General features: G+C 68.0%; 210 protein-coding genes, 1 pseudogene and 1 riboswitch (2 of these 212 running past the window's edge). Of the genes and pseudogenes, 102 read left to right on the top strand and 109 right to left on the bottom strand.

Annotated features, from left to right (window positions below; all coding sequences use genetic code 11):
• Positions 1–219, top strand: partial view of a hypothetical protein gene (locus AC0KUR_RS03270; RefSeq protein ID WP_473375353.1) — the final stretch only. 234 nt of this gene lie to the left of the window's left edge; only the last 219 of its 453 coding nucleotides appear in the window; its start codon lies beyond the left edge, outside the window; its stop codon occupies positions 217–219.
• 44 nt (positions 220–263) lie between these two features.
• Here the strand turns inward: AC0KUR_RS03270 and AC0KUR_RS03265 are convergent, their stop codons facing one another.
• Positions 264–1685 (bottom strand): sensor histidine kinase, encoded by a 1422-nt coding sequence (locus tag AC0KUR_RS03265; protein WP_473375352.1) that lies wholly within the window; start codon positions 1683–1685, stop codon positions 264–266.
• Entirely contained in the window at positions 1672–2337 is a 666-nt protein-coding gene (locus AC0KUR_RS03260; protein ID WP_034188331.1) for a response regulator transcription factor, read from the bottom strand. Before AC0KUR_RS03260 ends, AC0KUR_RS03265 begins: the two co-directional genes overlap by 14 nt.
• 236 nt (positions 2338–2573) lie before the next feature.
• Between AC0KUR_RS03260 and AC0KUR_RS03255 the strand changes: the two genes are divergently transcribed.
• The 3 genes from AC0KUR_RS03255 (at position 2574) to AC0KUR_RS03245 (ending at position 5273) form a co-directional block, all read left to right on the top strand.
• On the top strand, positions 2574–3590 hold the full coding sequence (locus tag AC0KUR_RS03255) for an ABC transporter substrate-binding protein (protein ID WP_473375351.1): 1017 nt from the start codon (positions 2574–2576) through the stop codon (positions 3588–3590).
• Between the two features lie 97 nt (positions 3591–3687).
• Entirely contained in the window at positions 3688–4998 is a 1311-nt protein-coding gene (locus AC0KUR_RS03250; protein WP_049035680.1) for an MFS transporter, read from the top strand.
• Positions 4956–5273 carry a type II toxin-antitoxin system RelE/ParE family toxin gene (locus AC0KUR_RS03245; RefSeq protein WP_233622862.1) on the top strand — a complete coding sequence of 106 codons (318 nt, stop codon included), beginning with the start codon at positions 4956–4958 and terminating at the stop codon, positions 5271–5273. Before AC0KUR_RS03250 ends, AC0KUR_RS03245 begins: the two co-directional genes overlap by 43 nt.
• A gap of 37 nt (positions 5274–5310) precedes the next feature.
• Here AC0KUR_RS03245 and AC0KUR_RS03240 read toward each other — a convergent pair whose 3' ends face one another.
• Together AC0KUR_RS03240 and AC0KUR_RS03235 are read right to left on the bottom strand one after the other, a co-directional pair.
• A complete protein-coding gene (locus AC0KUR_RS03240; RefSeq protein ID WP_473375350.1) occupies positions 5311–7104 on the bottom strand; it encodes a sensor histidine kinase in 1794 nt (597 codons plus the stop codon).
• Positions 7101–7754, bottom strand: coding sequence for a response regulator (locus AC0KUR_RS03235; protein ID WP_473375349.1), 654 nt, complete (start codon positions 7752–7754; stop codon positions 7101–7103). Before AC0KUR_RS03235 ends, AC0KUR_RS03240 begins: the two co-directional genes overlap by 4 nt.
• A 322-nt stretch (positions 7755–8076) precedes the next feature.
• On the opposite strand from AC0KUR_RS03235, the gene AC0KUR_RS03230 reads away from it, so the two are divergent.
• Both AC0KUR_RS03230 and AC0KUR_RS03225 read left to right on the top strand, forming a co-directional pair.
• On the top strand, positions 8077–8529 hold the full coding sequence (locus tag AC0KUR_RS03230) for a hypothetical protein (RefSeq protein ID WP_059559643.1): 453 nt from the start codon (positions 8077–8079) through the stop codon (positions 8527–8529).
• Positions 8530–8631: 102 nt separating this feature from the next.
• Complete coding sequence (locus tag AC0KUR_RS03225; protein WP_473375348.1) at positions 8632–10650, top strand: LssY C-terminal domain-containing protein; 2019 nt, start codon at positions 8632–8634, stop codon at positions 10648–10650.
• A gap of 15 nt (positions 10651–10665) precedes the next feature.
• Here the strand turns inward: AC0KUR_RS03225 and AC0KUR_RS03220 are convergent, their stop codons facing one another.
• Genes AC0KUR_RS03220 through AC0KUR_RS03210 form a run of 3 tightly spaced genes read right to left on the bottom strand, consistent with a single transcriptional unit; the run spans position 10666 to position 15114 of the window.
• On the bottom strand, positions 10666–10962 hold the full coding sequence (locus AC0KUR_RS03220; protein WP_473375347.1) for a helix-turn-helix domain-containing transcriptional regulator: 297 nt from the start codon (positions 10960–10962) through the stop codon (positions 10666–10668).
• Positions 10959–13409, bottom strand: coding sequence for a flavin-containing monooxygenase (locus AC0KUR_RS03215; RefSeq protein ID WP_473375346.1), 2451 nt, complete (start codon positions 13407–13409; stop codon positions 10959–10961). Before AC0KUR_RS03215 ends, AC0KUR_RS03220 begins: the two co-directional genes overlap by 4 nt.
• The gene (locus AC0KUR_RS03210; RefSeq protein WP_473375345.1) at positions 13396–15114 is read right to left on the bottom strand and encodes a GMC family oxidoreductase; all 1719 of its coding nucleotides are present in this window, start codon (positions 15112–15114) and stop codon (positions 13396–13398) included. The genes AC0KUR_RS03215 and AC0KUR_RS03210 overlap by 14 nt, the downstream gene beginning before the upstream one ends.
• A gap of 239 nt (positions 15115–15353) precedes the next feature.
• On the opposite strand from AC0KUR_RS03210, the gene AC0KUR_RS03205 reads away from it, so the two are divergent.
• Positions 15354–16385 (top strand): AraC family transcriptional regulator, encoded by a 1032-nt coding sequence (locus tag AC0KUR_RS03205; protein WP_473375344.1) that lies wholly within the window; start codon positions 15354–15356, stop codon positions 16383–16385.
• 55 nt (positions 16386–16440) lie between these two features.
• Entirely contained in the window at positions 16441–16950 is a 510-nt protein-coding gene (locus AC0KUR_RS03200) for a GNAT family N-acetyltransferase (protein WP_473375343.1), read from the top strand.
• Between the two features lie 20 nt (positions 16951–16970).
• Here the strand turns inward: AC0KUR_RS03200 and AC0KUR_RS03195 are convergent, their stop codons facing one another.
• Both AC0KUR_RS03195 and AC0KUR_RS03190 read right to left on the bottom strand, forming a co-directional pair.
• Positions 16971–17924 carry a CgnE/CgnB domain-containing protein gene (locus AC0KUR_RS03195; RefSeq protein WP_049033179.1) on the bottom strand — a complete coding sequence of 318 codons (954 nt, stop codon included), beginning with the start codon at positions 17922–17924 and terminating at the stop codon, positions 16971–16973.
• 58 nt (positions 17925–17982) lie between these two features.
• Positions 17983–18105 carry a hypothetical protein gene (locus AC0KUR_RS03190; RefSeq protein WP_006766865.1) on the bottom strand — a complete coding sequence of 41 codons (123 nt, stop codon included), beginning with the start codon at positions 18103–18105 and terminating at the stop codon, positions 17983–17985.
• Between the two features lie 486 nt (positions 18106–18591).
• Here AC0KUR_RS03190 and AC0KUR_RS03185 point away from each other — a divergent pair, with 486 nt between their 5' ends.
• On the top strand, positions 18592–19842 hold the full coding sequence (locus tag AC0KUR_RS03185) for a YbfB/YjiJ family MFS transporter (protein ID WP_473375342.1): 1251 nt from the start codon (positions 18592–18594) through the stop codon (positions 19840–19842).
• Positions 19843–19853: 11 nt separating this feature from the next.
• Here the strand turns inward: AC0KUR_RS03185 and hpaC are convergent, their stop codons facing one another.
• On the bottom strand, positions 19854–20399 hold the full coding sequence (gene hpaC, locus AC0KUR_RS03180) for a 4-hydroxyphenylacetate 3-monooxygenase, reductase component (RefSeq protein WP_034188318.1): 546 nt from the start codon (positions 20397–20399) through the stop codon (positions 19854–19856).
• Positions 20400–20750: 351 nt separating this feature from the next.
• Between hpaC and AC0KUR_RS03175 the strand changes: the two genes are divergently transcribed.
• On the top strand, positions 20751–21386 hold the full coding sequence (locus tag AC0KUR_RS03175) for a response regulator transcription factor (RefSeq protein ID WP_059559628.1): 636 nt from the start codon (positions 20751–20753) through the stop codon (positions 21384–21386).
• Between the two features lie 16 nt (positions 21387–21402).
• On the opposite strand, the gene AC0KUR_RS03170 is transcribed toward AC0KUR_RS03175, so the two are convergent.
• From AC0KUR_RS03170 to AC0KUR_RS03150, 5 genes are all read right to left on the bottom strand, one after another.
• Complete coding sequence (locus AC0KUR_RS03170; RefSeq protein ID WP_059559625.1) at positions 21403–22146, bottom strand: SDR family NAD(P)-dependent oxidoreductase; 744 nt, start codon at positions 22144–22146, stop codon at positions 21403–21405.
• A 59-nt stretch (positions 22147–22205) separates the two neighbouring features.
• The gene (locus tag AC0KUR_RS03165; protein WP_473375341.1) at positions 22206–23330 is read right to left on the bottom strand and encodes an amidase; all 1125 of its coding nucleotides are present in this window, start codon (positions 23328–23330) and stop codon (positions 22206–22208) included.
• A 31-nt stretch (positions 23331–23361) separates the two neighbouring features.
• Complete coding sequence (locus AC0KUR_RS03160; protein WP_473375340.1) at positions 23362–23883, bottom strand: nuclear transport factor 2 family protein; 522 nt, start codon at positions 23881–23883, stop codon at positions 23362–23364.
• Positions 23884–23891: 8 nt separating this feature from the next.
• Positions 23892–24269, bottom strand: a complete 378-nt coding sequence (locus tag AC0KUR_RS03155) for a hypothetical protein (RefSeq protein ID WP_034188314.1) — start codon at positions 24267–24269, stop codon at positions 23892–23894.
• A gap of 83 nt (positions 24270–24352) precedes the next feature.
• The gene (locus tag AC0KUR_RS03150; protein ID WP_473375339.1) at positions 24353–25546 is read right to left on the bottom strand and encodes an acyl-CoA dehydrogenase family protein; all 1194 of its coding nucleotides are present in this window, start codon (positions 25544–25546) and stop codon (positions 24353–24355) included.
• 195 nt (positions 25547–25741) lie between these two features.
• Here AC0KUR_RS03150 and AC0KUR_RS03145 point away from each other — a divergent pair, with 195 nt between their 5' ends.
• Positions 25742–27271, top strand: coding sequence for a sensor histidine kinase (locus AC0KUR_RS03145; protein WP_231750645.1), 1530 nt, complete (start codon positions 25742–25744; stop codon positions 27269–27271).
• A 44-nt stretch (positions 27272–27315) separates the two neighbouring features.
• Here AC0KUR_RS03145 and AC0KUR_RS03140 read toward each other — a convergent pair whose 3' ends face one another.
• The 3 genes from AC0KUR_RS03140 to AC0KUR_RS03130 form a co-directional block, all read right to left on the bottom strand.
• Entirely contained in the window at positions 27316–27702 is a 387-nt protein-coding gene (locus tag AC0KUR_RS03140; protein ID WP_034188311.1) for a tautomerase family protein, read from the bottom strand.
• A gap of 65 nt (positions 27703–27767) precedes the next feature.
• The gene (locus AC0KUR_RS03135) at positions 27768–28271 is read right to left on the bottom strand and encodes an aromatic-ring-hydroxylating dioxygenase subunit beta (protein WP_049030802.1); all 504 of its coding nucleotides are present in this window, start codon (positions 28269–28271) and stop codon (positions 27768–27770) included.
• Complete coding sequence (locus tag AC0KUR_RS03130) at positions 28268–29551, bottom strand: aromatic ring-hydroxylating oxygenase subunit alpha (RefSeq protein ID WP_059559616.1); 1284 nt, start codon at positions 29549–29551, stop codon at positions 28268–28270. The genes AC0KUR_RS03135 and AC0KUR_RS03130 overlap by 4 nt, the downstream gene beginning before the upstream one ends.
• Before the next feature lie 139 nt (positions 29552–29690).
• Here AC0KUR_RS03130 and AC0KUR_RS03125 point away from each other — a divergent pair, with 139 nt between their 5' ends.
• Entirely contained in the window at positions 29691–30611 is a 921-nt protein-coding gene (locus AC0KUR_RS03125) for a LysR family transcriptional regulator (protein WP_049030804.1), read from the top strand.
• Positions 30612–30635: 24 nt separating this feature from the next.
• Here the strand turns inward: AC0KUR_RS03125 and AC0KUR_RS03120 are convergent, their stop codons facing one another.
• Together AC0KUR_RS03120 and AC0KUR_RS03115 are read right to left on the bottom strand one after the other, a co-directional pair.
• Positions 30636–31625, bottom strand: a complete 990-nt coding sequence (locus AC0KUR_RS03120) for a PDR/VanB family oxidoreductase (protein ID WP_473375338.1) — start codon at positions 31623–31625, stop codon at positions 30636–30638.
• Between the two features lie 151 nt (positions 31626–31776).
• Positions 31777–33174 (bottom strand): spinster family MFS transporter, encoded by a 1398-nt coding sequence (locus AC0KUR_RS03115; RefSeq protein ID WP_473375337.1) that lies wholly within the window; start codon positions 33172–33174, stop codon positions 31777–31779.
• Between the two features lie 410 nt (positions 33175–33584).
• Between AC0KUR_RS03115 and AC0KUR_RS03110 the strand changes: the two genes are divergently transcribed.
• A complete protein-coding gene (locus AC0KUR_RS03110) occupies positions 33585–34703 on the top strand; it encodes a porin (RefSeq protein ID WP_473375336.1) in 1119 nt (372 codons plus the stop codon).
• A 23-nt stretch (positions 34704–34726) separates the two neighbouring features.
• On the opposite strand, the gene AC0KUR_RS03105 is transcribed toward AC0KUR_RS03110, so the two are convergent.
• The gene (locus AC0KUR_RS03105) at positions 34727–35764 is read right to left on the bottom strand and encodes a LysR family transcriptional regulator (protein WP_175028475.1); all 1038 of its coding nucleotides are present in this window, start codon (positions 35762–35764) and stop codon (positions 34727–34729) included.
• Positions 35761–36729: an AraC family transcriptional regulator gene (locus tag AC0KUR_RS03100; protein ID WP_473375335.1), complete on the bottom strand. Its 969-nt coding sequence runs from the start codon at positions 36727–36729 to the stop codon at positions 35761–35763. The genes AC0KUR_RS03105 and AC0KUR_RS03100 overlap by 4 nt, the downstream gene beginning before the upstream one ends.
• Positions 36730–36878: 149 nt before the next feature.
• Between AC0KUR_RS03100 and AC0KUR_RS03095 the strand changes: the two genes are divergently transcribed.
• Positions 36879–37985 (top strand): NAD/NADP octopine/nopaline dehydrogenase family protein, encoded by a 1107-nt coding sequence (locus tag AC0KUR_RS03095; RefSeq protein ID WP_473375334.1) that lies wholly within the window; start codon positions 36879–36881, stop codon positions 37983–37985.
• Positions 37982–38992 (top strand): 3-hydroxybutyryl-CoA dehydrogenase, encoded by a 1011-nt coding sequence (locus AC0KUR_RS03090; RefSeq protein WP_473375333.1) that lies wholly within the window; start codon positions 37982–37984, stop codon positions 38990–38992. The genes AC0KUR_RS03095 and AC0KUR_RS03090 overlap by 4 nt, the downstream gene beginning before the upstream one ends.
• Before the next feature lie 11 nt (positions 38993–39003).
• Here AC0KUR_RS03090 and AC0KUR_RS03085 read toward each other — a convergent pair whose 3' ends face one another.
• From AC0KUR_RS03085 to AC0KUR_RS03050, 8 genes are all read right to left on the bottom strand, one after another.
• Positions 39004–40341, bottom strand: coding sequence for an MFS transporter (locus AC0KUR_RS03085; protein ID WP_175028472.1), 1338 nt, complete (start codon positions 40339–40341; stop codon positions 39004–39006).
• A 165-nt stretch (positions 40342–40506) separates the two neighbouring features.
• Complete coding sequence (locus tag AC0KUR_RS03080; protein ID WP_473375332.1) at positions 40507–41553, bottom strand: ABC transporter substrate-binding protein; 1047 nt, start codon at positions 41551–41553, stop codon at positions 40507–40509.
• Positions 41550–42701 carry an NAD(P)/FAD-dependent oxidoreductase gene (locus AC0KUR_RS03075; RefSeq protein ID WP_473375331.1) on the bottom strand — a complete coding sequence of 384 codons (1152 nt, stop codon included), beginning with the start codon at positions 42699–42701 and terminating at the stop codon, positions 41550–41552. Before AC0KUR_RS03075 ends, AC0KUR_RS03080 begins: the two co-directional genes overlap by 4 nt.
• A complete protein-coding gene (locus AC0KUR_RS03070; protein ID WP_473375330.1) occupies positions 42694–44133 on the bottom strand; it encodes an FAD/NAD(P)-dependent oxidoreductase in 1440 nt (479 codons plus the stop codon). Before AC0KUR_RS03070 ends, AC0KUR_RS03075 begins: the two co-directional genes overlap by 8 nt.
• Complete coding sequence (locus AC0KUR_RS03065; RefSeq protein WP_367189068.1) at positions 44130–44462, bottom strand: (2Fe-2S)-binding protein; 333 nt, start codon at positions 44460–44462, stop codon at positions 44130–44132. The genes AC0KUR_RS03070 and AC0KUR_RS03065 overlap by 4 nt, the downstream gene beginning before the upstream one ends.
• On the bottom strand, positions 44462–45256 hold the full coding sequence (locus AC0KUR_RS03060) for an ABC transporter permease (protein ID WP_034188296.1): 795 nt from the start codon (positions 45254–45256) through the stop codon (positions 44462–44464). The genes AC0KUR_RS03065 and AC0KUR_RS03060 overlap by 1 nt, the downstream gene beginning before the upstream one ends.
• Entirely contained in the window at positions 45253–46230 is a 978-nt protein-coding gene (locus AC0KUR_RS03055; protein ID WP_034188295.1) for an ABC transporter permease, read from the bottom strand. The genes AC0KUR_RS03060 and AC0KUR_RS03055 overlap by 4 nt, the downstream gene beginning before the upstream one ends.
• Positions 46231–47313 (bottom strand): ABC transporter ATP-binding protein, encoded by a 1083-nt coding sequence (locus AC0KUR_RS03050; protein WP_473375329.1) that lies wholly within the window; start codon positions 47311–47313, stop codon positions 46231–46233.
• Between the two features lie 294 nt (positions 47314–47607).
• Between AC0KUR_RS03050 and AC0KUR_RS03045 the strand changes: the two genes are divergently transcribed.
• Complete coding sequence (locus tag AC0KUR_RS03045) at positions 47608–48495, top strand: IclR family transcriptional regulator (RefSeq protein WP_034188293.1); 888 nt, start codon at positions 47608–47610, stop codon at positions 48493–48495.
• 269 nt (positions 48496–48764) lie between these two features.
• Here the strand turns inward: AC0KUR_RS03045 and AC0KUR_RS03040 are convergent, their stop codons facing one another.
• On the bottom strand, positions 48765–49850 hold the full coding sequence (locus tag AC0KUR_RS03040; protein WP_473375328.1) for a DUF1176 domain-containing protein: 1086 nt from the start codon (positions 49848–49850) through the stop codon (positions 48765–48767).
• A gap of 237 nt (positions 49851–50087) precedes the next feature.
• Between AC0KUR_RS03040 and AC0KUR_RS03035 the strand changes: the two genes are divergently transcribed.
• The 3 genes from AC0KUR_RS03035 (at position 50088) to AC0KUR_RS03025 (ending at position 52444) form a co-directional block, all read left to right on the top strand.
• Positions 50088–50834, top strand: a complete 747-nt coding sequence (locus AC0KUR_RS03035; protein ID WP_473375327.1) for an SDR family oxidoreductase — start codon at positions 50088–50090, stop codon at positions 50832–50834.
• A 151-nt stretch (positions 50835–50985) separates the two neighbouring features.
• Positions 50986–51840: a DJ-1/PfpI family protein gene (locus AC0KUR_RS03030; RefSeq protein ID WP_059559583.1), complete on the top strand. Its 855-nt coding sequence runs from the start codon at positions 50986–50988 to the stop codon at positions 51838–51840.
• A 121-nt stretch (positions 51841–51961) separates the two neighbouring features.
• Positions 51962–52444 carry a YybH family protein gene (locus tag AC0KUR_RS03025; protein ID WP_034188289.1) on the top strand — a complete coding sequence of 161 codons (483 nt, stop codon included), beginning with the start codon at positions 51962–51964 and terminating at the stop codon, positions 52442–52444.
• Positions 52445–52537: 93 nt separating this feature from the next.
• Here the strand turns inward: AC0KUR_RS03025 and AC0KUR_RS03020 are convergent, their stop codons facing one another.
• Both AC0KUR_RS03020 and AC0KUR_RS03015 read right to left on the bottom strand, forming a co-directional pair.
• Positions 52538–53485, bottom strand: a complete 948-nt coding sequence (locus tag AC0KUR_RS03020) for a GlxA family transcriptional regulator (RefSeq protein WP_473375464.1) — start codon at positions 53483–53485, stop codon at positions 52538–52540.
• Positions 53486–53690: 205 nt separating this feature from the next.
• Positions 53691–54212 (bottom strand): GNAT family N-acetyltransferase, encoded by a 522-nt coding sequence (locus AC0KUR_RS03015; RefSeq protein WP_301741136.1) that lies wholly within the window; start codon positions 54210–54212, stop codon positions 53691–53693.
• 315 nt (positions 54213–54527) lie between these two features.
• On the opposite strand from AC0KUR_RS03015, the gene AC0KUR_RS03010 reads away from it, so the two are divergent.
• A complete protein-coding gene (locus tag AC0KUR_RS03010) occupies positions 54528–54911 on the top strand; it encodes a hypothetical protein (RefSeq protein ID WP_034188287.1) in 384 nt (127 codons plus the stop codon).
• A gap of 106 nt (positions 54912–55017) precedes the next feature.
• Here AC0KUR_RS03010 and AC0KUR_RS03005 read toward each other — a convergent pair whose 3' ends face one another.
• From AC0KUR_RS03005 to AC0KUR_RS02995, 3 genes are read right to left on the bottom strand one after another with little or no spacing between them, the layout of a single operon-like run.
• Positions 55018–55863, bottom strand: coding sequence for an MBL fold metallo-hydrolase (locus AC0KUR_RS03005; RefSeq protein ID WP_034188286.1), 846 nt, complete (start codon positions 55861–55863; stop codon positions 55018–55020).
• 18 nt (positions 55864–55881) lie between these two features.
• Positions 55882–56208 (bottom strand): hypothetical protein, encoded by a 327-nt coding sequence (locus AC0KUR_RS03000; RefSeq protein WP_034188285.1) that lies wholly within the window; start codon positions 56206–56208, stop codon positions 55882–55884.
• Entirely contained in the window at positions 56196–56732 is a 537-nt protein-coding gene (locus AC0KUR_RS02995; RefSeq protein ID WP_124670879.1) for a sugar ABC transporter, read from the bottom strand. Before AC0KUR_RS02995 ends, AC0KUR_RS03000 begins: the two co-directional genes overlap by 13 nt.
• A 166-nt stretch (positions 56733–56898) precedes the next feature.
• Here AC0KUR_RS02995 and AC0KUR_RS02990 point away from each other — a divergent pair, with 166 nt between their 5' ends.
• A complete protein-coding gene (locus AC0KUR_RS02990; protein WP_473375326.1) occupies positions 56899–57789 on the top strand; it encodes a LysR substrate-binding domain-containing protein in 891 nt (296 codons plus the stop codon).
• A 172-nt stretch (positions 57790–57961) separates the two neighbouring features.
• Here the strand turns inward: AC0KUR_RS02990 and AC0KUR_RS02985 are convergent, their stop codons facing one another.
• Positions 57962–58819: a helix-turn-helix transcriptional regulator gene (locus AC0KUR_RS02985; RefSeq protein WP_473375325.1), complete on the bottom strand. Its 858-nt coding sequence runs from the start codon at positions 58817–58819 to the stop codon at positions 57962–57964.
• Positions 58820–58914: 95 nt separating this feature from the next.
• Here AC0KUR_RS02985 and AC0KUR_RS02980 point away from each other — a divergent pair, with 95 nt between their 5' ends.
• Positions 58915–59808 (top strand): SDR family oxidoreductase, encoded by an 894-nt coding sequence (locus AC0KUR_RS02980; RefSeq protein WP_473375324.1) that lies wholly within the window; start codon positions 58915–58917, stop codon positions 59806–59808.
• A 20-nt stretch (positions 59809–59828) separates the two neighbouring features.
• Here the strand turns inward: AC0KUR_RS02980 and AC0KUR_RS02975 are convergent, their stop codons facing one another.
• Together AC0KUR_RS02975 and AC0KUR_RS02970 are read right to left on the bottom strand one after the other, a co-directional pair.
• Positions 59829–61208, bottom strand: coding sequence for an FAD-containing oxidoreductase (locus AC0KUR_RS02975; RefSeq protein ID WP_473375323.1), 1380 nt, complete (start codon positions 61206–61208; stop codon positions 59829–59831).
• A 116-nt stretch (positions 61209–61324) separates the two neighbouring features.
• On the bottom strand, positions 61325–61903 hold the full coding sequence (locus AC0KUR_RS02970) for a hypothetical protein (RefSeq protein ID WP_049030904.1): 579 nt from the start codon (positions 61901–61903) through the stop codon (positions 61325–61327).
• A 270-nt stretch (positions 61904–62173) separates the two neighbouring features.
• On the opposite strand from AC0KUR_RS02970, the gene AC0KUR_RS02965 reads away from it, so the two are divergent.
• The 5 genes from AC0KUR_RS02965 (at position 62174) to AC0KUR_RS02945 (ending at position 67985) form a co-directional block, all read left to right on the top strand.
• Positions 62174–62812, top strand: a complete 639-nt coding sequence (locus AC0KUR_RS02965; RefSeq protein ID WP_049030908.1) for a LysE family transporter — start codon at positions 62174–62176, stop codon at positions 62810–62812.
• A 304-nt stretch (positions 62813–63116) separates the two neighbouring features.
• Positions 63117–63914: a DUF3348 domain-containing protein gene (locus AC0KUR_RS02960; RefSeq protein WP_473375322.1), complete on the top strand. Its 798-nt coding sequence runs from the start codon at positions 63117–63119 to the stop codon at positions 63912–63914.
• Between the two features lie 10 nt (positions 63915–63924).
• Positions 63925–66732, top strand: coding sequence for a DUF802 domain-containing protein (locus tag AC0KUR_RS02955; RefSeq protein ID WP_473375321.1), 2808 nt, complete (start codon positions 63925–63927; stop codon positions 66730–66732).
• Between the two features lie 3 nt (positions 66733–66735).
• Complete coding sequence (locus tag AC0KUR_RS02950; RefSeq protein ID WP_049032929.1) at positions 66736–67380, top strand: OmpA family protein; 645 nt, start codon at positions 66736–66738, stop codon at positions 67378–67380.
• Entirely contained in the window at positions 67377–67985 is a 609-nt protein-coding gene (locus AC0KUR_RS02945) for a DUF2894 domain-containing protein (protein WP_124608038.1), read from the top strand. Before AC0KUR_RS02950 ends, AC0KUR_RS02945 begins: the two co-directional genes overlap by 4 nt.
• A 33-nt stretch (positions 67986–68018) precedes the next feature.
• On the opposite strand, the gene AC0KUR_RS02940 is transcribed toward AC0KUR_RS02945, so the two are convergent.
• Positions 68019–68522, bottom strand: a complete 504-nt coding sequence (locus AC0KUR_RS02940; protein ID WP_124608037.1) for a DM13 domain-containing protein — start codon at positions 68520–68522, stop codon at positions 68019–68021.
• A 240-nt stretch (positions 68523–68762) separates the two neighbouring features.
• Between AC0KUR_RS02940 and AC0KUR_RS02935 the strand changes: the two genes are divergently transcribed.
• The gene (locus tag AC0KUR_RS02935; protein ID WP_034188275.1) at positions 68763–69068 is read left to right on the top strand and encodes a DUF4148 domain-containing protein; all 306 of its coding nucleotides are present in this window, start codon (positions 68763–68765) and stop codon (positions 69066–69068) included.
• 81 nt (positions 69069–69149) lie between these two features.
• Here AC0KUR_RS02935 and AC0KUR_RS02930 read toward each other — a convergent pair whose 3' ends face one another.
• The 4 genes from AC0KUR_RS02930 to AC0KUR_RS02915 form a co-directional block, all read right to left on the bottom strand.
• Entirely contained in the window at positions 69150–69722 is a 573-nt protein-coding gene (locus AC0KUR_RS02930) for an NADPH-dependent FMN reductase (RefSeq protein WP_124608036.1), read from the bottom strand.
• A 56-nt stretch (positions 69723–69778) separates the two neighbouring features.
• A complete protein-coding gene (locus AC0KUR_RS02925; protein ID WP_226251931.1) occupies positions 69779–70447 on the bottom strand; it encodes a histone acetyltransferase in 669 nt (222 codons plus the stop codon).
• Positions 70448–70904: 457 nt separating this feature from the next.
• The gene (locus tag AC0KUR_RS02920; RefSeq protein WP_049032935.1) at positions 70905–72188 is read right to left on the bottom strand and encodes an isoprenylcysteine carboxylmethyltransferase family protein; all 1284 of its coding nucleotides are present in this window, start codon (positions 72186–72188) and stop codon (positions 70905–70907) included.
• 134 nt (positions 72189–72322) lie between these two features.
• The gene (locus tag AC0KUR_RS02915; RefSeq protein ID WP_473375320.1) at positions 72323–74641 is read right to left on the bottom strand and encodes a collagen-like triple helix repeat-containing protein; all 2319 of its coding nucleotides are present in this window, start codon (positions 74639–74641) and stop codon (positions 72323–72325) included.
• A 360-nt stretch (positions 74642–75001) separates the two neighbouring features.
• On the opposite strand from AC0KUR_RS02915, the gene AC0KUR_RS02910 reads away from it, so the two are divergent.
• Positions 75002–75400, top strand: coding sequence for a carboxymuconolactone decarboxylase family protein (locus tag AC0KUR_RS02910; protein ID WP_034188269.1), 399 nt, complete (start codon positions 75002–75004; stop codon positions 75398–75400).
• A gap of 50 nt (positions 75401–75450) precedes the next feature.
• Here the strand turns inward: AC0KUR_RS02910 and AC0KUR_RS02905 are convergent, their stop codons facing one another.
• The 3 genes from AC0KUR_RS02905 to AC0KUR_RS02895 are packed head-to-tail and all read right to left on the bottom strand — an operon-like array spanning position 75451 to position 78930.
• Positions 75451–76449 (bottom strand): alpha/beta fold hydrolase, encoded by a 999-nt coding sequence (locus AC0KUR_RS02905; RefSeq protein WP_343726281.1) that lies wholly within the window; start codon positions 76447–76449, stop codon positions 75451–75453.
• 7 nt (positions 76450–76456) lie between these two features.
• Complete coding sequence (locus AC0KUR_RS02900) at positions 76457–78031, bottom strand: flavin-containing monooxygenase (RefSeq protein ID WP_473375319.1); 1575 nt, start codon at positions 78029–78031, stop codon at positions 76457–76459.
• Positions 78028–78930: an SDR family NAD(P)-dependent oxidoreductase gene (locus AC0KUR_RS02895; RefSeq protein ID WP_034188266.1), complete on the bottom strand. Its 903-nt coding sequence runs from the start codon at positions 78928–78930 to the stop codon at positions 78028–78030. The genes AC0KUR_RS02900 and AC0KUR_RS02895 overlap by 4 nt, the downstream gene beginning before the upstream one ends.
• Before the next feature lie 103 nt (positions 78931–79033).
• Here AC0KUR_RS02895 and AC0KUR_RS02890 point away from each other — a divergent pair, with 103 nt between their 5' ends.
• Complete coding sequence (locus AC0KUR_RS02890) at positions 79034–79675, top strand: TetR/AcrR family transcriptional regulator (protein ID WP_226103882.1); 642 nt, start codon at positions 79034–79036, stop codon at positions 79673–79675.
• A gap of 216 nt (positions 79676–79891) precedes the next feature.
• On the opposite strand, the gene AC0KUR_RS02885 is transcribed toward AC0KUR_RS02890, so the two are convergent.
• The 12 genes from AC0KUR_RS02885 to AC0KUR_RS02830 all read right to left on the bottom strand — a co-directional run bounded on the left by AC0KUR_RS02885 (position 79892) and on the right by AC0KUR_RS02830 (position 92390).
• The gene (locus AC0KUR_RS02885; protein WP_124671348.1) at positions 79892–80794 is read right to left on the bottom strand and encodes a LysR substrate-binding domain-containing protein; all 903 of its coding nucleotides are present in this window, start codon (positions 80792–80794) and stop codon (positions 79892–79894) included.
• Between the two features lie 79 nt (positions 80795–80873).
• Positions 80874–81599, bottom strand: a complete 726-nt coding sequence (locus tag AC0KUR_RS02880; RefSeq protein WP_473375318.1) for an amino acid ABC transporter ATP-binding protein — start codon at positions 81597–81599, stop codon at positions 80874–80876.
• 41 nt (positions 81600–81640) lie between these two features.
• The gene (locus AC0KUR_RS02875) at positions 81641–82297 is read right to left on the bottom strand and encodes an amino acid ABC transporter permease (protein WP_049035687.1); all 657 of its coding nucleotides are present in this window, start codon (positions 82295–82297) and stop codon (positions 81641–81643) included.
• On the bottom strand, positions 82294–83058 hold the full coding sequence (locus AC0KUR_RS02870) for an amino acid ABC transporter permease (protein ID WP_473375463.1): 765 nt from the start codon (positions 83056–83058) through the stop codon (positions 82294–82296). The genes AC0KUR_RS02875 and AC0KUR_RS02870 overlap by 4 nt, the downstream gene beginning before the upstream one ends.
• A 43-nt stretch (positions 83059–83101) precedes the next feature.
• Positions 83102–83920: a transporter substrate-binding domain-containing protein gene (locus AC0KUR_RS02865; protein WP_049035690.1), complete on the bottom strand. Its 819-nt coding sequence runs from the start codon at positions 83918–83920 to the stop codon at positions 83102–83104.
• Positions 83921–83961: 41 nt separating this feature from the next.
• Positions 83962–85035, bottom strand: coding sequence for an ABC transporter ATP-binding protein (locus tag AC0KUR_RS02860; RefSeq protein WP_034185571.1), 1074 nt, complete (start codon positions 85033–85035; stop codon positions 83962–83964).
• 40 nt (positions 85036–85075) lie between these two features.
• Positions 85076–85918 carry an ABC transporter permease gene (locus tag AC0KUR_RS02855; protein ID WP_473375317.1) on the bottom strand — a complete coding sequence of 281 codons (843 nt, stop codon included), beginning with the start codon at positions 85916–85918 and terminating at the stop codon, positions 85076–85078.
• Entirely contained in the window at positions 85915–86835 is a 921-nt protein-coding gene (locus AC0KUR_RS02850; protein WP_069704541.1) for an ABC transporter permease, read from the bottom strand. Before AC0KUR_RS02850 ends, AC0KUR_RS02855 begins: the two co-directional genes overlap by 4 nt.
• A gap of 4 nt (positions 86836–86839) precedes the next feature.
• Complete coding sequence (locus AC0KUR_RS02845) at positions 86840–87937, bottom strand: ABC transporter substrate-binding protein (RefSeq protein WP_034185574.1); 1098 nt, start codon at positions 87935–87937, stop codon at positions 86840–86842.
• Positions 87938–88087: 150 nt separating this feature from the next.
• Entirely contained in the window at positions 88088–89560 is a 1473-nt protein-coding gene (locus AC0KUR_RS02840; protein ID WP_226226895.1) for an aldehyde dehydrogenase family protein, read from the bottom strand.
• Positions 89557–91251 carry a 5-guanidino-2-oxopentanoate decarboxylase gene (locus AC0KUR_RS02835; RefSeq protein WP_473375316.1) on the bottom strand — a complete coding sequence of 565 codons (1695 nt, stop codon included), beginning with the start codon at positions 91249–91251 and terminating at the stop codon, positions 89557–89559. The genes AC0KUR_RS02840 and AC0KUR_RS02835 overlap by 4 nt, the downstream gene beginning before the upstream one ends.
• 203 nt (positions 91252–91454) lie before the next feature.
• On the bottom strand, positions 91455–92390 hold the full coding sequence (locus AC0KUR_RS02830) for a LysR family transcriptional regulator (RefSeq protein ID WP_034185575.1): 936 nt from the start codon (positions 92388–92390) through the stop codon (positions 91455–91457).
• Positions 92391–92516: 126 nt separating this feature from the next.
• On the opposite strand from AC0KUR_RS02830, the gene AC0KUR_RS02825 reads away from it, so the two are divergent.
• The 11 genes from AC0KUR_RS02825 to AC0KUR_RS02775 all read left to right on the top strand — a co-directional run bounded on the left by AC0KUR_RS02825 (position 92517) and on the right by AC0KUR_RS02775 (position 108837).
• Positions 92517–93161, top strand: coding sequence for a glutathione S-transferase family protein (locus AC0KUR_RS02825; RefSeq protein WP_473375315.1), 645 nt, complete (start codon positions 92517–92519; stop codon positions 93159–93161).
• Between the two features lie 35 nt (positions 93162–93196).
• Entirely contained in the window at positions 93197–95263 is a 2067-nt protein-coding gene (locus AC0KUR_RS02820) for a pyridoxamine 5'-phosphate oxidase family protein (protein ID WP_473375314.1), read from the top strand.
• A 122-nt stretch (positions 95264–95385) separates the two neighbouring features.
• Positions 95386–95589 carry a DUF2970 domain-containing protein gene (locus AC0KUR_RS02815; RefSeq protein ID WP_034185578.1) on the top strand — a complete coding sequence of 68 codons (204 nt, stop codon included), beginning with the start codon at positions 95386–95388 and terminating at the stop codon, positions 95587–95589.
• A 599-nt stretch (positions 95590–96188) separates the two neighbouring features.
• A complete protein-coding gene (locus tag AC0KUR_RS02810) occupies positions 96189–98420 on the top strand; it encodes a TonB-dependent siderophore receptor (RefSeq protein WP_473375313.1) in 2232 nt (743 codons plus the stop codon).
• A 59-nt stretch (positions 98421–98479) separates the two neighbouring features.
• A complete protein-coding gene (pnuC, locus tag AC0KUR_RS02805; RefSeq protein WP_059558612.1) occupies positions 98480–99115 on the top strand; it encodes a nicotinamide riboside transporter PnuC in 636 nt (211 codons plus the stop codon).
• Positions 99116–99151: 36 nt separating this feature from the next.
• Positions 99152–100342 carry a phosphotransferase enzyme family protein gene (locus AC0KUR_RS02800; RefSeq protein ID WP_473375312.1) on the top strand — a complete coding sequence of 397 codons (1191 nt, stop codon included), beginning with the start codon at positions 99152–99154 and terminating at the stop codon, positions 100340–100342.
• 240 nt (positions 100343–100582) lie between these two features.
• Positions 100583–101893: a TolC family protein gene (locus tag AC0KUR_RS02795; protein ID WP_059558606.1), complete on the top strand. Its 1311-nt coding sequence runs from the start codon at positions 100583–100585 to the stop codon at positions 101891–101893.
• 26 nt (positions 101894–101919) lie between these two features.
• A complete protein-coding gene (locus AC0KUR_RS02790; protein WP_069704549.1) occupies positions 101920–103389 on the top strand; it encodes an efflux RND transporter periplasmic adaptor subunit in 1470 nt (489 codons plus the stop codon).
• 125 nt (positions 103390–103514) lie between these two features.
• Positions 103515–106727: an efflux RND transporter permease subunit gene (locus tag AC0KUR_RS02785; RefSeq protein ID WP_473375311.1), complete on the top strand. Its 3213-nt coding sequence runs from the start codon at positions 103515–103517 to the stop codon at positions 106725–106727.
• A complete protein-coding gene (gene irlR, locus AC0KUR_RS02780) occupies positions 106727–107410 on the top strand; it encodes a heavy metal response regulator transcription factor IrlR (RefSeq protein WP_006490455.1) in 684 nt (227 codons plus the stop codon). Before AC0KUR_RS02785 ends, irlR begins: the two co-directional genes overlap by 1 nt.
• The gene (locus tag AC0KUR_RS02775) at positions 107407–108837 is read left to right on the top strand and encodes a heavy metal sensor histidine kinase (protein ID WP_301742000.1); all 1431 of its coding nucleotides are present in this window, start codon (positions 107407–107409) and stop codon (positions 108835–108837) included. The genes irlR and AC0KUR_RS02775 overlap by 4 nt, the downstream gene beginning before the upstream one ends.
• Positions 108838–108916: 79 nt before the next feature.
• Here the strand turns inward: AC0KUR_RS02775 and AC0KUR_RS02770 are convergent, their stop codons facing one another.
• On the bottom strand, positions 108917–109204 hold the full coding sequence (locus tag AC0KUR_RS02770; RefSeq protein WP_034185587.1) for a DUF4148 domain-containing protein: 288 nt from the start codon (positions 109202–109204) through the stop codon (positions 108917–108919).
• A gap of 140 nt (positions 109205–109344) precedes the next feature.
• Here AC0KUR_RS02770 and AC0KUR_RS02765 point away from each other — a divergent pair, with 140 nt between their 5' ends.
• Positions 109345–109740 carry a hypothetical protein gene (locus tag AC0KUR_RS02765; protein WP_473375310.1) on the top strand — a complete coding sequence of 132 codons (396 nt, stop codon included), beginning with the start codon at positions 109345–109347 and terminating at the stop codon, positions 109738–109740.
• A gap of 201 nt (positions 109741–109941) precedes the next feature.
• Here the strand turns inward: AC0KUR_RS02765 and AC0KUR_RS02760 are convergent, their stop codons facing one another.
• A complete protein-coding gene (locus tag AC0KUR_RS02760; protein ID WP_124668770.1) occupies positions 109942–111102 on the bottom strand; it encodes a porin in 1161 nt (386 codons plus the stop codon).
• 316 nt (positions 111103–111418) lie between these two features.
• On the opposite strand from AC0KUR_RS02760, the gene AC0KUR_RS02755 reads away from it, so the two are divergent.
• Together AC0KUR_RS02755 and AC0KUR_RS02750 are read left to right on the top strand one after the other, a co-directional pair.
• The gene (locus AC0KUR_RS02755) at positions 111419–111694 is read left to right on the top strand and encodes a DUF4148 domain-containing protein (protein ID WP_034185589.1); all 276 of its coding nucleotides are present in this window, start codon (positions 111419–111421) and stop codon (positions 111692–111694) included.
• Positions 111695–111760: 66 nt separating this feature from the next.
• Positions 111761–112264 (top strand): hypothetical protein, encoded by a 504-nt coding sequence (locus AC0KUR_RS02750; RefSeq protein WP_124668771.1) that lies wholly within the window; start codon positions 111761–111763, stop codon positions 112262–112264.
• Positions 112265–112278: 14 nt separating this feature from the next.
• Here the strand turns inward: AC0KUR_RS02750 and AC0KUR_RS02745 are convergent, their stop codons facing one another.
• Both AC0KUR_RS02745 and AC0KUR_RS02740 read right to left on the bottom strand, forming a co-directional pair.
• A complete protein-coding gene (locus AC0KUR_RS02745; RefSeq protein ID WP_034185591.1) occupies positions 112279–113004 on the bottom strand; it encodes a ZIP family metal transporter in 726 nt (241 codons plus the stop codon).
• 163 nt (positions 113005–113167) lie between these two features.
• A complete protein-coding gene (locus AC0KUR_RS02740; RefSeq protein WP_034185592.1) occupies positions 113168–114463 on the bottom strand; it encodes an O-acetylhomoserine aminocarboxypropyltransferase/cysteine synthase family protein in 1296 nt (431 codons plus the stop codon).
• Between the two features lie 149 nt (positions 114464–114612).
• On the opposite strand from AC0KUR_RS02740, the gene AC0KUR_RS02735 reads away from it, so the two are divergent.
• Complete coding sequence (locus tag AC0KUR_RS02735) at positions 114613–115281, top strand: O-methyltransferase (protein ID WP_473375309.1); 669 nt, start codon at positions 114613–114615, stop codon at positions 115279–115281.
• 9 nt (positions 115282–115290) lie between these two features.
• Here AC0KUR_RS02735 and AC0KUR_RS02730 read toward each other — a convergent pair whose 3' ends face one another.
• The 4 genes from AC0KUR_RS02730 to AC0KUR_RS02715 all read right to left on the bottom strand — a co-directional run bounded on the left by AC0KUR_RS02730 (position 115291) and on the right by AC0KUR_RS02715 (position 119935).
• Positions 115291–116442, bottom strand: a complete 1152-nt coding sequence (locus AC0KUR_RS02730; protein ID WP_034185594.1) for a DUF1176 domain-containing protein — start codon at positions 116440–116442, stop codon at positions 115291–115293.
• Positions 116443–116638: 196 nt separating this feature from the next.
• The gene (locus AC0KUR_RS02725; RefSeq protein WP_034185595.1) at positions 116639–117454 is read right to left on the bottom strand and encodes a nucleotidyltransferase domain-containing protein; all 816 of its coding nucleotides are present in this window, start codon (positions 117452–117454) and stop codon (positions 116639–116641) included.
• A 55-nt stretch (positions 117455–117509) separates the two neighbouring features.
• The gene (locus AC0KUR_RS02720; RefSeq protein WP_069704604.1) at positions 117510–118733 is read right to left on the bottom strand and encodes an RtcB family protein; all 1224 of its coding nucleotides are present in this window, start codon (positions 118731–118733) and stop codon (positions 117510–117512) included.
• A 62-nt stretch (positions 118734–118795) separates the two neighbouring features.
• Entirely contained in the window at positions 118796–119935 is a 1140-nt protein-coding gene (locus AC0KUR_RS02715) for a slipin family protein (protein WP_473375308.1), read from the bottom strand.
• Between the two features lie 666 nt (positions 119936–120601).
• Here AC0KUR_RS02715 and rtcR point away from each other — a divergent pair.
• Entirely contained in the window at positions 120602–122218 is a 1617-nt protein-coding gene (rtcR, locus tag AC0KUR_RS02710) for an RNA repair transcriptional activator RtcR (protein ID WP_049036766.1), read from the top strand.
• A gap of 28 nt (positions 122219–122246) precedes the next feature.
• Here rtcR and AC0KUR_RS02705 read toward each other — a convergent pair whose 3' ends face one another.
• On the bottom strand, positions 122247–122840 hold the full coding sequence (locus AC0KUR_RS02705; RefSeq protein WP_473375307.1) for a nuclear transport factor 2 family protein: 594 nt from the start codon (positions 122838–122840) through the stop codon (positions 122247–122249).
• Between the two features lie 129 nt (positions 122841–122969).
• On the opposite strand from AC0KUR_RS02705, the gene AC0KUR_RS02700 reads away from it, so the two are divergent.
• Complete coding sequence (locus tag AC0KUR_RS02700) at positions 122970–123512, top strand: MarR family winged helix-turn-helix transcriptional regulator (protein ID WP_034185598.1); 543 nt, start codon at positions 122970–122972, stop codon at positions 123510–123512.
• A gap of 40 nt (positions 123513–123552) precedes the next feature.
• Here the strand turns inward: AC0KUR_RS02700 and AC0KUR_RS02695 are convergent, their stop codons facing one another.
• Complete coding sequence (locus tag AC0KUR_RS02695; protein WP_059558576.1) at positions 123553–124764, bottom strand: IscS subfamily cysteine desulfurase; 1212 nt, start codon at positions 124762–124764, stop codon at positions 123553–123555.
• A gap of 273 nt (positions 124765–125037) precedes the next feature.
• On the opposite strand from AC0KUR_RS02695, the gene AC0KUR_RS02690 reads away from it, so the two are divergent.
• The 4 genes from AC0KUR_RS02690 to AC0KUR_RS02675 all read left to right on the top strand — a co-directional run bounded on the left by AC0KUR_RS02690 (position 125038) and on the right by AC0KUR_RS02675 (position 128274).
• Positions 125038–125565: a flavin reductase family protein gene (locus AC0KUR_RS02690; RefSeq protein ID WP_051700891.1), complete on the top strand. Its 528-nt coding sequence runs from the start codon at positions 125038–125040 to the stop codon at positions 125563–125565.
• A 36-nt stretch (positions 125566–125601) separates the two neighbouring features.
• On the top strand, positions 125602–127080 hold the full coding sequence (locus AC0KUR_RS02685; RefSeq protein WP_069245861.1) for a 4-hydroxyphenylacetate 3-hydroxylase family protein: 1479 nt from the start codon (positions 125602–125604) through the stop codon (positions 127078–127080).
• A 45-nt stretch (positions 127081–127125) separates the two neighbouring features.
• Positions 127126–127512 carry a hypothetical protein gene (locus tag AC0KUR_RS02680; RefSeq protein WP_011356002.1) on the top strand — a complete coding sequence of 129 codons (387 nt, stop codon included), beginning with the start codon at positions 127126–127128 and terminating at the stop codon, positions 127510–127512.
• A gap of 72 nt (positions 127513–127584) precedes the next feature.
• The gene (locus AC0KUR_RS02675) at positions 127585–128274 is read left to right on the top strand and encodes a DUF2848 domain-containing protein (RefSeq protein WP_473375306.1); all 690 of its coding nucleotides are present in this window, start codon (positions 127585–127587) and stop codon (positions 128272–128274) included.
• 20 nt (positions 128275–128294) lie between these two features.
• Here AC0KUR_RS02675 and AC0KUR_RS02670 read toward each other — a convergent pair whose 3' ends face one another.
• Positions 128295–129047, bottom strand: coding sequence for a class I SAM-dependent methyltransferase (locus tag AC0KUR_RS02670; protein WP_473375305.1), 753 nt, complete (start codon positions 129045–129047; stop codon positions 128295–128297).
• Positions 129048–129060: 13 nt separating this feature from the next.
• Positions 129061–129687, bottom strand: coding sequence for a LysE family translocator (locus AC0KUR_RS02665; RefSeq protein ID WP_034185605.1), 627 nt, complete (start codon positions 129685–129687; stop codon positions 129061–129063).
• Between the two features lie 169 nt (positions 129688–129856).
• On the opposite strand from AC0KUR_RS02665, the gene AC0KUR_RS02660 reads away from it, so the two are divergent.
• The 3 genes from AC0KUR_RS02660 (at position 129857) to AC0KUR_RS02650 (ending at position 132350) form a co-directional block, all read left to right on the top strand.
• Positions 129857–130657 carry an AraC family transcriptional regulator gene (locus AC0KUR_RS02660; RefSeq protein ID WP_034185606.1) on the top strand — a complete coding sequence of 267 codons (801 nt, stop codon included), beginning with the start codon at positions 129857–129859 and terminating at the stop codon, positions 130655–130657.
• Positions 130658–130781: 124 nt separating this feature from the next.
• Positions 130782–131201 (top strand): ATP--cob(I)alamin adenosyltransferase, encoded by a 420-nt coding sequence (locus tag AC0KUR_RS02655; RefSeq protein ID WP_034185607.1) that lies wholly within the window; start codon positions 130782–130784, stop codon positions 131199–131201.
• A gap of 99 nt (positions 131202–131300) precedes the next feature.
• Positions 131301–132350, top strand: a complete 1050-nt coding sequence (locus AC0KUR_RS02650; RefSeq protein ID WP_473375304.1) for a LysR family transcriptional regulator — start codon at positions 131301–131303, stop codon at positions 132348–132350.
• A 27-nt stretch (positions 132351–132377) separates the two neighbouring features.
• On the opposite strand, the pseudogene AC0KUR_RS02645 reads toward AC0KUR_RS02650, so the two are convergent.
• The 6 genes and pseudogenes from AC0KUR_RS02645 to AC0KUR_RS02620 all read right to left on the bottom strand — a co-directional run.
• Positions 132378–132873: pseudogene (locus tag AC0KUR_RS02645) on the bottom strand (LysR substrate-binding domain-containing protein); the annotation flags it as partial.
• A gap of 91 nt (positions 132874–132964) precedes the next feature.
• Positions 132965–133759, bottom strand: a complete 795-nt coding sequence (locus AC0KUR_RS02640; protein WP_083286471.1) for a polysaccharide lyase family 7 protein — start codon at positions 133757–133759, stop codon at positions 132965–132967.
• 363 nt (positions 133760–134122) lie between these two features.
• Entirely contained in the window at positions 134123–134620 is a 498-nt protein-coding gene (locus tag AC0KUR_RS02635) for a nucleoside/nucleotide kinase family protein (protein ID WP_034185609.1), read from the bottom strand.
• 210 nt (positions 134621–134830) lie between these two features.
• A complete protein-coding gene (argG, locus tag AC0KUR_RS02630; RefSeq protein ID WP_034185610.1) occupies positions 134831–136165 on the bottom strand; it encodes an argininosuccinate synthase in 1335 nt (444 codons plus the stop codon).
• 330 nt (positions 136166–136495) lie between these two features.
• Positions 136496–137566, bottom strand: a complete 1071-nt coding sequence (locus AC0KUR_RS02625) for an FUSC family protein (RefSeq protein ID WP_473375303.1) — start codon at positions 137564–137566, stop codon at positions 136496–136498.
• Positions 137567–137695: 129 nt separating this feature from the next.
• The gene (locus AC0KUR_RS02620) at positions 137696–139228 is read right to left on the bottom strand and encodes a sensor domain-containing diguanylate cyclase (RefSeq protein ID WP_059558532.1); all 1533 of its coding nucleotides are present in this window, start codon (positions 139226–139228) and stop codon (positions 137696–137698) included.
• A 587-nt stretch (positions 139229–139815) separates the two neighbouring features.
• Between AC0KUR_RS02620 and AC0KUR_RS02615 the strand changes: the two genes are divergently transcribed.
• From AC0KUR_RS02615 to AC0KUR_RS02600, 4 genes are all read left to right on the top strand, one after another.
• The gene (locus tag AC0KUR_RS02615) at positions 139816–141351 is read left to right on the top strand and encodes an amino acid permease (RefSeq protein WP_059558530.1); all 1536 of its coding nucleotides are present in this window, start codon (positions 139816–139818) and stop codon (positions 141349–141351) included.
• A 263-nt stretch (positions 141352–141614) separates the two neighbouring features.
• Positions 141615–141860 carry a DUF3717 domain-containing protein gene (locus AC0KUR_RS02610; protein WP_031399027.1) on the top strand — a complete coding sequence of 82 codons (246 nt, stop codon included), beginning with the start codon at positions 141615–141617 and terminating at the stop codon, positions 141858–141860.
• Positions 141861–142031: 171 nt separating this feature from the next.
• Entirely contained in the window at positions 142032–142949 is a 918-nt protein-coding gene (locus tag AC0KUR_RS02605) for a LysR family transcriptional regulator (protein WP_021157347.1), read from the top strand.
• Positions 142950–143058: 109 nt separating this feature from the next.
• The gene (locus AC0KUR_RS02600; RefSeq protein WP_473375302.1) at positions 143059–143856 is read left to right on the top strand and encodes an alpha/beta fold hydrolase; all 798 of its coding nucleotides are present in this window, start codon (positions 143059–143061) and stop codon (positions 143854–143856) included.
• A gap of 37 nt (positions 143857–143893) precedes the next feature.
• On the opposite strand, the gene AC0KUR_RS02595 is transcribed toward AC0KUR_RS02600, so the two are convergent.
• Positions 143894–144247: a hypothetical protein gene (locus AC0KUR_RS02595; RefSeq protein WP_034185614.1), complete on the bottom strand. Its 354-nt coding sequence runs from the start codon at positions 144245–144247 to the stop codon at positions 143894–143896.
• A 192-nt stretch (positions 144248–144439) separates the two neighbouring features.
• Positions 144440–145060 carry a TetR/AcrR family transcriptional regulator gene (locus AC0KUR_RS02590; RefSeq protein WP_473375301.1) on the bottom strand — a complete coding sequence of 207 codons (621 nt, stop codon included), beginning with the start codon at positions 145058–145060 and terminating at the stop codon, positions 144440–144442.
• 93 nt (positions 145061–145153) lie between these two features.
• Here AC0KUR_RS02590 and AC0KUR_RS02585 point away from each other — a divergent pair, with 93 nt between their 5' ends.
• On the top strand, positions 145154–146395 hold the full coding sequence (locus AC0KUR_RS02585; protein WP_473375300.1) for a glycosyltransferase: 1242 nt from the start codon (positions 145154–145156) through the stop codon (positions 146393–146395).
• A gap of 53 nt (positions 146396–146448) precedes the next feature.
• On the opposite strand, the gene hutC is transcribed toward AC0KUR_RS02585, so the two are convergent.
• The 3 genes from hutC to AC0KUR_RS02570 form a co-directional block, all read right to left on the bottom strand.
• Positions 146449–147144: a histidine utilization repressor gene (gene hutC / locus AC0KUR_RS02580; RefSeq protein ID WP_059558691.1), complete on the bottom strand. Its 696-nt coding sequence runs from the start codon at positions 147142–147144 to the stop codon at positions 146449–146451.
• Positions 147145–147326: 182 nt separating this feature from the next.
• A complete protein-coding gene (locus AC0KUR_RS02575; RefSeq protein ID WP_059558519.1) occupies positions 147327–148454 on the bottom strand; it encodes a porin in 1128 nt (375 codons plus the stop codon).
• 132 nt (positions 148455–148586) lie between these two features.
• Complete coding sequence (locus AC0KUR_RS02570) at positions 148587–148901, bottom strand: hypothetical protein (protein WP_080287695.1); 315 nt, start codon at positions 148899–148901, stop codon at positions 148587–148589.
• A 550-nt stretch (positions 148902–149451) separates the two neighbouring features.
• Here AC0KUR_RS02570 and AC0KUR_RS02565 point away from each other — a divergent pair.
• The 4 genes from AC0KUR_RS02565 (at position 149452) to AC0KUR_RS02550 (ending at position 152599) form a co-directional block, all read left to right on the top strand.
• Positions 149452–150225 carry an ABC transporter substrate-binding protein gene (locus tag AC0KUR_RS02565; RefSeq protein WP_034185618.1) on the top strand — a complete coding sequence of 258 codons (774 nt, stop codon included), beginning with the start codon at positions 149452–149454 and terminating at the stop codon, positions 150223–150225.
• Positions 150226–150398: 173 nt separating this feature from the next.
• Positions 150399–151088, top strand: coding sequence for an ABC transporter permease (locus tag AC0KUR_RS02560; RefSeq protein WP_034185619.1), 690 nt, complete (start codon positions 150399–150401; stop codon positions 151086–151088).
• Complete coding sequence (locus tag AC0KUR_RS02555; RefSeq protein ID WP_034185620.1) at positions 151085–151798, top strand: ABC transporter permease; 714 nt, start codon at positions 151085–151087, stop codon at positions 151796–151798. The genes AC0KUR_RS02560 and AC0KUR_RS02555 overlap by 4 nt, the downstream gene beginning before the upstream one ends.
• Positions 151799–151831: 33 nt before the next feature.
• Complete coding sequence (locus AC0KUR_RS02550) at positions 151832–152599, top strand: ABC transporter ATP-binding protein (protein WP_034185621.1); 768 nt, start codon at positions 151832–151834, stop codon at positions 152597–152599.
• Positions 152600–152644: 45 nt separating this feature from the next.
• Here the strand turns inward: AC0KUR_RS02550 and AC0KUR_RS02545 are convergent, their stop codons facing one another.
• Positions 152645–153871, bottom strand: coding sequence for a M24 family metallopeptidase (locus AC0KUR_RS02545; RefSeq protein WP_034185622.1), 1227 nt, complete (start codon positions 153869–153871; stop codon positions 152645–152647).
• Between the two features lie 75 nt (positions 153872–153946).
• A complete protein-coding gene (locus AC0KUR_RS02540; RefSeq protein WP_206141133.1) occupies positions 153947–154735 on the bottom strand; it encodes a HalD/BesD family halogenase in 789 nt (262 codons plus the stop codon).
• Between the two features lie 218 nt (positions 154736–154953).
• Between AC0KUR_RS02540 and AC0KUR_RS02535 the strand changes: the two genes are divergently transcribed.
• From AC0KUR_RS02535 to AC0KUR_RS02510, 6 genes are all read left to right on the top strand, one after another.
• Positions 154954–155871, top strand: coding sequence for a LysR substrate-binding domain-containing protein (locus AC0KUR_RS02535; protein ID WP_473375299.1), 918 nt, complete (start codon positions 154954–154956; stop codon positions 155869–155871).
• Between the two features lie 131 nt (positions 155872–156002).
• Positions 156003–157022 carry a glycine betaine ABC transporter substrate-binding protein gene (locus AC0KUR_RS02530; protein ID WP_473375298.1) on the top strand — a complete coding sequence of 340 codons (1020 nt, stop codon included), beginning with the start codon at positions 156003–156005 and terminating at the stop codon, positions 157020–157022.
• A 27-nt stretch (positions 157023–157049) separates the two neighbouring features.
• Positions 157050–157208 (top strand): hypothetical protein, encoded by a 159-nt coding sequence (locus AC0KUR_RS02525; RefSeq protein WP_167361891.1) that lies wholly within the window; start codon positions 157050–157052, stop codon positions 157206–157208.
• Between the two features lie 24 nt (positions 157209–157232).
• Positions 157233–157667, top strand: coding sequence for a cupin domain-containing protein (locus AC0KUR_RS02520; protein WP_049035781.1), 435 nt, complete (start codon positions 157233–157235; stop codon positions 157665–157667).
• A gap of 304 nt (positions 157668–157971) precedes the next feature.
• A complete protein-coding gene (locus tag AC0KUR_RS02515; RefSeq protein WP_006488624.1) occupies positions 157972–158109 on the top strand; it encodes an HHHH-motif protein in 138 nt (45 codons plus the stop codon).
• Between the two features lie 62 nt (positions 158110–158171).
• The gene (locus tag AC0KUR_RS02510) at positions 158172–158636 is read left to right on the top strand and encodes a DUF3761 domain-containing protein (RefSeq protein WP_069704565.1); all 465 of its coding nucleotides are present in this window, start codon (positions 158172–158174) and stop codon (positions 158634–158636) included.
• Between the two features lie 108 nt (positions 158637–158744).
• Here AC0KUR_RS02510 and AC0KUR_RS02505 read toward each other — a convergent pair whose 3' ends face one another.
• Entirely contained in the window at positions 158745–160115 is a 1371-nt protein-coding gene (locus AC0KUR_RS02505; protein WP_473375297.1) for a polyhydroxyalkanoate depolymerase, read from the bottom strand.
• Positions 160116–160402: 287 nt separating this feature from the next.
• Between AC0KUR_RS02505 and AC0KUR_RS02500 the strand changes: the two genes are divergently transcribed.
• The 5 genes from AC0KUR_RS02500 to AC0KUR_RS02480 all read left to right on the top strand — a co-directional run bounded on the left by AC0KUR_RS02500 (position 160403) and on the right by AC0KUR_RS02480 (position 166074).
• Positions 160403–161065, top strand: a complete 663-nt coding sequence (locus AC0KUR_RS02500) for a glutathione S-transferase family protein (protein WP_034185628.1) — start codon at positions 160403–160405, stop codon at positions 161063–161065.
• Between the two features lie 236 nt (positions 161066–161301).
• Positions 161302–162552, top strand: a complete 1251-nt coding sequence (locus tag AC0KUR_RS02495) for a Crp/Fnr family transcriptional regulator (RefSeq protein ID WP_034185629.1) — start codon at positions 161302–161304, stop codon at positions 162550–162552.
• A gap of 13 nt (positions 162553–162565) precedes the next feature.
• Positions 162566–163330, top strand: coding sequence for a flagellar motor protein (locus AC0KUR_RS02490; RefSeq protein WP_034185630.1), 765 nt, complete (start codon positions 162566–162568; stop codon positions 163328–163330).
• A gap of 57 nt (positions 163331–163387) precedes the next feature.
• Positions 163388–164059, top strand: coding sequence for an OmpA/MotB family protein (locus AC0KUR_RS02485; protein WP_473375296.1), 672 nt, complete (start codon positions 163388–163390; stop codon positions 164057–164059).
• 152 nt (positions 164060–164211) lie between these two features.
• The gene (locus tag AC0KUR_RS02480) at positions 164212–166074 is read left to right on the top strand and encodes a methyl-accepting chemotaxis protein (protein WP_473375462.1); all 1863 of its coding nucleotides are present in this window, start codon (positions 164212–164214) and stop codon (positions 166072–166074) included.
• Between the two features lie 409 nt (positions 166075–166483).
• Here the strand turns inward: AC0KUR_RS02480 and AC0KUR_RS02475 are convergent, their stop codons facing one another.
• Complete coding sequence (locus tag AC0KUR_RS02475; RefSeq protein ID WP_473375295.1) at positions 166484–167473, bottom strand: SDR family NAD(P)-dependent oxidoreductase; 990 nt, start codon at positions 167471–167473, stop codon at positions 166484–166486.
• Between the two features lie 86 nt (positions 167474–167559).
• Here AC0KUR_RS02475 and AC0KUR_RS02470 point away from each other — a divergent pair, with 86 nt between their 5' ends.
• Positions 167560–168492, top strand: coding sequence for an AraC family transcriptional regulator (locus AC0KUR_RS02470; RefSeq protein WP_473375294.1), 933 nt, complete (start codon positions 167560–167562; stop codon positions 168490–168492).
• Positions 168493–168933: 441 nt separating this feature from the next.
• Here the strand turns inward: AC0KUR_RS02470 and AC0KUR_RS02465 are convergent, their stop codons facing one another.
• Positions 168934–169611: a peroxiredoxin-like family protein gene (locus AC0KUR_RS02465; protein WP_473375293.1), complete on the bottom strand. Its 678-nt coding sequence runs from the start codon at positions 169609–169611 to the stop codon at positions 168934–168936.
• Positions 169612–169638: 27 nt separating this feature from the next.
• Positions 169639–170739 (bottom strand): alkene reductase, encoded by a 1101-nt coding sequence (locus AC0KUR_RS02460; RefSeq protein ID WP_473375292.1) that lies wholly within the window; start codon positions 170737–170739, stop codon positions 169639–169641.
• 122 nt (positions 170740–170861) lie between these two features.
• Here AC0KUR_RS02460 and AC0KUR_RS02455 point away from each other — a divergent pair, with 122 nt between their 5' ends.
• The gene (locus AC0KUR_RS02455; RefSeq protein WP_473375291.1) at positions 170862–171749 is read left to right on the top strand and encodes a LysR family transcriptional regulator; all 888 of its coding nucleotides are present in this window, start codon (positions 170862–170864) and stop codon (positions 171747–171749) included.
• A 1240-nt stretch (positions 171750–172989) separates the two neighbouring features.
• Here the strand turns inward: AC0KUR_RS02455 and AC0KUR_RS02450 are convergent.
• The 3 genes from AC0KUR_RS02450 to AC0KUR_RS02440 all read right to left on the bottom strand — a co-directional run bounded on the left by AC0KUR_RS02450 (position 172990) and on the right by AC0KUR_RS02440 (position 176603).
• Positions 172990–174231, bottom strand: a complete 1242-nt coding sequence (locus AC0KUR_RS02450; protein WP_034185634.1) for a metal-dependent hydrolase family protein — start codon at positions 174229–174231, stop codon at positions 172990–172992.
• 12 nt (positions 174232–174243) lie between these two features.
• Positions 174244–175560 (bottom strand): MFS transporter, encoded by a 1317-nt coding sequence (locus AC0KUR_RS02445; protein ID WP_034185635.1) that lies wholly within the window; start codon positions 175558–175560, stop codon positions 174244–174246.
• A 131-nt stretch (positions 175561–175691) separates the two neighbouring features.
• Positions 175692–176603, bottom strand: a complete 912-nt coding sequence (locus tag AC0KUR_RS02440) for a LysR substrate-binding domain-containing protein (protein WP_069245868.1) — start codon at positions 176601–176603, stop codon at positions 175692–175694.
• Between the two features lie 375 nt (positions 176604–176978).
• Here AC0KUR_RS02440 and AC0KUR_RS02435 point away from each other — a divergent pair, with 375 nt between their 5' ends.
• The 3 genes from AC0KUR_RS02435 to AC0KUR_RS02425 all read left to right on the top strand — a co-directional run bounded on the left by AC0KUR_RS02435 (position 176979) and on the right by AC0KUR_RS02425 (position 178371).
• Positions 176979–177182: a cold-shock protein gene (locus tag AC0KUR_RS02435; protein WP_006485974.1), complete on the top strand. Its 204-nt coding sequence runs from the start codon at positions 176979–176981 to the stop codon at positions 177180–177182.
• Between the two features lie 280 nt (positions 177183–177462).
• A complete protein-coding gene (locus AC0KUR_RS02430; protein WP_034185638.1) occupies positions 177463–177687 on the top strand; it encodes a hypothetical protein in 225 nt (74 codons plus the stop codon).
• A gap of 273 nt (positions 177688–177960) precedes the next feature.
• Entirely contained in the window at positions 177961–178371 is a 411-nt protein-coding gene (locus AC0KUR_RS02425; RefSeq protein WP_034185639.1) for a TIGR02594 family protein, read from the top strand.
• A gap of 145 nt (positions 178372–178516) precedes the next feature.
• Here AC0KUR_RS02425 and AC0KUR_RS02420 read toward each other — a convergent pair whose 3' ends face one another.
• From AC0KUR_RS02420 to AC0KUR_RS02400, 5 genes are all read right to left on the bottom strand, one after another.
• Positions 178517–179947, bottom strand: coding sequence for an efflux transporter outer membrane subunit (locus AC0KUR_RS02420; RefSeq protein ID WP_059558509.1), 1431 nt, complete (start codon positions 179945–179947; stop codon positions 178517–178519).
• Between the two features lie 16 nt (positions 179948–179963).
• Positions 179964–181538 carry a DHA2 family efflux MFS transporter permease subunit gene (locus tag AC0KUR_RS02415; protein WP_034185641.1) on the bottom strand — a complete coding sequence of 525 codons (1575 nt, stop codon included), beginning with the start codon at positions 181536–181538 and terminating at the stop codon, positions 179964–179966.
• Between the two features lie 13 nt (positions 181539–181551).
• Positions 181552–182646, bottom strand: a complete 1095-nt coding sequence (locus tag AC0KUR_RS02410) for an HlyD family secretion protein (RefSeq protein WP_473375290.1) — start codon at positions 182644–182646, stop codon at positions 181552–181554.
• Between the two features lie 68 nt (positions 182647–182714).
• Positions 182715–183146 (bottom strand): MarR family winged helix-turn-helix transcriptional regulator, encoded by a 432-nt coding sequence (locus AC0KUR_RS02405; protein ID WP_113047040.1) that lies wholly within the window; start codon positions 183144–183146, stop codon positions 182715–182717.
• A 107-nt stretch (positions 183147–183253) separates the two neighbouring features.
• Complete coding sequence (locus AC0KUR_RS02400; RefSeq protein ID WP_034185644.1) at positions 183254–184174, bottom strand: LysR family transcriptional regulator; 921 nt, start codon at positions 184172–184174, stop codon at positions 183254–183256.
• Between the two features lie 91 nt (positions 184175–184265).
• Here AC0KUR_RS02400 and AC0KUR_RS02395 point away from each other — a divergent pair, with 91 nt between their 5' ends.
• From AC0KUR_RS02395 to AC0KUR_RS02385, 3 genes are all read left to right on the top strand, one after another.
• Positions 184266–184694 (top strand): MarR family winged helix-turn-helix transcriptional regulator, encoded by a 429-nt coding sequence (locus tag AC0KUR_RS02395; protein WP_226226866.1) that lies wholly within the window; start codon positions 184266–184268, stop codon positions 184692–184694.
• Between the two features lie 177 nt (positions 184695–184871).
• Positions 184872–186119 (top strand): aconitase X, encoded by a 1248-nt coding sequence (locus AC0KUR_RS02390; RefSeq protein WP_069245871.1) that lies wholly within the window; start codon positions 184872–184874, stop codon positions 186117–186119.
• Positions 186112–186561, top strand: coding sequence for an aconitase X swivel domain-containing protein (locus AC0KUR_RS02385; RefSeq protein WP_034185647.1), 450 nt, complete (start codon positions 186112–186114; stop codon positions 186559–186561). The genes AC0KUR_RS02390 and AC0KUR_RS02385 overlap by 8 nt, the downstream gene beginning before the upstream one ends.
• A 20-nt stretch (positions 186562–186581) precedes the next feature.
• On the opposite strand, the gene AC0KUR_RS02380 is transcribed toward AC0KUR_RS02385, so the two are convergent.
• From AC0KUR_RS02380 to AC0KUR_RS02370, 3 genes are all read right to left on the bottom strand, one after another.
• Positions 186582–187064, bottom strand: a complete 483-nt coding sequence (locus AC0KUR_RS02380; RefSeq protein ID WP_473375289.1) for a hypothetical protein — start codon at positions 187062–187064, stop codon at positions 186582–186584.
• Between the two features lie 116 nt (positions 187065–187180).
• Positions 187181–187726, bottom strand: coding sequence for a hypothetical protein (locus AC0KUR_RS02375; RefSeq protein WP_051700885.1), 546 nt, complete (start codon positions 187724–187726; stop codon positions 187181–187183).
• A 92-nt stretch (positions 187727–187818) separates the two neighbouring features.
• On the bottom strand, positions 187819–188901 hold the full coding sequence (locus tag AC0KUR_RS02370; protein ID WP_473375288.1) for an AraC family transcriptional regulator: 1083 nt from the start codon (positions 188899–188901) through the stop codon (positions 187819–187821).
• A gap of 75 nt (positions 188902–188976) precedes the next feature.
• On the opposite strand from AC0KUR_RS02370, the gene AC0KUR_RS02365 reads away from it, so the two are divergent.
• Positions 188977–191010, top strand: a complete 2034-nt coding sequence (locus AC0KUR_RS02365) for an NADPH-dependent 2,4-dienoyl-CoA reductase (protein ID WP_124609057.1) — start codon at positions 188977–188979, stop codon at positions 191008–191010.
• 24 nt (positions 191011–191034) lie between these two features.
• Here the strand turns inward: AC0KUR_RS02365 and AC0KUR_RS02360 are convergent, their stop codons facing one another.
• Both AC0KUR_RS02360 and AC0KUR_RS02355 read right to left on the bottom strand, forming a co-directional pair.
• Positions 191035–191445: a DUF2471 family protein gene (locus AC0KUR_RS02360; protein ID WP_049036155.1), complete on the bottom strand. Its 411-nt coding sequence runs from the start codon at positions 191443–191445 to the stop codon at positions 191035–191037.
• Between the two features lie 138 nt (positions 191446–191583).
• Positions 191584–192477 (bottom strand): LysR family transcriptional regulator, encoded by an 894-nt coding sequence (locus tag AC0KUR_RS02355; protein ID WP_034185652.1) that lies wholly within the window; start codon positions 192475–192477, stop codon positions 191584–191586.
• Positions 192478–192563: 86 nt separating this feature from the next.
• Between AC0KUR_RS02355 and AC0KUR_RS02350 the strand changes: the two genes are divergently transcribed.
• Positions 192564–193343: an NAD(P)H-dependent oxidoreductase gene (locus tag AC0KUR_RS02350; protein ID WP_069246041.1), complete on the top strand. Its 780-nt coding sequence runs from the start codon at positions 192564–192566 to the stop codon at positions 193341–193343.
• A gap of 139 nt (positions 193344–193482) precedes the next feature.
• Here the strand turns inward: AC0KUR_RS02350 and catC are convergent, their stop codons facing one another.
• From catC to AC0KUR_RS02335, 3 genes are read right to left on the bottom strand one after another with little or no spacing between them, the layout of a single operon-like run.
• A complete protein-coding gene (gene catC, locus AC0KUR_RS02345; RefSeq protein ID WP_034185653.1) occupies positions 193483–193773 on the bottom strand; it encodes a muconolactone Delta-isomerase in 291 nt (96 codons plus the stop codon).
• Between the two features lie 43 nt (positions 193774–193816).
• Positions 193817–194719, bottom strand: coding sequence for a catechol 1,2-dioxygenase (gene catA / locus AC0KUR_RS02340; RefSeq protein WP_473375287.1), 903 nt, complete (start codon positions 194717–194719; stop codon positions 193817–193819).
• Between the two features lie 32 nt (positions 194720–194751).
• Complete coding sequence (locus tag AC0KUR_RS02335) at positions 194752–195885, bottom strand: muconate/chloromuconate family cycloisomerase (RefSeq protein WP_034185655.1); 1134 nt, start codon at positions 195883–195885, stop codon at positions 194752–194754.
• Between the two features lie 91 nt (positions 195886–195976).
• On the opposite strand from AC0KUR_RS02335, the gene AC0KUR_RS02330 reads away from it, so the two are divergent.
• Positions 195977–196870: a LysR family transcriptional regulator gene (locus AC0KUR_RS02330; RefSeq protein WP_034185656.1), complete on the top strand. Its 894-nt coding sequence runs from the start codon at positions 195977–195979 to the stop codon at positions 196868–196870.
• A gap of 129 nt (positions 196871–196999) precedes the next feature.
• On the opposite strand, the gene andR is transcribed toward AC0KUR_RS02330, so the two are convergent.
• Complete coding sequence (gene andR, locus AC0KUR_RS02325) at positions 197000–197959, bottom strand: anthranilate 1,2-dioxygenase regulatory protein AndR (protein ID WP_034185657.1); 960 nt, start codon at positions 197957–197959, stop codon at positions 197000–197002.
• Between the two features lie 213 nt (positions 197960–198172).
• On the opposite strand from andR, the gene andAc reads away from it, so the two are divergent.
• The 5 genes from andAc (at position 198173) to AC0KUR_RS02300 (ending at position 202893) form a co-directional block, all read left to right on the top strand.
• A complete protein-coding gene (andAc, locus tag AC0KUR_RS02320) occupies positions 198173–199444 on the top strand; it encodes an anthranilate 1,2-dioxygenase large subunit AndAc (RefSeq protein ID WP_049029683.1) in 1272 nt (423 codons plus the stop codon).
• Between the two features lie 14 nt (positions 199445–199458).
• A complete protein-coding gene (gene andAd / locus AC0KUR_RS02315; protein WP_006490977.1) occupies positions 199459–199935 on the top strand; it encodes an anthranilate 1,2-dioxygenase small subunit AndAd in 477 nt (158 codons plus the stop codon).
• 17 nt (positions 199936–199952) lie between these two features.
• Complete coding sequence (andAb, locus tag AC0KUR_RS02310; protein WP_006479527.1) at positions 199953–200279, top strand: anthranilate 1,2-dioxygenase ferredoxin subunit AndAb; 327 nt, start codon at positions 199953–199955, stop codon at positions 200277–200279.
• Positions 200269–201489 carry an anthranilate 1,2-dioxygenase system ferredoxin--NAD(+) reductase gene (andAa, locus tag AC0KUR_RS02305; RefSeq protein WP_226251892.1) on the top strand — a complete coding sequence of 407 codons (1221 nt, stop codon included), beginning with the start codon at positions 200269–200271 and terminating at the stop codon, positions 201487–201489. The genes andAb and andAa overlap by 11 nt, the downstream gene beginning before the upstream one ends.
• Before the next feature lie 117 nt (positions 201490–201606).
• Positions 201607–202893: a DUF445 domain-containing protein gene (locus AC0KUR_RS02300; RefSeq protein WP_059558474.1), complete on the top strand. Its 1287-nt coding sequence runs from the start codon at positions 201607–201609 to the stop codon at positions 202891–202893.
• 83 nt (positions 202894–202976) lie between these two features.
• Here AC0KUR_RS02300 and AC0KUR_RS02295 read toward each other — a convergent pair whose 3' ends face one another.
• Both AC0KUR_RS02295 and AC0KUR_RS02290 read right to left on the bottom strand, forming a co-directional pair.
• Positions 202977–203276 (bottom strand): addiction module antidote protein, encoded by a 300-nt coding sequence (locus AC0KUR_RS02295; protein WP_473375286.1) that lies wholly within the window; start codon positions 203274–203276, stop codon positions 202977–202979.
• A 3-nt stretch (positions 203277–203279) separates the two neighbouring features.
• Positions 203280–203618 (bottom strand): type II toxin-antitoxin system RelE/ParE family toxin, encoded by a 339-nt coding sequence (locus tag AC0KUR_RS02290; RefSeq protein ID WP_200086641.1) that lies wholly within the window; start codon positions 203616–203618, stop codon positions 203280–203282.
• A 338-nt stretch (positions 203619–203956) separates the two neighbouring features.
• Here AC0KUR_RS02290 and AC0KUR_RS02285 point away from each other — a divergent pair, with 338 nt between their 5' ends.
• From AC0KUR_RS02285 to AC0KUR_RS02235, 11 genes are all read left to right on the top strand, one after another.
• A complete protein-coding gene (locus AC0KUR_RS02285; protein ID WP_034185662.1) occupies positions 203957–205597 on the top strand; it encodes an acetolactate synthase large subunit in 1641 nt (546 codons plus the stop codon).
• Positions 205598–205626: 29 nt separating this feature from the next.
• On the top strand, positions 205627–207060 hold the full coding sequence (locus AC0KUR_RS02280) for an aldehyde dehydrogenase family protein (protein ID WP_034185663.1): 1434 nt from the start codon (positions 205627–205629) through the stop codon (positions 207058–207060).
• A 233-nt stretch (positions 207061–207293) separates the two neighbouring features.
• Positions 207294–208877 (top strand): Na+/H+ antiporter, encoded by a 1584-nt coding sequence (locus AC0KUR_RS02275; protein ID WP_473375285.1) that lies wholly within the window; start codon positions 207294–207296, stop codon positions 208875–208877.
• A gap of 476 nt (positions 208878–209353) precedes the next feature.
• A complete protein-coding gene (locus AC0KUR_RS02270) occupies positions 209354–210487 on the top strand; it encodes a hybrid sensor histidine kinase/response regulator (protein WP_034185665.1) in 1134 nt (377 codons plus the stop codon).
• Between the two features lie 126 nt (positions 210488–210613).
• Positions 210614–212290 carry a methyl-accepting chemotaxis protein gene (locus tag AC0KUR_RS02265; protein WP_034185666.1) on the top strand — a complete coding sequence of 559 codons (1677 nt, stop codon included), beginning with the start codon at positions 210614–210616 and terminating at the stop codon, positions 212288–212290.
• Complete coding sequence (locus tag AC0KUR_RS02260) at positions 212287–212799, top strand: chemotaxis protein CheW (protein ID WP_473375284.1); 513 nt, start codon at positions 212287–212289, stop codon at positions 212797–212799. The genes AC0KUR_RS02265 and AC0KUR_RS02260 overlap by 4 nt, the downstream gene beginning before the upstream one ends.
• A complete protein-coding gene (locus AC0KUR_RS02255) occupies positions 212796–214175 on the top strand; it encodes a CheR family methyltransferase (RefSeq protein WP_473375283.1) in 1380 nt (459 codons plus the stop codon). Before AC0KUR_RS02260 ends, AC0KUR_RS02255 begins: the two co-directional genes overlap by 4 nt.
• Before the next feature lie 46 nt (positions 214176–214221).
• Positions 214222–214926: a chemotaxis protein CheW gene (locus AC0KUR_RS02250; RefSeq protein WP_034185669.1), complete on the top strand. Its 705-nt coding sequence runs from the start codon at positions 214222–214224 to the stop codon at positions 214924–214926.
• Complete coding sequence (locus AC0KUR_RS02245; protein WP_059558466.1) at positions 214923–217232, top strand: hybrid sensor histidine kinase/response regulator; 2310 nt, start codon at positions 214923–214925, stop codon at positions 217230–217232. Before AC0KUR_RS02250 ends, AC0KUR_RS02245 begins: the two co-directional genes overlap by 4 nt.
• The gene (gene cheB, locus AC0KUR_RS02240; RefSeq protein WP_034185671.1) at positions 217229–218248 is read left to right on the top strand and encodes a chemotaxis response regulator protein-glutamate methylesterase; all 1020 of its coding nucleotides are present in this window, start codon (positions 217229–217231) and stop codon (positions 218246–218248) included. The genes AC0KUR_RS02245 and cheB overlap by 4 nt, the downstream gene beginning before the upstream one ends.
• 50 nt (positions 218249–218298) lie before the next feature.
• A riboswitch (Fluoride riboswitch) is annotated at positions 218299–218402 on the top strand.
• A 79-nt stretch (positions 218403–218481) separates the two neighbouring features.
• Positions 218482–219723, top strand: coding sequence for a voltage-gated chloride channel family protein (locus AC0KUR_RS02235; RefSeq protein ID WP_473375282.1), 1242 nt, complete (start codon positions 218482–218484; stop codon positions 219721–219723).
• Positions 219724–219848: 125 nt separating this feature from the next.
• On the opposite strand, the gene AC0KUR_RS02230 is transcribed toward AC0KUR_RS02235, so the two are convergent.
• Positions 219849–220562: a riboflavin synthase gene (locus tag AC0KUR_RS02230; RefSeq protein WP_034185673.1), complete on the bottom strand. Its 714-nt coding sequence runs from the start codon at positions 220560–220562 to the stop codon at positions 219849–219851.
• A gap of 209 nt (positions 220563–220771) precedes the next feature.
• Entirely contained in the window at positions 220772–222634 is a 1863-nt protein-coding gene (locus AC0KUR_RS02225; RefSeq protein WP_473375281.1) for an ABC transporter ATP-binding protein, read from the bottom strand.
• A gap of 489 nt (positions 222635–223123) precedes the next feature.
• Here AC0KUR_RS02225 and AC0KUR_RS02220 point away from each other — a divergent pair, with 489 nt between their 5' ends.
• Positions 223124–223958, top strand: partial view of a Dyp-type peroxidase gene (locus tag AC0KUR_RS02220; RefSeq protein ID WP_049028163.1) — the 5' portion only. 47 nt of this gene lie beyond the right edge of the window; the window shows 835 of its 882 coding nt (coding positions 1–835); the start codon lies at positions 223124–223126; its stop codon lies off the right edge, out of view.

Below are 223958 nucleotides of genomic sequence, written 5' to 3'. Positions count from 1 at the left end.
CAGCTGAATGTCGTCTCCATGCGGATGAAGAAAGGGCTCTTCGGGATCGGGAAGGGGACGCTGGAGCAGCATGTCGATACGATCGACGTCGATACGCGTGCGGATGTCGATACGCTGTGCCGGTTGTTCTGCGATCGCCAGTACGACGAGCTGGATCGACGGGTAGCGCGGCATGCGGGGCGCAACCGGTTCGACGACGATAACGACAACGACGATTGAGCGTGCGCCGCGCGCCCGGCACTGCACTGCACTGATTCGACTGTTCATGCGTGTTCCGCGCCGGTTCCTGCCGAGCGCGGAAACGTCAGCACCACCGCGAACCCGCCCGCATCGGGAAACGCGAACCCCACGCGCCCGCCGTGCGCCTTCATCACTTCCTGCACGATCGCGAGCCCGAGCCCTGACCCCGTGCGCCGCTCGCTGCCGTCCGGCGCGATCCGCACGAACGGTTGCAGCGCCGCGTCCCAGTGCTCGCGCGGTATCCCGCGGCCGTTGTCGGTCACGGTCAGCGTGACCGCGCCGTCAACGTTGCCCATCGTCGCGACCGATACGACGATGTCGTCCGCGTGACCGTGCAGCAGCGCATTGTGCAGCACGTTCGACAGCGCTTCCTGCAGGCTGATGGCGTCGCCGTCGATCCGCGCCAGCGGCGCGTCGCTCGCGAACGCAACGGCGACATCGCGTTCGCCCGCGAGCGGAATCGTGCGGCCGAGCACTTCCTTCGCGAGCGCGACGAGGTCGACGGGCTGCAGCGGCACGGCTTCGGTGCGATGAATCACCATCGCATGATTGAGCAACTGGCCGGTGAGCCGGCCGACGTCCGAGGAGGTCGCGCGCAGCGCATCGAGCCGCGCCGCGCGGCGCGCGGGATCGGATTCGCCGTCGAGCAGCTCGATCTGCGCGTCGAGCCGCGCCAGCGGCGTGCGCATTTGATGCGCGGCGTCGGCGATGAAGCGCTGCATCGCGTTGATCCGTTCGGCGAGACGGTGCATCAACCCGTTGATCGAGCCGATGATCGCGTCGATCTCGCTCGGCGTGTCGACGGCCACCGGCCGCAGGTCGGCCGGGTCGCGCGCGGCGATGATCGTGCCGATCTGCGCGAGCGGGCGCAGGCCGCGCCGGATCGCGAGGCCGCTCGCGCCGATCGCGAGCACGCTCATCAGCAGGATCAGCGTCCATACCTTGATGCTCATGTCGTTCGTCAGCTGCTGGCGCGCGTTGGTTGTCTGCGCAACGGTCACGAGCGCCCAGCCCGGCGTGTTTTCCTCGGGCATGTAGCGCGCGATCGTCGCGGTGCGGATGCGGTGCCCCTGGTAGACGGCATTCGCGAACGCGGGGCCCTGTTTCGCGGCCGCGAGCGTCGCGGGGCTCGCGAGATCGTTATAGCCGGCCACGACGACGCCGCGCGAATCGACGACCTTGTAGTAGACGAGGTCGTAGCGCGACAGCGTCGACAGCGCGCCCACCGGCGGATTCAGCGCGAGCACGCCGCCCTGCACGTAGAGGTTTTCCGCGACCTGGATCGATGCGCCCGCCAGCAACTGGTCGTATGCCCGCTCGGCCGCGACGCCCGCGTAATAGCGCGCGATCGCCGCGAGCGCGAGCGCGCCGGTCGCGACGACGAGCGCGATGAACAGCAGCGTGCGCCCGAACAGCGTCTTCGGGAACCAGTCAGTGCGCCGCAATCTGATACCCCATCCCGCGCGCGGTGCGGATCTCGACCGAGCTGCCCTGCAGCTTCTTGCGCACACGCGTCACGTACTGCTCGACCGCGTTCGTGGTCGGCTCGTTGCCGAAGCTGAACAGCTGGTTCAGCAGTTCGTCCTTCGAGAAGATACGCTGCGGGCGGCTCGCGAGGATTTCGAGCAGCGCGAACTCCTGCCGCGACAGCGACAGCGGCTGGCCGTCGAGTTCGGCGAGGCGGCTGCTGCGGTCGATCACGAGGCCGCCGAGCGTCAGCACGTCGTTCGCGTGGCCGCTGTTGCGGCGCAGGAGCGCCTGCACGCGTGCGTCGAGCTCGCGGTAGTCGAACGGCTTCACGAGGTAGTCGTCGGCGCCGAGGCCGAGGCCGCTCACGCGGTCGTCGATCGCCGAGCGCGCGGTGACGAGCAGCACGGGCGTCGTGCTGCCCGACGCGCGCAGGTGGCGCAATACCGTGAAGCCGTCCATGCCGGGCAGGTTCGCGTCGAGCACGACGAGGTCGAAACGCTCGACGCGCAACAGCCCGTGCGCGGTCGCGCCGTCGGTTTCGAGATCGACCGCGTGGCCGAGCCGCGCCAGGCGGTTGCGGATCGCCGCGCCGATTTCGGCATCGTCCTCCACGACGAGAATGCGCATGGTGCCGTTTTGCAGGTAAGTGGATAGGGTTTTCCCGGGGCCGGGATGTCAGCATTTTCTCAGACTCGGTCGATAACCTGTGTCGAGCCGGAAGCAGCAGGCAAGGACGGCATTAATACCAGAAATATTCAAGGAGACGGCAACATGCAGCATGTCACGGGCGCGACGAACGCGCGACGCGGCGCGACGGCGGCCTTCGCGCGGCCGTGTGCCGCCCGTCGCGGGGCGGCGTGCGCATGACGATGTCGCCACGCCGCCGCGCATTGATCGCCGCCGGGCTCGGCGTGCTCGCCGCACCGTCGCTCGTGCGGGCGAAACCGCGCACGGTGCGGATCTCCAAGGGCTATGGCGTGCTGTACCTGCCGCTGCTCGTGATGGAGAAGCAGCGGCTGTTCGAGCGGCACGCGGCACGCCACGGCGTGCGCGACGTCGCGGTCGACTGGGTGCTGCTCGACGGCGGCAATTCCGTCAACGACGCGATGATGGCCGGCACGCTCGATTTCGCGGGCGCCGGCGCGCCGGGTTTCATCGAACTGTGGGCGCGGGCGCGCGGCATTCCGAACGTCGAGGTGATCGGCATCAGCGGGCTGTCGACCACGTCGCTGTCGCTGAACGCGAACCGCCCGGGCCTGGCGTCGCTGCGCGACTTCACGCCGTCCGACCGGATCGCGGTGCCGGGCATTCGCACGTCGCTGTCGGCCGTCGTGCTGCAGATGGTCGCGAGCCGGCAACTCGGCCCGCGGCATTTCGCGCAGCTCGATTCGATCACCGTGAACCTGCCGCATCCGCAGGCGATGCAGGCGCTGATCCGCCGCGAGAACGGCGTCACCGCGCACTTCACGTCGCCGCCATTCTCGACGCTCGAGTTGCGGCAGCCGGGTATTCATCGCGTCGTGAGTTCGGTCGACGTGCTCGGCCCGCTGACGCTCGACGTCGTGTTCGCGCCGAAGCGGCTCGTCGATGCGGAACCCGCGCTCGCCGTCGCGTTTCTCGGCGCGCTCGACGAAGCGAACCGCCTGATCGCGCAGGACCCACGCGCGGCGGCCGCGCTGTATGCGGCGTCGTCGGGTGTCGGCGTGTCGCACGACGACGTGATGCGCATGCTGGCCGCGCCCGACACGCGCTTCTCGGTGCTGCCGAACCAGCTGATGGACTACGTCGAATTCCTGTACCTGGCCGGCACGATCAAGGCGAAGCCGCGCGCGTGGCACGAGATGTTCGCGCCGATGCTCGACGATTACCGGTCGGGCTGATCGCCCCCCGTTCAACGAGACATCCGATGCCCGCGCGACGGCTGCGCGCGGGCATCGGTTCAACCGATACGCAACCGATTCACGCAAGGAGCATGAAGTGACCGCTACCGACACCCTGGACCCCGCGTCCGCCGAAGAACAGCGCATCATGTCGAAGGTGGCGCGGCGCCTGCTGCCCATCCTCGTCGTGATGTTCCTGATCGCGTTCATCGACCGGCAGAACGTCGGATTCGCGAAACTGCAGATGGTGCACAGCCTCGGGATGACGGAGGCCGCGTTCGGGCTCGCGTCGTCGCTGTTCTTCATCGGCTACCTGCTGTTCGAGGTGCCGAGCACGCTCGCGCTGCATCGCTACGGCGCGCGCGTGTGGCTCGCGCGGATCATGCTGACGTGGGGCCTCATCACGGTGCTGATGGGCTTCACGACGTCGATGCCCGCGTTCTGCTCGCTGCGCTTCCTGCTCGGCATCGCCGAGGCCGGCTTCTACCCGGGCGTGATCTATTACCTGACGCTGTGGTTCCCGCAGAGCTACCGCGCGAAGGTGCTCGGCATCTTCACGCTCGGCAGCGCGCTCGCGAACATGCTCGGCTCGCTGGTCGGCGGCGTGCTGCTGAGCCTGAACGGCGTGTGGGGCCTCGCGGGCTGGCAATGGGTGTTCGTGGCGACGGGCATTCCGGCCGTGGTCGTCGCGATCGTCGTGTTCCGCGTGCTGCCGGCGTCGTTCCGCGAAGCGCCGTTCCTCGACGAGCGCGAGAAGCAGATCGTCGCGGCCGCGCTGGAGCGCGAGAAGCCGGCGCAGGCCGAGCACGGCCAGCCGTGGAAGGCGCTGCTCGATCCGCGCGTGATGCTGTTCGCGGCGACTTACATGCTGATGTCGACGTCGCTGTACGGCGTCACGTACTGGCTGCCGACGCTCGTGAAATCGTTCGGCGTGTCGAGCAGCACGAACGGCTTCCTGAGCATGCTGCCGTGGGCGCTCGCGGTGCTGCTGCTGCTGTGGCTGCCGGCGAAGCTGCGTCGCGCGAAGAGCATCCTGCGCACGATCGCGATCGTCGCGGCGCTCGGCGCGCTCGGCTTCCTGCTGAGCCTCGTGCTGCCGTCGACGCCGCTGCGCTTCGTGGCGCTCGTGCTGGGCGGCGCGTGCATCCCGCTGCTGTATCCGTGCTTCTGGTCGATGCCGCCGCGTTATTTCACCGGCGCGCGGGCGGCGGCGAGCGTCGCGGCGATCAACTCGATCGGCAACCTCGGCGGTTTCTTCAGCCAGAACCTGATGCCGTTCGCGGGCAAGGTGACGGGCACCGCGTTCGGGCCGATGATCGTGCCGATCGTGTGCCTCGCGCTGCTCGGCATCGGCGCGCTGGTCGCATGGACGCGATCGGAGCGGGGGATGGTGGCGGCGCGGGTGTGACCGACGGGCGGATTGCGGCTCCAGATACGTTTCGAACCCTGCTCGAACGTGATGTGGATGCGGCGGCGCGCGCCGCGGACGCGATCGGGCAAGGTGTTGCCGTGCTGCGCCTGTTTCCGTTCACATGCCGCAAGATCGAGAATGGAAATCCGTTTTTGCGCGAGCTGATCGTGTCCTTCGGCGCGTCGGGTTTTGTCCTGCTGTTCGAGATTGAAGCGGCAGAACAAGTTACGATTCTCGCGGTGCGACATCAACGGGAAGAGGATCACCACTGACGCGTGATCGATGCGGCGGCCGGCATCGCCGCCTCGGTCAGCGATCGGGCCGAGAACCCCCATGCCCGCCATGCGCGACCGCGACGGGCGCGTGCGTCAGCGGAATCTCGACGTCGACCGTCGTGCCTTCGCCGAGCGTCGTCGCGATCCGCAGCGTGCCGCCGACCAGATACGCGCGCTCGCGCAATCCCACCAGCCCGAACGAACCCGACTTGCGCGGCACGCCGGGATCGAATCCCGCGCCGTCGTCGCGAATCGTCAGCGCGAGCGCATCGCCGCCGTGCGCGAGTTCGACGTCCGCATGCGACGCGGCCGCATGCCGCGCGACGTTCGCGAGCGCTTCCTGCGCGATGCGGAACACGGCCGTCGCGTACGGCTCGTCGAGTTGCAGCTCGGGCGGCTCGACGCGCAGCGAGCACGCAATCCCGTGACGGTGCCGGAAATCTTCCACGAGCCATTGCATCGCCGCGGCGAAACCGAGGTCATCCAGCATCAGCGGGCGCAGGTCCGACGCGATGCGCCGCGTCGCGGCCACCGCGCCGCGCGCGAGCGCATGCATCGCCGCGATCTTGCGCGCGAGCAACGCGTCGTCCTGCGGCACGCGGTCGATCAGCCATTCGAGATCGTTCTTCAGCGTCGCGAGCGTCTGCGCGAGTTCGTCGTGCAGCTCGCGTGCGATGCGGCGCTGCTCGGCTTCGCGTGCGCTGGCGCTGATCGCGGCGATCTCGCGCAGTTCCTCGCGTGACGTCTGCAGCGCCCGCTCCGCGCGCACGCGCTCCTCGACTTCGCGCCGCAGGTCGCGGTTCGACGCGCTCAGTTGCGCGGTGCGCGCGGCGACGCGCTGTTCGAGCCGTTCGTTCGCGTCGTTCAACTGCGCGCTCTTCTGCACGACGAGCAGATGCTGGTAGCGCGCGCCGGCCAGCGCGCGCACGGTCTGCGCATGCAGCCGGCCGTTCTCGAACAGCATCGCGAACAGCACGACGCCGGACGCGACGAGGCCGTACGCGCGCCCCGCGTAGAAGCCGAGATCGTAGCGCCCGTGATTGAGCATCGACGACAGCGCGATATCGAACAGCCACGCGACGAGTACCGTCATCACCCACAGGTCGAGCACGGAGTGGCGGCGCCGCTGCCGCCACATCAGCATCAGCGCGACCAGGTTCAGCCCCCAGACGATCGTGATCGCGTTCGTCATCGTCGCGGCCATCCGGTTGCCGTTCATGATGCGCGGCAGCAGGTCGTGGCCGGCGGTCGCGAGCAGCGCGAGCGCGACCGTCGCGGCGGCCGCCGACGCGAGGCAGAACCCCACCGGAATCGCCGCCCGGCGCTGCGGGCTCGCGATCGGGCGGGCGCGCGGCGTCGCGCGCAGCAGCGCATACGCGGAAACGGCCAGCGGAAACCCGCCGTGCCAGAACAGGTACAGCCACGCGGTGGTCTGGTCGCCGCCGCCGAGCAGGCCGTGCGGTGCGAACAGCCCGGGGAAGCTCAGCATGTGCGTGCCGGCCATGAAGCCCGTGAACAGGTAGCCGCCCGCGAGCACGAGCAGCGGTTTCTGGCGCAGGATCGCGTACTGGCCGAGCAGCAGGCCGGCCGTCACCATGTCGTTGACGACGATCGCCGACTGGTACACGGGAATGAACGCCGAGCCCGGCGCGAGCGGCATGCCCGCGAACGGCGCGAGCGCGGCGAAGATCACGGCCGACACGAGCACGGTCGCGAGCGCGAAGCGCCGTTCGCGCCGGCCCGGCGGCAGCGACGACATGAACAGGCGCGACGTGTCCGGATCGTCGTCTTCCGGCGGCGCGGGCGGGAGCCGGGACGCGGCCGTCATGCGTCGTCGGCGCCGGCGCCAGGATCGAGATCGTGGCGTACCGCGTAGCGGACCAGCGCCGCGTCGTGCGGCAACTCCATTTTCTCGAGGATCCGCGTCTTGTACGTGCTGACCGTCTTCGTGCTCAGCCCGAGTTCGGACGCGATCTGCGTGACGGTCTGGCCGGCGACGATGCGGCGCATCACGTCGATCTCGCGGGCGGACAGCCGCTCGTGCGGCAACGTCCGGGCCGGCGCGCGCAGCGTGCGCGCGAGGCTTTCGGCCGCGGACGGGCTCACGTAGACGCCGCCGGCCGCGACCTTGCCGACGGCCTCGACGAGTTCGGCGGTTGCGCTGTCCTTCGTCAGGTAGCCGGTGGCGCCGGCCTTGAACGCGCGCGCGGCGTACTGCGCCTCGGCATGCATCGTCAGCACGAGCGTGCGCAGCGACGGCGCGTGGCTCTTGACCATCCGGATCAGCTCGATGCCGGTCGGCGCGGGCATCGACAGGTCGAGCAGCAGCACGTCGGCGGCCGCGTGTTCGGCCAGCGCGAGCGTGGCCGAGCCGTCGCTTGCCTCGCCGACGATCTCGAAACCGCCGGCCATTTCCAGGATGTAACGCAGTCCGTCCCGCATGACTGCGTGATCGTCAGCCAGAATTACCCTGATCATCTAGCGGCCCTCTTCGGGATGACGCCGCGAACTGCATGTCTGGTTATCGACGCGGCCGTTCTTCTGACCAATATATTCCGCCGAATTCGAAAACGGTACTCATTCGGGAAATTTTCGAGATGGCTGATCGACGAATGTGTACTGAAGCGAAATAATCGACCGGAAAGGGCACGACGTGTCGTGCGCGGCGGTCAGGGTATTCCCGGGTGACTGCCGTACCCGGGCCGGACCGGCGACGCGCTGCCCGGACCGCGCGTCGAGCCGCCGCGATTCGGGACTAAACTGGTGCCCGATGCCAATCCACCTACAGGGGAGCCCCGCGATGATCGATCTTGCCGATATCCTGCCGTCCGCATTGCCCGCCGCGGTCGCATGGGCCGAAGCGGAAGCGGCGCGCGGGATCGCGCAGGGGGCGCCGCTGACGCCGGCGCAGGCGGACGACGCACGCGCGGTGGGCGTTGCCCGGCCGGAACGGATCCGCGTGGTGACCGTCGATCGCATGCCGTTCCCCGAGACGCCGTCGCTGGCCGCGATCGCCCGCGACACGGGGCTGCTGTCGCCGGGGACGATCGGCCTGACGCTCGGCCATGCGGTGTACGTGCTGCGCGGGCAGGACACGCGCCGCCTGCTGACCCACGAATTCCGTCACGTGCATCAGTACGAGGCCGCCGGTTCGATCGGCGCATTTCTTGCGCGCTATCTGCAGGAAATCGCGACGGTCGGCTATCACGACGCGCCGCTCGAGGTCGATGCGCGGCAGCACGAGTTCGATTGACCGTTCACGCCGGCGCGAGTGCGCGCACCTCGCCATGACCGTTCACCCTGCCATCGCCGATCCGGTGTTCGACCGCCGGGCCGTTTCGCCGCGGGGCGTGCGATGAGCGACACGATCCACGCGTGGCTCGGCGCGATCGGCGCGCATCCGCTGCTCGTGCTGGCAATCGTGTTCGTGGCGGCGTGCGCCGAGGCGATCGCGCTGATCGGCACGATCGTGCCGGCCGGCGCCGTGATGTTCGCGGCCGGTGCGCTGATCGGCGCGGGCGCGCTCGACGGCTGGACGACGATCGGCATCGCGGCCGCCGGCGCGGTGGTCGGCGACGGGATCAGCTACGAGCTCGGGCGGCACTACCGCGGGATGATCCGCAACGTGTGGGCGCGCCTCGGCTACGCGAACGCCTATGCGCGCGGCGAGGAGTTCGTCCTGCGTCACGGGATGAAGAGCATCGTGCTCGCGCGCTTCCTCGCGCCGGTGCGTGCGGTCGTGCCGGTCGTCGTCGGCTGCGCGACGCTGCCGCGGCGGTCGTTTTATCCGGTCAACGTCGTCTCGGCGCTCGTGTGGGCGCCCGTACACGTCGCGCCGGGCATCGTGTTCGGCGCGTCGGCCGCGCTGGCCGCGGCGATCAGCGTGCGGGTCGCCGCGATCCTGCTGGTCGTCGCCGCGCTGGTCGTGCTCGTCTGGGTCGGCGTGCGCGTCGCGCTGCGGCGCGGCTGGCCGTTGCTGCACCGCGCGCTCGTCGCAGCCGTGCACGCTTGCGCGCGCCGCTGGCCGCGGGTGGGCGCGCGGCTGCACGACGCGATCGCGGACGTGCGCGGCCTGCCGGGCGCGGTGCCCGTGCTCGCGCTGCTGTTCGCCGGCTGCGTGTGGCTGTTCGCGGGGATGGTGCGGGATGTCGTCGCGAACGATCCGCTGATGCACGCGGACATCGCGCTGTATGCGTTCCTGCAGAACCTGCGCACGCCGCCCGTCGACGCCGCGATGAGTGCGCTTGCCGTGCTGCACGGGCACGACACGGGGCTGATCGTCGCGGCCGCGTTCCTCGTCTGGCTGATGATCCATCGCTGCTGGCTGACGTCCGCGTGGTGGCTCGCGACGGTCGGTGTCGCGGTCGTGCTCGTGCCGGCGTTCGGCGCGGGCGTGCCGGGCGCGACGCCCGCGAGCCTGCCGCCCGGCGCGCTGCACCTGCCGCTGCCCGATGCCGACGCCGCGTTCGCGATCCTCGCGAGCAGCGGCCTCGGCTGGGTGCTCACGCGCGACCGGCCCGCGCGATGGCGCATTCCGGTCGTGACGGCGGTCGTGCTGTGGATCGTGCTCGGCGGTTTCGCGCGGCTCTACGTTGGCGACACCTGGCTGTCGGGCCTGCTCGGCGGCTGGAGTCTCGGGCTGGCCTGGTTCGCGCTGCTCGCCGGCGCCTATGCATACTGGCGCGTGCGCGAGCAGGTGCAGCCGCGCGGCGCGCTGGTCGCGGTGGTCGTGGTGCTCGCGACGGCCGGCGTATGGACGGTTCCCGCGCAATGGCAGCTCGAGCGCGCGGCGCGTCCGCATGTCGGCGACGTGGTGGCGATGACGGTCGATCAGTGGCTGCACGGCGGGTGGCAGCGCGTGCCGATGCGGCGCACCGAGATCGGCGGCGATCGCGAGGAATATCTGCCGTTGCAATGGAGCGCGGCATCGGACACGCTCGACCGGCATCTCGCGCAGGCCGGCTGGCAGCGCGCGACGCCGTGGTCGCCGGCCACCGCGTTGCGCTGGCTGTTGCCGCAGGCGCCGGCCGACGCGCTGCCCGTGCTGCCGCGCTATACGCATGGCGAAAGCACGCGCCGCGTGTTCGTCCGCGTCGATCCGGCCCATCCGGACAGCCGCCTCGTGCTGCGGCTGTGGCGCTATCCGTACGTGCTGGAGGACGCGCTCGGCATGCGGCCGCTGTGGTACGGCGCGCTGTATCGCGAGGCGCTGCACCGGCCGGCGCGGCTGATGACGATCGTGCGCACGACGCCGATCGACGATGCGGCGGCGATCGCGCAGGCGCTGGCGGTCGAGCCGACGATCGAGCGTCCGCCGGCGGGGATGACGGCCGCGCCGGCCGGGATGCTGCTCGTGTGGATGGTCAGGCCGTGAGCGGGCGCGCGCCGCTCATGCGTGCTCCGGCCGGGCTGGGACGACGGACAGGCGCAGGCCGACGGTTTTGAGCACCGCGAGCAGGGTTTTCCGCGTCGGATTGCCGTTCGGGGACAGCGTGCGATACAGCGATTCGCGGCTGATGCCGGCTTCGGCCGTGACCGCGCCGAGCCCGCCATAGGCTTCCGCGACCGTGCGCAGCGCGAGCAGGCCGGCCGCGCGATTGTCGGGATCGTCGAGCGATTCCATCGCGACGCGCAGATAGGCGACCGCGCACGCGCCGCTCGCCGCGCATTGCCGCCCGATCGTCACGCGCTCGCGGCCACCCGTGCCGACGCAAATCCCGCCAGCGTGCGCAGCGCATCGCGCGCCGAGCGCAGGTAGAACGCCTGCAGATGAAACACGTGCCAGCGCGCCGCGTGAATCTCCAGCCGGCACGGCACGCCGCACGCGCGTGCGTGATCCGCCAGCCGTTGCGCATCCGACAGCAGCACCTCCTGGTCGCCGGCCTGAATCAGCATCGGCGGCAGACCGCGCAGGTCGGTGTCGAGCGGGCCGCGCGCGGCGGTCGAGCCGGCGCCGTGATACCAGCGCAGCCCCTGTTCGAGCCAGCCGCGCCGGATCATCGGATCGTCGCGGCGGCGCGAGGCCAGCGTCGGACCGCCGAGCGCCGGGTCGGTCACGGGCGAGATCAGCAGCAGCGCGGCGGCGGCCGGATCGCCGCGCTCGCGCAGCGCAATGGCGAGTGAGAGGGCCAGCGCACCGCCGGCCGAGTCGCCGGCGATCACGATCCGGTGCGGCGCATGACCCTGCGCGCGCATCGCGTCGTACACGGCGAGCGCATCGTCGAGCGCGGCCGGGCTCGGATGCTCGGGCGCAAGGCGGTAATCGGGCACCCACACCGGCAGGCCGGCATCGTTCGCGAGCCGCGTCGTCACGCCGCGATGCGTATGCGGGCCGCCGAGGCAGAATGCTCCGCCGTGGAGATACAGGATCGCGCCACCCGTGTCGCCGCGTTTCGGCGCGACGACTTCGACCGGCACGTGGTGCGCGGACGTGCGATAGCGCAGCGTGCCGCCGGCACCGGGCATCAGCGGCGACAGCAGCGCGACGACGCGGCGCTGCGTGCGTGCACCGAACGGCGGCCCGATCAGCGGCCGGAACGCAACGCGCAGGAAGCCGCGCAGCGAAGCGGCGGCGAGCGCCTCCAGCCGACCGGCCGGCGGCGCGATCACCGTGCCGTGCGCTGCCGCGGCCGACTCGGGCAACGGGCGCGTGAAGCGGTATGCGGACATGCCGCCGACACGCGTGATCCACCGGTAGGTCAGCGTGAAACCCGGCCAGTTCGTGCTGTTGTGCCCCGCTGCATCGACGTACCAGCTCTTGCAGCCGCTCCAGACCGAACCGGCGAGCCGCTGCTGCACGTGCGCGTTGAAGCGCCGGTAGCGGCGCGTATCGACGTCGATCTCGCGCGCGCCGTCGCGCCGCATCGCCCGCACGCAGCGCATCACGTGCGCGATCTGGCTTTCGAGCATGTAGACGATCGAGTTGTGCCCGAGGTTGGTGTTCGGGCCGTACAGCATGAAGAAGTTCGGGAAGCCGGGCACGGTGAGCCCGAGATACGCCTGCGCGCCGCGTCGCCACGCGTCGTTCAGGTCGAGCCCGTCGCGGCCCGTGATGCGCATCGGCGACAGGAATTCGGTTGCCGCGAACCCCGTGCCGTAGACGATCGCGTCGACCGGATGCTGGACGCCGTCGACGGTTTCGATGCCGTCCTCGGTCACGCGCCGGATGCGTTGCGTGACGAGCGCGACGTTGTCGCGGCTCATCGTCGCGAGGTATTCGCTCGACAGCAGGAGGCGCTTGCAGCCGATCGGGTAGTCGGGCGTGAGCCGGGCGCGCAACGCGGGGTCCGGCACGTCGCGCGCGAGCAGCTTGCGGAACGGCCGGCCGACCGCCACCTTCATCAGCCCGTGCAGGCGCGTGAACGCGATCGCACGCGATTCGTAGCGGGTGTAGATCCATGCGCGATGCAGCTTCATCGCCCACGGCATCCGGCGAAACATCGCCTTTCCCCACGGGCGATACGCGCGGTCGGGACGCGGTATCACGTAGGCCGGCGAACGCTGGAACACGGTCAGGTGCCGCACGCTGCCGGCGATCGCCGGGACGAACTGGATCGCCGACGCGCCGGTGCCGACCACGGCCACGCGCTTGCCGGCGAGCGAATAGTCGTGATCCCAGTGCGCGGAGTGGAACGCGCGGCCGCGGAACGTGTCGATGCCGGGCAGGTGGGGCATCGCCGGGCGGCTCAACTGGCCGGTGCCGCTGACGAGCAGGGCGGCGCTGAGCGTCGTGCCGTCGACGAGCGTGACGTGCCACAGCGCACCGGTTTCGTCGTAGCGCGCGTGCCCGACTTCGGCGCCGAAGCGCAGGTGGCGTGCGAGCCCGTACTTGCGTGCGCAATGCTGCAGGTATGCGTGAATTTCCGGCTGCGGCGCGAACACGCGGGACCAGGCCGGATTCGGTTCGAACGAAAACGAATACAGGTGCGAGGGCACGTCGCACGCGGCGCCCGGGTAGCTGTTGTCGCGCCATACGCCGCCGACGTCGTGCGAGCGTTCGACGATCACGAAATCGTGGATGCCGGCGCGTTGCAGCGCGACGGCCATGCCGATGCCGGCGAAGCCGGCGCCGATGATGATCGCGGCAAGCGGTGCGGCGGAGCCGGCGCAACGGGAAGGATCAGGCGACAGCATGGCGGGTTTCCTCGGGCTGGATGACGTCGTGTGCCGCGCGCGCGGCACGGGCGGAATCGCAATCCGTCGCTGTCCTGACGGTCTCGCCGGCATGCGGCCGGTCCGGCACGCGGCACACGCCGCGCATCAGGTCGACGGCCTTCTCGGCGATCATGATCGTCGGCGCGTTGGTGTTGCCGCCGATCAGCGTCGGCATCACCGACGCATCGACGATGCGCAGCCCCTGCAGGCCGCGCACGCGCAGTTGCGGATCGACGACGGCGAGTGCGTCGTGCCCCATCCGGCAGGTGCCGACCGGGTGATACACGGTGTCGGTGCGCCGCCTCAGCACGTCGCGGATCTCGTCGTCGGTCGTCACGTTCGCGGTGAACAGGTCGCGCGTGATCCAGCTCGCGAGCGCCGGTGCTTCCATCAGCCGGCGCGTGATGCGGAAGCCCGCGACCATGTCGTCGACGTCGCGCGGATCGTCGAAGAACGCGGGGTCGATGCGCGGCGCCGCGAGCGGATCGGCGCTGTTCAGCGTGACCGAGCCGCGGCTGCGCGGCCGCAGCAGGCACACGTGGCACGACAGCCCGTGGCCGGCATGCAGCTTGCGCGCATGGTCGTCGACGAGCGCGACGACGAAATGCAGCTGGATGTCCGGCGCGGCGAGATCGGCGCGCGTTTTCAGGAACCCGCCGCCTTCCGCGAAATTCGACGTCAGCATCCCGCGCCGTTCGCGGCGAAAGCGCGCGAACTCGCGCAGCATCCGCAGGCCGCCGCGTGCGGACACGCCCATCGTGTCGACGCTGCGCGTGCGATAGCCGAAGATGAAATCCGGATGATCCTGCAGGTTGCGCCCGACGCCGGGCAGGTCCGCCTGCACCGCGATGCCGAACTGCTGGAGTGCGCGGCCCGGGCCGACGCCCGACAGCATCAGCAACTGCGGCGTCTGCAGCGCGCCGGCCGCGAGCACGACTTCGCGCCGCGCGCGCAGCGTGCGGACCTCGCCGTGCTGGCGGACCTCGACGCCGATCGCGCGCGAGCCGTCGAACAGGATGCGCAGCACCTGCGCGTGCGTCTCGACCGTCAGGTTGTCGCGGCGGCCGAGATGCGGAAGCAGGTACGCGCGCGCCGCGCTCCAGCGTTCGCCGTGCTTCTGCGTGACCTGGTAGATCCCGATGCCCTCCTGCCGCGCACCGTTGAAATCGTCGGTGAGCGGCAGGCCGGCCTGTCGCGCGGCTTCCAGGTAGCGTGCATGGAACGGGTTGCCGGTGCGCAGGTCGCTGACCCACAGCGGGCCGTCGCGGCCGTGCCATGCATCGTCGAAGCGCTCGTTGTGCTCGCTCAGGCGGAAGTACGGCAGCACGTCGTCGTACCCCCAGCCTTCGTTGCCGAGCGCGGCCCAGCCGTCGTAGTCGACACGATGGCCGCGGATGTAGACCATCGCGTTGATCGCCGACGATCCGCCGAGCGCCCTGCCGCGCGGCTGGTAGCCGATGCGCCCGCCGAGCCCGGGCTGCGGCACCGTGTCGAACGCCCAGTTGTTCAGGCGCGTGGACATCATCGCGACCGCGCCGGTCGGCACGTTGACGAGCGCGCCGTCGCCGCGGCCGCCGGCCTCCAGCACGCATACGGTCACGGCCGGGTCCTCGGTCAGGCGCCCAGCGACGACGCAGCCGCCCGATCCGCCGCCGACGACGATGTAGTCGAACGTCTTGCTCATGGAATCGTCTCCTTTGTTCGGTAGTCGATGGATCAGCCGACGGGCGCCGGCACGGGGGCGCAGGCGGCGGGATCGGTCGGGCGGCTCGGTCGCATGGTGTCTCCTCCTGGGGCGATGGCGTCGTTCGGGTGACGACTGGATGACGCCGATGGTGCGGGCCGCACGGGGAAACACCAATGCTGCTTGGGGACAATTGTTTTAGTATTTGGGCCAAATCGGCGCTTCGAGGGTTTCTCCGCATGAGCTTCTGGGATTTCACCCGGAGTCCGGCCAGCGCCCGGCTGCTGGTCGATTTCGGCGACGAACGCGGCGTGCCGCACGCGACGCTGCTGGCCGGTACCGGCCTGGCGGATGCGCAGCTCGACGATCCGAAGGTCGAGGTGACGGCCGCACAGGAGTTGCGGCTGACCGGCAACCTGCTGCGCGCGCTCGGCCGCGCGCAGGGCCTCGGCTTCGAGGTCGGCCTGCGCTATCACTTCTCCGCGTACGGCGTGTGGGGCTACGGGCTGATCGCGAGCGCGACCGGGCGCGACGCGCTCGCGCTGGCGATGCGCTTCCTGCCGCTCACGTATGCATACACCGTCATCACGTACCGCGAGGCGCCCGATACGGGCGTGCTCAACTTCGGCGCGCCGGAACTCGACGGCGACCTGAGCCGGTTCCTCGTCGAGCGCGACATGACGGCTGCTGCCGTGCTGCTGCAGGAAATCGCCAGCGGCGATTTCGCGTTGTCGCGCTTCACGCTGCAGGCCGCGCGTTCACCGTCGCTCGTCGCGCCGCGCATCGCCGGCATCGAGCCGGCCTTCTCGGCGCGCGTGAACAGCCTCGCGTTCGACCGCGCGTTTCTCGACCGGCCGCTGCCGCATGCGAATCCGCTGACGGTGTCGATGTGCGAGCAGATGTGCGGGCAACTCGTCGAAGCGCGGCGCGCGCGCGTGGGCACGTCGGAGATGGTGCGCCAGTACCTGGGCTCGACGGCCGGCGGTGCGCCGTTCTCGCTCGAGGACATGGCGCGGCTGATGAACACGAGCCCGCGCACGCTCAAGCGCCGGCTGCAGGAGGAGGGCACGACGTTTCGCACGCTGCTCGCGCAGGCGCGCGGCGCGATGGCCGAGACATTGCTCGGCGATGCGCGGCTGTCGCTCGCGGAGGTGGCCGAGCGGCTCGGCTTCAGCGACCTGTCGAGTTTTTCGCAGGCGTTCAAGCGCTGGTACGGCGTGCCGCCGGGCGCGTATCGCAGTGCGGCGCGGCGGGCCGGCGACCGCCGATGAATCGCGGTACGATCGATCGCTTGCCTGCCGACATCCCCCTCACGAGAGAACCCGCATGATCACGATTCGCCCGATGACCGACGACGATTTCCCGCGCTTCTGGCCGACCTATCGCGCCATCGTCGCCGCTCAGGAAACCTATGCATTCGATCCCGCGCCGACACGGGAAGCGGCGCGCGTGCTGTGGCTCGACGCGCCGCTTTGCACGTGGATCGCCGAGGAGGACGGCGTGGTGCTCGGCTCGTACTACCTGAAGGCGAACGCGGCCGGCCCCGGCAAGCACGTGAGCAACTGCGGCTACATGGTGAGCGAGGCCGCGCGCGGCCGCGGCGTCGCGCGCCTGATGTGCGAACACTCGCAGCAGGTCGCGCGCGAGCGCGGTTTCCTCGCGATGCAGTTCAACTCGGTGGTCGCGACGAACGAGGTCGCGGTCGCGCTGTGGCGGAAGCTGGGATTCGAGATCGTCGGCCGCCTGCCGCGCGTGTACCGCCACGCGCGGCTCGGCTTCGTCGATTGCCTCGTGATGTTCAAGTGGCTCGGCGACACGCCCGCCGCCGAAGCCTGAGCCCGCAAGCCGCCCCGTCGTCAGACGGCGAACGCGCCGTCGAACACGATCCGTTCGTCGAGCGCGAGCGTGCCGCGCGCGAAGATCAGGTCGAGGTGATGGCTGCCGTTTTCGCCGCCGCCGAGCCCGAGATGCAGGCCCGGATGGCGTTCCTCGAACCCGGCGTTGCGGCCGTACAGCCCGCGGATGCCGAGGTTCGTGCCGATGCCGAATTCCTCGATGCGCCGGTGGTTCGCGTGCCGGTCGAGATAGGTCGTGAAATCGCGTCGAAAGCCCGCATCGTCGGTGTCGAAATCGACGATCGTGCTGTTCTCGACCCGCAGCGTCGCGAGCCGCTCGGCTACCTTGTACTTGATCGCGAACGGCACGGTGCCGAGAAACGTGCCGCTGAACACGACCGAGCCGTTCAGGTCGGTCACGTGCGTCGCGATCTCGCCGGGCACGACGTCGAGGTTGCCCATGCCGTCGACGCTCGTCCATTTCTGGTCCGGTGCGAGCGAGCCCGTCAGCGTGTTGCCGGCTTCGTCGATGAAGCGGATCCGTGACGCGCGTGCGGCCGCGTCGATCAACCGGCCGTTGCGTGCGGCGATGTCGTCGAGCGATTCGGCGAAGGCTTCGTCGAGGTGCGGGCCGTAATCCTTGAACAAGACCGACTTGCTCCAGTGCTCGACGATCGCGGGGCGGATCGCGGCGAGGAACGGCGGCCCGCTCGGCGAGGGTGTCGGCAGGCACGACGAGTCGTACAGCAGCACGAACAGGTCGGCGTCATTGAGCGCGGCGGCGATGTCGGCGGGCGGGGTGCTTTCGAGGCAGAGGGTCGTGGCGTCGAGCGAATCGGGCAGGGCGGAAAACGCGCGCAACGCGATGTCGCGGTTGCGGGTGTCATGGCCGACCAGCAGTTTTCCCGACTCGCCGCGCGCCAGCTTGTCGCGCAGCGCGGGGTGAAACCCGAGCGCGCGGTGCAGGTTCAGCATGCGTATCTCCGGAAGCGGCGGAAGGGCCGAGGCCCTTCCGCGAGAACGGGTGGCCCGCTCAGACCGGCCAGAGCGCGGTGCCGAACGGCACCACGGCGTCCTCAACCATCATGTCGACGGCCTCGGGGTGCGTGTCTTCCTGCATCCAGTCAAGCAATTCGATCTGCTGGGTGTCCTGCATGTCAATTCTCCTGTGGTGAACATGAGTGATTCAACATGAAAGTGCGGTAGAAAATCTTGCCGCTCCTTGTTCGGTATTTCGTGAATGCCGGACAAGTGGCGTCGATATTAGTCTGACGATTTTGTTAATGCAATGCATTGCGACGTTTTTAGCCAAAGCGTGCTAAACACCGGCATTTTCTCGAGGTCGACGGGCAAAGGAGGCCGATAAATCGAATAACGGGACCGACCTGATTTTCCAATTATCGGGATTCCGTTCGATTAATGCATTCGGCCGTTTTTTTATAATTCGACGTGCAATGGCGTCGATTATTTCGCATTGCGTGATTCATGAAAGAAGATCGCGCACGCGTATCACGCGCATATTGCGCGCGGGCCCGCGTGCGGCGACGCCTCCGGTTTTCTGGCACCATCTGACGATCTTGCGCGACGGCCGCGGCCGCGTGCGCCGTCGTCAGGACGGCATCACAACGATGGAGACGACCCGATGCGTGCAGCGCCGCAACCGGAGCGCGCCGGCCCGACGCAGCCGACCGCCGGCACCACCGATCCCGACCGCATGGCCGCGTGGCGGCTCGCGATCGGCCTGTCGCTCGGCAGCGCGATCGCGCTCGGCCTCGCACGCTTTTCGTATGCGCTGCTGCTGCCGCCGATGAAGGCCGATCTCGGCTGGACCTTCGCGCAGGCCGGCGCGCTGAATACCGCGAACGCGGCCGGCTACCTGGTCGGCGCGCTGGCGTTTCCGCTGCTGTCGCGGCGCTGGCGCGCGGGCACGCTGCTGGCGGCCGGCTGCGCGTTGACCGTGGTGCTGATGGCGACCTGCGGGCTCACGTCCGGCATGCACGCGCTGCTCGTGCAGCGGCTCGCAACGGGTATCGGCAGCGCGCTGATCTTCATCAGCGGCGGCGTGCTGGCCGCGCGGCTCGCGTCGGCGTCGCCGCGCGATGCGGGGCTGCTGCTCGGCCTCTATTACGGCGGTACGGGGTGGGGCATCGTCGCGTCGTCGCTGCTCGTGCCGGCCACGCTCACGCATGGCGTGCACGGCTGGCAGGCCGCGTGGTTCGCGCTCGCGCTCGCCTGCGCGCTGTTCTCGGCGGTGGCCATCGCGGCCGCGCATCGCATCGAGCGCGCACACGCGGCACCGGCGAGGCCGCGCGACGGCACGGCACCGGCGGCAACCGCGCGCGCGGCCCGTTTCGGACTCGCGCTGGCCGGCTACGGCCTGTTCGGCGTCGGCTACATCGGCTACATGACGTTCATCGTCGCGCTGCTGCGCGGCGCGGGCATGAGCGGCACGGTGGTCGCCGCGTTCTACGTGATGCTCGGCGTCGCGACCGTCGTGTCGGCGCGGCTGTGGTCGGGGCTGCTCGACCGGATGCGCGGCGGGCAGGCGCTCGCGGTGCTCAACGCGCTGCTCGGCATCGCGACGCTGATGCCCGCGATGTTCGTGCATCCGGCCGCCGCGTTCGCGTCGGGCGTGCTGTTCGGCGCGACGTTCCTGTCGGCCGTCGCGTCGACGACGGCGTTCGTGCGGCACAACCTGCCGCCCGACGGCTGGGCGAAGGGGATCAGCGCGTTCACGACGGTCTTCGCATTCGGCCAGATCGCGGGGCCGGTCGCGATCGGCTGGGTGTCGGACAGCGCGGGGCTCGCGCGCGGGCTCGTGTATTCGGCGCTGACGCTGTTCGCGGGCGCGGCGCTTGCGGCCGCCCAGCGCGCGTTGCGGACGCCCGCGTAGTCACGCGAGCGTCACCGCACGTACGCGGTGCGCGAGACGCGATGAAACGCGCGGCTGAAGTAGATGAGGCTGTCGCCGTCGTCGCGCACGCGGATCGACGTCGCCTCGATGAACATCACCGAATGCGAGCCGACTTCCTTCATGTCGGCGATCGTGCCCTGCAGGCTGGCGAGCGCGTCGCGCAGCACGGGCACGTCCTGCTCGCCCCGATCCCACACGGGCAGTTCGAAACGTTGCGCCATCGGCAGGTCGGTGAGTCCCGCGAAATGCCGCGCGAGCAGCTCGTGCTCGGCCGGCAGCACGTTGATGCAGACGTGGCGGTTGCGCTCGAAGGTCGCGTGCATCGCGCTCGACCGGTTCAGGCACACGAGCAGCGTCGGCGGCGTATCGGTGACGGAGCACACGGCGCTCGCGGTGATCCCGCAGCGGCCGTGCGGCCCGGCGGTGGTGATGACGTTGACGGCCGCGCCGAGGTGGGCCATCGCCTGGCGGAAGGCCTTCTGCGTGTCGGTCGGTTCGACGCGTGCCGGTCGCGGGATATCGGTCGTGGAAGACATGGGTGCTCCTGTTGGACGAAGGCGGCGATCGCGTCACGCTGTCGAGGCAGCGCCGGATCGCCGACGATGATCCAAGCGTACGTCGCGAAAATGCGGGCGACCATTCGCACGATTGACGATGGACATGGCGTTCCCGCCAACGCATCTAAAGGTTCTACCTAGATGCGCGCCGCGCCGCGCGAAAAAAGCGCGATTGGGCGGACCTGCGGCACGCAAAAGGGTATTCAGCGGGTTTTCGGCTCGTTATGATGTGCCGCACACCCCCAGCGAACGACGCGCGCGACCCGCCGGCCACCGGCCTGTCGCGCGGCGCGTGCGACACCCATACCGATATTCAGCGAGACACCCGCGATGACGACGTCACCCGCACCGATCGTATACATCGTCGACGACGACGGCGGCATGCGGACGTCGCTTGCGTGGTTGCTCGAATCGGTCGGCATTGCGTCCGAAGGGTTCGCGAACGCGGGCGAGTTTCTCGCGCGCTTCGACGCGAACCTGCCCGCGTGCCTGGTGCTCGACGTGCGGATGCCCGAGAAAAGCGGCTTCGACGTGCAGGCCGAACTGAATGCGCGCGGCGCGACGTTGCCGGTGATCTTCGTCAGCGGGCACGGCGACATTCCGATGTCGGTGCGCGCGCTGCAGAACGGCGCGATCGACTTCGTCGAGAAGCCGTACAACTCGCAGCAGATGCTCGAACGCGTGCAGCGCGCGCTGCGGCTCGCGCAGCAGCGGCACGCGGTGAGCCAGCGCCACCGCGAACTGCGCCAGCGGCTGGATGCGCTGACCGCGCGGGAGAAGGAAGTGCTGCGCGGCGTCGTGGACGGCAAGGGCAGCAAGCAGATCGCGTCGGACCTGTCGATCAGCGTGAAGACCGTCGACGTGCATCGCGCGAGCATCAAGGAGAAGCTCGGCGCGACGTCGATCGCCGCGCTCGTGCGCGACGTGATGGTCGTGTGGGGCGACGGCGGGGAGTCGTCGCGATAAGGCCTGCCTGCCGCGCTCAGCGCATGTACAACCCGCCGTTGATGTCCCAGCACGCCCCGTTGGCGAAGTGCGCGTCGCCCGACGCGAGCAGCACGGCGGCATCCGCCACGAAACCGGCCGACCCGAGCTTGCCGCCCGGCAGGCTCGCGAGCACCTGGCGCAGCTTCTCCGGCGCGACGCTCTCGTACACGATCGGCAGGTCGAGCGGGCCCGGCGAGATCGCGTTGACGGTCACGCCCTGCGCGGCGAGGTCGCGCGCGAACACCTTGGTCAGCGTCAGCGTGCCGCCTTTCGCGGCCGCATAGTGCGCGCCCGTCGCCGAGCCGCCGTTCTGTCCGGCGAGCGACGCGATGTTGACGATGCGGCCCGCGCCGCGCGCCGCGAAGTACTGGCCGAACACCTGGCAGCCGAACAGCACGCTGCGCAGGTTCACGTCGATCACCTGGTCGAACTGCTCGGCCGTGATCTCCATGGCCGGCACGACCTTCGAGGCGCCCGCATTGTTGACGAGCACGTCGATCGCGCCCCAGCGTGCGACGAGCGCATCGCGCGCGGCTTCGAAATCGCGTTTCGACGTGACGTCGAGCGGCAGCGCGATCGCGCGGGCGCCGCTCGGGTCGAGGTCGCGAGCATGCGCGCGAACGGCGTCGGCGGCGATATCGGCCAGTGCGACGCGGTAGCCGGCTGCATGGAAGCGCTCGGCGATGACGGCGCCGAGCCCGCGCGCGGCGCCGGTGACGAGGACGACTCGATCTGACATGGTGCGTGGTTCCCTGGTTCGCGGGCGCACGCCGGTGGAAGCGGCGCCCGTATCGTGGTTCATGCGGCGAGGGCCGCTTCGAAGTGCGCCGCGATCGCGCAGACCTGTTCGTCCGCGCCCTTGCGCCCGACGATCTGCAGGCCGGCCTTCAGCGGCGAACCGGCGAGCGGCAGCGGCAGGCTGAGCGCCGGATGGCCGCTCAGGTTGAACGGCCGGATCAGCGACGACATCGCGATGACCGACACGCCGTCGCGTGCCTGCTGCAGCGTGATCGGCAGCGCGGGCAGCGTCGGCAGCACCAGCACGTCGGCGTACTCGAGCGCGGCATCGACCTGCGCGGTGAAGCGTGCGCGGACGGTTTCGGCTTCGGCGAGCGCGGCCGGTGTCGTCGTCGCGGCCGTGCGCAGGCGCGTATCGAGATCGGCGCCGAGCCGGCCCGTCGCGACCAGATGGCCGAACGCGCGCGACGTTTCCGCGTTGATGACGGTGAGCCCCGCCGCGAACGCGGCCGGCATGTCGTCGAGCACGACGGCGTGCGCGTGCAGGCCCGCGGCGCGAACGGCCGCATCGAGCGCGGCCGCGATGGCCGGATCGGCTTCGACCGTGACGTGCGCGACGGTAAAGCCTGCCGCGGATGCCGCGGCCTGCGCACGATCGAAGCCCGGTGCGATCGCGGCCATCACCGCGGCCAGCGTGCGGATATCGCGCGCAAACGGCCCGACGCAATCGAGCGTCGTGTCGGCGGGCGCGACGCCGCGGCGCGATACGCGGCCGAACGTCGGCTTCAGGCCGGCCACGCCGCAGCACGCGGCCGGCCCCCGGATCGAGCCGCCGGTGTCGGTGCCGAGCGCCGCGTCGACGGCGCCGAGCCCGACGAGCGACGCGGACCCGCTCGACGAGCCGCCGGGAATGCGCGTCGCATCTTGCGGATTGACGGGCGTGCCCGTGTAGTCGTTGATGCCGGTCATGCCGAACGCGAGCTCGTGCATGTTCGCCTTGCCGGCAATCCGCCAGCCGGCGTCGAGCAGCAGGCGGACCACGTCCGCGTGATGTGCGGCCGGCGGCGCGTCGGCGAGCGCGCGGCTGGCCGCGCGGGTCGGATGGCCCGCGATGTCGATCGTGTCCTTGATCGCGATCGTGGGGCCGGGGCCGCCCAGCGTGAAGGTGTCGATGAAGCCTGTCATGGTCGGTATCGCGCGAACGCGGTGGAATGGATCAGGACCGTGGCGCGGCGGCGAGCGGCCACGGGCCGTCGAGTACGCGTTCGGTGCGGAAATGACGGATCAGCCACGCGGAGCCGCTGGCCGCCGGCGCGAAATCGACGGTCAGCCGCGCGGCGATCAGCTCGGCCGAACCGCCCGCATAACGCGACGCCTGCAGCATGATCCAGCGGCCGCGCGCGCGCGTGTTGCCGGCGCCGATCTCGATCGACTCCGACGTCAGGAAGTGCAGGTTCGCCGCGAAATGCGGGTCGGGCGGCAGGTAGCGGCCCAGCATCGCGACGATCGCGGCGGTGCCTTCGAGGCGGCCGAACTTGCGCGCGTAGTGCGGGCCGATGCCTTCCCACACGGCGTCGGCGGTGAACAGTTCGGCGAGCGACGGGCCGTCGCCGGCATCCTCGGGCACGTCGCACAGCGCCATGTAGCGCGTGAGCGTCGCGCGCACCGCGCGCTCGGCGTCGAGCGCGGCCAGGCGCTGCACGAGCGCATCGATCGGGTCCGGCGACAGGTCGCTCATCGCGCGCCTCACGCCGCGGGCTTCGCGGCCGGCGGCACGGTCAGCGCGCGGCCGACGCGCGCCTCGATCTTGCCGTAGCGCCACAGGTTGTATTCGCCGACGGGCGTCGTGCGATACAGGTTGCATACGGCGACCGTCGTGTCGAAATCGGCGACGTCGGCCATGATGTAGAACGTCCACGGCGCGCCGTCGGCCTGGCCGACCACGAGGCGGTCGTCGTCCATCACGCCGAGCACGCGCACGCCGGGCATCGCTTCGACGGCCGCGAGCATCGCACCGTACGCCTGCCACACTTCGCCGATCTTCTCGCGCGGCAGGTCGAAGAAGTTCTGCGACACGCCGCAGCAGAACAGGACGCGCAGCGGCAGCGGATTCGGGTCGGACATATCGGGCTCTCCAGAGGAATCGATGGGGCGCATGAATCGGCCGGCGATCATGCGTGTTCAGGAACGGCTTCGGTCGACACGGGTCACAGATAGCCGGGAAACGGCGTCACGCCGGTGAACACCGCACCCGCGCCGTCGAAGTTGCCTTCGCCGAGAAACGCGTGCTGCGTGACGACCATCGCGTCGCGCAGCAGCCGCTGCAGCGGATGCGTGCGATAGATCGCCGCCGTGCCGCCGAGGCGGTACGCGCGTTCGACGACGCTCGCGCCTTCGCGTGCGATCTGCGTGGCCGCGAGCCGCAGCAGGCTGACCTGCTCGGGCGTCACCGGATTGCCGGCGAGGATCGATCGCCACACGGTGTCGGTCGCGTCGTAGAAGAACGCGCGCGCCGAGCGCAGTTGCGCCTCGGCCTTCGCGAGCTCGATGCGGTAGTACGCGCGATCGGCGAGACGCGGTGCGCCGGTCGTCGTTTGCCGGCCGCCCGACATCCGGTTCACGACGTCGAGCGCCGCGCGCGCGAGGCCGAGGTTGACGACGGCCAGCACCTGCGCCGCGTACGCGACGGTCGGGTAGCGGTACAGCGGCTCGTCGACGGTCGGTTCGCCGCCGCGTACGAAGGTCCACGCTTCCGGCACGAAGCGGTCGTCGATGCGCAGGTCGTGGCTGCCGGTGCCCTGCATGCCGACCACGTTCCAGTTCTCGACGATCTCGACGTCGGCCGCGCGGAACACGGCCGTGCGCGGCTTGTTCGGTGCGGCGTCCTGTGCGCCCGGCACGGCGATGCCGACACCGAGCCAGTCGGCGCCCTTGCAGCCGCTCGCGAATTTCCACGTGCCGTTCACGCGCCAGCCGCCCGGCGCGGCCTGCGCCGGCTGCACCGGGAACAGGCCGCCCGCGAACACCTGGTCGGGACCGCTCGCGTACAGCTCGGCCTGCGTCTCGAGCGGCAGCGCCGCGAGATAGACGTTCGCGGAGCCGAAGCTCGCGACCCACGCGGCCGACCCGTCGGCCGTCGCGATGCGCTCGATCATGTCGAGGAACGCGGTCGGCGCGAGCGCGTCGCCGCCGAAGCGACGCGGCGTGCCCGCGCGATAGATGCCGGCCTGCTTGAACAGCGCGATCACGTCGCGCGGCACGTGCGACAGACGGTCGAATTCTTCACGGCGCGCGGCGACGGTCTCGATCGCCGCGTCGAGCGGCGACAACGGCGCGGCCACGGAACCTGCCACGGACGGCGAGGACGACGCGGGTTCGATGGCGAGGGCGGCTTGCGGCATGGTTGTCTCCTGGGCGGACAAGGGTTCGGATGCGGATGGCATGCGTGCCGTGCGAGGCTGGACCTGCGGCACGACGATGCAGCCAGTCTAGAAACGCCGAAAACACGCAGCAATTGGTGCGTTGGGCCGTGCGACTGGTGACGTTCCGGGCCGGCCTAAAGAAATCTTCAGGTGCGATCGGCGCGCGCCGGTGCTATGTTGGATTTCCGGCCGCGCGATGCCGCGCGCCTTCATCCGGATCCGATCATGAGTTTCCCCGACGACGACGATTTCCACCGGCTGCTCGACGCGCTGACGACCTGCGTGCTGCTGCACGACGCGCGGACGAAGGCGATCGTGTGGGCGAATCGCGCCGCGTGCATCGCGCTCGGTTTCTCCGTCGAGGAGTTGCTGCCGCTGAAGGCGCCGGACATGACGCGGCCCGAGCCGAAATACCAGCGCGAGATCGCGGTGAGTGCCTGGGATCGTGCGCTCGTCGACGGGCCGCAGGTGTACGAGTGGTGCTATCGCTCGCGTACGGGCGTCGACATGCTGTCCGAGGCCACCGCCACCTACGTGCCGCTGCGCGGGCGCGACGTCGTGATGGTGCAGTTCCGCGACATCAGCGCGGAAGAGGCGGTTCGCCGGCAGTTGCGCCGCTACGAGGCGCGGCTGCGCGAGTTCATGCAGGATCTCGACGAAGGCATCGCGGTCGTGACGCCGCACGGCGGCGTGCAGTTCATCAGCGAATCGGGCCGCCGCGTGCTCGGGCTCGCGCCCGACGAACCGCTCGGCGCGGTGCTCGACTACTGTTCCGCGGCCGATCGCGACCGGCTCGTCGCACAACTGCGCGATGCGCCGTCGGCGTACCCGTCCGCGCCGCAGCGCTACCGGATCGTGCGGCGCGACGGCTCGCCGTGCTGGCTGCGCATCCTGTGCCGGCAGGTCGAGATCGAAGGCGATCTCGACGGGCTGCTCGTGCAGTTCCGCGACGTGAGCGACGAAGTCGCGATCGAGGACGCGCGGCGTGCGGAGGCGCGGATGCTCGAATACGCGGGCCGCTACAACGCGATGGGCGAGATGGCGAGCGTGATCGCGCACGAGCTGAGCCAGCCGCTCGCGGCCGTGCGCAACTTCATCGAGGGCGCGGTGCGGCGGCTGAATGGCAACGGCGCCGTCGAGGACGCGATCTGGGGGCTGCGCAGCGCGGACCGGCAAGCCGAGCACGCGGCGCTGATCATCAAGAGCGTGCGCGAATTCATCGTGAAGCGCGAGCCGGTCGTCGCGGTCGCCGACCTGCGCGACATCCTTGCCGATGTCGCTTACTTCATCGAGCTGCGCGCGAAGGAAGCCGGCGTGACGGTCGCGCTCGTGCAGGCCGACGTGCCGCTGCCGATCCGCTGCGAGCGCGTGCTGATCGGGCAGGTGATCCTGAATCTCGCGTTCAACGCGATCGAGGCGTTCGCCGGCTGCGAGCGCCTGCCGCGTACGCTGACGCTCGCGACGGCAAACCTCGCCGGGCATGCGGAGCTGCGCGCGATCGACAACGGTCCCGGCATCGCGGAAGGTGCGCACGACCGGTTGTTCGACGGCTTCTCGTCGTCGAAAGCCGGCGGCAACGGCATCGGGTTGTCGCTGTGCAAGAGTATCGTCACGCGTCACGGCGGGCGGATCGCCGCGAGCCCGGCCGGCGGCGGCGGGCTCGACTGCCGCGTGACGTTGCCGCTCGCCGGCGCACCCGCGTAGCCGCCGCGTCGCGTCGCGGCCGGGCAGCGACCCGCGGCGCGCGCTCATCGTCCCAGCGCCCGCGCGGTCTGGCCGCCGATGCCGAAGTCGGTGGCCGGAATGTCCTTGATGATCACGCGCGTGGCTTGAAGCGGCGCGTCGAGCACGCTCGCGCCCGCGTCGGACAGCGCGGCGATCAGCGCGCGTTTCCGTGCGTCGGTGCGGCCGGCGATCAGGATCGCGACGATCACCGGCAACGACGGCGGCGCGCCGTCCGCGGCACTGCGGCCGCCGAGGCCGACATGCGTCGCGGGCAGCTCGGTGAGCAGCACGCGCACGGATTCGGCCGGTGCGCCGATCGCGTCGACGGTCGCACCGGTCAGCCGCGCGATCAGCTCGGCCTTGCGTGCGTCGTCATGGCCGGCCGGCAGGAAAACTTCGAGTGTGGGCATGGTGGTCCGGAAAGGTGAAGGTTGCCGGCTCACCTTTGCACTTGCAGCGGTGAACCGGCCGCGGCTTACAGCAGGAAGCCGATCGCGCTGAGTGCTTCGGTCGAGTCGATCAGGCGCACGACCTTCTCCGCGATCCGCATCTCGCCTTCGGCATCGACGTGCAGCGTGTGCGTGACGTCGGCCGCGAACAGCGTCGCGGCGCCGCGCTTGTACGCGACGACGACCTGCGCCGATTTCAGCGCGACGGTGTCGGCGCCGCCGCTTTCCAGCGTGAAGCGCGACACGGTGCGCACCGTGCGCGCCGCGTCGGTCGCCGAGGCCGAATAGCCGGACACCATCCGCTGCACGCGCTTCTCGCGCATGTCGTGGTCGTCGAACACGTAGTTCAGCGTCGCCGCGAAATCGGTCGCATCGGGGTCGATCGGCACCACGTAGTGGCCGGCGGGCTCCCACAGGTCGAGCCAGGCGCGGTAGTCGCGGCGGTCGAGCATCTCGGCTTCGCGCCACACGAATTCGACCGCGCGGGCGAAGGTCTGCTCGGAAAAGAGGGCGTTGCGGTCGTCCATCATCGTTGCTCCATCATCTTGCGCCATTGCTGGTAGGCCTCGCGCATGCCGGTCTCGTCGGTCGCATGGGCGGTCTTTTCGCCGTTCGCGGCGGTCGTTTCGCGGTTCAGCCCGCGGTTCACGAGGATCGGCACGTCGGGGCCCGCATGCGCGCCGCGCTGCACGCGCTCCCACGCTTCCGCGTCGTCGGGGCTGCCGAACCCGAACGGGCCCTGGAAGTGCTCGTGAATCCGCAACCGCTCGCGGTTCGCTTCGTCGGGGCCGCCGTCCATCGCGAGCGCGACGTGGCGAATCTCGGTTTCGTTCGCGGAGATCGGCCGCAGCACGCGGAAGAACGCCATCGACAGCGCGAGGTTCGGGAACAGGTTCAGGTTGAAGCCGACGCCCATCAGCGAGCGCACGATCCGGCGCACCTCGTCCGGCGCGTGACGTTCGGCGAGCGTGGCCGCGAGCGGCGCGAAGCGCTCGGGCAGCGGCGCGCCGTCGTCTTCGTCGAGATCGATCAGCTCGGGCATCAGCACCGCGAGGCTGTGGCCGTTGCCGAGCCCGCGGCAGAACGCGTCCTCGCTCGTCATGAAGCTCGTGATCGCGGCGGCCGTCTCGTCGTCGATCGACTTCATCCACGACTTGTGCACGACCGGAAAGTGGTAGAGATCGGTGGTGTTCTCGAGCTGGATCTTCCAGTTGCCCTTGAACTTGAACTTGTGCTCGCCGTTCGCCTTGATCGGGTAACCGGCGCCCTGTTTCATGAACAGGTCGATCCACGGTTTCGCGCCGCCGAGGAAATCCTCGAGCGGTTCGACGGCGTCGTTGAAGCTCGCGAAGATCAGCCCCTGGTACACGCCGACGCGCAGCTTCACGAGCGGCAGGTCGCCCTTCTCGCACACGCCTTCGTAGCCGTCGCCGTACGGCAGCGCGCGCAGCGTGCCGTCGAGTGCGTACGACCAGCTGTGATACGGGCACGTGAAGCCTTTCGCGTTGCCCTTGTGCGCTTCGCACACGGTCGCGCCGCGATGGCGGCAGCGGTTCTGCAGCACGTTGATTTCGCCCGTCCTGTCGCGCACGACGATTACCGGCTGGCGGCCGATCGTCGTCGTGATGAAGTCGCCGGGGTTCGGCAGCTCGCTCTCGTGCGCGACCCAGATCCAGGTGCGGTAGAAGATGCGGTCGAGCTCGGCTTCGAACAGCGCGGGGTCGTGATACATCGCGGGCGCGATGCGGTCGGGTTGCACGAGACCGTGCAGCGCACGGGTGTCGATCGTCTGGTAGGCAATGTCGCTCATCGTCGTCGTGGGGAAAGAGCTGCGAAATCGGGCCGCGTCGCGCGCGGCATCGAGTACCCAGTCTCGTCTTCCGCTACATATCCGTCAAATTGATCTAAAATTGGCCGTTCAATAAATGCGGCAAATGATGGAGGCTACAATGACGTCGGTCGATCATCTCGATCTGAACCTGTTGCGCGTATTCCAGGCGATCGTCGAGGAGCGCAGCCTGACGAAGGCCGGCGAGCGGCTTGCGCTGTCGCAGCCGGCCGTCAGCTATTCGCTCGGCCGGCTGCGCACGCTGTTCGACGATCCGCTGTTCGTGCGCACGCGCTCGGGCATGCAGCCGACGCCGGTCGCGCTGGAGCTGGCCGGCATCGTCGGCAAGGCGCTCGACATGGTGCGCGTGGCGCTGCGCTACGCGGAACGTTTCGATCCGGCCACCAGCACGCGCACGTTCCGGCTGTCGCTGTCGGATGCGGGCGAGATGGCGTACCTGCCGGCGATCTGCCGGGCGCTGCGCGAGCGCGCGCCGCGCGTGACGCTGAGCGTGCAGCCGCTGCCGGTGGAGGAGATCGAGGAAGCGTTGCGGGCGAGCCGGCTGGATTTCGCGATCGGCAACCTGCCGGAGCTGATGCCGCGCACGCGTCACCAGGTGCTGTTCGAGGAAACCTACGTGTGCATGACGGGCCGCCGGCGCGGGTTGCCGGCCGGCGCCGCGCTGGGTCTCGAGCCATTCGTGCGCGCCGCGCACGTCAACGTGAAGTCGGTCGAGCACAGTCATCACGCGCTCGACGACGCATTGCGCGCGCAGGGCGTGGGCCGCAACATCGCGCTGGAAGTCCCGCACTTCGTCGCGCTGCCGAGCGTGCTGTCGGTCACCGATCTCTATGCGACGCTGCCGAGGCGGCTCGCGCAGATCCTGAACCGCGACAACGCGTTCCGCCTCTATGACCTGCCCGTCATGCTGCCGCCCGCACCGGTGACGATGCACTGGCACGAGCATTTCCACGAGGACGAGGGCAACGCATGGATGCGTGCGCTGCTCGCCGAGATCGTCGAGCGTTTCGACGACGCATGACGGCCGCGACGCGCGCGTCGAATCTCAGAGATCGAGCACCAGCACCGCCGAGCGCGCGCGCGACACGCAGCAGCAGATCACCGTGTTGCTCGCGCGTTCGGCCTTGCTGAGGCAGTGGTCGCGATGATCGGGCTCGCCGTCGAGGACGGGCACCATGCAGGTGCCGCACACGCCTTCGCCGCATGACGTATCGACTTCGATGCCGATGCGCGCGAGCGCGTCGACGATCGACGTGTCGGGCGTCACGCGCACCGATTGTCCGCTGCGTTGCAGCCGTACCTCGAAGCCGTCGACCGGACCGGGATCGGCGCCGGTCTTGCCCGCCTCGGCGGCGACGGGTTCCGCCGCGAAACGTTCGAGATGGATCGAATCGTCGGGCACGCGCGTCGCGGCCGCCGCGACGACCGCGTCCATGAACGGCCCCGGGCCGCACGTGTAGACATGCGCACGAGCATCGATCGGCGCGACGCAGCGGCCGAGTTCGGCCGCGAGCGTATCGGGCTCGACACCGTAGTGGAACGTCACGTGCGGCGCGAACGGCTCGGCCGACAGCGCGTCGACAAAGGCCGCGTGCTCGCGGCTGCGTGCGAAGTAATGCAACTGGTAGTGCGCGCCGCGCTTGTGCAGCGCGTACGCCATCGACAGCAGCGGCGTGATGCCGATGCCGGCCGCGATCAGCACGTGCTCGCTCGCGTCGTCCGTCAGGCGAAACAGGTTGCGCGGCGCGCCGATCGACAGCTCGGCGCCGACGGCCACGTCGTCGTGCAGCGAACGCGAGCCGCCGCGCGACCGCGCTTCCTTCTTCACCGCGAACAGGTAGCTGCCGCGCTCGTCGGGGTCGCCGCACAGCGAGTATTGCCGCGTGATGCCGGACGGCGCGGTGACGTCGATATGGGCGCCCGGTTCGTACGCGTCGAACGGCTGGCCGTCGACGCGCGAAACCCGGAAACAGCGGATGTCCTGCGCCGCGTCGATCAGCGCGTCGATCCGGACCTGGTGGCGGTTCGCTTGCATGGAAAATTCCGTGGGGTGGGAGGAGCGCGGCGCGGCAGGCACCGCGCCGTCATGCGATCGAGAATAGGGACGGGCGTCGCATAAATCAAATCGATTAAAAAGCAATGTCCTAATCAGTGGGGCGGATAATGGTCGGTTGGCGCGATGGCGCTCACCGCACGGCGATCGCGTCGCCCGCATCGGCTGCCGGCAGCGGCGCCGCCGCTGCCTGGCCGCGTTCGCGATCGAGGCTGCGGCGATAGTGCCGGCAGCCGGCGGCGAGCAGCAACGCCGCGAGCGTGGCCGCCGCGACGTTGACGATCGACATCGAATGGCCGACCGCGGCCGGCGCGCCGAACACCCGATCGGTGAACAGCGCGACGACGGTCGTGCCGATCCCGAGCGCGATCAGGTTCGACACGAGCAGGAACAGCGCGGAGATCTGCGCGCGCATCTGGTTCGGCGCGAGCGTCTGCATCGCGGCGGTCGACGTCGGCATCGGGAACGACGCGAAGAACATCGCGACGACGAGCATGGCCAGCGACGCCGGCAGGCTGTCGAGCTGCGTGAACAGCGTGGCGGGAATCACCATGCAGGCGGCGCCGAGCGCGCCCGCGCGCATCGGCGCATCGGCACGGCCGCGCCGCAGCAGCCAGTCGTTGAGCCAGCCGCCGCAGAACACGCCGGCCGTGTTCGCGACCAGCAGCACGATGCCGAGCGTGTAGCCGGCCTCGACGGCCGTCATCCCGAAGCGGCGGATATAGAACGCGGGCGTCCAGCTCAGCAGGCAGTACAGCGTCATCGCATAGAACGAGAAACCGAGGTAGTGGCACGAGAAGGTCGCCCGATGCGTGCCGACGAAGCGCAGCGAGTCGCGCATCGACACGCGCCGCACGGCGCCCGAGCGATCGTGCGCGAGCCCCTTGCGCTGCGGGTCGCGCACGGTCGCGGCGAACAGCAGCGCGACGAGGATCCCCGGCAGCCCGACGATCAGGAACGTGACCTGCCATGCATGCACCTGCCCGACGACGGGCAGCGTGAACGCGCTCGCATGCTTGAGCAGCGCGATCACGTAGCCGCCGATCAGGAACGCGACGCCGCCGCCGATGAACGAGCCGAGCGAATACACGGCGATCGCGCGCCCGAGCTTCTCCTTCGGGAAGTAGTCGGCGAGCATCGAATACGCGCCGGGCGACAGCGCGGCCTCGCCGACGCCCACGCCCATCCGCGCGACGAACATCTGCACGAACTGCTGGCTGAGCCCGCATGCGGCCGTCGCGACGCTCCACAGCGCGATGCCGAGCGAGATGATGCGCGGGCGCGCATAACGATCGGCGAGATACGCGACGGGCAGCCCCATCACCGCGTAGAACAGCGAGAACGCGAAGCCGTTGAGCAGGCTGAACTGCGTGTCGGACAGGTGCAGGTCGCGCTTGATCGGCTCGATCATCAGCACGAGGACCTGGCGGTCGACGAACGAAAAGACGTACGCGAGCATGCAGATGACGACGACATACCATTCGTACGTATAGCGCTTGCCGTCGGCAGCGCGGGCCGGGGATGCGGACATGCGGATTCTCCAGGAGCGGGCGGTGGAAAAGCGCGGCAGCGGCCTTGCGGGCCGGGCGCCGTCGCGGCGCGAAAGCGTGCGGGTGACACGATCGGAGACGCAGCGTAGTCGGCCAAATTCGGCTGCCATAGGCGGAGTGACAGCGGCGCCACACGGACATTTACCGACCCGGATAAAGAAAACACCGAGGCCGTGCTCACGGGCCGCCGCGCGGCACGCGTGCGGCGGGGCGCGCGCGCATCATGCGGCGCATCTATAAGCGTTATGGCGCGCATTGCGTCGACATCCGAAATTGTCGTTTCTAGACTCGGCCCGTTTTTGATCGGCAGCGTTGGCCGTTGGCGGCGAACGCGCATCACACCACGCGGCGCGGCGCCGACCGCCGCCGGCACTTCTACGGGACGACGAAGATGAACCAACCGAACGGGCGGGCCGACCGGCTTGCCGTACCGCTTGCCGCGCTGCTCGCCTGCGCCGCGCTGCCGGCCGCCGCGCAATCGAGCGTGACGCTCTACGGCCGCATCGATACCGCGGTCGAATACGCGAATGCCGGGCCGAACCATGTGGCGCGCATGGGCAGCGGCAACTTGTGGGCGTCGCAGTGGGGGCTGAAGGGCGTCGAGGATCTCGGCGGCGGCTACGCGACGATCTTCAAGCTCGAGGACGGTTTCAACGCGGGCAGCGGCGCGCTGTCGAACGGCAGCGCGCTGTTCGGCCGCGAAGCGTGGGTCGGCATCACGGGGCCGTTCGGCGGCGTGCAGTTCGGCGAGCTTTACACGATCCTGCATACGACGCTCGTCACGTACAGCCTGCCGGGCCTCGGCGCGGGGCTCGCGTGGGGCAACGCGACCAACAATTTCGTCGGCCCCGCGTTCCTGCGCGTGCGCAACGCGATGCGCTACACATCGCCGCGCTACGCGGGCTTCATGCTGCGCGCGATGGCCGCGCGCGGCACCAACGGCGCGGCCGGGCAGCCGGCGACGCTCGGCGACACGTATGGCGCGGGCATCAACTACGTGCGCGGCGGCCTGTCGGTCGACGTCGACTACATGCAGCAGAAGTTCAGCCCCGTGGCGGCCTCCGCGCTCGGCGACACCAGCCCGGCCGCGAACGGCAACTACACGCTCGGCGCGATTTCGTACGACTTCAATGTCGTGAAGGTCGCCGCGCTGTACCTGCGCCATCGCGGCGGCCCCGACGTCGCGGTCGCGATCGACAGCCAGAGCGCGTATCCGCACAGCGACATCATGGAGCTGAGCGCGACGGTGCCGATCGGGCGCGCGTCGCTGCTGTTGAGCGTCGGCCATTACCGGAAGGTCGCGGACAGCGACGGCAATGCCGATTCGTACGGCATCCGGTTCGACTATCCGCTGTCGAAGCGCACGGTGCTGTACACGGGCGCCGCGATGGTGCGCAACGGCGCGCATGCGCGCTTCGTCGTCAACGGCGCGGCGGGCGGCGGCGTCGCGGTCGCCAGGCCGGGCGCCACCGCCAGCTCGATCGTCGCGGGCATCCTTACGGCGTTCTGAGCGTCTCGCCCGCGCCGCGCCCGCTACGCGCAGGCGGGCGGCTGCGGCGCGAGCCATGCGTCGAACGGCGCCTGCTCGCCGATGTTGAACAGCTCGAGCAGCAGCGCGCGCAGCCAGCGATGGCCGGGGTCCGCGTCGAAGCGCCGGTGCCAGTACGCGTTGACGGCCCATTCGCCGGCACCCGCGATCTCGTACAGCGCGCACGGCTGCCGCGCGGCGAACGTGATCGCGATCGTCTCCGGCAGGATCAGCGCGTAATCGCCGTGCTGCAGCAGCGCGGGCACCACCATGAAATCGGGCAACGCGGCGCGCACGCGCGGCATCAGCGCGTGCCGTTCGAGCAGTTGCATCGACTGCGGATGCGACGTGACCGCGACGAAGCGCAGCGCGTCGGGCGCGGCGCCGTCGAGCACGAAATCGTCGGGCAGCCCGGCGCGCCGCGCGGTGCGGCGCGGCATCAGCAGCACGCAGCGCTCGTGCAGCAGCGCGGTGCGCTGGAAGTGGCTCGAGGCGTCGGCGAAATGCCCGAGTGCGAAGTCGATGCGCCCCGATTCGAGCGCGACGTTGAGCTGGCATTCGTCGACGTGCAGCGTCTCGATCACCGCGCCCGGCGCGCGGCGGTCGAACGCGGCGAGCAGCGTCGGCAGGAACGCGCTCGCCGCGAAATCGCTCATATGCAGGCGGAACACGCGCTGCGTGCTGTCGGGCGTGAAACGCGACCCTTCGTCGAGCACGTCCTGCAGGATCGCGAGCGCCTTGTCGACCGAGATCGCGAGCCGCTGCGCGCGCGGCGTCGGTTCGACGCCGGTGCCGGTGCGCACGAACAGCGCGTCGCGGAACATCAACCGCAGCCGGCCGAGCGCATGGCTGACCGACGGCTGCGTGACGCCGAGCCGTAGCGCCGCGCGGCCCACGTGCCGCTCCTCGTAGACCGCGCGAAACGTCTTCAACAGGTTGAGATCGAGATCCTGCACGCGCAAGCCGTCGGGCGAGTCGGCGTCGTGCGATGAAGGTTCGGGGCGGGCCGGCGTCAGCGGGCGGCCGGTTGCGGCGTGCATCATCGTGTCTGCCTCGCGGTAACGGAAGGCGCATGGCCGTAACGCCGCGCATAGGCCTTCGCGAAATGGCCGAAACCGTGGACGCCGTGCGCGATCAGCACGTCGGTCACGCTGCGCGCGTCGCCGCGTTGCAGCGCCGCGTGTACGGCCGTGAGCCGGCGTTCGCGCACGTACGCGGCGGGGGTGGTGTCCAGGAACGCGCGGAACGCGTGCTGCAGCGTGCGCGGGGCGACGCCCGCGACGGCCGCCAGCGCGGCGAGCGCGAGCGGCTCGCCGAGATGCGCATCGACGTGGTCGCACGCGCGGCGCACGTATGCCGGCAGCGGCGGTGTACGGTGCGCGAGCGCGTCGCTGTACGCATGCGGCAGGTGCGTGAGCAGCAGCGACATCAGCCACGCGGTGAGGTCCGCGCCGAATACGGGCGACGCGGTGCCGATGCCCGGCCGGGCGCCCAGCCGGCACAGGTATTCGAAGGTGGGCAAGACGAGCGCGGCGCCCGTGTCGCCGCTCGCGAGCGCGAACTGCAGCGGCCGCGTGAGTGACGTCTGCAACATGTCCTGCAGCTTGCGTTCGAGCGCGCCGCGCTCGAGGCGCAGCACGAGATTGCGGCAATCGGGGCTCGTGCGCAGGCGGCTCGCGCGCGCGGGCGACGACACCGTCAGCTCGCCGGGGCCCGCGCGCGCAACGACATTGCCGGCCCGCAGCTCGCACGCGCCGGCGAGCGTCAGCCTGAACAGGAAATGATCGGCGTCGTCGCCGAACTCGATGTGCGTTTCGCGGCCGTAGCAGAGTTCAAGCAGCGCGCCGTGGTGCAGCGGCACTTCGTACAGCTCCGCATGAAACGGATCGCGGCCGCACGCGGCCATCCGGTGCGGCCCGAGCCGGTGCGCGACCGCGCGTTCGACGTCGTCGGGCGCCTGCAGCGTGCCCAGCCGGTTCGGCGCATGGCGGGAAAGGGCGATGTCCATTCGTAGACCTCGTGGCGGATGCCGGGGCGCGGCGGGATGCGCGGCGCCGCGATTGCGTTGCGCGAACGGGCGTGTCGTTGCGCGTTTTGAAGCGACGCGGCGCGGGCCGCCGCGTAGTCTCGGAAACACTCAATCACCGGGAGACGGCAATGAAGGTATGTGTTCTGGGCGGCGGCCACGGCTGCCATGCGGCGGCCATCGACCTGCTCGAGAAGGGCCACGACGTGACGTGGTGGCGGCGCGACCGGGAGCCGCACGCGCGGCTGCGCGAGCTTGGCGTGCTGAACGTGACCGACTATCGCGGCAAGCGCGCGGTGACGCTCGGCGATGCGCCCGGCGCGATCCGCCTGACCGACGATCTCGCGGCCGCACTGCGCGGCGCGCGGCTCGTCGTGGTGCCGCTGCCGTCCACGTCGCACGATGCACTCGCCGCGCAGGTCGCGCCGCTGCTGGCGGACGGCCAGGTCGTGTTCCTGCCGCCGGGCACGTTCGGCAGCTTCGTGTTCGCGCGCGCGGCGGCCGATGCCGGCAACCGTTCGCGCGTCGCGTTCGCCGAAACGGGCACGCTGCCGTATCTCGTGCGCAAGCATGGCGACAACGAGGTGGTGATCAGCGCCTATGCGACGCGCCTGCCGACCGGCGTGTTGCCGGCGAGCGCGGCCGGCTGGGCGTTCGACGTGCTGCGCGCGGGCTATCCGTCGGTCGAGCCGGTCGAGGATGCGTTGTCCGGCGCGCTGATGAACGCAGGCCCGGTGATCCATCCGCCGTTGATCCTGATGAACGCCGGGCCGCTCGAGCACTTCGACGCGTGGGACATCCACAACGAGGGCACGCAGCCGTCGATCCGCCGCGTGACGAACGCGCTCGACGCCGAGCGCATCGCGGTGCGCGAAGCGCTCGGTTACCGCGCGCCGCATTTCCCGCTCGCGGATCACTACGCGGCCGAAGGGGACGAGTGGATGTACGGGCGCGGCGCGCACGGCAAGCTGACCGAGAGCGGCGACTGGCGCGAGAAGATCGATCTGCGCACGCATCGCTACATGCTCGAGGACATCCGGCTCGGGCTGTCGTTCGTCGTGTCGTGCGGGCGCCGGGCCGGCGTGCCGACGCCGGTCGCGCAGGGGCTGCTGAGCATCGCGAGCGCGGTCGCGGAGCGCGACCTGTATGCGGAAGGCCGCACGCTGGAGCGGCTCGGGCTGGCCGCGCTGTCGAACGACGCGCTGCGCGCGCTGCTCGGCAACGGATACGCGGCATGAAGGCGGCCGCCGATGTGACGCGCATCCACGTGCTCGGCGCGGGGCGCATGGGGCAGGGGATCGCGCTCGTGTTCGCATACACGGGCCTCGACGTGACGCTGATCGACTTCAAGCGACGCGATGCGGCCGGCTGGCGCGCGTTCGGCGAGCGCACGCGCGACGGGATCGCCGGGCCGCTGCACGCGCAGGTCGCGCTCGGCGGCATCGATGCCGCGCAGGCCGAAGCGGTCGTCGCGCGCATCGCGCTCGTCTCGCGCGACGGCGCGGCGGACGCGGTGCGTGACGCCGATGTCGTGTTCGAGGCGCTGCCCGAGGTGCTGGACGCGAAAGCCGACGCGCTGCGCTGGCTCGGCGAGCACGTCGATGCGCGGGCAACGATCGCGTCGACCACATCGACGTTCGTCGTCACGGAACTGCAACGCCATGTCACGCATCCCGCGCGGATGCTGAACGCGCACTGGCTCAATCCCGCGCTGCTGATGCCGCTCGTCGAGATCAGCCGCAGCGATGTGACGGACCCGTCCGTCGTCGACATGCTTGCCGCGCTGCTCGGACGCGTCGGCAAGAAGCCGGTGATCTGCGGGCCGGCGCCCGGCTATATCGTGCCGCGCATCCAGGCACTCGCGATGAACGAGGCCGCGCGGATGGTCGAGGAGGGCGTCGCCAGCGCCGAGGATATCGACACGGCGATCCGCACCGGCTTCGGGCCACGCTTCGCGGTGCTCGGGCTGCTCGAATTCATCGACTGGGGCGGCTGCGACATCCTGTACTACGCGTCGCGGTATCTGGCCGGAGAGATCGGCCCGCGCTTCGCCCCGGCCGCGAGCGTCGTGCGCAACATGGAAGCCGGGCGCGACGGCGTGCGTACCGGCGCGGGTTTCCACGATTATGCGGACGTCGACGTCCCCGCGTACATGCGGCAGCGGCTCGGCGAATTCGCGCGGCTGCTCGAGCACCTGGGGCTCGCGCCGGCGTTCGACGGCGCGCGGCGCGACGTCGGGCGCTGACCGTCGCGCGATCATGCGGCGTCGCCGCGTGAGCCGTCGGCGTGCGGGGTGCGCGTCTCGCGCATCACGCACAGGGTCGCGACGGTCACGAGGCCGAGCGCGACGAGGAACAGCGACACGGGCCACGACGCGTGATAGCGCGCGAGCAGCGCGGTGGCGATCAGCGGCGACATCCCGCCCGCGAAGATCGACGCGACCTCATGCCCGAGCGCGACGCCCGAGTAGCGTACCTCGGTGCTGAACAGCTCGCCGACGAGCGCGGGCAGCGTACCGATCATCGCGCCGTGGCTCACGGCCGTGCCGACCGTCAGCGCGAGCCAGACGAGCGGCGTCGCGCGCGTATCGAGCAGCCAGAAGAACGGAAACGCGCATGCGACGAGGCTCAGCGCGCCGATCAGGTACACGGGCTTGCGGCCGATCCGGTCGGACAGCCGGCCCCACGCGAGCATCGCGCCCATCTCGACGATCATCGCGATCATCACGCCGGTCAGCATCACGCCGTTCGGGATGCCGAGGTACTTGCCGTAGACGAGCGAGAACGCGAGAAAGATGTACGCACCGCCGTTCTCGGCCACGCGCAGCCCCATCGCGAGCAGGATTTCCTTCGGATGGCGGCGGATGCACTCGACGATCGGCAGGTGCGTGCGCGCGCCGCGCTGGCCGGCCTGCTCGAAGTCGCGGCTTTCCGGCAGGTGGCGGCGGATATAGATGCCGATCGCGAAGATGACGATGCTCGCGAGGAACGGCAGCCGCCAGCCCCAGGTGCGGAACAGGTCGTCCGGCAGCGTCTGCGCGGCCAGGAACGCGGCCGACGACAGGACGAAGCCGCCGCCCACGCCGAGCTGGCTCCACGCCGCGTAGTAGCCGCGCTGCTCCGGCGGCGCATTCTCGCTGATCATCAGTACACCGCCGCCCCATTCGCCGCCGGACGCGATGCCCTGCAGCAGGCGCAGCACGACGAGCGCGGCCGGCGCCCACAACCCGATCTGCGCATAGGTCGGCAGCAGGCCGATCGCGAAGGTCGACGCGCCCATGATCAGCAGCGTCCACACGAGCGACGCCTTGCGCCCGTAACGATCGCCGACGTGGCCGAACACGATCCCGCCGAGCGGGCGCGCGACGAAGCCGAGCGCGAACGCCGCGAACGCGGCGAGGCTGCCCGCGAGCGGCGATGCGCCGGGCGGAAAGAACACATGGCCGAACACGAGCGCGGCGGCCGTGCCGTACACGAAGAAGTCGTACCACTCCATCGCGTTGCCGGCGACGGAGGCGATGACGATCCGGCGCAGCTGCCGGTCGGCGAGCGGCCGGGCGGCGCTCGGGGATTGCACGGTGTCGGTCGGGTACATGGCGGACTCTGAAGGGGGCGGGCGCGTGCCGTCTCGTGCAGCACTGCGGGCTAGTGTTGTCGGCCCGCCGCGTCCCGGTCAAATCCGCAGAAAAAGGGGAGTGTCATCACTCCCGCAAATGATGGTCGCGGCGCGCGGTCCCGTGCCGCCGCGCGCCGGGGCCGGTTACCGCTCGATCTGCCGGTTCCAGCGCGTATCCCACTGCGCGCGGCGCGCGTTGATCGCGGCCCAGTCGACCACCGTCACCTTGCGCACGAGATCGTCGACGTTGCCGAGGCTCTGCTGCATCGCGGCAGGCATCTTCGCGAGGCGGTTGGTCGGGATCTGTTTGCCGGCCTCGGACGCCTTCGTCTGCGCGGGCGCGGACAGCAGGAACTGCGCGAGCTTCTGCGCGAGCTGCGGATCGGGGTTGTTCGCGACCACGCACAGGTCGACGAGCAGCAGCACGGGGCCTTCCTTCGGGTTCGCGTACGCGACGGGAATGCCCTTGTCCTGCAGGTCGCCGACGCCGGTCGGCGTGAGCGGGAACAAGCCGGCTTCGCCGGTCTGCACCATCTCGGAGATCTTCGCCGAGTTCGGGATGTACTCGACGACGTTCGGCCCGACCGTGCTCGCCCACTTGCTGAAGCCGGGCTCGACGTTCTGCTCGTTGCCGCCCAGCAGCCGGTTGATCGCGAGGAAGCCGTGCAGCCCGAACGTGCTGCTCGACGCCGACTGGAACACGACCTTGCCCTTGTATTTCGGGTCGGCGAAGTCCATCCACGACGTCGGCGGCGCCCAGCCTTTCTCCGTGAACAGTTTCCGGTTGTACGCGATGCCGGTCATCCCGAGCTGCACGCCCGCGCCGACGTCGTCCTTCATCCGCGCGAACGGATACAGCTCCTTCAGCACCGGCGAATCGTCGAGCTTCTGGCACACGCCGAGGCTGACCGCGCGCGCCATCACGCCGTCGTCGAGGAACGCGACGTGGATCTGCGGCTTGTTGCGGTTCGCGAGCAACTTCGCGAGCACGTCCGACGACGTGCCGGGCACGACGACCACCTTCACGTTGTTCGCTTTCTCGAAGTCGGGCAGCACCTGGCTCGTATAGGCCTTCTCCATCGGCCCGCCGTTCATGCCGACGTAGATCGTCTTCGTTTGCGCGAACGCGGGCGCGCCTGCGCCCGCGAGGCAGAGGGCGGCGGCCGCCGCGATCGTTCCGAGCAGTTTCATTTGTGGGTCTCCTCTTGACGGAAAGGGGCGGTCGGCGCGGTTTGCGGTGCGAATCGGCCGATCGAGAATGCATCGAGTGGCGTGGCGGTTTCGCCGGTCGTGACGAGGTCGGCGAGCACGTCGCCGACGCCCGGCGCGAGCAGGAAGCCGCCGCCGGAAAAGCCGAACGCATGCAGCAGGCGCGGGGTCGTGCGGCTCGCGCCGATGATCGGGTTGTGGTCGGGCGTGCAGCCTTCGACGCCGCTCCAGGTGCGGATCAGCAGCGCATCGCGCAGCGCGGGCAGCAGCGCGCATGCGTCGCGCATCACGGCGCGCGTCGTATCGACCGACGGCTGGCCGAATTCGCCGTCGCCGCGGCCGCGCCCGCCGCCGATCACGCAGTTGCCGCGCGCGACCTGCCGCGCGTACACGCCGCCGCCGTATACGCCGAGGTTGTGCGTGATGAACGGCGGCAGCGGTTCGGTCACCCACATGTTCGGGTAGATCGGCTCCATCGGCACGGCTTCGCCGAAGCGTTCGGCGATCGTGTTCGCCCACGCGCCGGCCGAGTTGATCAGCCACGTCGCGGTACATGCGCGGCCGCCGACCTGAAAGTGAAAGCGCGTGCCGTCGTGGTGCACGTCGTCGACGGGCGTGTGCTCGAACACGTCCGCGCCCGCCGCGCGGGCCGCGCGCGCGAACGCGGGCGACACGAGGCGCGGGTTCGCATGGCCGTCGGTTTCGCATAGCGAGCCGCCGAGCGCCGCGCGGCCGAGCCACGGGTAGCGGCGGCGGAATGCGTCGCCGCGCATCACCTGCAGCGGCAAGCCGTGTTCGCCGGCGAGCGCGGCGTACGCGTCGAGCGCGTCGAGATCGGCGTCGCTGCGCGCGAGCCGCAGATGGCCCGACACGACGAATTCGCCGTCGATGCCGATCAGTTCGGGCAGGCGGTCCCAGATGCGCCGCGCACGCAGCGCGAGCGGCAGTTGCTCGGCCGGCCGGCCCTGGCAGCGCACGCCGCCGTAGTTCACGCCGCTCGCCTGCGCGCCGCAATCGCGCCGTTCGAACAGCCCGGTGCGCAAGCCGCGGCGCGTCAGCGCGAGGGCGGCCGACGCGCCGACGAGGCCGCCGCCGACGATCGCGACGTCGTAATGCGGGCGCTCACTCATCGCGCGCCTCGTCGGGAATCGCCGCGACATCGTCGCCCGTGAGCGCGGCCGAGATCGGGAACGGCTTCACGGGCGGTTGCGCACGCAACCGGCCGACGTCGGCGAGCGGGCGCGCGGTTGCGGCGGCCAGCACGAGCGCGGCGGCGTCGCCGCACATGCGGCCCTGGCAGCGGCCCATGCCGACGCGCGTCAGCGCCTTCAGCCGGTTCAGTTCGGTCGCCGCGCCGTCGCGGACGCAGCGCCGCAGCGTGCCGGCGTCGATCTCCTCGCAGCGGCACACGATCGTGTCGTCGGGGCAGTGCGCGGCCAGCTCGACCGGCGGCGCGAACGCCGTTTCGAGGCCCGCGCGGAATGCGCCGATGCGTGCGAGCGTGCGTTCGAGCGTTGCCGCGTCGGGTTTGCCGGATAACGACGGCGACGCGATGCCGGCGTCGTCGAGCAATGCGAGCGCCGCCCGCCGGCCCGATGCTTCGGCCGCGTCGGCACCCGCGATGCCCGCGCCGTCGCCGGCGACGTACAGGTCGCGCACCGACGTGCGGCCGGCCGCGTCGCGCTCGGGCAGCCACGCACGATTGAGCGGGTCGAACCCGAACCGGCAGCCGGCGAGATCGGCGAGCTGCGTTTCGGACCGCAGGCCGAAGCCGAGGCCGAGCGCGTCGCAGTCGAGCCGGCGCGGCGGGACGCCGTCGCCGTCACCGGCGGCGCGCCACGCCAGTCCCGTCACATGCCGGTCGCCGAGCACGCGCTCGAGCGTGACGCCCGTTTCGATCGCGACGCCCCGCGCGCGCAGCCAGCCGATGTAATAGAGCCCCTTCGCGAAGGTCCACGGCACGCGCAGCAGCGCGGGCGCGGCGGCGGCCTGGCGGCGCCGCGGGCTCGTGTCGAGTACGGCCGCGACCTGCGCGCCGGCCTTCGCATACTGGTAGGCGACGAGGTAAAGTAGCGGGCCCGTGCCCGCGAACACGATGCGCCGGCCGATCGCGCAGCCCTGCGCCTTCAGCGCCACCTGTGCGCCGCCGAGCGTATACACGCCCGCGAGCGTCCAGCCCGGCACGGGCAGCAGGCGGTCGGTCGCGCCGCTCGCGACGATCAGGTGCGAGTACGGCACCGTCACTTCGTGGCCGTCCTGCAGCGTGTCGACGCGGCCCGCGCCGCACGACCACGCGAGCGTATTCGGCCGGTAGTCGACCTGCGGCAGCAGCGCGGCCATCGTCCGGTGCACGGCGTCGGCCTTGGCCGCCTCGAAACCGTACAGCGCGCGCTTGCCGCGCGTGAATGCGCCGCCGGCCGGCGGTTGCCGGTAGATCTGCCCGCCCCAGCGCGCGTTTTCGTCGATCACGACGGGGCGCAGCCCCGCGTCGACCAGCGCTTCGGCCGCGCGCACGCCGGCCGGCCCGGCGCCGACGATCACCGGTTGCAGCCCGGCGCTCACGATGCGTCTCCGCTCGCGGGCCCGGCGGCCGTGACAATCCGCATGCCGTCGGCGATCGGCGTCGAGCATGCGCGCACGCGCGCGCCGGCTTCGGTGCGCACCCAGCAGTCCTGGCACGCGCCGATCAGGCAGAAGCCCGCGCGCGGCTGGCCGCTGAATTCGCTCACGCGCACGCGGCGCTGCGCGACGAGGATCGCGGTGAGCACGGTATCGCCGGCGAGCGCCTGCGCGGGGCGGCCGTCGAGCGTGAACGCGACGGTGGCGCGCTCGCGTTCGGCGAGGCGCACGAACTGTGCGCCGTCGGTGGAACGGGAAACGGAAGTCGTCATCAGTGTTGGCCGATCAGGATGCGGTTCAGGCCGTACACGCGATCGAGCAGCAGCATCGCGCCGGCGGTGATGAAGATGACGAGCGCCGACACCGACGCCATCATCGGGTCGATCGATTCGGTCGCGTACATGTACATGCGCACGGGCAGCGTGACCGTCTGCGGCGACGTGACGAAGATCGACATCGTCAGTTCGTCGAAGCTGTTGATGAATGCGAGCAGCCAGCCGCCCGTGATGCCGGGCACGATCATCGGCAGCGTGATGCGCCGGAAGGTCGTCCACGGGTCCGCGCCGAGCGAGCACGCGGCCTGCTCGATGCTGCGGTCGAGGCCCGCGACGGACGCGAGCACGAGCCGCATCACGAACGGCGTGATGACGATCATGTGCGCGAGCACGAGCCAGGCGAACGAGCCGGTCGCGCCGATCAACGCGAAGAAACGCAGCAGCGCGATGCCGAGCACGAGACCGGGAATCACGAGCGGCGACAGCAGCAGCCCGTTCAGGAACGCGCGGCCGGGAAACGCCGCGCGGCCGATGGCGAGGCCCGCCGGCAGCGCGATCGCGAGCGACAGCGTGGCCGACGCGAACGCGAGCTTCACGCTGTTGAGGAACGCGGTGACGAAGTCGGGATAGTCGAGGATCGCGCGGAACCAGCGCAGCGACAGCCCGCGGGTCGGCAGCGTCAGCGTTTCGTCTGGCGTGAACGCGACGAGCACGACGATCACGAGCGGCGCGAGCACGAACAGGATCACGAGCGTGTGGAAGGCGAGGGCAACGGGGCCGTTCTTTCTCATCGCGATGCGCCTCCGAGGCTGCGCGCGTAGCGGCGTTCGAGCACGCGGTAGTAAGTGAGCATCACGACGAGGTTCGCGACCAGCAGCAGCACCGCGATCGTCGCGCCGAGCGGCCAGTTCAGCGAGCCGAGGAATTCGTCGTAGACGGCCGTGGCCGCGACCTTCAGCCGGCGTCCGCCGAGCAGGCCGGGGATCGCGAACGCGCTCGCCGACAGCCCGAACACCATCAGGCTGCCCGACAGCACGCCCGGCATCAGTTGCGGCAGCACGATGCGGCGCAGCGTCGTGAACGGCGATGCGCCGAGCGACAGCGCCGCGTGCTCGGTCTGCGGATCGAGCCGCTGCAGCGCGGTCCACACGGGAATCACCATGAACGGCAGCATCACGTGCACCAGCGCGATCACGATCGCGAAGGTCGTGTATTCGAGCTTGTACGGCCCGAGGCCGGCGAGCCCGAGCGCCTGGTTCACGAGCCCGCTCGTGTTCAGCAGCATGCTCCAGCCGAACGCGCGCACGACCACCGACACCAGCAGCGGCGCGAGGATCGCGAGCAGGAACAGCGAGCGCCACGGGTCGCGCATTTTCGACAGCACGTATGCTTCCGGCGTGCCGATCGCGACGCAGATCGCGGTCGTCAGCGCGGCGATGCCGAACGTGCGCGCGAAGATCGTGTGGAAGTACGACGAGCCGAGCACGTCCGCGTAGTTGCCGAACTGGAACGCGGCGATCGGGCCGGTGGCCGGGTCGAAGCGGTAGAAGGTCAGTACGAACGTCATCGCGAGCGGCACGAGCACGAGCGCGGCGAACAGCACGAACGCGGGCGCGCACATCAGCCACAGCGGCGCATGTGCGCGCCAGGTCGCGCGCATCGCGTGCGCGGCGGCGGCGCGTGCCGGTACGGCGTCGGCGGAAACCGCGGCCGCGAGCGCGGCCGGTGCGCCGTCGGTCGGGAGCGGGCGGACAGGCTGTCCCATTCAGGCCTCCCGGCGCATCACGCGCACCGCGTCGCTGTGCCAGTCGATCCCGACCGGCGCGCCTTCCGAAAGCGGCTCCGCGCCTTCGTTCTTGCAGCACACGAGCACTTCGCCGAGCGCGCTGTCGACGCGGTACAGCCACTGGCTGCCGAGGAAGAAGCGGCTCGTGACGGTCGCGGCGAAGCGGCCCGCATCGGGCGCGCACAGCCGCAGCTTCTCGGGACGGATGCAGACCGACACCGCATCGCCGACGCGCATGTCGCGCTCGCGCGGCGGCAGGTGCGCGGTGCGGCCCGTCTCGGCGAGGTCGTGCCCGAGGTCGATGCGCATGGCGTCGCCGTCGTGCGCGACGATCGTGCCGGGCAGCAGGTTCGCCTTGCCGATGAACTGCGACACGAAGCGGTTTTCCGGGCGCTCGTACGCGCGGTACGGCGTATCGGTCTGCGTGATGCGGCCGGCTTCCATCACGACCACGCGATCGCTGATCGACAGCGCTTCCGACTGATCGTGCGTGACCATGATCGTCGTCGTGCCGATCTTGCGCTGGATCGCGCGCAGCTCGAACTGCATGTCCTCGCGCAGCTTCGCGTCGAGGTTCGACATCGGTTCGTCGAGCAGCAGCACCGGCGGCTCGATCACGACCGCGCGCGCGATCGCGACGCGTTGCCGCTGGCCGCCCGACAGCTCGCGCGGGAAGCGGTGCGCGAGCGTGTCGAGACGCACGAGCGCGAGCGCCGCACGGATGCGTTCGGCGCGCTCGGCCTTGTCGACGCCGCGCATGTCGAGGCCGAAGCCGACGTTCTCCGCGACGCTCATGTGCGGAAACAGCGCATAACTCTGGAACACGATGCCGAGCCCGCGCCGGTTCGGCTTCAGGTGCGTGATGTCCTGCCCGTCGAGCGCGATGCGGCCGCGCGTGACGTCGACGAAGCCCGCGATCATCTGCAGCGTGGTGGTCTTGCCGCAGCCGGACGGGCCGAGCAGCGACACGAACTCGCCTTGTTCGACCGACAGGTTGACGTCGGCGACGGCGGTGAGTTCGCCAAAGGTTTTCGTCAGGTCCGTAAGCGTGAGAAACGACATGGGAAGCTCCGGGTTCGCACACCGCGTGGCCGGTGTACCGATGTCGCGGACTCTAGCCAGCCATATTTCGGCGCGTCAATTTCGAATTCTGCTGAACGGGAGGAATTTCGGAAAAATTCCGATGAGTGGAACGGATGGCGAAATCGCGTGCGAATCGTTCCGTTGGGTGACGTGTGGCCGAGCCGCGAAACGCGCGCGTCAATCCCGTGCACACCCGGATGCCCGTGGAATTTCGGCGGGACGACAATGACGGCTACCGTATTCCGTTCAGTGAAATCATCGAGGAGAGCCGGCATGCAGGAACCCCATTCGACCGGAACGTCGCCGGCCGCACGCGCGCCGCGCCCGGACGTGGACACCGCCGATGCGGCCGGCGCGCCGGGCACCGGCATGCTGCAGCGCGCGTTCGCGATCCTGCGCGCGCTGGCCGGCATGCAGCAGGATGGCGTGCGCGTCACGCATCTGGCGAAGGCCGTCGGGCTCACGCAGGGCACCGCGCACCGGATCCTGCAATCGCTGATCGCCGAAGGGATGGTCGAACAGGACGAGCAGTCGAAGCTGTACCGGCTGAGCGTCGACTTCTTCGCGCTCGCCGCGCAGGCCGGCAACCCGAGCAGCATGCGCACGCTGTGCCGTCCCGCGCTGCTGAGGCTGTGCGCGAGCCTCGGCGAGACCATCTTCCTGCTCGTGAAGAGCGGCTTCGACGCCGTGTGTCTCGACCTGTGCGAAGGGCCGTTTCCGATCCGCTCGTTTACCGGCGACATCGGCGGACGCATCGCGCTCGGCGTCGGGCAGGGCAGCCTCGCGATCCTCGCGTTCCTGCCCGAAGCCGAACGCGAGGAAGTGATCCGCTTCAACGTGCCGCGCATTCGCGGCTACGGCGTGCTCGACGAGGTGTACCTGCGCACCGAGATCGAACGCGTGCGGCAACTCGGCTACGCGGGCCGCAACAGCGGCGTGCTCGACGGGATGGCTGGCGTCGCGGTGCCGATCCTCGATCGCACCGGTTATCCGGTCGGCGCGTTGAGCGTCGGCACGCTCGCGTCGCGCCTCGGCGACGACCGCATGCCGATGGTCGTCGAACTGCTGCGGCGCCAGGCCGACGCGATCGGCCCGCGTACCAATCCGTTCGACGCCGCGTTGCGGCGGCCGATGCACGGGCTGTCGGGGAAAACCGTCTAACGCACGTCGCGCGTCGCCGTTTCGTCGGCTTGCCGACGCGCGCCATTCACGTCCGATCAAAGCGTGCGTTACCCAGCGGGCCGGTGCCGCGCACGCGCAGTCGACGGTGACGCTGTGCGGGTTCGTCGACGATTGTCCTCGTCGACCTGTTCCGGCCGCGCATGATGCCGATGAACATGCCTGTCTATCGCGTGACGTGTTCCGCGAACGCGGCCGACGTATGCACGACGATGGTCGGCGGCCGCGCGTCGTCGCGGGCGAGCGTGGCGTTACTGCCTTCGCGACCGATAGAGCGTGGGCCAGTCGCCGGGCGCGACACCGCCGCACGTCTCCTGCCGGGCCGCGGACGACATGCGAAAGGCCTGGCCATCCCAGATCCATTCGGCCCGAAACCCGCAATCGGTCAGCCCGCGTCCTTTGCCGAAAGTCGACAGGGTGCCGGTAGCGGGATCGAAGTTCGGTTCGAACAGCAAGGCGTCCGACGCGCCGCCCTCGGCATCGCTCAGCTTGACGGGCTCCGGCGCTCCGCCACCCGTGCGCGGGGCGATGAACACGTCCGACGATCCCTGGTACGCGCCTTGAATGCAGGGAAGAAAAACCAGCGCCGTTCTGGCGTCGAGCGCATACGCCGCCTCTTCGAGATACTTCGACGCATTCTCTTCGCACGTGCTGGCATCCCGGACACGTTTCGTGCGCGCGATCAAGCTCTTTTCCTCCTGCGCGGACAGCTGCGCGGCGATCTTCCGCGCCGGCACGACCGGCAGCGGCGGCGCGGGCGGGACCTGCGACGCGGGGGCCGCGCCTTTGCGGATCAATGCGGTCACGCTGCCGGCGCGCCCCTGCCGCTCGTCGATGCGCAAGAGGGCGGCGACCATGCCGTCGAGCGGAATGTAGGTGCTTGCATCCGATCCGAGCGCGAGCTTCGCGCCGTTGCGAAGCCGGGAGACGAATGCGGCGACGGCGGCCGGCCGCGTGGTCGACAAGGTTGCGATGTTGTTGGTGTGGTCGACCTTGATGTGCCAGGCCGACTCGTCCAGTTGCAGCGGCGCGCCGTCAATCCGCAGATCGCCGAGATCGTCACGGGTGTCGGTGGCCACGCTCACCCGCGCTTCGAGCGCGCCGTTCGGTCCGGCCGCGCGAATGAAGCGCAAGTCCGCACCGGTTTCGCCGCCGCTCGCGAAACCCTTCGCCTCGCAGGTCAGGCCGTTGTCGCAGGCGACCAACCACGACTTGTAGGTGTCGTAGCTCGGCGCGCCGACTTCCCGGGGCGGCGTTGCGCCGGCGGCGAGCGGGGCGCCGGCGATCGTGAAAAGGGCAATGACCACGGCGCGTGCGTTGAGGGATCGAGTGCTCATGTCTTTCCGCTGAGTCGAGGATGAAGCGCATCGTAGCGCAACCGAGGCGCCGGAAATGAAAAATCCCGATCCGTCGCCCGTTCCGATCGAGTGGCGTTTTTCGAGGGTTATACGACCTTTGCGCCATGGGCGTCGCGTTCCATACTGCAGTGGAAGGTCAAGCCGGGAACCGCGCACGAACGCGATGGCGTTTCGCGCTTTCGGCCCGATCAATCACGACATGAAAAGGAACGGAAGATGAGGCTCAAGAACAAGACGGCGTTGATCACGGGCGGAACCAGCGGCATCGGTCTCGCCACCGCGAAGCTGTTCGTTGCGCAAGGCGCCCGCGTGGCGGTGACCGGCCGCGACGATAGCGTGTTTGAACGCGTGAAGACCGAGCTCGGCGAGCAGGCGATCGTCCTCAAGGGCGACGTCCGTTCGCTCGACGACATGCGGGCGATCGCTGCCGACGTCAAGGAAAGGTTCGACGGCCTGGATATCGTGTTCGCCAATGCCGGCTGGGCGTTTCCGTCCGCGGTCAACGACATCGACGACACGCTCTACGACCAGATCATGGACATCAACGTCAAGGGCGTGGTGTTCACGCTTCAGGCGGTGCTGCCGCACTTGCGGGAAGGATCGTCCGTCATCCTCAATACTTCGTTCGTCGCGCAGACCGGCAAGCATGGCATCTCGTTGACCGCGGCCGCGAAGGCCGCCGTGCGCTCGCTTGCCCGCAGCTGGTCCTACGAGTTTCTCGACCGGAAGATCCGCTTCAACGCGATCGCGCCCGGTGCGATCGACACGCCGCTGCTCTCCAAATGGGGCATGCCCGACGAATGGGTGCGCGACCGCAAGGCCGAGTTCGCCGAAGCGATTCCGGTCGGCCGCATGGGCAAGGCCGAGGACATCGCTTACGCGGCGCTCTATCTGGCCAGCGACGAATCGTCCTACGTCGTTGGCACCGAACTGGTCGTCGATGGCGGTGCGTCGCAGCTTTAAGGCCGCGGCGCGCGATGCCGGAGCCCGACACGTCATCGCGGCGCATTCACCATCCGATCTCACGCCCGCCACGTCTTGCGTCGTGGCGGTTGTTCAATCCGGCCCGTCCTGGGTGCGCTCGCAGGGGGCCGTAGTGCAAGGAGAAATCATCTTGACCGACAGTAGCGATAACGAGGCGTCCGTCAATCAACTCACGCGTGCCGGCCGTTCGCGCCGCGATGCGCTCAGGCTGGGTGGCGCCGCCGCGCTCGGCGCCGCGCTGGGCGGCGGGGCGTTGTTCGGACACGCCACGCCCGCGCTCGCGCAGGCCGGCGGCGACGGCGTACTCGCGCCGAACGAGCCGCTCAATATCCTGATCGTCAATTACGACGGAGGGACGCTTCTCGATTTCGCGGGCCCGAGCGAGATTTTCCACCGGCTGCCGAATACGAACGTGCGCTACGCGAGCCTCGACGGCGGCAACGTGACGCTCGAATTCGGCGTCGTGTACGGCAATACCGAGCGGCTGGCCGATATCGAGAAGACCGACGTGATTCTGGTTCCCGGCGGGTCCGATTTGAGCGCGCCGATGCGCCCGGCGTACCAGGCGCAGATCCGGCGTCTGGCGCAAGGCGCGAAACACGTGACGTCGGTCTGCAACGGATCGCTCGTGCTTGCCGCGACGGGCGTGCTCAACGGCAAGCGCAGCGCGTGTCATTGGGCGTTCGTCAACAAGCTGGCCGAGTACGGCGCCATTCCCGTTCCCGAGCGCTTCGTCGAAGACGACGACGGCCGCTTCATGAGCGGCGGCGGCGTGACGGCGGGCATCGACTTCGCGCTGCGCGTGGCCGCGAAGCTGCGCGGCCAACGGGCCGCCGAATTCACGCAGCTCGTGATCGAATACGATCCCGCTCCGCCGTTCCACTCCGGTCATCCGAGGGACGCGCGACCGGAAGTGATCGCGATGGTCGACAAGGAACTGCCCGGCGCATCCAGGGGGCTCGCACGCATCCCCGGCGTTCGTTGAACGCCTCGGCCCATGTTTGCGATGCCATTCGCCGGCGTCAATGAAGGCGCAGGCGACGCTGCCTGCGCCACCGCCCAATCGGGCAACCGCTTCAATTCAAGCCCAAACCGGAAATCACTCGATGCAACGAATTCGTTTTTGTACAGCCGCGCTTGCAGCGTGCGTATCCCTTTTCGCATTCACGGCGCCGGCTGTTGCCGGCGGTTCGCAACGTCTGCCCGAAGCGGCCATCAAGGCCGAAAACGCGCGCTGGGCCGACGCCTTCGCGCGAGGGGACTATGAAGCGATCGGCCGCCTCTATACCGACGACGGCGCGCTCCTGCCGCCCGGCGGCGACAAGGTCACGGGGCGCCGCGCGATCGTCGAATATTTCTTGAACGGGTATGCCGGATCGAAACCCGGCACCGTCTCGTTCAGCAACTACGAGTTTTACGGTAGCGATCGGGCCGTGACGGAAGTGTCGGATGCGGAGGTGCGCGACCACGACGGCAAGCTCAAGATTCGCGCGAAGCAGACGCTCGTCTTTCTGAAGCAGGGCGGCGCGTGGAAGCTGCATCGCGACATGTGGAGCGATTACGCGCCCGTCAAGACCGACGGCCATTGAAGGTCCGGCGACAGGGCGCGTCGCGTACCGATGCGCCACCAGCCGGTTGAAGTGACGTCGAACCCGTAGCGCGCTGAGCGGCCAGGCGGTCGATCAGCGTGCTGCGTTCGACCGGCTCTCGCGTCGAATCGCTTGCGGCGGGTGCCCATGCAGTTTGATGAAGGCCCGCCGCATCCGTTCGGGATCGGTGAATCCCACCGCCAGCGCAATCTGTTCGATCGGTTCGCTGCCTCCCTGGAGGCGCAGCCGCGCGGCTTCGACGCGCAAGCGCTCGACCGCCTTCGCGGGCGTTTCGCCGGTTTCCCGGCGAAAGGCGCGGCCGAACTGCCGCAAGCTCAATCGCGCGGCCTCGGCCAGCCGTTCGACAGGCAATGCTTCCGCCAGATGTTCCCGCGCGAAATTCAGCGCGATGCGGATGCGATCCGATTCCGGTTCCATCTGCGACATCGCGGAGAACTGGGATTGCCCGCCGGGTCGTCGATACGGAACGACCAGCAGCCTGGAGACCGCGCGTGCAATCTCCGCACCCATGTCCTTTTCAATGATGCCGAGCGCCAGGTCGATGCCGGAGGCGATGCCCGCCGACGTCCAGACGCGGCCGTCCACGACATAGATGCTGTCGCCGTCGACCTTGATGCGAGGGAAGCGCGACTGCATCAGCGCGGCGTATCGCCAGTGCGTCGCGGCCCTCAAGCCGTCCAGCGAGCCGGTTTCCGCGAGCAGAAACGCGCCCGTGCACACGCTGGCGACCCGCGGTGTCCTGGCGGCCAGTTTTCTGGCGGCGGCGATATTGTCCGATGTCTGCATCGGCGCGATGTCGCCGCCCACGAACACGACGGTGTCGAACGTGCGCCTGCCGATCGGTTTCGTGTCGATCGCAAGGCCCGTATTGCCGGGAATCGGGCCGCCCGATGGCGAGATCACATGAAGGTCGTACGGCGTATGGCCGGCCGCCGTGGCCACCTGATTGAAGGCCGACAACGGGCCGCCAAGGTCGAGTGCATCGTAGCCATGGCAAATGAAGAATCCAATTCGATGCATGACAGCGCGGAAACTCGGAAACGCGGAGAGGCGTATTTTACCGAGAACCCTCAAATCGTGCCGTTCGGCCCGAAACGAGGGAAATACGTCGTTGACAGCGCCATCGATGGCCGCGCAGCCGGCAAGGTGCGACGAAACGTTTACGCGAAACGCGAAGCGCCCCGCCGTTTGCGGGCGGGGCGCGGTTGTCATGCGAGGGCGCTGGTCAGCGGCGGTAGATGTATTCGAGGTCGGTCGATTCACCGACCTGGAAATGGTACGTGCCGACCTGCCGGAAACCCGCCTTCTCGTAGAACGCGATGGCCTTCGCGTTGCCGGACCACACGCCCAGCCATACCGGGCCGGGCCGCGTCTCGGCGAGATAGTGCAGCGCGGCGTCGAACAGCGCGCGTCCGGCGCCGGTGCCCTGGATACCGCGGCGAAGGTAGATTTGATGTATCTCGCCCGAACCGTCCGCGACTTCCGGATGCGGGAGTTTGCACGGCCCCGCATGTGCGTAGCCGACCAGCGTGCCGTCGTCGTTTTCGGCCACCCACGTGCGGCATTGCGGGTCGACGAGTTGCGCGCTGATCGTTTCGATCGAGTAGCTGCGCGCCTCGTACGCGGCAAGGTCGTCCGGCGGATAGTCGATGCCGAAACCGTCCTGCAGAAAGGTTTCGCGAAACGTCTCGCGCTTCAGGTCGGCAAGCGCGGCTGCATCGGCCAGTGTCGCAACGCGGATCAACATCGGAAGTTTCTCGCTTCGGTGGTCGGGCGGACAGTGTATCGCGAGCGGCATCGGGCCCGCGTTGTTGACGACGACGTCGATGCGGCCGTGCTCGGCGAGCGATTCTCCGACGATGCGGCGGCGGGATTCGGTGTCGGGTACGAAAACCGTCCCGGTCCAGGCGCAAGTACGCGCGCCGCTTCAACACGCCGCCGACGCGCGGCGCGGCAACGCGAAAGACGCTGGCGCGTGCCCGAGCGGCGCGGCAAACATGCCGATGGTTGACCGCCGACGGACATGCTAGGATTTCCGTCAAACAACTTCGGAGACGCTGCGATGCCGTTCATCTGCGAAAACGTTGAATGTCGTGCCGTGCTGGCGCGCGGGCAGGTCAAGGCCCGTCAGGAGGACGCGGGGTGGTGTTTCTACTGCCCGGACTGCAAGGCCAGGAACGAGTTGATGGATATCGGCACGGTGGTGGGCCACGCCGAGCTGGTTCAGCCTGAGCGGGCGAGCCCGCCGCACAAGGTCGTCGCGACGGCCCGGCCGCTGGACGACGGCACGTATGCGGCGCAATTGAGCGTCCAGCGCGCGCTCGCGGTGAAGGGCACATTCGCGGCCGAAGAGCACTGGGATCAGCTCGGCGTGTTCGGCGACCCGCAGGAAGCCGTCGCGCATGCGCAGTCGTTCGCGGCGGATCTGTTGCAACGCGCGGCCTAGTGTCCGGCCGCGCGCCGAATGGCGCGGCACCGCGCCACGCGCGGATCGCGGCGGGCGTCATGACCGCGGATCCGCGCGCCGGATGTGACCGTCTCCGTTCGCGATCTCACGCATCGGTCTCGTCAAGCAGGCCGTATCCCCCTTTCGTTCGCGTGACGCGTGCGAACCCCGCTTCTCCCAAATGCATGCCGGCGATCAGCAACCCCTCCGCGCTGACCCGGTCCAGCAGCCGCGATCGTGTGGTGGCGGCCTCGGTCGCGTCCTGATCGAAGGCGATCGACACGTCGGGCCGCCTGATCTGGATGTGCGGGAAATGCACGATATCCCCCCACACGAGCAGGCCCCGATCGCCGGATTCGACGACGTATCCCGTGTGCCCGTCCGTATGCCCCGGTAGCGGCATCGCGCGGATGCCGGGCAGCACTTCGCCTTCATCGAACATACGCAGCCTGTCGCGATAGCCGTCGAATACCTGACGCGCGATCAGGAAGTTGCCGCGGGCCCGCTCGCTGGCACGGCTCAGATTGGCGTCGTCCTGCCAGAAGCCGACTTCGCGCCGATGTACAACCAGCTCCGCCTGCGGGAAGGTCACGTGGCCGGCGGCATTCATCAGTCCGCCGACATGGTCGGGATGCGCGTGCGTGAGCAGGATCGTGTCGATCGCGGCCGGGTCGATGCCGGCCAGCAACAGGTTGGGAATCAGGCGACCGCCCCATTGCCGGATGCCGCCGGCCCCGGCGTCGACGAGGATCGTGCGGCCCGCGCCGCGTATCACGTAGCAGTTGATGTGAATGGCCGACGGTTCCTGCTGCCCGGCGTCGCGCTGCATCCGGGACGCCTCGGCCGTGTCGATATTCGACAGGAAATCGAGGCTGGCGGTCAGGTAGCCGTCGCTGATCGCCGTGACCGCGAAGTCGCCGACTTGCTGAAAGGGAAAGGTAACGGTGGACACAAGGCTGCTCCAGGCAAGCTAGTTTCGTGCATGAATATTCGGTGCGGCATGGCCGAAACAGCGGATGCGCGCCGACAGGCCGGTACGGCGAACGATCGCGTGATCGAGCGCTTCCATGAACCGGTTCATGATCGCGGGTTGGCGAAACGCGTCGACGCGATACTGGATTTCCGCGTATGCGGGATGCCCGTATCCGTGCCGAACCGCGATGAAGATCACGTGAACGTTTTCGAGTTTCGCGTGGAGAACATCCGTGCAAAGCGCGACGCAGTCGCCGGACAGCGCGGCGAGGTCATCGTCGGACGGCAGGCGTTCCGCCTGAATATGGAGCGTCACGTTCGGCATGGTTCGCCTGCGTGGGTCAGCTGCGCGGTGATCGGTGCGTAAAGATGAAGGCCGGCCGCGGCGTACCCGGCCGGCGCGGCGTCGCGCCGCGGCACGACGGCGAGCCAGCGGCGCGCCGGACACTGCTCCAGCGCGACGGCCTGCATGGCCAGCGGCGCCAGTCCCATGCGGATCAGCGGCTCGGGGCCGCGCTCGCCCAGCACGAGCAGCTCGTCGGCGGCGACGGCGGGTGCGACACCGATATCGCTGTACAGATTGCGGTGCCAGTCGGTGATGTGCTGCTGCCATCGCGCGAAATTGCCGCCGCCTTTCCGGCGATATTCGTCCCCGGTCAGCACGTCGAGACCGTCGATCGTGTGGACGGCCAGGTAGACGGGGCAACCGTCGCCGATCGCCTTGAAGCGCTGCGACGAGTGAAACCCCGTTACCGAGATGAGGGCCGGCAGCTTTTCGAGGCTGTAAAAGTCGTTCCATTCGGCTTCGCTGTCGCGGTCGGCGAAGCTGCATTCCACGGTGTAGATCATCGGATCGTCCTTCGTCACGGAGGGGGTATCGTGCGGTGAACACGCGGTGTTCAGTGCGGTGACGTAATGCTAAGCTGATGTTTGCGCGGTAAATAACGACAAAAAATCAGCCTTCAGTGATGTTTGCTCAAGCTGGCATCGAATCCCTCCCATCGGCGAGATCCCCATGCGACGCAAGATTCCCAGCAATTCCGCGCTCCTGGCTTTCGAGGCGGCGGCCCGGCACGGGAGCTTCGCCCGCGCGGCCGACGAACTGGCCCGCACCGAAGGCGCGATCAGCCGCCAGATCGGCCGGCTGGAGGCGTTTCTGGGCGTGACGTTGTTCGAGCGCGTGGGAAACCGGGTGAAGCTGGCGCCGAACGGCACGCGATACGCGGCGCAGGTGCGCGAGATCCTGGACCGGCTGGAACGGGACAGCCTGTATCTGATGGGGCAGCCCGTCGAGGGTGCGAGTATCGATGTCGCCGCGATCCCGACCTTCGCCACGCGCTGGCTGATTCCCCGGCTGAAGCGGTTTCAGGAGCGGCACCCGAACATCACCGTGCATATCGCCGAGCGGATGGACCCGTTCCTGCTCGCGGGCAGCGGTTTCGACGCCGCCATTCATTTCGCGCATCCGGCATGGGCCGGCATGCATCTGCATCCTCTGCTGGAGGAAGTGCTGGTGCCGGTCTGCAGCCCGGCGCTCCTGAAGGGCGCGGGAAAGCGCGCGTCGCTGGATGCGCTGCCGCGCCTTCACCGGCGGCAGAATCCCGATGCGTGGCAGACATATGCGGAAGCGTCAGGCATCGCGCTGAGCAATTCGGCGATCGGCCCGCGGTACGATCTCCATTCGATGCTGATCGAGGCGGCGCTGGCCGGCCTGGGGGTGGCCTTGGTGCCGCGCCTTTACATCGCGGCGGAGCTCGAGCAGGGCCGCCTGGTCGCGCCCTGGCCGGACGGGAAGGCGGTGACCAAGACCTTCTGCCTCGTGCTGCCGGAGCCGCTCGAATTGAGCGAAGGGCCGGTACGGGCGTTCGCGGCATGGATGCTGGAGGAGGCCGGCGGCGCGCGTTGAAGCCGCGCGTCGCGCGTGCGCTCGGGCATGTCGCGCCGTTTCCGTGATCGAACGTCGAGCGGTATCCGGTGCGATCCGCGGGAGGAGAAAATCAAATATTCGTCCGGGAATCAGTGCGGATCGCGGTGATTCGACGCGGACTGAAGAGGAGGCGGCTGCTTGCCGCTTGCCGTCATGCCGCGGACACCGGCAGCGCACGCGCCCGTTCGCGGGCGGCGACGAGTTCCCGGATGCGCGCGCGGTCGGCCGGCGTCACGGGCGTGAAGATCACGAGACTCAGGTCGGGGCGGCCGGTCACCGAGAACGCCGAATATTCGAGCGCGATCCGGCCGGCCTGCGGGTGGCGGATCTCCTTCGTGCTTTCGTCGTGCGTATGGATATCGTGGTCGCGCCACATCGCGTCGAATTCGGCGCTCGTCGCGCGCATCTCGTCGACGAACGCCTGCACGGCCTGCGTCGCACCGCTGCGCGCGACGTCCGCGCGAAACGCGCCGACCGCGAACCGCGCGACGCGCTCCCAGTTCGGCTGGGCGTGGCGTACGCCCGCGTCGACGAAGATCAGCCGCAGGATGTTGCGCGCGGCGGACGGCAGCGTCGCGTAGTCGGTCAGCGTCGCGGCCGCCGCGTCGTTCCACGCGACGACGTCCCACGTCGCCGAGCGCACGATCGCGGGGCTCGCGTCGAGCGAATCGAGCACGTGCTGCAGGCGCGGCGTCATGCTGGCCGGCGCGTGATAACGCACTTCGGGCGGATGGCCGACGCCGATCAGGAACAGGTGCTCGCGTTCGGCTTCGTTCAGCATCAGCGCGCGGGCGAGCCGGTCGAGCACGTCGGCCGACGGCGCGCCGCCGCGCCCCTGTTCGAGCCACGTGTACCACGCGGCGCTCACGTGCGCGCGCTGCGCGACCTCCTCGCGCCGCAGGCCCGGCGTGCGGCGGCGCGTGGCCGGCAGCCCGAGCGCGGCCGGGTCGAGTTTCTCGCGGCGGTCCCGCAGGTACGCGCCGAGCAGGTTGTCGGGGGCGTCAGCCATATCCTGTTAGTTCGTTTACCGGTAAACCGTCACGACTTCACCGTGTGCGGCGTTCGACAGATAGTAAGCCTCCATTCCATCCGGAGGTGCTGAACATGCGTGTCTTTGTTACTGGAGCGTCGGGGTTCGTCGGCTCGGCCGTCGTCGCCGAACTGGTTGCCGCCGGGCATTCGGTGCTCGGCCTCGCGCGGTCCGATGCGGCGGCCGCGGCGGTGGCGGCCGCGGGCGCCGACGTGCATCGCGGATCGCTCGAGGATCTCGACAGCCTGACGCGCGGCGCCGAACGCGCCGACGCGGTGATCCACACGGGATTCAATCACGACTTCTCGCGCTTCGCACAGAACTGCGAACTCGACCGCCGCGCGATCGAGACGATTGGCGCGGTGCTCGCGGGCTCGGCGCGGCCGCTGGTCGTCACGTCGGGGCTCGCGCTCGTCGCGCCCGGCCGCGCGGCGACCGAGGACGATCCGCCCGTGCCGGTGTCGGCGACCTATCCGCGTGCGTCCGAAGCGACCGCGGTCGCGCTGGAGGTGCGCGGCGTGCATGCGTCGGTCGTGCGCCTGCCGCCGTCCGTGCACGGCGACGGCGATCACGCGTTCGTGCCGCGCCTGATCGCGTTTGCGCGGGAGAAGGGCGAGTCGGCGTTCATCGGCGACGGCGCGAACCGCTGGCCGGCCGTGCACCGGCTCGACGCGGCGCGCGTGTACCGGCTCGCGGTCGAACGCGGCGCGGCCGGCGCGCGTTATCACGCGGTCGACGATACGGGCGTGCCGTTCCGGGCAATCGCCGAGGTAATCGGCCGCCGGCTGAACGTGCCGGTCGTCGCGAAGTCGCCGGCCGAGGCCGCCGAGCACTTCGGCTGGTTCGCGATGTTTGCCGGAATGGATGCGCCGGCAACCAGCGAGCGCACGCGCGCATCGCTCGACTGGGTACCCGCGCAGCCGGGGCTGCTGGCCGATATCGACCGGCCGCGGTATTTCGAAAGCTGATAAGCCCCGCGCGCCGCGTGTCATTCGACCGGATGCAGGTCCTGCAGCAGCGTCGGCACGAGTTCCGACACGGTCGGATGGATATGCATCGCGCGGCTGATCGTCGTGTACGGCGCGCCGGCGGCCATCACGTCGAGCATGCCGTGCACGACTTCGTCGCCGGTCACGCCGAGGATCGAGGCGCCGAGGATCGCATGGCTGTCCGCGTCGACGATCACCTTCATGAAGCCCTGGCTTTCGCCTTTCTCGACTGCACGGCCGACGCGCGTCATCGGGCGCGTGCCGACCAGCAGCCGGCGGCCCGTCTGTTTCGCTTCCGCGAGCGTCATGCCGACGCGGCCGAGCGGCGGGTCGATGTACATCGCGTAGGCCGTGATGCGGTCGGACACCTTGCGCGGATCGTCGTCGAGCAGGTTCGCCGCGACGATCTCGTAGTCGTTGTACGCGGTGTGCGTGAACGCGCCGCGACCGTTGCAGTCGCCGAGCGCCCAGATGCCCGGCACGTTCGTGCGCAGTTGCTCGTCGACGGCGATGTAGCCGCGCGCATCGGTGCCGACGCCCGCGCGGTCGAGCCCGAGATCGTCGGTGTTCGGCACGCGCCCGACCGCGAGCAGCAGGTGCGAGCCCGCGACTTCGCGGCCGCCGCCCGAACAATCGAGGCCGACCACGATGCCTTCGCCATCGCGTCGCGCGCTCAGGCAGTTCGCGTCGAGCTGCACGTCGATCCCTTCGTTCTCGAGAATCTCGCGCACGGCCTGCGACACGTCTTCGTCCTCGCGGCGAATCAGCCGCGGTCCTTTCTCGATGATCGTGACCTGCGATCCGAAGCGGCGATACATCTGGCCGAATTCGAGCCCGACGTAGCTGCCGCCGACGATCACCAGATGCTCGGGCAGGAAGTCGACATCCATCATCGTCGAATTGGTCAGGTACGGCACCGAGTCGAGGCCCGGCATCGCGGGCACCTGCGCGCGGCCGCCGACGTTGATGAAGATGCGCCCGGCCTCGAGCAGTTCGTCGCCCACGCGCACGGCGTCGGCGCGCTCGAAGCGGGCGTGACCCTGAAACACCGTGGTGTTCTCGAGACCGCGCACCCATTGCTCGACGCCGTGGTTCGAGCGGCCGGAGATCTGGTCCTTGCGCGCCTTCACGGCTTTCATGTCGACGGTGACGGGGCCGCCCACCGACACGCCGTATTCGCCGGCGCGCCGTGCGAGCTGCGCGGCGTACGCGCTCGCGATCAGCGTCTTGGTCGGGATGCAGCCGGTGTTCACGCAGGTGCCGCCGAAGCGGCCGCGCTCGATGATCGCGACCTTCATGCCGGCGGCCGACAGCCGCGCGGCGAGCGGCGGGCCGGCCTGGCCGGTGCCGATGACGATCGCGTCGAAGTGTTGCGTCATGACGTCCTCCTGTGCGGGTGCGACGAGGTAACGCGTGCGGGCGAGCCGCGTGCGATGCCGGCGCACGGTCGCGCGACGGCGAGCGCCTATGGTAGTCCTGTTGGCGTGCGCCCGCGTCAGTCCTTGCGCTTCCACTGGCCGAACGACACCGGCCGGTGCGTGTCGGCGCGCGTGACGGTGACGCGGTCGGGCTGGTCGTCGAGCGGGAACGATTCGGTGACGATCTGGTTCGAGAACAGCCAGCCGCGCGTACGGGGGTCGTAGCGGAACGTGATGTAGTCGGTCCAGTGCTGCCCGCACGCGACGAAGTTCTGCACGGTGAAATAGCGGCCCTTCACCGACAAGCCGTTGTCGGCGGCGTCTTCGGGATCGAACGGGTCGCACTGGCCGCCGTCGTTCGCGCGCAGCACGACCACGTCGTTGCGCGCGGCGAGCCGGTAGGTGTGGTCGGCCTGCTCCTCGTAGATCAGCAGCGGGCGCGGCGACGGCTGTTCGCGCGTATCGACCGCGCGATGCACGACGACGAGCACGCTGTGCCGCCCGTGGTCGAGATCCGGCCCGGCTTGCGCGAGCAGCGGCTGGTAGCCGGGCGGCAGTTGCGCGGCGATCGACTTCGGCACATCGGCGGCGCGGGCGGCGGCCGGCAGGCCCGCGAGCAGCGGGAGCATCAGGGTAGCGAGGCGGAGAGCACGCATGGCGGGAGGTCGGATCAAAAGGCGGAAAGGGTTACCGGTCGCGCGGTTGCTGCGCGCGCTAGGGAAATTCGGTGCCCGGCATCGAATTGAACGCAACGGGGAGCGCGGATCTCGATCATGGCGGCGGGGCGGGATGACGGTAAAGAGGGCCAGCATAGCAGCGTGCAGCCGCTTTCGATCATGCGCGAAGCGTGCCAGAATCGGCGGCTCGACCGTCGGAAACGACACGCCGGCGCCGGCGAAACGGCGTCGTTGAACAAGGAGACTTCGATGACTGCATCGGCGGCCGTACTCGCCATCCTGGCCGCGTTGTTTCTCGGTGCGATGATTCCGGGCCCGAGTTTCGTGCTGGTGGCCCGCAATTCGATCGGGCTGTCGCGTCGCGACGGGCTGGCCACCGCGCTCGGCATGGGTATCGGCGGCATCGTGTTCGGCGGCGTCGCGCTGGCCGGGCTCTACACGCTGCTGCAGGCCGTCGAATGGCTGTACGTGGGCCTCAAGGTCGCGGGCGGCGCGTACCTGATTTACATGGCGTCGAAGATCTGGCGCGGCGCCGACCGGCCGATCGCGATGGACGATCCGCAGGCGCTGGCCGGCGGCAGCGCGCGCAAGTCGTTCCTGACGGGCCTGACGACCCAGCTCAGCAACCCGAAGACGGCAATCTGGTACGGCAGCATCTTCGCGGCGCTGCTCCCGCAGCATCCGCCGCTGTGGTGCTATCTCGCGCTGCCGCCGCTCGTGTTCGCCGTCGAATTCGGCTGGTACACGCTCGTCGCGCTGTGCTTCTCGACGCGCCGGCCGCGCGAGCTCTACCTGCGCGCGAAGAAGTGGATCGACCGCATCGCGGCCGGCGCGATCGCGCTGCTCGGGCTGCGGCTGATCCTGAACGCGCCGAAAGCAGGGATCTGACCTTTCATTCGCGATCCGCATCGCACGGCGGCCGGCCATGCGTCGGCCGGGCCGCCGGAGCGAACCGCCGGGGCCGGCGCGCGCATGCGCATCGGGTCGCCGGAAACGCCTGCCTTTTCTCGTGACGCGGCCGCGCGCCGGGCCGCCGCCGACTTGCCTCCCGGAGCCCTCCGCCGCCCGCCGAGCCTTGCGTGGCGGGCGTTCGCGCGTGCCGCGCGGCGCGCCGACGGGCGCCGCCTCCCCGATTCTGACGGTCGACCTCCCGGCGGCGTGTAAACTGCTGCCTTTTTTGACGGTTTGCAGCATGGTGCAAGCACCTCCGCGCCCGGCGCTGAGCGGTCCGACGCTCGTCCGGCTGCTCGCGCGCCTGGCCGATGCCGACGTCGCGGAATCCCGGCAGACGTTGTCCGACCGGCTGAGCCAATGGCTCGGCTGGACCGACGCGATCACGCTGTCGTCCGCGCTGAACGCGAGCCCGCCGGGCGTCGCGGCCGGCGTGCGCGGCTACGATGCGGAACGCGACTGCGCGCGCGTGCGCCACGACCTCGCGCAGGCGATCACGGCCACCCACCGGCCGCGTGCGCGGCGCCGGCCCGGCGACCTGCCGCCGCCGGCCGCCGATACGGCCGATTTCGCGGACTTCCGCCAGCGTTACCTGACGCTGCAACAGGATATGGAGACCGCGATCGGCCAGTTGCGCGGCCGCCTGCGGGTCGCGCTCGCCGCGCGCTCGTCCGGGATGGCGCGGCTCGCGACGCTCGACACGATCATGGAGCGCGTGCTCGGCGCGCGCGAGCGCAGCCTGCTGTCGGCTGTGCCCGCGCTGCTCGGCACGCGTTTCGCGCGGTTGCGCGACGCGGAACGGCAGGCGCTGGCCGACGCCGAATCCGCTGCTGCTGCTGCTGCTGCTGCTGCTGCTGCCGCCGACCCGGCCGGATCGGCCGATGACGGCGCGGCGGCCGGCACCACGGCCGTCGCGGCGATCGTGCCCGGCACATGGCTCGATACGTTTCGCGACGAGATGCAAAGCATCCTGCTCGCCGAACTCGAAGTCCGGTTTCAAACGGTAGACGGGCTGCTCGCGGCCCTTCGCACCTGCTAATCAACACGCTATGTCCAGAATTCGCCTTGATCTCGTTGTCTTCGTCGCCGGTCTGCTCGCTGTGGGCTGGATCGGTGCCGGCTATGTCGCGTCGAACCCGCTGGCGTCGGCCGTCACGCTGCTGATCGGCGCGTGCTACGTCGCCGGCGCCTGGGAACTGCTGCGCTACCGCCAGGCGACCGCCACGCTGTCGCGCGCGGTGGCCGGCCTGGCCGAGCCGCCCGCGAAGCTCGACACGTGGCTCGACACGCTGCACCCGGGACTGCGCGGCGCGGTGCGTGCGCGTGTCGAAGGCGCGCGCGTCGCGCTGCCGGGCCCGGCGCTCACGCCGTACCTCGTCGGCCTGCTCGTGCTGCTCGGCATGCTCGGCACGTTGCTCGGCATGGTCGTCACGCTGAAGGGCACGGGCGCCGCGCTCGAAAGCGCGACCGATCTCGACGCGATCCGCGCATCGCTGATCGCGCCGGTGAAGGGCCTCGGGTTCGCATTCGGCACGTCGATCGCCGGCGTCGCGACCTCGGCGATGCTCGGCTTGCTGTCCGCGCTCGTGCGCCGTGAGCGGATCGACGCGGCCCAGCAGCTCGACGCGAAGATCGCGACGACGCTGCGCGTGCATTCGTCCGCGCATCAGCGCGACGAATCGTTCCGGCTGCTGCAGCGCCAGGCCGACGTGATGCCGGCGCTGGTCGACCGGCTGCAAACGATGATGACGACGCTCGAAGCGCGCAGCGTCGCGCTGCACGATCGCCAGCTCGAAAGCCAGCAGGCATTTTTCGACCGGACCGAGCGCGCGTATGCGGGCCTTGCATCGAACGTCGGCGACGCGCTGAAGGAAAGCGCCGCCGAAAGCGCACGCGTGGCCGGCGCCGCGTTGCAGCCGGTCGTCGCCGCGACGATGACGGGGCTCGCGCAGGAGATGGCCGCGTTGCGCGACACCGTGACGGGCGCCGTGCAGCGTCAGCTTGACGGATTGACGGACGGCTTCGAGAAGACCACCGGCAACGTGACGGCCGTCTGGAACCGCGCGATCGACGAACAACGTCAGGCGGGCGACGCCGTCGCGCGTCAGTTGCAGACGACGCTCGGCCAGTTCACCGATACCTTCGCGCAGCGCTCGTCGGACCTGCTCGACAGCGTCGCGACGCGCCTCGAATCGACCGAAAGCCGTCTGTCGGATGCGTGGCGCGATGCGCTGGCGCGCCAGGAGCAGGTCGGCGAGACGCTGGCCGGCCAGCATGCGCGTGCGCTGGGCGAAGCCGCCGCGACGTTCGAGCGCCATTCGGGCGCGGCGCTCGCCGCGATGCGCGAGTCGCACGCCGGGCTGCAATCGCAACTGGCCGCACGCGACGAAGAACGTCTGTCGGCGTGGAACGATTCGCTGGCCGCGATGGCCGCGAAGCTCGGCGACGAATGGCAACGTGCGAGCGTGCACAGCGCCGGCCGCCAGCAGGAAATCTGCGACGCGCTCGCACAAACGACGCGTGAGCTCGCCACGCAGGCGTCGACGTTCGAACAACGCTCGAACGACTTGCTGACGACGATCCGCGAGTCGCACACGGGCCTTCAATCGCAACTGGCTGCGCGCGACGAAGAGCGTCTGTCGGCGTGGAACGACTCGCTGGTCGCGATGGCCGCGAAGCTTGGCGACGAATGGCAGCGTGCGGGTGTGCACAGCGCCGGCCGCCAGCAGGAAATCTGCGATGCACTCGCGCAAACGACGCGTGACCTCACCGCACAGGCGTCGACGTTCGAACAACGCTCGAACGATTTGCTGACGACGATCCGCGAGTCGCACACGGGCCTTCAATCGCAACTGTCCGCACGCGACGAAGAGCGTCTGTCGACCTGGAACGACTCGCTGGCCGCGATGGCCGCAAAGCTCGGCGACGATTGGCAGCGTGCGGGCGTGCACAGCGCCGGCCGCCAGCAGGAAATCTGCGACGCGCTCGCGCAAACGACGCGTGAGCTCGCCACGCAGGCGTCGACGTTCGAACAGCGTTCGAACGACTTGCTGACGACGATCCGTGAGTCGCACGCCGGTCTGCAATCGCAGCTCGCCGCACGCGACGAAGCCCGCCTGTCCGCCTGGAACGATTCGCTCGCCGCGATGGCGGCGGCACTGCGCGACGAATGGGCGCAGACGAGCGCGCAAGCCGCGACGCGCCAGCAGGACATCTGCGACACGCTGGCCCGCACCGCGAACGACATCACCGCGCAGGCACAGGTGCACGCGAGCGACACGATCAACGAGATCGCGCGCCTCGTGCAGGCCGCGTCGGAGGCGCCGAAGGCCGCGGCCGACGTCGTCGCCGAGCTGCGCCAGCGCCTGTCCGACAGCATGGTGCGCGATACCGCGACGCTCGAGGAGCGCAGCCGCCTGCTCGCGACGCTCGAAACGCTGCTCGGCGCGGTCAACCACGCATCGACCGAACAGCGCGCCGCGATCGACGCGCTCGTCAGCACGTCGGCCGACCTGCTCGATCGCGTCGGCGCACGCTTCAACGATACCGTCGATGCCGAAACGCGCAAGCTCGACTCGGTGGCCGCGCAGGTCACGGCCGGCGCCGTCGAGGTGGCGAGCCTCGGCGATGCGTTCGGGATGGCCGTGCAGGTGTTCGGCGAATCGAACGACAAGCTGCTGACCCACCTGCAGCGCATCGAGGCCGCGCTCGAGAAGTCGCTCGCGCGTAGCGACGAGCAGCTCGAGTACTACGTCGCGCAGGCGCGTGAGGTGATCGACCTGAGCATGATGTCGCAGAAGCAGATCGTCGAAGACCTGCAGCAGCTCGCCGGCCGGCGCGCGCCCGTCGGAGCGTAACGCATGCACGACGAAATCGACGGCGGCGCGCAATCGGCGCCGGTTTGGCCCGCGTTCGCCGACCTGATGTCGGTGCTGCTCGGCGCGTTCGTGCTGATCCTCGTCGGCGTGATCGGCATGCAGCTTCAGTTGACGTCGAAGCTCGAGGAAGCCGTGCGGGCGCGCCAGCTCGAGGCGCAGCAGCGCAAGTCGCTCGAACAGGCGCTCGCCGGGCCGCTCGCGGCCGGCCGCGTGACGCTCGTGAACGGGCGCATCGGCATCAGCGGCAGCGTGCTGTTCGCGCTGAATTCCGACCAGTTGCAGCCGGCGGGCCGCGACCTGCTGAAGTCGCTGGCCGCACCGCTGGCCGCGTACCTGAAGACGCGCGACGAGATCCTGATGATCAGCGGCTTCGCGGACGATCAGCAGGTGCACGCCGGCAACCGCCTGTTCGCGGACAACTGGGAACTGTCGGCCAAGCGCGCGTTGACGGTCACGCGTGCGCTGATCGACGCCGGCGTGCCGGCATCGTCGGTGTTTGCCGCCGCATTCGGCTCGGAGCAGCCGGTCAGCTCGAATGCGGACGATGAAGGCCGCGCGAAGAACCGCCGCGTGGAGATCGCGCCGGTGCCGCGCAAATCGGCATCGAACGGAGGGAAGGCGAAGTGACAGACGACGCGACGCACGTCCGCGCGACGCTCGACGCATGGCGCGAGCAGGGCGCCGACCGGCTCGATCCCGTCCGCTTCCACCGGATCGACGCGCTCGAACGGCGTGCGGCCGCGCTCGGCGGAAACGCGCGTGCATTGCTCGACGCGCGGCTGGCGGCGTTGATCGAAGGCTATGCGGCAGTCGTCGCGCGGGCGGAGGAAACGCGCGCCACGGATGACGCGGCACGGGTTGCGCCCCGGCGTGGCGCGCTCGCGGCGCTCGTCGACCGGTTCGCGCGCGATGCGCAGGCCGACCGGCGCGGGCTCGATCCCGAACTGGTCGACTACTTCCGCACGATGTGGTCGAAAGTCCGCACGGAGCAGCAATACCGCCAGTCGCTCGACCAGGTGCCGCGCAACGCGGGGCCGCTCAATTCGAACAGTCTCGTGCACCGGTCGCTGGCAACGATGCGCGAATTGTCGCCGGAATACCTGCAGCAGTTCCTGTCGTACGTCGATGCGCTCGCGTGGCTCGAGGATCTCGCCGGCGGCGGCGCGCAACCCGAGAAGGAAGCGCCGCGCGCGAAGGCGGTGAAGAAGGCCACGCGGAGCAAGAGCCGCTAGCGCACTGGCGCGCACCGCCGCGGCGGGGGGCGGTTACATCGACAGCCGGCCCGAGGCCGTCGCGTGTTGATACCGCGCTGCGCTGATGAATTTCGAAAAGCGTTCGCACCAGATCACGACGGACGTGTATTGCGCCGGATTCACGTCGTCGGGCAGCGGCACGACGAAATTGCCGAATGTCCTCAGGTCGCCCACGCGCGCGGCACGCGCCTTGATCGCGAGGAACGATGCCTTGGTATCGACGAATTCCGGCACGAGATAGATCTTATAGTCGGGCCCCGGTGCGATGTCGCCTTCGAACGCGATCGACGTATCGGTGACCGTTAGCTTGCCGTCCGCCCAGTGCAGCGCATCGCTGCCCGGCAGGCCGCGTTCGAAGCGGCCGGTATGGCGTGCGTTTTCCGCGGCCACTTGCAGTTCGACGGCGCTCGCGCCTTCCGATGCCGTCAGGATCGGCAGCACGTAGATGCCCGCGGCGAATGCCACGAGGCCCGTCGCGAGATGCGACGCGATCAGTATTCCGATTCCGGTTTTCATATCGGACCCTTTGAGCGTGAACAGAGGGTGGCGCACGGCCACGTCCCTGTAGTCGCGCGAGCCGGTGAAATCTGACAGCGGGCCGGTTTTCCGTTGAACACGCCGATTCGGTCGGGCAAGCCGCGTGACGGCCGTGTCGCGACACGGCGAACCATTTTTTCCGTCGGCGTGTGTCATCTTTGCCCGCGTGGAGCGACTCACTCTCCGTCGACAACATCGTCGATGCCAAGGAGAGTTCAAATGAACAAGCTTGCTCTGTATGTTCTTGCGACGGTTGCCGCAGCCGCTTCCGTTTCCGCATGGGCCGCGCCGGAATCCACCGTGACGCGTGCCGGGGTTACCGCCGAACTGGCCGCACTGCACGCGGCCGGATACCGCCAGACCGGCGAAGATCCGCATTACCCGGCACGGCTGGCTGAAGCGTTGACGAAGATCGGCTCGACCGGTGCGTCGACGGCCGATACCAGCGGATACGGGATGGCGGAAACGGCAACGAGTGAATCGGGCTCGATCACCGCCGACCGGCCGATCTATCGGGGACGATGATCCGGGCCGGACGTTGCGTCCGTCGACGGGCGCAACGTCCAATTGTTTCGGACTACGGTGAATTTCACCGAATGCGCGGTGTCAGTGCGTTGACTCGCCTTCCGAAATCGCGGTGCCGAGTGCGTGCAGCGCTTCGGCCAGTGCCGCCGCGAACGGTGGATGCGCGGCGATGCCCGCCGCATCGAGCTGGCCGCCGAGGATCGGCAGCGCGATCGACGCGCGCTCGACGATGCGTGCGGACATCACCGACAGCGTTTCGCGCAGCGCCGCGTCCGCATGCGTCGCGCGCGGCGACGCATTCAACACCGCGACCGGTTTGTACACGACCGCCTCGCATCCCACGATCCAGTCCAGCGCGTTCTTCATGACGCCGGTGATGCCGTGCGCGTATTCCGGGCTTGCGATCAGCACGCCGTCGGCCGCGTTCAGGCGATCGATCAGGTCGCGCACGGCGGCGGGCGACGGAGATTCGGCATCGGGATTGAACAACGGGAATTCGCCGAGCCGATCGAAGCGCGCGATACGCATGCCGCGCGGCGCGACGAGTGCGGCCGCATCGAGCAGCGCGGCGTTGTACGACTGCGCGCGGAGGCTGCCGCACAGCGCAACGATGTCGATGGGACGGTCGGTGTCGGTTCGGGGATCGGTGGTCATCGAGGGGCGTGTCGGTTGGCGCGCGGTGTGCGGCCGCGTTGAGCGGGCCGGACCGATTATCGCATCGGCGTGCGGGTGGCGTGGCATGCGTTGCCGACGCGCGCAGCCCGCGGCGCGGCGTTGAAATTCGCCGCGGGATCATGCCGATCCGGTTCCGCGTCGCTCATCCCGGCCGCCCGGGCGAATTCCGTCATCGTCCATCCGTTGCCGAGCAGCAGCCGGCGTGTATGCAGTGCGCCGTGCACCTCGTCGGCGACGGCTTCGCCGAGATAGCGCAGCGCGCGGCCCTCGACATCGACGAAGCCGTGACGGTAATCCTGCGCGAGCGCCGTCCACAGCCGCGCGGCGCCGACCGACTGGCGCGCGCCGCTGATCAGGCACAGGCCCGCGTCGAGCCCCCAGCGGTACAGCGTCGTCGCGAGGCCGTTGCGTTGCGCCGAGCCGCGCAGCCGTGTGTGCGGCGCGCGCAGGTAGCGATCGGCGCGGCGGGGGATTTCCGGAAGACGGTTGAATACCGTGTAGCCGGCGAGCTGGCGCGCGGCCGGATCCTCGACATACAGGAAGTATTCGCCGTCCGCTTCGCGGTGGCGGACGATCAGGCCCGAGCGGCCGAGCGCAACGGCCGGCAGGCCGTGCAGGCGATGGCCCGGCTGGTGGAGGCGCTCATGGAGTGTGTCGAGTTCGTCGTCGATGTCGTGCTGGGAATGCTGTACGTCGATACGCATGGCAAAGGTCGCCCGTCCCGGGCGGTTCGAGAAAGGGGTTCATCGCAAAAGGGAACAGGAGCGGGTGCGGCCCCCGGGCTCGGCGGAGCGAGCCGGGGCCGCGAATCAGCTGGGGATGTGCTGGAAACCGGCGGCGATCGCGGCGAGGCCCGCGATGCAGAGTGCGAACAGGATCAGGACTTTGTGGATCACGCCTCTTTCCTCATGAATGCGCGGCGCCGGCGGGCGGCATCGCGGAGACGGTGAGCGGCGGGCACGGCCCGCACGGCCGTCGTGCGGGACGACGGTCGGGTGTCCGGGCGACGGATCGTGCGCGGACGGCCAGCACCATACGCGAGGTGCCGGAGGCGGGCAATCGGACGGGCGGAAAAAGGCGAGGAAAAGCGGAGAAAGACGTTGTTTCGCGACAATGGGCCGCAGGCTGCCGGGCGTCGCCGCCCGGTAGCCGATCGATGCATCACGCCACCTGCCGCCCCCCGAACGCCTGCCGTACCCGCGCGAACAACCCATGCTGCGCGATCCATTCGGCATACGCGCGATAGTCGGGGTCGCGCATCAGGTGGCGCTCTTCCGTCTTCGCGCGCGTGTAGTAGATCAGGTTGACCGCGACGAGCCCGGCGCAGTGCATGAGCCCGACCTGCCAGCCGAGCGGTTCGACGAACGGCACCGACACCATCCAGTACGACAGGTTCTTCGTGATGTACGCCGGATGCTTGGTGAAGCGGTACGGGCCCGACGTGATGATCCCGCGGTTGGTGAGATTCGAGAAACGCAGCCCGAACGAAATCGTGCACAGCGCGTAGGTCAGCAGCAGCAGGATGATCACCGTGCCCCAGATCACGCGCAGCGTCGGCGCCGACAGCAGCCAGTTGTCCCAGAACACCGAGCCTTCGTAGCGGATGTAGTTGTTCGAGATCAGCGACCAGAACGGCTGGTAGCAGATCAGCGCGGCCACCCAGCCGAGCGTCGTCGGCTCGACGGTGCGCACGTGGCTGTCGAGGATGCGGAACGTGCACAGGTAGCCGACCGTGCCGAACATCAGGTCCATCGTGAACGACAGGTCGTACATGAACACGAAGGTCGCGATCGTCATCGGCGCGTGCATCGCGTTCGCGAGCGACGCGCTCAGGTGATCGGCGTCCTTCGACAGGTAGACGGTCATCAGCGGCAGGAAGAATGCCTTCACGCCCCAGCCGGCGAGCATCTCGCGCACCGGCTTCCAGCTCGCGGGCTGCTCGCGGCGGAACAGGAAGCGGCCCCACAGCAGGTACGCGTCGTCGGTCTCGCGCTGGTGACGGTCCATCCACGCGAAGTAGAACGGTGCGGCGACGATCACGTACGGCGCGAGCGAGCGCAGCAGCGACCAGAACGGCAGGTAGAACGCGCCATGGTATTCGGGCAGCAGCCAGTAGATCACGCCGATGCCCGCGTAGATCGACGTCAGTGCGCCGAGCCGCGTCGCGACGCGCGCGATGCTCAGGGGCCGCACGGCCTGCCGCGACAGCCCCGCGCTCGGGCGCAGGTAGACGCGCGAGATGAAGAGTTCGTGCAGCGCGATCGTGCCGATGATCGCGAGGCTGGCGATGACCCCGCGCGTGGCCGCGTCGAGCGTCGGATGGTCGCGCGTGATCCACAGCGCGAAGAGTCCCGCCGTGATGCCGAGCAGGCCGGCGCGGAAGGGCGTGGCGGAGCGCGGTGGGCGGTCTTGGGCGGCGACGATGCCGTCGAGCGTGGAATTCATGATCGGATCCTCGTGGGGATGAGGGCCGGCGCCCCCGCTTGGCGGGTGACGCCGGCCGTCGGCCGGGCTTGGTATCGATGCGCGCCCGGCCATTGGCCTGTGGTTCTGATGGGTGAAACGTCGACGCTTGCTTCTTACTTCTTGGTGCCGCCGCCCAGCAGACCGCCGAGCAGGTTGGTCACCGGCGACAGCAGGTTGCCGGCACCGCCCGCGGCACCCCCGTTCGAGCTGCCGGTCAGGCCGCCGACCACGGAGCCGCTGCCGGCCGGCGTCGTCACCGTGCCGGCCGCGCCGCCGGGGCTGACCGTGCCGGTGGCGCCTGCCGAACCGGCCGGCGTCGTCAGCGCACCCGTCAGCGTGCCGACCGGGCCGCTCGACAGCAGGCCGCCGAGGGTGCCCGTCACGTTGCCGCCCGGCGTCGTGACCGTGCCCGTGAGGCTCGCGCCGAGCGGGGTCAGCGAATTGACGAGGTTCGTGACCGGCGCCAGCAGGCCGCCGAGGCCCGCGCCACCGGTGCCGCTGGTGCCGCCGGTCCCGCTCGTGCCGCCCGTGCCGCTCGAACCGATCCCGCCGAGGGCGCCGGTCAGCGAGCCGAGCAGGCCGGTGACGGGGCCGAGCGGGCCGCCGCTGCTCGTGCCGCTGGTGCCGCCCGAACCGCTCGAGCTGCCGCCGCCGAGCCCGCCCGTCAACGTGCCGAGCAGGCCCGTGATCGGGGCGAGCGGGTTGCTGCCGCCCGAGCCGCTGCTGGAGCTGCCCGCGTTGTTGTCGTGGACGAGGCCGCCGGTCGACGTCACCGTGTTGCCGAGCTGCGTGACGACGCCGCCGAGTGCCGCGCCGACCGGGTTGTCGGTCGCGCCGCCGACCTTCGAGCCCGCGAGCGCGAGGCCGTTGCCGAGCGTGCTCAGCAGGCCGTTGAGCGGCGTGCCGAGCAGCGTCACGCCGCCGAGCGTCTGCGTGGCGCCCGGCGTCGTGACGCCGCCGGTCAGCGTGTTCGTGATCGGGTTGATCACCTTGCCGAGCTGGGTCTCGAGCTGCTGGACCGGCGAGCTGTTCAGCGCCGTGTTGAGGCCCGATGCGGTCGAGTTGACGGCACCGCCGACGGTGTTGACGAGATCGCCGACGAGCGTCGTCACGGGCGACAGCGGCGACAGCGGGCCCGAGCCGAGGCTCTTCACCGCGTTGCCGAGGTTGTTGACCGCGCCGCCGGCGCCGGTCAGCAGGCCGGTGGTCGACGTCAGCGTCGGCCCGAGCGGATTCGCCGACACGCCGATCGAGCCGAGGCCGGCCGCGACGCCGTTGCCGAGTGCCTGCACGCCGTTGCCGAGGCTCGTGACCGCGTTGCCGACACTGGTGGCCGTCGTCGGGTTCGTGCCGGGGATCTGCACGCCGCCGATCTGACTGCCGCCGGTCGCGACCGTCGTGCCGAGCGCCGTCACGAGGTTGCCGGATTTCTGGAGGACATTGCCCAGCGGGGTGACGCCGGAGCCGGAGGTGCCGGAAGTACCTGACGTGCCGGAAGTACCCGACGTGCCGGAAGTACCCGACGTGCCCGAGGTGCCGGAGGTGCCGGAGGTGCCCGAGGTGCCCGAGGTGCCCGAGGTGCCGGAGGTGCCCGAGGTGCCCGAGGTGCCCGAGGTGCCCGAGGTGCCGGAAGTACCCGACGTGCCGGAGGTGCCCGAGGTGCCGGAAGTACCCGACGTGCCGGAAGTACCCGAGGTGCCGGAAGTACCCGAGGTGCCGGAAGTACCCGAGGTGCCGGAAGTACCCGACGTGCCGGAAGTGCCCGAGGTGCCCGAGGTGCCCGAGGTGCCCGAAGTGCCCGAAGTGCCCGAAGTGCCCGAAGTGCCCGAAGTGCCCGAAGTGCCCGAAGTGCCCGAAGTGCCCGAGGTGCCCGAGGTGCCCGAAGTGCCCGAGGTGCCCGAGGTGCCCGAAGTGCCCGAAGTGCCCGAGGTGCCAGAGGTACCGGAAGTACCCGACGTGCCGGAGGTGCCCGAGGTGCCAGAAGTGCCCGACGTACCGGAGGTGCCCGACGTACCGGAAGTACCCGAGGTACCGGAGGTGCCCGAGGTACCGGAAGTACCCGAGGTACCGGAAGTACCCGAGGTGCCGGAAGTGCCCGACGTACCGGAGGTGCCCGACGTGCCGGAAGTACCCGAGGTACCGGAAGTGCCCGAGGTACCGGAAGTGCCCGAGGTGCCGGAGGTGCCCGAGGTACCCGAAGTCCCCGACGACGTCCCGGAAGTCCCCGAGCTACCCGACGTGCCGGAACTACCGGAAGTCCCGGAACTACCGCCGCCCGACGTCCCCGACGTCCCCGAACTGCCGCTCGTCCCCGACGTGCTGGGCTTGATCGTCGGCGGGGTCGTCGGTCCGTCGACCGAACCGCAGCCGTACAGCGCGAGCAGCGAGGAGACGGCCATCGTTACCGTCGTCTTCTTGAAGAGTGTGTGCATGTTGGCCTCGACATTGGAAGTGTGTCCAAGCCTCCTCTGCAAATTCCGAGCCACGACAGCTTTCGCGAAACGGTGCCGCGCTTTGTTGCAGGAATCGGGAATATCTGCGCGATTTAAACGGAGTAACGGCGTTTTCGCGCATCGGCCACGCAAGGGGGGCCGCCGTGTCCGTCGTGATGTTCCCGTAAGCAGACGTAACGCGCGGCGGGATGTTACGTAGCGTTCGGCACCGCGTCACGCGGGCGGCGCCCGACCGAGGGCCCTGTCTTTGACGAAACGCGTCCGGCCCCCGAACATGACACGACACCCCGCGGCCGCCGGCGACGCCGAAGCGGCCGCGACTCCAACCAGGACACCGACATGAGCGAACAGGACAGGGAAGACGGCAAGGCGCGGCGGATCGACGTGATGGGCGAGGCGTTCGTCGAGCGCGCGATGCGCGATCTCGACGGGTTTTCGCGCCCGTTGCAGAACTGGCTGAACGAGCACGCGTGGGGCAGCACGTGGCAACGGGGCGGGATCGACCTGAAGACGCGCAGCTTGTGCACGTGCGCGATGCTGGCGGCGCTCGGCCGCAGCACGGAACTGAAGGGGCATATTCGCGGCGCGCTCAACAACGGCGCGAGCCTCGTCGAAATCCGCGAGGTGTTGCTGCACAGCGCGCTGTACGCGGGCGCACCGGCCGCGGTCGAGGCGTTCCGGACCGCGCGCGAGGTGATATCGGATCTCGGGTTGCCGATCCCCGACGACGAGGCCTGATTCCGCGGCAGCGTCCGCCGCGCGGCACGGCATCAGGCCGGGCTTCGTCGTTACGCGATGCGCCGTGCCGCTTGCGCCGGCACCTCGGCCGGCACCTCGGCGGGCGCGGCGGCCACGTCGAGCAGCCAGTCGGCCGTTGCATCGGGAATCGTGACCGGCAGCATGTGTCCGCCGTCGACGACCGTCAGCCGGACGCGCGCCGATTTCTTCGCGAGCGCTTCGCCGTGCTCGCGCCAGTTCAGGATCGGATCGGCGCGGCCGTACAGCACGTCGACCGGCAGCGCGAGATCCGCGTAGCGTCGCTCCATCGCGGGCAGGTCGACCGGCGCCGACAGCAGGTCCGTCGCCGTCGCGTAGAACACGTGCGGGCGCATCCCGAGCAGGCCGCCGCCCTTGACCGGAAAGTCGCGCGGCACCGCTTCCGGCGCAAACACCTGGCGCACGGCCTTGCGGCCGGTCAGGATCGTCAGCGGGATCGCGAAAGTCCACGACACGAAGCGGCGCACGAGCGGCGACGGCAGCATCAGCGGCTTGAACGGCCCCGGCGGCTCGGTTTGCTCGTGCGACAGCGGCGCGATCAGCGCGAGCCGGCTCACGCGGTCCGCGTGGTTGAGGCCGACCGCGAGCGCGATCGCGCCGCCGAGCGAATGGCCGACCAGCACGGGCTTGTCGAGCCGCAGCGCGTCGATGAACGCGGCGACCGTGCGGGCCTGTGCGAACACGTTCGCCTGCGAGCCCGCGCCGCGCAGCGAGCGGCCGGCGCCCGGCCGGTCGAGGAGGATCACGCGATGCCGCTGCGCGAGCCGCGCAAGCGGCAGGTACGCGAAGTTGCGCAACTGCCCCGCGAGCCCGTGGACGAACACGATCGGCGGCCCGTTGCCGTATTCGACGTAATGGATGCGGTCGCCGCCGATGTCGACGAAGCGGCCTTCGGGCGGAAACGCGCGCGTCACGCGGCGGGCCACGTAAGCGGTGAACAGCGCGAGCGCGGCGAGTACCGCGACGACGCCGAGCAGCACGTTCTGGATCAGATGGAGCACAGGGGTCATGTCGGCCTCAACGGGGTTCGAGTGCGGGTTCGGCAACCGGCGCCGTGGCAGCCGTGCCGGCTTTCGCGCGGCGTTCGAAATGCATCGCCGAATCGGCGAGCGCGCTGAACTTCAGCGATGCGAGATCGCGCACGTAGTTCTGGTGGAATTTCCACGGCTTGTGATGGCCCTGCTTTGGCAGGATGCCGGCCGCGCGCTGGATGTAGCCCGAGCTCAGGTTGACGGCCGGCACGTCGCCGAGTTCGCCGGCGCCGAGCCGCGGCACGCACGTGTCGTAGCCGTTCGCGCGCATGTGGTTGAGCAGCCGGCACACGTAGCGCGCGATCAGTTCGGCCTTCAGCGTCCACGACGCGTTCGTGTAGCCGAACGACGACGCGAGGTTCGGCACGTCGCTGTACATCATCCCCTTGTACGACACGGTTTCCGGCAGGTCGACCGCGCGGCCGTCGACCGTGACGCGCGCGCCGCCGAGCATCTTCACCTTCAGCCCGGTGGCCGTGACGATCACGTCCGCGTCGAGCTGCTGGCCGCTCTTGAGCTCGAGGCCGGTCGGCGTGAAGCGCTCGATCTCGTCGGTGACGATCGACGCGCGGCCCGCGCGGATCGCCTTGAACAGGTCGCCGTTCGGCACGAGGCACACGCGCTGGTCCCACGGCATGTAGCGCGGCGTCAAGTGCTTCGCGACGTCGAAGTCGGGGCCGAGCTGCTTGCCGGCCGCGCGGATGATGAACTTCTTCGTCTGCTCGGGCTTGCGGCGCGATACGTTGTACAGGTAAATCGTCAGCAGCACGTTCTTCACGCGCACGAGCCGGTGGGCGAGCCGCGACGGCAGCACGCGGCGCAGTGCGTTCGCGATCTTGTCGCGGGCGGGCAGCGACACGATGTAGGTCGGCGAGCGCTGCAGCATCGTCACGTGCTGCGCATCGGCCGCCATCGACGGCACGAGCGTGACGGCCGTCGCGCCGCTGCCGATCACGACCACGCGCCGGTTCGCGTACGACAGGTCCTTCGGCCAGTGCTGCGGATGCACGAGCTCGCCCTCGAACGTGTCCATGCCGGCCCAGTCGGGCAGGTAGCCGGCGTCGTAGTCGTAGTAGCCGCTGCACATGAACAGGAAGCGGCAGGTATACACGAGCGTGTCGGTCGCGCCGTCCTGCGTGCGCTCGATGCGTACCGTCCAGCGCGCGCGGTTCGAATCCCAGTCGGCCGCGACGACCTTCTGGCCGTAGCGGATCGTCTTGTCGATGCCGTGGGCCCGCGCGGTGTCGCGGATGTAGTCGAGGATCGTCTGGCCGTCCGAGATCGCCTTGTCGCTGTGCCACGGGCGGAAGCTGTAGCCGAGCGTGAACATGTCGGAATCCGAACGGACGCCCGGATAGCGGAACAGGTCCCAGGTGCCGCCGATCGCGTCGCGCGCTTCGACGATGGCCACGCTCGCGTACGGGCAGCGCTGCTTCAGGTGATACGCGGCGCCGATGCCGGACAGGCCGGCGCCGACGATCAGCACGTCGAGGTCGTTGCCGTCGCGGCGGGCGCCGGAGGCGGACGGCGCGTCGCGCCGGTCGGTCGTCGTCGAGGTCATGCGGGGTCCTTGGTCGGCGTGGTCGGGAGCGCGGCCGGAGCGTGGGCGCGTTCGAGGTTGCGTGCGCGGGCGCGGCGCACATGGCGCAGCATCAGCCACTGGTAACCGGCACCGAGCAGGCGCGCGATCCGGTCGAGCCGGCGCGCGTCGGCGCCGACGAGCACGCGGCGCGCATTGCGTTCGACGCCCGCGAGGATCTGCCGCGCGGCATCATCGGCCGTCGTTGCGTTGATCAGCCGGTTCGCCTGGCGGCGATGGGTTGCTTCGTCCTGGCCCGTCAGTGCGTGGATGCTGGTATCGACGCGGCCCGCGTCGACGATGCCGGTCGCGACGCCGCCCGGATGCACGCAGGTCGCGCTCACCGGCGCGCCGTCGAGTTCGAGTTCCATCCGCAGCGCCTCGGTGAAGCCGCGCACCGCGAACTTGGTGGCGTTGTACGCGCTTTGCGTCGGCATCGCGACGAGCCCGAACAGGCTCGACGTGTTGACGACGTGCCCGTCGCCCGACGCGCGCAGGTGCGGCAGGAACGCCTGCGTGCCGTGCACGACGCCCCAGAAGTTGATGCCGACGATCCATTCGAGATCGGCGAGTCGCGCGGTCTCGGCGCTGGCGGCCAGCGATACGCCCGCGTTGTTGAAGACCAGGTTGACCTTGCCGTGCTCGGCGCGCACGCAATCGGCCCATGCGAACACCGCGTCGCGGTCGGCGACGTCGAGCCGCCGCGTGCTCACGCGCACGCCGTGCCGCGCGCAGGCGGCCGCCGTGCCGGCAAGCCCGGTTTCGTTGACGTCGGCGAGCGCGACCTCGCAGCCGCGCCGCGCGAGCTCGACCGCGAGGCTGCGGCCCATGCCCGAACCGGCGCCCGTGATCGCGGCAACCTTCCCGGAAAACCCCTTCATCCGTCGTTCCTCCCGTTCCGCTTGCGCTGCGTCGGCGGCGCGTCTATTGTGGTGTTGGTCGTCACCACTTTAGTTTTCGGGTGTCCTGATGTCAAATAGCGGAATGGAGAAAGCACTCGAAACGGAAAAACGGGGCCGGTCGTATGGCGGCGTGGCGCCCGAGGTACGGGCCGCCGAGCGGCGCGGCGCGTTGATCGGCGCGGCGACGCGCGTGTTCGGCACGGTCGGGTTCCGCAAGGCGACCGTGCGGTCGATCTGCCAGGAAGCGAAGCTGAACGACCGCTATTTCTACGCGGCGTTCGACAGTACCGAGGATCTGCTGCGCTGCACCTACCTGCACCACGCGCAGCAACTGCACGATGCGGTCGCGCAGGCGGTGGCCGCGCGCGGCGGCGAGCTGCGCGAGCGTGTCGACGCGGGGCTCGCCGCGTTCTTCGCGTTCCTGCGCGATCCGTGCGCGGCGCGCGTGCTGCTGCTCGAGGTGATGGGCGTGAGCGCGGATACCGACATGACCTACCAGCGCATGCTGATCGACTTCGGCAAGCTGATCATGGCGATCGGCGCGCCGGGCGAGGCCGGGACGCCCGCGGAGCGCACCGAGCAGCGGCTGATCGGGCTCGCGCTGGTGGGGGCGATGACGAACGTGGGCGCGGCGTGGCTGCTCACCGGGTATCGCGATCCGGAGGCGCAGATGATCTCGAGCTGCCGCAAGGTGCTGCTGGGGACGTTGCGGGAGATCGGCTGACCGGATGGCGTCGCGCCGGCCGTGTTCGGTCCTCGCCAATGGCAGGCTGAACATGAAAACAAGGTGGTAACCGCACGGCACGCGGAGTGAAGTGTCGTCTGTTTGCGTGATTGGGCCGTCTTTTCAATAAATGAACATTGGCCGTGCGGACACGAATCGACGGCGTGGTTCCCCATGAAATCGCGGCGCGCGCAGGCCTGCGCGCGGCCGGCCGGCTCACGCCGGCTGGTTGAATGCCGAGGTCTGGCGCTCGCGTTCGCCCGCGATCCAGTCGCCGAACAGCTGGATCTTGTACTGCTGTTCGGCCCCGCCCGGATACACGAAGTAGTAGCCCATCCCGGTCGGCAGCGACACGTCGAACGGAGTCACGAGCCGGTGCGCCGCGACGCTTTCGTCGACGAGCGTCCGGTCGCCCATCGCGACGCCGTAACCGTCGAGCGCCGCATGTGTCGCGAGGTCGAGCGTCTCGAAGCTCAGTCCGCGCGTCGAGTCGACGTGCGGTGCGCCCGCATGGTCGAGCCAGTGTTTCCAGTCCCGGTGATCGCGCGTCGGATGCAGCAGCGTATGGTGGGTCAGGTCGTCGACGCTCGCGAGCGGTTGCCGCTCCAGCAGGTCCGGCGCGCATACGGGCGTGAGCCGCTCTTCGAACAGCGGAATCGCATGCATGTCGGGGCCGGCGCCGGGAGCGTAGATCACCGCGGCATCGAACGGTTCCATGCGGAAATCGACGTGATGACCCCAGGTCGTCGTGATCTGCACCTGGAGCTCGGGGTGCTCGGACTGAAATCGCATGATCCGCGGCAGCATCCACTGCATCACGCAGGTCGGCACCTTCAGCGCGAGCTCGGTGCGTCGGCGCGACAGGCGCATCGACACCTCTTCGATGCGCGCAAAGCTTTCACGCACCGTCGGCAACAGCAATTCGCCTTCCGCCGTCAGCGTCAGGCCCTTCGGCGTGCGCTTGAACAGCGGGAACTGGTAGAACGCCTCCAGCGCGAGGATTTGCCGGCTCACCGCCCCCTGCGTCAGGCACAGCTGCTCGGCGGCGCGCGTGAAGCTGCCGTGTCGGGCGACGATGTCGAATATCTGCAGCGCGTTGAAGGAGGGAAGTCGTCTCATCGGAAAGGCGGATGTGGAGCGGGCGACCGGAAGGGCAGGGGGGCGGCGCGTCGTCCGGCACGACGCACCGCGGCATCGTTCAGTGCAGGATCTTCGCGAGGAAGTCCTTCGCGCGTTCCGATTTCGGATTCGAGAAGAAGTCGTCCTTGCGGTCGTCCTCGACGATCGCGCCCTTGTCCATGAAGATCACGCGATGCGCGACCTTCTTCGCGAAGCCCATCTCGTGCGTGACGACCATCATCGTCATCCCTTCCTGCGCGAGTTCGACCATCACGTCGAGCACTTCGTTGATCATCTCGGGATCGAGCGCGGACGTCGGTTCGTCGAACAGCATCGCGATCGGGTCCATCGACAGCGCGCGCGCGATCGCGACACGCTGCTGCTGGCCGCCCGACAGCTGCCCCGGGAACTTGTGCGCATGCGCCTTCAGGCCGACGCGCTCGAGCAGCTTCACGCCCTTCGCGGTCGCCTCGTCCTTGCCGCGGCCGAGCACCTTGACCTGCGCGAGCGTCAGGTTCTCGGTGATCGACAGATGCGGGAACAGCTCGAAATGCTGGAACACCATCCCGACCTTCGAGCGCAGCTTCGACAGGTTCGTCTTTTTGTCGCCGACCGACTGGCCGTTCACGAGGATCTCGCCCTGCTGAAACGGCTCGAGGCCGTTGACGGTCTTGATCAGCGTCGACTTGCCCGAACCCGACGGGCCGCACACGACGACCACTTCGCCTTTCTTGACCTCGGTCGTGCAGTCGGTGAGGACCTGAAACTGGCCGTACCACTTCGAAACGTTGCTGATGGAAATCATGGGGAATACCTGCATCGTAATCAGGCGCGAGCGGCGCCGGTTCAGCGTACCTTCGCGGCGCGGTAGCCGCGCTCGAGCGCGCGGGCGTACCACGTGAGCGGGAAGCACATCGCGAAGTAGAGCAGCGCGACCATCGCGTAGATCGGGAACGGCTTGAACACCGCGTTGGTGATGATGTTGCCGGTTTTCGTGAGTTCGGTCAGCCCGATGATCGACGTCAGCGCGGTGCTCTTCACCGCCTGCACGAGAAAACCGACGGTCGGCGGCAGGGCGATTTTCCATGCCTGCGGCCACACCGCGTAACGCAGTTGTTGCGTCCACGTCATGCCGAGGCTGGCCGCCGCATTCCACTGACCGCGCGGCACGGCGTCCACGCAGCCGCGCCAGATGTCGGCCAGACAGGCGCTCGCGTTCAACGTCAGTACGACCGACGCGGCGACCCATGGTGTCACGTCGATGCCGACCAGCGGCAGTCCGAAGAAACCGAGGAACAGCTGCATCAGCAATGGCGTGCCCTGAAACAGCGCGATGTACAGGATCACGAAGCGGCGCAGCGCCGGCACGGGCGAGATGCGCATCGCGAGCAGCACGAACCCGGCGACGCTGCCGCCGACGAACGTGATCAGCGACAGCAGCACGGTCCAACGTGCGGCAAGCAGCAGGTTCCACGCAATATCCTGGAAGGTGAATTCGATCATCGTGCCCGCTCGGTCGGGAGGCCGGTTTCAGGGGAGCGCAGGCGCCACCTGAAGCGGGCGCCGCACGATCGGCGCGGTGCGGCGGCCGCACCGTGCGATGCACGGCCCGCAAACAGCCGGCGGGCGACGCGATTGAGCAGCATGCGCAGCGCGATCGACAGCAGCAGATAGATCGCGGTCACGACGATGTAGATCTCGAACGCACGGAAATTGCGCGACTGGATGAAGTTCGCCGCGTAGGTCAGGTCAGGCACGGAGATCTGCGACACGACGGCCGAGCCGAGCATCACGATCAGCACTTGCCCAAGCAGCGCGGGGTACACGTTCGCGAGTGCCTGAGGCAATACGATCTGGCCGAACACCTGCCGGCCATGCAGCCCGAGCGCGCGTGCCGCTTGCGTCTGCCCGTGCGGCACCGATTCGATGCCGGCGCGCAGGATCTCGACCGCATACGCGCCCAGGTTGACCGTCATCGCCAGCACGGCCGCCTGCGCTTCGTCGATGTGCACGCCGATCCCGGGCAGCCCGAAGAAGATGAAGAACAGCTGGACCAGGAACGGCGTATTGCGGATCAGTTCGACGTAGGCCGCGACGAGCGCCCGCGCCCAGCGCGGGCCGGCGAGCGCGGCCCACGCGCCGGCGGTGCCGATCAGGCCGCCGAGCACGGTGGAGGCCGCGGTGAGGCCGAGCGTCACGCCGATCCCGCGCGCGAGCATCCCGGCGTAGAGGTCGAAATCGCTGAAGTCGAACACGTAGGTCATCACGATACCTTTCGTCGCGCATGCGGGGCGGGCGCGGCGCGCATCACAGGTCGGCCGGCAGTGCCGCGTGCAGCCACTTCTGCGACAGCGTGTTCAGCGTCCCGTTCTTCTTCGCGCCGGCGATCGCGTCATTGACCTTCTGCATCAGACGCGGCTCGTTCTTGTTCAGGCCGACGTGATCGGGCGAGCTGAACAGCGAGAACTTCTGCTCCGGATCGATCGACGGGTGGCGCGCGATGATCGTCGCGCCGACGTCGTTGCCGACCACGAGCAGCTGCGCCTGTCCCGACAGGAACGCCGCGATCGCGCCGTTCGGATCGTCGAAGCGCTTGATCGTCGCGTTCGGCGGGGCGACCTTGCTCACGCTCAGGTCCTCGAGCGTGCCGCGCGCGACCGCGACGGACTTGCCGGCGAGATCCGCGGTGCCCTTCACCGCGAGCGATTTCGGGCCGAATACCGCGAGATAGTACGGGGCATACGCATTCGAGAAATCGATCACCTTCGCGCGCTCCGGCGTCTGGCCGACCGACAGCAGCATGTCGGTCTTGCGGTCGGCGAGGTACGCCATCCGGTTGTCGCCGGTGACCTGCACGAGCTCGACTTTCGCATTGAGCGCCTTGCCGATCAGCGTCGCCATGTCGATGTCGTAACCCTGCGGCTTCATGTCGGGGCCGATCGAACCGAACGGCGGGTAATCCTCGAACACGCCGATGCGCACGACGCCCGATTTCGCGATCGTGTCGAGCGCGTCGGCATGAGCGAGCGGCGCGATGGCCGCGAGACCCGCCGTGCAGGCGCAGAAGAGGGCGGTGCGGGCGAACAGGCGTCGCACGAGACGGTGGGCTTGGGTCGATGCGTTCATGGTGAAGTCCTTGTTGCTGCGCTGGAGGGAGGGAAAGGGCATCAGGCGCCGCGTGCGGCGATCAGTTTGCAGGCATGCGCGGGCAGTTCGGCGGCGACCGGCATGCCGACGTGCAGGTCGGGCGTCTCGCGTGGCGTCGTCGCGGCCGTCAGCGTGAAGCCGCGGCAATCGATCGTCGCCTCGATCGATGCACCGACGTCGCGCACGAACGTGACCGTGCCGGCGAGCGTGTTCGGTGCGGACGGCGATACCGCGATCGGGCGCACGCACACGTCCTCGGGGCGAATCAGCAGGCGCACGGCGTCGTCCGCGCGCGGCGTGTCGGGCGCGCGCCGGATCGCGAGCCGCTGCCCGCCGGGCAGCACGATCGCGTCGTCGCCATCGCACGCGACCGGCAGGATGTTGCCGAGGCCGATGAAATCCGCGACGAATTCGTTGACCGGATCGCGATAGATGTCGAGCGGCCGGCCGACCTGCTGGATGCGGCCTTTCTCCATCACGACGATCTCGTCGGCCATCGTCATCGCTTCGCGCTGGTCGTGCGTGACCATGATCGTCGTGATGCCGAGCCGTTGCTGGAGCAGCCGGATCTCGACCTGCATCGCCTCGCGCAGCTTTGCGTCGAGTGCCGACAACGGCTCGTCGAGCAGCAGCAGGCGCGGCGAAGAGGCAATCGCGCGCGCGATCGCGACCCGCTGGCGCTGCCCGCCCGACAGTTGCGTGACGAGCCGGTCGGCCAGGTGCGGAAGCTGGATCAGCTCCAGCAGCTCCGCGACGCGCCGCGCCTGCGCGGCCTTGGCGGTCTTGCGCAGCCGCAGCGGATACGCGATGTTCTGCGCGACCGTCATGTGCGGGAACAGCGCGAGCGACTGGAACACCATGCCGAAATCGCGCCGGTTGGCGCTCACGTGCGTGAGGTCGCGGCCGGCGAACGTGATCGTGCCCGACGTCGGTGTCTCGAGGCCGGCGATGATCCGCATCAGCGTGGTCTTGCCGCAGCCCGACGGGCCGAGAAAGCAGACGAGCTTGCCGTCCGGCACGGACAGATCGACGTGATCGACGGCATACGCGTGATGGAAGCGCTTCGTCACGTTCTGGAGGGTGAGCTGGGTCATGGGGATTCCTTGGATGGGCGAAGGCGGAGCCGTACGCGCGTCAGAGCGCGACGCCCTTGTCGCCGACGAGTTTTTCGAGCATCCAGATCAGCGCGAAATCGATCGCGACGGTGAACACCGCGAAACAGAACACGGTCGGGTCGAGCGACGACACGGTGCGGCTGTAGAGCCAGACCGGCAGCGTCATCGTGTCGACGCTGTACAGGAAGAACGTCACGGTGAATTCGTTGAACGACACGATGAACGCGAACAGCATGCCGGCGAGGACGCCCGGGCGCATCAGCGGCAGCACGACATCGACGAACGCGCGGCGCGGGCTCGCGCCCATCAGGCACGCGGCTTCCTCGAATTCCGAGCCGATCGACGCGACCGACGCGACGCAGTTCTTCACTGTGAAAGGCAGTGTCAGGATCACGTGCGCGACGACGAGCCGCACGAACCCGAGCTCGACCGGCAGCGCGTTGAACACGAGCAGCAGCGCGAGGCCGAGCATGACGAGCGGATAGACGACCGGAAGTGCGACGAGCTGTTCGACCAGCGTCTTGCCGCGGAAGCGGTAGCGCGACAGCGCATAGGCGGCCGGCACCGACACCGCGGTCGCGACCAGCATCGTCGCGATCGCGACGACGAGGCTCGTCGTCAGCGCGGCGCCCATCGATTGGGCGCTACCCGCGTCGCCGGTCACGAAGGTCTGCCAGGCGGCGCGGTACCAGTGCAGGCTGAAATCGCGCGGCGGGAATTCGAGCGTGCCGGACGAGCCGAACGACATCGTGATCATCGTCAGGATCGGCATCGCGGCGGCGAACAGCACGAGCGTCGCGAGCGCGCCGGTCGAGCGGCTCAGGCGGCCGGGCAGCGGCGCGCGCGGCGAAAGGGCATTCATCGGGTCACCTCGTCATGTTGCACGGCGCGCACGAGGCGCTGGGACACGGCCATCACGACCAGCGTCGCACCCATCAGCACGACACCCGACGCCGAAGCGGCCGGCCAGTTCAGCAGCGGCGCGACCTGGTCGTGCACGAGCACCGCGAGCATCGGCACGCGCCGGCCGCCGAGCAGGAGCGGCACCGCGAATGCACTCGCGTTGTACGCGAACACGAGCAGCGCCCCCGACACGAGCCCCGGCATCGCGAGCGGCAACGTCACGTGCCGCAGCGTTTGCCAGCGCGTCGCACCGAGCGTCGCGGCCGCTTCGTCGTACGAGCGGGACACGGCGCGCAGCGCGCTCGACAGCGGCAGCACGGCGAGCGGGAATGCCGTCTGGATCAGCCCGAGCAGCACGCCGTGTTCGCGGTACAGGAGCTGCAGCGGCCGTTCGACGATGCCGGCCGCCAGCAGCGAGCGGTTGAGCAAGCCTGCCGGGCCGAGCATCACGAGCCAGCCGTAGCCCTGCAGCAGCAGGTTGACGAGCAGCGGCAGCAGTACGCCGGCGAGCATGAGTCGCCGCGCGAGCCGCGATTCGGCGCGCGCCATCGCCAGCGCGACGGGGATCGCGAGCAGCATCGCGCACACCATGCTCTCGAACGCGAGGCGCAGCGTGAGCCACAGCGAATGCATGAAGTACGGATCGGCGAGATCGGCGTAGTTCTGCAGCGTGAATGTGCGCCATTCGTCGCCCGGCGTACCGACGCTCATCCGCAGCACGGTGAGCGTCGCGGCCGCGAGCACCGCGAGGAACGCGAGGACCGGCGCGAGCAGCAGCCACGGCGGCACGCCGGGCCGCGCGGCGGCGGCCTGAGCGCCGCCGGCCTGGCCGGCGGCGACCGGCTCCGCGTGACGGGAGGAGGGCAGCGAGGCCATGTCGTCAGGCCGCGAAGAGGCTGGTATAGCGTTTGATCCACGCCGGCTGGACGGCCGCGAGGGCCTTGTCGTCGTGCAGGATGGCCTTCTCCGCGATCTGCTGCGGCGACGGCACGAACGGGCGGCTTTCCGCCGGGATCACGGCCTTCGCGTTCACCGGCCCGTTCAGCACGTCCGCCGCCATCCGGCCCTGCACGCCCGCGTCGAGCGTGTGGTTGATGAACGCATGGATCAGATCGAGGTCGCCGGGGTGCGCTTTCGGAATCACCGTGAACATCAGTTGCGTCGCGAAGCCCTCCTTCATCCCGTACGTCACGCCCATCTTGTAGTCGGGTTTGCGGATCTGGTCGGGGAAGAACGCGGGCGAATAGATGCCGCCGATGTCGAGCGAGCCGGTGCGGAACAGGTCGGCGATCTGGTTCGGGTTCTCGCCGAGCGTCATCACGCGATCCTTGAGCGCCGCGAGCTTGCGGAAGCCGGGCTCGATGTTCTGCTGCGAACCGCCGGCCAGCTTCGCGGCGACGATCGCGAGATCGACCGCCTCGGCCCATTCCGGCGGCGGCAGGAACAGGCGGCCCGCATATTTCGGATCCCACAGCGCTTCGTAGCTCGCGGGTGCGGTCTTGATGGTCGACGTGTTGTAGATCAGTCCGTCCGACCACAGCAGGTAGCCGATGCCGAACCCGTTCGCGCCCGTGCGGTACTGCGGCGCGACGTCCTTCAGGTTGGGCAGCCGGTTCAGGTCCGGCTTCGCGAGCAGGCCCGCGTCGGCGAGGCCCGCCGCGCCCACGCCGGCCAGCGTGATCACGTCGTAGGTCGGCCGCTCGCCGGCGGCCTTGACCTTGGCGACCATGCCCGACGTGCCGTCCGCACGGTCGGCGATCACGCGTGCGCCGGTCTGCTTGCTGAAGGTTTCCGCGATGTTGCGCAGCGCGGCCGCGCCGGTATCGTCAGACCACGTGAGCAGCCGAAGTGTCTTTCCCGCGAAACTGCTCGACTGTGCTTTCGCAGTACTGATGAATGGCATCGGAAGGGCGGATGCGGCGAGTGCCGTGCCGAGGGTTTTGATCACCTGCCTTCTGCCCGCCTTGAAGTGTTGCATGGCCGTCTCCTGATGAACGATGCCGGGTGGTTCGATGCCGGTCGCCGAACGGCGGCGCGGGGTGTGGATGAACTGTAGGGAGGTCAAATTTCCGCAACAAACGAAATATCCGCATGCGCGGCATGAGATAAACGCATGAGCCGGGCGGCCTCAGCGGGCCGGCATCATGACCTGCTTGATCTCCTGGAACGCAGCCAGCCCGAACGGACCGAGCTCGCGCCCGACGCTGCTGCGCTTGTAGCCGCCCCATGAGGTTTGCGGATAGATCAGCTGCGGTGTGTTGATCCACACGACGCCTGCCTCGAGTGCGTCGGCGACCCGCTTGCCGCGTGCCGTGTCGCGCGTGACGATGGTCGCGACGAGCCCGTATTCGGTATCGTTGGCGGCCGCGATCGCGTCGTCCTCGGTATCGAATGTGCGGACGCACAGCACCGGCCCGAAGATTTCGTCGCGCCACAGCGCGCTGTCGGTCGGCACGTCGGCGAACAGCGCGGGCCGGACGAAGTAACCGGGGCCGGCGGGCACGTCGCCGCCCGCCACCAGCCGCGCGCCGTCGGCGCGGCCTTGCGCGAGGTAGTGCTTCACGCGTTCGTATTGCGCACGGTTCGTCAGCGGGCCCATCTGCACGCCCTCGGCGAACGGCGGGCCGACGACGGTCGCGTCGATCCGCCGCGCGAGACGCGCGATCAGGTCTTCGGCGAGCGGCGCGGCGACGAGCACGCGCGAGGTCGCCGAACACATCTGCCCGGCGTTGAACAGGCCGCCGCCGGCGATCAGCTCGACCGCCTGGTCGGGATCGGCGTCGTCGAACACGACGATCGACGACTTGCCGCCCAGTTCGAGGCCGATGCCCTTGATCGTGTCCGCGGCGGCTTTCATGACCTGCGCACCGACCCCCGTGCTGCCGGTAAACGACACCTTCGCGACGAGCGGATGCGCGCACAGCGGGGCGCCGACGTCGTGACCGGTGCCCGTCACGACGTTCAGCACGCCGGGCGGCAGGCCCGCAGCGGCGGCGATCGCGGCGAGTTCGAGTTCGGGCAGCGGCGTGATCTCGGACGGCTTCAGCACGACGGTGCAGCCGGCTGCGAGCGCGGGCGCGAGCTTCCACGCCGTCGTCACCATCGGGAAATTCCACGGCACGATCAGCGCGGCGACGCCGGCCGGTTCGCGCCGGATCCACGCGCGGTGGTGATCGTCGGGTAGCGCGACCTCGGTTTCGCCGTCCATGTCGAGCCGTTCGGCGAGGCCGGCGTAGTAGTCGAACGTGGCGATCACGTCGGCGACGTCGATCTCCGCTTCCGCGAACGGCTTGCCGTTGTTGAGCGACTGCAGTGTCGCGAGCCGCGCGCGGTGCGCGTCGACGCCGCGTGCGATCGCGCGGAGCAGGGCCGCGCGCGCGGTGCCCGTCGTGCGTTTCCAGCGGGGAAACGCGCGGGCCGCGGCCCGGACGGCGCGCTCGACGTCCGCGCCGTCGCCGGCATCGACTCGCGCGAGGACCGCTTCGGTCGACGGATCGACGACGGGCAGCGTGGCGCCGCCGACGCCGGGTCCCCACACGCCATCGATGAGGAGCCCGGTATGCAGCGGCGGATCGAAACGAAACGCGGCGGCCGGACTCATGGCTGCACCTGACCGAACCACGCCGCTTCGTCGATCTCGATCACAGTCGGAATCGCGCGCGCGGCGGCGTCGCGCAACGCGGCGGCCAGTGCGGCGGGCGTCGCGGCCGCGTGCGCCGCGCAGCCGAAGGCGCGCGCGAGCGCCACGAAATCGGGCGCGTACGGATCGACGCCGACCGGCGTGATGTCGCGCGCGATCATGTATTTGCGGATCTCGCCGTAACCGCGGTTGTTCCAGACGATCACGATCACCGGCAGGCGGGCTTCGACCGCGCTCGCGAGCTCCGGCAAAGTGAACTGCAGGCCGCCATCGCCGATCAGGCAGACGACCGGGCGCGCCGGCGCGGCGAGCTTCGCGCCGATCGCGGCGGGCAGCCCGTAGCCGAGCGTGCCGTAGCCGGTCGACGAGTTGAACCAGCTGCGCGGCGCGGGCGCGTCGTGGGTGAAATTGCCGACGTAGACGGGGCTCGTCGAATCGCCGGCGACGATCACGCCCGGCAGCGTCGTGACGATCGTGTCGATCAGTCGCGCCTGCGCGCGCACGTGGCCGTCGTGACCGGACGCGATCTCGGCGCGCACGGCCGCCACGCGTGAGGCACCCCAGCCGGCTTCCGGTGTCGGCGCGGGTTTTTCGTGCAGACGGGTCGACAGCGTGCCGAGCGCGAGCCGCGCATCGCCGGCGATGGCGATCTCCGCGCGGGCATTGCGCATCAGCTGCTGCGCATCGATGTCGATGCGAATCAGCCGTCCGTCGATCGCGAAGCGACCGTCGAACGTGACGTCGTAATCCGTTTCGCCGAGCTCGGTGCCGACGGCGAGCACCACGTCGGCATCGCGGATCGCCGCGCGGGTGGCCGGCAGCGACTGGGTGGAGCCGATCAGCAGCGGATGGCCGGGCGGCAGCAGGCCCTTCGCGTTGATCGTCAGCGCGACGGGCGCGTGCAGGCGTTCGGCGAGTTCGCGCAATTCGGCTGCCGCCTGCACGGCACCGCCGCCCGCCAGGATCAGCGGCCGGCGTGCGTGGGCGAGCAGGTCCGCGGCCGCCGCGAGCGCACCGGCATCAGGCGCGGGGCGCGCGGGCAGCGCGGGCGGGGTGGCGGGCAGCGCGGGCGCCGGCATCACGATCACGTCGAGCGGAATCTCGATATGCACGGGCCGTGGCCGCGCGCTTTCGAAGACGGCGAATGCGCGCGCGAGGACCTGCGGCAGGTCGGCCGCGTCCAGCAGCGTGTGCGAGAACGCGGTGAGCCCCGCGAAGACGTTGCGCTGCGACGGCAGCTCGTGCAGACGGCCGTCGCCGCTGCCGAGCTCGCGCCGCGCGTTGACGCTCGAGATCACCAGCATCGGGATCGAATCCGCGTAGGCCTGTGCCATCGCGGTCGCGATATTGGTCATGCCGGGCCCGGTGATGATGAAGCAGACGCCCGGCCGGCCGGTGACGCGTGCATAACCGTCGGCCATGAAACCGGCGCCCTGTTCGTGGCGCGGCGTCACATGGCGGATCGACGACTCGGCGAGCCCGCGATAGAGCTCGACGGTATGCACGCCGGGAATGCCGAACACGCATTCGACGTCGTAACGTTCGAGCAGGCCGACGAGTGCTTCGCCGCAAGTGCAGGGGCGGGCAAGGGACGGTGCCGGCGGGGCCGTGCGGGCCGCGGCGATGCAAGGAAGAGGGACTGGGCGGTTCATGGATCGTGACGTGCCGATTGGGAGGGTGAATGGCCCGTACCGCAAACGAGGGGGCATGAAGCGGATTGTCGGCGTCGATCCGGGGCGCCAACAATCGATTAGTTTTCATGCCGCGCATGAGCGCCGTGCATGGCGGCGCCTGATCGCGGGGACGTCGTGATTCGTCGGATGAATGGCGTGCGCGGGCACGCAACCGGCGCGCGCTAGCGTTCGCGTTTCGTCTTGCGTGCCGGCCGTGTGTCGCCAATCCTCTCCTTCATCGCATCGATGAACGCCCGCACCTTCGGCGTGGGCAGCCGCGTCGACGGATACACCGCATGAATTCCGGCCGGTGCCGAGCGCCACGCGGGCAGCAGCCGCACGAGCCGGCCGGCCGCGACGTCGTCCGCGGTCGAGAAATCCGTCAGCAACCCGAAGCCGCCGCCCGCGAGCACGATCGCGCGGCATGCGGTCGCGGTGTTCGATACGACCGGTGCGGCACAGCGGACGGCCGCGCTGCCGCCGTTCGCGTTGTCGAGTTCGAGCGTGTGCGGGCGCGGCAGCGTCGACAGCATCACGAACGGCAGCGCGGCGAGCGCATCCGGATCGCGCGGCAGCCCGTGCCGGGCGACGAACGCCGGGCTCGCCACCAGCCATTTCTCGTACGTGCCGAGCTGCACCGCGCGATAGTTCGAATCGGCGAGGCGGCCGATGCGGATCGCGACGTCGAGATTGTCCGCGACGAGATCGACGACGCGGTCGTTCGCCACCAGTTCGACGTCGAGCCCCGGATGCCGGTCGCGCAACGCGACGACGGCCGGAGCGACGACCAAAGCGCCGTAGTCGATCGGCACGCTCACGCGCAGCGTGCCGCGCAGCGGCCCGGCGTCGGACGATACCGCGTCGAGCGCGGTTTCGGTCGCGCGCACGATGTCGCGGCACGCGTCGTAGAACACGCGCCCCGCATCCGTCACGCTCAGCCGCCGCGTCGTGCGCACCAGCAGGTTCGTGCCGACCTCGGATTCGAGGCGCTGCATGTGCGTGCTGACGACCGTCTTCGCGAGGCCGAGCCGCTCGGCCGCGGCCGTCAGCGAGCCGGCCTCGACCACCGCGACGAAGATCGCCAGCCGGTTCAGGTTCACGTCGCGCAGATCGGCCATCGTCGATTGTCCTATGAAAGAGGATAATGTTTCCGCGATTATCCGTCTTCTGGCGACGAACGGCGAGCGCTACGCTGGAGCCGTTCGTCGCCGATTCCCGGCGGCGCGAGAATCCGGAGTGTTTCCATGTCTGCCGCCCGCAAGCCTGCCTCGCCGATCCGCGTCTATTCGTTCCTGTTGTCCGGCCACGCGCACCGTGTCCGGTTGTTCCTGTCGCTGCTCGGGTTGCCGTCCAAAACCATCGACATCGATCTCGCGGTCGGCGCGCAGCGCGAACCGGCTTTTCTCGCGTTGAATCCGCTCGGGCAGGTACCGGTGATCGACGACGGCGGCACCGTGATCGCCGATTCGAACGCGATCCTCGTCTACCTCGCGAAGCGCTACGGCGACGCCCACTGGCTGCCCGACGATCCGGTCGGCGCGGCCGTCGTGCAGCGCTGGCTGTCGTATGCGGCCGGCCCGATCGCGTCGGGCCCGGCTGCCGCGCGGCTCGTGACCGTGTTCGGCGCGCAGCTCGATCCGGAGGCCGCCAAGCGTACGGCCGCGAAGGTGCTCGACGTGATCGATCGCGAGCTGGCCGTCAAGCCGTTCGCGGCCGGCGCGCAGCCGACGATCGCGGACATCGCCGCTTATACGTACATCGCGCACGCACCGGAAGGCGGCGTGTCGCTCGAACCGTATCCGCACGTGCGCGCATGGCTGGCGCGTATCGAGGCGCTGCCGGGCTTCGTCGCGATGCCGACGACGCGCGCGGGCCTGCTCGCCGCGTAACCTCCCCTTCAACCAGGCCTCGTCAGGAGCATGCGATGAACGCGCCGACCGCCGTCGTACCGGGTTGGGAACTCGACACCGCGCCGTTTCACGCGGGCGAGCTTGCCGTGCAGCAGCGCGCAGGCGTGACGGACGCGGCGGGTGCGGCCGGCCGGCGCGGCATCCGGCGCTTCATGCCGGACCAGCACCGCGCGTTCTTCGCGCAACTGCCGTTCTTCGTGCTCGGCGGCGTCGATGCGCACGGCCAGCCGTGGGCGACGCTGCGCGCCGGTGCGCCGGGTTTCGTCACGTCGCCGGACCCGCGCACGCTGCGCATCGCGGCGCGCGCGCTGCCGGGCGATCCGCTCGCCGGTACCTGGCAACCGGGCGCGGCGCTCGGCGGGCTCGGGATCGAATTCGATACGCGGCGGCGCAATCGCGTGAACGGCGTCGTGCGCGCGGTCGACGGCGATGCGCTGACGATCGCCGTCGAGCAGAGCTTCGGCAACTGCGCGAAGTACATCCAGGGCCGCAAGCCCACTTTCATCGCACGCGAAGCCGATGCGGCCGTCGCGCCCGACGTGTCGGACGCATTGAGCGACGCCGACCGCGCGCTGCTCGCGCAGGCCGATACGTTCTTCGTCGCGAGCGCGAACACGTCGGCGGAGGCGGGCGCCGCGCGCGGCGCGGACGTGTCGCATCGCGGCGGGATGCCGGGCTTCGTGCGCGTCGACGATGCGAACACGCTGACGACGCCCGATTTCAGCGGCAACCGCTTCTTCAACACGCTCGGCAACCTGCAGCACGATCCGCGCGCGGGGCTGCTGTTCATCGATTTCGACAGCGGCGACGTGCTGGTTGTCGCCGCGCGCGCGGAGATCGTGTGGGACGGGCCGCTCGTCGCGTCGTTCGACGGCGCGCAGCGTGTCGTGCGGTTCCATGTGCGGGAAGTGCGGCGCCTGCGTGCGGTGCTGCCGTTCCGGTGGTCGGCGGTCGAGCGCGCGCCGCAGTTCGCGGCGACGGCGGCGGCTTCGGCGGGCGCCGCGCAGGCGGTCCCGGTGCCGTCCGCCGTGCCTGCATCGGCACCCGCATGGCGGCCGTTGCGCATCGCGAAGATCGTCGACGAAGCGCGCGCGATCCGGTCGTTTCATTTCGAACCGGCGGATGGCGGCGTGCTGCCGGCCTACGAAGCCGGGCAGCACCTGACGCTGCGCGTCGCGCTGCCGGGCGGCGATGCGCCGGCGATTCGCAGCTACACGCTGTCGGATGCGCCGGGCGGCGCGCATTACCGGATCACCGTGAAGCGCGAAGGGCGCGTATCGGCGTGGCTGCACGATCATGCGCTGGCCGGCATGACGTTCGACGCGCAGATGCCGCGCGGCCGCTTCACGTTCGATCTCGCGAGCCCGCGCCCGGCCGTGCTCGTGTCGGCCGGCATCGGCATCACGCCGATGGTCGCGATGCTGCGCCGCGCACTGGCCGACGACACGCCGTCGCGCCGCGTGGTGTTCGTGCATGGCGCACGCGATGCGGCCGACCGGCCGTTCGCGGCGCAACTCGCGGCCATCGCGGCCGCCGACGCGCGCCTGTCGCTGCACTGGTTCGACAGTCATCCTGATGAACGCTCGGCCGCGCGGGCCGGCCGCATCGACGTCGCGCAGCTGAAGCGGATCCTGTCGTTCGACGACTACGACTTTTACCTGTGCGGGCCCGCGGCGTTCATGCGCGACCTGTACGACGGGCTGCGCGCACTGAACGTGCCGGACGAACGCATCCGCTTCGAGGCGTTCGGGCCGTCGAGCGTCTCGCGTCGTGTGGCGCGCGAGACGCTCGCGCGAGCGGTGCCGGGCGTGCCGGGCGTGCCGGTCGTGTTCCGGCGCACGGCGCGCGAAACCGCGTGGACACCTGCCGACGGCACGCTGCTCGAATTCGCCGAGGGGCAGGGCGTGGCCGTGCCGTCCGAATGCCGTTCCGGCGCGTGCGGCACCTGCGCGACGCGCGTGCTGTCCGGCGCGGTCGACTACGCGCAAGCGCCCGACGCGCCGGTCGAACCGGGCTGCGCGCTGCTGTGCGTCGCGCGGCCCGCGCCAGGCGCCGCGGAGCCGCTCGTGCTCGACCGCTGACGCACCCTGCGACACGCCGCCGCAGAGGGCCTGCTGCGCGAAAAGCGCGCGCAACTGCTTCTTTTTTCGGATGCCGGTCGGATCGACGATAGCGTCAACCGATTCGATGAAAGGAGCCCATCATGAAACTGCTCGGCATGGTCCGCCTGGTCCTGTGGAGTTTCTTCGGCGTGCGCAACAGCAAGTCGCACGCGACCGATCTCGCGAACGCCAACTTCACGTTGCTGCCGTTCGTGGCGATCCTGCTTGCGCTGCTGGTCGGCGCGGTGATCTACGGCGTCGTGCATCTCGTCGTCGATCCGACCGTGACGATGCAGGGGTTCTGAGCGGTGTCGAACCGGTAGCGGGCCGTGATTCCCGCGCCGGTTTTCGTCCGTTCGACCGGCGCATGACCGCACCGGTCGTCGAGGTCGCCGCGCACGATGCGCGGCGCGATCGCGCCGCCGCCGCCGGCGCGCCCTCCGCAGCCTATTTCCCCCATCCCGCCGTTCCCGCCTCCCGTTCCGCCCGATTCCACGGCCATCGGTCCCGCCCGGGGTAAAATGCGCGCCACGCCGCGATGTCGCGCGCGACGGGCAGGCCGCCGTTCCGACGAACGGCCGGCGCAAGCGCCCGCCGCCCGCACCGGGGCGTTCGAAGCGTCCCCCGCATGACACGACCGCGCGATGCCGCCGGCCGCCCGCCCGCTCCCGACGAATCCGTCGGCGGCTGCGTCGGTGCCCGGCGCGTCACCTGAATCCGATGTCCCATCCCGCGTCTTCCTGGCTGACCGGCATGCGTGCGTGCCATATCGTCCGGTTCGTCTGATGAATGGCGTGTCGCCGCACGCGGCCGGTGACGGTGCGGATTGCGTCCGCGGGGGCATGCTTCGCAGCTTCGTAACGGGTTTCGACAGGGTCGAGTGGCGAGTTTTCCATCCAGAACAATGACGGTGAATCGAACAACAGCGGCGTCCGCACGGCGGCGGCGCACCAAGGTCGGGCTCGGAGTCGGCCTCGGCATCACGCTTTTCGCGGCGCAGGCCGCCGCGGCACCGGGTGACGCGCCCGCACCGGACGCCGACGCGGCCGGCACCGCGACGCTGCCCGCGATCACGGTGAGCGGCGAGCGCGGCGGCACGCTGCGCGCGCGGAATGCGTCGGTGGCCGGGCTCGACGACGCGCCGCTGCGCGACACGCCCGCGTCGGTGAACGTCGTCACGCGCGCGCTGATCGACGACCAGCAGGCGAAACGGCTGAGCGACGTCGTGCGCAACGACGCATCGGTCGTCAACGACTACGCGCCGGTCGGCTATTTCGAAGGCTTCGCGATCCGCGGTTTTCCGGTCGATCTCGCGAGCGCGATCCGGATCGACGGGCTGACGGTGTCGGGCGAGCAGAACGTGCCGCTCGAGAACAAGGAGCGCGTCGAGATCCTGAAGGGGCTGGCCGGCATCGACAGCGGCGTCGTCGCGCCGGGCGGCGTGATCAACTTCGTGACCAAGCGCTCCGCGAACGTCGCGAGCGTGACGGGCGGCGTCGACAGCCGCGGCTCGACGTCGGCGGCCGTCGATCTCGGCCGCCGCTTCGGCCCCGACCATCAGTTCGGCTTCCGGATCAACGCCGCGAAGGAGAACATGCACGCCTACATCGACGGCACGAACGGACGGCGCACGTTCGGCTCGATCGCCGCCGACTGGGACATCAGCCCGCGCGCGAGCCTGCAGCTCAACGCCGAATTCCAGCAGTGGATCCAGCGCTCGGCGCCCGGCTACCAGTTGCTCGGCGGCACCGTCGTGCCGTCGGTCAAGACGACGTCGAAGGCGCTCGGCACGCAGCCGTGGGCGAAACCGGTGACGACCGATGCGCTGAACCTGAACGCCCGCTTCGACTACCAGTTCAACGACGACTGGAAGGCGTACGTCGCCGCGGGCCGCAGCCGCACGATGATCGACGACAACAGCGCGTTCGCGTACGGTTGCTATTACGCGGCAAGCTGCACGGCCGGCGCGACGTCGCCGTTTTTCTTCGGCGCGAACGGCGACTACGACGTGTACGACTTCCGCAGCCCCGGCGAATACCGGCGCAACGACGACCTGCGCGCCGTCACGACCGGCAAGTTCGCGACGGGACCGCTGCGGCACGAACTGACGCTCGGCGTAAGCGTGCAGCGTCGCGTCGTGCACATGGCGACCGCCGTGTACGACTATGTCGGCAGCGAGAACATCGACGGACCCGACGTCACGTTTGCACCGTCGCCGAATACGCCCGGGCCGTCGTATCCGCAGCTCGATTCGTGGCAGTACGGCGTGTTCGGGCTCGACCGCATCAGCATCGGCGAACACTGGCAGGTGCTCGCGGGCGGCAAGGAAGTGCTGCTGCGCCAGCGCAGCTGGAGCAGTCCCGACGGCGACACGACGCACACCGACCGCTCGGTGTTCCTGCCGCAGGTCGCGCTCGTCTACAAGCCGGTCAACGTGCTGTCGCTGTATGCGTCGTACAGCAAGGCGCTGTCGCTCGGCGACCAGGCGCCGGTGCGCGCGACCAATGCGTATGCGTTCCTGCCGCAGGTCGAATCGCACCAGATCGAGGTCGGCGCGAAATACGACTGGCTCGACCGGCTGAGCCTCACGGCCGCCGTGTTCTCGATCAGCAAGCCGTTCCAGTTCGCCGACCCGGATGCGTCGGGCACCGCCTACACGTTCGTGCAGCGCGGCACGCAGCGGCACCAGGGGATCGAGCTCGGCGCGGCCGGGCGCGTGACCGAGCGGCTGGGGCTGACGGCCAGCGTCGCGGCGATCCGCGCCCGCGCGTACGATTCGGGGTCGCCGGCCTACGAAGGGCACCAGATCATCAACGTGCCCGCGCTGCGCGCGTCGCTGTATGCGGATTACGCGGTGCCGGGCGTGGCAGGGCTGAACGTGCTCGGCGGTGTCGAGTACAGCGCGGCGCGCAACGCGAACGAGGAAGGCACCGCGCGCGTGCCGTCATGGTTCGTGTTCAATCTCGGCGCGCGCTATACGACGAAGATCGGCGGCCATCGCACGGTACTGCGCGTGTCGGTCGACAACCTGTTCAACAAGTTCTACTGGCGCGACGCGGGCGAGCAGCAGGGCGATGCGTACCTGTTCCCGGGGGCGCCGCGCACCGCGCGCGTGTCGTTGACCTATGATTTCTGATGACCGGGAACCGGCTGCGTGACGCGCGGCCCCGGCAGCCAACCAGGAGAGCACAGACGATGTCCCCACTCGAAATCGCCGGCGTGATCGTCAGCGCGCTCGCGATCTGGCTGACCGCGAAGCGCCGCATGCTGTGCTGGCCGGTCGGGCTCGCGTCGGTTGCGCTGTACGGCTGGATCTTCTTCGATGCGAAGCTGTATTCGGACATGCTGCTGCAGGGCGCGTTCGCGGTGCTGCAGGTGTACGGCTGGCAGCGCTGGCTCGCGCAGCGCGCGAGCGAAGCCGGCGGCGGCGGCGCGGCGCCGGCCGGCGACGTCGCGCCCGTCACCGGCGTGCGGCCGCGCCAGATGCTGCCCGACCTGGTCGCGGCCGTCATCGGCAGCGCGCTGCTCGGCGGCATGATGGCACGCTGGACCGACGCGGCGCTGCCGTTCGTCGACGCGTCGCTGACCGCGTTCAGCCTCGTCGCGCAATACTGGACCGCGCGGCGCTATATCGCGTCGTGGGGACTGTGGATCGTCGTGAACGTCGTCTACGTCGGGATGTTCGTGTTCAAGGAACTGTATCTGACGGCCGGACTCTATGCGCTGTTCATCGGGCTGGCCGTCGTCGGCTGGCGCGACTGGAGCCGGACCGCCGCCGCGTTGCGCGCGGCGGCCGGCGGCGCGCTGGCGCCGGGCGGCGGCGCGCGCTGATTCGCGCACGGATTCAACCACGGAGCAACGTCGTTCATGTCATTCCCCCTCGAGCCGGACGGCCCCCTGTCGCGTGACGTCGCACCGCCGCAATTCGGCGTCGACGGCGAGCAGGCCGAACGCGACTGGCCGCTGATGACGCACGGCGAGGTGGCGGCCATACTCGCGCGGATCGATGGCGCGGGCGAGCCGGCGCGGCTGACGTGGCACAGCCCGCGGCAGTTCGCGGCGGCGGTGCTCGTGCGGATGGCGGACGGGCGCGGGTTGTTCGTCAAGCGTCATCATGCGAGCCTGCGCGATGTCGCGGGCCTCGAGGAAGAGCATCGCTTCATCGCGCATCTGCGCGAACGCGGCATCCCCGTGGTGGACGTGCTGGCCGGTCGCGACGGCGCGACCGCGTTTGCGTCCGGCGAGTGGACGTACGAGGTGCACGTGCTCGCGCCCGGCGTCGATCCGTATCGCGGCGTGATGTCGTGGCAACCGTTCACGCATCCTTCGCACGCCTACGCGGCCGGCCGCGCGCTGGCCGAGCTGCATCGCGCGTCGGCCGGTTACGCTGCGCCGGCGCGCCCCGTACGGACGCTGCTGTCGAGTTTTCGCGTGCTGTCGTCCGCCGATCTGGCCGGCGCGCTCGAACGCTGGGTCGAGGCGCAGCCGCTGCTCGTGCGTGCACTCGGTTCGCGCGACTGGCGCGGCGACGTGGCCGACGCGATCGGCCCGTATCACGCGCGCCTCGTGCCGCTGCTGCCCGCGTTGCCGCCGTTGTGGACGCACGGCGACTGGCATGCGTCGAACCTGCTGTGGACCGGGGCGGGCCCCGGCGCACAGGTGCGGACCGTGCTCGATTTCGGCCTGTCGGATCGTACGTGCGCGGTGATGGACCTCGCGCTCGCGATCGAGCGCAATACGATCGACTGGATGGCGCCGGCCGATGCGCGGCGCGTCGAATACGACCAGATCGACGCGCTGCTCGACGGTTACGAAGCGCTCGAACCGCTGAACGACGACGCGTATGCCGCGCTGGTCGCGCTGCTGCCGATCGTGCATACGGAGTTCGCGCTGTCGGAAGTCGCGTATTTCGGCTGCATCATCGATGCGCCGGCGATCGTCGACATCGCGTACGACGGCTACCTGATCGGGCACGCGCGCTGGTTCGGCGAGCGCGACGGGCGGCAACTGCTCGACTGGCTCGTGCAACGCCGGCGCGCGAAACAACCCGTCACCTGATTCGCGTGCGGGGCGGCGGCCCGCGCGTGCCGAAGTCCCAAGCCTCCGCAGTCTTTCGCGCGGCCGTCGCGCCGCGCGCTCACCGAACTTTCCCGATCGTCAAAACGGGGCACCGTCCCCGCGGGGCGCCGCGCGTCTGCGTGCGGCTGCGTCCAACATGACGGAAATATCATCTTCGCCTCATGTTCGCACTGCGGCCCGACCGTAGCATCGGTCGCAACCGTTACCGCAGAACCGAACATGCTCAAGCTCCCTCTCTCCGCGGCCGTCGCCTTCGCGATGGCCGCGACGGCGTATGCGCAGCCGTCGCTGCCGCCGCCGGCGACAGCTGCCGCCGGCAGCGCCGCACCGATCGGCGCACCGCCGTCCGACGCACGTCCCGCCCCGTCGTTGACGCTTTCCGATGCACTCGCCGTCGCGGCCCGGAACAATCCGGCGCTGCGCGGCGCGCGCGCGGACGTCGATGCGTCGGCCGGCGCGCTGCTGCAGGCCGGCGCGCGCCCCAATCCCGAAGTGTCGTTCCTGCAGGAGAGCTTCCGCAGCAACGAACGTACGTCGACCGCGCTGATCAACCAGACCATCGAACTGGGCGGCAAGCGCCGCGCGCGGCTCGACGTCGCGTCGTACGGCCGCGAGTCGGCCGGCGCGTCGCTCGACGAGCAGGGTGCGGTCGTGCGCGCCGACGTGATCGCCGCGTTCTACGGGCTGCTCGCCGCGCAGCGGCAGCTCCAGGTCACCGAGGAATCGGCCGCGATCGCCGCGCGCTCCGCGGATCTCGCGGGGCGCCGCGCGCAGGCCGGCAAGGTGTCGCCGGTCGAGGCGACGAAGGCGCAGGTGGCGGCGGCCGGCGTGCAGATCGAAGTCGTGACGGCGCGCGGCAAGGTGGACGTCGCGCGCGAGAAGCTGAACGCGGTGATGGGCGAAGCGCGCGGCGACCGGCTCGCCGTGCTCGGCGACCTCGAAACCGTGCCGCCGGTCGAGCCGCTGCCCGCGCTGACCGCGCAGCTCGACGATGCGCCGCTCGCGCGGATCGCGCGCGCCGAGATGCTGCGCTCGAACGCGGCCGTGTCGCTCGAACGCGCGAGGCGCATTCCGGACGTGACGGTCAGCGCGGGCGTGAAGCGCGTGACGACGGGCGGGGTGCCCGACAACCAGGCCGTGGTCGGCGTATCGATCCCGATTCCGCTGTTCAACACGAACAAGGGCGCGCTGCTCGAGGCGACGCACAAGGCCGAGCGCGCGAATGCCGATCTCGATCGCGAACGCATGCGCCTGCGGCTGGCGCTCACGCAAGCCTACGCGAATTTCGAGGCCGCCGAGCAGGAAGCGCAGCGGCTGAAGTCCGACATCCTGCCGGCCGCGCGCGTCGCGCTCGACGCGATGTCGCGCGGCTACGAACTCGGGAAGTTCAGCTTCCTCGACGTGCTCGATGCACAGCGCACGCTGTTCCAGGGGCAGTCGCAATACGTGCGCGCGCTCGCCGACGCCCATTCGGCCCGCGCCGATATCGGCCGCCTCGTCGGCACGCCGCTCGCGGCCGTCGCGCAATAAGCGGCACTCTTACCGGAAGGATCATCATGTCACGCAGCAGAATCTTCGTTATCGCGGCGGCCGTGCTCGGCGGCGCAGGGATCGTGATCGGCGCGCTCGCCGTTACACGCGGCGGGAGCAACCCTTCGGCGCCCGCGGGCGCCGAAGCCGCGCAGCCGGCCGATGGCGCCGGCGCGCACGGCGGTGTCGTGCTGAAGCGCGGCAAGCTGTCCGTCGAGATCGTGATGACGGAAAAGCCCGGCGACGCGCGGCTCGTCGTCTATCCGTTCGTCGATGGCAAACCGGCCGACCAGGGCGTCACCGTGTCCGGCACGCTGGTGCGGTACGACCGCACGCGCGAGCCGTTGCGTTTCGACGCGTCGGGCCCGAAGTTCGTGTCCGCCCAGTCGATCGCGAAGCCGCACGTGTTCGACGCGACGATCGACGTGAAGGCCGGCAGCGACGCCGCATCGTTCCCGTTCGCGCGCGCCGACGGCGCGATCGCGCTGACCGACGCGCAACTGACGGCGTCGAGGATCGCACTCGCGAAGGCCGGCCCCGCGCAGATCGCGACGCCATTCCAGCTGCCGGGCGAGATCAAGTTCAACGAGGACCGCACCGCCCACGTCGTGCCGCGCGTGGCCGGCATCGTCGAGCAGGTGTCGGTATCGCTCGGGCAGAACATCGCGAAGGGGCAGGTGCTCGCGGTGATCGCCAGCACCGACCTGGCCGACCGCCGCAGCGAACTGCTGACGGCCGAGCGCCGGCTGTCGGGCGCGCGTGCGACCTACGCGCGCGAACGGACGCTGTGGCAGGAGCGCATCTCGGCCGAGCAGGACTACCAGCAGGCGCAGGTGCAGTTGCGCGAGGCCGAGATCGCCGTGCAGAACGCGCGGCAGAAGCTCGCCGCGCTGAATGCGCCGGCCGGCGCGGGGGCATTGAACCGCTACGAACTGCGTGCGCCGTTCGCGGGCACGATCGTCGAGAAACACGCGACGCCCGGCGAGGCGATCGCCGCCGATGCGAGCCTGTTCGTGATTTCCGACCTGTCGACCGTCTGGGCCGAGATGGCCGTGCCGGCGCAGCGGCTGAACGACGTGCGCGTCGGCCGCGACGCGACCGTCAGCGCGACCGCGTTCGAATCGCGTTCGAGCGGCCCGATCGCATACGTCGGCTCGCTGCTCGGCGAACAGACGCGTACCGCGCCCGCGCGTGTCGTGCTGCCGAACCCGGACGGCGTGTGGCGCCCGGGGATGTTCGTGAACGTGTCGGTCGACGCGGGCAAGCAGGGCGTACCGCTCGCGGTCGCGAGCGAGGCGCTGCAGGATGTCGACGGCGCGCCGTCGGTGTTCGTGCGCTCGCCGAAGGGGTTCGTCGCGCAGGCCGTCGAGACGGGGCGGCGCGACGAGCGCGCGACCGAGGTGCTGAAGGGGTTGAAGCCGGGCCAGGAATACGCGGCGTCGAACAGCTTCGTGCTGAAGGCCGAACTCGGCAAGGGGAGCGCCGAACATGAATGAGCGATATGTGTGCGCCATTGCGCGGATGGCGGCCCGACTGGCGGCCCGCTTTCCGGCGCGCCGCGTGACCGGCCGGGCGGCTCGTCCGGTGCGGGCGACCGTTCCCCGTTTCAAGGAATTCCGACATGTTTGAGCGCCTGATCCGCTTTGCGATTGCGCACCGCTGGCTCGTGATGCTGGCGATCGCGGCCGTGGCCGCACTGGGCGTGTTCAGCTACCAGAAGCTGCCGATCGACGCGGTGCCCGACATCACGAACGTGCAGGTCCAGATCAACACGTCCGCGCCCGGCTATTCGCCGCTCGAGGCCGAGCAGCGCATCACCTATCCGGTCGAGACCGTGATGGCCGGGCTGCCGGGCCTCGAGCAGACGCGCTCGATCTCGCGCTACGGGCTGTCGCAGGTCACCGTGATCTTCAAGGACGGCACCGACATCTACTTTGCGCGGCAGCTCGTCAACGAGCGCATCCAGGAGGCGAAGGACAAGCTGCCGGCCGGCATCGCGCCCGCGATGGGGCCGACGTCGACGGGCCTCGGCGAGATCTACCTGTGGACCGTCGAGGCCGACGCCGGCGCGCGCAAACCCGACGGCACGCGTTATACGGCGGCCGACCTGCGCGAATTGCAGGACTGGGTGGTCCGGCCGCAGCTGCGCAACGTGCGCGGCGTGACCGAGGTCAACTCGATCGGCGGCTACGTGAAGGAGTACCGCGTCGCGCCGAACCCGGCGAAGCTGATGTCGTACGGGCTGACGCTCGCCGACGTCGTGCGCGCGCTGGAACGCAACAACGACAACGTCGGCGCCGGCTACATCGAAAAACGCGGCGAGCAGTACCTGGTGCGCGTGCCGGGCCAGGCGCGCACCATCGACGACATCGCGAACATCGTGCTGACCAATGTCGGCGGCGTGCCGGTGCGGATGAAGGACGTCGGCGCGGTCGACATCGGCCGCGAGCTGCGTACCGGCGCCGCGACGTCGAACGGCGAGGAGGTCGTGCTCGGCACGGTCTTCATGCTGATGGGCGAGAACAGCCGGACGGTGTCGAAGGCCGTCGCCGCGAAGATGGCGGACGTGAACCGCACGCTGCCGGCCGGCGTGAAGGCGATTCCCGTGTACGACCGCACCGTGCTCGTCGAGAAGGCCGTCGCGACGGTGAAGAAGAACCTGCTCGAAGGCGCGATCCTCGTGATCGCCGTGCTGTTCCTGTTCCTCGGCAATATCCGCGCGGCGCTGATCACCGCGCTCGTGATTCCGCTGTCGATGCTGATGACCTTCACCGGCATGGTCAACGCGAAGGTGAGCGCGAACCTGATGAGCCTGGGCGCACTCGACTTCGGGATCATCGTCGACGGCGCGGTCGTGATCGTCGAGAACTGCGTGCGGCGGCTCGCGCATGCGCAGGCGGCGGCCGGGCGGCCGCTCACGCGCGAGGAGCGGTTCGCCGAGGTGTTCGGTGCATCGCAGGAAGCGCGCCGCGCGCTGATCTTCGGGCAACTGATCATCATGGTCGTGTACCTGCCGATCTTTGCGCTGACCGGCGTCGAAGGCAAGATGTTTCACCCGATGGCGATCACCGTCGTGATGGCGCTCGCCGCCGCGATGGTGCTCACCGTCACGTTCATCCCGGCGGCCGTCGCGCTGTTCATCGGCGAGCGGGTCGAGGAGAAGGAGAACCGGCTGATGGGCTGGGCGCGGCGCGCGTACGAACCGGTGCTTGCCGCGTTCATGATGCGCCCGGCGCGCGTGATGATCGGCGCCGGCGCGATCGTGCTGGTCACGCTCGGGCTGGCCACGCGGCTCGGCAGCGAGTTCATCCCGAGCCTCAACGAAGGCGACCTGGCCGTCTCCGCGCTGCGGATTCCCGGCACGAGCCTGTCGCAGTCGGTGGAGATGCAGAAATCGATCGAGAAGACGCTGAAGGCGCGCTTCCCCGAGATCGAGCGCGTGTTCGCGCGCACCGGCACGGCCGAGATCGCGGCCGACCCGATGCCGCCGAACCTGTCGGACGGCTACATCATGCTGAAGCCGGCCGACCGGTGGCCCGACCCGAAGAAGCCGCGCGACCAACTGGTGCGCGAGATCGAGGCCGCGCTCGCCGCGCTGCCGGGCAATGCGTACGAGTTCTCGCAGCCGATCCAGCTGCGCTTCAACGAACTGATCTCGGGCGTGCGCAGCGACGTCGCGGTGAAGATCTTCGGCGACGACATGGCCGTGCTGAACCAGACCGGCGAGCAGATCGCGGCCGCGCTGCGGAAGGTGCCGGGCGCGTCGGAGGTGAAGGTCGAGCAGACGACCGGGCTGCCGGTGCTGACCGTCAACCTCGACCGCGACAAGCTCGCGCGCTACGGCGTGAGCGTCGCCGACCTGCAGGACTCGGTGGCCGCGGCCGTCGGCGGGCAGAAGGCCGGCACGCTGTTCCAGGGCGACCGCCGCTTCGACATCGTCGTGCGGCTGCCCGACGAGCTGCGTTCCGACATCGAGGCGATCAAGCGGCTGCCGATCGCGCTGCCCGCGCCGGCGGCGGGCGCCAGCGGGCCGATTGCGGCGGCGCCGTACGTGCCGCTCGCGGAGCTCGCGACGATCGACGTCGCGCCGGGCCCGAACCAGATCAGCCGCGAGGACGGCAAGCGGCGCGTCGTCGTCAGCGCGAACGTACGCGGCCGCGACGTCGGCTCGTTCGTCGCCGATGCGCGCGAGCAGCTGCAGCAGGACGTGCGCGTGCCGGCCGGTTACTGGGTGTCGTGGGGCGGCCAGTTCGAGCAGCTGCAGAGCGCGAGCGAGCGCCTGAAGCTCGTCGTGCCGCTCGCGCTGTTCATGGTGTTCGTGCTGCTGTTCGTGATGTTCAACAACGTGAAGGACGGGCTGCTCGTGTTCACCGGCATTCCGTTCGCGCTGAGCGGCGGCGTGGTGTCGCTGTGGCTGCGCGGGATTCCGCTGTCGATCACGGCGGCGGTCGGCTTCATCGCGCTGTCGGGCGTCGCCGTGCTCAACGGTCTCGTGATGATCTCGTTCATCCGCAACCTGCGCGACGAGGGGATGCCGCTCGACGCCGCGGTGCGCGACGGCGCGCTGACGCGGCTGCGGCCGGTGCTGATGACCGCGCTCGTCGCATCGCTCGGCTTCCTGCCGATGGCGTTCGCGACCGGCACCGGCGCCGAGGTGCAGCGGCCGCTCGCGACGGTCGTGATCGGCGGTATCCTGTCGTCCACGGCGCTGACGCTGCTGGTGCTGCCCGTGCTGTACCGCGTCAGCCATGCGGTGTCGTGGCGCGCCGCGTTTCGCGGCGGCCTCGGTGCGGGCGTGCTGCGCCGGCTGGGTTTCTTCAAGGGTCATGCGTGATGCGAATTCTGATTGTCGAGGATGAACCGAAGACGGGCGCGTATCTGCGCAAGGGTCTCACCGAGGCCGGCTATGTCGTCGACTGGGTCGAGGACGGCATCACGGGCCAGCATCAGGCCGAGACCGAGGAGTACGACCTGCTCGTGCTCGACGTGATGCTGCCCGGCCAGGATGGCTGGACGCTGCTGCAGAACCTGCGGCGCAGCAAGTCGACGCCGGTGCTGTTCCTCACCGCGCGCGACGATGTCGGCGATCGCGTGAAGGGGCTCGAGCTTGGCGCCGACGACTATCTCGCGAAGCCGTTCGACTTCGTCGAGCTGACCGCGCGCATCAAGTCGATCCTGCGGCGCGGCCAGCCGCGCGACTCGAACACGCTGCGCGTGGCCGATCTCGAGCTCGACCTGACGCGCCGCAAGGCCACGCGGCAGGGCGACACGATCCTGCTGACCGCGAAGGAGTTCGCGCTGCTGTGGCTGCTGATGCGTCGCGAAGGCGAAATCCTGCCGCGCGCGACGATCGCGTCGCAAGTGTGGGACATGAACTTCAACAGCGACACGAACGTCGTCGATTCGGCGATCAGGCGGCTGCGCTCGAAGATCGACGACGCGTACGAGCCGAAACTGATCCACACGGTGCGCGGCATGGGCTACGTGCTCGAAGCGCGCGGCGGCGCGGCCGCATGATCGCGCATCTGCTGCCGCGTACGCTGCGCGGACGCCTGACCGCGCTGATCATCCTGTCGACGTCGGTGATCCTCGCGTCGAGCGGTGTTGCGCTCTACGAGGCGCTGAGCAATCGCGTCGAAACGACGGCGGCCGAGCAGATGGCCGGCACGTCTGCCGCGCTGGGCGCCCACCTGGCCGGGGTGCGCACGCCGGCCGACGTCGCGCGCAACGCCGACATCTGGATCGACCAGTTGCACGGCCATCCGAACATGGATCTCGCGATCTTCGACGCCATGGGCACGCGCCTCGTCGGCACGCCCGGTTTCCGCCCGTATGCACCGCTGATGTCGCTGGAGGCCGGGCGCGTGCCGGTCGGCATCGCGCCGCCCGGCGCGCGGCACCAGTACCTCGTGACGAACGTGCCGCTCGCCGGCGCGGGGGCCGGTGGCCCGGTGGTGCGCGTCGCGGTGCAGTACGACCGCAGCGCCGACCTGCTGCTGCTGCGCACGCATGCCTATACGATCGTCGTGATCGAGGTGTTCGGCGTGGTGCTCGCCGCCGCGATGGCCTACGGTATCGCCGCGCTCGGCTTGAGCCCGCTGCGGCGGTTCGCGGCGCGGGCCGAGCAGATGTCGACGAGCCGGCTCGCGCATCCGCTGCCGGAACTCGATACGTCCGGCGAGCTGAAGGAACTCGAGCACGCGTTCAACGGCATGCTCGAACGTCTGAACGAGTCGTTCACGCGGCTGAGCCAGTTCTCGTCGAATCTCGCGCACGACATGCGCACGCCGCTCACGAACCTGCAGGCGGCCGCGCAGGTCGTGCTGTCGCAGCCGCGCGGCGCGGACGAATACCGGAGCGTGATCGAGTCGAGTATCGACGAATACCAGCGGCTGTCGCGGATGATCGAGGACATGCTGTTTCTCGCGCGCTCGGAACAGGCCGGCACGTCGATCGGCGTGCGGCGCCTGAATGCGGCCGAGGAGGCGGAGCGGGTGGCCGGCTACTACGAGCCGCTTGCGGAAGACGAGGGGGTGACGGTGAAGGTCGATGGCCACGCGTGGGTCGACGCGGACCTCACGCTGTACCAGCGTGCGCTGAGCAACCTGCTGTCCAATGCGCTGACCTATGCGCCGCGCGGCAGCGTCGTGACGATCGATTGCGTCGAGCAGGGCGGCGCGACGACGATCGCCGTGTCGGATACGGGGCCCGGCATCGCGGCCGAGCATGTCGGGCGGATCTTCGAGCGCTTCTATCGTGTCGATCCGTCACGGCACAATTCCGCGTCGGGCACCGGGCTCGGCCTCGCGATCGTCCGGTCGATCATGGACAATCACGGCGGCGAATGCGGCGTCGACAGCGATCCCGGCCGCCGCACGACGTTCTGGCTGCGCTTTCCGCGCCGGCCGGCCGAGCCGAACCGGCCGGCGGCCATCGGCACCTGACAGCGCGGGCGGGCACGTTCGCGCGTTCGCCCGGTGGCGGCCGCGCGCGGCGTGCTGCCCGCACGCGTGTGGCCGAGCGTCATTGCCGTGCGGTCAGGTTGTCGTGGTTGTCGGTCTGTGGCTTTTTCTCGCCGCCGTGCACCGAAATCCCGTGAAGCTCCTTGTTGCGCGCGACGATCTCGCCGGTCGGCGGGTATTGCGTCTTGCCCGTCGGCACGACGCCGTCGTGCTGCGCCTGCTTCAGTTCGTTGACGACCTGCGTGCGGCTCTTGCCCTGCGGTTGTGTTTGCGCGAACGCGGCCTGCGTGGCCATGCCGAGCGACAGCGTGGCGGTGACGAACAGTGCTGCGAGTTTTGCCGTTTTCATCGAGTGTTCTCCTTGATCAGGTCGCCGGGTGGCGAACCATGGACCCAGTATGCGAAAGCGGCCGTGCGTCATCGTGATCGCGAGATGAAAAAAACGTCAGATTGCGCGAGCAGGCAGCGTGCCGTCGGGATCCGGCCGGCATGACGCAACCGTCATGTTCGCGTCATCGGCGCGACGAGCGGGAAGCGGAACATGAAGCCTGCCGATGGCCGACGTGGCCGGCGGCATGCGTGCCGTTCGCGACAGCAGCATGGAAAGCGGGCGGTCCTGTTCAGACATTCATTCCGGACCGAAAAGTGCATCGTCCCGCCATCCGTCTAGCCTTGATCGCAGTCCTGATCGTCCCGCTGTTCGCGGGCTGCGTGTCGACACGTTCCGGCACGACCGAGGCCAGGCCCACCGCTGCGCGCAAGGCGGTGCCGGCCGACCTCATGCCGGGCGAGCAGATCGACTATGCGGGCCACCGCTGCGGCAATCCGAATCTGTACGTGAAAACGCATCCGTGCCTGTTCCCGCGACCCGATCCCGCACCGTGATCGTCCGGCTGGCGACAAAAAAAGGCCCGGCACTCAGCGAGTCCGGGCCTAATGCGTGATCGTGCCGTGCGGCAGCGACCCGCTGCGTGGGTGGTAACGGGCGCGGCCCGTCACGTCTTCGATCGTAGCGGCGCGATGCGTCGCGAACCTGATCGCAACATGAAATTTCCGTCACGTTGCGCGCATGGATGGCGGCCGCGATCAGAACCGGTGCCGCAACCCAAGATTGACGATGCCCTGCGTGCGCGTGCCGCCATAGCCGTACGAGCCGATCGATGCCTGCGCCGTTTGCGTGCCGCCGTCGAGCGTGCGCTGTTCGCCGTTCGCACGCTGCCAGGCGCCGACCGCATAGAGATCGGTGCGCTTCGACAGCATGTAGTCGGCGCCGGCGGACACCTGGTGGTAGGTGGCGCTCGTATCGCCGCGGGCGCGCGTGTAGCTGTAACCGACGCCGACGAGCAGGCCGGGCGTCGCCTGGAAGTTGAAGAAACCGCGCGCGGTGTCGTATTTCTGCGTGCTGCGGAACGCGGACATCGCATCGGCCTTGTACTGCGCATTGCTGTAATCGATGCCGACCGCGAACGGCGCGAAGTTGTAGCGCAACGCGCCGCGCGCGATGTCGATCGATTTCGCGGAGAGGTAACCGCCGTTGACCAGCGATCCGTCGAACGTGCCGTCCGACGTGCCGTTCCAGCTGGTCCGGATGCCGTTCTCGAGCGACGAGCGGTTGGCTGCGGAGTAGTAGCCGCCCGCGACGTCGAGCGGGCCGTAGCTGTACGACAGGCCGGCCGACCAGGTCTGGCCCGCGCCGCTCTTGCCGGCCACGCCGCCGAGCGCATACATGCCGACGAACTGGAAACCGCCGATCACGGGCGACGTGTATTTCACGGCGTTGTCGGTGCGCGACGACGTGTCGTAGTTGTCGACGTCGCCGGGCGTCGCGTACACGCTGCCGAAATAGAAATCGCCGGTCACGGGCCAGGCGACGTCCGCGAGCGCGTCGTACTGGCGGCCGAGCGTCAAGGTGCCCCAGCGTGCGCTTTCCAGGCCGACGAACGCCTGCCGGCCGAACATCCGGTTGCCTTGCCCGAGCGCGCCCGTGTTCGGATTGAAGCCGTTTTCCAGCGTGAAGATCGCTTTCAGGCCGCCGCCCAGATCCTCGGCGCCTTTCAGCCCGAAACGGTTGCCGAGCAGGTTGCCGTTGCCGAGGCCGACGAGGTTCCTGCCGTCGGCATTGGCGTTCCACACATAGGTCAGCGACGTATCGAACAGGCCGTAGAGGCTGACTTCCGCGGCATGGGCCGGTTGGGCGGTCGCGAGCAGCGCCCCCGAGAGCATGGCGAGCCGAACTGGATATTTCATGGTGCTTCCCCTGAAGTTCAAGATGATCGTTTCGCGCATCGTTCGACTCCGGTGCCCGGGCTTGCGGCGGCGGCCCGGAATATCGCGATCGCGCTGGCGATTCTGGAAAGCGTTCGGATCGTGGAGGTGAGGGACAAATGAGAAAAATGTCATCGCGGTGTCATGCACGCCCGAACATTCGAATTATTTAATGTGCACTGCGATGCAGAAGTCGTTCGCATGGTGACGAAACCGTCATGCGGCGATCACGCATCCGCACCAGCGCGGGATCAAAGTGAAGGCACCTGTCACGCCTTTTCAGCAAGGAGCACACCCCATGAACATTCCGCGCCCGATGATCGTCGCCGTCGTTGCCGCACTGTCGGCCGCAGCCCTCTCGCAGACCGTGTCGGCACAGCCGAAGAGTCGTCAGGAAGTGGTTCGGGAACTGGTGCGCGCGCGTCACGACGGCGTGATCCCGAGCCCGAATCACGACTATCCGGCGAGCCCGGCCGTTGTCGCGCGCAATCGGGAAATCCATCGTTCGACGGTGCATCGCGGCGAGAAAGCGCCGATGGTCGATGCGCACGACAACGGTTTCGCGGTGCTTTGATCAACGATTCACGGCCGGCCGGGGCCGTATCCGTCGGCCGGCTTCATCCATGCAGAGGAGCGAGTCATGCGTCATATCGCGAAAGGAATCGTGCTGGCGGGGTGCCTGATGACGACGGCTGCGATGGCGGCCGGCTGGCCCGAGCGTGCGCTGTCGCACGCGCCCGCCCACGACGTCGGCCCGCGGGCGAACGAGCGGATGCGGTGCGAATTCGCGGCCGTGCCTGCCGGCGCGTGGACGGCAACGTTCACGCAGGGGCAATGCGAGGTCGACAACGGGCGACTGACGTTCGTGCCGGCCGAAGCGGGGAGCGGGGCGGCTGCGACGGAGAGGCGTATCGTGCTCGGCGAGGTCCGTACCGCGTCGCATCAGTCGCGCAAGTTGAAGGAACAACTGCAGTTGACGACGCGCGACACGGTCATCGCGCTGAACGTGCTGACCGACGACGGCAGCCGCAAGTCGCGCGAACATGCGATCGACCTGTGGACTGCGTTGCGCAACGAGGGCGTCACGCCCGCGAATGGCACGCGCGTCGTCGATACGTATCCGGCCGGCGCGACGACGTGGTAGCCGCCGCGCGCGGCTTATCCCGCCTTGACCGACCCTTCGATCAGGAAGAACACGATGAAGCCGATGAAGAACGCGGCCGTCGCGAACGGCGTTTCGGGCACCTCGTGCGCTTCGACGAGCAGTTCCTCGGTCACGAGGTACAGCAGCGCGACGGTGCCGAGCCCCAGCAGGGCCGCGTAGATGTTCGCCGGCAGGCCGGCGAATGCCGCATTGCCGGCCACGGCCGAGAGGCTCAGCAGTGCGGCCAGCCCGACCGGCACGACGATCGACAGCGTCCGGCCGATGCCTGCCGCGGCAAGCGCCGCGCTGACCGACAGCGCGAGGAACAACACTTCGAGCGTCAGCGCGACGGTCAGGATGATGCCGCTTTCGTCGCTGGCGGAGAACGCGATGCCGAGCACGAGGCCGTCGACGACGAGGTCGATCGCGGTAACGATGATCAGGCTCACGGGCAGCCGCGCGTCCTCGAAGCGTGCCTCGATCGTGCCCGACAGCGCGCGGATCGCGAGCATCAGCGCGAGGCCGAGCACGAACCCGACGACGACCGGAAACAGCGCATGCGCGCGGTCCTGCGGCAGCAGTTCGAGCGCCGCGGCCGCGAACACGATGCCGCCGGTGAAATGCTGGATGACGCTCGACGTTTTCGGGCCGGGCGCCCGCCATGCGGCCGCAAGCGCGCCGAAACAGGCCGCCAGCACGGGCGGTAAGGTGAGCAGCGCAAGCTTCGCGGTCGGTGTCATGGGGCCTCTCGGTCGGTCGACGTGCCGCGCGGGAGCGGCATTGCACGGATCGTACGCGCCGGGCTGTGCCGCGGCATCAACCGGGGATTGAACACCTTGAAGCCGCTTCAGAGTCAAGCGGCTTGATGCAGGGCGCACCGGCCAGCCGGCACGCCCGTTCGCGTCAGAGCTGCGCGAGCGCCTGGTCGAGGTCGGCGAGCAGGTCGTCGATATGCTCGATACCGATCGACAGTCGCACCGTTTCTTCCTTCACGCCGGCCTTCGCGAGTTCGGCGGGCGACAGTTGCCGGTGCGTCGTCGAGGCCGGGTGCGTCGCGAGCGACTTCGTGTCGCCGATGTTGACGAGTCGCGTGAACAGCTTCAGCGCGTCCTGGAACTTCGCGCCGCCGTCGCGGCCGCCCTTCACGCCGAACGTCAGGATGCCCGGCGCGCGGCCCGACAGGTAGCGGGCGACGAGTGCGTGGTCGGGGTGATCGGGCAGGCCCGCATAGTTCACCCATTCGACGTGTTCGTGGCGCGCGAGATGCCGCGCGATCTTCAGCGCGTTGTCGCTGATCCGCTCGATGCGCAGCGCCAGCGTCTCGATGCCCTGCAGGATCTGGAACGCGTTGAACGGCGAGATCGCCGCGCCCATGTTGCGCAGCGGCACGACGCGCGCGCGGCCGATGTACGCGGCCGGCCCGAACGCTTCCGTATAGACGACGCCGTGGTAGCTGACGTCCGGCTCGTTCAGCCGCTTGAAGCGGTCGGCGTGTTCCGCCCACGGAAACTTGCCCGCATCCACGATCGCGCCGCCGAGGCTCGTGCCGTGCCCGCCGAGATACTTCGTCAGCGAGTGCACGACGATGTCCGCGCCGTGCTCGAACGGGCGCAGCAGGTACGGCGACGGCACCGTGTTGTCGACGATCAGCGGAATGCCGTGCCGATGCGCGACGTCCGCGAGCGCGGCGATGTCGGTGACGTTGCCGAGCGGGTTGCCGACCGATTCCGCGAAGATCGCCTTCGTGCGCGCGTCGATCAGCGGTTCGAACGACGCGGGGTCGCGCGGGTCGGCGAAGCGCGTGGTGATCCCGTATTGCGGCAGCGTATGCGCGAACAGGTTGTAGGTGCCGCCGTACAGCGAACTCGCGGACACGATGTTGTCGCCGGCTTCCGCGATCGTCTGGATCGCGTACGTGACGGCGGATTGCCCCGATGCAAGCGCCAGCGCGCCGATGCCGCCCTCGAGCGCGGCGATCCGCTGCTCGAGCACGTCCGTCGTCGGGTTCATGATGCGCGTGTAGATGTTGCCCTGGACCTTCAGGTCGAACAGGTCGGCACCGTGCTGCGTGTCGTCGAATGCGTACGCAACGGTCTGGTAGATCGGGACGGCGACCGCGCGCGTGGTCGGGTCGGGGCGATAACCGCCGTGCACGGCGATCGTTTCGAGGCGCCAGTTCGGCTTGGTCTGATCGGTCATGGGTGCTCCGCTTGTTGTTGTGAAGGTCGAGGGGGCCTGCCGTCCGGCGATTATAGGAGCACGTGCGTTGCGGTTCTTAGAACGAATGGTGGGTTGCTTATGCGAGCGCCGCGCATAGAATGCCTTTTTCCGCAGACGAAAGGTGCGCGATGGATCAGGATCGGTGGAACCAGGTGGATGCGTATTTCTCCGCGACGCTCGTGCCGTCGGACGACGCGCTCGACGCCGCGCTGGCGGCGAGCGACGCGGCCGGGCTGCCGGCGATCAACGTCGCGCCGAACCAGGGCAAGCTGCTGCAGTTGCTGGCGACGATCCGCGGCGCGCGGCGGATTCTCGAAGTCGGTACGCTCGGCGGCTACAGCACGATCTGGCTCGCGCGCGCGTTGCCGCCCGGCGGCACGCTCGTGACGCTCGAACTGAACCCCGCGCATGCGAAGGTCGCGACGCAGAACATCGCGCGCGCCGGGTTCGCGTCGGTCGTGTCGGTGGTGGTCGGCAACGCGAAGGACAGCCTCGCGCGGCTCGTCGACGCCGGCGAGGCGCCGTTCGATTTCGTCTTCATCGATGCGGACAAGGACACCAACGCGGTCTATCTCGACGCGGTGCTGAAGCTGTCGCGGCCCGGCACGGTGATCGTCGTCGACAACGTGGTGCGGGGCGGGCGCGTGGCCGATCCGGACAATCGCGAGCCCGACGTGATCGGCGTGCGCGACGGGTTCGCGCGCCTCGTGGCCGAGCCGGCGCTCACGACGACGGCCGTGCAGACGGTCGGGCAGAAGGGCTGGGACGGCTTCTCGATCTCGATCGTCGGCGCGTGACCGGATGCGTCAGTGCGCGCTTGCGGTCGCGTCGGCGCGCCGATACAGGCGCGGCCACTGGTCCTGGAACAGGCCGTTGCAGGTGCCGTGCGTCGCGATGTCGGCGAGCTGGAAGCGCCGGCCGTCGAAGATCCACGACGCGGTCGACCCGCAATCGCCGGCACTGCGCAACCGGACCTTGCTCGACAGCATCGCGCTGGCCGGATCGTAGCCGGCGTCGGTCAGTTCGTTCGGGAAAGACGCCGAATCGAGCCCCGCATTCGCGTTCTCGCCGAAGTTCATGGCCGTCGGCGTGTACGGTGCGGTGCGGCGAATGCGATACCACAGGTCGGTGTGGTTATACATGCTGCTGGTCTGGCACGGGATCGCGACGAGCGCCTCGTCGGCCGAGATCGCGACGGCGGTCGACGCCTTCCTGCGATCGCTCGCCGACATTTCGTCTTCGACATCGGCCGCGCACTGCTTCACGTCGGCGCCGAATTTCGCGAGTACCGCGTCGACGAGCGGGCGCTGTTCGGCGGCCGACAGGTTCGCGACGGGCGGCGGCGCCGGCGTGACGGCGGGCGGCAGCGCCGGCGCGGGCGGGACCGACGACGCGGGCCGGCTGCCCGGGCGCAGCAGCGCGGTGACGGTGCCGACGCGGCCCTGCGTATCGTCGATCAGCAGCAGCGCGGCATTCAACCCCGACAACGGCGTGCGCGCGGTGTGCGCGGAAGCCGGATCGCCGAAGCTCAGCGCCTGTGCATTGCGCGATGCAGACAGCCACGCGGCGACCGTTGCCGGATCGTTCGTGCGGATCCGGAACGGGTGGGCCTGGTCGTCGTTCGGGTCGCCGAAGGCATGCCATTGGGCCGGCACCGCATCGAACGGGCGGCCGTCGACGCGTGCGGTACGCAAGTCCAGCGGTGCCGACGCGTAGAGGTCGAGCGACGGTTGCGCATCGGGGCCGGCATCGCGCGTCACGCGCAGGATCAGGCTGGGGCGTGCATCGTCGGTATCGTCGGCGTGACTCTCCGCGACACAGCGATTGCCGTTGTCGCAGACGACCGACCAGCTCTTGAAGTCACGCTCGACCGGCGGCCGCGCGAGCGGACGAGCCTGCGTGACGATCGGGGAAACGGCGAGGAGCACGGCGAGGGCAAGCGGAAAACGGTGCGACATGACGGTTCGTATCGACTGGGAAAGGGCGGGCGGAAGATGCCGGACTGCAAGCGCATCGTCAGCAAGCGGTGCAGGTCGAGTGCAGTGGCGCGAACGGCATCCAGTATACCGCTGCAACGGGCGGCGCTTGACGCGGCGACGCGTCAGGCGGATGGACAAACGGCGCGATGCCCGCCGGCACCGCGCCGTTCGTTTGTCATCGGCTGTCGACCACGTCGCGCAGGAACGTATCGAGCGTCGCCACGTCGCCCCACGGCCGCTTGTATGCGCGATCGTGTTCCGCATCGGCGAGCATCGACTCGACGAGCGCGTGGATCGCGGGGCGGCGCGGCCCGTACTCGCTTTCGTTCGCGCGCATCTTCAGTGCGAGCAATGCATCGAGCTCCGCGCGCACCGCCGGCTCGTGCACGGTGCCTTCGACGAGATCCGCGAAGCGCATCGGCGGCATGCCGAGCCCCATGTCGATCCAGCGCACCGCGAGCAGCGGCCGCAGTACGTACAGGTACTTCTTGTAACGCACCGTGTCGCCTTGCAGATAGCCGCGAAAGTTCTTCTTCGCCATCGCAAGGTAGTGGTGGCGTCCGCGCACCGGAGAGAAGAACGCCGCCGCCAGCGACCGCAGTCGCGGCGCCCAGCGCGCGTCTTCGCGATACACGACCGGCGAGTCGAGCCATTCGAGCAGCGTGGGATTCGAGCGGCGCAGCAGTTGCAATGCCTTGCGCAGCTCCCAGCCGCTCACGTCGAGTTCGTCGTCGAGCGGCCGTTCGATCACGTCGCGTCGCGCTTCGACGCTCAGGTACCAGTCGCGCCGGTGCACATACACGAAGCGGACGTCGTAGTCGCTGTCCGGCGACGCGAACCCCCAGCCGCGGCTGCCCGATTCGCACGCGAACAGGACGCTCACATCGTGGCGACGCTCGACTTCCGCGAGTTCCGCCATCACGCGCGCCCGCACGGCCGGGGCGACCGGGTGCGCGCTGCGCACGGGCGTCAGGTTTTTTTCCGTTTTCATGATTGTCGTTTCCGTTTCGTTGCGCGCGGCCGCCGGCCATCGGCCGCGCACCGCGCTATCCTTTCACGCACACCACCTGGCGCAGCGTGTGCACCACTTCGACGAGGCTGCGCTGGGCCGCCATCACCGCGTCGATGTCCTTGTAGGCCATCGGGATTTCGTCGACGACGCCCGCGTCCTTCCGGCATTCGACGCCCTGGGTGGCCTTGACCTGGTCGTCGGCCGTGAAGCGGCGCTTCGCTTCGGTGCGGCTCATCGTCCGGCCCGCGCCGTGGCTGCACGAGCAGAAGCTTTCCGGGTTGCCGAGCCCGCGCACGATGAAGCTTTTCGCGCCCATCGAGCCCGGGATGATCCCCAGTTGCCCCTTCTGCGCGGACACCGCCCCCTTGCGCGTCACGAGCACGTCTTCGCCGAAGTGGCGTTCGCGCTGCACGTAGTTGTGGTGACAGTTCACCGCGTGTTCGTCGAGCGCGAACGGCTTCGCGATCACGCCGCGTGCTGCCGCGATCACCGCGTCCATCATCGCCTGCCGGTTGCGCCGCGCGTAGTCCTGCGCCCAGCCGACGGCCTCGACGTAATCGTCGAAGTGCCGGCTGCCTTCGGTGAAGTACGCGAGGTTGCGGTCCGGCAGGTTCGCGATGTGCTGGCGCATGTCGGCCTGCGCGAGTTCGATGAACAGGCTGCCGATCGCATTGCCGACGCCGCGCGAGCCGCTGTGCAGCATGAACCACACGTGGTCCGCTTCGTCGACGCACACTTCGATGAAGTGATTGCCGGTGCCGAGCGTGCCGAGATGCGCGTAGTGGTTCGTCTTTTCCAGCTTCGGATACTTGTCGACGATCCGCTGGAAGCCCGGCTGCAGCGACTTCCACGAGTCGGTCACGGCGGCCGGCGTGCGATCGCCCCACGCGCCCGGATCGCGGCGTCCGGGCGCGCGGCCGTGCGGTACCGCGCGTTCGATCGCGCCGCGCAGCCCCGCGAGCGAATCCGGCAGATCCGACGCCGTCAGCGTCGTGCGCGCGGCCATCATCCCGCAGCCGATGTCGACGCCGACCGCGGCCGGGATGATCGCGCCCTTCGTCGGAATCACGCTGCCGATCGTCGACCCCTTGCCGAGGTGGACGTCCGGCATCACCGCGATGTGGCGGAAGACGAACGGCATCTGCGCGGTGTTGCGCAACTGCGCGCGCGCTTCGTCCTCGACGGCGACGCCTTGCGTCCACATCTTCACCGGCTTGCCGTTGGCCAGTTCCATCACCTGATAGTCCATGTTGCTCATTTGCTTCACCTGATTCATTCGATTGTCCGGCGCGACACACGCGTGCCGCGCCGTGTCCTGCATTACGTGCCCTTGATGCTGACGAGTCCGTTCAGCACCTGGTCGAGACCGCCGAACACCGAGATGCGGTCGATCCGTTCCGCGACGCGCTCGAGCGTTTCCAGCTCCTTGAGCCGCAGCGCGGTCGGGTTTTCCTCCATCACCTTCGCGGTGTTCAGCAGCGAACGCGTGGCCGCCGTTTCCTCGCGGCGGCGAATCACGTTCGCCTGGGCGGATTTCTCCGCTTCGACCACCTGCGCGAGGATCGTCTTCATGTCGCCCGGCAGCACGATGTCCTTCACGCCGACGCTGCGCACGTCCACGCCCGAATCGCCGAGACGGGCGCGCACCTGCGCGATCACGACCGCGTCGATCGACTGCTTGTCCTCCAGCAGCTCGTCGAGCGAGCGTGTGCCGACCGCCGAGCGCAGCGCGAACTGCAGCTCGCGATACAAGTGCTCGACCGGTTTTTGCAGCTGGCCGAACGCATGCAGCACGTCCGCGTAACACCACGTCGCCGACAGGTTCAGCCGCAGCGCAACCTTGTCGCGCGTCAGGATTTCCTGCCCGCCGACTTCGATCGCCTGCAGGCGCAGGTCGACGAGTTCGACCGCGACGTCGCGGTTGAAGCGCCAGAACGCCGACGTACCCGCTTCCAGCAACCGCTCGATCTTGCCGTCGATCTTCAGCACGCCGACGTGGTACGCCGGCACCTGCGCCACCAGCACGCCCGTCAGGCCCGCCACGCCGCGCGCCCGCAGCGCCGGTTGCGCGATGCGTTTGACGAGCGCGGCCGGCAGCATGCTGTCCTGCGTGAGATCGACGCGTTCGAGACGATGCGCGGCCAGGCCGCGCCAGTACAGCCGGCGCGTGCCCGGTGCCAGGATCTCGATGAGCACGTCGTCTTCATAGCGCAGGCCCGCTTCGTCGTCGGCGAGATCCATCGCGACGAAGTATCGCGCGAGCACGTCGGGCGCGTCGTGGCGCAGATAGTCGGCCAGCGCGGTGTCGGCGAGCGGCGCGTCGAGACGCGCGGTCTGCACCGACAGACGCTTGAACGGATCGAAGGCCTTGAACACGCCCGGTTCCAGCACCTTCACGAAATCGCCTTCGCTCATCAGCAGCGCGCGTTCGTTCTTTTTCACTACATGACGCTTCCACATATTTTTGTCCTTTTTTTTCAACGACCGCCGGATCGCGCATCGTGCGGATCGCGGTGCGACGCAACCGGGCGGACGGCGCGCTGGCCGGCGCCGACGCACACGGTGACGCATCCTGCATCGCGTCGTCGTGCGCATTCGCGCGGGCCGTGCGGCCGCCCGGCCGATCGCGCGGAACCGCAACCGGTCCGACGCGCGGCGGGCCTGTCGGCCCGCACCGGCGGGTACTGCTTTCATCACGAGACTGTCCTTGCGGACAGGGTTCGAGCGGGATTCGAACCCGCCACCGGCCGGCTTTCGCCGGCTGCTCCACCTGACTGAGCTTCCGAACGACGGGCGCTCCGGGATTCGAACCCGGACGAGGCATCCTGGCGCGCGCCCCTTTGCCTTCATCTGTCCATGGCGGCATGCGCTGCCGCGACGAACGAGGTTCGGCGGCGGCGCACCAGCAGGGCGTGTGAACCCTGGCTCGCGGGCCAGCGGGACATCCGGCGTCTTCTATTTAGCGAGGAGCGTGCCAGTGGCTGCCTTGATGCTCGAATAATTTTTCAAGTGGTTGAAAACAAATGGGAATTTATTTCATTAACCGATTTTCGGTGATGCCGGGCGTGCGGATTCATCATGGAAATCCGATACAATCGGATCGCTTCTTATCCCATGAGATAAAAAATGCGCAAGACCGTCGCGATCGGTTTTCTCGGCACCGTGCTGGACCAGGGCGGCCGCGCGCCGCGCCGTTACCGCAAATGGCGGCCGACGATTTCGCTGTGCGAGCAGCCCGACCTGCCGATCGACCGGCTCGAACTGCTGCATGCGCCGGGCTACACGCGTCTCGCCCACCAGGTGCGGGACGATCTCGCGCGCCTGTCGCCGCATACCGACGTGCGGCTCGTGCCGGTCACGATCCACGATCCGTGGGATTTCGAGGAGGTCTACGCGACGCTGCACGACTACGCACGCGCGTATCCGTTCGACCTCGAGCATGAGGACTACCTGATCCACATCACGACCGGCACGCACGTCGCGCAGATCTGCTGGTTCCTGCTGGCGGAGGCGCGCTACCTGCCCGCGCGCCTCGTGCAGACGGGGCCGCCGCAGCGGACCGACGAAGGGCCGAGCGGGCCGGGCACGATATCGGTGATCGACCTCGACCTGTCGCGCTACAACCGCATCGCGCAGCGCTTCACGCGCGAGCGCGACGAAACGGTGTCGTTCCTGAAGGCCGGCATCGCAACGCGCAACGCGCGCTTCAATGCGCTGATCGAGCAACTGGAGCGCGTCGCCGTGCGGTCGCGCGCGCCGATGCTGCTGGTCGGGCCGACGGGCGCCGGCAAATCGTTTCTCGCGAAGCGCGTGTACGAGCTGAAGCGCGGCCGCCATCGGCTCGCGGGGGCGTTCATCGAGATCAACTGCGCGACGCTGCGCGGCGACGCGGCGATGTCGACGCTGTTCGGTCACGTGAAGGGCGCGTTCACGGGCGCGCAGTCGGCACGGGCGGGGCTGCTGCGCGCGGCCGACGGCGGGCTGCTGTTCCTCGACGAAATCGGCGAACTCGGGCTCGACGAGCAGGCGATGCTGCTGAAGGCGATCGAGGAGAAGCGCTTCCTGCCGGTCGGCGCGGACGTCGAGGCGAGCAGCGATTTCGAGTTGATCGCGGGCACGCATCGCGACCTGCGGCAGATGGTGGCGGCCGGCACGTTCCGCGAGGATCTCTATGCGCGGATCAATCTGTGGACGTACGAATTGCCGGGGCTGGCCGAGCGCCGCGAGGACATCGAGCCGAACCTCGAATTCGAACTCGACCGTTTCGGCCGCGAGCAGGGCGAGCAGGTGCGATTCAACGTGGAGGCGAAGCGGCGCTATCTCGCGTTCGCGGCGTCGCCGCGCGCGGTGTGGGCCGGCAACTTCCGCGAACTGTCGGCCTCGGTCACGCGGATGGCGACGCTGGCCGATGCGGGGCGGATTACCGAGGCGCTCGCCGAGCAGGAAGTCGAGCGGTTGACGCGCACCTGGTCGTCGCCGCGCGACGCGGGCGCGGCCGACCCGTGCGTCGACGCGGTGTTCGGTGCGCGCGCGGCCGATCTCGACCTGTTCGACCGTGCGCAGCTCGAACGCGTGCTCGATGTGTGCCGCGCGTCGGCGAGCCTGTCGGAAGCGGGGCGCACGCTGTTCGCGGTGTCGCGGCGGAGCAAGAAGCAACCGAACGATGCGGACCGGCTGCGCAAGTATCTCGCGCGGTTCGGGCTCGATTGGGAGGCGGTGCGGCAGGCGCTTGACGCGGCATGACGCGCGGCGGCGCGGCCGGCGCGATCGGTCAGGCCGCCGCCGCCGCCGCGTCGTGAAACGGTGCCAGGAATCCCCAATCCGGGTGTGCCGCCGCGATATTCGCCAGCCCGCGCGCGAACGCATGCGCCGGCAGCCACGGATACCCGAACGCCGCATGCAGCCCGTCGAGCTTCGACGACCGCGGATCGTCGATCGTGTCCATTCGCGCGATGTGGATGTGCAGCGCGGCGATCCGGGCCGCGTTGTCGCGGGTGTCGTCGCCCGCGAACTGCCAGCGGTACGTGCCATGCCCGATCCGCAGCGCGCCGGTGTCCTTCTGCCGCATCACGACGAGCCACGGCATGTTGGCGACGCCATGCGCGTCGACGTCCGGCTCCGCGCAGACGTAACAGGTCCGGCACCGCTCGAACCGCTCGCCGAATTCCTCGACCAGCGTGCGCGCGATGGCGGCCGCGCCCGTCACGCGCGGCGGAAAATCGATATCGTCGCTGGCGAGCGAAAAGCTCAGCTCGGCATCGGCTGCGAAGCAGTCGGCGATCAGTGACGGACGGTTCAGGTCTTTCGCGCGCAGATAACATTCGAGCAGCGCGCGGACCGTCGCGGGATGAAGCGGAAAGGACATGAGCGAGTCTCCGGTGCCGGACAATCGGGCAGCATGCGGGGCGCCGGACCCGGCCGGGAGCGCATGTGCCTTTACCGTATAATTTCGTTTCAAAGCTAAATTCGCATGACTGCACGGAGCGTCGACGTCATGGCCAAGCAGCAAGAGGAGTCCGTTCTGACCATTACCAACCCGGCCTGCCTGATCGACGGCACGGACACGGAATTTCGTCACCTGATCAACGGGTTGCTGCCGTTCGCGGCGCGCCTGCTGTCGGTCCGCGACGGTTTCGGCTCGATCGCCGGGCTGACCGGCATCCAGTACTCGTTGCTCGTGTCGGTCGCGCACCTGTCCCACGACGACGTCGTGACCGTCAACCGCCTGGCCGATCACCTGCACCTGAGCGGCGCGTTCGTGACGATCGAAACCGGCAAGCTCAAGAAGCTCGGCCTGATCGACAAGCGGGCGGACCCGGACGACAAGCGCAAGATGCGCGTCACGGTCACGCCGGCCGGCACGAAGCTGCTGAAAGCGCTGGCGCCCACCCAGCAGCGGATCAACAACGTGCTGTTCGAGGGCGTGACCAAGACCGAGTTCAAGGTGCTGTGCTCGGTGATCGACCGCCTCGTCACCAACGGCGATCGCGCAACGCTCGATCTCGCGCACATGATCGCGCGCCAGGAAAAAAGCTGACGCACGCCGGCCGCGGGCCGGCGCGACGCGTCGGCCATGCTCAGTGCGCGGCCCACTCGATCGTATCGAGGTCGACCCCTTCCAGGTGCATGTCCCATAGCGGGCTCAGCGCGCGCAGCTTGTCGACCGTGTCGCGCACCTGCGCGATCACGCTGTCCACTTCGGCTTCGGTCGTGAAGCGGCCGAGCGTGAAGCGGATCGAGCTGTGCGCGAGTTCGTCGCTTCGGCCGAGCGCACGCAGCACGTAAGACGGTTCCAGCGACGCCGACGTGCACGCGGAGCCTGACGATACCGCGACGCCCTTGATCCCCATGATCAGCGATTCGCCCTCGACGAAGTTGAAGCTCACGTTCAGGTTGTGCGGAATCCGGCGCGCCAGGTCGCCGTTCACGTAAACCTCGTCGAGCGTCGACAGGCCGGCCAGCAGCCGGTCGCGCAATGCGCCGACGCGGCGGCTTTCTTCCTCCATCTCTTCCTTCGCAAGCCGAAACGCTTCGCCCATCCCGACGATCTGGTGTGTCGGCAGGGTGCCCGAGCGCATCCCGCGCTCGTGGCCGCCGCCGTGCATCTGCGCTTCGATGCGCACGCGCGGCTTGCGGCGCACGTACAGCGCGCCGATTCCCTTCGGGCCGTACACCTTGTGCGCGGTCACCGTCAGCAGGTCGACGTTCAGTGCATTCACGTCCACCGGAATCTTGCCGGCCGCCTGTACGGCGTCGCAGTGGAACACGATGCCGCGTGCGCGGCACAGCGCGCCGATCTCGGCGATCGGCTGGATCACGCCCGTTTCGTTGTTCGCGAGCATCACCGACACCAGAATCGTGTCGGCGCGCAGCGCCCGCCGCAGCGCATCGAGATCGAGCAGACCGTTTTCCTCCACGTCGAGGTAGGTGACGTCGAAGCCCTGGCGTTCGAGTTCGCGGCACGTATCGAGCACAGCCTTGTGTTCGGTCTTCACCGTGACGAGGTGCTTGCCCGTGCCTTGATAGAAGTGCGCGGCGCCCTTGATCGCGAGGTTGTTGCCTTCGGTGGCACCCGATGTCCACACGATTTCGCGCGGGTCCGCGCCGAGCAGCGCGGCGACGTGCGCGCGCGCTTCCTCGACCGCTTGCTCGGCGTCCCAGCCGTGGCTGTGGCTGCGCGAAGCGGGGTTGCCGAACTGCTCGTGCAGGAACGGCACCATTTTGTCGACCACGCGCGGATCGACGGGCGTCGTCGCGCTGTAGTCCATGTAGATCGGGCGGGATGGCATCGAATGGGCTCCGGGAAGCGGGATCTCTCGCGGGTCGCGAAAGCCGCGGGATACGGTTGCCGCAGTGTACGTGGACATTCGCGGGCGTCGCGCAACATCCATCACGCCAGTAGGGTTGTCTTTCAAACAAAGCTTTCAAGATCAGGGTTTACGACAGCTTGAACCGGCTTTTGTGTTTACATTCAATAAAAGCTAAATCACAAAGCTAAATTGAAGTGATTCGTTGGTCGGATTCCGCCGCGGAATCCGGCGATGCAACCCCAGGAGAACGAGATGAGCGAGAACCATGCCGGAACCGGCGCGGGCGCCGACGAGCAGCGACGCTTTCGTACCGCGTTGTCGATGTTCGCGACGGGCGTCGCGGTGATTACCGCCCCGCGCAAAGAGGGGATGCCGGTCGGCATCACGGTCGCGTCATTCAATTCGGTGTCGCTGGATCCGCCGCTGATCCTGTTCTCGGTCGACCGCCGCAGCCTGAGCCTCGGCGACCTGGCCGGCGCGGACGGCTACGCGGTCAACGTGCTCGACGAGACGCAGCAGCACCTGTCGAACTGTTTCGCGAAGGCGAACGGCGACAAGTGGGGCTGGCGCGCCGGCGCGGCGCCCGCCGACGGCGCGGTGCTGCTGCCCGACGCACTCGCGACGTTCGAATGCGAGCCCTATGCGCAATACGACGGCGGCGACCACGTGATCTTCGTCGGCCGCGTGACGCGGCACCGCGCGCGCTCGGAAGGGCGCCCGCTGATCTTCTTTGGCGGTCGCTACCGCGCGCTCGACGGCGCGCATGCGCCGTCCTTGTGAACGCAACCCACGATTCATTCCACCCAGGAGGACATCATGATCAAGAACGGGACTCAGCACATCGCGTCGCTGCGCGACGGGCGGCAGGTCTACCTGAACGGCCAGCCGGCCGGCGACGTGACCGCGCATGCGGCATTCCGCAATTCGATTCGCAGCTACGCGAGCCTGTACGACTACCAGGCGCGCGACGAGAACGTCGAGAAGATGACGTTCGTGTCGCCCGGCACGGGCAACCGCGTGAGCCGGATCTGGCAGCTGCCGACGTCCTATGACGAACTCGTCGAGCGCCGTGCCGCGCTGGAAGCGTGGTCGGAGCTGCATTACGGCTTCATGGGCCGCTCGCCCGACCACGTCGCGTCGTGTCTCGCCGGCATGTATATGGGCGCCGACGTGTTCGAACAATACGACCCGGCGCGCGCCGGCGCACTGCGCGACTACTACCGTTATGCACGCGACAACGACCTGTTCCTGACCTACGTGATCGTGAATCCGCAGGCGAACCAGTCGAAGGCCGCACACGAGCAGGAGGACAAGTACCTCGCGGTCGGCATCGTCGATCAGGATGCCGAAGGCATCACGGTGCGCGGCGCGAAGATGCTCGCGACGAGCGGGATCATGGCGAACGAGGTGTTCTGCAGCTGCATCCAGCCGCTGCGCGAAGGCGACGAGATGTACGCGCTGTCGTTCGCGGTGCCGATGAACGCGAAGGGCATGAAGATCCTGTCGCGCAAGTCGTACGAGGAGCACGCGACGTCGGTGTTCGACAACCCGCTGTCCAGCCGCTTCGACGAGAACGACGCGGTGCTGTACTTCGACGACGTGAAGGTGCCGTGGGAACGGATCTTCGTCGCCGGCAACACGGCGATGTGCGCGAAGCAGTTTCATGCGACGCCCGCGCACGTGTACCAGAACTATCAGTGCCAGGTGCGCCTGATGACGAAGCTGCGCTTTCTCGTCGGTCTCGGCCTGAAGATTTCCGAGATCAACGGCACGAACACGTTCCCGCAGGTACGCGAGACGCTGGGCCAGCTCGCGGCCGAAGCGTCGATGGTCGAGGCGTGGGTCTACGGGATGGAAGCGAAGGGCACGGTCGTCAACGGCTTCTACGTGCCCGACCGCAACATGCTGTACGGCTCGCAGGTCGTCACGCAGCAGCTGTATTCGAAGGTGCTCAACACGCTGCGCGAGCTCGCGGGCGGCGGAATGATCATGCTGCCGTCCAGCGTGCGCGATTTCGAGAACCCCGACCTGCTGCGCATCATCGAGAAGACGCAGAAGTCGCCGGTGTGTTCGTCCGAGGAGCGCGTGAAGTTCTTCAAGCTCGCATGGGACGCGGTCGGCTCCGAATTCGCGTCGCGCCACAACCAGTACGAGCTGTTCTACGCCGGCGCGTCGTTCGTCACGAAGGGCCACGCATACCGCACGTACGACTGGCAGCGCGCGTCGCATCTCGTCGATTCGATGCTCGGCAGCTATTCGCTGAACCAGGAACGGTCGACGCCGCACGCCGCTTGACGCGTCGTGCCCGACTTCACCCGCTATCGCATTCAGGAGAGACAGATGGCCATCAACAAGCTTCACGACGAATTCCATACGCTGGACATGCAGCGCGACTGGCGGCTGCCGGAAGGGTATGACCCGGCATCCGGCGCACAGGAGCTGATTCTGTCCGGCGCGCTCGATACCGAGCGCAAGCGCGGCAGCCGCACGCGCCTGCTGCGCCTGCCGGCGGGGCTGCATACGAAGAAGCCGTTCGTGCACGACTACTGGGAAGAGGTGTTCCTGGTCGAGGGCGACCTGACCGTCGGCAACGACGAGCACGGCAACGGCGGCACGCCGTTCAAGGGCTACACGTATGCGGTGCGGCCGCCCGGCGCATGGCACGGCCCGTTCAAGTCGAACGGCGGCTGCGTGCTGCTCGAGATCCACTACTACGACCCGGCCTGAGCGCGGCCGGTCGACGACACACGGCGAGCGGCGCCGCGCGATGCGTGCGCGCCCCACCACAAGGAGCATTCGATGAAAACCATTACGTTCGCGATCGACGGTCGCGACGGCCGCACCGAGCGCGCGATCGCGATCGACACGCTCGTGATCGCGGGCTGGACCGGCCGTGACACGGCGGCCATGGAGCGGCACATCCGCGAGCTGGAGGCGCTCGGCGTCAGGCGCCCGGCGACGACGCCGGTCTTCTACCGCGTTGCGGCCGACCGCCTCGACCCGTCGCCCGCGATCCAGGTATCGGGCGGGCAGAGCAGCGGCGAAGCGGAATTCGTGCTGGTGCGCGCCGGCGGCGAGACCTTCGTCGGCATCGCATCCGACCACACCGACCGCGAAGTCGAGACATACGGGATCACCGTGTCGAAGCAGATGTGCGGCAAGCCGTGCGCGAGCACGCTGTGGAAGTTCGACGACGTGGCCGGTCACTGGGATCAGCTCGTGCTGCGCGCGTACGCGACGATCGACGGCGAGCGCGTGCTGTATCAGGAAGGCCAGGTGACGGCGATGCGCGCGCCGGCCGATCTGCTCGCGCAGTTCGCGCGCCACGGCGGCCGTTTCGAGAACGGCACCGCGATGCTGTGCGGAACGCTGGCCGCGATCGGCGGCATCCGGCCGGCCGAGCGGTTCGAGATCGAGCTGGAGGATCCGGTGCTGGGCCGCACGATCCGGCATGCGTATGCGGTGGACACGCTACCGGTCGCGGGCTGACGCCACCGGCGCACGCGCGCTCATGCGCGGCAGATCGCGATGATCTCCGCGCTGATCGTTTCGTCGAAAGGCGCGCGTTGCCAGTCGCCGCACCACTTGGCCGATGCGAAACCGGCTGCCGACACGCGCGCCTGCAGGGCGGGCTGCGCGATGAAACGCAGCCGGCTCGTGTTCGTCAGCACCGTGTCGTCGCGGCGGAAGCGGTAGTGCGTGTCGAACGTCACGATCGCGTCGTCGACCGCACGCACCGCGTGATGGAGATCGACGCGGCCGAAGTCGCGCGATTCGACGCTGCATGCCGAACGCGCGGGCGTCCACGCGCGCCACGGTGCGACGTGCGGGTTGCGGGTGTCGAACAGGAAGCGGCCGCCGTCGGCGAGCACGCGTCGCACGCCGCGCAGCGTCGCGTCGATTTCATCATCGGACAGCAGGCACTGGAACGCATGCCCGGTCATCACGACCGCATCGAACGGTGCGGCGGGCGGCAGGCTGCCGAGTTCGCATGCGTGCCAGCGCACGGTGTCGGCGCGCGGCTGGCGTCGTGCGTAATCGATCATTGCCGGCGCCGGATCGATCGCGACGACCTCGTGCCCGGCCGCCGCGAGCCGGCGTGCGAACGCGCCGGTGCCGCAGCCGAGATCGAGGATGCGCTGCGGCGCGGGGCCGATCACGGCTGCATAGAACGCGAAGTCGCGATCGCCCGCGTTGAACAGGTCGTAGACCGCGACGAGGCGCGGGTCGGTGTAGAGGCGGTCCGCGTCGGCAGGCGTCATGCGGCCGTGCGTATCAGCGCTGCTGCACGGCCACGCGCAGCCCGAGCGCGATGAAGATCGATCCGATGATCTTCCCCTGCCAGCGCGTGAGCCACGTCAGCCGCTTCACGACGCGGCCGAGCGGGCGGATCGAGCACGCGATCAGCGTCGTATAGAGCGAGCTGAGCACGACGAAGATCAGCCCGAGCACCGCGAACTGCACGAACGTCGAGCCGCGCTCCGGGTGCACGAATTGCGGCATGAACGCGAGGAAGAACAGCGCGGTCTTCGGATTCAGCACTTCGGCGGGAATGGCCTGCAGGTACGCGACGAGCGGCGTGACGGGCGCTACCTGCGGCAGCGACGGATCCGACGGTTTTTCCAGCAGCGCACGCGCGCCGAGATAGAGCAGGTACGCGGCGCCGACCAGCTTCACGACGTTGAATGCGAGCGCCGACGTCATCAGCAGCGCGGACAACCCGACGGCCGCGAACAGCGTATGCACGAAGTCGCCGCTCGCGACGCCGAGGCCGGTCAGGATGCCGGTCTTGCGCCCGCCCTGCACGGTGCGGCTCAGCACGAGCAGCACGGCCGGGCCGGGGATCAGGAACAGGCCCAGGACGACGGCGGTGAAAGTGGTCAGCGTGGTCAGGTCGAACATGGCGGCTCCGGCAGGTTGGCGCGGCGGCGGGGGATCGGGGCATTGTATTCGGTTCGGCGGGCGGCCGCTGACGCGCGCTTGAACGGCCCGGCCGTGCCGGCGCCTTTCTGGTATAAGCACGAAACGACGTGCGGCACGGCGTCCGGCTTCTTCCACCGCCTATCGTTTCATGCGCGAGCTTCCACCGACCACCCATCCCGCCGCGGACGCCGACGTCTATCACGTGCCGCGTCCGCTCGTCGTGTTCGGCGGTTCGGTCGTCGAGCCGGAATGGCGGCTGGAGCGCCACAGCCATCGCCAGGCGCAGCTGCTCTACACGCTGAGCGGCGTCGTCTATTGCGAGATCGACGGCGGCGTGTGGAGCGCGCCCCCGCAATGCACGGTGTGGATTCCCGGCGATGTTCCGCACGCGGCGCGCGGCTCGGCCGGCGCGACCTTCTACGCGGTGCTGGTCGAACCCGACGCCGCGCTCGACCTGCCCGCGCGCTGCTGCACGCTGTCCGTGTCGCCGCTGCTGCGCGAACTGCTGCTGAAGGCCGCGAGCTTTCCGAACCTGTACGACGTCGACGGGCCGCAGGGGCGGCTGATGGCGACGCTGCTCGACGAACTCGTCGCGGCGCCGGTCGAGGACCTGTACCTGCCGATGCCGACCGACCGCCGGCTGCGCAAGCTGATCGACCATCTGCTCGACGATCCGGCCGACAAGTCGCCGTTGGCCGAACTCGCACGGCGCGCGGGCATCAGCGAGCGCAGCCTCACACGGCTCGCGACGAAGGAGCTCGGGATGAGCCTCGGCGACTGGCGCCGGCGGCTGCACGTCGCGCTGTCGCTGCGGATGCTGACGACCGGCCGCCGCGTGCACCAGATCGCGATCGACCTCGGCTACGAGAGCGCGAGCAGTTTCGTGACGATGTTCCGCAAGGCGACCGGCAAGTCGCCGACGCAATTCCTGACCGACCGGCAACGCTGAACGCGCCGGCCGCGCCCGCGGATGCGCAGGTTTGGCCAGATTGAAAAAGCAGTTGGCCGGGATGAGAAATGACGCGTTTGGCCTCGATCCATAAAATGAGAATCGTTCTCATCTGGAGGTCGACATGCAAATCACCACGACTGAATTCCCGTTCGTCTGGCTGCGTTACCGCGGTTCGACGCACTTCGAACCGGCCCGGTTGATCGCCGAGCTCGACGCGTTGCTGGCGCGCGGCGAACGCTTCGTTCTTCTGACCGACGACGCGCCGTCCGGCGACGATCGCGGCGATACCGACCACGAGATGCGCAAGCAGCTCGCGAAGTGGAGCAAGGCCAACCGTGCGCAGTCGCGCGAATGGATCCCGGCGATGATCGCGATCGAGCCCGATGCGGCCCGGCGTGCCGCGCTCGATGCATTCTCGGGCACGTTCGAGAAGGTCTGGGGCTATCCGCTGAACGCGGCGGCGAGCCGCGAAGACGCGCTGGCGCTCGCGCAACGGCTGCTCGCCGAACCCGCGCGCCGCATCGCCGCGGCGAACGCCTGACCCGGCCGCCGCGCGCCGCGCGGCTTTCGTCGACATCGACAACCGTGTACGGTGCGCGCACGCGCGCCGCGGCCTGTCGCAACCACGCAGGGGTGACCGGTGGACAATCCGATCCGCGCGATGCGCATCTTCACGCGCATCGTCGAAATGAACAGCTTTACACGCGCGGCGCAGGCGCTCGGCATTTCGCGCGCCACCGCGACGCGGACCATGCAGGAGCTCGAGGCGGCGCTCGGCACGCCGCTGCTGGTGCGCACGACGCGCGCGCTGCGGACGACGTCCGAAGGCGACGCGTATTACCGGCGCTGCGTGAGCATCACGGCGGACGTCGACGAGCTCGAAGCCAGCATGCGCGGCGCCGCGCGGCATCCGGGCGGGCCGCTGCGCGTCGAGGTGCCGGCGTCGGTGGCCGGTGCGATCGTGCTGCCGGCGCTCGACGCGTTTCACGCCCGGCATCCCGATCTCGTGCTGATGCTGGGCGTGGCCGGGCGCGCGGGCGATCGCGACGCCGACACGGTCGACTGCGGCATCCGGCTGGGCGCGCTGCCCGATTCGTCGCTCGTCGCGCGCCGGCTCGGCACGCTCGAACGCGTGACGTGCGCGAGCCCGGCGTATCTCGACCGCTTCGGCGTTCCGCGCACGCTCGACGCGCTCACGGCGCACCGCGCGGTCAGCGGCGCGCGGGTACCCGGCCAGCGCTCGGCCGAACTCGATTTCGTCGCGGACGACGGCGTGCGCAAGGTCCGGCTCGACAGCATCGTCAGCGTGGACGACGAGCAGGCGTACCTGGCCTGCGGCGTGCACGGCCTCGGGCTGATCCAGCCGACGCGCATCGCCGCGCAGCCGCTGATCGACGCGGGCCGGCTGCGGGAAGTGCTGCCGTGCTGGCAACCCGAGCCGGCCGCCGTGTCGGCGGTCTACGTGAAGCGCCCGCATGTGTCGCCCGGCGTGCGCGCGTTCGTCGACTGGATCGCCGAGCGTTTCGTGCAGGCCGCGCACGAGCATGAAGGGCTGGCGGCGGCGGGGGCGGCAGGGTGGCGGGCGCGAGAGGCAGCTGTGACGCGTGAGCCTGTTGCGAGCAGCGTGCGCGCGGCGCCGGCAACGACCGGCATCGATCTTGAACACGCCGCGCTGGTCGCCGCGAGCTGAGTGGCCGGCGGATCGGCTTCCGGCGCGTTATCCGCCTCTCGACCGCTCCAGCTCTTCCGCCAGAAAATCCACGAACGCGCGAATCCGCGCGGACGTCTGGTGACGCTGCGCATACACCGCGTAGATATCGGCGCTCGGCATTTCGTGATCGGGCAGCACGACGGCGAGACGCCCGTCCGCGAGGTAGTCGCGCAGGTCCCGTTCCGCGCGCATCAGAATTCCGTGTCCGTCGAGCGCCCACTTCACCGCGATCTTGCCGTCGTTCGTCGTCCGGTTGCCGTTGATCCGAACGGTTTCCGTGTGGCGTGTCGCGCCGTGTCCGTTCGTCAGGCGCCGTACTCTTCGTCGCCTTGCCGGATGCCGATGCAGGTGTGCCGCGTGAGGTCGTGCGGCGTGCCGGGCGTCGTGCCGCGCGAGATGCGCACAGAAGCCGGCGGTTCGATGCGAGCCGTCGCGCGACGACGCGCGTGTCGGGCGGCTCGCCGAAGCGGATGCATACGTCGAATGAGTCGTCAGTGAGCGGCACCACTCGTAAGCGCGAGGTGCGCCGAAACGGCGGACGGATGCGCATCGCGCATCCGTCCGGCCTCATGCGTCGTCACGGGCGACCGGCTTCAGCTGTGCGTGAGCGTCAACGCATGGAACTTCACGACGGTGCCGGGCGTCGTCAGCGGCGTACCGGACACGGCCGTCTGGTCGTAGTCGCCGGCCTTGAAGTAGAAGCTTTCGCCGTCGAAGCTCGAATCCATCGTGAAGGTCCTGGTCGTGCCGTTCGCGGTGACGGTGATCGTCGTGCCGCTCAGGCTCAGCGCATAACTGAACTTCTTGCCGACGCCGACCGTCGTGATCGGCGTGGTCGTCGACTTGCCGCCCTGGTTGGTGCTTTCGAGCAGCAACTGGACGACCCCGCCGGACGTGAACTGCAGCTCGCACAGCGGCTTGCTCGGGCCGGTGCCCTGGAAGATCTGGCCGATCGTCGTGTGATCGGGCACCTGCGTGACGGTCACTGTCGCGTTCAGCCGGTTGGTGCCGGAGGTCGGCCAGATCGCGTTCTCGCGCAGCTCGGTGCGCGGATGCAGCGAGCCGGACGTCGTCCAGCCCTGCGTCGGGTCCATCATCACCATCGAGCCGTCGCTGCCGTCCGTATAGAAATACGTCGGGTTCACGTAGCCGCCCGCGAGCGACGAACCGCTCACGGTATCGACCTTGCCGGGCGCGCCGGTCGGCAACTGCAGCGTGAACGGTGCGAGGTTGAAGTTCGAGCCGGGCGGATTCAACGGACTGAGCGCCATGACGGTGGCCTGCTGGCGCGCGGCGGCGGCCGGGCTGGCCGGGTCGTCACCGCCGCAGGCGGAAAGGAACGCAACGGACAGCATGGCGGCGACGCACGGGATGATCCGGTTCTTCATGATGTCTCTCTCTCTCTGATGGTCCGTGGCTGGGTGCCACGTCGTGGATAACGTTTTCCTTTTTTGGCATGAGATCGCCGGGAAGGCGGTCGACAGCCTGTAGAAAGCACGCCAAAACACAGAAAGCAGGTGCGGTTCGAAAGCGACTGCAGAAACCAGACTATAAAGCGGGGACTACTGATATTCACGATGCTTGCGATCGGCTTTCCGGATGACGCTTGTCGGCCGATCGGAGACGATGCTAGCAAGAAGCCCTGGAAGAGTAAACGTTTTCCTATGCGGGTATGGCAACGCCACGTGACGTCGAGCCGCGGCGAGCATCATTCGGGTTTCGGTACCGCGGCGTGCGTGCTGGCATGGGCGTTACGACGCCACGGTAGCGACGTGCCGCGCGATGCGCGCCGCACATGCATCGGGCGTCGTACCGGCCGTGTCCAGCACCATCTGGCTGAACGGCCGCGACGCATAGCCTTCGCGATACATCTCGGCGATCCGGCTGCGCTCCCAGTCCGTCAGCGCGCGCGTGCCGCGATTCGACGCCGCGATCGCTTCGGGCGGTGCGAGCGTGACGACGAACAACCGTGCATCACGCGCATCGCAGGCGGCGCGCAGCCGCGCGTGTTCCGCTTCGCCGATCGGATAGGCGATGACCAGATGGCGTTCGCGCGCGGCCGCGATCTGCGCGACGAGACGTTCGAGCGCGAGTGCCCACTGCACGTCCAACGGCGCGTCGTCGGGCGCATCGTGATCGTCGCCGTCGATGAAGCACGCATCGGGCAGCACGCGTGCGAGCGCGAGGCCGATCGTCGTCTTGCCGCTGTTGATCGGGCCGTTCAGGTGGATGACGGTAAGGGCGGTCATGGGTCGAGGCAGGAAGCGGATGACTCGCAGCTTGCCATGACGGGCGCGGCGGCGCGGTGCCGTGAGGGCGTCGCGTGGTGCAATGCGAAGGGGGGGGAGCGGACAGGCCGGGAGGGGAGCGGCAGGCTGCGTGCGCGACGAGGCGTCGCACATGCAGCCTGCCCGACCGTGCCGCATGCAGCGATGCGGCACGGCGTCGAGCGAGACGGCTTACTTGTCGTCGCCCTTGATCTGCGGCAGTGCCGACGCTTCGCCCGGCGTCAGCAGGCCGACTTGCGCATACACGCGCAGCTTGTCGCGCGTATCGGTGATGTCGAGGTTGCGCATCGTCAGCTGGCCGATCCGGTCGCGCGGCGAGAACGTCGATGCAACCTTCTCCATCGACAGGCGTTCCGGCTGGTACGTGAGGTTCGGCGACTTCGTGCTCAGGATCGAGTAGTCGTTGCCGCGGCGCAGTTCGATCTTCACTTCGCCGGTGATCGCGCGTGCGACCCAGCGTTGCGCGGTTTCGCGCAGCATGATCGCCTGCGGGTCGAACCAGCGGCCCTGGTACAGCAGGCGGCCGAGGCGGCGGCCGTTCTCGCGGTACTGCTCGATCGTGTCTTCGTTGTGGATGCCGGTAACGAGGCGCTCGTACGCGATGTACAGCAGCGCGAGGCCCGGGGCTTCGTAGATGCCGCGGCTCTTCGCCTCGATGATCCGGTTCTCGATCTGGTCGCTCATGCCGAGGCCGTGGCGGCCGCCGATGCGGTTCGCTTCCAGCAGCAGCTCGACCTGATCCTTGAACTCGACGCCGTTCAGCGCGACCGGCTGGCCGGCTTCGAAGCGCACCGTCACTTCTTCCGCGGCGATCTTCACGTCGTCGCGCCAGAACGCGACGCCCATGATCGGGTTCACGATCTTGATGCCGCTTTCGAGGCTTTCCAGATCCTTCGCTTCGTGCGTCGCGCCGAGCAGGTTCGAGTCGGTCGAATACGCCTTCTCGGCCGACATCTTGTACGCGAAACCCGCCTGGTTCATGAACTCGGACATTTCGGCACGGCCGCCGAGCTCGTCGATGAAGGTCTGGTCGAGCCACGGCTTGTAGATCTTCAGATCCGGGTTCACGAGCAGGCCGTAGCGGTAGAAGCGCTCGATGTCGTTGCCCTTGTACGTGCTGCCGTCGCCCCAGATGTTGACGCCGTCTTCCTTCATCGCGGCGACGAGCATCGTGCCCGTCACGGCGCGGCCGATCGGCGTCGTGTTGAAGTAGGTGACGCCGGCCGTCGTGATGTGGAACGCGCCGCTTTGCAGCGCCGCGATGCCTTCGGCGACGAGCTGCGCACGGCAGTCGATCAGGCGGGCGCCGGCTGCGCCGTATTCGATCGCGCGTTTCGGGATCGCGTCGTAATCGTCTTCGTCGGGCTGGCCGAGGTTCGCCGTGTATGCGTACGGGACGGCGCCCTTCAGTTTCATCCAGTGCAGCGCAGCGCTGGTGTCCAGGCCGCCGGAGAAGGCGATACCGACCTTCTGGCCGGTCGGGAGGCTTTCGAGAATCGTGCTCATAGGAATTACCGTGGATTGAAGCCGGTGGGATCGTATTTCGCGGAATATGCGAGTATCGGCTGTCCGGGAAGTTGGGGCAAGGGCTGATTTTCGTGCGGAATCGTCGTCCGGCCCGTCGGGCGGGCCGGACGGCCGGTTAACCGGACGGAGAACGCGAGGCCGAAAGGCGCGAAATCGCGGCTGAAACCGTCGGTGCCGGGTCCGGTCGCGGGGCCGATTTGCGGGGCCGGATCGACCGAAACATGCGGCAGCCGTTATGGAAATGCCGGTCGATTATTCCGAAAGGATTATGAAAGACTGCCGCCCGACACCCGGAATCCGTCGGGAACCTCAGATATTCCACGACTGCGCGGTATCCAGCAGCTTCTCGCGCAACTGGTCGACTTCGCCGGCCAGCTTGGCCGTGATCGACACATAGCCGGACAGCTGCGGCGGCGGCACGTCGTGCGGCGGGTCGGCCGGCCGGCGGCGCGGCGCAAGCCGGCTCGGCGTGCCGAACTTGAGCGCGCGGCTGGCGCCGACCAGCGTGTCGCGGATGCGCCGGTTCACGGCCTTCATCTCGACGCGCATGTATTCGCGGGCCGCCACGTCGTCGCGGGCCGGCACCGCGCTCGACAGGATCTCCAGGTAGCCGATGCACAGGCGCAGACTGCGCTGGATCGCCTCGAGCTGCGCCATCGACGTCTCGCATTCCTTCGACACCGACGGCATCAGCGAACGCAGCTGCACGAGCAGCGCGCTCAGCGCGGCCATTTCCTTCAGGTGCGCGTCGTCGCTGACCTGGCGGTCGCCCGCGAGCCGGGCATGCACGGCCGCGCACGCGCGCAGCGCGTCGGCGAGCTTGTAGCGCCACGAATAGGTGGCGTAGAGCGGCAGCGCGAACGAGAACGCCAGCGCGATCGCGATGCCGGTCAGCACGTTCACCGCGCGCCACAGGCCGTCGACGATCTCGTTGTCGCCGTGCCCGGCGACGATCACCATCGTGATCGCCGACAGCAGCGCGATGTAGCCGGCCTTGCCGATCGCGTGATACGCGCAGATGCCGCATGCGACGGCCATCAGCAGGTAGATCGCGACGGGCGCATGCAAGACGGAATACAGCACGATCAGCCCGAGCCCCGCGAGCGCGCCGATCGACGTGCCGAGCGCGCGCTCGGCCGCTTTCTTGCGGATGTTGCCGTGATGCTGCAGCCCGCCGACGACGATCAGCACGGTGATCGTCGACCACTCGCCGTGCGGCACGTTCAGGCCGGTGGACAGCGCGATCGACACGAGAATCGCGAGCGCGACGCGCGCCGCATGGATCAGCTTCGCGTGCCGGTAGCGGCGATACGGGTCGAGCAGCGGGCGGAGCGCATTGCGCAGCAGGGGCGGCAGTCGGGTAGGGAGCGGGGTGGTCATGACGAAACGGAGGTGGCCGGAACGCGCACGGCGGCGTGCGCGGGCAGGCGCGACGCCGCTGGCGCAGCAGACGTCACGCTAACCGAACGCGCGCGGGCTGTCCACGGCGCGGCCGGGCGGCACGCGACGTCACGCGTCGGCCGGAGTCGGCAGCGCTTCCAACACGCGGTTGCGGCCGCCGGACTTCGCGCGGTACAGCGCCTCGTCGGCGCGACGCAGCAGCGTCGCGGCGTTCATCCGGCCGTCGGCGGTGGTCGCGGTGCCGATGCTGGCCGTGACGCGCCCGTACGGGCTCTTCACGTGCTCGATGCCGAGCTCCGCGATCGCGTACCGGATGGCTTCGGCGACGGTGGCCGCGCCTTGCGCGTCGGTGTCCGGCAGCGTGACGACGAATTCCTCGCCGCCGTAGCGCGCGACATGGTCGCTGTTGCGGCGCAGGCAGCCCGACGCGGATTGCGCGACGCGGCGCAGCACGTCGTCGCCGGCCGGGTGGCCGTAGTAGTCGTTGAATGCCTTGAAGTGATCGACGTCGACGAACAGCACGGACAGCGGCCGGCCGTTGCGTGCCGCGCGCTGCGCTTCTTTCGCGAGCACCGTGTCGAACGTGCCGCGGTTGTCGAGGCCCGTCAGCGAATCGGTGTGCGCGAGCCGGTACAGCTTCGATTCGGCGACCTGCCGGCGCTTCAGTTCGCGCGACAGCGCGAGCGATCCCCACGCGATGAATCCGGTGAACAGGCACATCAGCACGACGGTCCAGACCGCGCGGTAGTGCCACGACGCGTAGATGTCGAGCTCGGCCGGTGCGACGTCGACGATCAGCGGCAGGCCGGCGAGATGCTTGTAGACGTAGATGCGCCGGACGCCGTCGATCGCGCCGATGCCGGTCAGCTCGCCGATGCGGCTGCGCTGCGACTCGATGAACAGCGGCGAGTCGTGCAGGTCGAGGCCGACCACGCGGGTGTCGTACGGCAGGCGCGATACGAGCGTGCCGTTGTCCTCGACGATCGCCGCGCTGCCGTGCCGGCCGACCGCGAGGCCGTCGAGCAGCGCCCGGAAGTAGTCGATGCTGAGCGTGCCGACGACGATGCCGCCGAAACTGCCGTCGGGCAGGGTGATCCGGCGGCTGAGCGCGATCGTCAGTGCGCCGCCGCGCAGCCGGGAAGCGTACGGGCGGCTGATGTAGAGGCCGCGGGCGAGCCCGTCGCGATGCACGGCGAAATAGTCGCGGTCGGCGAAATTGCCTTGCCGGGCAGGCGACGCACTCGAATCGATCATGATATTGCCGTGCGGATCCATCACGAAAATCGAGCCGAGATACTCGCCGGTTGCCGCGCGGTCGAACAGCAGCCGGTGGCGCTGGCGCGGCGGCAATGTCATCAGCTCGGGATCGGTGACGCCGTCGACGACGTTTTGCAGCGACAAATCGTAGAGTTCGATATTGCGCGCGATATCGCGCTCGATCAGCAGCATCAGGTTGCGCGCATTTTCGACCGCATGGTCATACGCGTCGCGCCTTGCCTCGATTAATAGCGACGTGGAAAGTCCCCAACTGAACATCAGCAGCAAGATGCCCGCAACGAGCACGCCGCGGGGCGACAGAACGCGTGCCACGATCGACGCGGTGTGGCGGCGCAGCGTGGCGGGCAGCGGGAGTGACTTCATCCTCGGGCGTGGCGGGCGGCGGATATTCGCGTGACTGGCGGTTCCGCGCGCGGATTATTTCGAATTAATCCGCATTATCTCGCGAAATCATGATTTTCGCGTGCGCATGCAAAACATGCATGCGGAAACGGCAATTCGAAACCGTTACGCGCCATTACCGCATCGCGCGCGGGCAGGTTGATTTGAATCAATTATCAGACCAGGTCATTTTGTCTGATTAATGGAGTGAAGAAGTGTCGATTTTGCGCGTCGGCGCGGTATTTGGCGGATCGCGACAGGATTGGCTGCTTTCGGGCCGGAATGAAAAACCGGATAACCACGAGTAACGCGTGGGTTTTTGGGGCGGCATGCGGTTGCGACCGCGCCGACGCAGCCAACGCCCCGATGGCGCGACATTTCCCCGCGCTGGCAAGCGTGCCGGGCCGACCGGTCCCGTTGGCGAATCAGGTAGAATCCGCGCTTCGCCGCAGGCGCCCGCCGCGCAACGCGTATCGGGGCCGCATCGAATGCATCGCCGGACGCGCACCGCGCTCCGGTTCCGCATGCGCCGGCTACGGATGCCGGCCCGCTCAACGTTCGTCTCGTTTATGTCCGCAATTCCGAATTCCGACCCACCCGGTTCGTCCGCGAACCCACCCAAGCTTCATCGCGCGCTGAAGGCGCGCCACCTGACGATGATCGCCATCGGCGGCTCGATCGGCACGGGCCTGTTCGTCGCGTCCGGCGCGTCGATCTCGCAGGCCGGCCCCGGCGGCGCGATGGTCGCGTACATGCTGATCGGCCTGATGGTGTACTTCCTGATGACGAGCCTCGGCGAGATGGCCGCGTTCATGCCGGTGTCGGGTTCGTTCGCGACCTACGGCGCGAAATACGTGGACGAAGGCTTCGGCTTCGCGCTCGGCTGGAACTACTGGTACAACTGGGCCGTGACGATCGCGGTCGAACTCGTCGCCGCGCAGCTCGTGATGCACTACTGGTTTCCGGACGTGCCGGGCGTGTGGTGGAGCGCGGCCTTCCTCGGCGTGATGTTCCTGCTCAACGCGCTCACCGTGCGCGGTTTCGGCGAAGCCGAATACTGGTTCGCGCTGATCAAGGTCGTCACCGTGGTCGCGTTCATCGGCGTCGGGCTGCTGATGATCTTCGGCATTCTGAAGGGCGCGCCGGGCAACGGCTGGGGCAATCTGACGATCGGCGACGCGCCGTTCGCGGGCGGGCTGCCGGCGTTGATGGGCGTCGCGATGATCGCGGGCTTCTCGTTCCAGGGCACCGAGCTGATCGGCGTCGCGGCCGGCGAATCGGAGAACCCGCGCACGACGATCCCGCGCGCGGTGCGCCAGGTGTTCTGGCGGATCCTGCTGTTCTACGTGTTCGCGATCTTCGTGATCGGCGTGCTGATTCCCTACACCGACCCGAACCTGCTGAAGACGGACGTGACCGACATCGGCGTGAGCCCGTTTACGCTCGTGTTCCGCCACGCGGGCCTCGCGTTCGCGGCCGGCGTGATGAACGCGGTGATCCTGACGGCCGTGCTGTCGGCCGGCAACTCGGGCATGTACGCGTCGACGCGCATGCTCTACACCCTCGCGACCGAAGGCCGCGCGCCGAAGATCTTCGCGAAGCTGTCGCGGGGCGGCGTGCCGCGCAACGCGCTGTATGCGACGACCGCCGTCGGCGCGCTGTGTTTCTTCACGTCGCTGTACGGCGACAAGACCGTGTACCTGTGGCTGCTGAACACGTCGGGGATGACGGGCTTCATCGCGTGGCTCGGCATCGCGGTCAGCCATTACCGCTTCCGCAAGGGCTACGTGAAGCAGGGTTATGTGCTCGACCAGCTGCCGTACCAGTCGAAGTGGTTCCCGTTCGGCCCGCTGTTCGCGTTCGTGCTGTGCCTCGTGATCGCGCTCGGCCAGGATTACCAGGCGTTCCTCGCGAACCGGATCGACTGGGCCGGCGTCGCCGCGACCTACGTCGGCATTCCGCTGTTCCTCATCGTGTGGCTCGGCTACCGGTTCCTGAAGAAGAGCCGCTTCGTGCGCTACGAAGACATGGAGATCGCGCCGTGGATCGCCGCGAACCGCGGCGCGCAGCGCCAGCCGGTGGCGAACCGCGAAACCGCGGGCTGACGCGGGCGCGGCAGGCGGCCGCGCGACGGACGTTGAAACGGGAAGCCGCGCGCTTCCCGTTTTTTTTGCCCGGCTTTCGCCTGCACGGGGTCAAAGCCGGTTATATTGCCCGACCCTACCGGGCCACGGCCCGGCCGGCGCGACACGCGCGGCGCGGATCGGCATCCGGCGTGCGCGGCGCGCGGCGGCCGGCGAGATGCCCGGCGTTTTCATCGTTCCATCCGGGCCGCCTGGCCCGCGGAGCGCGCAACCCAGAGGAATCCATGAGCGCATCACCCGCCGAGCGGAAGGCCGGACCCGTTTCCATCGTGCGAATCGAAGCCGCGATCAACGCGTGGCGCGAAGTGTACCCGCCGGCGCCGGACGGCGAGGACGGCTACGCGCTGGACGCCGGCAGCAACTGCCTCGCCGAGCTGTACGGCACGATGATCTGCTATCGGTTGCCGGACGTGCCGCTCGACACGCTGAGCGACGCGCAGCGCGACGCGCTCTACGCGACCGAGGTGTGATGCGCGGTCGCGACGTCATCGCGATGCCACCGCGATGAAACGACGGGAAGCCCGCGGGCTTCCCGTTTTGCTTTGCGCGGTGCGGCGCGTGGCGGCGGGCGCCGCCTGCGGTATCGTGACGACATCGTCTGGCCGGGGTGTGCGCCGGATGGCTGTCCGGGAGACATCAACATGGAGTTGAGACATCTCCGCTACTTCGTCGCGGTGGCCGAAGAGCGGAATTTCACGCGGGCGGCGGAACGGCTGCACATCGCGCAGCCGCCGCTGAGCCGGCAGATCCAGCAGCTCGAGGAGGCGCTCGGCGTGCCGCTGTTCGAGCGCAACGCGCGGCCGCTGAAGCTGACCGACGCGGGGCGCTTCTTCTATTCGCACGCGGTGCAGTTGCTCGCGCAGACGACCGAGCTCGAATCGATGACGAAGCGGGTCGGCAAGATCGAGCGCAGCATGTCGGTCGGCTTCGTCGGCTCGACGTTGTACGGGATGCTGCCGAAGATCATCCGGCGCTTTCGCAGCGAGTATCCGGCGGTCGAGCTGAGCCTGCACGAGATGTCGACGATGGACCAGATCAAGGCGCTGAAGGAAGGGCGCATCGACGTCGGGTTCGGCCGCATCCGCCACGAGGATCCGAGCGTGCGGCGCGTCGTGCTGCGCGAGGAGCGGATGATCGTCGCGCTGCCGGTCGGCCATGTGCTCGACAGCGCGAAGCCCGTGCTGTCGCTGCACGATCTCGTGAACGACACGCTGATCATCTTCCCGAAGGCGCCGCGCCCGAGTTATGCGGACCAGGTGCTCGCGGCCTTCCACGATCGCGCCTTGCAGCCGCGCAAGATCTACGAGACGCGCGAGCTGCAGATCGCGCTCGGCCTCGTCGCGATGGGCGAGGGCGTGTCGGTCGTGCCGCACAGCGTGTACGGGCTGAAGCGCGACGACATCAGCTACAAGCCGCTCGACGATCCGAACCTCGTGTCGCCGATCATCATGAGCATGCGGATGCTCGACGAATCGGAGGACATCCGCGCGATGCAGGCACTGATCTACCGGCTGTACGACGAAGCGCAGATGGAGTACCTGCCGCCGCAGCCCGAATGAGCGCGCGGGCGGTAGGGGCTTGCTTGACGCGGTGCGCGCCGGCAGGCCACCATGACCCGATTCGATGCGGCCGCCGGTGTGCGGCCGCTTTCACGCAGACGACCGACCCATGACCGATATCGTGACCGAGGAGACGACCGTCGGGACGCCGCAAGGGCGTCTCTTCGCGAAACGCTGGCGTGCGCGTGCAGCGCACGACGCGTCCGCGCCGATCGTGCTGCTGCACGATTCGCTCGGCTGCGTCGATCTGTGGCGCGATTTCCCCGCACAGCTCGCCCGCGCGACGCAACGCGACGTGATCGCCTACGACCGCCTCGGGTTCGGCCGCTCGGATCGCCATCCGGGGGCGCTCGGCACGACATTCGTGCGCGACGAGGCCGACCATGCGTTCCCCGCGGTGCTCGCGCAACTGGGTGTCGATGCGTTCGTCGCGTTCGGGCACAGCGTCGGCGGCGGGATGGCGGTGGGCTGTGCGGCCGCGCATCCGGAGTGTTGCCGTGCGCTCGTGACGGTCGCCGCGCAGGCGTTCGTCGAGGATCGCACGCTGGCCGGCATTCGCGAGGCGGCGCGGCAGTTCGACGAACCGGGGCAGCTCGACCGGCTCGCGCGCTATCACGGCGACAAGGCCGAATGGGTGCTGCGCGCGTGGGTCGACACGTGGCTGTCGCCGGCGTTTCGCGACTGGCGTCTCGACGACGAACTGCCGCGCGTGCGATGCGCGACGCTCGCGATTCACGGCGAGGACGACGAATACGGCTCCGACGTGCATCCGAAGCGGATCGCCGCGCGCGTCGCGGGGCCGTCGTCGTTCCTGTTGCTCGCTCGATGCGGGCACATGCCGCACCGCGAGCGGCCGGACGACGTGCTGGCCGCCGTCGCGACGCTTCTGCGCGACGCGGGCGCCTGAGCACGCCCGCCCCCGGCGGGCGGGTGCCCGCCGGACGTCAGAACGACAACTGGATCGCGAGATCGATCGCGAGCAGCGCGATCGAGCAGCCGATCCCGAGGATCACGTTCGGCAGCCGGTGCTCGAAGTCGCGATTGTCGCGGCGCATCGCGGCGCCGAGCAGGAAGATCGCCTCGACGGCGATCTGCAGCCCGACGAACAGCAGCATCAGCAGGTACTCGTAGCCCATCTGCTTGAACGCGGCGAAGTGCATCCCGTGATCGCGAATCCACTGGCCGACGCGCAGCAGTTCGTACGCGAACAGCAACGCAGGGAACAGGTAACTGATGAAGTAGGTCGGCGCGGTGGCGTGCCGTAGTTCGAGGTGGAAGTGCTGATGCGTGGTAGCCATCACAACCCTCCTTGCAACGCATGATTGCGGTCGCGACGGCGGCGCGAGTCCAGGCAGACTACGGGATTGCCCTATGCACAGTGCGCTGCCGTACGACATCAGCATACTGCCGCGCGGGAAATTTGGCATGCGGTGCGTGTGTTCGCCGCAAAAAGGTGTGTACATCGCACGACGCGGGTCGGCCGCGGCCCGTCAGCGTTTTGCTTCCGCTCCTTCGATGAACAGCTTCGCGACCGACTGAAACTCCCGTTTCAGCGACAACCCCGGCACGGTCAGCCAGCGCAGCATCGCCGCGAGATACAGGTGATGGAACCACGTCGCGAGCTGATCGGCCCGCAGCGTGCCGTTCAGTTCGCCGGCCTGCTGCGCGGCGACGATCAGTTGCTGCCACACCCGCGCGATGTCGCTGCCATTTTGTCCCGCGCTTTCCGGTTCGGCCGCACCGATGCTCAGGAGCCGGTGCCGCAGATACGCGAGCAGGTACGCGGGATGCCGCTCGCACCACGCGGCCGACGCGTCGAGCACGCAACCGATGCGCGATGCGAAGGTCCTGCGCCGCGCGACGTCGCGCTGAAGAGGCGCGAGATCGCGCGCGAGTTCGCCTTCGAGCCAGTGCGCGAGCACGGCTTCCTTCGTCGGAAAGTGGTTGTAAAGCGTGCGCTTCGCGACATCGGCCTCGGCGGCGATCTGCTCCATCGTGACGGCCTCGTAGCCGTGCGCGTCGAACAGGCGCGCGGCGGTGGCGGCGAGATGCGCGAGCATATGGATGCGCTTGCGTGCGCGGCGGCCCGGATCGTCGGTCTGAATCGGCATGGCGGGGGATTGGCTGAAAATGCACGAATTACATTAGTATACGACGTGCATTTTTGTGAATCCACCCCGTTTCCGCCGTGCAAGGAGTCGTGCATGAAGCTCGTCATCGCCACCTATGGCACCGAAGGCGATACGCGCCCGCTCGCGGCGCTTGGCCGCGCGCTGATGGACGCCGGCCACGATGTCCGGTTGCTCGCGGACGCCGCGACACTCGGGGCGGCCGCGGCGCTCGGCGTGCCGTCGGCGCCGTTGTCCGGCGAGATCCGCCGCGCGATCGGGCCGCAAGGCGCGCTGGCCGACGCGGTGCGCGGGCGCGGCGGCTTCCACGACACGTCGAAGGCGCTCGCGGCAATCGCGAATGCGAATACGGCCGCGTGGATGCGCGAAGTCGCGGATGCATCGGACGGCTGCGACGCGCTCCTCGTGTCGGGGCTTGCGTCGTTCGTCGGGCTGTCGGTCGCCGAATATCGCCGCGTGCCGGCGATCGGCACCGGCATGATCCCGATCACGCCGACCGCCGGATTCGCGTCGCCGTTCCTGCCGCCGGGGAAGGTGCCGGGCTGGCTGAATCGTGCGAGCCATCGGTTCGTGAATGCGCTGTTGTGGCAGGCGTTCCGGAACTCGACGAACGCGGCACGCGCCGGCGTGTGCGGGTTGCCGCCGCGCAAGCATGTGTGGACCGATCATCCGATGCTGTATGGCGTGTCGCCGGCGCTGCTGTCAGGCCCGGCCGACTGGCCGCCGAATGTGCGGGCATGCGGGCAATGGCGGGTCGACGGGCGTGCATGGGCGCCGCCGTGCGATCTGTCGGCGTTTCTCGAATCGGGCGATCCGCCCGTGTACATCGGCTTCGGCAGCATGGCCGGCTTCGACCGGGCCGCCATGGCCGACGCGCTGACCCGTGCGCTCGCGGGCCGGCGCGCGCTGTTCTATCCGGGCTGGAGCGGCATCGAGGCGTCGATGCTGCCGGCACACGTTCGCGTGATCGGCGACACGCCGCACGACTGGCTGTTTCCGCGCGTATCGATGGCGATTCATCATGGCGGGTCGGGCACCACGCATTCGGCCGCACGGGTCGGCATTCCGTCGGTCGTCGTGCCGTTTGCGGGCGATCAGTTCTTCTGGGCGAACCGGTTGCAGCGGCTCGGCGTGGCCGATGCGCCCGTGGCGGGACGGCGCGTGGATGCCGCCGCGCTGGCGCGGGCCATTGCGTTCGCCGAACGGAGCGAGACGCAGGCGCGCGCAACGGAGCTTGGCACGCGCATCGCGCAAGAGGACGGTCTGGCGCTGGCCGTCAGCGCGATCGAACGATGGGCGCGTGCCGGTGCGCGGTGAGCCCGCGCACCGGTATCAGGCGTGCCGGTGCGCGGTGAGCCCGCGCACCGGTATCAGAAATGCCCGGTGAACCGGTAACGGCTGCCCGGGTGCCACAGATTGGCGACCGACGCGACCAATCCCTGCGACCACGTGCGCCGATGCAGCATCAGGCATGGTTCGCGGTCGTCCATCGTCAGGTGGCGGCGCGTTTCGGCATCGGGCATCGCGGCCTCGATCCGGTACTCGACGCGCTGCAGCGGCGCGACGCGCGTCAGGTACTGGTTCGGCGTCGTCGCCGTGAAGTCCTGCAGCGCGTATTCGGGCGCGCAGGCCGGATTGACCCAGCGTTCCTCGAGCTGCACGGGCGTGTCGTTCTCGAAATGCAGCACGCGCGAATGAAAGATCGGGCGGCCGGTATCGAGCTGCAGTTCGTCGGCGAGCTTCGCGTCGGCGACGGCCGCGCCGACCTGCAGCACCTGCGCGCGATAACCGTGGCCGCGCGCGGCGACTTCGTCCGAGATGCTGCGGATCGCGACGAGCGTCGATTCGTATTTCGGTGACGCGACATACGTGCCGGAGCCGCGCGTGCGCGTGAGCACCTGCTCGGCCGTCAGCTCGCGCAGCGCGCGGTTGACGGTCATCCGCGCGACGTTGAATTCGCGCGCAAGCTCGTTCTCCGACGGCACCTGGTCGCCTTCCGCCCATTCGCCGGCATGGATGCGCGCGAGGATGAAGTCCTTGATTTCCTGATAGATCGGTGTGGTCATGGGATCACGATTCCAGAGTCGGCAGCGGCCCGCCGCCGAATGCCGATCCGGCGCGCGCCCGGCGCCGAGTGTACCGGTTTCGCGGACGCGCCGGCCCGGATGCCCCGAATGATCCCTGTTCGGCCGGCGCGCGTCCATGCGGGATTGCACAGAGCGGCCGGCCCGCGACAGCCGGCGCGCGGTCAGAACCGATGCCGGATGCCGACCGTCGCGACGACCTGCGTATTCGTCGACGATGCCGCGAGCCCCGTCACGTTCGCGAACCCGAGCGTCGCGCCCGACGGCACGCCGAACTGGTGCTGGTACACGGTTTCCGCATACACGTCGGTGCGCTTGCTCAGCGCGTAATCGGCCATCAGCGTCACCTGCTGCCATTTCGGCCGGTGGCTGCCGGCCGCGTCGTCGTAGCGGCCGTCGGTGAACGTATAGGCGCCCGCGAGCGAGACGGCCGGCGTCAGCGTATAACGCGCGTTGACCTCGTAGTTGTCGAACCGCAGCGCATTCAGTGCACCGGGCAGCGACGACGCGGCCGTTTCGTCGAACATCGAATGCGTCCACAGCGCGCCAACCGTCAGCCGGTCGAACGCGTAGCTGCCGCCGGCGCCCATCACGCGCTGGCGCACGGCCGGGAAGTTCGCGCCGTCGTTGGTCGACAGCGCGCCGCTCGCCGTCAGCCCGCCGCGATCGAGCTGCAGGTAAGCGGCGCCGAGGCTGACCGGCCCGTTCGCATACGACACGCCCGCGCTGTACGCGCGGTTGTTCGCGAAGCCGCCGGCCGCGTTGCTGAACCCGTACAGGCCGCCGAACTGCCAGCCCGCGAGCGTCGGGCTCGTGTATTTCACCGCGTTGTCGATGTAGAACGAATCGTCGATGTTGTCGTTGTCGAACGGGTGCGACGCGAGGTTGTTGCCGTCGCCGTTGTTGGCCATCGCGAGCGGGCCGAGATAGTCGACCACGGCGTCGTACTGGCGGCCGAGCGTCAGCGCGCCGTATCGGTCGCTCTGCAGGCCGACGTACGCGCGGCGCCCGAACATCGTGTTCTTGTAGGACTGCGTGCCGTTGTTCAGGTTGAAGCCGTTCTCGAGGCGGAACAGCGCATGCAGGCCGCCGCCGAGATCCTCGTTGCCGCTCAGGCCGAAGACCGTGTTCGACAGCAGGCCGCTGCCTTGCTGCCACGCGCTTTTGCCCGACTGGTTGTTCGTATAGGCGATACCGGCATCCAGCATCCCGTAGAGCGTGACGCTGCCTTGCGCATGCGCCGCGGCGCCGAAGAACGCGAGGGAGAGGGTGCCGACGACTGCTTTTTTCATTGAGTGTGCTTCCTGGAAAGGCCCGTCGAGACGGGAACGACGATTCGCCGCGCGGGTCCGTGCGGATCCGCGCGTTCGAATCGATGAAAGGGGGAGCGCGTGACGCGAGTCACGCGCGGCGGCGAACGCCGGTTAGTGCTGCAACAGGCGGATCGTGCCGAACTCGGCGGCCGGCAGTTCGCGCAGGATCGACAGGATGGCCGGCGACGCCTGCGATCGCGCGACTTCGAACTCGATGCACGCGCGCCCGGTGCGGCGGTCGATCACGGCCGTATAGAAATTGAGCGCGGCGCCGACGGCCCGATGCAGCCGGCGCCGCACGGCCGCGAGGTTGTCCGATTCGACGCGGATCGACAGCAGCACGAGGTCGTCGTCGGGACACGTGCGCCGCGAACGCACGGGCAGCAGATCGTGTGAAGCGGCGGATTCGGTTCTGGTCGGTTTCATGCATGCATCCCCGGGTCGCCTCGTGCCGTGCAGCGTGGCGATCTCGTCTTTGACATGACGCCCATTCTAGGAATCGCGGTGACGATACGGTGTATAGACTCGCGCCGGGCCTGAAAAGAACGCATAAAAACGGCATTGGCCGGCCCCGGATTGATTCCCGCAATGCGTCGACGCGCCCCGCCCTCGGCCGTGGCACCCGTTGACGGAGCTGCTGTCCGGTTACCGGCTGGTCGGGTTGGGAAGCGGACGGCATGTGGCACGAGGTCTAGACAGGTTTCGCGCGGCTCCAGGCTGGAGCAGTCTGCCGCGAGAAAGCCTTCATTCAACATCGTGTAATCGTTAATTAATTGAAAGTTAAGGAAAATTCCGGACCACGACCATAATCGGCCGACAATTAGAGATAAACACGGATTGCTGGCACCCTCCCGAAAAAGGCAAAGTTGTATGTACAACTTGGAGCGTCGCCGGAAGGGGCGATATCCGGGTTGGAAGGGTTCGCGGCGGGCAGTCCGGCCGGAACCCGGCCCAGTTCGCCTTTGACAGGAACACGATGAAGAAACTCGCGCTCAGTATTGCCCTTGCCTGCATCGCGGTCGGTGCTCACGCCAAGGATTGGTCGACGATCCGGTTCGGCGTCGACGCCAGCTACCCGCCGTTCGAATCGAAGGATGCAAGCGGCAAGGTCGTCGGCTTCGACGTCGATCTCGGCAACGAGATCTGCGCCCGCCTGAAGGCGAAATGCGTATGGATCGAGAACGACTTCGACGGGATGATCCCGGCGCTGAAGGCGAAGAAGTTCGACGGCGTGCTGTCGTCGATGTCGATGACGCCGGCGCGCGCCGAGCAGATCGCGTTCTCCGACAAGCTGTTCAACACGCCGACGCGCCTCGTCGCGAGGAAGGGCGCGAATCTGCAGCCGACGGCCGAATCGCTGAAGGGCAAGTCGGTCGGCGTCGAGCAGGGCACGATCCAGGAAACCTATGCGAAGGCCTACTGGGCACCGAAGGGCGTGCAGGTCGTGCCGTACCAGAACCAGGACGGCGTGTACCAGGACCTGATGTCGGGCCGTCTCGACGCGGCGCTGCAGGACGCGGTGCAGGCGGACATCGGCTTCCTGAAGACGCCGCGCGGCGCGAACTTCGCATTCGCCGGCAAGGACATCGACGATCCGAAGACGCTCGGCAACGGCGCCGGCATCGGCCTGCGCAAGGACGACGCCGACCTGAAGGCGAAGATCGACCATGCGATCGCCGACATCATCAAGGACGGCACGTACAGGAAGCTCGAGAAGAAGTACTTCGCGTTCGACGTCTACGGCGGCTGAACGTCCATGCGGCGCGCATCGGTTGTGGCGCGCCGCGTTAGTGACCGGGTGCAACCCGCTTCACGCGATGCGTCCGACTTGATGAGCAGCGTGCATCAGGTTGTGCGCAGATATCGTTTGATGCACGGCTAATGGCTATTGACAATCCAGCCACCTCGCTCTGGACCCCACATATGATCTTCCAAGGATTTGGCCCGCTGCTGTGGGCCGGCACGGTCGAGACCGTGAAGCTCGCGGTGCTGTCGCTCGCCGCGTCGCTCGTGCTGGGCCTCATCGGCGCGAGCGCGAAACTGTCGACGAACCGCATGCTCAAGTCGATCGGCACCTTCTACACGACGCTGATCCGCGCGGTGCCGGACCTCGTGCTGATGCTGCTGCTGTTCTACGGGATCCAGATCCTGCTGAACAACTTCACCGACATGCTTGGCTGGGACCAGATCGACATCGACCCGTTCGTGGCGGGCGTCATCACGCTCGGCTTCATCTACGGCGCGTACTTCACCGAGACGTTTCGCGGCGCGTTCCTCGCGGTGCCGCGCGGCCAGCTCGAAGCCGGCTTCGCGTACGGGATGAGCGGCTGGCGCGTGTTCCATCGCATCCTGTTTCCGCAAATGATGCGCTTCGCGCTGCCCGGCATCGGCAACAACTGGCAGGTGCTCGTCAAGGCGACCGCGCTCGTGTCGATCATCGGCCTGGCCGACGTCGTGAAGGCGTCGCAGGACGCGGGCAAGAGCACGCTCGATTTCTTCTTCTTCACGCTGGCTGCGGGCGCGATCTACCTCGCGATCACGACGGTGTCGAACGTCGTGCTGCATCACCTCGAGAAGCGTTATTCCGTCGGTGTCCGGAGGCTCGCACTGTGATCGAACTCGTCAGCCAGTACTGGCAAAGCTATCTCTATTCCGACGGCTACCGCTTCAGCGGCCTCGCGATCACGCTGTGGCTGCTGGTCGTGTCGATCGCGCTCGGTTTCGCGCTCGCCGTGCCGCTCGCGATCGCGCGTGCGTCGTCGAACCGCTGGATCTCGGGCCCCGTCTGGCTCTACACGTACGTGTTCCGCGGCACGCCGCTCTACGTGCAGTTGCTGATGTGCTACACGGGCATCTACAGCCTGCAGGTCGTGCACGACCACGTGCTGCTCGACACGTTCTTCCGCAACGCGATGAACTGCACGCTGCTCGCGTTCGTGCTGAACGAATGCGCGTATGCGACGGAGATCTTCGCGGGCGCGATCAAGGCGACCTCGGCCGGCGAGATCGAGGCCGGGATGGCCTACGGGATGTCGCGCTTCAAGCTGTATACGCGCATCATCCTGCCGTCCGCGCTGCGCCGCTCGCTGCCGAGCTACAGCAACGAAGTGATCCTGATGCTGCACGCGACGACACTCGCGTTCACCGCCACCGTGCCCGACATCCTGAAGGTCACGCGCGACGTCAATTCGGCGACTTACATGTCGTTCCAGGCCTACGGCATCGCTGCCGTGCTGTACGCCGCCGTCGTGTTCACGCTCATCTGGGCGTTCCGCAAGCTCGAGACGCGCTGGCTCGCGTACCTCGCGCCGCGCAGCCATTAACGCATCCGCACGATTCGCAACGAAGGACCCAGCATGTACAAGCTTACCGTTGACAACCTGCACAAGAAATTCGGCGACAACGAGGTGTTGAAGGGCGTGTCGATGAAGGCGAAGGCCGGCGACGTGATCAGCATCATCGGTTCGAGCGGCTCCGGCAAGAGCACGTTCCTGCGCTGCATCAACTTCCTCGAGCAGCCGTGCTCGGGGCAGATCACGATCGGCAGCGAGCCGATCCAGACCACCCGCGACCGCAACGGCGCGCTGCGCGTGGCCGACCAGAAGCAGCTGCAACGGATGCGCACGAAGCTGTCGATGGTGTTCCAGCACTTCAACCTGTGGGCGCACATGACGGTGCTCGAGAACGTGATCGAGGCGCCGATGGCCGTGCTCGGGATCGGCAAGGACGAAGCGATCGCACGCGCGCGCACGTATCTGGAGAAGGTCGGGCTCGCGCCGCGCGTCGAGGGCATGTATCCGTCGCACCTGTCGGGCGGCCAGCAGCAGCGCGTCGCGATCGCGCGTGCGCTCGCGATGGAGCCGGAGGTGATGCTGTTCGACGAACCGACGTCGGCGCTCGATCCCGAACTGGTGGGCGAAGTGCTGAAGGTGATGCAGAAGCTCGCCGAGGAAGGCCGCACGATGGTCGTCGTCACGCACGAGATGGGCTTCGCGCGCAACGTGTCGAATCACGTGATCTTCCTGCATCAGGGGAAGATCGAGGAGGAAGGCGATCCGCAGGAGATTCTCGTGAATCCGAAGAGCGAGCGGCTCGGGCAGTTTCTGTCGGGGCGGTTGAAGTAGGAGACGGCTTCATAAAGGCCCCGTGGGATCGGTCTCGCGCGGCGTTCAGGCGAGCAGGCGGCGCTCGAACGGGTAGTCGGACAGCAGTTCGAGCTGGCCGTCGTCGCGGACGTAGACCTGTTCCTCGAGCTTCACGCCTTCGCCTCCGTCCTCGTGGCCGATGTAGCTCTCGATGCACAGCGTCATGCCGGGTTCGATCACGCCGTCGTAGCCCTTTGCATCGTTGTCCTCGCGATGACAGATATACGGGTATTCGCCTGTCATCCCGACGCCGTGGGCCAGCGCGAAATAGCGGCGTGCGCGATACGGCTGCGGGATCTGCCACGCCTTCGCGATGAATTCCTGGAACGTGGTGCCGGCCCTTACGTTCTCCATGTTCGTGTGGATCTGCTCATAGGCGAGGCGGTACAGCGTCTTTTGCGCGGCGGACGCGGGACCGTCGCCGCAAAGAAAAGTGCGCGAGAAATCCGCGTAGTAGCCGAAGCGGCCCACCACGTCGGTATCGAGCCCGACCAGTTCTCCCGCCTGGATCTTGCGTGGGCTGCTTTCCTGGAACCATGGATTCGTGCGCGGGCCCGAGCTTATCAAGCGGGTCTCGACATAGTCACCGTCGGTCTCGATCACATGCTGATGCAGGTACGACCACAGCTCGTTCTCGCTGATGCCGGGCACGAGGGCGGCCTCGAGCTTGCGCACACCCGCTTCCGCCGCGCGCAGTGACGCGCGGATCATCTTGATCTCGTTCGGCACCTTGATTGCACGGGCGCGTTCGAGCGGCTCCTGGGCGTCCGAAATCTCATAGCCGCGCGCTTGCAACGCAAATGCGGCCGCCGATGTCGCACTTTCGATCGCGATCCGCTTGCCGCCACCGCACGAGCGAACCAGATCGTCAATCTCGTCCGCCCAGCGCTCCGTGATCTGACGCAGCATGTCGTCACAAAAGTAGTACGAAATCGCGGTCGCGGGCCGGACTTCATCCACGGTATCGAGTCCGTCGGCCAGGAATTCGCATCCCGCGTATTCGAACAGCACGACTTTTCCCTCGGCCGGCACGAACAGATAGCGTGCGGGATTGCGCATCGAATACACCTGCATGTTGCGAGAGCCGGTGGCGTATCGCATGTGGGTAGGGTCGAACAGGATAGCGGCGGTCAGGTCGCGTTTCTTCAGTTCGCGGCGAACCGCGGCAAGCCGGTCGCGCTGGATCTGGGCGATTTCGTCGGCGGTAGGCTCGCAATCTTCCGGGCGGTGAGTCGGTCGAAGCATCGTCATGATGGCAGAGGTAACGTTATAAGTATCAGCACAACGAAGTAATTGGATGGGTCTACCCATCGGGAAATCGCATCGTCAGTCGACCAGGTTGTCCGCGCGGACCAGTGTCTGTTCGGCTTCCAGATGCATTTCGGATACGCGGCCGTACAGCTGGCGGGTTCGCTCGAGGCGGCCGACCACCCCAGGCTTCTTCGAATAGGCGAAGATCGTAGTGTGACGATCGATGTCGCCGCGCACCTGGGTCACGCGGTGCAGCGAGAAACGGCCCTTGAACAGTTGCAGATCGCCCGGCTGCAGCGTAATCACGCTGATCGGCGTGCGCGTCTCTCCGCGCACCACCGCGCCGACCGCATCGTAGTTTTCACCCTCGGGCGACCGGATGTTCGGGCAGTACTCGAAATCGCCGCCTGCCGTGGGCTGCTGCGTCATCATCGACACGATGAATTCGTTGGTGTCGTAGTGCCACGGCTGTTCGGTGCCGGGCGGCATGACGTTCTGAACCAGTCCGGCGTACGGGTCCGCGTATTCCCAGATCTGCGTTTCGCCGAGACATGCAGCGACGAATTGCTTCATCGCACGCGCCACGTAAATCCGGTGAACGATTGCATCGGCCGGGATCACGTCGCGCGTGACGAAGCCGCTCGTGCGATCCATAAAGATGCGGCGCGGATCCGTGGCGGGCAACGACGGATCGTCGGCGGTGAAATACGCATTGACCTTGCGGCTCGAGAAATAGGTTTTTTTCGCGAAGCCGAGCCCTTCGACGCGCGCCTGTTCCAGTGCGGTGGGGCGCAGGAAGCCGCGCAACACCGCGCTGCCGCTGGCGGTCAGCTGGGCCCGGCACGTTGCGAGCAGGTCGCGCATTCCGGCGTGCCCGGGGTCATGCAACGGATAGTGGTCGGTATCGACGATATCGCTCAGATCAGTACATTCTGCGTCGGCGAGAGGCGGGCTTGCTTGCACGGTTGGCTCCAGTTTCGAGGGGTGAGGCGTTTGTGGCCTGAATTGTTTTCGACAACAATCGGCCTATCGATGCGTCAATGATTCGATCGACAAATTCCCTTGGATAACGAGTAATTTCGATGACTGACATCAGCGAACCCGATTGGTCTCAACTCAGCTCGCTCGACGGAGAACTGGTGCGCGCGTTCATCACGGTGGTCGACAGCGGCGGCGTGACCGCCGCAGCCAGGCAGATGCACCGGACGCAATCGACGATCAGCCTTCGCATCCGTACGCTCGAAGAGCGGCTGGAAACGCACCTGTTTCTGCGCGACAGTCGCCGTCTGGCATTGTCGCGAGACGGGGAAAACTTCCTGATCCATGCGCGCCGCATCATTCAGGTGCAGAACGAAGCGATAGCGGCACTCAAACGCACGAGCGCTCATGGCGTGATTCGCTTCGGCTTGCCTGAGGATTACGCGGAGCTCTGGTTGCCCGATCTGCTCGAAAAGTTCTATCGCCTGCGGCCGGATGCGCGCCCGCATATCGATTGCAGAATGTCGCTGGAGCTGATCGAGCGCCTGCAGGCGGGCGAACTCGATCTGGCACTGGTCGTCAGGCACGGCGCGCAAAGCGATGGGCGTCATCTCGGCCGCGAGGACGTGGTGTGGGCCGCGCATCGCGATTTCGTGTTACCGGGCGGCGCGTCCGTGCCGCTCGCGCTGTTTCCGGAAACATGCTGCTACCGTCAGCGTGGACTCGCGGCACTGGCGGCACTCGGGCGGCAGTATCACGTGATCTACACGAGCCAGAGCCCGACCGGCATCAAGGTCGCCGTCAATCACGGTGCGGCGGTGACGATCATCGACCGCTGCACGCTGCCCGCGAACTGGCGCGTGCTGGACATGGAAGACGGCTTGCCGGCGCTGCCGCCCGCAGATCTCGAGCTGCTGCGCTCACCCGGCAGTCGCAATCCTGCAGCCGACGATCTGGCTCTGCTGATCGAGACGATGGTCGAGGAGCGCCGCCGCGCGGCGAGCGCGCCGTCGCCGGCCTGAATGATCGTGCATCGCATCCCGTAGCCTCGCGGGAGCCGGGCCCAACGCAACGACGCGATCGTTCGGCCTCTCCGATGGTCCCTATCGGAATTCCTCGCTGTCAAAACGAAATTGGCGCAATAAATATATCTGTGAGCGAACGGATGACCGTTGCCACGGATGCCGGTGTCCGCGCGATCGCTCCCGCCCGGTTCCATCGGCTGCGTTATGCCTTGCCTCAGTGCCTTCCCCATTCAATAGGAGCCCTTCTCATGATCCTGTCGTTGCTTGCCCGCCTGTTTATTGTCACCATGCGTCGCCCGGTACTCGGGCGGTTCATGCTTTTCTTCGCGCTATCGGTTTCGGCGTCGGCGCACGCCGCCGGCAACGGAACGGTGGTGATCGGAGTGAACAACTGGGCCGAGAATATCGCGGTCGCGAATCTGTGGAAGGCGCTGCTTGCGGAAAAAGGCTACGACGTCACGCTGCAGTCGGGCGACAAGGCGATCATCTATAACGGCGTCGCGCAGGGCAAGCTCGATCTGACGTTCGAAGTCTGGCTGCCATCCGCGGACGGCCCGCCGTACGATGCGATCAAGTCGCGCGTCGAGAAGATCGGCCCGTGGTTTCCCCGCGCTCAGCTGGGCCTCGCGGTGCCCGATTACGTCGCGATCGACAGCATCGACCAGTTGAACGCACATGCCGCCCAGTTCAGCCACGACGGCAAGCCGACGATTTTCGGCATCGAACCCGGCAGCGGCCTGATGAAACTGACGGGCGAGGCGCGCACCGCTTATGCGCTCGACGCGACTGTGTTGCCGTCATCGGAGGCTGCGATGTTGCTCGCGCTGGATCGCGCGGCAAAGCGTCGCCAGCCGATCGTCGTCACGCTGTGGAATCCGCATTGGGTGTGGGCGAAGTATCCGATGCACTACCTGAAAGACCCGAAGCAGGTGTTCGGTCAACCCGATGCGATCTATGCAATCGCGAAGGCCGGCTTCAGTCAGACACGTCCGGATGTCGCGCGCTGGCTCGGTGCATGGAAGATGGACGACCAGACGCTCGGCTCGCTGATGAACGATATCCGTGCCGCCGGTGAATCCGATCCGCAGAAGGGTGTCGCGCGATGGATCGCGTCGAATCGCGCCCGGGTGGGTGAATGGCTACGCTAAGAGCAGGTTTCTCGAAGACTGCTTTGCATGCCGGGTATTCCTGCGGATCAGGCGGCAACCCAGTTTGAGAAACGCGCCATGAATGTCGGCGCGGCGATGATCGCGCAAACGCTGCTGACGGGCAGGGCTTCGCACGCGGGCGTCGCGCCGCTGCAAACTGGAACGCTAAATGCTTGTCACGCGTGATCCTTTCGATGAAGGAGCACAGCGATGAGCGAGCAGACCACCACCGCTTTTTCCCACGTGAAGCCGCAGGACACCGCCTATCAAGGCGAGGGCCTGCGCGACTTCTTCCTGTACCGCGATCTCGGCATCGCGGCCGCGACGAACGGCAAGGTCGTCGCGCAACTCGTCAGGGCAAACCATGCACCGGAGGCGGGCACCGGCTGGCACCGTCACGAGGCCGAGTTCCATATCGTGATCATGCTGAAGGGCTGGGCACGCTTCATGTATGGCGAACAGGAAACGCTGGTAGCCGCCGGCGACTGCGTGCACCAGGCGCCGGGGATCGTCCACTACCTGTTCGACTATTCGCCGGACATGGAGTACCTGGAGATCGTCGGGCCCGCCGATTTCAAGTCGATCGACGTCGACGGGCCGTGCGCGGTACCCGCGCCGACGCCGTGGGGCGAGGCGGGCGCATAGCTTGCCGGGTTTCCGGCGCGCGCCGGGCGCATGCTCGAGACCAACCGCCTTCGGGCGGTTTTTTATTGAGCTGTGGACTGCTGCGACCCGCCTCCCGCTTCGGAACGGTGCTTCGAATTCCAAACCGTTGCGGCGCTGAAGATCCGGAAAGAAAAGAAAGACATTCGTCAGCTTCGAGCGCCGATTCGCGACGCGATGTCAAAGATCGTCAATTGCGCGGCCGCGCGGTGCACGGCCGGTCGACGACCGGCGTTAAGGAGTGACCAGCCGGATCACCGGCTGATTTATCCGGGAGAGTTTCACCATGAACCGCATCGCGAAGATCCTGACGGCAACCGCACTGGCTTGCGCCGTGCTCGTGCCGGCACTGGCCGAAGCGCATTCGCACCGCGTGTGCCATTTCGATCATCACCACCATCGCGTGTGCCGCTGGGTGCGGTAACCGTGGCTTTGCCCGGGGATGCCCGGGACGTTTTCATCATTCAGGCAAATCAGGAGAGGACCATGAAAAAAACGATGTTGATCGCCGCGCTGGTCGCCGGCATGGGTGTGTCGATCGGTGCGTTCGCGCAGGTTCCGGCCAGCGCGCCGGCCGGCACGACCGGGCTGTGCAAGGACGGCTCGTTCTACTCGGGCGCATCGAAGAAGGGCGCCTGTGCGGGCCACAAGGGTGTGAAGACGTGGTACGGCGCATCGGCCGCCGCTGCAGCGAGCGCACCGGCCGCGGCGCCGGCCACGGCGGCGTCCGCCGCGCCGGCATCGGGCACGGCACCCGCGAAGAGCGCCGCCGCGACGGCGGCAGCCGCGCCGGGCGGCGGTGCGGGCAAGGTGTGGGCGAACGACAGCACGAAGGTCTACCACTGCTCGACCGACAAGTACTACGGCAAGACGAAGCACGGCAGCTACATGTCGGAAGCCGACGCGAAGGCGAAGGGCTACCACGCGTCGCACGGCAAGGCCTGCTCGTAACGCGCGGTGCCGGCGCGCGAGTGCCTTCGCTCGCGCGTCGTCCGAACGCCGCAGCAAACGTCGCCCCGCCTCTTCGGCGGGGCGATTCGTTTGCGGCGACGCGCACGCTCAGTGCGCGTGATGCGATCGTGTTTCCGTCGTTGCGTCGCTCCCGGTTGCGTCGCTCCCGGTTGCGCGCGCATCGAGCAGGGCGCGCAGCGTGACGTAGTGGGTGCCGCTTGGGTCGCCTTCCGCATTCGCGGTGCGATCGTACGGCTCGTTGTCATGGATCGTCGCCCGCACGATCGGATAGATCTGCGTTTCCCACCGGCTGCCGTTGAACACGCCGTAGTGCCCCACACCCGTCTGAACGTGGTGCGTCTTCAGATACGACGGTAACCCCGAACACAGTTCCTGCGCGGCCACCGTCTGGCCCACCGCGCAGATATCGTCCTTCTCGCCTTCGACCGTCAACAGCGCGGTGCGATGAATCGCCGCCGGTTCGACGAGCCGGTCGCCGACCGTCAGCTCCCCGCGCGCGAGCGCGTATTGCTGGAACACCTTCTCGACCGTTTCCAGATAGAACTCCGCGGTGAGGTCGGCCGTCGCGAAATATTCGTCGTAGAAATGCCGCAGCGTGGCGGCTTTCGCCGGGTCGCCTTTCGCGCGCTGGTAGTACAGATCGGCGAACGACGCCGCGTGCCGGTCCGGGTTCATCGACATGAACGCGCCGACCTGCACGAAGCCCGGATACACGCACCGCTGCGCGCCGACGAAGCCCGCCGGCACGACGCTGATCAGGTTGCGCGCGAACCATTCGATCGGCTGGCTCGTCGCGAGCGCGTTGACCTTCGTCGGATTCACGCGGCAGTCGATCGGGCCGGCCATCAGCGTCAGGCTCGCGGGCTGCGCCGGATCGCCGCCGGCTGCCATCAGCGAAACCGCCGCGAGCGCGGCGACCGTCGGCTGGCAGATCGCGAGCACGTGCGCGTCCGGGCCGATCTGGCGGATGAAGTCGATCACGTGCGCCACGTATTCGTCGAAGCCGAAGCGCCCGGCCGTCAGCGGGATGTCGCGCGGGTTGTGCCAGTCGGTGATGTACACGTCGTGATCGGCCAGCATCGTCTGCACGGTGCCGCGCAACAGCGTCGCGAAGTGTCCGGACATCGGCGCGACGATCAGCACGCGCGGCTGGCGTGCGACGGGCCGCGCCTTGCGGAAGTGCAGCAGCGTCGCGAAGGGCGTGACGGCCGCCGCTTCCTCGACGATCGGCACCGTGTCGCCGTCGACGGCGATCGATTTGATTCCGAACGGCGGACGCCGGTGCGAGAATGCGCAGCATTCGAGCAGTTCGCACAGCGCGTCGAGCATGCGGCCGGTCGGCGTCGACGTCGAGGGCGGCCACAGCGACATCGTCGCACGGGTGGCGGCCGCCCATGCGCGCGCCGGGCGCACGCATTCGGCAGACCATTGGTAAAACGGATAGGCAAGCAGGTTCATGGCCGTCGCTCGTTGCGCCGCGTTGCAAGGAACGAGGCAAGCCGTGTGCCAGCATGCGGCTGGCACGCGCGTTGCACGCGGTTCGGAAACGCGGCGGCGCGGGCGGCGCAAGACGACGGGCAGGTGCGGTCGATGCGTGGCCGCACCGCTCCGGCGTGCGATGCGTGTCGCGACACCGTGCGGCGCTGCGCCAGTTCGGCGAATGGGCCGCACAGGCGTGGTGCGGATCACGGCGTGATGCATCCGTTTCGGTGCAGGGGCACGAACGGCAACCAGCAGGGAGCAACATGGAATCCACCGGACTGACGACGCTGACCATCAGCAGCCGCAATTACTCGTCGTGGTCGATGCGCGGCTGGCTGCTCGCGAAGCTGAGCGGCCTCGCGTTCGAGACGGTCAGCGTGCCGATCGATGCGGCGTCGCGCGCGGAACTGCTGTTGCTGTCGCCGTCGATCCTCGTGCCGTGCCTGACGCATGACGGCAGCAAGGTATGGGATACGCTCGCGATCGCCGAGTACCTGAACGAGATCCGGCCGCAGGCGCGGCTGCTGCCCGACGACCGGCATGCGCGCGCACATTGCCGCTCGATCTGCGGCGAGATGCATTCCGGCTTCAGCGCGTTGCGCTCCGCGCTGCCGATGAACCTGCGCGCGCATTTTCCCGGCTTCCGGATCTGGTCACGCGCGCAGCACGATATCGAGCGGATCGTCACGATCTGGCGCGAGTGCCTCGCCGCGTACGGGGGCCCCTGGCTGTTCGGCGCGCAGATCGGGATCGCCGATGCGATGTACGCGCCCGTCGTCACGCGCTTCCTGACCTACGACGTCAAGCTCGAGCCGGACATCGCCGAATACTGCATGCGCGTGCTCGCGCAGCCGTTCGTCGCGGAATGGATCGATGCGGCGAAGGCCGAGCATGAAGACATCGACGAACTCGACATGGAGTTCTGACGCACACGGCCGCCGTACGCTTTCAATTTCACTACACGCGCAAGCGGCGAAACGAACATTCGACGCGCTTGCGCCACTCGCAAACGTTTTACCTTGATTTCGGTCGGAAACGAGGACGAATTCCCTAAAGGATGTTGAGCCCAATGACGTAAACGAGTCACGGGGACGACTCGCGATCGCGCGCTTTCGACGGGCGACGCGCAGTCCGCAACAACCAGCGCAGCAGGGGAATCGACTTGAATCGTCAGCAATCGTGGACGCGTACGGCGGCGCCCGGAGAAATCATTTATTCCGAGGGCTTCGCCGGCGAGCCCGTCATCTTCCTCATTACCGACGGCAAGGTCGAGCTGTCCACGCGCTGCGACGACAAGCGCGTGATCGTCGCGACGCTCGGCCGCGGCGAGTTCTTCGGCGAATCGGCGCTGCTCGCGGCCGAGCCGCGCGCGCATACCGCGAAGGCGCTGTCGTTCTGTCAGCTCACGGTCGTGCCGGCCGGCATGCTTGACGATGAAATCGAGCGCGTGTCCGCGCTGCTGCGCCATATCGTGCGAACGATGATCCGCCGCGTGAAGCGCAAGGACGACCAGCTTGCTACCTACACGCATGCCGATTTCATGCCGGGCGTGCTGTCGTATGCGCATGTGCTGTCGCTGATGGCGGGCGCCGACACGCGCGACGCGGGCGATACATGGGCGCGCCGGCCGATGCAGGCGCATGCCGCCGAAGCTTCCGTGCCGCTCGCCGAGGTGATCCGCAAATGCCGCGCGATTGCCGGCCACTCGCGCCCGCACGTGCTCGCGATGCTGCGCCGCATGGAGAAACTCAATCTCGTCACGATCGAAGCCGCGCAATCCGACGGTGCCGGCGGTGCCGTCGACTACGCGGCTTCGTCGGACGCGCGTCAGGTCGTCACGTTCGACGCCGCGCGCATCATCGATCGCGCGCAGCAGGTCGCCGATCACGATCTCGACCTGTCGATCAACAGCGAACTCGAACTCATCGAACTGGCCGATCTCGAATCGCTGATCGGCGTCGACAAGACGCTGCTGCTCAACAAGCTGTCGAACGGCGAGATCGCCGACGAAGTGTTCGCGTTCCGCAAATCGAAGGTGCTCAGTTACGTCGAGCAGAAGGGCGTTGCGTACTTCTCGCGGCGCAACGCGCGGCGCGGCGGCGACGTGCGCGCGCTGGAGGATCTCGTGTGGGTCGACCAGCGCACGTTGTTCGACGTGATCAGCGCGTTCGACACGTACGATCTCGCGAAGCTGATCGCGAACCTCGACGATCGCGCGGTGGCCGACAAGCTGTTTTCCGTGATGACCGAGGCGCGGCGCAACGAGGTGTCATGGGTGATGCGCCGCGAGATCAAGCTCGACCCGATCGAGGTCGAGGAAATCGAGCAGCGCGTGCTGGATGCCGTGCGTGCGGCGAAGGCGCCTGCGGCGGGCGTGGCGCCGGTGGCGTCGACGTCGTCGTCGGATGCATGAGACGGGGAGGCGTATGGATCTGTTGACCCTGGCCGGTGTGGTGCTCGGCGGCGCGGCGATCGTGTTCGGTTTCGCGCTGGAAGGCGGTCATTTCTCGATGCTGTTTCAGTTCGAGGCGCTCGTGATCGTGCTCGGCGGCACGCTCGGCGCGGTGATGATCCAGAACACGTGGGCACGCTTCTTCGATGCGGTGAAGCAGCTGCGGCTCGCGTTCGTGCGCGCGCGCGAGGTCGATCGCAAGAACCTGTCCGACCTGCTCGAATGGGGCGACCGCGCGAAGCTCGACGGGCTGCTCGCGTTCGAATCGATGGACGTAAGCGGCATTCATCCGTTCGCGCGCCGCGGGCTGGAACTGCTGGCGAACGGCGTGTCGACCGCCGTGCTCGAGGATGCGTTGCAGCGCGAACTCGATGCGTACGAGCGCAGCCGCCTCGCCGCCGTGCGCGTGTGGCAGCAGGCCGGCGGCTATGCGCCAACGTTCGGCATTCTCGGCTCGGTGCTCGGGCTCGTGCAGGTGACGAGCCATATTCTCGAACCCGCGCAGCTTGGGCCGGGCATCGCGGTGGCGTTCGTCGCGACGCTCTACGGGCTCGCGTTTGCAAACCTCGTGTTTCTGCCGCTGTACGGCAAGCTGCGCGCGCAGATCGACAGCGAGATGCGGTTCCGCAAGCTGTATCTCGACGGCTTGCTCGCGATTTCGCGCAGGGAGTCGCCGCACACGATCGAAACGCGCCTGACCGGCGATGTGCGCGGGCGGGCGGCGGAATCGCTTGCTTGATGGACGTGTGCGCGTTCAGGTGCCAGCGCCATATGACGAACCGGGATTCTCGACCGCATGACAGCTCGAACTGACGGCGCTTCCGCTGCCGATCGCGACGATGACGAACTCGAAGGCGCGCAGTCCGGACGCTGGCTGATTTCGTACGCGGATCTCATCACGACGCTGATGGTGCTGTTTCTTGCGCTGTATGTGCTGCAGCTCGCGAAATACAACGCGCTCGATGCACGCTTCCAGACGCTAGCGCGGCAGGCCGGAAGCGCTGCCAGTGCTGCCGACACCGTGAAACCCGACCGTGCGCCACCGCCGTGGCTCGCGCTGCTCGATTCGTTGAAGTCGAATGGCGGGATCTCGCTGGTGAAGGCGCCGCACGGCGTCGAGATCGGCATCGATGCGAAGATCCTGTTCAATGTCGGCGATGCGCGCCTGCTGCCCGATTCGTCGCCGGTGCTGAACCAGATCGCGCAGGCACTGAGCGCGCACGCAACCGGCGACATCCTCGTCGAAGGCCACACGGACAATGTGCCGATTGCCAACGCCAAATACGAATCGAACTGGGAGCTATCGTCGGCGCGTGCGGGGAGTGTGGTGCGCTACCTGACGGAGCGCGGTGTGGCGCCGCATCGGCTGGCGGCGATCGGGCGGGCCGATACGCAGCCGCTTGTTGTGGGGGACGACGCCGCATCAAGGGCAAGGAATCGGCGCGTCACGATTTTCGTTGCGTACTGATCCGATCCTTGCGTATGGGTCGACGCTTATGTCCGCCCGACATCAACATAACGAATCTCGCATGGTCGATATCTGAAATCAGCGATGCGATTCCGCGCGTGCATGCCGATAACCCAAACTGGCTCAGACCGAGCGGTTACCGAGGGTTCCCCATGCACTTCTGGCGCAAGCTTTCCATTCAGAACAAGCTGATTCTCAGCATGACGAGTTGCCTGCTCGTGTTTGTCGCGATTTCGAGCGGGCTCAGCGTTCGTCTGATCGGCAACGCGGTGCGCGATCGCGTCGTCCGTGAAGAGTTGCCGACCGCCGTGAACGGCATTCGTGCCGACGTGCAGCGCCAGATGGCCGGCCCGATCGCCGCGTCGCGCATTCTCGCGCGCGATGCGTTCCTGCTGCAATGGGAAGCCGACGGCGAACCCGACGCCGGCACGCGCAACTGGATCCAGCTCGCGAAGAACGTGAAGGACGAGCAGAAGGCCGCGTCCGTGCAGTGGGTGTCGGTGAAGAGCGGCAACTACTACAACGAAGCCGGCCTGCAGCGGAAGGTGACCGACAAGGATCAGTGGCTGACGCGTTTCCTGTCGTCGGGCAAGGCATTCGACGTGAACATGGATCGCGAGGTGACCGTCGGCGGCTACATGATGTTCATCAACAGCCGCGTGGAACTCGACGGCGCGCCGATCGGCGCGGCGAGCATGAGCTTGTCCGTGGATGCGCTTGCGAAGGGCATCTCGGCCTACCGGATCGGCCAGACCGGGTTCGCGTATCTCGTGCGTCCCGACGGCGCGTTCATGATGCATCGCGATACGTCGCTGATCGACGGCAAGCATTTCCTGAAGGATCAGCCAGGGCTGCCGGGCGATGCGCCGTCGACGCTGCTCGCCGGCAAGCCGTACGCGTACCTCAGTTACGACGGCGACGACGGTGCGCGCTTCATCGCGACGTCGTTCGTTCCGGAGCTGAATGCGTATGTGGTCGTCGAAGTACCGCAGGCTGAATTGCTCGGGCCGGTGACGCGGGCCATTCGCAGCGCGGCGCTGGTTGCGGCGGTGGTGGGCCTCGCGGTTGCGCTGCTGGTGATCTGGCTGGTGGGCCGTGCGATTGCCGCGCCGATTCGTCGGGCGGCGACGCTGCTGTCGGAGATCGCCAGTGGTCAGGGCGATTTGACGCGCCGGATGACGGTCGAGAGCCAGGACGAGATCGGGCAGTTGTCGGATGCGTTCAACCGGTTCGTGTCGTCGCTGTCGACGCTCGTTCACCGGATTCGCGCGGCGTCGGCGTCGATTGCGACCGGGTCGGCGCAGATTGCTTCGGGGAATGCGGATCTGAGCGAGCGTACCGAAGGGCAGTCGAGCAACCTGGAGCGGACGGCTTCGTCGATGGAAGAGATCACGGCCGTGGTGCGCAACAACACCGAGACGGCGGCGACGGCCGCGAAGATGGTCAACGGCGCATCGGATACGGCGGCGCGTGGCGGGCAGGTGGTGGGCGAGGTCGTGACGACGATGGAGCAGATCAGCAACGCGTCGCAGCGTATCTCCGAGATCATCGTGATGATCGACAGTATTTCGTTTCAGACGAATATTCTGGCGCTGAATGCCGCGGTGGAGGCGGCGCGGGCGGGGGAGCAGGGGCGCGGGTTTGCTGTTGTTGCTTCGGAGGTGCGGAATCTGGCGCAGCGCAGTGCGCAGGCGGCGAAGGAGATCAAGGCGCTGATCGAGCATAGCGCGGGGACGGTGAATACCGGGTCGCGGCTGGTGAGCGAGGCGGGGAAGGTGATGAGCGACGTTGTCTCGCAGGTTCGAGGCGTGAGCGCGATGATGAGCGAGATTGCCGAGGCCAGCCTGGAGCAGAGTGCCGGGATCGATCAGATCGGGGATGCGGTGCAGTCGCTCGATCAGATGACGCAGCAGAATGCGGCTTTGGTCGAGGAAAGTGCGGCAGCGGCGGAGAGTTTGAAGCAGCAGGCGGCGGAATTGACCAAGTTGGTTTCGGCTTTTAAGGTGGATGAGTAGGGGTTGATTTTGGGGTTTGGAGTAGGGTTTCTGAGAGACGACCGCCGTGGCGCACGGTGGTCGTTTTTGCTAGATGGATGGGATCTGGTGGTGTTTGTGGAAATGAAACGCATTTCCAAATTGAGGGGTTGGCGCGAGGGCGGTGGTGCTTGTCGCCGTCATTGCCGCGATGGTGGCGAAAGTCGCCGACGGATTCTTATCTTGAGTGACATTGTTCAATAGGAAGCGCTGTTTCGGTACGGGGCTGTCGGACCGTTGTCCGCTTCGGCCAACTGCTGCCATAGGCATGCACGCTGACGACGACGCTCGAATGGCTGCTTCGTAACAAGTAACGGTTCGTCGCCAGTCATGATGAGACAGCCACATAAAAAACCGAAGAGCCGAATCTGGCAAGTAGTAGCAGCTTCCACTAGACGCTGAGAAGTCGCTCGCTGAGTGCCCATAGGTCATCGGCGAATCCAGAGTCGACGGCATAGGGTAATACGCCCGTAAGTCGCATTGCATCCGACATATCCATCTTCTCCGGTTCCTGCATCATCACCGGAGCAATGTCGACGTTTTCGCAATATACGCCGCCCATGCCATTCAATTGTGGACTCGTTGCACACCAGACCTGGGTGGCGGCTCCCTGTCCGACAGTTTTGAGTTGCCTCGCCGGATCGCGCACGGGCTTGCCTTGTTCATCAAGGACACCTGCGGCGATCAGTTGCTCGCGCGTAATGTATTTCCCCAGCCCGGTCTCGACAATAGCTCCCGGGTGCAGCGAAAACGCGCGGATTCCGTGCTCCTTTTCGCGCTGATCGAGCGCAACGGCGAAGAGGATATTGGCGGTCTTCGCTTGCCCATACGCTGCCCACGGCGTGTACGCGCGACGCTCGAAATGCGGGTCGTCGAAAACCACCGGCGAATAGCGGTGCCCAATCGACGAAACCGACACCACGCGAGCACCTTCCGCCTTGCGCAGCGGCGGCAGGAGCCGCATCGTGAGTTGCAGGTGGCCGAGATGGTTGGTCGCGAACTGAGACTCGTACCCGCGCGCGTCGCGCGTCAATTCCGGCACGGCCATGATCGCGGCGCTGTTGATTAGCATGTGCAGCGCTGGAGTCGATTCGAGGAACGCCGCCGCAAAGGCATCGATTGAGGGCGGATCGAGCAAATCCATCGGCGCGATTTCCACGTCGATGCCGGCCAGTGCCTCGCTGGCGCGGCGCAGATCGCGCGCGGGAACAATTACGCGTGCGCCGGCCGCGCGCAAAACCCGGGCGGTTTCGCGTCCGAGGCCGGAATAGCCCCCGGTCACGATCGCCGTCTTACCGGCAAGATCGATGCCGGCGATGACCTCGTCGGCGGTGGTGGCGGCTCCGAAACCCGAACCCAGTGGCTTTTGTGGCGTCATCATGGTATTTCCCTGGACGAACAATGATGTACGCAGTGTGGGCTCAAATCCCGGTACGATGAATCATCAAACGTTCGGAATACTGTCGCATGAGTTCAAATATCGAGGACGACCCGCTCTCGGCTATCCTCCGGCTGCTCTGTACCCAGCCCGTCGTGGCCGGTAGTTTCTCCGCGGGGGGCACGTGGGCGATCCGCTTTCCGCAGCCGAAAAAGCTCAAGTTCTTCGCACTGGTCAAGGGCAACTGCTGGCTTTGCATTGATGCGCAGACGGAGCCAGTCGCGGTCGGCGAAGGCGACGTCTTTCTGCTGACGGGCGAACACGCGTTTGTCCTCGCAAGCGACCCGGACGCGGATCCGGTCGACGCGGCAACAGTGTTCTCCGGCGAGCGAACCCGGACTGCGACGATCGGCGACGGCAATGGTTGTACGCAGATCGGCGGACACGTCAGGCTCGCGCCCTCAAACGACGCGCTGCTGGTCGACGTCCTGCCATCGCTGATACACATCCGCGCGGACTGCGAGCAGGCGGCCGTCCTTCGATGGCTGCTTGCCCAGCTCGTCAAGGAATTCGCGTCGGGTTTGCCGGGCAGCGGCCTTGCTTCGACCTACCTTGCGCAGTTGATGTTCGTCGAAATGCTGCGCGTCCATCTCGACACCAGCACGGCAATCCCCAACGGCTGGCTGCGCGCCATCGGCGACAGACGGCTTGCGCCCGCGCTACGGTTGATGCATGGCGATCCCGGCCGGGCATGGCGACTGGATGAGCTTGCGGCCGCATCGGCAATGTCGCGCACGGCGTTTTGCGTACATTTCAGGTCGGTTGCGGGCATGGCTCCGCTCACGTGGCTCACGCAGTGGCGCATGCGTATGGCAAAGCAGGCGTTAACCGACGAGAAACTGCCGATTGCCATTCTCGCGGCGAGGTTAGGTTACGCATCCGAAAGCGCATTTAGCAGCGCGTTCAAACGGGTGTCCGGAGTGTCGCCAAGCGATTACAGGCGGGCGGGGTGGTCGGGTTGAAGCGAGGGGTCGTCCCGACCCCGACTAACTCAGCCGTGTCTTCGAACGTCCGGACAGGTGCGATGACCGTTGTACCGTCATAAGCCGCCGTTGTCGAGGTCCTGCGGCGAACGACAGAGAAGGGTCGATCTGCGCCGGTCGCGCGTCACAGGGCGGCGGCCGGCGGCCGGCGGCGTTCGGCCACAAGCGGTCGGACGACCTTGTCTCCGGAATTGTGGAAAATGGCACCCGTATCGAGAGGCAATCTAGCCCGAGGCGCCGTTAATTCATTTGGAAGAGCCCTCCGAGGCACAAGCAACATCGCACTGACCGCCCTGCACGATTTCGGCGTCCCGGATGGTGATATTGCTGCTAGGAACATACTTACGTGGATACTTGGCGTGTAGCGCGACGTCTTTTGGGAGTACAAGGACACGGTCTTGTACTCCCCTCAAGCGCCACTCACGCAGTGCTTTCGTTGACCCGATCAAGCACGGGCAAAAGCTCTTCGGGATCTGGCCGGCGCGTATAGTCCGGGTTGACCTCTGCGTACAGGATGACTCCGTCTTGACCGATGACGAATCGTGCGGGCATCGGCAGCGTCCAACTCGGCTCGCCGTTCGCAACGGCTAGATCGTTTTTGAAAACGGTCTTGTAGAGGTCCGCCAGATAGTCTGGCAACTTGAATCGGATGCCGAATGCCGCTGCTACTTCATTACCCGGATCAGACAGAATGGGGAACGTTAAGTGGTTCTCCCGCTGGCTACGGCGACTGTTCGGAGCGGTCTGCGGTGAAATCGCTACGAGTTGGGCGCCCCGGCTTTCGAGATCCGGGAGCGAGGCCTGAATCGCTTGCAGATCGAAGTTGCAGTACGGGCACCATACGCCTCGGTAGAACGTCACGATCAGCGGGCCACGTGCGAGGAGATCAGTGGACGAGTACGATGTTCCTTCAGCATCCTTCAGGGTGAAGGTGGGGGCCCTGTCTCCAACCTTCAGCGCCTTTTCAGCTGCGCCGGACTCGGTGAGTTCGCGCGTGGCGCGATGCATCGGCTCGTGAATATGTGACGGCGCATTGTAAGGAGGGCCGCCGGCTTCGAAGTTGGCACGGAATGCGTCGAGCTTGTCTTGCAGTGACATGATAAGACCTCTTCAAGTGATAAAAAATTACGCGGACGGCAGATCAGCGTAAAAGGGATAGTCGAGATAGCCGCGGTGATCTCCGCCATAGAACGTCGAGCGGTCGTAGGCATTGAGCGGAAGGTTTCTCCGGAATCGTTCCGGAAGATCGGGGTTCGCGAGGAAGGAGCGTCCGAAGGCGACTGTGTCAGCAACACCGGACTCAATGATGGCTTCGGCGCTGTCGCGGTCGAAACCACCGGCTGCCATGACGGAACCCCTGAAGATTTCCCGCAGCATGGCTGCGGCGATCGGTTGAGCGTCGTCTTCGATTTCCTCGGTGCTCTTGATGCGCGGCTCGATGACGTGAAGATAGGCGAGACCGAAGCGGTTCATCGCTTCCGTCACGTAGGAGAAGGTCGCTTTCGGATCGCTGTCGAACATTCCACCGAATTTACCGCTTGGAGAAAGCCGGACGGCGGTTCTGTCTCCGCCCCAGACGGATGTCATTGCTTCCACGACTTCCAACAGAAATCGCGCACGATTCTCTTTTGTTCCACCGTAAGCGTCGGTTCGGATGTTGCTGCCGTCCTGCAGGAATTGATCGGCAAGATAGCCGTTCGCCGAGTGCAGCTCGACGCCGTCGAACCCTGCTTCCATCGCACGCTCCGATGCCCGACGAAATTGACCAATGAGGTCCGGTATCTCGTCAAGTTCGAGCGCACGTGGCATCGCGAATTCGATTTCTCCATTCCTCGAGAAACCAACGCCTTCGGCGCGTAATGCGGATGGGCCGATCGGTGTTTCGCCGTCGATGATATCGGGGTGAGACTGCCGGCCACTGTGCCAAAGCTGCAGAAAGATGGTCGAGCCAGCCGCGTGCACGGCATCTGTGACCCTGCGCCATCCCGCGATCTGATGATCGCCATAGATTCCTGGTGCGCCGGCGTAGGCAATCCCACGCTTCGAGACCGGCGATGCTTCGGCGATCATGAAGCCGCCTTTGCTCGCACGCTGCCGGTAGTAATGAACCATCAAGTCTCCGGGTACGTCGCCCGCCTCGGAGCGCATTCTTGTCAGGGGCGCCAGAACCACGCGATGGGCAATCTCGTACGGACCGATTGCGGTTGGGCTGAAAAGCTTGCTCATGAAAACTCACCGAGTTGATGTGCTGAGTCAGTAAGTTAATTTATTCCCCGAGAAAGCAGTAGACTGTTATTTTTGATAACACTCATTCCAATGGAGAATGATCTGTGGACAGATTCGCGACCATGGAAGCATTCGTGCGCATCATTGAAACGGGTTCCTTTTCGGCAGCTGCTCGGCAACTCAGGGTTGGTCAGCCGTCAATATCAAAAGCTGTTGCACAGCTTGAAGAACGACTGGGAACACGACTTCTCTCACGCTCGACACGGGGGCTAACGCCGACTGAAGCAGGCCAGGGTTTTTACGAGCGGGCGAAGCGCGCGCTTGACGAAGCAAACGAAGCGGACCTCGCTGCAACTGGAGCCGGGACTGGACTGACAGGACGCTTGCGCTTCAGTGCAACGGTGACGTTTGCCCGGCTACACGTCATGCCGCTGCTACCCGCTTTTCTTGAGGCGCATCCTGCACTCACAGTCGAAGCAATTCTCGACGACCGTAGCGTCGATCTGATCGGGGAGAACATCGACATTGCGCTGCGGATGGGAGACCCAAAGTCGATGACCGTAACGGGAAAGCGGATTGCCACGTCCCGGCGCATGGTCGTCGCGACTTCCAACTATCTCGATCGACATGGCACGCCTGAACGGCCAGGTGATCTACCCAATTTTCCTGCCGTTATCTATACGCAAGGCGGTGGAGGAGAAACATGGACTTTTAGAAAGGGCGCGAAGTCGGAAGTTGTGACGCTCAAGAACATGATCAGCACTACCGCAGCCGAGGGGGTGCGTGAGGCTGTTTTTGCAGGCATGGGGTTGGCTGTCTCTACGGAGTGGATGTTCCAGCCGGAGATCGATCTCCATCGCGTTGAGACAGTTCTGTGCGATTGGACGCTCCCCTCACTTGATCTTTGGGCTGTTTATCCAGCAGGACGCCAGGCGACTGCGAAAGCACGCGCCTTTGCAGCTTTCATCAGCGAGTGCCTGGCAAAGACACCTTTTGCGCCTGCCGGGTAGGCTGGTCGTTGGCGCTGGGACCATTGCGATCACAAGCGTCCAAGGAGACGTCATCGTCGTCTGACCATCTCACATGGCGTGGACTGGAGTTGGCTTACGTACCGATGATCGACTGCGTTGCCGAGCGTAGCCTGAAGCTCGGGCCGGTTGCTACCGCCCACAATCGGTAAAACACTGGCCGAATGGCCGCTATCGGGTGGGGCGGTCGGTCCGCTATGGGTCGGCTGCCGCTGGCCGAGCCCGGGCGCGGAGACGTAGGGCGACTTCCGGCTAGTTGCGGTCCTTCGACGCCATCAAGATTTGGGTATCCTTGATCTGCAAAGAGGGCGATCACGATTAGTGGGACCGGGAATTCCCGGTAAGAAAGGTTACCTCTCGCCCGAGCGGGCCTTCGTCCCAACACTGCACGAGTGGTCGGCAACCTGCACCCGACGAAGCGATTCATGGCGGGTGCGTCCTAACGCCACGGAATATGCTCGATACCGTCCGATTTTTCTTTGTCGTAATTGTTTTCTTTGGTTCCGGACTCCAGGTAGTGCGGTGGCTGTCCGGCTGGAAGGATCTTGAGCGGTACAAGACGAGGCGGGATGCCCCGAACGAGAGGCCAGTCTCCAATGGCTCCTATCGCTGGGCTTCATGCCGAGCAAAATGGACGAGCTTCACCGTGGCCGTTGAACTCTATCCTCAACACTTGTGGATACGCCCCGGCTTTCCCTTGAACTTGCGACTTCCCGCGATTTCCATACCCTGGGATGCAATCAGCGCATCTCAAAGAAAGATATTCCTTTTACGCACGGTCACGTTACGTATCCGTGGTTGTTCTACTGGGCTGCGCTTTTACGGCGCGGTAGGCAAGCGAATTCTGGCGGAAGTCGAAACACAAAGGGCAAGGAGCGTAGCGCCTAACCGTGTTGATCGCACCGAGGGGGCCACCGGCCTTTGAGTTTGCTGGCAACGCAGATAAGGCGTCGACAATGGCTGGCGCCGGCACTCCAAGAGCAGCCATACCACGAACCTGGCCGGGGGCCGTCGCCGCTATAACACCTGCACGGGCCGTTTGATGCGGCTCTGGCGAATGGAAGGCAGGCGCCGCATGAACACGACGGACGGCCGGGGCGACGCCGCCCGGCCATTGCCGCAAGCGCCGTGACTCACACCCACTGCCGTCTTCGATAACTGTCACGACCGCGTGGTCCGTGAGGCCGCACCGCGCCTGCCGAAGTCGCGGCATGAATTCACATCAACGCCCGCCGGCACGCCGCTTCACAACCGCCCCCCGCTGCAACACATACTCGACCCGCGCGCCTTCATCAGCCACGACCCCAATATCCTCAAGCGGATTCCCATCCAGCACGACGAGGTCGGCGATTGCCCCCACCGCAACGACTCCAAGCTGCCCTGTCATATTCACAATCTCCGCCGCCACCGTCGTCGCCGACCTGAGCGCTTCCAGATTCCCAAGCACCTCCGCGCGAATCCGAAACTCCCCAGACTGAAACGCATGCATCTCGCCAAGCAGGTCCGACCCGAACCCCATCTTCACGCCGGCCTTCGCATAAATCTCAAGCGACTCGCGTCCCTTCTGCTGGACGGAAGCCACCTTCGCGATGGAATCCGCCGGCATCCCGAACTCCGCCCCATGTTTGGCCAGCGCGTCATAAGTGACGAGCGTCGGCACCACGAACGCCCCATGCTCATGCATGATCTTCGCGGCCGCTTCATCGACGAGATTCCCATGTTCGATCGTCCGCACGCCGCATCGCACGGCCCGCGCAATCGCCCGCCCCGTATACGCATGCGCCATCACATACGTATTCGCGGCCTCGGCCTCGTCGACGATCGCCCGAATCTCGTCCTCCGAATACTGCGTGTTCGCAATCGGATCGGTCGGCGAAGCCACGCCGCCTGACGCCATGATCTTGATCTGCGTCGCGCCTTTCTGAATCTCCTCACGCACGGCAAGCCGTACACCTTCAACCCCATCGACGACCCGCGCAATCGCCCCCGTTCTGAAACAGCAGGAGCAGGGCTCCAGCAAATCCCCCCGAGGCCGAAAATCCCCATGCCCGCCGGTCTGCGACAACGCCTTCCCCGACGGAAAAATCCGCGGCCCCGGAATCAGCCCCGTCTCGACCGCCTGCATCAAACTCCAGTCCGCGCCCCCGGCATCCCGCACGCTGGTAAACCCGCGCGACAACATCGCATCGAGAATCGGCAGCGACCGGATCGCCGCGAGAATATTCGGCTGCGTCGCATTCGCGCCAAGATTCGCATTCGAAGCCAGCACATGCACATGGCAATCGATGAACCCCGGCATCACGGTTTTGCCGCGCACGTCGATCACCTGCGCATTCGGCAAATCCACCGGCCGATCGGTGATTTCGACGATCCGTTCGCCTTCGATCACGACATGATGATGTTCGAGCAACACGCCTCGTTCGAGGTCGAGCACGTCGCCGCCTTGCAGCACGGTAATGGTCATATGGAAAAATCCTTATCGAGTCGTGGAGGCCGCACGCTTCGCATCCTTCACGAAGCGCGTGCCGACGAAACTGACGGCCGCCGCGAGCATCACGTAGAACGCCGGCGCCATGTTGCTGCCCGTGCGGGCGATGAGCCACGTGATCAGGAACGGCGCGAACCCGCCGAAGATCGTCACCGCGAAGTTGTACGCAACGGAGAGCCCGGTCGACAGCACCTTGGTCGGAAACAGCTCAGCGAACGCCGCGAGGATCGGCCCCGTATAGGTCGCGATCAGCACGCCGAACACGGCCTGGAACACGATCAGCGACGCGAACCCGGGCGCATGGTTGATCCACGCGAACATCGGCCACGCGAGCACGAGGATCGCGAGCGCCGAGCCGGACAGGAACACGCGCCGTCCCCACACGTCGGCGAGCCGGCCGACGATCGGCGAGCAGCACATGATCATCAGCCCGCCGATCATGCCGGCCACGAAGCCGGTCGATTGCGGCAGATGCAGCGTGCGCACGGAATAGGTCGGCATGTAGAACAGCAGCACGTAGGTGCAGACGGTCCACAGGATGACCATCGAGAAACTCGCGAACGTCTCGCGCGGGTAGGTGGACAGCACCTCCTTCAGCGGCGAGCTTTCCTTCACCTGCGATTCGACGGCGCTGAACGCGGGCGTCTCGTCGATGTGGCTGCGGATGAAGTAACCGACCGGCCCGACGATGATTCCGAGCAGGAACGGCAACCGCCAGCCCCAGCTGTGCAGTGCCTGCGTGTCGAGCGATGTCGTGACGAACGTGCCGGTCGCCGCGCCGAGCAGCACCGCGAAGCCGATGCTCGACTGGATCCAGCTGGAGTAATACGCGCGCTTCTCCGGCGGCGCGTATTCGGTAAGGAACGCGGTGGCGCCGCCCATCTCGCCGCCGGCCGAGAAACCTTGCAGCAGCCGCGCGACGACGATCAGGAGCGGCGCGGCGATGCCGGCCTGCTCGTAGGTCGGCGCGATCCCGATGAGCGCCGTGCCGGCCGCCATCAGCAGGATCGTGAGCGACAGCGCGGCCTTGCGTCCGACCTTGTCCGCATACACGCCGAGGACGATTCCGCCCACCGGCCGCATGAAGAAGCCGACGCCGAACGTCGCGACGGTCAGCAGCACGGACGTCAGTTCGTTGCCGGTCGGGAAGAACAGCTTCGCGATGATCACCGCGAAGAAGCTGTAGACGGTGAAGTCGAACCATTCGAGGCCGTTGCCGATCACGGTCGCGACGATGGCGCGGCGGCGTTGCTGCACGGCCGCATCGACGGCAGGCGCGGCGCGCGGGGAAAGCGTTCCTTGCATGGTCTTTTCCTTTGTCAGAAGCCGGGACGACTGCCCCGCGTGAATCCCATGCTACGGACAGCCGGATTTTTTTCTGAAACGAAAGATTCGCATGCACGCATGCGCTGTACGCATGCATCGCGCCCGGAGCGTCAGGGCGCGGTCTGCTGCTCCGCCTGTTCGAACAGCCAGCGCGTGAACAGGCGGGCGGCCTGGTTCTGCACGCGGTCGTTCGGCGAGATCACGTAATAGCCGCCGCCATGGCTCGCGGACGCTTCCGTCACGCGCACGAGCAGGCCCGCTTCGATGCATGCGTCGATCATGTAGCGCCAGCCGAGCGACACGCCCTGGCCGAGAATCGTCATCTGCACGATCTGCGGATAGGAGTTGATCGTGATGTCCTGCGGTTGCGCCTTCTGCCGGTCGACGTCGTTCATGTCGAACCATTCGGACCACGACATCCATTGGCGCTGGCCGTCCTCGAGGCGCAGCAGCGTTTCGTTCGCGAGATCGGCCGCGTCCAGCGTGCGGCCGGCCAGATAGCCCGGCGCGCAGACGGGAAACACTTCCTCGTCGAACAGCCGGCGCGCGGTGTATTCGGCCGGCGTCTGCTGACGCACGTAGTAGACGCCGACGTCGAATTCCGCCGGCGACATCGATGCGAGCGCATCGCGCACGATCAGGCGCAGCTTGATGTTCGGATACGCGGCGCGAAAGTGCGGCAGCCGCGGCGTCAGCCACAGCACCGCGACGCCGGACGAGCACGCGATCGTCAGTTCGAGATCGCCGTATGGCTTCATCACGTCGTGCGTGGCTTCCGCGCATTGCGTGAGCAGGTGGTGGACCTGTGCCGCGTATTGTTCGCCGGCGATCGTCAGCCGCAGCGAGCGGTGCTCGCGCACGAACAGCGAGCGGCCGAGGAATTCCTCGAGTTGTTGAATCTGGCGGCTGATCGCGCTTTGGGTCAGGTGCAGTTCGGCGGCGGCTTTGGTGAAGCTCGCATGCCGCACGGCGGCTTCGAACGCGACGAGGCATTGCAGTGGGGGGAGAGGCGTGATGCGCATGGCAGGCGGGAATCGGAGGCGGCTACCGACATGATACGGTTGGATCGAGCGGAAATCATCCGGCGGGAAGGGTGTTGCCGATCGGCGTATTCGCGTGGGGACCGTGTGCCATTCGCGCCAGGCCGGCCAAGGCGCGCAGCCGGTTGGGGCCACATCGATTCGCCCGAAAAGCGGATCGCGAGATGAAACAGTTACAAGTTATCTGTTGACGCGCACCTGCCCGGCGGTTAGTGTGTGCATCGAAGTCCAAGAAGTCCGATTGCTGTTCATCAATTGCTCGCTCTCCACAGCGGTATTCGTTGTCCTCTCCCTCCTTGACGCTTCACGCGCTCTTCAACAGAGCAAATCTCTCTATTTTTTTCTCAAGGAATCTTCATGGATACCGGTATCGTCAAGTGGTTCAACGACAGCAAAGGCTTTGGCTTCATCACGCCGGACAACGGCGGCGACGACCTGTTCGCTCATTTCTCGGAAATTCGTGCCGACGGCTTCAAGACGCTGGCTGAAAACCAGAAAGTGAGCTTCGAAACGAAGCAGGGCCCGAAGGGTCTGCAAGCGGCCAACATCAAGCCGCTGTAAAGTTTGAAGGGCCCGGCCATCCCACGATGGGCGCCGGGTCGCAGCGACATCCTCACGGAGCCTGGTCTCCTAAAGTTGGCGCGCGTGTTCGTGGCTGCTTCTGTTCATTCAGCGGCCAACCCGGCGTCACACGTCTCGTTGCACTTCATTCCCCCTCCGGCCGCAGCGCCTTATTTTCGCTTTCCGACTGCTTGAGATTCAGCGCGCAATGGCGTTGAATCGGCGCATCCGTGCACATATCGCACGGCACGCGCGCAGTCGAACATTATTAAAATTAGAAATGCAAAACATACAAAATCATCGATATAACGGCTATGCCGTCCAGCCCTCGGCGCATCGTCTGCCCGACGGCAGTTTTTCAGCCAACCTGCTGCTCGAGCGCGTCGATAGCGCGTCCGCGGAAGGCCGCTACCGGTTCTATTCGCTCGACTACTTCGAGAGTGAAGCGCAGGCACTGCGGCACTCGGCACACTGGGCACGCAACTGGGTCGATACGCGCGGCTAACCACAACGCCGTGGTGCCGCACATCCGGCGCATGTAGTCATCCGGGCGTGCAACAGCGCGCGCCCGAACCCCGCGTGCGATCGATTCTCTACCTTCCGATTGCATCCGCGCGCCCGGTTCGGGCTGCCGGATTTTCCTTTTTCGACGTCGTCGGTGAGTGGCGCTGCCAACCTTCGGATTCGTGCGAAGATTGCACGCACATCACACTCGCCCGAGAACGACGTGACCCTGTCCAATCCTGAGCGCAATCCGGAGGCCGCCCATCCGCCATGGATGGCCGTCGCGCTGGCCGAACTCGGCATCCGCCGCCATCCGCCCGGCAGCATCAACCCGCGCATCGTCGAGTACAACAACCACACGAACCTGGTCGGCTACGACGACAAGATTTCCTGGTGCTCGTCCTTCGTCAACTGGTGCATGACGCACGCGGGATTCCGCGGCACCGGCTCCGCACTGGCGCGCTCATGGCTCGAATGGGGCCGGCCGCTGGAGCGTCCGGTCTACGGCTGCATCGCGATCCTGACGCGCGACGATCCGGCGAGCTGGAAAGGGCATGTCGGGTTCTATCTGCGTCACGACGACGAATACGTGCATCTGTTCGGCGGCAATCAGCTGGAAGAGGTGCGCGAGCTTGCGTATCCGCTGAACGAAGTGATCGGTTATCGTTGGCCCGATGCGGGATGACCGCGTCGCGGTGGCATGTGCGAATTCGCAATCGCGTGATGGCGGTTGATTCGATCGGGTTGTCGTCGATCAAGTGTCCGGAATCGTGCTGCTGATGCACGGCGCGCCGGCCAATGTAGCGGCCGGCACCGTATCGCGATCGCGCCTAGTTCTTCGCCACCGCCTCCACCTCCCCGGCCGCGTCATTCCTGCTCCACCCACCCCCCAGCGACCGATACAACGCCACCGCCGCCAGCGCATGCTCACGCTTGACCTGGTTGAGCGAATCCGAATCCCGCAGATACACCTCCTGCGCCGACAGCACATCCAGAAAATCCGTCGCACCGCCCTTGTAGAGCTGATTCGCCAATCCGAGCGCCTTGTCCGACGCGGAAAGCGCGCTACCGAGCTTCCGTGTCGCCTCGTCGGAGCTGACGAGATTCGCGCGCGCATCCTCGACTTCCCGCAATGCCTGCAGCATCGTCTGCCGCAACCCGAGTTCCGACTCGCGCATCCGGCTTTCGCTCTGCGAGATATCCGCGGTAATCCGCCCCGCATTGAAAATCGGGCTCGTCGCACTCAGCGCCGCGCTGAACAGGTTGTCGGTCAACGTCGGCAACCCGAGATAGGACGCGGCCAGGATCCCATCCGTCAGGTTCAACGAAAACTTCGGATACCGCTCGGCCTTCGCCACACCGACTTGCGCAGCACGCCGTTCGACCTGCGCATAGGCGGTCAGCACGTCCGGCCGCCGCAACAACGCCTGCGAAGGCAGCGTCCCCGGCGCCCCGATCGGCGGCGCCGGGATCTCCCCGGCCTGCGCCAGCACGAGCCGGTCGACCGCTTCCGGCGTGCGCCCCGAATACACGGCAATCAGGTTGAGCTGATGCGAGATCTGCGCCTGCGTCGGCGGAATCCGCGCTTCGAGCGCATCGAGCTGGTTCTGCGCGCGGGTCACGTCGAGTTCGGTCGACAACCCGAACGCCTGCCGCTTGCGCGTGAGTTCGAGCGCATGCTGGCGAATCCTCGCGTTGTCCTGCAGGATCTTCAGTTCCTGCTGCGCCCAGCGCAGATCGACATACGCGGATGCCGCATCGGCCGCCAGCGCGAGCCGCATCGCGTCTTCCGCATGCTTCTGCCCGACGAGTTCCGCTTGCGCGGCGAGCAGGTCGAGGCGTTCGCCGCCGAACACGTCGGGCGACCAGCTCAGCGCGAGCCCGGCACCTGCCTGCCGCACGTAGCCGAGCGGCGGCGGCGTGTTCTGCCGCGCGTCGGACGCGTGCGCGGTCGCGTCGAGTTCGGGCAGCAGCACCGCACGTTTCTGCACGGTCAGCGCCTGTGCCTGCTTCACGCGTTCGGCCGCGGCCTGCAGATCGAGGTTGCCGTCGAGCACGGTCGCGATCAGTTGATCGAGCACGGGATCGTGGAATTGCGCCCACCAGCCGGCGGCGTCGATGTCCGCGCGCGGCACGTCGGTATCCCATGCGGTGGGCGCGAGCGTCTGGACGGATTCGGACAGCGCCGGATGCTGCGCGGGCTGCACCGCGCACCCGGCGGCGAATGCGCTGACGGCCAGCGCGACGAGTAGCTTTTTCATGATGATGACCTTGGCCTCAGTGCGCGTCCGGCGGCGGCGCGTTCAACGTAATGGGTTTGGAAAACACGACGGCGAGCAGCGCGACGACGAAACACAGCGACAGCGCGTAATACGCATCCGCATAAGTGAGCGTCAGCGCTTCGCGATAGATCAGCCGATGCAGGTTCGCGAGCCCGGCCTGCGCGGTATTCAGCGTATTGCCTGCGACGGAGCCCCAGTACGCGGCCTGTCGATCGAGCAGCGACGCGATCTGCGGTTCGCCGGCGCTCACGTGCTCGTTCAGGCGCAGATAGTGAAAATTCAGCCGGTCGTTGAGCATCGTCGCGCTCACCGCGATGCCGATCGCGCCGCCGAGGTTGCGCATCAGGTTGAACAGGCCGCTCGCGGATTTGAGCCGCGACTGCGGCAGCGAGCCGAGCGCCATCGTCACGATCGGCGGCACGCTGAACTGCTGGCCGATGCCGCGCAGCGCTTGCGGCAGCAGCAATTCGCGCCAGCCCCAGTCGTGCGTGATCGGCGTGTACAGGTAGCAGCCGAGGCCGAAACAGATCAGCCCGAACACGAGCAGCGCGCGCAGGCTGAAGAAGCGCGCGGCGAACGCATAGGCGCAGAGCGCGACCAGCTGGAACGCCCCGACCGACAGCAGCGCGATGCCGATCTGCAGCGAGCTGAATGCGCGCACCTGCGCAAGAAACAGCGGCGTCAGGAACACGGTCACGAAGATCCCGATACCGGTCACGAACGACAGCAGGCTGCCGATCCCGAAGTTGCGCACGGCGAGCGCACGCAGGTCGACGATCGGATCCTTCGCGGTCAGCGCATGCACGAGGAACAGGAAGCCGCAGATGCCGGAGATCCATGCGCAGATGATGATCACGTCGTCCCCGAACCAGTTCTTGCGCGGGCCTTCCTCGAGCACGTATTCGAGGCAGCCGAGAAAGCCGGACATCAGCACGATGCCGAGATAGTCGCCGCGCTTGATGAGGCTCAGGTCGGGCTCGTCGATATGCACGTAGCGCGGCACGAGCACGGCCACCGCGATGCCCGGCACGAGGTTCAGGTAGAACAGCCAGTGCCACGACCATTGGTCGGTGATCCAGCCGCCGATCACCGGGCCGATCGCCGGGGCGAGCGAGGCAAGCGCGCCGATGGTCGTCGACGCGATCAGCCGCTGCTTGCCGGGGAACAGCACGAACGCGGTGGTGAACACGGTCGGGATCATCGCGGCGCCGAGCGCGCCTTGCAGCCCGCGAAACAGGATCATCGAGTTGATGTCCCATGCGAGCCCGCACAGCATGCTGGTGATCGTGAAGCCGACGGCCGACGCAACGAACAGCCAGCGCGTCGACATCACCTTCGACAGCCAGCCCGACATCGGGATCACGATGATCTCGGCGATCAGGTAGGCCGTCTGCACCCACGACAGTTCGTCCTGGCTCGCGGAAAGCCCGCCGCCGATGTCGCGCAGCGACGACGCGACGATCTGGATGTCGAGCGTCGCCATGAAGAAGCCGACGCACATCAGCGCGAACGCGAATACGCGCTGCTTCGTCGGTTGCGACGCGGGGTCGCCGGAAAACGCGGTGGTCATCGTCGGCTCCCGCTCAGTTCGCGTGGTCGGTGTGCACGGTCACGACCGCGGAGAGGCCGGGGCGCAGCACGTGATCGATACCGGGTTGCGGATCGAGATGCACGCGCACGGGCACGCGCTGGACGATCTTCGTGAAGTTGCCGGTCGCGTTCTCGGGCGGCAGCACGCTGAAGGTCGCGCCGGTCGCGGGCGCGAGGCTGTCGACGCGGCCATGCAGTTTCGTGCTCGACGCATCGAGCGACACGTCGACGCGATCGCCCGCGCGCATCTTGCGCAGCTGGTCTTCCTTGAAGTTCGCATCGACCCACAGTCCGGAAGCCGGCACGACGGTCAGCAGCGGCACGCCGACGTTCGCGAGCATGCCGACACGGCCCGTGCGGTTGCCGACGTAGCCGTCGACGGGCGAGCGGATCGTCGTGTATTCGACGTTGAGCGCCGCGACGCGCTGCGCGGCCAGCGCGGTGTTCACGCGGGCCCGTGCATCGGCGAGCTGCGCGCCGAGCACGTCGAGCTGCCGCTTCGAGGCGAGCAGCGCGGCGTCGCTGCGTTCGACGGCCGCGCCGGCTTTCGAGTAATCGGCGTCGGCGCGCTCGACGATCTGGTTCGATACGGCGTCGGATTTGACGAGTTCGCGGTAGCGCACCCGGTCCGATGCGGCACGCGTCAGTTCGGCCGACGACGCGTTCTTGTCCGCCGCGTGCTGGCCGATCACCGCGAATTGCAGTTGCTGCTTCGCTTCGAGTTCGGTGACGGCGGAGCGCGCGCTGTCGACTTCGGCGCTCGCTTGCGCGAGCTTCGCGTCGTAGTCGCGTGCGTCGAGCTGCACGAGCACGTCGCCGGCCTTCACGCGCTGGTTGTCGGTCACGAGGATCTTGTCGACGAAACCGCTGACCTTCGGCGCGAGCACGGTCACGTCGCCGCCGACGTACGCATCGTCGGTGCTCTCCTGGAAGCGCAGCACGAACAGCCAGTCGAGCGCGGCCGCGGCCACGACGACGACGACGGCGCCTACCGCGATCCGCATCCACGGCACGCGGCGTTGCTGCTTCGCGGGCTGCTCGGTTGTGGCTGCTTCGCGTGACGTGGCAGCGGTTTGGGTCGTTTCCATCGATTCACCTATGTATATGCACTTATCAAAACGAAAGACGGCGTGCCGTCCGTCGGGGAAGTCGTCGATCAGCGTTCCGGCAGGTTGTGCGTGATCCGGAACAATTCGTCTCTGAGGCGGGCCGCCTGTGCCGACCCGAAACACCGCTCGAATGCTTCCTGCGCGGCGAGCCAGTGCACGTGCGCATCGGCGACCTTGGTTTCGCCGTGCGCGGTGAGCGCAAACGTCTGGCCGCGACACGGCGGCTCGATCCGGCCCGTCACCAGCGCCGCGCCGACGAGCGGCTTGAGCGCGCGCAGCAGCGCGGTGCGTTCGATCACCAGCATGCTCGACAAGGTTGCCATCGTGAGGCCGGGCTGGTCGCGCAGCAGCGCGAGAATGCTGTACTGCGACGGCGTGACGCCCGCGCGCGACAGATAGCGCTCGTAGAACTGCGAGATTCGCCGGGCGGCCTGGCGGACCGCAAAGCAATCGTCGTCGGTGAGCGTGGTCTTGTGCATGTGCACATGTTAGGGCGGGGGGTCGCATGAAGCGATGGGCGGGGCGGGATCAGATTGGTGTCGTGGCTGTACCAATCGACTGCAACATGGCGCGTTCGCGCGCCCGGTCAGGCCGCGGCGGGAACGATCCAGCCTTCGCGGTCGCAATAGGCGGCCGTGTAGTCGATGAACGCTTTCACCTTCGCGGGCAGCAGCACGCGGTTCGCGTACGCGAGCTTGATCTCGACGGATGCGTCGACGAGGTCGGCGTCGGGCAGCAGTTGCACGAGCGCGCCCGACGCGAGTTCGGCCTGGACGAGCGTTTTCGGGACGACGCCGATGCCGAAGTCGTTCATCACCATTTCGCGGTTGAAGACGGGGCTGTTCGACGAGATGTCGAAGCGGAACGGCACGGTCAGCAGGTCGCCGTCGACGCGAAACGACAGGGCGGGGCGGCGCAGTGAAGGCGAGATCGGCACGAACGGATGATCGGCCAGGTCGGCCGGCGTTTCGGGGCGCGCATGCGCTTGCAGATACGCGGGCGTCGCGACGATCACGACCGGAATGCGCTCGATCAGCCGCACGACGGTCGATTCGCTCGTCAGCATGTACGGCACGACGATGCCGATGTCGTAGCCTTCGCCGACGAGATCGACCGGGCGCTCGGTCAGCGTGACGTCGAGGCGCACCTTCGGATGCGCGCTCTTGAAGCCGGCGATCAGCGGCACGAGGCGGTTCAGCGCGGCCGTCGTGTGCGCGACGAGGCGCAGCAGGCCTTCGGGTTCGCGGTTCTGCGTCTGCGCTTCGACCTCGAGCGCGTCGAGTTCGTCGAGCACGGCCGCGCAGCGTTCGTAGATGCGCTCGGCCGTTTCGGTCAGCGACACCTGGCGCGTGGTCCGGTGCAGTAGCCGGCTGCCGAAACGCGCTTCCAGATCCGCGACCGCGCGCGACACGACCGGCCGCGCGAGACCGTGCATGTCGGCGGCGCGCGTGAAGCTGCGCATCTCCACCACCGACCGGAAAATCCGCAGCTTGTCGATGTAGTCCATGTCCGTCTCCTTGACGCGAGGGCCGGCAGCCGGCCGCGTTACGGCGGAGTGTACATTGACTTTATGCATATGCACATATAAATTGCGGAGCATGAACGACACCTCGATTGCCCAGGCGTGCCACTGCCTCGCGCTGCGTCAGGCGGCGCGCTTCGTCACGCAACTGTACGAACGCCATCTGGCCCCGGTTGGCGTCACGCCCGCGCAGTTCTCGATCATGGCGAATCTCACGCGCCGGCCCGGCCAGCTGATGAGCGAACTCGCCGAGACGCTCGTGATGGATCGGACGACCCTGCTGCGCGGGCTGAAACCGCTGCAGCGCGACGGTTTCGTCATGACGACCGCGTCCGAGCACGATGCGCGCGCGCATGTGCTGCACCTGACGAAGCTCGGCGAGCGCACGTTCGCACGCGCGCGGGTCGCGTGGCAGGCCGCGCAGGACGAATACGAGGCGCAGGTCGGCCGCGATCGCGCGAACGCCTTGCGCGACGAGCTGTTCGGCCTGACGGCGGAACGCTAGGCGAACTGGAGCGGAGTTCGAGCCAATGGTCGCTTTGGTGGTCTTTTCTGGCGAAAAGTGGTTTTGAAACTGTCCGGATCGATCTCGATCTGGACAGTTTTGGTTTCCAGTTGTAGAGTCCTCTGACGGATTACACGGGCCGGCGCACTGCCGGGCACGAGTCACGAGGAGCAACCGATGCTGCAGTTGAGCGACCGCGACGACGCGATGTTGCGCGGTGATTTCGGCGACGGCGTCGCGCGCGCGATGCGGATCGTCGTGCGTACCGCGCACGTGATGTCCGCGCCGCACCTGATCGACATCACGTCCGCCCACATCGACGGCTGTCTTTACCACGGCCGGACGAGCCTCGATTTCGTCGAGTATTTCGTCGACACCGGCACGAAGGTCGCGGTGCCCACCACGCTGAACGTCGGGTCGCTCGACCTGATCCATCCCGAGCTGTACCACGGCGACCGCGCGATCCAGCGCGACGCGCAGCGCCTGATGGATGCGCATCTGCAGCTCGGTTGCGAATCGAGCTTCACGTGCGCGCCGTATCAGCTGAAGCATCGTCCCGCGAAGGGCGAGCAGATTGCGTGGGCCGAATCGAATGCGATCGTGTTCGCGAACTCGGTGCTCGGCGCGCGCACGAGCCGGTACGGCGATTTTCTCGACCTGGCCGCCGCGATCACCGGGCGCGCACCGTATGCGGGGCTCCATGTCGAAGCGAACCGCGCCGCGCGGCTCGTGTTCAACGCGCCGGATTTCACCGGCCTGCCGTCGCGCGACATCTACTTTGCCGCGCTGGGTCTGCTGATCGGCCGGATCGCGGGCGCGGTCGTGCCGGCGATCGTCGGGTTGCCGGCGGACACCACCGAGGACGAACTCAAGGCACTCGGCGCGGCCGCCGCGTCGAGCGGTGCGGTCGCGCTGTTTCATGCGGTGGGCATCACGCCGGAAGCGCCGACGCTCGACGTCGCATTGCACGGGCAAGCGGCGCAACGCACGGTCGACGTCGCGATGGCCGATCTCGACGCGATTCGCCGCACGCTGAACCACGGCGCGGCCGGCGATCCCCTCGTCGCGGTCGCGCTCGGCACGCCGCATTTCTCGCTGGCCGAATTCCGCACGCTCGACACGTTGCTCGACGCGTTCGACGGCAAGCCGGCGTGCGATTTCTACGTGAACACGAGCCGCTTCATCCTGTGGGAGCTGGAGGAGGCCGGCCTCGCGCGCAAGTTCGCCGCGCGCGGCATCCAGATCGTCGTCGATACCTGCACGTACATCACGCCCGTGATGAAGCAGATGTCGGGGCTCGTGATGACCAATTCGGGGAAATGGGCGTCGTATGCGCCCGCGAACATCGGCGTGACGGTCGCGTACGGCAGCATGCGCGAATGCGTGCGCTCGGCGTACGAAGGAAAGGTGCGATTCGATGACTGAAGCCGTGGGCAAGGGTCTGACGGGCGACACGCTCGTGCCGGGCAGCGCGTGCGCGCGCCCGTTCGTGCTCGACAAGCCGCTCAGCTTCTGGGGCGGCTACGACTCGGGCGCGGGCAGGATCGTCGATCGCGGCCATCCGCAGGCCGGCGCGAGCCTCGCCGGCAAGGTGATGGTGATGCCGCATGCGAAGGGTTCGAGTTCGAGCAGCAGCGTGCTCGCGGAAGCCGTGCGCAACGGCACGGGGCCGGTCGGGATCGTGCTGAAGGAGCGTGACTTGATCCTCTCGATCGGCGCGATCGTGGCGGCCGAACTGTATGCGATCGCGGTGCCGGTGGTGTGCGTGAGCGACGACGTGTACGACGCGATCGCCGCCGCGACCGGGGAGGTGCGGATCGAGGCGGGCGAGGGGGAAGGGGGCGCGCGGATCGTCGTCGGGGGCTGACGCGTCGTGCGCGTATCGTGTCAGAGAAAGCGGATGTTCGGCGTATCGTCATGCGTGAGCGACAGCGCGTGCCGGGCGGCATTCATCTCGCGTTTGCCGCCGGGCTGCGTGAGCCGCCGGATTTCCGGCCACGCGATCACGCCGAACATGGTGCGCAGGATCGTACTCAGCACGAAGAGGCCAATCGCGGTGCTGCCGAACCACGCCACCATGTCGAGCATGCCGTCCGTGCTGCGTTGCAGTGCGGACATGATGCCGGTGACGAAGGCCATGGCGACCAGAATGGCGATCGTCACGAATATGTCGGTGCGGGCACCGGCGACTTCGGCGGTGCGAACGAGATACACCGAACCGTCCGTGACGTTGCGAATGCCGTAGATGGCGGCGCGATCCGGGCTTCGGACGTGAGCAACATTCAGCCGGTCGCCGGCGCCGATGAACAGGCTTCGCGCGCTGTCCGTCCTGACCGTGAGCGGTGCGTCGAACGTGTCGAGCTGCAGCACGATTTCCTCGATGCCTTGCGTGGTCCAGCCGAGGTTGTTGCTCCAGACTTTCGTACGGATCGTATTCTGGCTCACGGACGTCACGGCGCCGGTCGCGATCTGCATCACACGATCGGTCATCCGTTGCTCCGTTCCGCCTTGAATCCGGCGGGTTCGTCTCGCCACTTTTCCTGGGCCTCGCGCCGCTGGGGCCGGAAGACCCGTTCGGACAGGCCGGCGATCGCGAGCAGGGTGCCCAGCAGGCTGATGATGCTCACGAGCACGGCCAGCGCGATGACGAGCGCCCAGCCCGCTTTGAACGCAGCCGCGCCGATCAGCAGGCTCAGCATGAACAGGCACGACGCCCATGCCAGCAGCGACAGGTTGCGGCGCTTTTGTCCGAGCGCATCGTAAGGCGCGATCGCCAGATCGCCGCTTCTGAGCCACGCGATCCGGTGGCGGCCGCGATCGTCGAAGACGCACGCACGCACGGCCATCCCGGGCTTCAATCGATCGATCTGCCTGAAGGCCGCCGCGTCGATATCGCCGGCGCCGATGAAGTAGCAGACGTTCTGCATCGTGAGCCGGTAAAGCGGCACCTTCGCGATACTGGCCTCGACCCGGACGAGGTTCGTATCGATACGGTCGATCGTCGACTCGATCAGCGTGGTGTGATTGGACATGGGGCGGGAGAGTGCGCCGGTGGCGCCGCTTTGGCTTGGCATTGATCATACCGATGAAATCGCGGGCCGGCACCTCGTGCCGGGGCCCGGCATCAGTCGCGCGCCGCACCCGCCGCCGCCTCCCGGTACGCGCTCGGTGTCTGCCCGGCCCAGCGCCGGAACGCGCGCGTGAAGTTCGCCGGGTCGGTGAATTGCAGCCGTTCGGCGATCGTCTTCAGGTCGAGATCCGACGCCGCGAGCAACTGCTTCGCGTCGCGAAACCGCGCTTCATCGAGCAACTGCCGGTAGCTCGACCCGGCTTCCTCCAGCCGGCGCCGCAGCGTGCGCGTCGACACGAGCAACGCGTGGGCGAGCGTGTCCGGCCCCGGGTAGTCGCCGGCTGCGCGCGCCAGCTCCGCGCGCACGCGCCCGACCAGGTCGCCTTCTTCCTGCCGCACCTGCGCATACTCGCGCTCGACCTGCACGAGCGCCTGCCGGTGCGCGACTTCATCGGCGAGCGGCAGCGGCCAGTCGAGCACGTCGCGCGCGATCCATAGCGCGTTCGCCGCGCAGCCGAATTCCACCGGCGGCAACTGGTCGCGATAGCGCGCGAAATACGCAGGCTCCGGCCACGCGAACCGCAGCTCGATCGGCGGCGATGCGCGCCCGGCCCATTGCGAGATGTTCTGCGCGAGCCCCGTCAGCACGAATTCGAACATCACGTGATGCTGCAATACGGGGCTCGCCTGCACGCCGTGCAGTTCGAGCGTCGCGCCGCGGTCGTCTTCCGCATAGGTCAGCCGGTACTGGCGGTTGCGCATCCGGAAGTAGCGCTGCGTGACCGACAATGCTTCGCGGATGTCCCGCGCGGTCAGCGTCGCGTAGCCGAGAAAGCCGTGCACGGTCGGCTTCAGCAGCAGCCCGAACGCGAGTCCGATGCCGGGATCCCCGCCGATCTCGATCGCATTGAGCACCAGCCGCCCCCATTGCGACGGCGCGACGCGCGCGTCCGGTTCGGCCAACACGGCGTCGCGCAGGCCCGTGCCGGCGCGCACGGCGGCCAGGTCGACGCCGCGCGCGGCCAGCGCCTGCAGCAACAGGCGCGTATAGGCAACCGGAATCGTCGGCCGGCGCAGCCCGAGGCGGTCTTTGGCGAGAGCGGAGGTCATGTCTGTTTGGCCGGAAATGACAAGCATTATGGCTGTTTGCCCCCTCACGCTCAAGGCGGCGCGCGCCTACGATGGCAAGCATCGCTTATAGGCTCGACCATCATGACCACCTCCTTTCCCCACCTGCTCGCGCCGCTCGACCTGGGCTTCACGACGCTGAAGAACCGCGTGCTGATGGGCTCGATGCACACCGGCCTCGAAGACAGCCGCAAGACGTTGCCGCGCCTCGCCGAATATTTCGCCGAACGGGCGCGCGGCGGCGTCGGCCTGATCGTGACGGGCGGTTTCGCGCCGAACGTGGCCGGCTGGACCAAGCCGTTCGGCGGCACGCTGATGACGTCGGCCGCCGCGCGGCGGCACCGCGAGATCACGGAGGCCGTGCATGCGGAGGACGGCAAGATCGCGCTGCAGATCCTGCATACGGGCCGCTACGGTTATCACCCGTTCGCGGTCGCGCCGTCGAAGATCAAGTCGCCGATCTCGCCGTTCGCGCCGCACGAGCTGAGCGCGCGCGGCGTCGAGCGGCAGATCCGCGCGTTCGTGCGCTGCGCGAAGCTCGCGCGCGAGGCCGGTTACGACGGCGTCGAGATCATGGGCTCCGAGGGCTACCTGATCAACCAGTTCATCTCGATGCACACGAACAAGCGCACCGATCAGTGGGGCGGTTCGTACGAGAACCGCATCCGCCTGCCGATCGAGATCATCGAGCGCACGCGCGAAGCGGTCGGCCGCGATTTCATCCTGATCTACCGGCTGTCGATGCTCGACCTGATTCCGGACGGCAGCGACTGGAGCGAAACCGTGCAGCTCGCGAAGGCCGTCGAGCGCGCGGGCGCGACGATCATCAACACGGGGATCGGCTGGCACGAGGCGCGTGTGCCGACGATCGCGACGTCGGTGCCGCGCGGCGCGTTCGCGTGGGTGACGAAGAAGATGAAGGGCGAGGTCGGCATTCCGCTCGTGACGACCAACCGGATCAACCGGCCCGAAGTGGCCGAGCAGATTCTCGCGGACGGCTGCGCGGACATGGTGTCGATGGCGCGCCCGCTGCTCGCCGATGCCGAATTCGTCGTCAAGGCCGCGCAGGGCCGCGCCGACGAGATCAACACCTGCATCGGCTGCAACCAGGCGTGCCTCGATCACGCGTTCAGGAACAAGATCGCGTCGTGCCTGCTGAATCCGCGCGCGTGCCACGAGACGGAGCTGAAATACACGCCCGCACCGCAGCCGAAGCGCATCGCGGTGGTGGGCGCCGGGCCGGCCGGGCTCGCATGCTCGACCGTGCTCGCGCAGCGCGGCCATCACGTCGACCTGTTCGACGGCGCGGCCGAGATCGGCGGTCAGTTCAACATGGCGAAGCAGGTGCCGGGCAAGGAGGAGTTTCACGAGGCGCTGCGCTACTTCGGCCGCCAGGTCGAGCTGACCGGCGTGAACCTGCACCTGAACCGCCGCGTCGACGCGAGCGACCTGATCGCGGGCGGCTACGACGAGATCGTGCTCGCGACCGGCGTCGCGCCGCGCGACCCGAAGATTCCGGGGCAGGACGGGCCGAACGTGCTCAGCTATATCGACGTGCTCGCGGGCAAGCGGCCGGTCGGGCGGCGCGTCGCGGTGGTCGGCGCGGGCGGGATCGGCTTCGACGTGGCCGAATACCTGGTGCAGGACGGCGAATCGCCGGCGCTCGATCTGCCGGCGTGGAAGGCCGAGTGGGGCGTGACCGACCCCGCCGCGACGCGCGGCGGCGTGACGCGCGCGCAGGTCCCGGCGCCCGCGCGTGAAGTGACGCTGCTGCAGCGCAAGGCCGCGCCGCTCGGCAAGGGGCTCGGCAAGACGACCGGCTGGATTCACCGCGCGACGCTGAAGATGAAGCAGGTGAAGATGGTGGGCGGCGTGAACTACGAATTGATCGACGCGCGCGGGCTGCACGTGTCGTACGGCGAGCAGCGCACCGATCACGAGCTGATCGAAGCCGACACGATCGTGCTCTGCACGGGGCAGGAGCCGCAGCGCGCGCTGCTCGCGCCGTTGCAGGCGGCCGGGCGCCCGGTGCACCTGATCGGCGGCGCGGAGCTGGCCGCCGAACTCGATGCGAAGCGTGCGATCGATCAGGGCGCGCGGCTCGCGGCGCGGCTGTAACGGGACGGCCGCGCGTCGCGGCGGTCACTCCATCTCGACGCGTTGCGCCTCGCGCTCTTCCGCTTCCAGCATCGCCTTGACGATCAGGTAGACGGCGGGCAGATCGTCGTCGTCGCGTTTCCAGTCGACGGCTTCCTCGATGTCCGCGGCGACCATCCGGCTGTCGCGCAGCCGGATGAAGGCATCGACGACGGCCGGATCGTTGCGGTTCAGGAAGCCGGTGTTCGAGAACGCCAGCTCCTCGACATTCAGCAGCGCCTGCCAGCTCATCGTGCGGACGGCGGCCGGATGGCTGCGGCGCCGCAAGCCGAGCGCCCGCTGCGCGGGGCCGCCGACGACACGCTGAAGATCGACGACCGCCTGCCGCGCGGCGCGCTCGAAGTGGACGGGATTGAAGCCGGGTTGCTCGGGATCGAATGCGGATGACTGGAACATGGTCGCCTCACTAAAGACCGTCTCGGGTGACGGAATTCGGGTCAAATGACGCAGAAACACTGTAAATATATACAGTGATCGACGCACTTTCAAGCCCCCGATGACAGCAGGCGGCAGTCGTCCGGCAACCGGGCCGGTTCAGACCGCCGCCGCGATCGTCTCCCGCAGCCACCGATGCGCCGGGTCGCGATGCACGCGTTCATGCCACAGCATCGACATTTCATAGCCGGGCACCTCGACCGGTGCGTCCACCACGCGCAACGCGGGCACGTCGCGCACTAGCCGCTCGGGCAGCATCGCGACGAGATCGGTGCTCGCGACGGCCGACATCACGAACAGGAAGTGCGGCACCGACAGCACGACGCGCCGCGTGGCGCCGACCCTCGCGAGCACTTCGTCCGTCACGCCGAAGAAGCCGCCGCCGTCGGGCGACACGATCACGTGTTCGAGCGTGCCGAACTGCGCGAGCGTCGGGCGCCGCTTCAGCTTCGGATGCCCGGCGCGGCCGATGAGCACGTAGCGTTCGACGAACAGCGGCAGGCGCCGCATGCCGGCCGGCGACCCGTCGCTCGTATGGAACACGAGGTCGATGCCGTTTCGTTCGGTATCCTGCTCGATGCGCGGCGGTACGAGTTCGACCACGGCGAGCCGCGTACCGGGCGCGGCCGAGCGCAGCGTATTCAGCGCGGGCAGCACGATCGTCGATTCGCCGTAGTCGGTCGCGGCCACGCGCCACGTGTTCGTCGCGGTCGCGGGATCGAACGGCGTGGCCGGCACCACCGCGCGCTCGATCGCTTCGAGCGCATCGCGCAACGGCTCGCGCAGCGCTTCCGCACGCGCGGTCGGCCGCATCCCGCGCGGCCCCGGCAGCAGCAGCGGATCGCCGAACAGGTCGCGCAGCTTCTGCAGCTGCACGCTGACCGACGGCTGCGACATGTTCAGCTTCCCGGCCGCGCGCGTGACGTTGTGCTCGGCCAGCAGCACGTCCAGCGTGACGAGCAGGTTCAGATCGAGCCGTCTGAGATTGTCCATGGCTATACCTGGAATATCATGAATTCATTTCAAATATACCTTCGGCAGGCGCATCCTGCAGTCATTCAATCGACGGAGTGACGAACATGAATGTGCTGATCGTGTATGCCCATCCCGAACCGCGGTCTCTGAACGGCGCGTTGCGCGACTTTGCCGTCGGGCATCTCGAGGCGGCCGGCCACGCGGTGCAGGTGAGCGACCTGTACGCGATGAACTGGAAGGCGATATTCGATGCGAACGACGTGACCGACCATGCGCCCGGCGCGCGTTTCGATCCGTCGCTCGATTCGAAGCGCGCGTTCGCGGCGGGCACGCAAAGCGACGACATCGCACGCGAGCAGGAGAAGCTGAAGTGGGCCGACGCGGTGATCCTGCAGTTTCCGCTGTGGTGGTTCTCGATGCCGGCGATCATGAAGGGCTGGTTCGAGCGCGTGTATGCATACGGCTTTGCGTACGGGGTCGGCGAGCATTCCGATACGCACTGGGGCGATCGCTACGGCGAAGGCAGGATGACCGGCAAGCGGGCGATGGTGGTCGTCACGACGGGCGGGTGGGAGTCGCACTACAGCCCGCGCGGCATCAACGGGCCGATCGACGACGTGTTGTTCCCGATCCATCACGGCGTGCTGTATTACCCGGGGTTCGACGTGCTGCCGCCGTTCGTGATCTACCGGACGGGGAAGATGAACGACGCGCGCTTCGACGAAACGCGCGCGGCGCTCGGCCGGCGTCTCGACGATCTGTGGACCACGCCGCCGATTCCGTTCCGTCGGCAGAACGCGGGGGAATACGCGATTCCGGCGCTGACGCTGAAGGACGACATCGCGCCGGGGCAGGCGGGATTCGCGGTTCATCTGGCCGCATGACGGCTGCCGCGCACCGCGTGCGCGGCGACACGGACGACCGTTCCCAAACGCAAAGCGACACGAGCGGCCCGCGAGACTTCGCCGGCCGCTCGTGTCGTACATCGCGCGGCCGTGGGGCACGGCCGCGATTCATCGTGGCTCAGCGATCGTCGTCCCGGATCGACGAAGGGTGCCGGCACAGCGCCCGCACGTCCATCTCCATGTACGGGAACAGCGGCAACTGGCTCAGCAGGTCATGCAGCTGCTGCACGCTTTCGACGTCGAAGATGCTGACGTTCGCGTACTGCCCGGCGATCCGCCACAGATGCCGCCAGACGCCTTCGTTCATCAACCGCTGGCACATCGCCTTTTCTTCCGCCTTCAGCGTGGCCGCCTTGACCGGATCCATGTCCGCCGGCAGGCGAACGGTCATTTCCACATGAAACAGCATCCTGCACTCCTTGAATGATCGATGCGTCGAACGCGGCGCGCGCTCAGGCCTGTGCGCGTGCGCGCTCGACTTCGCTGCCCGGCACGTGCTGCTTGTCCTTGAGCAGCGAGAAATCGAAGTCGATCAGCGCGAACTGCCCGTCGACGCCATACGGCTTGCCTTCCGCGCCTTCGGCCTGCTTGACCGGCGGGATCAGCCCGTCGCGCGTCGCGAACGCGAAGTCGTCCCACAGATGCGGATCGCCGTCGATGTTGATCTGCGTCGTCAGCTTACGATAACCGTCGGCCGAAACGAAGAAGTGAATGTGCGCCGGACGGTGGCCGTGGCGGCCGAGCTGGTCGAGCAACTGCTCGGTCTTGCTGCCCGGCGGCACGCTGTAGCCGACCGGCAGCACGCTGCGGAAGCTGTAGCGGCCGTCGGCGTCGGTCCGGATCGAGCGGCGCAGGTTGAACGCGGGCTGCGACTGATCGAAGTACGAGTAGTTGCCCTGATGGTTCGCGTGCCACACCTCGACGAGCGCGTTCGCGAGCGGCGCGCCGTTCTCGCCGAGTACCCGGCCGCGCATGATCAGCGTCTGGCCCGGATCGGTGCCGTCGTCGAGACGCGCGTGGCCGACCGATTCCGGCGCACCGGCGACGTACAGCGGCCCTTCGATCGTGCGCGGCGTGCCGCCCTGGATGCCGGCCTTTTCCTCGGCCTCGTCCATCCGCACGTCGAGGAAGCGCTCGAGGCCGAGGCCCGCGGCGATCAGCCCGAATTCGCGGCCGGCTTCGTTCAGGTAGTTCAGCGCGGTCCAGAACTCGCTCGGCTGCACGTCGAAGTCCTCGATCGTGTAGCAGATATCCTTCACGATCCGGTTGACGATCGCGCGCACGCGCGGGTTGCCGGGTTTCTCGGCGGCGTCGTCGAAGGTCTTCAGCAGTGCGTCGATGGCTTGCTTGTTCATCTGTGTCTCCGGTTTCGGTTGTCGTGTGGGGATCAGCGGGCGTCGCGTCGCATCCGTTCGATGCGGGCCCAGTCGAAGGTGATGCCGAGGCCGGGCGCGGCCGGCAGATGCAGCTTGAAATCCTGATAGCGCAGCGGCTCGACGAGGATTTCCTCGGTGAGCAGCAGCGGGCCGAACAGTTCGGTGCCCCATTTCAGCGAATCGAACGTGCTGAACAGCTGCGCGGACGCCATCGTGCCGGCCGCGCCTTCGAGCATCGTGCCGCCGTACAGCTCGATGCCGGCCGCCGCGGCGATCGACGCGACGCTCGCCGCGCCCTGCAGGCCGCCCGACTGCGCGATCTTCACCGCGAACACGTCGGCCGCGCGGTCCTGCGCGAGCGCGAACGCGTCGACCGGGCCGTGCAGCGCCTCGTCGGCCATGATCGGCACCTGCGCCAGCTGCGTGAGGCGTTTGAGCCCCGCGCGGTTGGTCGCGGCGATCGGCTGCTCGACGAGGCTCACGCCGGCTTCGGCCAGCCGCGCGCCGGCCCAGATCGCATCGGTTTCGCTCCAGGCCTGGTTCACGTCGACGCGCACGTCGCCGCGCTCGCCGAGCGCACGCTTGATCGCGACCACGTGCGCCACGTCGTCGGCAACCGCGTTCGAGCCGATCTTCAGCTTGAACGCACGATGGCGGCGCGCGTCGAGCATCGCTTCGGCCTCCGCGATGTCGCGCTGCGTGTCGCCGCTCGCGAGCGTCCAGGCGACATCGACCGCATCGGTCCGGCGGCCGCCGAACAGCTCGGACAGCGGCACGCCGAGGCGCCGCGCCTGCGCGTCGAACAGCGCGGTTTCGATCGCGCACTTCGCGAAACGGTTGCCCTGGAACAGCTTGCGCGCACGCGCCAGCGCGGCGCCGGGGCGTGTCGCGTCCATGCCCTGCAGCAGCGGCGCGAAGTAGGTGTCGATGTTGACCTTGATGCTTTCGGGGCTCTCCTCGCCGTAGGCGAGGCCGCCGATGGTCGTCGCCTCGCCGACGCCTTCGATACCGTCCGTGCATCGAACCCGGACCAGCACGAGGGTCTGGCAATTCATCGTCGCGACCGACAGTTTGTGGGGCCGGATCGTCGGCACGTCGACGAGCAGCGTGTCGATGCGTTCGATGGTGGCGGCAGTTGCTATCATGCGATTCCTCCTGTTGGTGCACATGGTAGGAATTCCCGCCCCGCGTCGTCCAACACTCTTTCCGACTACTTCCATACCTTTGAGGCATGAAATGGAATTGCGTCAGCTCCGCTACTTCATCGCCGTCGCCGAGGAAATGAACATCACGCGGGCGGCGGAGCGGCTGCACATGACGCAGCCGCCGCTGAGCCGCCAGCTCCAGGCGATCGAGGACGAAATCGGATTGCCGCTGTTCGAGCGCGGCGCGCGGCCGCTGAAGCTGACCGATGCGGGGCGCGTGTTCTATGCGCAGGCGAAGCGCCTCGTCGACCAGGCCGACGAACTCGGCCCGCTGACGCGGCGGCTTGCGCAGCTGTCGGAGCGGATCGTGATCGGCTTCGTGCCGTCGACGCTGTACGGCGCGCTGCCGGACGTGATCCGCGCGTTTCGCGAGGCGCAGCCGGACGTCGAGCTGTCGCTGATCGAGATGTTCACGCTCGAACAGCTCGGCGCGCTGAAGGGCGGGCGGATCGACGTCGGGTTCGGCCGCCTGCGCTTCGACGACGACCAGCTGGTGCGCGAGGCGCTGATCGAGGAAAAGCTGATCGCGGCGCTGCCGGTCGGGCATCCGCTCGCCGATCCGGCCCGGCCGCTGACGCTCGCGGATATCGCGAACGAGACGATGATCGTCTACCCGAGCACGCCGCGGCCGAGCTTCGCCGATCAGCAGCTGTCCGCGCTGCGCGACGGCGCGGTCGTGCCGGCGGCCGTTCACGAGGTACGCGAGTTGCAGACGGCGCTTGGGCTCGTCGCCGCGCAGGTCGGCGTGTCGCTGGTGCCGGAGAGTGTGGAGGGCGTGCGCGTGCGGGGCGTCGTCTACCGGCGGCTGCCGGAGCCGGCCGCGACGTCGCCGATCATCATGAGTCGCCGGCTGCACGGCGAAAGCGCGGCCACGGCGGCGTTCTGCGCGATTGCGCGGGAGATGATCGCGCCGGCGGCGCAATGACCGCCGTGGGTGCGATGAATCGCAACTAACGGTCTGTTTGGGCGGACGCCGCCGAATGGGGCCAGGGCGGTGCGGCGCGATGCCGTTGCGGCTCGCGCGAAAGCCGGCCGGCCAGCCTGGCGGTCGCGGCTACCGCTTCGCGTCGAGCGTCTCCGACGGCGATTCGCCGAACTTTTCCCGATACGCGATCGCGAAGCGTCCGAGGTGCGTAAACCCGCAATCGAGCGCGACTTCGGCGATCCGCCGGCCGGCCGCCGCGCCGCGCAGCAGCTCGCGCGCATGGTCGAGCCGCGTCGCGCGCAGGTATTGCATCGGGCTCATGCCGCGGAACTGCAGGAAAGCGTCGCGCAGCGTCCGTTCGGGCACGTTGGCGGCCTGGACGATATCGGCGAGCTGCAGCGGCTGCGCATAGTGCGCGTTCACGAACTCCTGCGCGCGCCGCACGAAGCCCGGCGCGGGGTCGCGGTGCGTCGCGCGCAGCACCGACGGCGGATGGCCTTCGATCAGCAGGTCAATCAGCAAATGCTCGAGCTGCGACGCGACACGCGGGTTCGCGTTCGCGCGCTCGAGCAGTTCGGGCGACCGCGCGACAAGCATCAGTTGCTGGCGCCACGCGGAAAGCGCGGCGTCGCTGATGTGCAGCACGGGGTCGAGCGTCGCACGCGGGTCGCCGGTCAGCGCGCCGACGGTCGCCGCGTCGATGCGCAGCACGAACTGCTCGCAATCGGCCGACAGCACCGCGTCGAAGCGCTCGCCGGGCGCGCACAGCACGCCGGTCTGGCCGTCGACGCCGAGCTGCCGCCCCATCGCGCGCACCTCGGCCTGGCCGGACAGGCAGAACATCAGCAGGTAATAGCCGTCGACCGCGTCGACCTGCACGCGCATCGCGTCGCCGAATGCGATCGTGCCGATCCCGAGCCCGCCCAGCTTGACGAAATCCATGTGCGACGCCCCGTGCACGCGGCCGTTCGGCAGCAGTGCATGCGGCTGCATCACGCGCGAGATGCGCTCGCGCGTCTCGTCGAGATCGCGGGATTCGAACAGCCGGTGCGCGCGCAGCGCGGACGGCTCGAACGACGTTGGGGACATGGGCCTCAGCCTTGGTATGGGCGACGCGCGCTTCGATCCGACGAATGGGTCGCGATCGTGCGCCGGGTCGCGTGTGCCGTCATGCTAGCGCAGAAATCCGCCGAAAGTGGATATTGCGCCGCCGCAATCGCACTTTCCGGATAGACGACGAATATTAGCTTTTCAAAAATCGGCTCCATGCATTCAACGAAATCGATCGACAAGGAGTCCGACATGGAGCAGACAGAATCGCCCGTCGTTTTCGCCGAGCGCGGCGACGCATCCGATGTGACCTTTCCGCACGACGACGGCTCGCGCGTGCCGTACAAGGTGTTCAGCTCGCGTGCGGTCTACGATCGCGAGCAGGAGCGCATCTTCCGCGGGCCGACATGGAACTTCGTCGCGCTCGAAGCGGAAATCCCGAAGGCCGGCGACTTCAAGAGCACGTTCGTCGGCGACACGCCGGTGGTCGTCACGCGCGCCGAGGACGGCACGCTCTCGGCGTGGGTGAACCGCTGCGCGCATCGCGGCGCGCAGGTGTGCCGCAAGTCGCGCGGCAACGCGAGTTCGCACACGTGCGTGTATCACCAGTGGAGCTTCGACAGCCAGGGCAACCTGCTCGGCGTGCCGTTCCGGCGCGGCCAGAAGGGGATGACCGGGATGCCGGCCGACTTCGACCCGAAGCAGCACGGGCTGCGCAAGCTGCGCGTCGACAGCTATCGCGGGCTCGTGTTCGCGACCTTCAGCGACGCCGTCGCGCCGCTGCCCGAGTATCTCGGCGAGCAGATGCGCCCGTGGATCGACCGGATCTTCCACAAGCCGATCGAGTATCTCGGCTGCACGCGCCAGTATTCGAAGTCGAACTGGAAGCTGTACATGGAGAACGTGAAGGACCCGTATCACGCGAGCATGCTGCACCTGTTCCATACGACCTTCAACATCTTCCGCGTCGGGATGAAGGCGCGTTCGATTCCGGACGCGAACCACGGGCTGCACAGCATCATCACCGTGACGAAGACGAACGACGACACGTCGGCCGCGTACAAGCAGCAGAACATCCGGTCGTTCGACGAGGGTTTCCATCTCGAGGACGAATCGATCCTCGATCTCGTGTCGGAATACGACGAGGACTGCACCAACCATATCCAGCCGATCTTCCCGCAGCTCGTGATCCAGCAGATCCACAACACGCTGGTCGCGCGGCAGATCCTGCCGAAGGGTCCCGACAACTTCGAGCTGATCTTCCACTTCTTCGGGTACGCGGACGACACGCCCGAGCTGCGCGCATTGCGCATCAAGCAGGCGAACCTCGTCGGGCCGGCCGGCTACATCTCGATGGAAGACACCGAAGCGACCGAACTCGTGCAGCGCGGCACGATACGCGATGCCGATGCGACGTCGGTGATCGAGATGTCGCGCGGCAATCCGGACCAGCAGGACACGGTGATCACCGAAAGCCTGATCCGCAAGTTCTGGGTCGGCTACCAGAAGCTGATGGGCTATTGAGGCGGGAGCGAAAAATGACGGAAGACATGAAGACCTGGTTCGAGATTTACATGCTCCAGAACCGCTATATCGGGCACCTCGACAACGACCGGCTCGAACACTGGCCGGAGATGTTCACCGAGGACTGCACGTACGAGATCGTGCCGAAGGAGAACGCCGATCTCGGGCTGCCGGTCGGGATCGTCCATTGCACGAACCAGCGGATGCTGCGCGATCGCGTGGTGTCGCTGCGGCACGCGAACATCTACGAGGAGCACACGTACCGGCACATGACGTCGGGCCTGACGATCGTCGCGGAACGCGACGGCGAGATCGACACCGAGAGCAACTACGTCGTCGTGCAGACGCGCAGCAACGGCGAGTCGAACGTGTACCAGGCCGGCAAGTACTACGACACGGTCGTGCGCACGCCCGACGGGCTGCGCTACAAGACCAAGCGGGTGATCTACGACACGTCGCGCGTGCAGACGCTGCTCGCGACGCCGATCTGACGAAGCAAGGAAACGACATGACCGAAGCAACGCTGGCCGAGTGGCATCCGCTCGGCGCTTTCGACGAATTCTCCGAAGACGAACCGGCGGCGCGCGTCGCCGGCCAGAAGCCGATCGCCGTGTTCCGGATCGGCGACGAACTGTTCGCGATGCACGACCTCTGCACGCACGGCCATGCGCGGCTGTCCGAGGGTTACGTGGAGGACGGCTGCGTCGAGTGCCCGCTGCACCAGGGGCTGATCGACATCCGCACCGGTGCGCCGAAATGCGCGCCGATCACCGAGCCGGTACGGACCTATCCGATCCGGATCGTCGACGGGCAGGTGGAAGTCAATGTCGGCTGATCCGTTCGTGATCGTCGGCGCCGGCCATGCGGCGCGGCGCACGGCTGAAGCGCTGCGCGAGCGCGATGCGGCGGCGCGCATCGTGATGATCGGCGCGGAGCGCGCGCTGCCGTACGACCGGCCGGCGCTGTCGAAGGATGCGCTGCTGACGGACGGCGGCGAGCAGCGTGCGTTCGTGCGCGACGCGGCGTGGTACGACGCGCAGCGCATCGAGCTGCGGCTCGGCACGCGCGTCGACGCGATCGAGCGTGATGCGCGGCGCGTACGGCTCGACGACGGCACGACGCTGCCGTACGCGCGGCTCGTGCTCGCGACGGGGTCGCGCGTGCGCACGTTCGGCGGGGCGGTCGACGAAGGCGTCGTGCCGCACTACGTCCGTACGGTCGACGATGCGCGTGCGTTGCGTGCGCGACTGGCGCCGGGCCGCCGCGTGGCGGTGCTCGGCGGCGGTTTCATCGGCCTCGAGGTCGCGGCGGCGGCACGCCAGCTCGGCTGCGACGTGACGGTGATCGATCCGGCGCCGCGCTTGCTGCAGCGCGCGCTGCCGGAGGTGGTCGGTGCGTATGCGCGTCGGTTGCACGACGCGCGTGGCGTGGCGTTCCGGATGGCGACGCTGCCGCGTGCGATCCGCCGCGCGCCGGGCGGCGGCGCGATCGTCGAGACCGATCGCGGCGACGTGCCGGCCGATATCGTCGTGGTCGGCATCGGCGTGGTACCGAACGTCGAGCTTGCGCAGGCGGCCGGGCTCGACGTCGACAACGGGATACGCGTCGACGCGGGCTGCCGTACGGCCGATCCGGCGATCTTCGCGGCGGGCGAGGTGACGATGCACTTCAATCCGCTGCTGGGGCGCCACGTGCGGATCGAGTCATGGCAGGTGGCCGAAAACCAGCCGGCCGTCGCGGCGGCGAACCTGCTCGGCGCCGACGAAACCTATGGGGAGCTGCCGTGGCTGTGGTCCGATCAGTACGACTGCAACCTGCAGATGCTCGGGCTGTTCGGCGGCGAACGCACGATCGTCGTGCGCGGCGATCCGGCGAGCGGGCCGTTCACGGTGTTCGGGCTTGGCGACGACGGCAGGATCGTCGCGGTGGCCGCGGCGAACCTCGGGCGCGACATCGGCGCATCGCGCCGGCTGATCGCGGCAGGGGCGGTGCCCGACCCGGCGAAGCTGGCCGATCCGGCGGTGAACCTGAAGACATTCCTGTAACGGCGGCGCGCGCGGTGTGCGTGCACCGCATGCGCCTGCGCGGCCCGCGCGTTTGTCGGTTGCGGCGAAATCGGGGATATTAGCGGCATCGCCGATCCGCCGATCCGCCGGTCCGCCATGACGCCAGACAAAGCCCTCGAACTGAAACGCAGCAAGCGCCGCGCGCTGTGGCTGCTGCTGGCCGCCGTCGCGGTGTTCGTCACGACGATCCTGCTGCCGCGCGGCCCGTGGGTCGACGGCTTCAAGGCCGTGGCCGAAGCCGCGATGGTCGGCGCGCTCGCCGACTGGTTCGCGGTCGTCGCGCTGTTCCGCCGCGTGCCGATTCCGTTCGTGTCGCGCCATACCGAGATCATTCCGAAGAACAAGGACAAGATCGCCGACAATCTCGCGGTGTTCGTGCGCGAGAAGTTCCTCGGCCCCGACGCGCTCGCCGCGCAGATCCGCCAGCACGATCCCGCGCGGAAACTCGGTGCGTGGCTCGGCGAGCCGGCGAACACCGATGCGCTCGGCGGCTACGTGACGAGGCTGATGAGTTTCGCGCTCGACATGACCGACGACGCGCGGATCCAGTCGTTCGTGCACGACGCGTTCCGCGCGGTGCTCGACCGGGTCGACCTGTCGCAGTCGGCCGGCGCGATCCTCGATACGCTGACGAAGGACGGCCGCCACCAGGCGCTGCTCGACGACGCGATCGAACAGGTGGTGGACGTGCTCGACAAGGAGGAGAACCGCGAGGTGATCGCGGGCTTCATCGTCGAATGGCTGAAGACGCAATACCCGAAGGTCGAGAAGATCATGCCGACGCAATGGTTCGGCGAGAACGGCGCGCGGATGCTCGCGAGCGCGGTGAGCCGCGTGCTCGAAGGCGTGGCGGCCGACCCCGAGCACGAGCTGCGGCAGCGCTTCGACCGGACGGTCGCGCGACTGACCGAGCGGCTGAAGCACGATCCGGCGTTCGTCGCGAAGGGCGAGGAGATCAAGCGCTATATCCGCGACGGCGATGCATTCAACGAGTATGCGCGCGACTTGTGGGACCAGTTGCGCGCGTGGCTGAAGGCCGATCTTGCCCGCGCCGATTCGGCGCTGCACCGGCAGGCCGCGACGCTGGGCGGCTGGCTCGGCGCGCGGCTGTCGGAGAGCCCGGCGCTGCGCGCGTCGCTGAACGAGCATGTCGAGAAGGCCGTGCACGAGATGGCGCCGGATTTCGCCGATTTCCTGATGCGCCACATTCGCGATACGGTGCGCAACTGGGATGCGCGCGAGATGTCGCGGCAGATCGAATTGAACATCGGCAAGGATCTGCAGTACATCCGCATCAACGGCACGCTGGTCGGCGGGCTGATCGGGCTCGGGCTGTATCTGGTGTCGCTGGTGCCGCGCTGGGCGGCGGGGTGGCTGCCTTGACGCGCCCATGCCGTTGAACGGCGGCGCCGGCGCGGCCACGAGCACCGCACAACGGGCGCGATGCCGGGCACGCGCTTTTTTTGTCATGCGTGCGCTTTCGCGCCGTGCAGCTGCAGGCCGAGCGCCTTGGTGACTTTCAGGATCGTGCCGAAGCTCGGATTGCCGTCGTGCGACAGCGCCTTGTACAACCCTTCGCGCGACAGGCCCGCATCGCGCGCGACCTTCGACATGCCGCGTGCGCGTGCGATCACGCCGAGCGCGTGCGCGATGAAGGCCGGATCGTCGCCGGCCTCCTGCAGGCAGGCCTCGAAGTAGTCGGCCATGCCGTCTTCGGTTTTCAGGGGTTCGGCCGAATCCCACGGCCGGGTGCGGATCTTGTCCATCGATCACTCCATGTCGAGGCGCGCGAGCATCGCGTGCGCGGCGCGTATGTCGGCCTGTTGCGTCGATTGATCGCCGCCGCAGCGCAGGATGACCCGGATCGGTCCGCGCCGGACGGAGTAGACGCGATAGCCGGGGCCATGGTCGATCCGCATTTCGACGACCGGCGAGCCGGCGGACTTCCGGTCGCCGGGGTTGCCCATCGACAGGCAGTCGATGCGTGCCTGGATGCGGCGCTTCGCGACGCGATCCTGCCGGCCGGCAAACCAGGCGTCGAAGACGTCGGTGGTTCGGGCGCTGAACGTAGGCGCACGGTAGGGCGTCGATGGCAGTATGTCAACCATGGTTCACAGAAAAAAGGGGCGGTGGCAAGTCGTTTCGCGGCTGCTGCGGTAGGGCCGTCCGCCTCGCTTGGGTGCCGATTGGCCGTTCGGCCAAAGTCGAAATCTTTCGAATCCGTCTACAATCAAACACGTCCTTGCCGCTCGTGCATGCTCGTCGCGCACGGGTGGGTCCGTTCGTCCTCCGGCATCCGGGGGCGCCGCCGCGCATCGTTCGTCGCGCGGCGGGAAGTGCCGTGGTCTGTGTCCAGTAGGTAGAGCGTCCGCGTGCCGTAGGCCGGCGCGCGTCATGTACGCCGCGCGCCCGTAGGCCGGGCAGGCGGCATAACCGAGAGTCCCCCATGAAAGCATCGGATCTGTTCGTGAAGGCGCTGGAAGCCGAAGGCGTCGAGTACGTGTTCGGTATTCCCGGCGAAGAAAACCTCGATCTGCTCGAATCGCTGCGGCGATCGAAGATCAAGCTCGTGCTGACCCGGCACGAGCAGGCGGCCGGGTTCATGGCCGCCACCTACGGCCGCCTGACGGGCCGCACCGGCGTGTGTCTCGCGACGCTCGGGCCGGGTGCGACGAACTTCGTCACGGCCGCCGCGTATGCGCAGCTCGGCGGCATGCCGATGCTGATGATCACCGGGCAGAAGCCGATCAAGTCGAGCAAGCAGGGCCACTTCCAGATCGTCGACGTGGTGGACATGATGCAGCCGCTCACGAAATTCACGCGGCAGATCGTGTCGATCGGCAATATCCCGTCGGCCGTGCGCGAGGCGTTCCGCCGCGCGGAGGAGGAGCGCCCCGGCGCGGCGCACCTCGAATTGCCGGAAGACATCGCGCACGAGGAGGGCGACGGCAAGCCGATCCCGCGCAGCTACAGCCGGCGGCCGGTGGCCGAGGAGAAAGCGGTCGCGCGTGCGGTCGACGCGATCCAGGCCGCCCGCCATCCGCTGCTGATGATCGGCGCGGGCGGCAACCGCAAGACCACCTGCAAGATGCTGCTCGAATTCGTCGACAAGACGGGCATCCCGTTCTTCACCACGCAGATGGGCAAGGGCGTGATCGACGAGACCCATCCGCTGTGGCTCGGCAATGCGACGCTGTCCGACGGCGATTTCGTGCATCGCGCGATCGAGCATGCGGACTGCATCATCAACGTCGGCCACGACGTGATCGAGAAGCCGCCGTTCTTCATGCGCACCGACGACAAGACGGTGATCCACGTGAACTTCCTCGGCGCGCAGGTCGATCCCGTCTATTTCCCGCAGATCGAAGTGGTCGGCGACATCGCGAATGCCGTGTGGCAAATGAAAGAGGCCATGTCGCCGCAGCCGCACTGGGATTTCGCGCGCTTCGCGATGATCAAGGAGCATTTCGACGCCCATCTGGAGAAGGGCCAGCACGATCCGCGCTTCCCGATGTACCCGGTGCGGATCGTCAACGACCTGTACAACGCGCTGCCGGTCGACGGCATCGTCTGTCTCGACAACGGGATGTACAAGATCTGGTTCGCGCGCTACTGGCGTGCGCACGAGCCGAATTCGCTGCTGCTCGACAACGCGCTCGCGTCGATGGGCGCCGGCCTGCCGTCGGCGATCGCGACGAAGATCGTGCATCCGCAGCGCAAGGTGATCGCCGTGTGCGGCGACGGCGGCTTCATGATGAATTCGCAGGAGCTCGAGACGGCCGTGCGGCTGAAGCTCGACCTCGTCGTGATGATCCTGCGCGACGACGCGTTCGGGATGATTCGCTGGAAGCAGGAGAACATGAATTTCCCCGATTACGCGATGACGCTGCAGAACCCCGATTTCGTGTCGTATGCGCAAAGCTACGGCGCGCACGGGCATCGTGTCGAATCGGCCGACGATCTCGAGCCGCTGCTGCGCGAGTGCTTCTCGTCGCCGGGCGTGCACGTGATCGACGTGCCGATCGATTACTCGGACAACGAGCGCGTGCTGAACCGCGAGATCAAGCGCCTGTCGGCACAGCTTTGAATACCCCGTTCACCGGAAGGAGTCGTTCCATGTTGAAGGAAACCTATCCGTACTACCTCGCCAACGAAGCCGTCTACGCGAACACCGATCTGGAGGTCACGGACAAGTTCAGCGGCAAGGTCGCGACGCGCGTCGCGCTGGCCGATGCGAAGGCGATCGATGCGGCGATCGGCGCGGCGGTCGCCGCCGCGAAGCCGATGCGCGAGATGCCGGCCTTCAGGCGGCAGGCCGTGCTCGACCATTGCGTCGCGCGCTTTCGCGAGCGCTTCGACGAGCTGGCCGAGGCGTTGTGCATCGAGGCCGGCAAGCCGATCAACGATTCGAAGGGCGAAGTGACGCGGCTGATCGACACGTTCCGCGTCGCCGCGGAGGAATCGGTGCGGATCGACGGCGAGATCGTCAACCTCGAAATTTCCGCGCGTGCGCAGGGTTATACGGGGTACGTGAAGCGCGTGCCGATCGGCCCGTGTTCGTTCATCTCGCCGTTCAACTTCCCGTTGAACCTTGCCGCGCACAAGGTCGCGCCCGCGCTCGCGGCCGGCTGCCCGTTCGTGCTGAAGCCCGCGAGCCGCACGCCGATCGGCGCGTTGATCATCGGCGAGGTGCTCGCGGAAACCGACCTGCCGAAGGGCGCGTTCTCCGTGCTGCCCGCGCATCGCGACGGCGCCGACCTGTTTACGACCGACGAGCGTTTCAAGCTGCTGTCGTTCACGGGTTCGCCGGCCGTCGGCTGGGCGCTGAAGGAGAAGGCGGGCAAGAAGAAAGTCGTGCTGGAACTGGGCGGCAACGCGGCCGCGATCGTCGATGCGGATCAGCGCGACCGGCTCGACTACGTGGTCGAGCGTCTCGCGTTCGGCGCGTACTACCAGTCGGGCCAGAGCTGCATCGGCGTGCAGCGGATCCTCGTGCATGCCGATCTTTACGACGCGCTGCGCGAGAAGCTGATCGCGAAGACGCGTTCGCTGAAGATGGGCGACCCGAAGGATCCGTCGACGTTCGTCGGCCCGATGATCTCCGAATCGGAGTCGCGCCGGCTGTCGGGCTGGATGGACGCGGCCGTCGCGGCGGGCGCGAAGATCGTCGCGGGCGGCAAGGTCGACGGCGCGATGTTCGAGGCGACGCTGCTGGAAAACGTCGGGCACGAGCAAGACCTGTACCGGAAGGAGGCATTCGGCCCGGTCGCGATCCTCGAGAAGTTCGACCGCTTCGACGATGCGCTCGCCCGCGTGAACGACAGCGACTTCGGGCTTCAGGCCGGCGTGTTCACCGATTCGCTCACGCATGCGCAGCGCGCGTGGGATGAACTGGAAGTCGGCGGCGTCGTGATCAACGACGTGCCGTCGTTCCGCGTCGACAACATGCCGTACGGCGGCGTGAAGGATTCGGGCCTCGGCCGCGAAGGGGTCCGCTACGCGATCGAGGACATGACCGAACCGCGGCTGATGGTCGTGCGGCGCCGGTAACGCGCCGGCCGCGGCGTCACTCCGCAACGGCACGCAGGCAGGCGATCGGGCCGGCCTGCGTGCCGTTTTCATTGCGCCGCGCGCATCGGTCCGGCATCGCGCGCGTACCGCCGCGCGGCGGGCCGCCCGACGCGCGCTCGACTGCGGACCTCGCCTCGTGATGTAATCGCGCCAAACCGCCGACCGGGGCACGGCACCGGAAAGCGCGAATTCATTCTTCACGAGGTCGATTCATGTCCCCCGTCTCGGCATTCAAGCTGGTTCTGTTGTCATTCCTGGCGATCGTCGCGCTCGAATGCATCGCCAAGCGGTTGCGGTTGCCGCCCGCGGCCGCGCTGCTGATCGGCGGTATCGGGATCGCATTCATTCCCGGCCTGCCGCCGATCAACCTCGATCCCGAGCTGGTGCTGCTGGTGTTCCTGCCGCCGCTGCTGATGGACGGCGCGTACTTCTCCGTATGGGAAGAGTTCAAGCGTAACGTCGGCGGCATCCTGATGCTCGCGATCGGCGCGGTCGTCTTCACGACGTTCGCGGTCGGTTTCGCCGTGCACTGGGTCGTGCCGGCGCTGCCGTGGGCCGCGTGCTTCGCGCTCGGCGCGATCGTGTCGCCGCCCGACGCGGTCGCCGCGAAAGCCGTGCTCGAACGCGTCGCGCTGCCGCGCCGGCTGATGGTGCTGCTCGAAGGCGAGAGCCTGCTGAACGACGCGGCCGGCCTCGTGCTGTTCCGCTTCGCGGTCGCGGCCGCCCTCACCGGTGCGTTCAGCCTCGAGCACGCGGTCGTGCGTTTCGCGGAACTCGGGCTCGGCGGCGTGGTGGTCGGTTTCGTGATCGGCCGGCTCGTCGTGTGGTTCCTGAAGCTGCTCGACGACGACTATCTCGTGATCACCGTCGCGGTGATCGCCGGCTGGATCGCGTACATCGCGGGCGAAATGGTCGAGGTGTCGGGCGTGATCGCGACGGTCACGGCCGGCATGATCATCGGCTGGCATCAGCACGAGGTGTTCTCGGCCGCCGTGCGCACGCGCGGCACCGCGTTCTGGCAGGTTATCGTGTTCCTGCTCGAGGCGATGGTGTTCGTGCTGATCGGGCTGTCGCTGCGCGGCGCGATTCACCGGCTCGGCGGTTTCGAACAGGTGCTCGCCACGATGGTGCCGCCGGTGATCGCGGTGCTGGCGGCGGTGATCGTGTCGCGCTTCGTGTGGATCTACGCGGTCGAGGCGCTGAAGTGGCCGGTGCGCGGGATCGTACGGCGCGGCGAAGCGCCCGACTGGAAGGCCGCGACGATCATGAGCTGGGCCGGGATGCGCGGCGTCGTGACGCTCGCGATCGCGCTGTCGTTGCCCGAGGCGTTGCCCGGCCGCGACGTGATCCTGGTCGCGTCGTTCGCGGTGATCCTCGTCACCGTGCTGCTGCAGGGCACGACGATCGGGCCGTTGATCCGGCTGCTGCGCCTGCCGCAGCGCGAGGAGCGCGCCGCGCACCATCTGACCGAGCCGCAGACGTGGGCGCACGTCGAGGCCGCGCAGCTCGCGGCGATCCAGCCGCTGGTGCGCGACGAGAACGGCGTCGTGATCCACCCGCGCCTGCTCGAGCAGTACACGTATCGCGCGGAACTGACCGAACGCTCGAAGAACGAACCCGAGTACCCGGCGGAAGTGCGCACCGCGCACTACGACGTCGTGCTGGCCGCGATCAGGGCCGGGCGTGCGGAACTGTTGCGCCTGCATCGGTCGGGGCGCATCCACGACGAGATGCTGCACACGCTCGAACGCGATCTCGACCTGCAGGAAGTGTCCGCGCAGCACGCGCGCGGGTAAGCGGGCGCGACCCGTCATCCCACGGGCCGGCGTTCTGCCGGCCCTGCACCGCGCGCGGCCGATCCTTCCCCGCCGCGCGATGTTGCTCCCGCCCACCAGCCGATTCGACCTGTCGGAATCCGGCCCTCAATACCACCGGCAAACAGCCTTGCAGACCATGCAAGCCTTATGGCGCCGGTCTCGCAAACGTTATCGTCTTTCGAATCCGGAAATGATCAGATTTATCTGATTCCGTCTCTTTCTGCATATTTGGCAAAACTAAACCGGAAGGAGATAGATGCTGTGTTCTAATTTCATTTAGAATCAGCCGGTTATCTTTATTGAGAGAAAGAATGCGGAGGTAATGCGGTCGCCGATGAGGAAGGAATCGGCGTCTCAAGCCCCGCAAGGCAGTGCCGACAGGCCAAATCGGCGGAATCAGGCGGGTTTTTCAACCGCCAAAATAAGATAGTGTCCAAGTCGGATAAACAACTCCTATGAAAGAATCGATTGGAGATTCGGCGTTTGAAACTGTATTTATGAAAGAATCGAGCAGTGATAATGCCTCGGATTGCCTTGAATCGGGGTTATCGGTCCTTCTGGTCGACGATCAACCGTTCGTCGGCGAGGTGATCCGCCGCGCGCTGCGCAGCGAGCACGACATCGATCTGCACGTGTGTACCGACGCGCACCGGGCGATGGCGGTCGCGCGCGACGTGAAGCCGACGGTGATCCTGCAGGACCTCGTGATGCCGGAGATCGACGGCCTCGATCTCGTCCGCGCGTGGCGCGCCGACGCCGGCACCGCGCGGGTGCCGATCATCGTGCTGTCCGCGAAGGAGGAGCCGATCGTCAAGCGCGAGGCGTTCATCGCCGGCGCGAACGACTATCTGGTGAAGCTCCCCGACGCGATGGAGCTGACCGCGCGCATCCGCTATCACTCGAATTCGTACCTGATGTCCCGGCAGCGCGACGAGGCGCTCGATTTCCTGTCGCACGACATGCGTTCCCCGCAGACGTCGATCCTCGCGCTGCTCGACGTCTACCGCGCCGAACACGGCGACATGCCGGCGATCATGGAGCGCATCGCCGGCCATGCGCGGCGTGCGCTGGCGCTTGCCGACGGCTTCATCCACCTGACCCGCGCGCAGTCCGAGCGCCGCGCGCACGAGGTCTTGAGCCTCAACGAGATCGTGGTCGATGCCGTCGACCAGCTGTGGGAGAAAGCGGCCGGGCTCGGCTGCCGGGTCGTCGCGCACGTGCCCGACACCGAGTGCGTGACGATGGGCGACCGCATGATGCTCACGCGCGCGGTCGCGAACCTGATCGACAACGGGCTGAAGTACGGCCCGGCCGGTACGGACGTGCACTGCACGCTGAGCAGCGAGGACGGCGCCTGGCTGATCGGCGTCGAGGATGGCGGCGCCGGCATCGCGCCCGAGCAGCGCACTGCTGCGACCGAGTCGTTCGTGCAGCTCGAAACCGTGAACGGCGCGGCGCGCGGCGGCTTCGGCCTCGGGCTTGCGTTCGTGCGCGCGACGGCGGCGCGGCATCGCGGCCAGATCCTGATGCGCAATACGGCGCGCGGCTTCATGGTCGCGCTTCGGCTGCCGGCGCAAGCGGAGCGGTGATTTCGCGGCGCGGCCTGCCGGCGCCGCGTCGTCCGCATCCGACCCCGATGCGCTCGTGGCGCGCCGACCGGCGCGCAGGCGGGCGCGGATTTTTTCAACGCTGATTTTAGAAAGCCCATAACGAACATGGCCACCGTGACGCCCCGCGCGACCAATGAAAGCCTGCATCCGACGATCGGCGCTGCCCGGCTGACGCTCGGCAATCGCATCCTGCTCAGCTTCGGCGTGTTGTTCGTGCTGATGCTGGTGACAGCCGGCGTGTCCTACGAGCGACTGCGCGCGATCAACGCCGAAGCCATCAGCATCGAGCGCGACTCGCTGCCCGGCGTGTACCTCGCGTCATCGCTGCGCGGCTCGGTCAACGAATCGTTCATGCTGCTGCAGCAGGCAACGTTCGTCGATACCGACCCCGACAGCGTGCATCGCGATCTCGCGAAGATCGCCGACGCGATGAAGGAAGTCGAGGCGCTGTCGGTCGATTATCAGGCCACGACGTTCCGCGACGACGACCGGCAGCGGTTCGCCGCGTTCCGCGGCGCATACGATCGTTACCTGCCGCTCCTGAGCGACGCGATTCAGAAGACCCGCGCGTCGCACGACGACGCGGTCGCGGCATACACCAAGGCGCAACCGGCCTGGGCCGAGGTCGTGCGCAACGCCAACGTCCTGGTCCAGGAGAACCGCAAGTTCGCCGAGCAGTCCGCGAAGCTGATCCGCGAATCCGTGCAGGACACCGAGGTCGTGCTCGCGACCGCGCTCGCGTTCGTGCTGCTGTCCGCGCTCGGGCTCGGCTACGTGCTGTACCGTTCGGTGACCGTTCCGATGGCGCGCCTGGTGGAAGTGCACGACGTGATGCGCACCGGCAACCTCACGCGCCGCCTCGACCTGCGTCGCCGCGACGAATTCGGCACGCTCGAGACGGGCTTCAACCGGATGGCCGACGAGCTGACCGAACTCGTCGCGCGCGCGCAGCAGTCGTCGCTGCAGGTGACCACGTCGGTGGCCGAGATCGCGGCGACGTCGCGCGAGCAGCAGGCGACCGCGAACGAAACCGCGGCGACGACGACCGAGATCGGCGCGACCTCGCGCGAGATCTTCGCGACCTCGCGCGACCTGCTGCGCACGATGAACGAGGTGGCCGGCGTGGCCGAGCAGTCGGCGACGCTCGCCGGCGTGAGCCAGAGCGGGCTCACGCGGATGGGCGAGACGATGCGCAGCGTGATGGACGCGGCCGGCTCGGTGAACGCGAAGCTCGCGATCCTCAACGAGAAGGCGCTGAACATCAACCAGGTGGTCGCGACCATCACCAAGGTGGCCGACCAGACCAACCTGCTGTCGCTGAACGCGGCGATCGAGGCCGAGAAGGCCGGCGAGTACGGCCGCGGCTTCGCGGTCGTCGCGACCGAGATCCGTCGCCTGGCCGACCAGACGGCCGTCGCGACCTACGACATCGAGCAGACGGTGAAGGAAATCCAGTCGGCCGTGTCGGCGGGGGTGATGGGGATGGACAAGTTCTCCGAGGAAGTGCGCCGCGGGATGCTCGACGTGCAGCAGGTCGGCGGGCAACTGTCGCAGATCATCGCCGAGGTGCAGACGCTCGCACCGCGCTTCCAGATGGTCAACGAGGGGATGCAGACGCAGGCGAACGGCGCCGAGCAGATCACGCAGGCGCTGTCGCAACTGTCGGAGGCCGCGCAGCAGACGGCCGAGTCGCTGCGCCAGTCGTCGCAGGCGATCGACGACCTGACGCTGGTGGCGAACCAGTTGCGCACCAGTGTGTCGCGCTTCAAGGTCGACGCGTGACGCGCGCCGATCCGCAGAACGGCGCGCAGGCGCTGTTCCTGATGTTCGAGCTCGACGGCGAGCGTTATGCGCTCGACGCGGCCGGCATCGACGAGGTGCTGCCGCTCGCGGACACGAAGGCCGTGCCCGGCGCGCCCGACTGGATCGCCGGGCTGTTGATGCGCGCCGGCCAGCCGGTGCCGGTGATCGACGTGCCGATGCTGGCGCTCGGGCGGCGCGCGCACGCGCTGCGCTCGACGCGGCTCGTGATGGTCCGCTACCGCGCGGGCGAGGCCGGCGTCGAGCGCACGCTCGGCCTGATCGTCGAACGTGCGACGCAGACGATGCGGATCGACCGCGCGGCGTTCCACGCGAGCGGCATCTCGACCGCGCGCACGCGCTGGCTCGGGCACGTCGCCAATACGCCTGACGGCATCGTGCAGCAGGTGTCGGTGTCCGACCTGATCGATGACGTGGTGCGCCTGTATCTGTTCGATGGCCTGCCGGGCCACGGGGGGGAGTTCGCATGAAAGCGTCCGAATCGCGATTTCGCGGCTGGCTGTTGCGCGAGACCGGCATCGACCCCGATTCGCTCGGCAACGATTTTCTGACGCGGGCGCTGACGGAGCGCGTGCATGCGCTGCAGGCGGACGGCGAGCGGCTGCCGTCGGCGGCGCGGCCGCCGGTCACGCCGGAGGCGCTCGACGCGTACTGGCAGCAGTTGAACGCATCGGCCGACGAGCGGCGCGCGCTGATCGAGCTGTTCGTCGTGCCCGAGACGTGGTTCTTCCGCGACCGCGAGGCGTTCGCGACGCTCGCGCGGCTGGCGGCCGAACGGCTTGCCGCGCTGCCCGGCCGGGTGATCCGCGTGCTGAGCGCGCCGTGCTCGACGGGCGAGGAGCCGTATTCGGCGGCGATGGCGCTGCTCGACGCGGGGCTCGAGCCGGCCAGCTTCACGATCGACGCGATCGATCTCAGCGCGCGCGCGATCGAGTACGCGCGGCTCGGCTGTTACGGACGCAACGCGTTTCGCGGCACGGCGACGGAGTTTCGTTCACGGTATTTCACGCCGGCCGGCGACGGCTGGCTGCTCGACGAGCGCGTGCGCGCCTGCGTGCAGTTTCGTCACGCGAATCTCGTCGAACCGGCCGCGGATACGGGCATTCGCTACGATTTCGTGTTCTGCCGCAACGTGCTGATCTATTTCGACCGCGACGCGCAGGATCGCGTGATCCGCTCGCTCGACGCGCTGCTCGTCGACGACGGCATGCTGTTCGTCGGGCCGGCCGAAACGGGCGTCGCGATGCGGCACGGAATGCGCTCGGCGCGCGTGCCGCTGGCATTCGCGTTTCATCGCGAGCCGGCCGGCACGGCGGCCGACGCGGCCGCGGCTGCGGCGGCGCCGTACCGGCGCACCGAGCGCTTCACGGTCGCGCCGCTCGCCGCGACGCGCTCGGTGCTGGCCGTTGCGCCGCCGTCCTGGCCGGGTGATGCGCGTCAGCCGTTCGCGGTGCCGCCGCCGGCCGTGAACACGGCCACCTTCGATGCGCGGGCCGACCTGTCGGCCGCGACGGCCGAAGCGGTCGCGCCGGTTGCCGAAGCCGTCGCGCCGACACTCGAGGATGCGCAGGCGCTCGCGAACGCCGGCGCATTCGACGAGGCCGAGCGCGTGCTCGCGCAGTTCTCGGCGCGCGTCGGCCCGCATGCCGATGCGTTCTACCTGAACGGATTGATCGCGGATGCGCGCGGGCGCGCCGCGGAAGCGGGCGACTTCTACCGGAAGGCGCTGTATCTGCGACCCACGCACCACGAAGCGCTGACCCATCTCGCGACGCTGCTCGACGTCGGCGGCGATCGTGCGGGCGCGCAATGGCTGCTCGAGCGCGCACGGCGCTCGGCCGGCTGACACGATGACGGAATCGGGACCGACACCGCGATGACCAGAGGAATTCATGAACCGCGCCGCCGCTGCCATTGACGACACGACGATCGACGTCGACGATTGCTGGAACCGGATCGGCACGCGCGGCGACCGCTCGTGCGAGCGGCTGAACGACTGCCTGCGCTGCCTGAACTGTCCGGTCTACGCGTATCACGCGGCGAAGCTGCTCGAGCGCCCGCTCGACGTGGCCGAGATGGCCGACGCGACGCGCCGGATCAGTGCGTTCGGCGCGACGCGCGCGGGCGACGACGGCGACACGCACCACGCGGCGCTGGCGTTCCGCGTGGCCGACGAATGGCTTGCGCTGCCGATCGGCGTGCTGCGCGAGATCGCCGGCACGCGCCCGATCCATTCGCTGCCGCATCGCCGCCATTCGGCCGTGCGCGGCGTGGTCAACATCCGCGGCACGCTGCGCATCGCGATCTCGATCGGCGCGTTGCTCGGCCTCGATGCCGGCAAGGGCGGCGACCGCGACGGCGACGGCCGCTTCACGCGGCTGCTGGTCGCCGCGCACCAGGGCGAGCCGGTCGTGTTTCCGGTCGACGAAGTCGAGGGCGTGCTGCGCTACGGCGCGTCCGACTGGGTGCCCGTGCCGGCGACCGTCGGGCGCGCGAGCGCCGGGCTGTCGCGCGGCGTGCTGTCGTGGCGCGGCAAGTCGGTGGGCCTGCTCGACGACGACCGTCTGTTCGACGCCGTGACACGGAGCATGCGATGAGCGGTGATGACGACCTGAGCCACCTGTCGCTGCTCGAGCTGTATCGCGAGGAGACGCGCACGCAGACCCAGGCGCTGTCCGAGCGGCTGCTCGCGCTCGAATCGGGCGAGCCCGACTCGGTCGCGCTCGAAGCCTGCATGCGCGCCGCGCATTCGCTGAAGGGGGCCGCGCGCATCGTCGGCGTGCCGCTCGGCGTCGACATCGCGGGGCGGATGGAGGAGTGCTTCGTCGCCGCGCAGGCCGGCACGATTTCGCTGACGGCCACGCACGTCGACGTGCTGCTCGCCGGCGTCGATCTGCTGGTGCGCGTCGGCGATCCGCAGGCGCAGCCCGTCACGTCGACCGAGATCGACGTGTTCGCGGCCGCGCTCGCGGGCGCCGACGGCGCGCAGACGATGCAGGCGCCTGCCGGGATGCCGCCGCCGGTGCCGCCGCCCGCGATGCCGTATCGCGACCACGACGGCGCCGCGAACGAGCCGGTCGGCGCGAGCGCCGCGGTGCCGCCGCTCGCGGTGTCGGGCGCGGCGCCCGATCCGGCGCAGGCCGGCCGCGTGGCCGGCGCCGGCGCGATGCGCCGCGTGCGGGCCGATACGCTGAACCGGCTGCTGAGCCTGTCCGGCGAATCGCTGGTCGAATCGCGCTGGCTCAAGCCGTTCGCCGAATCGATGCTGCGCGTGAAGCGCGCGCAGCGCGACGCGGCCCGTTCGCTCGATCTGATGTACGAACAATTCGCCGACGATCTCGACGCGGGCATGCTCGCGTCGATGAACGAAGTGCGGCACATGCTCAACGACCTGCAGCGTTCGCTGGCCGAGCGCATGGACGAATTCGACCGCTTCGAGCGGCGCAGCACGCATATCGCCGAGCAGCTGTACGACGAGGCGTTGCAGTGCCGGATGCGGCCGTTCGGCGACGCGACGCGCGCGTATCCGCGCATCGTCCGCGACCTCGCGCGTTCGCTCGGCAAGCAGGTGCGCTTTTCGATCGTCGGCGAGAGCACGCAGGTCGATCGCGACATCCTCGACCTGCTCGACGCGCCGCTCGGCCATCTGCTGCGCAACGCGATCGATCACGGCGTCGATTCGCCCGATGCGCGGCGTGCGCGCGGCAAGCCGGCCGAGGCCAGCGTGACGCTGGAGGCGCGCCACAGCGCCGGCTCGCTGCTCGTCAGCGTGATCGACGACGGGCCGGGCGTCGACATGGACGCGCTGCGCGCGGCCGTCGTGCGCCAGCGCCTGACCGACGACGAGACGGCCGCGCGGCTGTCCGACCCCGAGCTGCTCGAATTCCTGCTGCTGCCGGGCTTCTCGATGCGCGATGCGGTGACCGACGTGTCGGGGCGCGGCGTCGGCCTCGATGCGGTGCAGGAGATGGTGCGCGGCGTGCGCGGCGCGGTGCGGATCTTCAACGAGCCGGGCGCGGGCATGCGCTTCGTGCTGCAGCTGCCGCTCACGCTGTCGGTGATCCGCAGCCTGCTCGTCGAAGTCGGCGGCGAGCCGTATGCGTTTCCGCTCGCGCATGTGCGCCGCACGCTCGAACTCGCGCACGACGACATCGACGTGCTCGAAGGGCAGCCGCATTTTCCGTTCGACGGCCGGCGCGCGGGCCTGGTCGCCGCGCACCAGTTGCTCGACGCGGGCGAACCCGACGTCGCGCGCACGAGCACGGCCGTCGTGGTCGTCGGCGGCGAGCCCGAGCTGTACGGCGTCGCGGTCGACCGTTTCCTCGGCGAGCGGATGCTCGTCGTGCAGCCGCTCGACAGCCGCCTGAACAAGATCCAGAACATCGCGGCCGGCGCGCTGCTCGAGAACGGCGACCCGGTGCTGATCGTCGACGTCGAGGACCTGATCCGCTCGGTCGACAAGCTCGTGCGCGGCGGGCAGCTTGCGCGGGTCACGCGCGACCCGCAACTCGCGTTCGCCGATCGCCGCCGCCGCGTGCTCGTCGTCGACGATTCGCTGACGGTGCGCGAGCTCGAACGCAAGCTGCTGGAAAAGCGCGGTTACGACGTGACGGTCGCGGTCGACGGGATGGAGGGCTGGAACGCGGTGCGCAGCGATACGTTCGATCTCGTCGTGACCGACGTCGACATGCCGCGCATGGACGGCATCGAACTCGTCACGCTGATCAAGGGCGATCCGATGCTCAAGCGCGTGCCGGTGATGATCGTGTCGTACAAGGATCGAGACGAGGATCGCCGTCGCGGGCTCGATGCCGGCGCCGACTACTACCTCGCGAAGAGCAGCTTCCACGACGAGGCGCTGCTCGATGCCGTGCACGACCTGATCGGGGGTGCACGCGGATGAACATCGGTATCGTCAACGACCTGCCGCTGGCCGTGGAGGCGCTGCGCCGCGTGATCGCGCTGCGCGCGGACCACCGCGTGCTGTGGGTCGCGACCGATGGCGACGAGGCCGTGGATTTCTGCGTCGCGCAGCCGCCCGACGTCGTGCTGATGGATCTCGTGATGCCGAAGGTCGACGGCGTCGCGGCGACGCGCCGGATCATGGCCCGCGCGCCGTGCGCGATCCTGATCGTCACGGCGAGCGTCAGCGCGAACACGTCGTCGGTGTACGAGGCGATGGGAGCCGGTGCGCTCGATGCGGTCGACACGCCGACCCTCGCGCTCGGGCTGTCGACCGACGCGTCGCCGCAGGCGCTGCTCGCGAAGATCGACCAGATCGGCCGGCTGCTCGAAAGCCGGACGGCCGCGCTCGTGCCGCCGGGGCCGGCGCCCGCGCGCGGCCAGCCCACGCTCGTCGCGATCGGCGCGTCGGCGGGCGGACCGACCGCGCTCACCGCGCTGTTGCGCGCGCTGCCGGCCGATTTCCCGGCCGCGCTCGTGATCGTCCAGCACGTCGACCAGGCGTTCGCGTACGGGATGGCCGAGTGGCTCGACGGCTATACGCGGCTGCCGGTGCGCGTCGCGCGGCAAGGCAGCGTGCCGCAGGCCGGCGAGGTACTGCTGGCGGCCACCAACGATCACCTTTACCTGTCGCCGCGCGGCGTGCTCGGCTATACGCAGCATCCGGTCGAGACGCCGTACCGGCCGTCGATCGACGTGTTCTTCAACAGCGTCGCCGACGGCTGGCAGGGCGACGCGCTCGGCGTGCTGCTGACCGGCATGGGACGCGACGGTGCGCTCGGCCTGAAGGCGATGCGCGCGAAGGGGTGCTACACGATCGCGCAGGACGAGGCGACCAGCGCCGTCTACGGGATGCCGAAGGCGGCCGCGGCGATCGGCGCGGCGTCGGCGATCCTGCCGCTCGAGCGGATCGCGCCCCAGCTGATCTCGCGCATCACGCGCCCGCTGCGCGACTGACGGCACGCGGCGGGCCGCATTGCGGGCGATGCGCGGCGTCGCGTACAATGGCGGCCTGCGGAGATGGCATGCCTCCCTGCGGCCGTTGCCGGCCCGTTGCGCGCGGGGCGGCCCTCAACCGCCGGTTTGCCCGGCTGATGATGCCTGCGTGTTCCTGGGTCGTCAGGAGGTCGCAGGCCGTCCATGCGGTATTCTGCCGCCCAGGTTTTGATGTTCCGTCGAATCTGGAAATCATGTTTTTCACGACTTCTTCCGATCTTCTCGCGACCGTGCGCTACGTATGCCGCTGGCTCGCGCTCTCGGCGCTGCTCGGCGCGCTCGCGGGCACGGCTTCCGCGTTGTTCCTGATCGCGCTCGACTGGGCGACCGGCACGCGCGTCGCGCATCCGTGGCTGCTGTGGGGGCTGCCGGCCGCCGGTTTCGCCACTGGCTGGACCTATCACCGTTTCGGCCAGTCGGTCGCGCGCGGCAACAACCTGCTGATCGACGAGATCCACGATCCTAAGGCGCTCGTGCCGAAGCGGATGGCGCCGCTCGTGCTCGTCGCGACCGTCGTCACGCATCTGTTCGGCGGCTCGGCCGGCCGCGAGGGCACGGCCGTGCAGATGGGCGGCGCGCTGGCCGATCGCATCACGCACGTGTTCAGGCTCGATCGCGAGCATCGCCGCGTGCTGCTGATGGGCGGCATCGCGGCCGGTTTCGCGTCGGTGTTCGGCACGCCGCTCGCGGGTGCCGTGTTCGGGCTCGAGGTGCTCGCGATCGGGCGCGTGCGGTACGACGCGCTGCTGACCTGCGTCGCGTCGGCGATCGTCGCGGACGTCGTGTGCCGCGCGTGGGGCGTGCATCACACGGCCTATGCGATTCCGTTCGTGCCGGCCGTGTCGGCGACGGGGCTGGTCGTGACGATCGTCGCGGGCGTCGCGTTCGGCGTCGTCGGGCGGCTGTTCGCGTTCGCGACGCATGCGCTGACCGCGTGGTTCCGCCGCGTCGTCCGCCAGGCGCCGCTGCAGCCGGTGCTCGGCGGCCTGCTGGTCGCGGTGGCGGCCACCGTGCTGAACGTGCCGCAGTACCTCGGCCTCGGCATCCCGACGATCGAAGCGGCATTTCACGGCCCGCTGCCGCTCTACGATTTCGCGGGCAAGTTCGCGTTCACGGTCGTCACGCTCGCGTCGGGATTCAAGGGCGGCGAAGTGACGCCGCTGTTCTATATCGGCGCGACGCTCGGCAACGCGCTCGGCCAGGTGCTGGCGCTGCCGGTGCCGGTACTCGCGGGGCTCGGGTTCGTCGCGGTGTTCGCGGGCGCGGCCAACACGCCGATCGCGTCGACGATCATGGCGATCGAACTGTTTGGCGCGGACATCGGCGTGTATGCGATCGTCGCGTGTGTCGTCGCGTACCTGTTTTCGGGGCACGCGGGGATTTATCGCGCGCAGCGCGTGGCGGTGGGCAAGGGGACACAGGCCGGGGCGGAGTGAGGCGCGCAAGCGGCTGCGGTCGAAGCCGTTCGAGCGTGCCGTTTGACGAACCGGAACCCCGGATCGAGGTGTTATTCGACGAAAACCGGGTTCCGGTGATCCGGCGGATCACCGGGCACGCGGCTTTACTGCTTCGGCAGCCGCGCGACGTTGCGCGCGAGCAGTTCCTCGATGTCGATGCCTTTTTCCGCCAGCAGCGCGGTGACGACGCCGTTGAGTTCGCCGAGCGTTTCCTTGACCGCTTCGCGGATCGTATCGACGACCACCTGCGTGCTGCGCTCGATCTCGATGTTGACCTTGTCGTTGACGCCCTTCGCATCGAAGGTCGTCGCGCGGCGCGTTTCGGGAATCAGCCAGATATCGAACCAGCCTTCGTCGCGGTTCACGTCCGAGACCGTGAGGCTGCAGCCGTTGATCGCGATATAGCCCTTCGCGAACACATAACGCTTGAACTCGGCGGGCACGCCGATGCGGATCATCCGGTTGTGTTCGGACGTCGCGATGTGCAGGATGGTGCCCGGGAAGTCGACATGGCCCGACAGCGGATGCCCGCCGATTTCCGCGCCGTCCTTCGCGGCCCGTTCGACGTTGATCCGCGAGCCGGTCGCGAGATCGGCCAGCGTCGTGATTTTCAGGCTCGGCAGCATCACGTCGAAGTCGACCAGCGTCGGCGAATGGATGGTCGTCACCGTCAGGCAGACGCCGTCGACCGAGACGCTGGCCCCGATTTCGATGTCGTCGGTGAACCGCTCGGGGAATTCGATGCTGAACGTTCTCAGCTCCCCGTGATCCTTGGTGGCCTTGATGACGCCAACGCCCTGGACAATTCCTGTAAACATCGTCGATCCCTCGTCGCTAATTTCCTGGCCGACATGATAAGTGATCCCGCAAGAGGCGGTGCCGCCGCGCGCTATCCGGGGGAGGCCCCGCGATATTCGGGGACATGAAAAAGGCCGTGCACACGGCACGGCCTCGAACCGGATCTCGTGGGGCGCCCCGGCCCGGCAGTCCCGCCGGCATCACCGGGCCGGAGCGCGGCGGGCTTGCGTCAGGCTTCCGCCGGCTCCCCCAGCGGCCCGGCGGCGTCGTTCGCCATGCGCCGCGGCGCATCGGCGAGCCCCTTCGCGAGTTCCAGCGCCTGCCGCTCGAACAGCCGGCGGTAGATGCCGCCGTCGATGCGGATCAGCGCGTCGTGGTTGCCTTCCTCGATCACCTTGCCGCGATCGAGCACCAGCAGCCGGTCGAGCGCGCGCACCGTCGACAGCCGGTGCGCGACCACGAGCGTCGTGCGGCCGACCATCAGCCGCTCCATCGCCTGCTGGATCAGCAGCTCGCTTTCGCTGTCGAGGCTCGACGTCGCTTCGTCGAGGATCAGGATCGGCGCGTCGGCGAGGAACGCGCGCGCGATCGCGACGCGCTGGCGTTCGCCGCCCGACAGCTTGATCCCGCGTTCGCCGACGAGCGTGTCATAGCCGTCCGGCAGCGCGGTGATGAAGTCGTGCGCGCTGGCGAGACGCGCGGCGCGCTCGATGTCGGCGCGGCTCGCGTCGGGGCGCGCGTAGGCGATGTTCTCCGCGAGCGTGCGGTGGAACAGCACGGGCTCCTGCTGCACGATCGCGATCTGGCTGCGCAGCGAATCCTGCCGCACGCGCGCGATGTCCTGGCCGTCGATCGTGATGCGGCCGCCCGACACGTCGTACAGCCGCTGGATCAGCTTGATGAACGTCGTCTTGCCCGACCCCGAGTGGCCGACGAGGCCCACGCGCTCGCCCGGAGCGATGCGCATCGAGAAGTCGTCGTACAGCGGCACCGGATGGTTGCCGTAGCGGAACGTCACGTGCTCGAAGCGGATCTCGCCTTGTCCGATCCGGATGGCCGGCGCGTCGGGGCGGTCGTCGATGCCGAGCGGCTGGCGTTCGAGCGCGACGAGCTCTTCCATGTCGTTCACCGAGCGCTGCAGGTTGCGGATGTGCATGCCGACGTCGCGCAGGTAGCCCTGCAGCATGAAGAACATCGTCAGCGCGAACGCGATGTCGCCGACGCTCGCCTCGTCGTTCGCCCACAGCCGCAGCGCGACGCCGATCATCGCGGCCTGCATCGCGACGAGCATCGCGCCCTGCAGCCCGCCGTTGAACGTGCCGCGCACCCACGTGCGGCGCGTGCGCTGCCGCCACTTGCCGATCACGCGCGCGAGCCGCGCTTCCTCGCGCGTTTCCGCGCCGAAGGCCTTGACCACGGCGTTGCAGCTGACGGCGTCGGCGAGGGCGCCGCCCATGCGCGTATCCCACAGGTTGCCGAGCCGCGCGGCCGGCGCGACGATGCCGAGCGACACCGCGACCGTCACCGAGATGTACAGCAACGAGCCCGCGCCAACGACGAGCCCCATCACGGGCCAGTGCGTACCGAGCAGCACGGTGGCGCCGACCAGCATCGTGACCGACGGCAGCAGCGCGATCAGCACCGTGTCGTTCAGCAGGTCGAGCGCCCAGATGCCGCGCGTGATCTTGCGTACGGTCGAGCCCGCGAAGCTGTTCGCGTGCCAGTCGGTCGAGAAGCGCTGCACGCGATGGAACGACGCGGCGGCGATCTCGCTCATCATCTTCAGCGTGAGCGTGATGATGTTCAGGTACACGCCCTGGCGCAGCACCGTCGCGCCGATGCCGAGCGCCGCGAGCATGCCGAACGCGGCGAGGGCCGAATGCCACGCGGCGGCACGGTCGGTGAGGCCGGTCGACAGTGCGTCGACGAGGCGGCCGGCGAACAGCGGCGTGAGGACGTCCGCGAGCGCGGCGAACAGCGCGAGGCCCGCGACCGTGGCGGTGCGTGCCGGCTGCTTGCGCCAGTAACGAAGGGTGAAGCCGAAGACGGCCCGGAATGCGTGGCCGCCCAGATGGGAGGTTTTTCTGGTCATTTATCGTTGCCCGGCGCATCGCGCGACGGGACTTTCCGGTTCGGAGAACGTCGAAAACGCAACAGCCGGGCCGCGCGGAAAACGCGGGCGGAGCGAAAAACGGGCTGTCGGGAAAAGCGCGGCGGACGGGTTAGCGGAAAACTCGGGAGCCGGCGCGGACGGCGGGCTGGATCAGCTGCGCCGTGGGACCACGTTCGAGAAGGTGGCTGGCATTCGGAACATCTGCACCTCCTCTGAAGTGAACGTTGAAAGGACGCCGAAAAGACGTGAAAAGATTCTATCAGCAGTGTACGGCGCGCTGCAACGTCTGACGAATGCGGCGTTGCGGCGTCGATACGGTTAGTATTCAGGGTTTCGGCCCTGCTTTCGCGGGCGTCTCGCGGCGCGGCAGCGCAGGGGCCGGCAGGGGCATCGATTACACTTCGGCGTCCACGGCGCACGATGGTGCGACCCTTGCAGATTCACCCCCGATACACTCCTGAGGAAACGATGAGCGACGTTCAGCAAGGCATCCTGGCTCCGATCGACACGGCAGCCCGGTACCTCACTTTCACGATTTCGAATGACGGCAACGTGGCGGCGGCACTGGCCGCGCTGCGCGAGATCGTCGACGGACGCGACACGGTCGTCGGTTTCGGACAGTCGCTGGCCGCTCACCTCGGGCGTCCGGTGCCGGGCCTGACCGACTTTCCTGCGTTCGCCGTGAAGGATCGCACGCTGCCGGCCACGCCGGCCGACGTATGGGTCTGGCTGCGCGCCGACGACCGCGGCGAGATCGTGCTGCGTGCGCGGGCGATCGAGCGCGCGCTCGCGCCGGCATTTGCGCTGCAGGATGCCGTCGACGGTTTCCGCTATTCGAACGACCGCGACCTGTCCGGTTACGAGGACGGCACCGAGAACCCGGAAGGCGACGACGCGGTGGCCGCGGCGATCGTCACGGGGCAGGGGGCGGGGCTCGACGGTGCGAGCTTCGTCGCGGTGCAGCAATGGCTGCACGACTTCGACCAGATGGAGCGCATTCCGTCGGGCGACATGGACAACATCGTCGGGCGCCGCCGCTCGGACAACGAGGAGCTCGACGACGCACCCGAGTTCGCGCACGTGAAGCGCACCGCGCAGGAAAGCTTCGAGCCCGAGGCGTTCATGCTGCGCCGTTCTTCGCCGTGGTCGGACGCGCGTCGCGCGGGCCTCTACTTCGTCGCGTTCGGCTGCTCGTTCCGCGCGTTCGACGTGCAGATGCGGCGGATGAGCGGCGCGGACGACGGGATCGTCGACGGCCTGTTCCGCTTCACGCGGCCGCTGACGGGCGCGTATTTCTGGTGTC

The organism is Burkholderia sp. YHN3-13, from assembly GCF_055810675.1.
Note: the sequence above shows the minus strand (reverse complement) of the source record. Positions and strands in the feature narration are given on the sequence as shown.

Coding starts and splice junctions, on each gene's coding strand:
- AC0KUR_RS02940 (WP_124608037.1), bottom strand. CDS start 68,522: ATGAAAACCGGAATCGGAATACTGATCGCGTCGCATCTCGCGACGGGC.
- AC0KUR_RS03125 (WP_049030804.1), top strand. CDS start 29,691: ATGACGTCGGTCGATCATCTCGATCTGAACCTGTTGCGCGTATTCCAG.
- AC0KUR_RS02885 (WP_124671348.1), bottom strand. CDS start 80,794: ATGAGACGACTTCCCTCCTTCAACGCGCTGCAGATATTCGACATCGTC.
- AC0KUR_RS02890 (WP_226103882.1), top strand. CDS start 79,034: ATGGAGAAAGCACTCGAAACGGAAAAACGGGGCCGGTCGTATGGCGGC.
- AC0KUR_RS02535 (WP_473375299.1), top strand. CDS start 154,954: ATGACTGACATCAGCGAACCCGATTGGTCTCAACTCAGCTCGCTCGAC.
- AC0KUR_RS03215 (WP_473375346.1), bottom strand. CDS start 13,409: ATGCTGTCGCCTGATCCTTCCCGTTGCGCCGGCTCCGCCGCACCGCTT.
- AC0KUR_RS02355 (WP_034185652.1), bottom strand. CDS start 192,477: ATGGACAATCTCAGACGGCTCGATCTGAACCTGCTCGTCACGCTGGAC.
- argG (WP_034185610.1), bottom strand. CDS start 136,165: ATGAGCACGATTCTCGAAAGCCTCCCGACCGGCCAGAAGGTCGGTATC.
- AC0KUR_RS02245 (WP_059558466.1), top strand. CDS start 214,923: ATGAGCGGTGATGACGACCTGAGCCACCTGTCGCTGCTCGAGCTGTAT.
- AC0KUR_RS02675 (WP_473375306.1), top strand. CDS start 127,585: ATGAAAACCATTACGTTCGCGATCGACGGTCGCGACGGCCGCACCGAG.
- AC0KUR_RS02855 (WP_473375317.1), bottom strand. CDS start 85,918: ATGAATGCCCTTTCGCCGCGCGCGCCGCTGCCCGGCCGCCTGAGCCGC.
- AC0KUR_RS02585 (WP_473375300.1), top strand. CDS start 145,154: ATGAAGCTCGTCATCGCCACCTATGGCACCGAAGGCGATACGCGCCCG.
- AC0KUR_RS02375 (WP_051700885.1), bottom strand. CDS start 187,726: ATGTCCAATCACACCACGCTGATCGAGTCGACGATCGACCGTATCGAT.
- AC0KUR_RS02255 (WP_473375283.1), top strand. CDS start 212,796: ATGAAAGCGTCCGAATCGCGATTTCGCGGCTGGCTGTTGCGCGAGACC.
- AC0KUR_RS02695 (WP_059558576.1), bottom strand. CDS start 124,764: ATGCCATCCCGCCCGATCTACATGGACTACAGCGCGACGACGCCCGTC.
- AC0KUR_RS03235 (WP_473375349.1), bottom strand. CDS start 7,754: ATGATCAGGGTAATTCTGGCTGACGATCACGCAGTCATGCGGGACGGA.
- andAb (WP_006479527.1), top strand. CDS start 199,953: ATGACCGAAGCAACGCTGGCCGAGTGGCATCCGCTCGGCGCTTTCGAC.
- AC0KUR_RS02485 (WP_473375296.1), top strand. CDS start 163,388: ATGACAGCTCGAACTGACGGCGCTTCCGCTGCCGATCGCGACGATGAC.
- AC0KUR_RS02605 (WP_021157347.1), top strand. CDS start 142,032: ATGGAGTTGAGACATCTCCGCTACTTCGTCGCGGTGGCCGAAGAGCGG.
- cheB (WP_034185671.1), top strand. CDS start 217,229: ATGAACATCGGTATCGTCAACGACCTGCCGCTGGCCGTGGAGGCGCTG.
- AC0KUR_RS02690 (WP_051700891.1), top strand. CDS start 125,038: ATGAGCGAGAACCATGCCGGAACCGGCGCGGGCGCCGACGAGCAGCGA.
- AC0KUR_RS02845 (WP_034185574.1), bottom strand. CDS start 87,937: ATGCAACACTTCAAGGCGGGCAGAAGGCAGGTGATCAAAACCCTCGGC.
- AC0KUR_RS02410 (WP_473375290.1), bottom strand. CDS start 182,646: ATGGAAACGACCCAAACCGCTGCCACGTCACGCGAAGCAGCCACAACC.
- AC0KUR_RS02370 (WP_473375288.1), bottom strand. CDS start 188,901: ATGCTTGTCATTTCCGGCCAAACAGACATGACCTCCGCTCTCGCCAAA.
- AC0KUR_RS03090 (WP_473375333.1), top strand. CDS start 37,982: ATGAAGGCGGCCGCCGATGTGACGCGCATCCACGTGCTCGGCGCGGGG.
- AC0KUR_RS03075 (WP_473375331.1), bottom strand. CDS start 42,701: ATGAGTGAGCGCCCGCATTACGACGTCGCGATCGTCGGCGGCGGCCTC.
- AC0KUR_RS02505 (WP_473375297.1), bottom strand. CDS start 160,115: ATGAACCTGCTTGCCTATCCGTTTTACCAATGGTCTGCCGAATGCGTG.
- AC0KUR_RS02415 (WP_034185641.1), bottom strand. CDS start 181,538: ATGACCACCGCGTTTTCCGGCGACCCCGCGTCGCAACCGACGAAGCAG.
- AC0KUR_RS02735 (WP_473375309.1), top strand. CDS start 114,613: ATGGATCAGGATCGGTGGAACCAGGTGGATGCGTATTTCTCCGCGACG.
- AC0KUR_RS03105 (WP_175028475.1), bottom strand. CDS start 35,764: ATGATGCACGCCGCAACCGGCCGCCCGCTGACGCCGGCCCGCCCCGAA.
- AC0KUR_RS02955 (WP_473375321.1), top strand. CDS start 63,925: ATGTCCAGAATTCGCCTTGATCTCGTTGTCTTCGTCGCCGGTCTGCTC.
- AC0KUR_RS03050 (WP_473375329.1), bottom strand. CDS start 47,313: ATGTCGTTTCTCACGCTTACGGACCTGACGAAAACCTTTGGCGAACTC.
- AC0KUR_RS02430 (WP_034185638.1), top strand. CDS start 177,463: ATGCAAAACATACAAAATCATCGATATAACGGCTATGCCGTCCAGCCC.
- AC0KUR_RS02835 (WP_473375316.1), bottom strand. CDS start 91,251: ATGAACCGCCCAGTCCCTCTTCCTTGCATCGCCGCGGCCCGCACGGCC.
- AC0KUR_RS02595 (WP_034185614.1), bottom strand. CDS start 144,247: ATGGCTACCACGCATCAGCACTTCCACCTCGAACTACGGCACGCCACC.
- AC0KUR_RS03025 (WP_034188289.1), top strand. CDS start 51,962: ATGCAACGAATTCGTTTTTGTACAGCCGCGCTTGCAGCGTGCGTATCC.
- andR (WP_034185657.1), bottom strand. CDS start 197,959: ATGTCCCCAACGTCGTTCGAGCCGTCCGCGCTGCGCGCGCACCGGCTG.
- AC0KUR_RS02975 (WP_473375323.1), bottom strand. CDS start 61,208: ATGACGCAACACTTCGACGCGATCGTCATCGGCACCGGCCAGGCCGGC.
- AC0KUR_RS02860 (WP_034185571.1), bottom strand. CDS start 85,035: ATGACCCAGCTCACCCTCCAGAACGTGACGAAGCGCTTCCATCACGCG.
- AC0KUR_RS03260 (WP_034188331.1), bottom strand. CDS start 2,337: ATGCGCATTCTCGTCGTGGAGGACGATGCCGAAATCGGCGCGGCGATC.
- AC0KUR_RS02350 (WP_069246041.1), top strand. CDS start 192,564: ATGAATGTGCTGATCGTGTATGCCCATCCCGAACCGCGGTCTCTGAAC.
- AC0KUR_RS02525 (WP_167361891.1), top strand. CDS start 157,050: ATGCCGGGTATTCCTGCGGATCAGGCGGCAACCCAGTTTGAGAAACGC.
- AC0KUR_RS02895 (WP_034188266.1), bottom strand. CDS start 78,930: ATGAAGGGGTTTTCCGGGAAGGTTGCCGCGATCACGGGCGCCGGTTCG.
- AC0KUR_RS03150 (WP_473375339.1), bottom strand. CDS start 25,546: ATGCCGCAAGCCGCCCTCGCCATCGAACCCGCGTCGTCCTCGCCGTCC.
- AC0KUR_RS02545 (WP_034185622.1), bottom strand. CDS start 153,871: ATGACGATGCTTCGACCGACTCACCGCCCGGAAGATTGCGAGCCTACC.
- AC0KUR_RS02810 (WP_473375313.1), top strand. CDS start 96,189: ATGACGGTGAATCGAACAACAGCGGCGTCCGCACGGCGGCGGCGCACC.
- AC0KUR_RS02715 (WP_473375308.1), bottom strand. CDS start 119,935: ATGTGGAAGCGTCATGTAGTGAAAAAGAACGAACGCGCGCTGCTGATG.
- AC0KUR_RS03060 (WP_034188296.1), bottom strand. CDS start 45,256: ATGAGAAAGAACGGCCCCGTTGCCCTCGCCTTCCACACGCTCGTGATC.
- AC0KUR_RS02880 (WP_473375318.1), bottom strand. CDS start 81,599: ATGATTTCCATCAGCAACGTTTCGAAGTGGTACGGCCAGTTTCAGGTC.
- AC0KUR_RS03065 (WP_367189068.1), bottom strand. CDS start 44,462: ATGACGACTTCCGTTTCCCGTTCCACCGACGGCGCACAGTTCGTGCGC.
- AC0KUR_RS03020 (WP_473375464.1), bottom strand. CDS start 53,485: ATGCATCGAATTGGATTCTTCATTTGCCATGGCTACGATGCACTCGAC.
- AC0KUR_RS02335 (WP_034185655.1), bottom strand. CDS start 195,885: ATGATAGCAACTGCCGCCACCATCGAACGCATCGACACGCTGCTCGTC.
- AC0KUR_RS02635 (WP_034185609.1), bottom strand. CDS start 134,620: ATGACCGCCCTTACCGTCATCCACCTGAACGGCCCGATCAACAGCGGC.
- AC0KUR_RS03085 (WP_175028472.1), bottom strand. CDS start 40,341: ATGTACCCGACCGACACCGTGCAATCCCCGAGCGCCGCCCGGCCGCTC.
- AC0KUR_RS02295 (WP_473375286.1), bottom strand. CDS start 203,276: ATGGACAAGATCCGCACCCGGCCGTGGGATTCGGCCGAACCCCTGAAA.
- AC0KUR_RS02820 (WP_473375314.1), top strand. CDS start 93,197: ATGAACGCGCCGACCGCCGTCGTACCGGGTTGGGAACTCGACACCGCG.
- AC0KUR_RS03035 (WP_473375327.1), top strand. CDS start 50,088: ATGAGGCTCAAGAACAAGACGGCGTTGATCACGGGCGGAACCAGCGGC.
- AC0KUR_RS02280 (WP_034185663.1), top strand. CDS start 205,627: ATGTTGAAGGAAACCTATCCGTACTACCTCGCCAACGAAGCCGTCTAC.
- AC0KUR_RS02225 (WP_473375281.1), bottom strand. CDS start 222,634: ATGACCAGAAAAACCTCCCATCTGGGCGGCCACGCATTCCGGGCCGTC.
- AC0KUR_RS02540 (WP_206141133.1), bottom strand. CDS start 154,735: ATGCGCGACCTGCTCGCAACGTGCCGGGCCCAGCTGACCGCCAGCGGC.
- AC0KUR_RS02440 (WP_069245868.1), bottom strand. CDS start 176,603: ATGCGCATCACGCCTCTCCCCCCACTGCAATGCCTCGTCGCGTTCGAA.
- AC0KUR_RS03175 (WP_059559628.1), top strand. CDS start 20,751: ATGACGACGTCACCCGCACCGATCGTATACATCGTCGACGACGACGGC.
- AC0KUR_RS02480 (WP_473375462.1), top strand. CDS start 164,212: ATGCACTTCTGGCGCAAGCTTTCCATTCAGAACAAGCTGATTCTCAGC.
- AC0KUR_RS02400 (WP_034185644.1), bottom strand. CDS start 184,174: ATGGACTACATCGACAAGCTGCGGATTTTCCGGTCGGTGGTGGAGATG.
- AC0KUR_RS02435 (WP_006485974.1), top strand. CDS start 176,979: ATGGATACCGGTATCGTCAAGTGGTTCAACGACAGCAAAGGCTTTGGC.
- hpaC (WP_034188318.1), bottom strand. CDS start 20,399: ATGTCTTCCACGACCGATATCCCGCGACCGGCACGCGTCGAACCGACC.
- AC0KUR_RS03210 (WP_473375345.1), bottom strand. CDS start 15,114: ATGAGCAAGACGTTCGACTACATCGTCGTCGGCGGCGGATCGGGCGGC.
- AC0KUR_RS02900 (WP_473375319.1), bottom strand. CDS start 78,031: ATGACCTCGACGACGACCGACCGGCGCGACGCGCCGTCCGCCTCCGGC.
- AC0KUR_RS02865 (WP_049035690.1), bottom strand. CDS start 83,920: ATGAACGCATCGACCCAAGCCCACCGTCTCGTGCGACGCCTGTTCGCC.
- AC0KUR_RS02510 (WP_069704565.1), top strand. CDS start 158,172: ATGAAAAAAACGATGTTGATCGCCGCGCTGGTCGCCGGCATGGGTGTG.
- andAd (WP_006490977.1), top strand. CDS start 199,459: ATGACGGAAGACATGAAGACCTGGTTCGAGATTTACATGCTCCAGAAC.
- AC0KUR_RS02750 (WP_124668771.1), top strand. CDS start 111,761: ATGCGTCATATCGCGAAAGGAATCGTGCTGGCGGGGTGCCTGATGACG.
- AC0KUR_RS02560 (WP_034185619.1), top strand. CDS start 150,399: ATGATCTTCCAAGGATTTGGCCCGCTGCTGTGGGCCGGCACGGTCGAG.
- AC0KUR_RS02850 (WP_069704541.1), bottom strand. CDS start 86,835: ATGGCCTCGCTGCCCTCCTCCCGTCACGCGGAGCCGGTCGCCGCCGGC.
- andAc (WP_049029683.1), top strand. CDS start 198,173: ATGGAGCAGACAGAATCGCCCGTCGTTTTCGCCGAGCGCGGCGACGCA.
- AC0KUR_RS02565 (WP_034185618.1), top strand. CDS start 149,452: ATGAAGAAACTCGCGCTCAGTATTGCCCTTGCCTGCATCGCGGTCGGT.
- AC0KUR_RS02770 (WP_034185587.1), bottom strand. CDS start 109,204: ATGAAAACGGCAAAACTCGCAGCACTGTTCGTCACCGCCACGCTGTCG.
- AC0KUR_RS02610 (WP_031399027.1), top strand. CDS start 141,615: ATGAGCGCATCACCCGCCGAGCGGAAGGCCGGACCCGTTTCCATCGTG.
- AC0KUR_RS02935 (WP_034188275.1), top strand. CDS start 68,763: ATGAACAAGCTTGCTCTGTATGTTCTTGCGACGGTTGCCGCAGCCGCT.
- AC0KUR_RS02670 (WP_473375305.1), bottom strand. CDS start 129,047: ATGACGCCTGCCGACGCGGACCGCCTCTACACCGACCCGCGCCTCGTC.
- AC0KUR_RS02625 (WP_473375303.1), bottom strand. CDS start 137,566: ATGACCACCCCGCTCCCTACCCGACTGCCGCCCCTGCTGCGCAATGCG.
- irlR (WP_006490455.1), top strand. CDS start 106,727: ATGCGAATTCTGATTGTCGAGGATGAACCGAAGACGGGCGCGTATCTG.
- AC0KUR_RS02620 (WP_059558532.1), bottom strand. CDS start 139,228: ATGAAGTCACTCCCGCTGCCCGCCACGCTGCGCCGCCACACCGCGTCG.
- AC0KUR_RS02550 (WP_034185621.1), top strand. CDS start 151,832: ATGTACAAGCTTACCGTTGACAACCTGCACAAGAAATTCGGCGACAAC.
- AC0KUR_RS03040 (WP_473375328.1), bottom strand. CDS start 49,850: ATGAGCACTCGATCCCTCAACGCACGCGCCGTGGTCATTGCCCTTTTC.
- AC0KUR_RS03160 (WP_473375340.1), bottom strand. CDS start 23,883: ATGAGCGACCTGTCGCCGGACCCGATCGATGCGCTCGTGCAGCGCCTG.
- AC0KUR_RS02760 (WP_124668770.1), bottom strand. CDS start 111,102: ATGAAATATCCAGTTCGGCTCGCCATGCTCTCGGGGGCGCTGCTCGCG.
- AC0KUR_RS03095 (WP_473375334.1), top strand. CDS start 36,879: ATGAAGGTATGTGTTCTGGGCGGCGGCCACGGCTGCCATGCGGCGGCC.
- AC0KUR_RS03110 (WP_473375336.1), top strand. CDS start 33,585: ATGAACCAACCGAACGGGCGGGCCGACCGGCTTGCCGTACCGCTTGCC.
- AC0KUR_RS02960 (WP_473375322.1), top strand. CDS start 63,117: ATGGTGCAAGCACCTCCGCGCCCGGCGCTGAGCGGTCCGACGCTCGTC.
- AC0KUR_RS03000 (WP_034188285.1), bottom strand. CDS start 56,208: ATGCCGAACGTGACGCTCCATATTCAGGCGGAACGCCTGCCGTCCGAC.
- AC0KUR_RS02290 (WP_200086641.1), bottom strand. CDS start 203,618: ATGGTTGACATACTGCCATCGACGCCCTACCGTGCGCCTACGTTCAGC.
- AC0KUR_RS03155 (WP_034188314.1), bottom strand. CDS start 24,269: ATGTCCGACCCGAATCCGCTGCCGCTGCGCGTCCTGTTCTGCTGCGGC.
- AC0KUR_RS02980 (WP_473375324.1), top strand. CDS start 58,915: ATGCGTGTCTTTGTTACTGGAGCGTCGGGGTTCGTCGGCTCGGCCGTC.
- AC0KUR_RS02830 (WP_034185575.1), bottom strand. CDS start 92,390: ATGGCCGATCTGCGCGACGTGAACCTGAACCGGCTGGCGATCTTCGTC.
- AC0KUR_RS02965 (WP_049030908.1), top strand. CDS start 62,174: ATGACTGCATCGGCGGCCGTACTCGCCATCCTGGCCGCGTTGTTTCTC.
- AC0KUR_RS02465 (WP_473375293.1), bottom strand. CDS start 169,611: ATGTCACTGCAAGACAAGCTCGACGCATTCCGTGCCAACTTCGAAGCC.
- AC0KUR_RS03045 (WP_034188293.1), top strand. CDS start 47,608: ATGCAGGAACCCCATTCGACCGGAACGTCGCCGGCCGCACGCGCGCCG.
- AC0KUR_RS02365 (WP_124609057.1), top strand. CDS start 188,977: ATGACCACCTCCTTTCCCCACCTGCTCGCGCCGCTCGACCTGGGCTTC.
- AC0KUR_RS02590 (WP_473375301.1), bottom strand. CDS start 145,060: ATGCCGATTCAGACCGACGATCCGGGCCGCCGCGCACGCAAGCGCATC.
- AC0KUR_RS03140 (WP_034188311.1), bottom strand. CDS start 27,702: ATGCCCACACTCGAAGTTTTCCTGCCGGCCGGCCATGACGACGCACGC.
- AC0KUR_RS02790 (WP_069704549.1), top strand. CDS start 101,920: ATGTCACGCAGCAGAATCTTCGTTATCGCGGCGGCCGTGCTCGGCGGC.
- AC0KUR_RS02775 (WP_301742000.1), top strand. CDS start 107,407: ATGATCGCGCATCTGCTGCCGCGTACGCTGCGCGGACGCCTGACCGCG.
- AC0KUR_RS03190 (WP_006766865.1), bottom strand. CDS start 18,105: ATGCAGGACACCCAGCAGATCGAATTGCTTGACTGGATGCAGGAAGAC.
- AC0KUR_RS02390 (WP_069245871.1), top strand. CDS start 184,872: ATGCTGCAGTTGAGCGACCGCGACGACGCGATGTTGCGCGGTGATTTC.
- AC0KUR_RS03170 (WP_059559625.1), bottom strand. CDS start 22,146: ATGTCAGATCGAGTCGTCCTCGTCACCGGCGCCGCGCGCGGGCTCGGC.
- AC0KUR_RS02420 (WP_059558509.1), bottom strand. CDS start 179,947: ATGAAAAAGCTACTCGTCGCGCTGGCCGTCAGCGCATTCGCCGCCGGG.
- AC0KUR_RS02745 (WP_034185591.1), bottom strand. CDS start 113,004: ATGACACCGACCGCGAAGCTTGCGCTGCTCACCTTACCGCCCGTGCTG.
- AC0KUR_RS02870 (WP_473375463.1), bottom strand. CDS start 83,058: ATGACCTACGTGTTCGACTTCAGCGATTTCGACCTCTACGCCGGGATG.
- AC0KUR_RS02730 (WP_034185594.1), bottom strand. CDS start 116,442: ATGTCGCACCGTTTTCCGCTTGCCCTCGCCGTGCTCCTCGCCGTTTCC.
- AC0KUR_RS02460 (WP_473375292.1), bottom strand. CDS start 170,739: ATGAGCAAGCTTTTCAGCCCAACCGCAATCGGTCCGTACGAGATTGCC.
- AC0KUR_RS02950 (WP_049032929.1), top strand. CDS start 66,736: ATGCACGACGAAATCGACGGCGGCGCGCAATCGGCGCCGGTTTGGCCC.
- AC0KUR_RS02915 (WP_473375320.1), bottom strand. CDS start 74,641: ATGCACACACTCTTCAAGAAGACGACGGTAACGATGGCCGTCTCCTCG.
- AC0KUR_RS02720 (WP_069704604.1), bottom strand. CDS start 118,733: ATGAGCAACATGGACTATCAGGTGATGGAACTGGCCAACGGCAAGCCG.
- AC0KUR_RS03120 (WP_473375338.1), bottom strand. CDS start 31,625: ATGCAAGCGAACCGCCACCAGGTCCGGATCGACGCGCTGATCGACGCG.
- AC0KUR_RS02455 (WP_473375291.1), top strand. CDS start 170,862: ATGGAAGCATTCGTGCGCATCATTGAAACGGGTTCCTTTTCGGCAGCT.
- AC0KUR_RS02765 (WP_473375310.1), top strand. CDS start 109,345: ATGACGCAACCGTCATGTTCGCGTCATCGGCGCGACGAGCGGGAAGCG.
- AC0KUR_RS02265 (WP_034185666.1), top strand. CDS start 210,614: ATGGCCACCGTGACGCCCCGCGCGACCAATGAAAGCCTGCATCCGACG.
- AC0KUR_RS02795 (WP_059558606.1), top strand. CDS start 100,583: ATGCTCAAGCTCCCTCTCTCCGCGGCCGTCGCCTTCGCGATGGCCGCG.
- AC0KUR_RS02655 (WP_034185607.1), top strand. CDS start 130,782: ATGCAAATCACCACGACTGAATTCCCGTTCGTCTGGCTGCGTTACCGC.
- AC0KUR_RS03205 (WP_473375344.1), top strand. CDS start 15,354: ATGAGCTTCTGGGATTTCACCCGGAGTCCGGCCAGCGCCCGGCTGCTG.
- AC0KUR_RS03130 (WP_059559616.1), bottom strand. CDS start 29,551: ATGAGCGACATTGCCTACCAGACGATCGACACCCGTGCGCTGCACGGT.
- AC0KUR_RS02665 (WP_034185605.1), bottom strand. CDS start 129,687: ATGTTCGACCTGACCACGCTGACCACTTTCACCGCCGTCGTCCTGGGC.
- AC0KUR_RS03145 (WP_231750645.1), top strand. CDS start 25,742: ATGTTGGATTTCCGGCCGCGCGATGCCGCGCGCCTTCATCCGGATCCG.
- AC0KUR_RS02515 (WP_006488624.1), top strand. CDS start 157,972: ATGAACCGCATCGCGAAGATCCTGACGGCAACCGCACTGGCTTGCGCC.
- AC0KUR_RS02500 (WP_034185628.1), top strand. CDS start 160,403: ATGGAATCCACCGGACTGACGACGCTGACCATCAGCAGCCGCAATTAC.
- AC0KUR_RS03195 (WP_049033179.1), bottom strand. CDS start 17,924: ATGCTGAACCTGCACCGCGCGCTCGGGTTTCACCCCGCGCTGCGCGAC.
- AC0KUR_RS02445 (WP_034185635.1), bottom strand. CDS start 175,560: ATGCAAGGAACGCTTTCCCCGCGCGCCGCGCCTGCCGTCGATGCGGCC.
- AC0KUR_RS02755 (WP_034185589.1), top strand. CDS start 111,419: ATGAACATTCCGCGCCCGATGATCGTCGCCGTCGTTGCCGCACTGTCG.
- AC0KUR_RS02660 (WP_034185606.1), top strand. CDS start 129,857: ATGCGCGAGCTTCCACCGACCACCCATCCCGCCGCGGACGCCGACGTC.
- AC0KUR_RS02875 (WP_049035687.1), bottom strand. CDS start 82,297: ATGATCGAATTCACCTTCCAGGATATTGCGTGGAACCTGCTGCTTGCC.
- AC0KUR_RS02270 (WP_034185665.1), top strand. CDS start 209,354: ATGAAAGAATCGATTGGAGATTCGGCGTTTGAAACTGTATTTATGAAA.
- AC0KUR_RS03255 (WP_473375351.1), top strand. CDS start 2,574: ATGACGATGTCGCCACGCCGCCGCGCATTGATCGCCGCCGGGCTCGGC.
- AC0KUR_RS02970 (WP_049030904.1), bottom strand. CDS start 61,903: ATGCGTGCTCTCCGCCTCGCTACCCTGATGCTCCCGCTGCTCGCGGGC.
- AC0KUR_RS02725 (WP_034185595.1), bottom strand. CDS start 117,454: ATGAAAACGGAAAAAAACCTGACGCCCGTGCGCAGCGCGCACCCGGTC.
- hutC (WP_059558691.1), bottom strand. CDS start 147,144: ATGACCACACCGATCTATCAGGAAATCAAGGACTTCATCCTCGCGCGC.
- AC0KUR_RS02640 (WP_083286471.1), bottom strand. CDS start 133,759: ATGAAGAACCGGATCATCCCGTGCGTCGCCGCCATGCTGTCCGTTGCG.
- AC0KUR_RS03185 (WP_473375342.1), top strand. CDS start 18,592: ATGCGTGCAGCGCCGCAACCGGAGCGCGCCGGCCCGACGCAGCCGACC.
- AC0KUR_RS03200 (WP_473375343.1), top strand. CDS start 16,441: ATGATCACGATTCGCCCGATGACCGACGACGATTTCCCGCGCTTCTGG.
- AC0KUR_RS03135 (WP_049030802.1), bottom strand. CDS start 28,271: ATGATGGACGACCGCAACGCCCTCTTTTCCGAGCAGACCTTCGCCCGC.
- pnuC (WP_059558612.1), top strand. CDS start 98,480: ATGTCCCCACTCGAAATCGCCGGCGTGATCGTCAGCGCGCTCGCGATC.
- AC0KUR_RS02275 (WP_473375285.1), top strand. CDS start 207,294: ATGTCCCCCGTCTCGGCATTCAAGCTGGTTCTGTTGTCATTCCTGGCG.
- AC0KUR_RS03080 (WP_473375332.1), bottom strand. CDS start 41,553: ATGAAACTGCTCGGAACGATCGCGGCGGCCGCCGCCCTCTGCCTCGCG.
- AC0KUR_RS03010 (WP_034188287.1), top strand. CDS start 54,528: ATGCCGTTCATCTGCGAAAACGTTGAATGTCGTGCCGTGCTGGCGCGC.
- AC0KUR_RS03240 (WP_473375350.1), bottom strand. CDS start 7,104: ATGACGGCCGCGTCCCGGCTCCCGCCCGCGCCGCCGGAAGACGACGAT.
- AC0KUR_RS02395 (WP_226226866.1), top strand. CDS start 184,266: ATGAACGACACCTCGATTGCCCAGGCGTGCCACTGCCTCGCGCTGCGT.
- AC0KUR_RS02520 (WP_049035781.1), top strand. CDS start 157,233: ATGAGCGAGCAGACCACCACCGCTTTTTCCCACGTGAAGCCGCAGGAC.
- AC0KUR_RS02985 (WP_473375325.1), bottom strand. CDS start 58,819: ATGGCTGACGCCCCCGACAACCTGCTCGGCGCGTACCTGCGGGACCGC.
- AC0KUR_RS02680 (WP_011356002.1), top strand. CDS start 127,126: ATGGCCATCAACAAGCTTCACGACGAATTCCATACGCTGGACATGCAG.
- AC0KUR_RS02925 (WP_226251931.1), bottom strand. CDS start 70,447: ATGCGTATCGACGTACAGCATTCCCAGCACGACATCGACGACGAACTC.
- AC0KUR_RS02740 (WP_034185592.1), bottom strand. CDS start 114,463: ATGACCGATCAGACCAAGCCGAACTGGCGCCTCGAAACGATCGCCGTG.
- AC0KUR_RS02700 (WP_034185598.1), top strand. CDS start 122,970: ATGGCCAAGCAGCAAGAGGAGTCCGTTCTGACCATTACCAACCCGGCC.
- AC0KUR_RS02230 (WP_034185673.1), bottom strand. CDS start 220,562: ATGTTTACAGGAATTGTCCAGGGCGTTGGCGTCATCAAGGCCACCAAG.
- AC0KUR_RS02330 (WP_034185656.1), top strand. CDS start 195,977: ATGGAATTGCGTCAGCTCCGCTACTTCATCGCCGTCGCCGAGGAAATG.
- AC0KUR_RS02990 (WP_473375326.1), top strand. CDS start 56,899: ATGCGACGCAAGATTCCCAGCAATTCCGCGCTCCTGGCTTTCGAGGCG.
- AC0KUR_RS02600 (WP_473375302.1), top strand. CDS start 143,059: ATGACCGATATCGTGACCGAGGAGACGACCGTCGGGACGCCGCAAGGG.
- AC0KUR_RS02825 (WP_473375315.1), top strand. CDS start 92,517: ATGTCTGCCGCCCGCAAGCCTGCCTCGCCGATCCGCGTCTATTCGTTC.
- AC0KUR_RS02570 (WP_080287695.1), bottom strand. CDS start 148,901: ATGAAACCGACCAGAACCGAATCCGCCGCTTCACACGATCTGCTGCCC.
- AC0KUR_RS02300 (WP_059558474.1), top strand. CDS start 201,607: ATGACGCCAGACAAAGCCCTCGAACTGAAACGCAGCAAGCGCCGCGCG.
- AC0KUR_RS02995 (WP_124670879.1), bottom strand. CDS start 56,732: ATGATCTACACCGTGGAATGCAGCTTCGCCGACCGCGACAGCGAAGCC.
- AC0KUR_RS03245 (WP_233622862.1), top strand. CDS start 4,956: ATGGACGCGATCGGAGCGGGGGATGGTGGCGGCGCGGGTGTGACCGAC.
- AC0KUR_RS02450 (WP_034185634.1), bottom strand. CDS start 174,231: ATGACCATTACCGTGCTGCAAGGCGGCGACGTGCTCGACCTCGAACGA.
- AC0KUR_RS02815 (WP_034185578.1), top strand. CDS start 95,386: ATGAAACTGCTCGGCATGGTCCGCCTGGTCCTGTGGAGTTTCTTCGGC.
- catA (WP_473375287.1), bottom strand. CDS start 194,719: ATGAACAAGCAAGCCATCGACGCACTGCTGAAGACCTTCGACGACGCC.
- andAa (WP_226251892.1), top strand. CDS start 200,269: ATGTCGGCTGATCCGTTCGTGATCGTCGGCGCCGGCCATGCGGCGCGG.
- AC0KUR_RS02425 (WP_034185639.1), top strand. CDS start 177,961: ATGGCCGTCGCGCTGGCCGAACTCGGCATCCGCCGCCATCCGCCCGGC.
- AC0KUR_RS03115 (WP_473375337.1), bottom strand. CDS start 33,174: ATGTCCGCATCCCCGGCCCGCGCTGCCGACGGCAAGCGCTATACGTAC.
- AC0KUR_RS02470 (WP_473375294.1), top strand. CDS start 167,560: ATGAGTTCAAATATCGAGGACGACCCGCTCTCGGCTATCCTCCGGCTG.
- AC0KUR_RS02250 (WP_034185669.1), top strand. CDS start 214,222: ATGAACCGCGCCGCCGCTGCCATTGACGACACGACGATCGACGTCGAC.
- AC0KUR_RS02705 (WP_473375307.1), bottom strand. CDS start 122,840: ATGTCCTTTCCGCTTCATCCCGCGACGGTCCGCGCGCTGCTCGAATGT.
- AC0KUR_RS02800 (WP_473375312.1), top strand. CDS start 99,152: ATGTCATTCCCCCTCGAGCCGGACGGCCCCCTGTCGCGTGACGTCGCA.
- AC0KUR_RS03055 (WP_034188295.1), bottom strand. CDS start 46,230: ATGGGACAGCCTGTCCGCCCGCTCCCGACCGACGGCGCACCGGCCGCG.
- AC0KUR_RS02490 (WP_034185630.1), top strand. CDS start 162,566: ATGGATCTGTTGACCCTGGCCGGTGTGGTGCTCGGCGGCGCGGCGATC.
- AC0KUR_RS02785 (WP_473375311.1), top strand. CDS start 103,515: ATGTTTGAGCGCCTGATCCGCTTTGCGATTGCGCACCGCTGGCTCGTG.
- AC0KUR_RS03165 (WP_473375341.1), bottom strand. CDS start 23,330: ATGACAGGCTTCATCGACACCTTCACGCTGGGCGGCCCCGGCCCCACG.
- AC0KUR_RS02685 (WP_069245861.1), top strand. CDS start 125,602: ATGATCAAGAACGGGACTCAGCACATCGCGTCGCTGCGCGACGGGCGG.
- AC0KUR_RS02360 (WP_049036155.1), bottom strand. CDS start 191,445: ATGTTCCAGTCATCCGCATTCGATCCCGAGCAACCCGGCTTCAATCCC.
- AC0KUR_RS02920 (WP_049032935.1), bottom strand. CDS start 72,188: ATGAATTCCACGCTCGACGGCATCGTCGCCGCCCAAGACCGCCCACCG.
- AC0KUR_RS02905 (WP_343726281.1), bottom strand. CDS start 76,449: ATGACCCCTGTGCTCCATCTGATCCAGAACGTGCTGCTCGGCGTCGTC.
- AC0KUR_RS02910 (WP_034188269.1), top strand. CDS start 75,002: ATGAGCGAACAGGACAGGGAAGACGGCAAGGCGCGGCGGATCGACGTG.
- AC0KUR_RS02235 (WP_473375282.1), top strand. CDS start 218,482: ATGTTTTTCACGACTTCTTCCGATCTTCTCGCGACCGTGCGCTACGTA.
- AC0KUR_RS03015 (WP_301741136.1), bottom strand. CDS start 54,212: ATGTTGATCCGCGTTGCGACACTGGCCGATGCAGCCGCGCTTGCCGAC.
- AC0KUR_RS02930 (WP_124608036.1), bottom strand. CDS start 69,722: ATGACCACCGATCCCCGAACCGACACCGACCGTCCCATCGACATCGTT.
- AC0KUR_RS02385 (WP_034185647.1), top strand. CDS start 186,112: ATGACTGAAGCCGTGGGCAAGGGTCTGACGGGCGACACGCTCGTGCCG.
- rtcR (WP_049036766.1), top strand. CDS start 120,602: ATGCGCAAGACCGTCGCGATCGGTTTTCTCGGCACCGTGCTGGACCAG.
- AC0KUR_RS03225 (WP_473375348.1), top strand. CDS start 8,632: ATGAGCGACACGATCCACGCGTGGCTCGGCGCGATCGGCGCGCATCCG.
- AC0KUR_RS02840 (WP_226226895.1), bottom strand. CDS start 89,560: ATGAGTCCGGCCGCCGCGTTTCGTTTCGATCCGCCGCTGCATACCGGG.
- AC0KUR_RS02475 (WP_473375295.1), bottom strand. CDS start 167,473: ATGATGACGCCACAAAAGCCACTGGGTTCGGGTTTCGGAGCCGCCACC.
- AC0KUR_RS02285 (WP_034185662.1), top strand. CDS start 203,957: ATGAAAGCATCGGATCTGTTCGTGAAGGCGCTGGAAGCCGAAGGCGTC.
- AC0KUR_RS03230 (WP_059559643.1), top strand. CDS start 8,077: ATGATCGATCTTGCCGATATCCTGCCGTCCGCATTGCCCGCCGCGGTC.
- catC (WP_034185653.1), bottom strand. CDS start 193,773: ATGCTGTTTCATGTGGAAATGACCGTTCGCCTGCCGGCGGACATGGAT.
- AC0KUR_RS02405 (WP_113047040.1), bottom strand. CDS start 183,146: ATGCACAAGACCACGCTCACCGACGACGATTGCTTTGCGGTCCGCCAG.
- AC0KUR_RS02615 (WP_059558530.1), top strand. CDS start 139,816: ATGTCCGCAATTCCGAATTCCGACCCACCCGGTTCGTCCGCGAACCCA.
- AC0KUR_RS02575 (WP_059558519.1), bottom strand. CDS start 148,454: ATGAAAAAAGCAGTCGTCGGCACCCTCTCCCTCGCGTTCTTCGGCGCC.
- AC0KUR_RS03100 (WP_473375335.1), bottom strand. CDS start 36,729: ATGGACATCGCCCTTTCCCGCCATGCGCCGAACCGGCTGGGCACGCTG.